This is a genomic window from Paenibacillus sp. NPDC057886 (genome assembly GCF_042796655.1).
In the GTDB taxonomy this organism is placed as follows: Bacteria; Bacillota; Bacilli; order Paenibacillales; family Paenibacillaceae; genus Paenibacillus.
Map to the genome: position 1 here is coordinate 519,045 of NZ_JBHVMZ010000002.1, position 230,686 is coordinate 749,730.

Annotated in this window: 206 protein-coding genes, 2 pseudogenes and 1 other annotated feature (1 of these 209 running past the window's edge); of the genes and pseudogenes, 70 read left to right on the forward strand and 138 right to left on the reverse strand. The window is 46.3% G+C overall.

The genetic code is table 11. The annotated features are described in order from the left end of the window. Positions 1 to 59: 59 nt before the first annotated feature. On the reverse strand, positions 60 to 5,255 hold the full coding sequence (locus tag ACFVQB_RS09390) for a rhamnogalacturonan lyase family protein (RefSeq protein WP_379437428.1): 5,196 nt from the start codon (positions 5,253 to 5,255) through the stop codon (positions 60 to 62). Positions 5,256 to 5,726: 471 nt separating this feature from the next. On the opposite strand from ACFVQB_RS09390, the gene ACFVQB_RS09395 reads away from it, so the two are divergent. Next, positions 5,727 to 6,350 (forward strand): acetate uptake transporter, encoded by a 624-nt coding sequence (locus ACFVQB_RS09395; protein ID WP_024629763.1) that lies wholly within the window; start codon positions 5,727 to 5,729, stop codon positions 6,348 to 6,350. Positions 6,351 to 6,558: 208 nt separating this feature from the next. Beyond that, positions 6,559 to 7,071 carry an acyl-CoA thioesterase gene (locus ACFVQB_RS09400; RefSeq protein WP_379438109.1) on the forward strand — a complete coding sequence of 171 codons (513 nt, stop codon included), beginning with the start codon at positions 6,559 to 6,561 and terminating at the stop codon, positions 7,069 to 7,071. 45 nt (positions 7,072 to 7,116) lie between these two features. Here the strand turns inward: ACFVQB_RS09400 and ACFVQB_RS09405 are convergent, their stop codons facing one another. Both ACFVQB_RS09405 and ACFVQB_RS09410 read right to left on the reverse strand, forming a co-directional pair. Then, positions 7,117 to 8,193 (reverse strand): anthranilate phosphoribosyltransferase, encoded by a 1,077-nt coding sequence (locus tag ACFVQB_RS09405; RefSeq protein ID WP_379437432.1) that lies wholly within the window; start codon positions 8,191 to 8,193, stop codon positions 7,117 to 7,119. An 18-nt stretch (positions 8,194 to 8,211) separates the two neighbouring features. Next, complete coding sequence (locus ACFVQB_RS09410) at positions 8,212 to 8,805, reverse strand: ANTAR domain-containing response regulator (protein WP_379437435.1); 594 nt, start codon at positions 8,803 to 8,805, stop codon at positions 8,212 to 8,214. Between the two features lie 452 nt (positions 8,806 to 9,257). On the opposite strand from ACFVQB_RS09410, the gene nirB reads away from it, so the two are divergent. The 4 genes from nirB to cobA are packed head-to-tail and all read left to right on the forward strand — an operon-like array spanning position 9,258 to position 13,722. Next, positions 9,258 to 11,702, forward strand: a complete 2,445-nt coding sequence (gene nirB, locus ACFVQB_RS09415) for a nitrite reductase large subunit NirB (protein ID WP_379437438.1) — start codon at positions 9,258 to 9,260, stop codon at positions 11,700 to 11,702. 16 nt (positions 11,703 to 11,718) lie between these two features. Beyond that, positions 11,719 to 12,036: a nitrite reductase small subunit NirD gene (gene nirD, locus ACFVQB_RS09420; protein ID WP_379437441.1), complete on the forward strand. Its 318-nt coding sequence runs from the start codon at positions 11,719 to 11,721 to the stop codon at positions 12,034 to 12,036. A 37-nt stretch (positions 12,037 to 12,073) separates the two neighbouring features. Then, positions 12,074 to 12,955, forward strand: coding sequence for a formate/nitrite transporter family protein (locus tag ACFVQB_RS09425; RefSeq protein WP_379437444.1), 882 nt, complete (start codon positions 12,074 to 12,076; stop codon positions 12,953 to 12,955). Then, positions 12,952 to 13,722: a uroporphyrinogen-III C-methyltransferase gene (gene cobA / locus ACFVQB_RS09430; RefSeq protein WP_379437447.1), complete on the forward strand. Its 771-nt coding sequence runs from the start codon at positions 12,952 to 12,954 to the stop codon at positions 13,720 to 13,722. Before ACFVQB_RS09425 ends, cobA begins: the two co-directional genes overlap by 4 nt. Positions 13,723 to 13,738: 16 nt before the next feature. Here the strand turns inward: cobA and ACFVQB_RS09435 are convergent, their stop codons facing one another. Further along, positions 13,739 to 14,377 (reverse strand): TetR/AcrR family transcriptional regulator, encoded by a 639-nt coding sequence (locus ACFVQB_RS09435; protein ID WP_379437450.1) that lies wholly within the window; start codon positions 14,375 to 14,377, stop codon positions 13,739 to 13,741. Between the two features lie 195 nt (positions 14,378 to 14,572). Between ACFVQB_RS09435 and ACFVQB_RS09440 the strand changes: the two genes are divergently transcribed. Further along, entirely contained in the window at positions 14,573 to 15,340 is a 768-nt protein-coding gene (locus ACFVQB_RS09440; protein WP_379437453.1) for an SDR family NAD(P)-dependent oxidoreductase, read from the forward strand. Positions 15,341 to 15,739: 399 nt separating this feature from the next. Here ACFVQB_RS09440 and ACFVQB_RS09445 read toward each other — a convergent pair whose 3' ends face one another. The 3 genes from ACFVQB_RS09445 to ACFVQB_RS09455 all read right to left on the reverse strand — a co-directional run bounded on the left by ACFVQB_RS09445 (position 15,740) and on the right by ACFVQB_RS09455 (position 18,087). After that, positions 15,740 to 16,006 (reverse strand): hypothetical protein, encoded by a 267-nt coding sequence (locus ACFVQB_RS09445; protein ID WP_063567781.1) that lies wholly within the window; start codon positions 16,004 to 16,006, stop codon positions 15,740 to 15,742. Between the two features lie 102 nt (positions 16,007 to 16,108). Next, on the reverse strand, positions 16,109 to 17,410 hold the full coding sequence (locus ACFVQB_RS09450; RefSeq protein ID WP_379437455.1) for a sensor histidine kinase: 1,302 nt from the start codon (positions 17,408 to 17,410) through the stop codon (positions 16,109 to 16,111). Next, positions 17,410 to 18,087 carry a response regulator transcription factor gene (locus ACFVQB_RS09455; protein ID WP_113053145.1) on the reverse strand — a complete coding sequence of 226 codons (678 nt, stop codon included), beginning with the start codon at positions 18,085 to 18,087 and terminating at the stop codon, positions 17,410 to 17,412. Before ACFVQB_RS09455 ends, ACFVQB_RS09450 begins: the two co-directional genes overlap by 1 nt. A gap of 251 nt (positions 18,088 to 18,338) precedes the next feature. On the opposite strand from ACFVQB_RS09455, the gene ACFVQB_RS09460 reads away from it, so the two are divergent. Genes ACFVQB_RS09460 through ACFVQB_RS09470 form a run of 3 tightly spaced genes read left to right on the forward strand, consistent with a single transcriptional unit; the run spans position 18,339 to position 22,069 of the window. After that, on the forward strand, positions 18,339 to 19,157 hold the full coding sequence (locus ACFVQB_RS09460; RefSeq protein WP_379437458.1) for a polyphosphate polymerase domain-containing protein: 819 nt from the start codon (positions 18,339 to 18,341) through the stop codon (positions 19,155 to 19,157). Continuing rightward, positions 19,150 to 19,833 (forward strand): DUF4956 domain-containing protein, encoded by a 684-nt coding sequence (locus ACFVQB_RS09465; protein ID WP_379437460.1) that lies wholly within the window; start codon positions 19,150 to 19,152, stop codon positions 19,831 to 19,833. The genes ACFVQB_RS09460 and ACFVQB_RS09465 overlap by 8 nt, the downstream gene beginning before the upstream one ends. Before the next feature lie 22 nt (positions 19,834 to 19,855). Continuing rightward, complete coding sequence (locus tag ACFVQB_RS09470; protein ID WP_379437462.1) at positions 19,856 to 22,069, forward strand: carbohydrate-binding domain-containing protein; 2,214 nt, start codon at positions 19,856 to 19,858, stop codon at positions 22,067 to 22,069. A 310-nt stretch (positions 22,070 to 22,379) separates the two neighbouring features. On the opposite strand, the gene ACFVQB_RS09475 is transcribed toward ACFVQB_RS09470, so the two are convergent. Both ACFVQB_RS09475 and ACFVQB_RS09480 read right to left on the reverse strand, forming a co-directional pair. Then, the gene (locus tag ACFVQB_RS09475) at positions 22,380 to 22,958 is read right to left on the reverse strand and encodes a class I SAM-dependent methyltransferase (RefSeq protein ID WP_379437464.1); all 579 of its coding nucleotides are present in this window, start codon (positions 22,956 to 22,958) and stop codon (positions 22,380 to 22,382) included. Between the two features lie 157 nt (positions 22,959 to 23,115). After that, entirely contained in the window at positions 23,116 to 23,787 is a 672-nt protein-coding gene (locus tag ACFVQB_RS09480) for an FHA domain-containing protein (protein ID WP_379437466.1), read from the reverse strand. Between the two features lie 222 nt (positions 23,788 to 24,009). Between ACFVQB_RS09480 and ACFVQB_RS09485 the strand changes: the two genes are divergently transcribed. Then, positions 24,010 to 24,165: a hypothetical protein gene (locus tag ACFVQB_RS09485; protein WP_157258566.1), complete on the forward strand. Its 156-nt coding sequence runs from the start codon at positions 24,010 to 24,012 to the stop codon at positions 24,163 to 24,165. A 409-nt stretch (positions 24,166 to 24,574) separates the two neighbouring features. Here the strand turns inward: ACFVQB_RS09485 and ACFVQB_RS09490 are convergent, their stop codons facing one another. Next, positions 24,575 to 27,148, reverse strand: coding sequence for a DUF2339 domain-containing protein (locus ACFVQB_RS09490; RefSeq protein ID WP_379437470.1), 2,574 nt, complete (start codon positions 27,146 to 27,148; stop codon positions 24,575 to 24,577). 252 nt (positions 27,149 to 27,400) lie between these two features. Beyond that, on the reverse strand, positions 27,401 to 28,435 hold the full coding sequence (locus ACFVQB_RS09495) for an LCP family protein (protein ID WP_379437472.1): 1,035 nt from the start codon (positions 28,433 to 28,435) through the stop codon (positions 27,401 to 27,403). A gap of 110 nt (positions 28,436 to 28,545) precedes the next feature. On the opposite strand from ACFVQB_RS09495, the gene ACFVQB_RS09500 reads away from it, so the two are divergent. Further along, complete coding sequence (locus ACFVQB_RS09500) at positions 28,546 to 29,520, forward strand: aldo/keto reductase (protein ID WP_379437475.1); 975 nt, start codon at positions 28,546 to 28,548, stop codon at positions 29,518 to 29,520. 94 nt (positions 29,521 to 29,614) lie between these two features. On the opposite strand, the gene ACFVQB_RS09505 is transcribed toward ACFVQB_RS09500, so the two are convergent. The 3 genes from ACFVQB_RS09505 to ACFVQB_RS09515 all read right to left on the reverse strand — a co-directional run bounded on the left by ACFVQB_RS09505 (position 29,615) and on the right by ACFVQB_RS09515 (position 31,244). Then, positions 29,615 to 30,076 (reverse strand): MarR family winged helix-turn-helix transcriptional regulator, encoded by a 462-nt coding sequence (locus tag ACFVQB_RS09505; protein WP_379437478.1) that lies wholly within the window; start codon positions 30,074 to 30,076, stop codon positions 29,615 to 29,617. A 98-nt stretch (positions 30,077 to 30,174) separates the two neighbouring features. Beyond that, entirely contained in the window at positions 30,175 to 30,852 is a 678-nt protein-coding gene (locus ACFVQB_RS09510; RefSeq protein ID WP_379437480.1) for a TIGR00266 family protein, read from the reverse strand. After that, complete coding sequence (locus tag ACFVQB_RS09515) at positions 30,849 to 31,244, reverse strand: winged helix-turn-helix transcriptional regulator (protein WP_024629739.1); 396 nt, start codon at positions 31,242 to 31,244, stop codon at positions 30,849 to 30,851. The genes ACFVQB_RS09510 and ACFVQB_RS09515 overlap by 4 nt, the downstream gene beginning before the upstream one ends. A 164-nt stretch (positions 31,245 to 31,408) precedes the next feature. Between ACFVQB_RS09515 and ACFVQB_RS09520 the strand changes: the two genes are divergently transcribed. The 3 genes from ACFVQB_RS09520 (at position 31,409) to ACFVQB_RS09530 (ending at position 34,151) form a co-directional block, all read left to right on the forward strand. After that, positions 31,409 to 32,608 (forward strand): MFS transporter, encoded by a 1,200-nt coding sequence (locus tag ACFVQB_RS09520; protein WP_379437484.1) that lies wholly within the window; start codon positions 31,409 to 31,411, stop codon positions 32,606 to 32,608. Positions 32,609 to 32,808: 200 nt separating this feature from the next. Next, positions 32,809 to 33,654 (forward strand): aldo/keto reductase, encoded by an 846-nt coding sequence (locus tag ACFVQB_RS09525; protein WP_379437487.1) that lies wholly within the window; start codon positions 32,809 to 32,811, stop codon positions 33,652 to 33,654. A gap of 170 nt (positions 33,655 to 33,824) precedes the next feature. Beyond that, the gene (locus tag ACFVQB_RS09530; RefSeq protein WP_379438113.1) at positions 33,825 to 34,151 is read left to right on the forward strand and encodes a cell wall hydrolase; all 327 of its coding nucleotides are present in this window, start codon (positions 33,825 to 33,827) and stop codon (positions 34,149 to 34,151) included. A gap of 23 nt (positions 34,152 to 34,174) precedes the next feature. Here ACFVQB_RS09530 and ACFVQB_RS09535 read toward each other — a convergent pair whose 3' ends face one another. Together ACFVQB_RS09535 and ACFVQB_RS09540 are read right to left on the reverse strand one after the other, a co-directional pair. Continuing rightward, positions 34,175 to 34,924 carry a hypothetical protein gene (locus tag ACFVQB_RS09535; RefSeq protein WP_379437489.1) on the reverse strand — a complete coding sequence of 250 codons (750 nt, stop codon included), beginning with the start codon at positions 34,922 to 34,924 and terminating at the stop codon, positions 34,175 to 34,177. Positions 34,925 to 35,564: 640 nt separating this feature from the next. Beyond that, positions 35,565 to 36,419 (reverse strand): copper amine oxidase N-terminal domain-containing protein, encoded by an 855-nt coding sequence (locus ACFVQB_RS09540; RefSeq protein WP_379437492.1) that lies wholly within the window; start codon positions 36,417 to 36,419, stop codon positions 35,565 to 35,567. 686 nt (positions 36,420 to 37,105) lie between these two features. Between ACFVQB_RS09540 and ACFVQB_RS09545 the strand changes: the two genes are divergently transcribed. Beyond that, complete coding sequence (locus ACFVQB_RS09545; protein WP_379437495.1) at positions 37,106 to 37,735, forward strand: copper amine oxidase N-terminal domain-containing protein; 630 nt, start codon at positions 37,106 to 37,108, stop codon at positions 37,733 to 37,735. 86 nt (positions 37,736 to 37,821) lie between these two features. On the opposite strand, the gene ACFVQB_RS09550 is transcribed toward ACFVQB_RS09545, so the two are convergent. Both ACFVQB_RS09550 and ACFVQB_RS09555 read right to left on the reverse strand, forming a co-directional pair. Next, positions 37,822 to 38,973, reverse strand: coding sequence for a hypothetical protein (locus ACFVQB_RS09550; RefSeq protein WP_379437498.1), 1,152 nt, complete (start codon positions 38,971 to 38,973; stop codon positions 37,822 to 37,824). A gap of 293 nt (positions 38,974 to 39,266) precedes the next feature. Then, positions 39,267 to 40,019, reverse strand: coding sequence for a hypothetical protein (locus ACFVQB_RS09555; RefSeq protein ID WP_379437501.1), 753 nt, complete (start codon positions 40,017 to 40,019; stop codon positions 39,267 to 39,269). Between the two features lie 517 nt (positions 40,020 to 40,536). On the opposite strand from ACFVQB_RS09555, the gene ACFVQB_RS09560 reads away from it, so the two are divergent. Then, a complete protein-coding gene (locus ACFVQB_RS09560) occupies positions 40,537 to 40,833 on the forward strand; it encodes a hypothetical protein (RefSeq protein WP_379437504.1) in 297 nt (98 codons plus the stop codon). Here ACFVQB_RS09560 and ACFVQB_RS09565 read toward each other — a convergent pair. From ACFVQB_RS09565 to ACFVQB_RS09585, 5 genes are all read right to left on the reverse strand, one after another. Further along, positions 40,826 to 40,990: a hypothetical protein gene (locus ACFVQB_RS09565; protein ID WP_379437507.1), complete on the reverse strand. Its 165-nt coding sequence runs from the start codon at positions 40,988 to 40,990 to the stop codon at positions 40,826 to 40,828. The two genes, ACFVQB_RS09560 and ACFVQB_RS09565, sit on opposite strands and share 8 nt — an antisense overlap. Positions 40,991 to 40,993: 3 nt before the next feature. Further along, complete coding sequence (locus ACFVQB_RS09570) at positions 40,994 to 41,362, reverse strand: hypothetical protein (protein ID WP_379437510.1); 369 nt, start codon at positions 41,360 to 41,362, stop codon at positions 40,994 to 40,996. Beyond that, positions 41,352 to 41,615, reverse strand: a complete 264-nt coding sequence (locus ACFVQB_RS09575; protein WP_379437513.1) for a hypothetical protein — start codon at positions 41,613 to 41,615, stop codon at positions 41,352 to 41,354. The genes ACFVQB_RS09570 and ACFVQB_RS09575 overlap by 11 nt, the downstream gene beginning before the upstream one ends. 353 nt (positions 41,616 to 41,968) lie before the next feature. Beyond that, on the reverse strand, positions 41,969 to 42,139 hold the full coding sequence (locus tag ACFVQB_RS09580; protein WP_379437516.1) for a hypothetical protein: 171 nt from the start codon (positions 42,137 to 42,139) through the stop codon (positions 41,969 to 41,971). Between the two features lie 11 nt (positions 42,140 to 42,150). Beyond that, entirely contained in the window at positions 42,151 to 42,516 is a 366-nt protein-coding gene (locus ACFVQB_RS09585; protein WP_379437519.1) for a hypothetical protein, read from the reverse strand. Positions 42,517 to 42,895: 379 nt separating this feature from the next. Between ACFVQB_RS09585 and ACFVQB_RS09590 the strand changes: the two genes are divergently transcribed. Then, on the forward strand, positions 42,896 to 43,117 hold the full coding sequence (locus ACFVQB_RS09590; protein WP_379383609.1) for a hypothetical protein: 222 nt from the start codon (positions 42,896 to 42,898) through the stop codon (positions 43,115 to 43,117). A gap of 191 nt (positions 43,118 to 43,308) precedes the next feature. After that, entirely contained in the window at positions 43,309 to 43,494 is a 186-nt protein-coding gene (locus ACFVQB_RS09595; protein WP_379437521.1) for a hypothetical protein, read from the forward strand. Between the two features lie 25 nt (positions 43,495 to 43,519). Here the strand turns inward: ACFVQB_RS09595 and ACFVQB_RS09600 are convergent, their stop codons facing one another. Then, entirely contained in the window at positions 43,520 to 44,095 is a 576-nt protein-coding gene (locus tag ACFVQB_RS09600; RefSeq protein ID WP_379437524.1) for a hypothetical protein, read from the reverse strand. A gap of 30 nt (positions 44,096 to 44,125) precedes the next feature. After that, positions 44,126 to 44,707 carry a hypothetical protein gene (locus ACFVQB_RS09605; RefSeq protein WP_379437527.1) on the reverse strand — a complete coding sequence of 194 codons (582 nt, stop codon included), beginning with the start codon at positions 44,705 to 44,707 and terminating at the stop codon, positions 44,126 to 44,128. Positions 44,708 to 44,917: 210 nt separating this feature from the next. Here ACFVQB_RS09605 and ACFVQB_RS09610 point away from each other — a divergent pair, with 210 nt between their 5' ends. Then, the gene (locus tag ACFVQB_RS09610) at positions 44,918 to 45,157 is read left to right on the forward strand and encodes a hypothetical protein (RefSeq protein ID WP_379383601.1); all 240 of its coding nucleotides are present in this window, start codon (positions 44,918 to 44,920) and stop codon (positions 45,155 to 45,157) included. Between the two features lie 394 nt (positions 45,158 to 45,551). Here ACFVQB_RS09610 and ACFVQB_RS09615 read toward each other — a convergent pair whose 3' ends face one another. From ACFVQB_RS09615 to ACFVQB_RS09655, 9 genes are all read right to left on the reverse strand, one after another. Beyond that, entirely contained in the window at positions 45,552 to 47,651 is a 2,100-nt protein-coding gene (locus ACFVQB_RS09615; RefSeq protein WP_379437530.1) for a glycosyl hydrolase family 18 protein, read from the reverse strand. Further along, positions 47,652 to 49,223, reverse strand: coding sequence for a chitinase (locus tag ACFVQB_RS09620; RefSeq protein ID WP_379437533.1), 1,572 nt, complete (start codon positions 49,221 to 49,223; stop codon positions 47,652 to 47,654). A gap of 374 nt (positions 49,224 to 49,597) precedes the next feature. Further along, positions 49,598 to 50,680 (reverse strand): pectinesterase family protein, encoded by a 1,083-nt coding sequence (locus ACFVQB_RS09625; RefSeq protein WP_379437535.1) that lies wholly within the window; start codon positions 50,678 to 50,680, stop codon positions 49,598 to 49,600. Further along, the gene (locus ACFVQB_RS09630) at positions 50,677 to 51,789 is read right to left on the reverse strand and encodes a glycoside hydrolase family 88/105 protein (protein WP_379437538.1); all 1,113 of its coding nucleotides are present in this window, start codon (positions 51,787 to 51,789) and stop codon (positions 50,677 to 50,679) included. The genes ACFVQB_RS09625 and ACFVQB_RS09630 overlap by 4 nt, the downstream gene beginning before the upstream one ends. 58 nt (positions 51,790 to 51,847) lie before the next feature. Continuing rightward, entirely contained in the window at positions 51,848 to 52,816 is a 969-nt protein-coding gene (locus tag ACFVQB_RS09635; protein ID WP_379437541.1) for a LacI family DNA-binding transcriptional regulator, read from the reverse strand. Between the two features lie 32 nt (positions 52,817 to 52,848). Next, entirely contained in the window at positions 52,849 to 54,444 is a 1,596-nt protein-coding gene (locus tag ACFVQB_RS09640) for an extracellular solute-binding protein (RefSeq protein ID WP_379437543.1), read from the reverse strand. Between the two features lie 55 nt (positions 54,445 to 54,499). Further along, on the reverse strand, positions 54,500 to 55,381 hold the full coding sequence (locus ACFVQB_RS09645; RefSeq protein ID WP_379437546.1) for a carbohydrate ABC transporter permease: 882 nt from the start codon (positions 55,379 to 55,381) through the stop codon (positions 54,500 to 54,502). 29 nt (positions 55,382 to 55,410) lie between these two features. Further along, a complete protein-coding gene (locus ACFVQB_RS09650; protein ID WP_379437548.1) occupies positions 55,411 to 56,328 on the reverse strand; it encodes an ABC transporter permease in 918 nt (305 codons plus the stop codon). Positions 56,329 to 56,803: 475 nt separating this feature from the next. Continuing rightward, complete coding sequence (locus ACFVQB_RS09655) at positions 56,804 to 57,700, reverse strand: helix-turn-helix domain-containing protein (protein WP_379437551.1); 897 nt, start codon at positions 57,698 to 57,700, stop codon at positions 56,804 to 56,806. Positions 57,701 to 57,818: 118 nt separating this feature from the next. On the opposite strand from ACFVQB_RS09655, the gene ACFVQB_RS09660 reads away from it, so the two are divergent. Both ACFVQB_RS09660 and ACFVQB_RS09665 read left to right on the forward strand, forming a co-directional pair. Further along, the gene (locus ACFVQB_RS09660) at positions 57,819 to 59,045 is read left to right on the forward strand and encodes an MFS transporter (protein ID WP_379437554.1); all 1,227 of its coding nucleotides are present in this window, start codon (positions 57,819 to 57,821) and stop codon (positions 59,043 to 59,045) included. A gap of 85 nt (positions 59,046 to 59,130) precedes the next feature. Beyond that, complete coding sequence (locus tag ACFVQB_RS09665) at positions 59,131 to 59,910, forward strand: ABC transporter ATP-binding protein (protein ID WP_379437557.1); 780 nt, start codon at positions 59,131 to 59,133, stop codon at positions 59,908 to 59,910. A gap of 344 nt (positions 59,911 to 60,254) precedes the next feature. Here ACFVQB_RS09665 and ACFVQB_RS09670 read toward each other — a convergent pair whose 3' ends face one another. Together ACFVQB_RS09670 and ACFVQB_RS09675 are read right to left on the reverse strand one after the other, a co-directional pair. Beyond that, positions 60,255 to 60,983, reverse strand: coding sequence for a class I SAM-dependent DNA methyltransferase (locus tag ACFVQB_RS09670; RefSeq protein WP_379437559.1), 729 nt, complete (start codon positions 60,981 to 60,983; stop codon positions 60,255 to 60,257). A 145-nt stretch (positions 60,984 to 61,128) separates the two neighbouring features. Further along, on the reverse strand, positions 61,129 to 61,569 hold the full coding sequence (locus ACFVQB_RS09675; protein ID WP_379438116.1) for a MarR family winged helix-turn-helix transcriptional regulator: 441 nt from the start codon (positions 61,567 to 61,569) through the stop codon (positions 61,129 to 61,131). Between the two features lie 207 nt (positions 61,570 to 61,776). Here ACFVQB_RS09675 and ACFVQB_RS09680 point away from each other — a divergent pair, with 207 nt between their 5' ends. Continuing rightward, positions 61,777 to 62,217, forward strand: coding sequence for a GNAT family N-acetyltransferase (locus tag ACFVQB_RS09680; protein WP_379437561.1), 441 nt, complete (start codon positions 61,777 to 61,779; stop codon positions 62,215 to 62,217). A gap of 434 nt (positions 62,218 to 62,651) precedes the next feature. On the opposite strand, the gene rlmN is transcribed toward ACFVQB_RS09680, so the two are convergent. Continuing rightward, positions 62,652 to 63,746, reverse strand: a complete 1,095-nt coding sequence (gene rlmN / locus ACFVQB_RS09685) for a dual-specificity RNA methyltransferase RlmN (protein ID WP_379437563.1) — start codon at positions 63,744 to 63,746, stop codon at positions 62,652 to 62,654. Positions 63,747 to 63,923: 177 nt separating this feature from the next. Then, the gene (locus ACFVQB_RS09690; RefSeq protein ID WP_379437565.1) at positions 63,924 to 65,288 is read right to left on the reverse strand and encodes a sodium-dependent transporter; all 1,365 of its coding nucleotides are present in this window, start codon (positions 65,286 to 65,288) and stop codon (positions 63,924 to 63,926) included. A 473-nt stretch (positions 65,289 to 65,761) separates the two neighbouring features. Here ACFVQB_RS09690 and ACFVQB_RS09695 point away from each other — a divergent pair, with 473 nt between their 5' ends. After that, the gene (locus ACFVQB_RS09695) at positions 65,762 to 67,111 is read left to right on the forward strand and encodes a hypothetical protein (RefSeq protein WP_379437567.1); all 1,350 of its coding nucleotides are present in this window, start codon (positions 65,762 to 65,764) and stop codon (positions 67,109 to 67,111) included. 75 nt (positions 67,112 to 67,186) lie between these two features. Here ACFVQB_RS09695 and greA read toward each other — a convergent pair whose 3' ends face one another. Next, the gene (gene greA / locus ACFVQB_RS09700) at positions 67,187 to 67,663 is read right to left on the reverse strand and encodes a transcription elongation factor GreA (protein ID WP_090902976.1); all 477 of its coding nucleotides are present in this window, start codon (positions 67,661 to 67,663) and stop codon (positions 67,187 to 67,189) included. 241 nt (positions 67,664 to 67,904) lie between these two features. Here greA and ACFVQB_RS09705 point away from each other — a divergent pair, with 241 nt between their 5' ends. Further along, entirely contained in the window at positions 67,905 to 68,777 is an 873-nt protein-coding gene (locus ACFVQB_RS09705) for an arylamine N-acetyltransferase family protein (RefSeq protein ID WP_379437569.1), read from the forward strand. An 80-nt stretch (positions 68,778 to 68,857) separates the two neighbouring features. Further along, the gene (locus ACFVQB_RS09710) at positions 68,858 to 69,544 is read left to right on the forward strand and encodes a 4'-phosphopantetheinyl transferase family protein (protein ID WP_379437571.1); all 687 of its coding nucleotides are present in this window, start codon (positions 68,858 to 68,860) and stop codon (positions 69,542 to 69,544) included. 89 nt (positions 69,545 to 69,633) lie between these two features. On the opposite strand, the gene ACFVQB_RS09715 is transcribed toward ACFVQB_RS09710, so the two are convergent. From ACFVQB_RS09715 to ACFVQB_RS09770, 12 genes are all read right to left on the reverse strand, one after another. Next, positions 69,634 to 71,100, reverse strand: coding sequence for an MDR family MFS transporter (locus ACFVQB_RS09715; protein WP_379437574.1), 1,467 nt, complete (start codon positions 71,098 to 71,100; stop codon positions 69,634 to 69,636). Further along, entirely contained in the window at positions 71,097 to 71,333 is a 237-nt protein-coding gene (locus tag ACFVQB_RS09720; RefSeq protein ID WP_064641631.1) for an MbtH family protein, read from the reverse strand. The genes ACFVQB_RS09715 and ACFVQB_RS09720 overlap by 4 nt, the downstream gene beginning before the upstream one ends. A gap of 12 nt (positions 71,334 to 71,345) precedes the next feature. Further along, complete coding sequence (locus ACFVQB_RS09725; protein WP_379437577.1) at positions 71,346 to 78,584, reverse strand: amino acid adenylation domain-containing protein; 7,239 nt, start codon at positions 78,582 to 78,584, stop codon at positions 71,346 to 71,348. Then, on the reverse strand, positions 78,581 to 79,630 hold the full coding sequence (locus ACFVQB_RS09730) for an isochorismatase family protein (protein ID WP_379437579.1): 1,050 nt from the start codon (positions 79,628 to 79,630) through the stop codon (positions 78,581 to 78,583). Before ACFVQB_RS09730 ends, ACFVQB_RS09725 begins: the two co-directional genes overlap by 4 nt. A gap of 78 nt (positions 79,631 to 79,708) precedes the next feature. Continuing rightward, positions 79,709 to 81,322, reverse strand: coding sequence for a (2,3-dihydroxybenzoyl)adenylate synthase (locus tag ACFVQB_RS09735; RefSeq protein WP_379438118.1), 1,614 nt, complete (start codon positions 81,320 to 81,322; stop codon positions 79,709 to 79,711). A 3-nt stretch (positions 81,323 to 81,325) separates the two neighbouring features. Then, entirely contained in the window at positions 81,326 to 82,660 is a 1,335-nt protein-coding gene (gene dhbC, locus ACFVQB_RS09740; protein WP_379437581.1) for an isochorismate synthase DhbC, read from the reverse strand. 23 nt (positions 82,661 to 82,683) lie between these two features. Further along, entirely contained in the window at positions 82,684 to 83,469 is a 786-nt protein-coding gene (locus ACFVQB_RS09745; RefSeq protein ID WP_379437584.1) for a 2,3-dihydro-2,3-dihydroxybenzoate dehydrogenase, read from the reverse strand. A gap of 167 nt (positions 83,470 to 83,636) precedes the next feature. Beyond that, positions 83,637 to 84,497, reverse strand: a complete 861-nt coding sequence (locus ACFVQB_RS09750; protein WP_379437587.1) for an alpha/beta hydrolase — start codon at positions 84,495 to 84,497, stop codon at positions 83,637 to 83,639. A 311-nt stretch (positions 84,498 to 84,808) separates the two neighbouring features. Next, positions 84,809 to 85,855, reverse strand: a complete 1,047-nt coding sequence (locus ACFVQB_RS09755; protein WP_379437590.1) for an ABC transporter substrate-binding protein — start codon at positions 85,853 to 85,855, stop codon at positions 84,809 to 84,811. A 49-nt stretch (positions 85,856 to 85,904) separates the two neighbouring features. Next, a complete protein-coding gene (locus tag ACFVQB_RS09760) occupies positions 85,905 to 87,122 on the reverse strand; it encodes an AraC family transcriptional regulator (RefSeq protein WP_379437593.1) in 1,218 nt (405 codons plus the stop codon). A gap of 274 nt (positions 87,123 to 87,396) precedes the next feature. Then, positions 87,397 to 88,146 (reverse strand): Bax inhibitor-1/YccA family protein, encoded by a 750-nt coding sequence (locus ACFVQB_RS09765; RefSeq protein WP_379437595.1) that lies wholly within the window; start codon positions 88,144 to 88,146, stop codon positions 87,397 to 87,399. 261 nt (positions 88,147 to 88,407) lie between these two features. Continuing rightward, positions 88,408 to 88,764: a nucleotide excision repair endonuclease gene (locus ACFVQB_RS09770; protein ID WP_062323036.1), complete on the reverse strand. Its 357-nt coding sequence runs from the start codon at positions 88,762 to 88,764 to the stop codon at positions 88,408 to 88,410. 670 nt (positions 88,765 to 89,434) lie between these two features. Here ACFVQB_RS09770 and pdxR point away from each other — a divergent pair. Genes pdxR through ACFVQB_RS09785 form a run of 3 tightly spaced genes read left to right on the forward strand, consistent with a single transcriptional unit; the run spans position 89,435 to position 92,274 of the window. Beyond that, positions 89,435 to 90,886: a MocR-like pyridoxine biosynthesis transcription factor PdxR gene (gene pdxR / locus ACFVQB_RS09775; protein ID WP_379437599.1), complete on the forward strand. Its 1,452-nt coding sequence runs from the start codon at positions 89,435 to 89,437 to the stop codon at positions 90,884 to 90,886. Positions 90,887 to 90,898: 12 nt separating this feature from the next. Then, positions 90,899 to 91,819: a D-alanine--D-alanine ligase gene (locus tag ACFVQB_RS09780; RefSeq protein ID WP_379437602.1), complete on the forward strand. Its 921-nt coding sequence runs from the start codon at positions 90,899 to 90,901 to the stop codon at positions 91,817 to 91,819. Then, positions 91,816 to 92,274 carry a GNAT family N-acetyltransferase gene (locus ACFVQB_RS09785; RefSeq protein WP_379437605.1) on the forward strand — a complete coding sequence of 153 codons (459 nt, stop codon included), beginning with the start codon at positions 91,816 to 91,818 and terminating at the stop codon, positions 92,272 to 92,274. Before ACFVQB_RS09780 ends, ACFVQB_RS09785 begins: the two co-directional genes overlap by 4 nt. An 81-nt stretch (positions 92,275 to 92,355) precedes the next feature. On the opposite strand, the gene ACFVQB_RS09790 is transcribed toward ACFVQB_RS09785, so the two are convergent. From ACFVQB_RS09790 to ACFVQB_RS09805, 4 genes are all read right to left on the reverse strand, one after another. Continuing rightward, positions 92,356 to 93,276, reverse strand: a complete 921-nt coding sequence (locus ACFVQB_RS09790) for a GNAT family N-acetyltransferase (RefSeq protein ID WP_379437608.1) — start codon at positions 93,274 to 93,276, stop codon at positions 92,356 to 92,358. Positions 93,277 to 93,521: 245 nt separating this feature from the next. Next, a complete protein-coding gene (locus tag ACFVQB_RS09795) occupies positions 93,522 to 95,027 on the reverse strand; it encodes a copper amine oxidase N-terminal domain-containing protein (RefSeq protein ID WP_379437611.1) in 1,506 nt (501 codons plus the stop codon). A 212-nt stretch (positions 95,028 to 95,239) separates the two neighbouring features. Further along, a complete protein-coding gene (locus ACFVQB_RS09800; protein ID WP_256336468.1) occupies positions 95,240 to 95,371 on the reverse strand; it encodes a hypothetical protein in 132 nt (43 codons plus the stop codon). Between the two features lie 114 nt (positions 95,372 to 95,485). Beyond that, positions 95,486 to 95,953, reverse strand: a complete 468-nt coding sequence (locus ACFVQB_RS09805; protein WP_379437614.1) for a YfbM family protein — start codon at positions 95,951 to 95,953, stop codon at positions 95,486 to 95,488. Between the two features lie 82 nt (positions 95,954 to 96,035). On the opposite strand from ACFVQB_RS09805, the pseudogene ACFVQB_RS09810 reads away from it, so the two are divergent. Both ACFVQB_RS09810 and ACFVQB_RS09815 read left to right on the forward strand, forming a co-directional pair. Next, positions 96,036 to 96,311, forward strand: a pseudogene (locus ACFVQB_RS09810) (DUF4385 family protein); the annotation flags it as partial. A gap of 97 nt (positions 96,312 to 96,408) precedes the next feature. After that, on the forward strand, positions 96,409 to 98,169 hold the full coding sequence (locus ACFVQB_RS09815) for a cellulase family glycosylhydrolase (protein ID WP_379437617.1): 1,761 nt from the start codon (positions 96,409 to 96,411) through the stop codon (positions 98,167 to 98,169). Between the two features lie 166 nt (positions 98,170 to 98,335). On the opposite strand, the gene ACFVQB_RS09820 is transcribed toward ACFVQB_RS09815, so the two are convergent. After that, entirely contained in the window at positions 98,336 to 99,151 is an 816-nt protein-coding gene (locus ACFVQB_RS09820) for an SDR family NAD(P)-dependent oxidoreductase (protein WP_379437619.1), read from the reverse strand. A 191-nt stretch (positions 99,152 to 99,342) separates the two neighbouring features. On the opposite strand from ACFVQB_RS09820, the gene ACFVQB_RS09825 reads away from it, so the two are divergent. Then, positions 99,343 to 99,999: a TetR/AcrR family transcriptional regulator gene (locus tag ACFVQB_RS09825; protein WP_379437622.1), complete on the forward strand. Its 657-nt coding sequence runs from the start codon at positions 99,343 to 99,345 to the stop codon at positions 99,997 to 99,999. 124 nt (positions 100,000 to 100,123) lie between these two features. Here the strand turns inward: ACFVQB_RS09825 and ACFVQB_RS09830 are convergent, their stop codons facing one another. The 7 genes from ACFVQB_RS09830 to ACFVQB_RS09860 all read right to left on the reverse strand — a co-directional run bounded on the left by ACFVQB_RS09830 (position 100,124) and on the right by ACFVQB_RS09860 (position 104,370). Next, a complete protein-coding gene (locus ACFVQB_RS09830; protein WP_379437624.1) occupies positions 100,124 to 101,176 on the reverse strand; it encodes an LLM class flavin-dependent oxidoreductase in 1,053 nt (350 codons plus the stop codon). 145 nt (positions 101,177 to 101,321) lie between these two features. Further along, entirely contained in the window at positions 101,322 to 101,639 is a 318-nt protein-coding gene (locus ACFVQB_RS09835; protein ID WP_379437627.1) for an aspartyl protease family protein, read from the reverse strand. After that, positions 101,636 to 101,893, reverse strand: coding sequence for a hypothetical protein (locus ACFVQB_RS09840; protein ID WP_379437629.1), 258 nt, complete (start codon positions 101,891 to 101,893; stop codon positions 101,636 to 101,638). The genes ACFVQB_RS09835 and ACFVQB_RS09840 overlap by 4 nt, the downstream gene beginning before the upstream one ends. Before the next feature lie 128 nt (positions 101,894 to 102,021). Next, positions 102,022 to 102,834: a class I SAM-dependent methyltransferase gene (locus ACFVQB_RS09845; RefSeq protein WP_379437632.1), complete on the reverse strand. Its 813-nt coding sequence runs from the start codon at positions 102,832 to 102,834 to the stop codon at positions 102,022 to 102,024. A 425-nt stretch (positions 102,835 to 103,259) separates the two neighbouring features. Next, positions 103,260 to 103,586 (reverse strand): type II toxin-antitoxin system RelE/ParE family toxin, encoded by a 327-nt coding sequence (locus ACFVQB_RS09850; RefSeq protein WP_379437634.1) that lies wholly within the window; start codon positions 103,584 to 103,586, stop codon positions 103,260 to 103,262. Then, positions 103,567 to 103,842, reverse strand: a complete 276-nt coding sequence (locus tag ACFVQB_RS09855) for a type II toxin-antitoxin system Phd/YefM family antitoxin (protein ID WP_379437637.1) — start codon at positions 103,840 to 103,842, stop codon at positions 103,567 to 103,569. The genes ACFVQB_RS09850 and ACFVQB_RS09855 overlap by 20 nt, the downstream gene beginning before the upstream one ends. A gap of 186 nt (positions 103,843 to 104,028) precedes the next feature. Next, positions 104,029 to 104,370, reverse strand: a complete 342-nt coding sequence (locus ACFVQB_RS09860; protein ID WP_379437640.1) for a zinc ribbon domain-containing protein YjdM — start codon at positions 104,368 to 104,370, stop codon at positions 104,029 to 104,031. A 252-nt stretch (positions 104,371 to 104,622) separates the two neighbouring features. Between ACFVQB_RS09860 and ACFVQB_RS09865 the strand changes: the two genes are divergently transcribed. Continuing rightward, a complete protein-coding gene (locus ACFVQB_RS09865; RefSeq protein ID WP_379437642.1) occupies positions 104,623 to 105,777 on the forward strand; it encodes a VanZ family protein in 1,155 nt (384 codons plus the stop codon). Positions 105,778 to 105,947: 170 nt separating this feature from the next. On the opposite strand, the gene ACFVQB_RS09870 is transcribed toward ACFVQB_RS09865, so the two are convergent. The 7 genes from ACFVQB_RS09870 to ACFVQB_RS09900 form a co-directional block, all read right to left on the reverse strand. Then, positions 105,948 to 107,408: a carboxylesterase/lipase family protein gene (locus ACFVQB_RS09870; protein WP_379437645.1), complete on the reverse strand. Its 1,461-nt coding sequence runs from the start codon at positions 107,406 to 107,408 to the stop codon at positions 105,948 to 105,950. Positions 107,409 to 107,754: 346 nt separating this feature from the next. Next, a complete protein-coding gene (locus ACFVQB_RS09875; RefSeq protein WP_379437648.1) occupies positions 107,755 to 108,765 on the reverse strand; it encodes a metallophosphoesterase family protein in 1,011 nt (336 codons plus the stop codon). Further along, on the reverse strand, positions 108,765 to 109,100 hold the full coding sequence (locus ACFVQB_RS09880) for a DMT family transporter (protein ID WP_090902938.1): 336 nt from the start codon (positions 109,098 to 109,100) through the stop codon (positions 108,765 to 108,767). The genes ACFVQB_RS09875 and ACFVQB_RS09880 overlap by 1 nt, the downstream gene beginning before the upstream one ends. Next, positions 109,097 to 109,864 carry an HAD family hydrolase gene (locus tag ACFVQB_RS09885; protein ID WP_379437653.1) on the reverse strand — a complete coding sequence of 256 codons (768 nt, stop codon included), beginning with the start codon at positions 109,862 to 109,864 and terminating at the stop codon, positions 109,097 to 109,099. Before ACFVQB_RS09885 ends, ACFVQB_RS09880 begins: the two co-directional genes overlap by 4 nt. 86 nt (positions 109,865 to 109,950) lie before the next feature. Further along, positions 109,951 to 111,330 carry an ABC transporter substrate-binding protein gene (locus ACFVQB_RS09890; RefSeq protein ID WP_379437655.1) on the reverse strand — a complete coding sequence of 460 codons (1,380 nt, stop codon included), beginning with the start codon at positions 111,328 to 111,330 and terminating at the stop codon, positions 109,951 to 109,953. Positions 111,331 to 111,364: 34 nt separating this feature from the next. Further along, a complete protein-coding gene (locus ACFVQB_RS09895) occupies positions 111,365 to 112,279 on the reverse strand; it encodes a carbohydrate ABC transporter permease (RefSeq protein ID WP_379437657.1) in 915 nt (304 codons plus the stop codon). Continuing rightward, entirely contained in the window at positions 112,279 to 113,154 is an 876-nt protein-coding gene (locus tag ACFVQB_RS09900) for a carbohydrate ABC transporter permease (RefSeq protein WP_063565861.1), read from the reverse strand. The genes ACFVQB_RS09895 and ACFVQB_RS09900 overlap by 1 nt, the downstream gene beginning before the upstream one ends. A gap of 200 nt (positions 113,155 to 113,354) precedes the next feature. On the opposite strand from ACFVQB_RS09900, the gene ACFVQB_RS09905 reads away from it, so the two are divergent. Continuing rightward, positions 113,355 to 113,921, forward strand: a complete 567-nt coding sequence (locus tag ACFVQB_RS09905; protein ID WP_379437660.1) for a GbsR/MarR family transcriptional regulator — start codon at positions 113,355 to 113,357, stop codon at positions 113,919 to 113,921. A 159-nt stretch (positions 113,922 to 114,080) separates the two neighbouring features. Here ACFVQB_RS09905 and ACFVQB_RS09910 read toward each other — a convergent pair whose 3' ends face one another. After that, positions 114,081 to 117,674, reverse strand: coding sequence for an S-layer homology domain-containing protein (locus tag ACFVQB_RS09910; RefSeq protein WP_379437662.1), 3,594 nt, complete (start codon positions 117,672 to 117,674; stop codon positions 114,081 to 114,083). Positions 117,675 to 117,941: 267 nt separating this feature from the next. Continuing rightward, positions 117,942 to 118,685, reverse strand: coding sequence for an SDR family oxidoreductase (locus tag ACFVQB_RS09915; protein ID WP_379437665.1), 744 nt, complete (start codon positions 118,683 to 118,685; stop codon positions 117,942 to 117,944). A 237-nt stretch (positions 118,686 to 118,922) separates the two neighbouring features. Here ACFVQB_RS09915 and ACFVQB_RS09920 point away from each other — a divergent pair, with 237 nt between their 5' ends. Continuing rightward, entirely contained in the window at positions 118,923 to 119,279 is a 357-nt protein-coding gene (locus ACFVQB_RS09920) for a winged helix-turn-helix transcriptional regulator (RefSeq protein WP_379437668.1), read from the forward strand. Positions 119,280 to 119,487: 208 nt separating this feature from the next. Continuing rightward, positions 119,488 to 120,534 carry a CdaR family transcriptional regulator gene (locus tag ACFVQB_RS09925; protein ID WP_379437671.1) on the forward strand — a complete coding sequence of 349 codons (1,047 nt, stop codon included), beginning with the start codon at positions 119,488 to 119,490 and terminating at the stop codon, positions 120,532 to 120,534. 102 nt (positions 120,535 to 120,636) lie between these two features. On the opposite strand, the gene ACFVQB_RS09930 is transcribed toward ACFVQB_RS09925, so the two are convergent. The 3 genes from ACFVQB_RS09930 to ACFVQB_RS09940 all read right to left on the reverse strand — a co-directional run bounded on the left by ACFVQB_RS09930 (position 120,637) and on the right by ACFVQB_RS09940 (position 124,016). Further along, the gene (locus ACFVQB_RS09930) at positions 120,637 to 121,785 is read right to left on the reverse strand and encodes a glycerate kinase (RefSeq protein WP_379437673.1); all 1,149 of its coding nucleotides are present in this window, start codon (positions 121,783 to 121,785) and stop codon (positions 120,637 to 120,639) included. Positions 121,786 to 121,808: 23 nt separating this feature from the next. Further along, complete coding sequence (locus tag ACFVQB_RS09935) at positions 121,809 to 123,104, reverse strand: GntP family permease (protein ID WP_379437676.1); 1,296 nt, start codon at positions 123,102 to 123,104, stop codon at positions 121,809 to 121,811. A 477-nt stretch (positions 123,105 to 123,581) separates the two neighbouring features. Then, on the reverse strand, positions 123,582 to 124,016 hold the full coding sequence (locus ACFVQB_RS09940) for an Lrp/AsnC family transcriptional regulator (RefSeq protein WP_379437679.1): 435 nt from the start codon (positions 124,014 to 124,016) through the stop codon (positions 123,582 to 123,584). 162 nt (positions 124,017 to 124,178) lie between these two features. Between ACFVQB_RS09940 and ACFVQB_RS09945 the strand changes: the two genes are divergently transcribed. Then, entirely contained in the window at positions 124,179 to 124,640 is a 462-nt protein-coding gene (locus ACFVQB_RS09945) for a VOC family protein (protein ID WP_379437681.1), read from the forward strand. Between the two features lie 53 nt (positions 124,641 to 124,693). On the opposite strand, the gene ACFVQB_RS09950 is transcribed toward ACFVQB_RS09945, so the two are convergent. Next, entirely contained in the window at positions 124,694 to 125,242 is a 549-nt protein-coding gene (locus tag ACFVQB_RS09950) for a hypothetical protein (RefSeq protein WP_379437684.1), read from the reverse strand. Between the two features lie 96 nt (positions 125,243 to 125,338). Between ACFVQB_RS09950 and ACFVQB_RS09955 the strand changes: the two genes are divergently transcribed. Next, positions 125,339 to 126,256 (forward strand): phosphatidate cytidylyltransferase, encoded by a 918-nt coding sequence (locus ACFVQB_RS09955; protein ID WP_090994377.1) that lies wholly within the window; start codon positions 125,339 to 125,341, stop codon positions 126,254 to 126,256. Positions 126,257 to 126,460: 204 nt separating this feature from the next. Here ACFVQB_RS09955 and ACFVQB_RS09960 read toward each other — a convergent pair whose 3' ends face one another. Next, the gene (locus ACFVQB_RS09960; protein WP_379437687.1) at positions 126,461 to 127,042 is read right to left on the reverse strand and encodes a hypothetical protein; all 582 of its coding nucleotides are present in this window, start codon (positions 127,040 to 127,042) and stop codon (positions 126,461 to 126,463) included. A gap of 232 nt (positions 127,043 to 127,274) precedes the next feature. Here ACFVQB_RS09960 and ACFVQB_RS09965 point away from each other — a divergent pair, with 232 nt between their 5' ends. The 4 genes from ACFVQB_RS09965 (at position 127,275) to ACFVQB_RS09980 (ending at position 130,782) form a co-directional block, all read left to right on the forward strand. Beyond that, entirely contained in the window at positions 127,275 to 128,150 is an 876-nt protein-coding gene (locus tag ACFVQB_RS09965) for a DMT family transporter (protein ID WP_379437690.1), read from the forward strand. Positions 128,151 to 128,244: 94 nt separating this feature from the next. Continuing rightward, positions 128,245 to 129,291 carry a bifunctional transcriptional activator/DNA repair enzyme AdaA gene (locus ACFVQB_RS09970; RefSeq protein ID WP_379437693.1) on the forward strand — a complete coding sequence of 349 codons (1,047 nt, stop codon included), beginning with the start codon at positions 128,245 to 128,247 and terminating at the stop codon, positions 129,289 to 129,291. 75 nt (positions 129,292 to 129,366) lie between these two features. Beyond that, positions 129,367 to 130,167 carry an isocitrate lyase/PEP mutase family protein gene (locus ACFVQB_RS09975; RefSeq protein ID WP_379437696.1) on the forward strand — a complete coding sequence of 267 codons (801 nt, stop codon included), beginning with the start codon at positions 129,367 to 129,369 and terminating at the stop codon, positions 130,165 to 130,167. Positions 130,168 to 130,269: 102 nt separating this feature from the next. Beyond that, entirely contained in the window at positions 130,270 to 130,782 is a 513-nt protein-coding gene (locus ACFVQB_RS09980) for a hypothetical protein (protein ID WP_379437698.1), read from the forward strand. 54 nt (positions 130,783 to 130,836) lie between these two features. Here ACFVQB_RS09980 and ACFVQB_RS09985 read toward each other — a convergent pair whose 3' ends face one another. The 7 genes from ACFVQB_RS09985 to ACFVQB_RS10015 all read right to left on the reverse strand — a co-directional run bounded on the left by ACFVQB_RS09985 (position 130,837) and on the right by ACFVQB_RS10015 (position 136,933). Next, positions 130,837 to 131,535, reverse strand: coding sequence for a hypothetical protein (locus ACFVQB_RS09985; protein ID WP_379437701.1), 699 nt, complete (start codon positions 131,533 to 131,535; stop codon positions 130,837 to 130,839). Further along, complete coding sequence (locus ACFVQB_RS09990) at positions 131,532 to 132,407, reverse strand: ATP-binding cassette domain-containing protein (protein WP_379437703.1); 876 nt, start codon at positions 132,405 to 132,407, stop codon at positions 131,532 to 131,534. Before ACFVQB_RS09990 ends, ACFVQB_RS09985 begins: the two co-directional genes overlap by 4 nt. Continuing rightward, the gene (locus ACFVQB_RS09995; RefSeq protein ID WP_064642001.1) at positions 132,404 to 132,784 is read right to left on the reverse strand and encodes a GntR family transcriptional regulator; all 381 of its coding nucleotides are present in this window, start codon (positions 132,782 to 132,784) and stop codon (positions 132,404 to 132,406) included. The genes ACFVQB_RS09990 and ACFVQB_RS09995 overlap by 4 nt, the downstream gene beginning before the upstream one ends. Positions 132,785 to 132,882: 98 nt before the next feature. Then, a complete protein-coding gene (locus ACFVQB_RS10000) occupies positions 132,883 to 133,053 on the reverse strand; it encodes an aspartyl-phosphate phosphatase Spo0E family protein (protein ID WP_076287270.1) in 171 nt (56 codons plus the stop codon). A gap of 241 nt (positions 133,054 to 133,294) precedes the next feature. Next, positions 133,295 to 134,677 (reverse strand): transcriptional regulator, encoded by a 1,383-nt coding sequence (locus ACFVQB_RS10005; RefSeq protein WP_379437708.1) that lies wholly within the window; start codon positions 134,675 to 134,677, stop codon positions 133,295 to 133,297. Between the two features lie 274 nt (positions 134,678 to 134,951). Next, a complete protein-coding gene (locus ACFVQB_RS10010; RefSeq protein ID WP_379437711.1) occupies positions 134,952 to 135,869 on the reverse strand; it encodes an aldo/keto reductase in 918 nt (305 codons plus the stop codon). 173 nt (positions 135,870 to 136,042) lie between these two features. Continuing rightward, positions 136,043 to 136,933, reverse strand: coding sequence for a diacylglycerol/lipid kinase family protein (locus tag ACFVQB_RS10015; RefSeq protein WP_379437713.1), 891 nt, complete (start codon positions 136,931 to 136,933; stop codon positions 136,043 to 136,045). 400 nt (positions 136,934 to 137,333) lie between these two features. Here ACFVQB_RS10015 and ACFVQB_RS10020 point away from each other — a divergent pair, with 400 nt between their 5' ends. Further along, positions 137,334 to 138,854: a leucine-rich repeat domain-containing protein gene (locus ACFVQB_RS10020; RefSeq protein WP_379437715.1), complete on the forward strand. Its 1,521-nt coding sequence runs from the start codon at positions 137,334 to 137,336 to the stop codon at positions 138,852 to 138,854. Between the two features lie 175 nt (positions 138,855 to 139,029). Here ACFVQB_RS10020 and ACFVQB_RS10025 read toward each other — a convergent pair whose 3' ends face one another. Next, a complete protein-coding gene (locus ACFVQB_RS10025) occupies positions 139,030 to 139,944 on the reverse strand; it encodes an AraC family transcriptional regulator (RefSeq protein ID WP_379437717.1) in 915 nt (304 codons plus the stop codon). A gap of 119 nt (positions 139,945 to 140,063) precedes the next feature. Here ACFVQB_RS10025 and ACFVQB_RS10030 point away from each other — a divergent pair, with 119 nt between their 5' ends. Beyond that, the gene (locus tag ACFVQB_RS10030; RefSeq protein WP_379437719.1) at positions 140,064 to 141,395 is read left to right on the forward strand and encodes a glycoside hydrolase family 30 protein; all 1,332 of its coding nucleotides are present in this window, start codon (positions 140,064 to 140,066) and stop codon (positions 141,393 to 141,395) included. Positions 141,396 to 141,511: 116 nt separating this feature from the next. Here the strand turns inward: ACFVQB_RS10030 and ACFVQB_RS10035 are convergent, their stop codons facing one another. Further along, positions 141,512 to 142,474 (reverse strand): endo-1,4-beta-xylanase, encoded by a 963-nt coding sequence (locus tag ACFVQB_RS10035; protein WP_379437722.1) that lies wholly within the window; start codon positions 142,472 to 142,474, stop codon positions 141,512 to 141,514. 326 nt (positions 142,475 to 142,800) lie between these two features. Between ACFVQB_RS10035 and ACFVQB_RS10040 the strand changes: the two genes are divergently transcribed. Together ACFVQB_RS10040 and ACFVQB_RS10045 are read left to right on the forward strand one after the other, a co-directional pair. Then, positions 142,801 to 143,991, forward strand: a complete 1,191-nt coding sequence (locus ACFVQB_RS10040) for an MFS transporter (RefSeq protein ID WP_379437725.1) — start codon at positions 142,801 to 142,803, stop codon at positions 143,989 to 143,991. A 328-nt stretch (positions 143,992 to 144,319) separates the two neighbouring features. Then, a complete protein-coding gene (locus ACFVQB_RS10045) occupies positions 144,320 to 146,608 on the forward strand; it encodes a 5'-nucleotidase C-terminal domain-containing protein (protein ID WP_379437728.1) in 2,289 nt (762 codons plus the stop codon). A gap of 142 nt (positions 146,609 to 146,750) precedes the next feature. Here the strand turns inward: ACFVQB_RS10045 and ACFVQB_RS10050 are convergent, their stop codons facing one another. Beyond that, positions 146,751 to 147,689 (reverse strand): macrolide 2'-phosphotransferase, encoded by a 939-nt coding sequence (locus tag ACFVQB_RS10050; protein WP_379437731.1) that lies wholly within the window; start codon positions 147,687 to 147,689, stop codon positions 146,751 to 146,753. A 593-nt stretch (positions 147,690 to 148,282) separates the two neighbouring features. On the opposite strand from ACFVQB_RS10050, the gene ACFVQB_RS10055 reads away from it, so the two are divergent. The 4 genes from ACFVQB_RS10055 to ACFVQB_RS10070 all read left to right on the forward strand — a co-directional run bounded on the left by ACFVQB_RS10055 (position 148,283) and on the right by ACFVQB_RS10070 (position 153,697). Beyond that, the gene (locus ACFVQB_RS10055; protein ID WP_379437733.1) at positions 148,283 to 148,894 is read left to right on the forward strand and encodes a TetR/AcrR family transcriptional regulator; all 612 of its coding nucleotides are present in this window, start codon (positions 148,283 to 148,285) and stop codon (positions 148,892 to 148,894) included. A gap of 100 nt (positions 148,895 to 148,994) precedes the next feature. Then, entirely contained in the window at positions 148,995 to 149,948 is a 954-nt protein-coding gene (locus ACFVQB_RS10060; protein ID WP_379437736.1) for an SDR family NAD(P)-dependent oxidoreductase, read from the forward strand. A gap of 193 nt (positions 149,949 to 150,141) precedes the next feature. Continuing rightward, positions 150,142 to 151,587: a DEAD/DEAH box helicase gene (locus ACFVQB_RS10065; protein ID WP_379437738.1), complete on the forward strand. Its 1,446-nt coding sequence runs from the start codon at positions 150,142 to 150,144 to the stop codon at positions 151,585 to 151,587. A 283-nt stretch (positions 151,588 to 151,870) separates the two neighbouring features. Next, on the forward strand, positions 151,871 to 153,697 hold the full coding sequence (locus tag ACFVQB_RS10070) for an AbfB domain-containing protein (protein WP_379438121.1): 1,827 nt from the start codon (positions 151,871 to 151,873) through the stop codon (positions 153,695 to 153,697). Between the two features lie 41 nt (positions 153,698 to 153,738). On the opposite strand, the gene ACFVQB_RS10075 is transcribed toward ACFVQB_RS10070, so the two are convergent. The 5 genes from ACFVQB_RS10075 to ACFVQB_RS10095 form a co-directional block, all read right to left on the reverse strand. Further along, positions 153,739 to 154,101, reverse strand: coding sequence for a hypothetical protein (locus ACFVQB_RS10075; protein ID WP_379437741.1), 363 nt, complete (start codon positions 154,099 to 154,101; stop codon positions 153,739 to 153,741). A 27-nt stretch (positions 154,102 to 154,128) separates the two neighbouring features. Then, positions 154,129 to 154,686: a class I SAM-dependent methyltransferase gene (locus ACFVQB_RS10080; RefSeq protein WP_379437744.1), complete on the reverse strand. Its 558-nt coding sequence runs from the start codon at positions 154,684 to 154,686 to the stop codon at positions 154,129 to 154,131. A 263-nt stretch (positions 154,687 to 154,949) separates the two neighbouring features. Further along, a complete protein-coding gene (locus ACFVQB_RS10085) occupies positions 154,950 to 155,336 on the reverse strand; it encodes a GNAT family N-acetyltransferase (RefSeq protein WP_379437746.1) in 387 nt (128 codons plus the stop codon). Positions 155,337 to 155,422: 86 nt separating this feature from the next. Then, entirely contained in the window at positions 155,423 to 155,689 is a 267-nt protein-coding gene (locus ACFVQB_RS10090; protein WP_379437749.1) for a CD3324 family protein, read from the reverse strand. Between the two features lie 272 nt (positions 155,690 to 155,961). Next, complete coding sequence (locus ACFVQB_RS10095; protein WP_379437752.1) at positions 155,962 to 156,861, reverse strand: helix-turn-helix transcriptional regulator; 900 nt, start codon at positions 156,859 to 156,861, stop codon at positions 155,962 to 155,964. 68 nt (positions 156,862 to 156,929) lie between these two features. Between ACFVQB_RS10095 and ACFVQB_RS10100 the strand changes: the two genes are divergently transcribed. Continuing rightward, the gene (locus ACFVQB_RS10100) at positions 156,930 to 157,469 is read left to right on the forward strand and encodes a dihydrofolate reductase family protein (RefSeq protein ID WP_379438123.1); all 540 of its coding nucleotides are present in this window, start codon (positions 156,930 to 156,932) and stop codon (positions 157,467 to 157,469) included. A 104-nt stretch (positions 157,470 to 157,573) separates the two neighbouring features. Here the strand turns inward: ACFVQB_RS10100 and ACFVQB_RS10105 are convergent, their stop codons facing one another. The 4 genes from ACFVQB_RS10105 to ACFVQB_RS10120 all read right to left on the reverse strand — a co-directional run bounded on the left by ACFVQB_RS10105 (position 157,574) and on the right by ACFVQB_RS10120 (position 160,695). Continuing rightward, positions 157,574 to 158,698, reverse strand: a complete 1,125-nt coding sequence (locus ACFVQB_RS10105; RefSeq protein WP_379437755.1) for an SGNH/GDSL hydrolase family protein — start codon at positions 158,696 to 158,698, stop codon at positions 157,574 to 157,576. 49 nt (positions 158,699 to 158,747) lie between these two features. After that, a complete protein-coding gene (locus tag ACFVQB_RS10110) occupies positions 158,748 to 159,230 on the reverse strand; it encodes an SRPBCC family protein (protein ID WP_379437758.1) in 483 nt (160 codons plus the stop codon). Between the two features lie 209 nt (positions 159,231 to 159,439). After that, complete coding sequence (locus tag ACFVQB_RS10115; RefSeq protein ID WP_379437761.1) at positions 159,440 to 160,009, reverse strand: GNAT family N-acetyltransferase; 570 nt, start codon at positions 160,007 to 160,009, stop codon at positions 159,440 to 159,442. 116 nt (positions 160,010 to 160,125) lie between these two features. Then, a complete protein-coding gene (locus tag ACFVQB_RS10120; protein WP_379437764.1) occupies positions 160,126 to 160,695 on the reverse strand; it encodes a hypothetical protein in 570 nt (189 codons plus the stop codon). A 186-nt stretch (positions 160,696 to 160,881) separates the two neighbouring features. Here ACFVQB_RS10120 and ACFVQB_RS10125 point away from each other — a divergent pair, with 186 nt between their 5' ends. Further along, positions 160,882 to 161,484, forward strand: coding sequence for a TetR/AcrR family transcriptional regulator (locus ACFVQB_RS10125; protein ID WP_192271983.1), 603 nt, complete (start codon positions 160,882 to 160,884; stop codon positions 161,482 to 161,484). A gap of 244 nt (positions 161,485 to 161,728) precedes the next feature. Here the strand turns inward: ACFVQB_RS10125 and ACFVQB_RS10130 are convergent, their stop codons facing one another. Further along, a complete protein-coding gene (locus ACFVQB_RS10130) occupies positions 161,729 to 162,097 on the reverse strand; it encodes a DUF4180 domain-containing protein (protein ID WP_379437769.1) in 369 nt (122 codons plus the stop codon). 25 nt (positions 162,098 to 162,122) lie between these two features. Further along, positions 162,123 to 162,722 (reverse strand): TetR/AcrR family transcriptional regulator, encoded by a 600-nt coding sequence (locus tag ACFVQB_RS10135; protein WP_379437772.1) that lies wholly within the window; start codon positions 162,720 to 162,722, stop codon positions 162,123 to 162,125. A 203-nt stretch (positions 162,723 to 162,925) separates the two neighbouring features. Between ACFVQB_RS10135 and ACFVQB_RS10140 the strand changes: the two genes are divergently transcribed. After that, a complete protein-coding gene (locus tag ACFVQB_RS10140; protein WP_379437775.1) occupies positions 162,926 to 163,684 on the forward strand; it encodes an MBL fold metallo-hydrolase in 759 nt (252 codons plus the stop codon). 37 nt (positions 163,685 to 163,721) lie between these two features. Here ACFVQB_RS10140 and ACFVQB_RS10145 read toward each other — a convergent pair whose 3' ends face one another. Continuing rightward, positions 163,722 to 165,041 (reverse strand): sensor histidine kinase, encoded by a 1,320-nt coding sequence (locus ACFVQB_RS10145; protein ID WP_379437777.1) that lies wholly within the window; start codon positions 165,039 to 165,041, stop codon positions 163,722 to 163,724. Between the two features lie 206 nt (positions 165,042 to 165,247). On the opposite strand from ACFVQB_RS10145, the gene ACFVQB_RS10150 reads away from it, so the two are divergent. Continuing rightward, on the forward strand, positions 165,248 to 165,745 hold the full coding sequence (locus ACFVQB_RS10150) for a DinB family protein (protein ID WP_379437780.1): 498 nt from the start codon (positions 165,248 to 165,250) through the stop codon (positions 165,743 to 165,745). Between the two features lie 82 nt (positions 165,746 to 165,827). Here the strand turns inward: ACFVQB_RS10150 and ACFVQB_RS10155 are convergent, their stop codons facing one another. After that, a complete protein-coding gene (locus ACFVQB_RS10155) occupies positions 165,828 to 166,247 on the reverse strand; it encodes a MarR family winged helix-turn-helix transcriptional regulator (RefSeq protein WP_379437782.1) in 420 nt (139 codons plus the stop codon). Positions 166,248 to 166,312: 65 nt separating this feature from the next. Further along, the gene (locus ACFVQB_RS10160; protein WP_076287245.1) at positions 166,313 to 167,047 is read right to left on the reverse strand and encodes an SDR family NAD(P)-dependent oxidoreductase; all 735 of its coding nucleotides are present in this window, start codon (positions 167,045 to 167,047) and stop codon (positions 166,313 to 166,315) included. A gap of 624 nt (positions 167,048 to 167,671) precedes the next feature. Here ACFVQB_RS10160 and ACFVQB_RS10165 point away from each other — a divergent pair. After that, positions 167,672 to 167,839, forward strand: coding sequence for a winged helix-turn-helix transcriptional regulator (locus ACFVQB_RS10165; protein ID WP_379437786.1), 168 nt, complete (start codon positions 167,672 to 167,674; stop codon positions 167,837 to 167,839). Positions 167,840 to 167,979: 140 nt separating this feature from the next. On the opposite strand, the gene ACFVQB_RS10170 is transcribed toward ACFVQB_RS10165, so the two are convergent. Both ACFVQB_RS10170 and ACFVQB_RS10175 read right to left on the reverse strand, forming a co-directional pair. Next, positions 167,980 to 168,945: an SMI1/KNR4 family protein gene (locus ACFVQB_RS10170; protein ID WP_379437789.1), complete on the reverse strand. Its 966-nt coding sequence runs from the start codon at positions 168,943 to 168,945 to the stop codon at positions 167,980 to 167,982. A gap of 104 nt (positions 168,946 to 169,049) precedes the next feature. Further along, positions 169,050 to 169,580 (reverse strand): GrpB family protein, encoded by a 531-nt coding sequence (locus tag ACFVQB_RS10175; protein ID WP_379437792.1) that lies wholly within the window; start codon positions 169,578 to 169,580, stop codon positions 169,050 to 169,052. A 127-nt stretch (positions 169,581 to 169,707) separates the two neighbouring features. Between ACFVQB_RS10175 and ACFVQB_RS10180 the strand changes: the two genes are divergently transcribed. After that, positions 169,708 to 170,175: an anthrone oxygenase family protein gene (locus tag ACFVQB_RS10180; protein ID WP_379437795.1), complete on the forward strand. Its 468-nt coding sequence runs from the start codon at positions 169,708 to 169,710 to the stop codon at positions 170,173 to 170,175. Between the two features lie 489 nt (positions 170,176 to 170,664). Beyond that, positions 170,665 to 171,399 carry a glycosyltransferase family 2 protein gene (locus tag ACFVQB_RS10185; RefSeq protein ID WP_379437797.1) on the forward strand — a complete coding sequence of 245 codons (735 nt, stop codon included), beginning with the start codon at positions 170,665 to 170,667 and terminating at the stop codon, positions 171,397 to 171,399. A gap of 400 nt (positions 171,400 to 171,799) precedes the next feature. Here the strand turns inward: ACFVQB_RS10185 and ACFVQB_RS10190 are convergent, their stop codons facing one another. The 5 genes from ACFVQB_RS10190 to ACFVQB_RS10210 form a co-directional block, all read right to left on the reverse strand. Next, on the reverse strand, positions 171,800 to 173,899 hold the full coding sequence (locus tag ACFVQB_RS10190) for a TerD family protein (protein ID WP_379437800.1): 2,100 nt from the start codon (positions 173,897 to 173,899) through the stop codon (positions 171,800 to 171,802). A gap of 402 nt (positions 173,900 to 174,301) precedes the next feature. Next, positions 174,302 to 175,807, reverse strand: a complete 1,506-nt coding sequence (locus ACFVQB_RS10195) for a malate:quinone oxidoreductase (RefSeq protein WP_379437802.1) — start codon at positions 175,805 to 175,807, stop codon at positions 174,302 to 174,304. A gap of 358 nt (positions 175,808 to 176,165) precedes the next feature. Then, entirely contained in the window at positions 176,166 to 176,582 is a 417-nt protein-coding gene (locus ACFVQB_RS10200; protein ID WP_379437805.1) for a contact-dependent growth inhibition system immunity protein, read from the reverse strand. Beyond that, positions 176,583 to 177,722, reverse strand: coding sequence for a WXG100 family type VII secretion target (locus ACFVQB_RS10205; protein WP_379437807.1), 1,140 nt, complete (start codon positions 177,720 to 177,722; stop codon positions 176,583 to 176,585). A 179-nt stretch (positions 177,723 to 177,901) separates the two neighbouring features. Next, positions 177,902 to 178,705 (reverse strand): DNA-binding protein, encoded by an 804-nt coding sequence (locus ACFVQB_RS10210; protein WP_379437810.1) that lies wholly within the window; start codon positions 178,703 to 178,705, stop codon positions 177,902 to 177,904. A gap of 217 nt (positions 178,706 to 178,922) precedes the next feature. Between ACFVQB_RS10210 and ACFVQB_RS10215 the strand changes: the two genes are divergently transcribed. Next, positions 178,923 to 179,258, forward strand: a complete 336-nt coding sequence (locus ACFVQB_RS10215) for a helix-turn-helix domain-containing protein (RefSeq protein ID WP_379437812.1) — start codon at positions 178,923 to 178,925, stop codon at positions 179,256 to 179,258. A gap of 214 nt (positions 179,259 to 179,472) precedes the next feature. On the opposite strand, the gene ACFVQB_RS10220 is transcribed toward ACFVQB_RS10215, so the two are convergent. The 7 genes from ACFVQB_RS10220 to ACFVQB_RS10250 all read right to left on the reverse strand — a co-directional run bounded on the left by ACFVQB_RS10220 (position 179,473) and on the right by ACFVQB_RS10250 (position 189,529). Next, positions 179,473 to 180,132, reverse strand: coding sequence for a hypothetical protein (locus ACFVQB_RS10220; RefSeq protein WP_379437815.1), 660 nt, complete (start codon positions 180,130 to 180,132; stop codon positions 179,473 to 179,475). Positions 180,133 to 180,262: 130 nt separating this feature from the next. Further along, the gene (locus ACFVQB_RS10225; RefSeq protein WP_379437818.1) at positions 180,263 to 181,960 is read right to left on the reverse strand and encodes an AAA family ATPase; all 1,698 of its coding nucleotides are present in this window, start codon (positions 181,958 to 181,960) and stop codon (positions 180,263 to 180,265) included. A gap of 570 nt (positions 181,961 to 182,530) precedes the next feature. After that, on the reverse strand, positions 182,531 to 184,225 hold the full coding sequence (locus tag ACFVQB_RS10230; protein WP_379437820.1) for a histidine kinase N-terminal 7TM domain-containing diguanylate cyclase: 1,695 nt from the start codon (positions 184,223 to 184,225) through the stop codon (positions 182,531 to 182,533). A 344-nt stretch (positions 184,226 to 184,569) separates the two neighbouring features. Beyond that, positions 184,570 to 185,340 (reverse strand): AAC(3) family N-acetyltransferase, encoded by a 771-nt coding sequence (locus tag ACFVQB_RS10235; protein ID WP_379438126.1) that lies wholly within the window; start codon positions 185,338 to 185,340, stop codon positions 184,570 to 184,572. 193 nt (positions 185,341 to 185,533) lie between these two features. Further along, complete coding sequence (gene araA / locus ACFVQB_RS10240; RefSeq protein ID WP_379437823.1) at positions 185,534 to 186,958, reverse strand: L-arabinose isomerase; 1,425 nt, start codon at positions 186,956 to 186,958, stop codon at positions 185,534 to 185,536. Between the two features lie 255 nt (positions 186,959 to 187,213). Further along, positions 187,214 to 187,909, reverse strand: coding sequence for an L-ribulose-5-phosphate 4-epimerase (locus ACFVQB_RS10245; protein ID WP_379437825.1), 696 nt, complete (start codon positions 187,907 to 187,909; stop codon positions 187,214 to 187,216). Positions 187,910 to 187,912: 3 nt separating this feature from the next. Continuing rightward, complete coding sequence (locus ACFVQB_RS10250; protein WP_379437828.1) at positions 187,913 to 189,529, reverse strand: xylulokinase; 1,617 nt, start codon at positions 189,527 to 189,529, stop codon at positions 187,913 to 187,915. Positions 189,530 to 189,925: 396 nt separating this feature from the next. Here ACFVQB_RS10250 and ACFVQB_RS10255 point away from each other — a divergent pair, with 396 nt between their 5' ends. Further along, positions 189,926 to 191,017 (forward strand): GntR family transcriptional regulator, encoded by a 1,092-nt coding sequence (locus tag ACFVQB_RS10255; RefSeq protein ID WP_379437831.1) that lies wholly within the window; start codon positions 189,926 to 189,928, stop codon positions 191,015 to 191,017. Positions 191,018 to 191,230: 213 nt separating this feature from the next. Here the strand turns inward: ACFVQB_RS10255 and ACFVQB_RS10260 are convergent, their stop codons facing one another. Together ACFVQB_RS10260 and ACFVQB_RS10265 are read right to left on the reverse strand one after the other, a co-directional pair. After that, complete coding sequence (locus tag ACFVQB_RS10260; protein WP_379437833.1) at positions 191,231 to 191,875, reverse strand: nitroreductase family protein; 645 nt, start codon at positions 191,873 to 191,875, stop codon at positions 191,231 to 191,233. Positions 191,876 to 191,987: 112 nt separating this feature from the next. Then, positions 191,988 to 192,437 (reverse strand): RrF2 family transcriptional regulator, encoded by a 450-nt coding sequence (locus ACFVQB_RS10265; RefSeq protein ID WP_379437836.1) that lies wholly within the window; start codon positions 192,435 to 192,437, stop codon positions 191,988 to 191,990. Positions 192,438 to 192,740: 303 nt separating this feature from the next. Between ACFVQB_RS10265 and ACFVQB_RS10270 the strand changes: the two genes are divergently transcribed. Further along, a complete protein-coding gene (locus ACFVQB_RS10270; protein ID WP_379438128.1) occupies positions 192,741 to 194,210 on the forward strand; it encodes a hypothetical protein in 1,470 nt (489 codons plus the stop codon). A 148-nt stretch (positions 194,211 to 194,358) separates the two neighbouring features. Further along, positions 194,359 to 195,213, forward strand: a complete 855-nt coding sequence (locus ACFVQB_RS10275; protein ID WP_379437838.1) for a hypothetical protein — start codon at positions 194,359 to 194,361, stop codon at positions 195,211 to 195,213. A gap of 115 nt (positions 195,214 to 195,328) precedes the next feature. Here ACFVQB_RS10275 and ACFVQB_RS10280 read toward each other — a convergent pair whose 3' ends face one another. Together ACFVQB_RS10280 and ACFVQB_RS10285 are read right to left on the reverse strand one after the other, a co-directional pair. Next, positions 195,329 to 196,138, reverse strand: coding sequence for a GNAT family N-acetyltransferase (locus ACFVQB_RS10280; RefSeq protein WP_379437841.1), 810 nt, complete (start codon positions 196,136 to 196,138; stop codon positions 195,329 to 195,331). Between the two features lie 45 nt (positions 196,139 to 196,183). Continuing rightward, positions 196,184 to 196,420 (reverse strand) — a binding site (T-box leader). Between the two features lie 65 nt (positions 196,421 to 196,485). Beyond that, positions 196,486 to 197,139, reverse strand: coding sequence for an ATP-binding protein (locus tag ACFVQB_RS10285; protein WP_379437844.1), 654 nt, complete (start codon positions 197,137 to 197,139; stop codon positions 196,486 to 196,488). A gap of 841 nt (positions 197,140 to 197,980) precedes the next feature. Between ACFVQB_RS10285 and ACFVQB_RS10290 the strand changes: the two genes are divergently transcribed. Beyond that, positions 197,981 to 198,364 carry a MerR family transcriptional regulator gene (locus ACFVQB_RS10290; RefSeq protein WP_379437847.1) on the forward strand — a complete coding sequence of 128 codons (384 nt, stop codon included), beginning with the start codon at positions 197,981 to 197,983 and terminating at the stop codon, positions 198,362 to 198,364. 16 nt (positions 198,365 to 198,380) lie between these two features. Further along, the gene (locus ACFVQB_RS10295; protein ID WP_379437850.1) at positions 198,381 to 199,142 is read left to right on the forward strand and encodes an SDR family oxidoreductase; all 762 of its coding nucleotides are present in this window, start codon (positions 198,381 to 198,383) and stop codon (positions 199,140 to 199,142) included. A 97-nt stretch (positions 199,143 to 199,239) separates the two neighbouring features. Here ACFVQB_RS10295 and ACFVQB_RS10300 read toward each other — a convergent pair whose 3' ends face one another. The 5 genes from ACFVQB_RS10300 to ACFVQB_RS10320 form a co-directional block, all read right to left on the reverse strand. Continuing rightward, positions 199,240 to 199,740: a GNAT family N-acetyltransferase gene (locus ACFVQB_RS10300; RefSeq protein ID WP_379437853.1), complete on the reverse strand. Its 501-nt coding sequence runs from the start codon at positions 199,738 to 199,740 to the stop codon at positions 199,240 to 199,242. Positions 199,741 to 199,873: 133 nt separating this feature from the next. Further along, positions 199,874 to 201,727 carry a hypothetical protein gene (locus tag ACFVQB_RS10305; protein WP_379437856.1) on the reverse strand — a complete coding sequence of 618 codons (1,854 nt, stop codon included), beginning with the start codon at positions 201,725 to 201,727 and terminating at the stop codon, positions 199,874 to 199,876. An 11-nt stretch (positions 201,728 to 201,738) separates the two neighbouring features. Further along, positions 201,739 to 204,030 (reverse strand): glycosyltransferase family 2 protein, encoded by a 2,292-nt coding sequence (locus ACFVQB_RS10310; protein WP_379437859.1) that lies wholly within the window; start codon positions 204,028 to 204,030, stop codon positions 201,739 to 201,741. After that, a complete protein-coding gene (locus ACFVQB_RS10315; RefSeq protein WP_379437861.1) occupies positions 204,030 to 205,121 on the reverse strand; it encodes a glycosyltransferase in 1,092 nt (363 codons plus the stop codon). Before ACFVQB_RS10315 ends, ACFVQB_RS10310 begins: the two co-directional genes overlap by 1 nt. A 237-nt stretch (positions 205,122 to 205,358) precedes the next feature. Next, on the reverse strand, positions 205,359 to 205,892 hold the full coding sequence (locus tag ACFVQB_RS10320) for a YceI family protein (protein ID WP_379437864.1): 534 nt from the start codon (positions 205,890 to 205,892) through the stop codon (positions 205,359 to 205,361). 319 nt (positions 205,893 to 206,211) lie between these two features. On the opposite strand from ACFVQB_RS10320, the gene ACFVQB_RS10325 reads away from it, so the two are divergent. Beyond that, entirely contained in the window at positions 206,212 to 206,934 is a 723-nt protein-coding gene (locus tag ACFVQB_RS10325; RefSeq protein ID WP_379437867.1) for a YheC/YheD family protein, read from the forward strand. A gap of 88 nt (positions 206,935 to 207,022) precedes the next feature. Here ACFVQB_RS10325 and ACFVQB_RS10330 read toward each other — a convergent pair whose 3' ends face one another. The 3 genes from ACFVQB_RS10330 to ACFVQB_RS10340 all read right to left on the reverse strand — a co-directional run bounded on the left by ACFVQB_RS10330 (position 207,023) and on the right by ACFVQB_RS10340 (position 213,517). Then, positions 207,023 to 207,349, reverse strand: a complete 327-nt coding sequence (locus ACFVQB_RS10330) for a hypothetical protein (protein WP_379437870.1) — start codon at positions 207,347 to 207,349, stop codon at positions 207,023 to 207,025. Positions 207,350 to 207,544: 195 nt separating this feature from the next. Further along, entirely contained in the window at positions 207,545 to 209,668 is a 2,124-nt protein-coding gene (locus tag ACFVQB_RS10335; RefSeq protein WP_379437872.1) for a 5'-nucleotidase C-terminal domain-containing protein, read from the reverse strand. Positions 209,669 to 210,040: 372 nt separating this feature from the next. Further along, complete coding sequence (locus tag ACFVQB_RS10340; RefSeq protein ID WP_379437875.1) at positions 210,041 to 213,517, reverse strand: S-layer homology domain-containing protein; 3,477 nt, start codon at positions 213,515 to 213,517, stop codon at positions 210,041 to 210,043. 235 nt (positions 213,518 to 213,752) lie between these two features. Between ACFVQB_RS10340 and ACFVQB_RS10345 the strand changes: the two genes are divergently transcribed. Continuing rightward, entirely contained in the window at positions 213,753 to 214,901 is a 1,149-nt protein-coding gene (locus tag ACFVQB_RS10345) for a response regulator (protein WP_379437877.1), read from the forward strand. A 166-nt stretch (positions 214,902 to 215,067) separates the two neighbouring features. On the opposite strand, the gene ACFVQB_RS10350 is transcribed toward ACFVQB_RS10345, so the two are convergent. Beyond that, the gene (locus ACFVQB_RS10350) at positions 215,068 to 218,124 is read right to left on the reverse strand and encodes a hybrid sensor histidine kinase/response regulator (RefSeq protein WP_379437879.1); all 3,057 of its coding nucleotides are present in this window, start codon (positions 218,122 to 218,124) and stop codon (positions 215,068 to 215,070) included. Positions 218,125 to 218,132: 8 nt separating this feature from the next. Continuing rightward, entirely contained in the window at positions 218,133 to 218,525 is a 393-nt protein-coding gene (locus ACFVQB_RS10355) for a hypothetical protein (protein ID WP_379437881.1), read from the reverse strand. 374 nt (positions 218,526 to 218,899) lie between these two features. On the opposite strand from ACFVQB_RS10355, the gene ACFVQB_RS10360 reads away from it, so the two are divergent. After that, positions 218,900 to 219,349, forward strand: coding sequence for a RidA family protein (locus tag ACFVQB_RS10360; protein ID WP_379437883.1), 450 nt, complete (start codon positions 218,900 to 218,902; stop codon positions 219,347 to 219,349). A gap of 16 nt (positions 219,350 to 219,365) precedes the next feature. On the opposite strand, the gene ACFVQB_RS10365 is transcribed toward ACFVQB_RS10360, so the two are convergent. From ACFVQB_RS10365 to ACFVQB_RS10385, 5 genes are all read right to left on the reverse strand, one after another. Continuing rightward, the gene (locus ACFVQB_RS10365) at positions 219,366 to 220,514 is read right to left on the reverse strand and encodes an ABC transporter permease (protein WP_379437886.1); all 1,149 of its coding nucleotides are present in this window, start codon (positions 220,512 to 220,514) and stop codon (positions 219,366 to 219,368) included. Then, positions 220,514 to 221,608 (reverse strand): ABC transporter permease, encoded by a 1,095-nt coding sequence (locus ACFVQB_RS10370; RefSeq protein WP_379437889.1) that lies wholly within the window; start codon positions 221,606 to 221,608, stop codon positions 220,514 to 220,516. Before ACFVQB_RS10370 ends, ACFVQB_RS10365 begins: the two co-directional genes overlap by 1 nt. 45 nt (positions 221,609 to 221,653) lie before the next feature. Continuing rightward, the gene (locus ACFVQB_RS10375; RefSeq protein WP_379437892.1) at positions 221,654 to 222,592 is read right to left on the reverse strand and encodes an ABC transporter ATP-binding protein; all 939 of its coding nucleotides are present in this window, start codon (positions 222,590 to 222,592) and stop codon (positions 221,654 to 221,656) included. 127 nt (positions 222,593 to 222,719) lie between these two features. Beyond that, positions 222,720 to 223,847 (reverse strand): sensor histidine kinase, encoded by a 1,128-nt coding sequence (locus ACFVQB_RS10380; protein ID WP_379437895.1) that lies wholly within the window; start codon positions 223,845 to 223,847, stop codon positions 222,720 to 222,722. Next, complete coding sequence (locus ACFVQB_RS10385; RefSeq protein WP_379437898.1) at positions 223,847 to 224,518, reverse strand: response regulator; 672 nt, start codon at positions 224,516 to 224,518, stop codon at positions 223,847 to 223,849. The genes ACFVQB_RS10380 and ACFVQB_RS10385 overlap by 1 nt, the downstream gene beginning before the upstream one ends. Before the next feature lie 258 nt (positions 224,519 to 224,776). Here ACFVQB_RS10385 and ACFVQB_RS10390 point away from each other — a divergent pair. The 4 genes and pseudogenes from ACFVQB_RS10390 to ACFVQB_RS10405 all read left to right on the forward strand — a co-directional run. Then, positions 224,777 to 225,265, forward strand: a pseudogene (locus tag ACFVQB_RS10390) (class I SAM-dependent methyltransferase); the annotation flags it as partial. Positions 225,266 to 225,313: 48 nt separating this feature from the next. Continuing rightward, positions 225,314 to 225,622 carry a hypothetical protein gene (locus ACFVQB_RS10395; protein WP_379438131.1) on the forward strand — a complete coding sequence of 103 codons (309 nt, stop codon included), beginning with the start codon at positions 225,314 to 225,316 and terminating at the stop codon, positions 225,620 to 225,622. A gap of 1 nt (position 225,623) precedes the next feature. Continuing rightward, positions 225,624 to 226,586 carry a GDP-mannose pyrophosphatase NudK gene (gene nudK / locus ACFVQB_RS10400; RefSeq protein WP_379437901.1) on the forward strand — a complete coding sequence of 321 codons (963 nt, stop codon included), beginning with the start codon at positions 225,624 to 225,626 and terminating at the stop codon, positions 226,584 to 226,586. A 261-nt stretch (positions 226,587 to 226,847) separates the two neighbouring features. Further along, on the forward strand, positions 226,848 to 227,552 hold the full coding sequence (locus ACFVQB_RS10405) for a DUF421 domain-containing protein (RefSeq protein ID WP_379437903.1): 705 nt from the start codon (positions 226,848 to 226,850) through the stop codon (positions 227,550 to 227,552). Between the two features lie 255 nt (positions 227,553 to 227,807). Here the strand turns inward: ACFVQB_RS10405 and ACFVQB_RS10410 are convergent, their stop codons facing one another. From ACFVQB_RS10410 to ACFVQB_RS10425, 4 genes are all read right to left on the reverse strand, one after another. After that, on the reverse strand, positions 227,808 to 228,212 hold the full coding sequence (locus ACFVQB_RS10410; protein WP_379437906.1) for a GNAT family N-acetyltransferase: 405 nt from the start codon (positions 228,210 to 228,212) through the stop codon (positions 227,808 to 227,810). 345 nt (positions 228,213 to 228,557) lie between these two features. Further along, positions 228,558 to 229,217: a tyrosine-type recombinase/integrase gene (locus ACFVQB_RS10415; protein ID WP_379437909.1), complete on the reverse strand. Its 660-nt coding sequence runs from the start codon at positions 229,215 to 229,217 to the stop codon at positions 228,558 to 228,560. 476 nt (positions 229,218 to 229,693) lie between these two features. Further along, a complete protein-coding gene (gene rlmH, locus ACFVQB_RS10420; RefSeq protein ID WP_379437912.1) occupies positions 229,694 to 230,173 on the reverse strand; it encodes a 23S rRNA (pseudouridine(1915)-N(3))-methyltransferase RlmH in 480 nt (159 codons plus the stop codon). A gap of 497 nt (positions 230,174 to 230,670) precedes the next feature. Then, positions 230,671 to 230,686: the end of a CxxH/CxxC protein gene (locus tag ACFVQB_RS10425; RefSeq protein WP_017691462.1), read on the reverse strand. It continues 152 nt past the right edge of the window; only the last 16 of its 168 coding nucleotides appear in the window; the start codon falls outside the window, past its right edge; the stop codon is at positions 230,671 to 230,673.

Consider the following 230,686-nt stretch of genomic DNA (forward strand, 5'->3'; position numbering starts at 1 on the left):
CTTACCCAAGGGGTTACCCTATATCGATAGAGAGGTGCTTCATCGTTAGATCACTTTAATTAATGTGTGACCTTCACTGTGATGACTTCACTTGAAACCGATCCACTTTCGTTGATCCATTCCACAACGTATTCATATTCGCCAGGTGCACGATCTTTGATCACTGCCGTTGCAGTCTGTGCATTCGGGGATGCTGCAGTCAACGGTTGACTGTCGATCTCTTGACCATTTTCATACAGACGATAGGAGGTGGCATTTGTGCCCCACCACATATTCATCGTAATGGTGTAGTTTCCATCCCCGTCCCAGTTGTCATGAGAGAGCACCGGCTTTGCTGGTGCTGCATCACGAACGATTACGGTATGCGGAGCGCATTCGGTTGTTCCCTTTGAATTGATCAGTTCGCAAGTATATACATACGTACCGTTTACCCGGCCCGAAATATCCGTGGATGCCTTTTGGGCAGAAGGGCTTGCGGCCGTGAGCTTCTGCGTATCGATTAGTTCACCGTTCTCATACAATTTATACTGTGTACCGTTATTCCCCCACCACATATTCATCGTGATGGTATATGTTCCATCCGCCAAACCGTCGCCATGCTGGTTATCGTCGGATAAGGAAGGTACACTCGGTGCACCTGTGGCTTGGTCTGCGGCAATGACTGTCACTTCCACGGAAAGCTCGGTGATGAGTCCCGCGCCGTTAACTGCCTTGGCTGTGAAGGTGTGTTTTCCCACCAGACCCGTCAGTGCAATCTCATCACCCTGTTCTACGGCCTCACCATCCCAAGTCAATTCCAGAAGAGTAATTCCAGACTCCGGATCTTCTGCCTTCACATCAACTTGGAGTACATCCTCTTCACTCATCTGTTCCGCAGGCATGCCGGTAATGACCGGAGGTGTCGTATCTTCTGTTTCTTGCGGAGCACCTACATAACGAATATTCGGTGCCGCTGGCTGCTCCATGCCGACTCCCAGATGGAAGCCGGTATGTGGCGGCTGGTTATAGGCTACATTTTGCCAAGCTACCCCAAGGCGGTAGACCGGATCATGCATCAACGTGCGAATACGCACATCCGTCTCATCTGTCGTCGTATAAATACGTAATTCCGAACTGTCCTGACTGCGCCACATTACTTCTTCACGCCAGTCTCCAAACAGATCTGCCTGCAAACTCGGGTTGGCTTTGGTGCCATTGTTCGAAGCCGCACCTGTTGCCGTCAGCAGATTAACTGTCGTTTGGTTCTCATAATCCCATTTGTCGATACGAATATCATCCTGAAGCTCACGCAGCAGATCACCATCCCACCAGATGCCGAAGTTAGTGGACGATGGAATCTTCGTTGTGATCAGTTCCCCCTGAGCACTGTAGAGCCCAGTAATTGGGATATGTTCAGCATTGGTAATCGTTGCGGCCCACACTTCAGACCCCGGATAATTGGGATCAATATCGGCAGCCATGCCGCGTCCGGTATCAATGCCTGTGAATACCCCCCAGAGAATTTCTCCTGTAGCCGCATCACGCATTTCCATACCGTACTTCGAGTCTTTATGTTCGTGTACGTCAAACACTTCCAGTCCTGGACGAGTCGGGTCCAGATCACTCAGATGCATAGCATCGCCATGACCGAGTTTCGTATTGTAGAGCGGTTTGCCATCATCATCAATGGCCATTGCGCCAAATGTAATCTCATCCTTGCCGTCTCCATCCACATCTGCAACCGAGAGATTGTGATTTCCTTGGCCTGCATACTCGCCGTAGCCATCATTATTGGAGTCAAAACGCCACACTTTGCTCAGCTTGCCATCACGGAAATTGTAGGACGCCAGCACGGTACGCGTATAATATCCACGGCTGAACATGGCACTTGGATGTTCACCGTCCAGATACGCCACCGCTGCCAGGAAACGGTCCACCCGGTTTCCATAGCCATCGCCCCATGAAGCTACATCTCCACGCGGCGGATCATATTCTACCGTATCTAGTGCTGCTCCAGTTTCACCATCAAACACCGTCAGAAATTCATCACCAAGCAGAACGTACCCCGCACTGTTCCGGTGGTCTGCATTGGCGTTACCAATGACTTTCCCCTGTCCATCGACGGTACCATCTGCGGTACGCATCATCAGTTCCGCTCTGCCATCGCCGTCAAAGTCATAAACCAGGAATGGAGAGTAGTGGGCACCCGCACGAATATTCGGTCCCATATTGATGCGCCAGAGTCTTGTGCCATCCAGCTTGTAGGCATCCATATAGACAATGCCGGTATATCCGGATTGGGAGTTATCCTTGCCGTTGTTAGGCGACCACATCAGAACAATTTCATATTCGCCGTCACCATCGACATCGCCCACGCTGGCATCACCCGCATAATACGAATACGGCTGTCCGTCTTTCGTATACGCATCGGCAGGCTTTTGCAGAGGTACAGACAAATACTGCTCCTGCCAAACGCCGAATTCCTTCGTCGCCGCTTTTTCAATGCCGTTTTCTACCGTCATGACCCGGTATTTGGACGCATCCGCACCTTTGGCATCCGTAAAGTTGGTGCTTCCCGTTATTGGTTCATCGTTAAGCTTCACACCATCCCGATACAGATTAAAGGCAATGGTCTCGGCATCCAGGCCCAGCATACGCCAGCCGATATAGTTTCCGTTTTCTGTTTTTACAGCAACCGGAGCACGGTCCAGATATTCCATTTCACGATTCAGCGTCGTCGCTACTGGTGTTTCGAGTGCAGCCGACAGTTCGGAGACCCCGCCCGCATTCACCGACGCCACTTTATAGAAATAAGGAATGGTGCTGAGAATGGTGGAATCTGTGTATGCCGTCTCTTTGGTGCGAGCGATGAGTTCATACGGCCCATCCTGCTTCACAGCGCGATAGATTTGATATGCACGCGCTCCTGCTGCTTCCGTCCAACCGAAGGAGACGTCATTTTTGTTGATACTTTGTAACGACAGACCTGTTGGGGCCTCTGCCTTGTCTACAGATGAATCAATCGTGGATACAGGCAATGCATTGGATGCTACCGATTCTGTTCCTGTACGATCCGCTGCCGTTACCGTATATACATAATTCATGCCCAGGTCGACCTTGTTGTCGATATAGGTTGTTGTGTCGGTGGTTGCCAGCAACTCACCCTTGGCCGCCCCAGTTGACTGACGGTATACCTTATACTGTACATCATCCGCGATTGCGTCCCATGACAATGCAGCGGTGATCGGATCACTCTCCAGATCCAGGCCATCCAGTTTCAGATGGGAAGGGGCCACCAAGACGGGTGTAATCTCAAGTCCGTTGAGATGTGCCGTTTGCCCGCTGAAGATCAGATTCATTTGTCCATCCTGGACGTTAATCTGGTTGATTACTTTTTCGGCTATATTTTGAGCACCCGAAGATACCGTTCCATAGTCCTTGCCTTCAATATTGATGTTCGTCCGCGCTGAACCAATCCAGTCCCCGGTGTACGTCTTGACCGAATAGGTACCATTCGGCAGATCCACTTTGAATTCATATGAGCCGTTAAAATAGATCACAAAGTCACGACGCAGATTATCCGTCGCACTGCCACGATCCCGATCCGCCATATTCGCGGAAGACGTTAATCCATAACCGCGTTCTGGCGTATACAGCGTATTCCGGTTGACTTCCGTATACCCTTCAGCAACGGGAGAACCTACCGGGCCAAAGTCATATCGATATGTTGCCGATTTGGTGGTGAAGCTGACTTCATCCGAAGGATCGGACTCGCCGCGGCCATTCACAGCGGTTACTCGAACCGTGTAGGACTTACCTTCGACCAAACCGCTTAGCGTTAAAGTAGGTACAGTTGCCGTTCCTGCCAGCTTGTAGGCAGTTTCCGGCTCTGTTGAAAGCTTACGGTATACTTTGTAGATGTCTGCGGTGTCATCCGCCGTCCATTTCAATACCGCTCCCGCGTTGCTGATGCTACCTGCCTTCAATCCAGCAGGTTTGGCTGGCAATTCAGCCGGAACTTCAGCATCCTGAACCGCTTCCGATAATGGCAGATCCAGTTCACGAACCGCACCCGCAACCAGACGGGCAATCTGAATCGCTCCATATTCCTGGAAGTGGGTATTATCCGTTGCCCCGTTCGGGAACGCCTGATAGATGCCTGGTGATACATGGAGGAAGACAGACAATGTCGCTTCCGGTCCAATGGAATCATAGTAGGCAATGCTGAGTGCGCTCAGATCGATCAGCTTCACATTTTTCTCCGAAGCCACCTCTTTCATCGCCTGCACATATTCAGGGAAGGACACATTGAACTTGCCTGTGTCTGCGTTAAAGTCCCTTCGACCCATTGGGGTGACCAGAATTGGGGTAGCTCCCCGCTGCTGAACGCCGTCTATGTAGGTTTTCAGATAGTTTTTGTAATCGGCGGGTGAAGCATAGCGGTCAGGAACACTGATCGTTGCATCATTGTGTCCGAACTGCACGAACAGATAATCTCCCGGACGGATGAGGCGCAGAATCTCATCCAATCGACCTTCGAAAATAAAGGATTTGGAACTGCGTCCACCAATGGAATGGTTCTTAATCTCCACGGCATCACTGAAAAAGGACGGGAACATTTGCCCCCAACCCGCTTGGGGCTCCCAGTATGAATTATAGGTCTGCATCGTCGAGTCACCCGCAAGGTACACAGCAGGTTTGCTACCTGCCTCGCGTTCCTGTTGTTTGGTAATGACTAGCGCATTGATGTTGGCGGCTGTTCCCAAGAATTCAAAGTTCATCTGCCCATCCACCAGTGCAATATCGAAGCTCATCTCCAGATAATCACCCACTGGTTTGGTGTTCTGCTGAACCTTGTTCATGCTCTCCACTTTGATCGCAATATCTGTGCCGCCTGCACTGTCGCCAGCGACAAGGGAGACGGTATAATCACCGTTCGGCAAGTCCACCTTAAATCCGCTCCCATCGGCGATTGTGGCAAAATCGGATTTGATCGGATCACTTGTACCCCGATCCTGTACCGTTACCTTGGATATATCGGTGAATCCATAGCCACGTTCCGCCGAATAAGCAGACGTTGCGTCCACACCTGTATATCCATTCGCAACAGCTCCTGAACCAAAGTCGAATTTATAAGTGCCTGCACCCGCAGCTTCATCAGTCGATACGGCTGCACTTGCTGTTGGTGTGCCAAATATGGTCCCCCATCCCAGACTGGAAATTGTAAATACCCATAGGAGCAAAACCAAGCCAACCTGCCGCGTCTTCGCGATCATGAACACCCATCCTTTCGTTTCCTCATCATTGAATGATTAAAGCCAGAACGATGGTACAACCCGTAAGTAAGCGCTTGCATTTTGTTGTTTAAAAAAAGTCCTACTTTTGAGTAATAGATCACCTCTTTAATTTTAATTTTCAAATTCTTTAATGCTTCACATCAGTAAACTTTGAGGCAAAGGTTTTCATTTCCCCTCGATACTATCCCTTCTTCCAGGGAATGAACATGTAATTTTCCGTCTTTTTCCATCAAAAAACCGATCTCTTCGTTCATGATCTCTAACACAAGCCTCACAAGCGATCGGATATTGCTCCAAAAGGTAATAAAATCCCTTTTCATACGTAATTCATTCAGGTACAATAGGGCGATGTGTGTGTCCGGACCAGGCGGATACGAATTACGAAGTATAGAGGACGGTTCAGTTCGAACGGATCATCCTGATTTGATTATTTGGAGGCTCATCAACACCATGCAAACCGATTCACAGACTAAAGTCAAAATCATAAACGCCGATCCCAGCGCGATGGGATTATTTGGGTTGGCCATCGTCACTCTGGTCGCTTCCTCCCAAAAGCTTGGCATTACAGACGGCCTTAGCTATGCCATTCCTTGGGCGATTTTCCTCGGTGCCTTTGCCCAATTGTTCGCTTGCATTCAAGATTCCAAACGCAACAATACCTTTGGTACAACTGCCTTCGGCGCATACGCATTCTTCTGGTTCGCCATGGGTGCCAACTGGTTGATCAAAATGGGTGTATTTGGTTCCACTCTTGCGGAACAGGCAGATGGCAAGCAGCTCGGATTCGCTTTTGCCGGATACCTCGTGTTCACTCTGTTCATGACGCTGGGTGCCGTGGAAGCCAACAAAGTATTGCTCATCATTTTCATTCTCATTGACTTCCTGTTCCTTGGCCTGACCTTTGACGCTTTCGGCGTAGCTCCTCATATCTTCCATACCATTGCAGCTTATGCTGAAATGGGAATCGGAATCGTGTCGTTGTACGGCACAGGTGCTTCCGTACTGAATGCTCATTTTGGCTACACGTTCCTGCCTGTTGGCGGACCGTCTGGCATTTTCAAAGCCAAGGCTTAATATACAGCATCAAACCGCCAGCGCGCCGGTCCGCGCCTGGCGGTTTTTTTGAATCATGCTTCACTTGAATAGGGATGTGACCGACACCTATACTAGAATTAACATATAGAGACGATGGACGCGGCAGGCCTTGCAGAGTACATCAGCCATACTGTCAGGAGGACTACAAAGAATGAGAGAGATACCTAAACCTACGGAATTAGATCAAGTGGAGAGAAAGTATGTGCGCGAAACACGTTGTTTCAAGACAGCGAGAGTATTCCCAACCGATGTAAATAACCATAATACATTGTTTGGCGGCAAACTCATGTCTTACATCGATGACATCGCATCGATCGCAGCATCCAAGTTGTGCCGGGTAAATACCGTCACGGCTTCCACCGATTCGGTCGATTTCTTGTATCCGATTAATCCGACGGATTCGGTAACATTGGAATCCTTCGCATCGTGGACGGGACGAAGTTCGATGGAGATTTTTGTTAAAGTGATCCGCGAGGATCTGAAGACGGGGGAGAAGAAGATTGCGGCGACCGCATTCCTTACCTTTGTCGCTTTGGACGAAAATAACCGTAAACTCATTGTCCCTCGCATCATTCCGGAGACGGAGGAAGAGAAGAAATTATACGAGACTGCTCCAGCCCGGGCGGCCATGCGGAAACAACGGCGGGAAGAAAGCAAGAAATTCGCCGACTTCCTCACCGTTAGTTATCCCTGGGAATAAGAGTACTTACCTCAAATTCACAGATTCATGGGTAATTCAACATGCTTATATGGACGATGCCGGAAACGTGGGTACTACTCTGCTATCTGGCAGTTCGCCGCCCATGTCGACACACCACTGTTGGTAGATGCGATAGGCAGCGCCCCCCTCCAGCAAACCCTGGCATGTGTAGATACCTTCTTCTATTGAGGTGACACGCCCCGTCGCATACAGACGGAACCCGCCATTCAACAGGACCTGGTTCACAAAGGCGATATGCCCATTCCCGCTCAGCACAGCTTCTCCTACTTCAAGCTGCTTCGCTTCCGTCCACACTAACTCTGGTGCAGGAATATCCAGGTCATAAGCCGCCGGGTCTACCAATTCAAGCCTCATTTCGCCGTCTTCCACCGCATAGACCCGAGTTGGCCGATCAATATACAGGTCTTCCGACCCCTCCATCCCCTGTACAACATAAGCACGACGATACTGAAAACGGGTGAGCAGTTTGGCTATCCGATCAAGAAATGTATTATGAAATACACCAAAAACCAAATATGGCGAATGGTTAAAATCAATCAATTTCTCCGCTGTGTTCAGTACCGTACGGAATCCAAGCTCTTCCCGCAAAGGACGAAGCTGCCGGAGAGGGGCGCACCAATCCTCGGATGAAACATACATCACTCCTGTACGAAGGGCAGCACTTCTGGCATCTTCACGATCCATCTCCCATGTATTGATCCCCGCTTTTCTTAACAAAACCGATAACGTAACTCCCCACTTCGGTGGCAGAGGTTCACTTCCATGCAATGTCACTGGAAGGCCAGCAGCAGCCAACACAAACGCAGTCGGAAATGTTGCCATAAAGGACTTGGTTCGACCATCATACGGACCAGCGCAATCCAGTCCGTCCTGAAATAGGGACAAACGTTCCGCATTATTCCGGCAAGAATGGACAAAGGCTGCCAGCTCCTCTACATTTTCCATCTTCATTCGCTCAGCCATAAGAAAGGCTGCCGTCTGGGCAGGCGATACCTCCTGTCTCAGAATTTTTTCCGCTACAGCCAGCGCCTCCGCATAATTCAGATCACGCGAGCCTCGTTTTCCCCGCCCGACTTCTCTGAGTATCTCGGACATATCCATGAAAAACCCTCCTTCCCATTAAGACTGTAGCAGTTGATGCGCCTTCACAATGGCCGTGGCCACATCCACCATCCGTTTACGTTCATCCATCGCTTTCTTACGCAACAGGTCATAGGCTTCTGATTCGGTAATCTGTTTCAAATCGCATAAGATCGCTTTGGCCATATCAATCCATCTCCGGTCCTCCAGCCTGGATTGCAGCTGCTTGCGCTCCTGCTCCCACTGCTTGCGTTCCACATGGCGCTTGGCTGCAAAATGAAGTGTCCAATGAATCTCCGGTCCGTTCATAGAGGGGGTGAGTATTCCGTCAAAGGATGTCTCCACCTCGCAGGATTCTGCCGAAGAAGAGGCTGTATCCGGAGCGCACCACCAGAGCAGTGGCGTGTCCGACTTCCCCTTTCCCAGGTATTTCACCCAGTATTCCATATCTGACAGAGACAGATGAAGGATGGATGCATCAGCTCCGCCAGCCAACTTTAGTGCCTCCGTCTCACTGTCTGTCACCTGCACATGATACCCATTCGCCCCCAGTAGCTTCTCCGGCGTCGGAGGGATTGCATCAACCGAGGCAGATAGTGTTGGCTGTACACGGATGACCAATAAAGATCGCATGTGGATCAATCCCTCCCTATTTACATCTGGCAGACTTAGTTAAAAAGGGAGCATGGTTGTCAACCGCCCCTCGTTTGTGTCATATTACCTAACAACTATATACAGATCTGTATTTAATGACATCCATTAATGAAGTGAACTCATGTTGTTCTATCACTTTGCCGATAAAAACATGTAAACATAATTAACTTTAAATTTCAAATACTTTTTTGTGTTAACTATATTGACATGTAGAGATGGATCTTTTATAGTTAGGCCATAACAACTCCATATTTGAATCAATCACAGTTACAACGGCGTAGCTGGTTGAAACGGCAATGAAGCCTGTTTTGCAATCTCGGAGCAAGGGATGCGCATGTATATGCGCAGTCCTCCGAGGCATAACAGGCTTTTTCTATTTTAGAGCAATGTTGTGGGCATTTCGCAAAATGGATCCAAGGGGGCTAACTACAATGAGCACAACGAGAAAATTGGTGCTGGTCGGCAATGGCATGGCAGGAATCCGAACAATTGAACATATCCTCAAGCTCGCGCCGCATGCTTATGAAATTACTGTCTTCGGCGCTGAGCCACATCCCAACTACAATCGCATCATGCTTTCCTCTGTCCTGGCAGGTGGCACAAGCATTGAAGATATTGTGATCAACGACTGGAGCTGGTACGAAGACAATGGCATTCAGGTATACCCGGGTGACCCCGTCGTCCAGATTGATGCCGAGCGCAAGGAAGTTGTATCTCAGAAGGGTGTACGCGCAACCTATGATGAGCTGATTATGGCGACAGGCTCTCAAGCCTTCATCCTTCCACTCCCGGGAGCGGAAAAAGAAGGCGTAATCGGTTTCCGTGACATCAAAGACTGCGAGACGATGATGGCTGCATCGCAAACGTATCGCAAAGCTGCCGTCATTGGAGGTGGCTTGCTTGGACTGGAAGCTGCGCGTGGTCTGCTCAATCTGGGTATGGACGTTACCGTCATTCACATTAACGGACATCTGATGGACCGGAATCTGGACTTGCCAGCAGGTCTAATGCTCCAGCGGGAGCTTGAGGAGCAGGGGATGAAGTTCCTTTTGAACAAACATACCGAAGAAATCACAGGCAAACATCGGGCCAAAGCCATTCGATTCACAGACCAAACGGTGCTTGAAGCCGATCTGGTCGTCATGGCCGTCGGAATAAGGCCCCAGGTTGAACTGGCCCGCCAGACAGGCCTGGACGTGAGCCGGGGTGTCATCGTGGATGATTATATGAATACCAGCATACCTGGCATCTCGGCTGTGGGCGAATGCGCAGAGCACCGCGGGATTGCGTATGGACTGGTGGCTCCATTATATGAACAAGGCATGGTGCTGGCTAAGCGGCTTGCGGGTGCAGCAACGGAAGGTTATGAAGGATCTGTGACTTCGACGAAACTAAAAGTATCCGGTGTAGACGTGTTCTCCGCAGGACAGTTCAAGGATTCAGCGGACACCCGCAGCATTCGGATACAGGACGACGTGGATAGAGTCTACAAAAAGATGGTCATGAAAGACGGAAAGTTGATTGGAGCTGTCCTGTTTGGCGATACAACAGATGGCGCATCCCTTTTCTCCCTCATTAAAAGTGGTGAGAACATCAGTGGACGCGAAAAGGAAATATTGCTCGGCGTACCATCTGGTTCCGGTTCAGGCTCCGGTCCATCCATTGCCGAACGCATGGCAAGCATGCCAGATGCCGAGATCGTCTGCGGTTGTAACGGTGTTACCAAAGCTGCCATTGGAGATGCTGTACTCAATAAAGGATGCAACACACTGGGTGCCATAAAGTCCTGTACCAAAGCTTCAGCTTCCTGCGGTGGATGCAAACCAATTGTAGAATCGCTGCTTGTCCATTATGCAGGAGATGCTGTGGGTGAACAGGTGAAGGAAGGTATCTGTGGCTGCACCTCCTATGACCGTGATGAGATTGTTACCCAGATCAAGGAGATGGGACTGAAAACGGTGAAGGAAGTCATGAACGTACTCGGTTGGAATGAGCCAGAAGGCTGCTCCAAATGCCGTCCGTCCCTCAACTATTACCTAGGCATGATCTGGCCGACCGAATACGAGGATGAGCGGGTATCCAAGTTCACGAATGAGAGGTATCACGCCAACATCCAGAAAGACGGAACCTATTCCGTTATTCCACGGATCTATGGCGGTGTCACTTCCCCGGCAGAGTTGATGAAGATTGCAGCAGTTGCGGAGAAATACGATGTACCCATGGTGAAATTTACGGGTGGGCAACGACTCGATCTGCTCGGTGTACAGAAGGAAAATCTGCCGAAGATTTGGGAAGAGCTTGATATGCCTTCCGGCTTCGGTTATGGCAAGGCACTGCGTACCGTCAAGACATGTGTAGGCAACACCTTCTGCCGATTCGGAACACAGGATTCTATTGAGATGGGCATTCGTCTGGAGAAAAAACTCGACAAGATGGTCGCTCCCGCCAAAGTAAAACTAGCTGTCTCAGGTTGTCCGCGGAACTGCGCGGAGGCAACGATCAAGGACCTTGGTGTTGTTGCGATTGACGGTGCATGGGAATTGCATGTCGGTGGTAACGGTGGAGTTAAGGTTCGCGCTGCCGAGCTATTGTGTACGGTTAAGACCGACACTGAAGTGGAAGAGTGGACGTACGCCTATCTCCAATACTATAGAGAGAACGCACGATGGAATGAGAGAACAGCGGCTTGGATTGAACGGGTTGGTCTGGATCATGTGAAAAAGGCACTGGAAGACCGCGACGTACGCCTCGCACTGGTAGAAAGACTTGAACTGACCCTGGGTCGTACCGTCGATCCGTGGAAAGAAATCATCGAAAACGAGAAATTGCGTAAAAACTTCACCCCTTTGGCCGACGCTCAGCCGACAACCCACTAGAAGAGGAGGATCAGCGATGAATAAATTGCGCATTGGACACCTTGCGGATATTGATGAAAAGGGATCACGAACGTTCAAGGTACAGGATACGGAAATTGCCGTCTTCAAATTGAGTGACGGAAGTCTGCACGCTGTAGAGAATCGCTGCCCTCACAAGGGCGGCAGACTCTCAGAAGGCATGGTATGTGGGACGGCAGTCCATTGCCCCCTACATGACTGGAAGATTGATCTTCGCAGCGGCAAAGTACACAAACCGGATGATGGTTGTCTGAACACATACCCCACAGAAGTGGATGGAAACAGCGGAGAAATCTACATTACCATTGCAGGTTAAAGGATAAAGTTACCCTGACATCAAGGAGGAATACGCTATGGATTTTGTTAAACCGGCAGAAGTATTGCAATCAATGGTCGAGGCAGGAGAAAGCAAAGCCAGAATGAACAGGGTACAAATGCTGATCCGAGGTTTTCTGGCGGGAGCTATCCTTGCCTTTGCAACGACCCTGGCGTATACCGCTGTATCTCAAACTTCCGTTGGTTTGGCAGGTGCATTGATTTTTCCGGCGGGGTTCGTCATTATCATTCTGCTTGGACTTGAACTGGTAACCGGGAGCTTTGCCCTGATTCCGCTCGCGGTGCTAAAACGCAAGGTCCGTGTGATACATATGCTGAACAATTATTTCTGGGTCATTGCGGGTCATGTGCTCGGATGTTTATTCTATGCTCTATTATATGGACTGACTCTCACCAAAATGGGGACCGATATGAGCAGTCCGCTCATCCAAACTCTGATTCAAACCAGTGAAGCCAAAACACTGGGGTATCAACACTTGGGCGGAGCAGGTATTGTTCTTGTGGTCATCAAGGCGATTCTATGTAACTGGATGGTCACTCTCGGTGCGGTCATGGCGATGACTTCCACTTCCACGCTCGGTAAAATTGTGGCCATGTGGTTGCCAATTACCATCTTTTTTGCACAAGGGTTCGAACACGCTGTAGTGAATATGTTTGTGATTCCAGCAGGCATGATGCTGGGCGCTGATGTTAGTATCGCAGACTGGTGGCTGTGGAATCAGATTCCCGTGCTGGTTGGCAACTTCATTGGTGGAGCTGCCTTTACAGGATTTGGGCTGTATGCCGCTCACAAATGGGGAAGCCCCGTCAATCTTTCATCCACGCTGGCAACCATTTCTGGTGGCCGCTCAGGACTCGCCAGTCCTGATACTACATCCAAGTTGGGGACACGATCATGAGCCGGGGCATGGTTAGTATCGTAGGTGCAGGTCCTGGAGACCCCGAGTTGATTACGGTAAAAGCCCTGAAACGTATCCAGTCCGCAGATGTCATCCTGTATGATCGACTTGTTAATGATCAGTTGCTTGGCGAGGCCCGTGAAGACGCACTCCGGATTTACTGCGGCAAAGCTCCGGGTCTGCATTCAATGACTCAGGAAATGATAGGACGTATGCTGGCCGCGCATGCGGCTGAAGGTAAACAGGTGGTTCGACTCAAGGGCGGCGATCCATTCATCTTTGGGCGCGGAGGAGAGGAAGCAATTGTACTTGCACAAGCCGGAATTCAATTCGAAGTCATTCCAGGCATCACTTCAGCTGTGGGTACATCCGCTTCATCCCTTATTCCGTTAACACATCGCGGAGTGTCTTCATCCTTCGCATGTGTCACCGGAACTGGCAGCGACGGCAACGTATCCTCAGTCCGCTGGGACCTGCTCGCCCATAGTGTAGACACCCTGGTCATCTACATGGGCATCAGTCAATTGCCCCAGATTCAGCACGAATTGCTTCACCATGGCAAAAGCTGCTGCACACCAGCAGCGCTGATTGAACGAGGTACCACCTCGCAGGAGCGAATTATTACAGGTACCCTTGCCGAACTTCATTCCCTCGCCCTGTCGCAAAAGGTGAGTAATCCGGCGTTAATTATAATCGGAGAGGCCGTCCATGTACGTGAACTGGTACTTCAACTGCAACAGGCGGCTAACACCTCTATGACAGGGTAACCTAACCCTTCCTTATCTAATCCAACATCATACGTTCATGGATCGTCCGACCCTTCTGCCCTGGTTCAATCAGCAGACGGGTCGGTTTGATGTTAATCAGTGCCGTGAGCTGCTCTCCCATGTAATGCGCCGAATATTTGAATCCGATCTCGGCCCAGTGCATAATGACGCCAACCGTTGCGGAAACAAGATAACTCAGCATGATGTCATAATTAATGGTGTACTCGCTGTCTTCAGTCACTAATACAAAATCTTCGGTTAAGTATGTTCTGAACATATTACAAAGTCTAAGGCCCATATCACCATGCATCGTCATCAAGGCTCGAAAGATATCCTGATGCGCCTCGATATATTCAAATACTGGCATCGTTGATGGCAGCAATGCCGTCATATCCACTTCTTTCAACTTCGCGTAAGGCTCTGCATAAGCTTGTCCCACGCCCTGCATGAAATCATCCAGAATAAATTGCAATAGCTCGGGTTTGCCGGGAAAATGTAAATAGAACGTTCCCCGATTATAGTCCGCCCGCTCCGTAATATCACGGATTGTGACGGCGTCAGCTCCCTTCTCCAATATTAAAGAAACCGCCGCCGCAATGATGGCATCCTGCGTTCTTCGTGCTCTCCGATCCTGAGGGTGTTCGATAATCAACATTTCCACCTCCTCTGTCCATTATTGTAACCTAAATGAACACCGCTTACATCTCTGTCCGATAGCTGACATATGCGCTGTCAATGATGATTGTCACATTTCTATGTATATCTTAACATTAAGACAGGAACGATAGACCACAGGTTGAATGTTCAATCACAGTTCACCTGACTTCATTATATAAGGAGCGAATAAATTATGAGTACATCATATACCCAAACAGCCGTTATTACAGGAGCAGCCGGAGGCATTGGTAAAGAATTGGCACGTCGCCTTGCCGAACGCAAAATTAATCTGGTGCTCGTCGACCTGAACGAAGAAGCGGTCCAGCAAACCATCACGGATCTGAAACTCGACAAGGAGCATGTCATTGCGGTGAAAGCAAACGTATCTCAGGAAGCCGACGTGAAAAACTATGTGCAGCAAGCACTTGATACATTTGGCCGAATCGATTATTTTGCCAACAATGCTGGGATTGAAGGTCCAACCGGACTGATCGAAGATCTGAGCGTTGAAGCCCTCGACCTCGTATATAACGTCAATGTGCGCGGCGTATTTCTTGGTTTGCAGAACGTCATCCCTGTCATGAAAAAACAAAAATCAGGCGCGATTCTGAATACCTCTTCCCTTGCAGGTCTGATGGGTGCTCCAGCTGTATCTCCATATATTATGTCCAAGCATGCTGTTATTGGCCTCACCCGCACAGCAGCGAATGAACTTGCGCCTCATGGTATTCGCGTTAACGCGGTATTGCCAGGCACCATTAATACCCGCATGATGCGCCAAATCGAGGCAAACTCCGGTAACGTGGAAAATTATCAATCCGCTACCGTAGCCAGCATTCCGATGGGCCGCTATGGTGAACCGGAAGAAGTCGCAGCCATCATGAACTTCCTGCTGTCCGAAGAAGCTTCGTATGTCACCGCTTCGCTCTATACTGTCGATGGCGGTATGATGGGTCAATAAGCAGTTAGTGGGAAAAAAGTGCTTTATAACGGGGCTTACCTATAGGTCTGCCCTGATCAATGTCAAAAATGACCTCAACATCCACCGTAACGTGGAAGCTGGGGTCATTTCTTTAAAATCAAACATCTACACTTACATCGCTAACGAATTCAGGGAACCTTATATCAGCTATTCGCGCAGCATTTCAGAGCTAACGAACTCCAGACACGCTTTTTCACTGGCAGCCCTGCAAATGGACAGGTCAACCGAGGAAAGAGAGGCAATAACGTGTCTGAGATTCGTTACATCGCCTAACGTGTGGAAATGGCCCGAATAGCGCATTCTAGGTTCGTTAGATGTCTGCCAACACTGGCAGAAGCCAGCCAGACATCGGGTGCACAACCGCAACACCAATACGTTTTAATCCACGTAGCCTGCGAGACCTTTTTCCATCAAATAGTCCATTTCAGCATCCAGAATGCCTTCAACGGTTAGCTCATCGAGCTTTACATCTTTACGGCTCAGGATGTAGTCGGCCAGATCATCACCGTCGATATCCACGTCGCCTTTGGCATTTTCATGCGCTTTGTTAATGTACGCCTGCTCATGCTTCAGGACAAGAGCGATATTCGCTTCGCTTGCCTTCGTCTTCTCTGCAATATATGCCTTCATTTCCTGTTCATTCATTGAATTTGCTTCAGTCACGTTAAAGTCAGCTCCTTGATTCATACATACTGTTGCCATTGTAGCATAGGTTTACCCACAACAGTCATGCCTTATTCCTTATCCCTAAGATAAACGAACGTAAAATGTTGCACCGTCCCCTACCACACTGCGGGCGTAAATCTCACCTTTATGCTGCTCCACAATCGATCTTGCAATCGCAAGACCCAGTCCATGCCCGCCATGTTTCCGTGCTCTGGAGGCATCCGTGCGATAGAAGCGATCGAAGATCCGGTCCAAATGTTCAGGCGCAATGCCTTCTCCCGTGTTGGAAACGGCCAGCACAACGTCATTGTTTTGTTTCTTCAATGATACGTTGACCGAGCCTTTGGCTCTGGAGTATTTCACGGCATTATCGAGTAAGATCAGAATGACCTGCTTGATCTGTTCACTGTTGCCATGGACCATTAGCTGCGGCTCAATGCTGTAGTCCAAGGATATATTTTTCTCGAAAATCACCGCTTCCATCGTCAAAATGATCGTCTCCACCGCATCGCTCATATTGAATTTGGCATGAATCATCGTGGATCGCGCATCGTCAATTTGAGTCAAATATAACAGATCATTCGTTAGCCCCGACATGCGCTCCGTTTCCGACTTGATGTAATGCAGCCATTTGGCCTGATTCTCAATCGTATCCTCCCGGTTAGCGAGAAGCACATCCGTGTTGGTATTAATAATCGCCAGCGGCGTTTTCAACTCATGCGAAGCATCTGCTATGAACTGTTTTTGCTTCTCAAAGGCTTCCTTAACCGGGGTAATTGAACGATTAGCGAAATAACGGCTCAGGAAGTAGATGACGATCAGCATAATCAAACCTACGATGGCAAAAGTATAAATCAGATTTGTAAGGATGCCCTGTTGGGCCGTCACATCCATAAACACAATCATGTGCCCTGTGCTGCTCGGGTCGATCACATAAGCCCAATCGGTTCCATTCAGCGTGAATTGTCCGGTTTTCCGATCCAGATCGTTGACCTTGTTCACCTTTCGCAATGCTTCAGTATAGAACGTGTCCTCCATATCAAACCGGGAGTGCGTATCCGTGATTTTCCATTCACTATCCGTCTTGATCATGAACGATACCGAGCGTCCCGGCGGTGAGTTCGGATCACTTCCCGGAGCTCCATTTGCAATGGAATCCGATGGTTGTGATCCTGTCACTGAATTCCTGTCATCACCGCGCGGCATTTTGCTGGAGTTGTACGGGCCATGATAGAAATCCGATACTTTGAACAGCTCCATGTTGGTTTCCCGCTGCACATTCTGATACGTAATGATGTAGATGGTGGCAAAGGCAACCAGCATCATAATCGAGATGGATACCAGGTTCACGATCAGAAATCGGTTTCTGAGTTTCTTGAACATCAGGCCGTCACCTCAAGTACGTACCCCACACCCCGAATCGTATTGATGCGGACCGCGGAGTTCAGGAAGGTTAGTTTTTTGCGTAAAAACGAGATGTATACCTCCACATTGTTATACTCCACTTCCGAATCGAAACCCCATAACTTCTCAATAATCTGCTCTTTGGAAGTAATGGCCTGTTTGCGCGTGATTAACAGTTCCAGCAGTTCATTTTCCTTCAGATTCAGCTTGATTTCCTTACCTTGAACACTCAGTTTCAGCTGCGTGGTGTTCAATTCGATGTCACCGAATTTCAGTCCATCCTCCGGAACGACTTCTCCCTTCCTTCTCAGGGCTGCCCGAATCCGTGCAAGCAATTCCTCCGTGGCAAAGGGCTTTGCGATATAATCATCGGCTCCATAATCCAGCCCGGTCACTTTGTCTGAAATTTCTCCTTTGGCTGTGAGCAGAATGACAGGCGTATGATTGCCTTCGCTGCGCAGTTTCTTCAGCACGGTAATCCCGTCCATTTCCGGCATCATGATGTCCAGCAGCAACAGATCATAGATGCCGCTCAGCGCATAATCCAGACCCGATCTCCCGTCATGCACCATGTCTACAGAGTAATTGTGTTTCTTCAATATTTGCGATACGGCTTCCGCCAAATGAACCTCATCTTCCGCAATAAGTATTCTCATCGGTTCTTCATTCCTCTGCATGAATTGATTTCAATATATGTCAATCTATTATACCAACGATTGTAGCAACCGAACCTTGAATCAATCTTAATTTCACTTTTTTCGCGAACTATTAAAGGAAGGTAAAAAAAGATCAACGGAATGTAAAATCATTTAAGATTCATTCAAGGTTGGGGCTCTAAGATACAGACATGGAAGCAATACACGATGAAACAAAACATACAAAACATGGATGAAAGGACTGAACCCCAATGGCAATTGAAGTATTCAACCGATATGAGAGCAAATATCTCCTGACAGATGAGCAATACGAGAACTTCTACACCGATCTGCTGAAGTATATGGAGCTGGATGCCTATAACAAGAAACACGAGTTTTACTCCATCAGCAACCTGTACTTCGATACTCCGCAGGATTCCCTGATCCGCGCCAGTCTCTCCAAACCCAAATACAAGGAGAAGCTTAGACTGCGGGCATACGGAGTTCCTGAAGAGAATGCCAAGGTATATCTGGAGATCAAAAAGAAAGTATTTGGCCTGGTGAACAAACGCCGAACTGCCCTGAAGCTGGATGAAGCCTACGAATTCGTTCGGACAGGCAAAGCGCCTGATCTCGCCGATTACATGAACAAACAGGTTGTCGAAGAGATCAAGTATTTCCTCCGGCTGTACGATCTGGAACCAAAAGTGTACCTCGCGTATGAACGCAAGGCGCTGTTTGACAAAAACAGCCGCGATCTCCGGATTACCTTTGACACCAACATCCGCAGTCGCAGATACGATCTGAAGCTGGAGCAGGGAGATTACGGTGAACCGCTGGTGAAAGACGGTCGCTGGCTGATGGAAGTCAAAGCCGAGAAAACCGTTCCGATGTGGCTCTCCCAACTGTTATCCGAACATGGCCTATATCGCACCGGATTCTCGAAATACGGCAATGAGTACAGACATCTGGCCAGAACAACCAACCTGAACTACCAGACGGAACGTATACTCGTGCCGGGTACAGACTTCAACCCATCCATAGAACAAGAAAAAACAATCACAGAAAGAGAGCGTGTCCTGTATGCTTGATTCCATCTTTAGTTCCGCACTAACCGATACAACTCTGACCTTCAGCAATGCCATTGTTACCATCGGCCTTGCCATCATTATGGGGGCCATTATCAGCCTGACATACATGAAGACGAATCAGAGCACTTACTCCCAGAGCTTTACGCTAACCATGGTTGTCCTGCCAGTCATCGTAGCCATCATCATTCTTCTGATCGGCAGCAACATTGCCCGTGCATTCAGCCTCGCCGGTGCCTTCTCCATCATCAGATTCAGAAGTGCGCCTGGTGACCCGAAAGATATTGCTTATGTTCTGTTCACCATGGCTTCCGGTCTTGCCTGCGGTGTAGGCGCATTCGGTTATGCTGTATTGTTTACCATTATCCTGTGTGTACTGATGTTTGTCCTGAGCCGCTTCAACTTCGGAGCGAAGAAAAGCCAGCAAAAAACATTGAAAGTGACCATTCCCGAGAATCTGAGTTACGAAGAAGCACTGGACGAGGTATTCCACAAATTCAATGTCGTTCATGAACTTAAAAAAATCAGAACAACCGAGCTTGGAAGTTTGTACGAGCTGGTCTACAACGTAACCATTCATGAAAGTGTCAATCAAAAAGAATTTCTCGATATGATCCGTACCCGAAACGGTAATCTGGATATTTCATTAACCATGAGTCCAACAACCACTGAATATTAAAATTTGAAGGGAACGATATAATATGAAAAAGAAAATCATAACTGGCAGCAAACTGTGGTCCATCGCGATGATTACTGCAATGGTTACAGCTTGCAGCGCTCCGGCAGCAACCAGCAGCACTGCAAACGCCGCAGTGTCAACGACAGGGACAACCAAAACCGTATCCGTCAATGAACAAACCTCGGTGAAGTATGCCGATCTGGTCACTCTGGATGCAGACGATACGAATGTGAGCTGGAGTGCAACAGACTCCACAACAATTAAACTGAACGGGACGACCGCTTCCATCACAGGATCGGGTGCAAAAGCAGCAAATGGATCAGTGACCATCTCCGCAGCGGGTACCTATGTACTTAGCGGCAAGCTTACCGATGGACAGATAGTAGTCAATGTTGCAGATAAGGGCACCGTACATCTCGTATTAAACGGGGCGACAATCAATGACAACGATAGTGCAGCCATCTATATCCAGAAAGCGGGCAAAGCCATCATTACGCTGGAGGAAGGAACCGAGAATGCTGTCTCGGATGGCAAGACATACGTATACGCCGATGCGACAACGGATGAGCCGGATGCAGCCATCTTCAGCAAGGCAGATCTGACGTTCAATGGTACAGGCAAGCTGACGGTTACAGGTAACTACAATGAAGGTATAACGAGCAAGGATGATCTGAAAATCATCAGTGGCAAAATTAACGTCAAATCCGCCGATGACGGCATCAAAGGTAAAGATATGGTGGCGATTCAAGCCGGTACCATTACCATTGAATCAGAAGGCGACGGCATCAAATCCACAAACGATACGGATACGTCCAAGGGCTTCGTTGCCATTGCTGGAGGTACATTTAACATCCAGAGCGGCAGCGACGGTATTCAAGCGGAAACCGCATTGGTTACGGATGGCGGCACATTTAACATCGTAACCGGAGGCGGCAGTGCCAATGCACCAGCCAAAGTAGAAGAAGGACCATTTGGCGGCGGCGGTGGCGGCGGATGGGGTGGCGGTACACCTCCAACCGATATGGGCACACCACCGGATGGAGAACCACCTGCTGATTCCAATGCAGATGTAGACACAAGCACAACAACAACAGAAGAAGAAACGACGAGTGCCAAAGCACTTAAAGCCGGAGTTGACCTCACCGTCAATGGTGGTACGTACACGATCGACTCCATGGATGATTCCCTGCACAGCAACAACAATGTAATCGTCAATGAAGGCAAGTTCAGCATTGAATCCGGCGATGACGGCATTCATGCAGATCAGGCGCTTACCATTAACGGCGGAACGATCACCATTGCCAAGAGCTATGAAGGTCTTGAAGGTGCAATCATCACACTGAACGGTGGGGATATAGATGTGACTGCATCGGATGATGGCGTGAACGCAGCAGGCGGAGAAGAAGAAACTGCAACAGCGGCCGCAGATTCCACTACGCAAACCAAAGATACAACGGCTACATCCAACATATCGGTAACCGAAACGACAGGAACAACGTCGACTCCGGATCAGACAACTCAGGATTCCGGCAGAGGAGGCGCACCAGGCGGTATGCCGGGCGGAGAAGCAGCGACCAACAACGAGCTTCATATCAACGGCGGTTCCCTCACCGTAAATGCAGGCGGCGATGGACTGGATTCGAATGGCTCCATTTATATGACAGACGGAACCGTCATTGTGAACGGTCCAACAGACAATGGCAACGGAGCACTGGATTATGACGGTAACTTCGAGATGAGCGGCGGATATCTGGTCGCAGCGGGAAGCTCAGGCATGGCACAGGCAACATCCGAAGCATCGACTCAAAATACCATTGCCATGACGTTCCCTGAAACGCAAAAAGCAGGAACATTGGTGCATGTGGAAGACAGCGAAGGAAACAATATCCTGACCTTTGCTCCAGCGAAAGATTATCAATCTGTAGTTGTCAGCTCCCCGGATCTGAAAAAAGACGGTTCTTATGTAATCTACTCCGGCGGAACATCGACTGGTAAAGCAGTGGACGGACTCTATACAGACGGAACGTATAGTGGAGGAACCAAAGTGGTTGCCTTCCAATCCACAAGCAATGTAACCTGGGTGAATGAATCTGGTGTAACGACTGCGAATTCAGGTATGGGTGGTCCAGGCGGAGGCCGTGGCCAAGGCGGATTCGGAGGCGGTAGAAACAGAACAGAGTCCGGTACAACAACCGACACCACAGGTACAACGGGCACTACAGATACCGCAAAGTAAGTTAAGATTCAGGCCATAAAAGCCAAACTAAATAGGCGATTATAAAAAACAAAGGGATGTCCCATACGTCATGAATATGACGGAGGACATCCCTTGTTTTTGTTATTTTGTTCTTAAGAACCTGGTACACGCTATCCGCTCCCATTTGCCCAGGTCTGAGATCTAACGAATCACAGAGACGTTATTTCGTCGATTGGACCGATTTTCTGGGTTCTGACCCCATATGATGACGGAATAACGTTACTGAAGTTCGTTAAACGTTGCAATCCTTGATTATCCGCCTTTTAAGATGCTATAGGTTCGTTAGCGCTCAAAACGTATATACATACACCTTGGTACGCAACGTATCCCGGCACGTGATTGTCCGTAGCGGCATCTTGCCTGGCAATGCAAAACAGACGCTAATCACCTTTGCTCCCGGCGGCAGCTCCCGGCTAAGTTTGTCGACGAGCCGATTCATCGCTCCAGGGAACAAGTAACAGATGACGCAATCTGCGTGTTCATATGAACTGGTATAGATGTTGCCACGGATGAATCGCAGCCGTCCCTCCAGAGAATGGCGCTTTCCCTTCGCTCTCCGTAAGCGGACACTTAGAAAAGCAATCAGTTGGGAAGCCCACAAGGGAACAATTGAATTTTCAATACCCGTTAGCCGTTTGCCTGGGCAATGCCTGACCACGTCCAGGGCCAGCGTTCCCCACCCGGAGCCTGCTTCAATAACGTCGCCGTAACCGGGAATGCGGTTGACCTCCTGAATGACCGTCTGCCTGACGATGCTGGATGTGGGCATCGGTGAAATTCCATTTTTCCAACTGACCAGCACGATGGATACCACAGATATAAGTGTCACCACGACAATCAGCCATGGTATAAATTGAACTATGAACATAACCTCAACCCTTTGGATTTTTAATTAAGAGGCGGCATTTGCATCTTCATCATAACAAAAGAAGCTTCCTCAGGTCCAAAAAAACCTGGCAGAAGCTTCCTTCTTCTTATTCTATTTTGGCTTAATCTCATTCCATCTCTCTGCTCATTCCACTCATTCAGTCCGGCACATGTGACTTCATATATACACCCTTTTTGTACACCGACTTGATTGTAAAATGTACTCCCAGCTTACGATTCGTCCGGTAGATCAGCGAGTTAATCTCGTCAATGCCTACCGACTCACTCTCCAGCATGCTTCGCTCCGGCCATACCTGGCCAACAATCTGCTCCCGTGTCACGAAGTGGTCCAACTGGCTGTACAGCAGCTTGAACAACTGGTACTCCTTCTTGGACAGCGGAATCTCCACTTCGCCGATCTGTACAGTTTGCAGATGATCCTGTAAACGTACGCCCTCGCCCAGCAGGTCGGATATCCGATATTCTCTCGTTTCTTCGAGATCCCCTTCTACGCGAAGCTGAATCAAGCCGTTGACCAGCGTCAGGCTGTCTCCTTCGGCAAACGGGTATTTCTCAAAGGGAACGAGGCGCTGCCCGTTCAATTCTGTTCCGTTTTTGCTATCCAGATCCTCAATCCACAGCTGATGCTGCGCATCATAATGAATGCGGCAATGCCGCTTCGATATCAACTGATTGTAGACAGACAATTCCAGTTCATCTCCACCCGTATACCGCCCCACTGTAATGGAACGTCCCTGGCTGACATAAGCGAACAAACCGTCACTTTCCTGCCCTGGCGTACGAATGACGATTTTTGCCGTCTCCCGCATGTTATTCTCCCACCTTCAAATATCACTCTATCTCTATGAGCGTTCCGTTCATAAATAATGATAAATTCATCAGATTTGTTCCATTGTTTGCATCCATAATAATTTATATAGTGTATACAGGCATCGTTATATGCTTTTCTCTACTATACCAGACGTTGTGCCTTTTTTCTCATAACGGCCGTATGCATGCCTTAGCCCAATCAACAAGAGAGGTCACTCATCATGAACAAAAAAAACATTTTCATATATGTGCTGCTCGCCTTCACCCTGTCCATTACATTAACCGTGCTCTCCCGCATCAACGATGATCGCGGAGAATCCCTAAAAGGCACAACCACAACCGAAACTTCATGGTTGCAACTGAATACCCAGCCGTAAGTATACTCTATTATAACGTGATCAACAGAAAAAACGTTTCACGAATGTCATCTTATGCTGGGTCATGCCATCCTGAATGAAGAAGAGATCATAATCCGTTCATCAGAATAAGGCCCCTGGACGCTAACAACTAGCGCTCAAGAGCCTCATTTTAATTCATATTCATGATATAGATACCGATAAGTTCATCCGATAATGATTTTTGTCAAAATCGATGTTGCAACGGCACTCCTTGCCCTCAGCGCCGCTTTTTCCTGAAACCAAGTTTCCTCCACCCATACACAATGAGCACTACAGGGCCAGCAATCCATAACAGTTGCCATAACATGATACTCAGATCAAATCCCGTGTTGTATCCCTCCCGCAAAGATTGTGAATGTTGCGTCCGATTTCCTAAAATTGTTTATTTTTATCGTCTTGTAGATCGGATTTCATTAGACTCTTCGGTCTCTCTAGCCTGTATTTCCTCCATCCGGCTCGACACCTTCTGATACAGATAAGAAATTCCAAGCAGCAGTACGCCAAAGCTGAAATAGGCAATGATCTTGCTGCCAGATGTAAGCAATCCCACATCATAGAACACCATTTTCCCCGTGGAAAACAACGTCAGGCCCAGACCGAGGCGCCGAATCATCACATATTTTCTTCGGAACCCATAGGCAATGTACAGGATCGCAAGCAGAAGATAGATCAGGCTGAACATTAGCCCGACATCACCCCACTGGAATTGGATCGTCAGGAACACGGTGATGACACCCAGCAGATAGACCCCTGCGATAACCGGATACCATTCAATGCTCTTGAACTGCCCACGGATTGCCGTGATCAGCAAATCCCTTCCTGCAAAGAACACACCCACATTAAAGATGATTAAAACGAGTAAACCTACGACTTCAGCCGCTGTGTGCTGCTGAACATCCGGCTGAAGTGCCGGCATGGATAACGTTACTGCCAGTGCAATACAACAGCCCACCGCATGCAGGAAGACGATATAACCCTGCACGATCCGATCACGCAAAAGCCGCACTTTACCCAATCCATAGGCTATGGCAATGGTCAGCGCAGCGAACATCAGCCATTTGTAGAACAGGTATAACAGGAATGAGTCATCGACTGCTTTCATATACAATTCATTTGATTCATACAACACATATAACCACAGATTGGCGAGTGCGATGTACTTGAATGTATTCAAAAAGCCAAGCTCTGTCTGGCTATAATGATACTTCTCCCCGGATAGGGAGCCGTTGCGATCCAAGGCGTAATAGAGCGTAATAAGCAGCGCACCCAGCGTGATGCAGGAGTATTTTAGCATGAAATAGGATTGCTCCCCCATGATGAACAGCACCAGCACGTCATAATACACAAAGGTGAACATGCACAGAAGCACGATTCCCCATCCGGCACGCTCCACCAACTTAAACCGCTTCAGATGCCCTAGCGTTACCATCAGAACCCCTTCAATCAACCAGCCCATAGACAGCCACTTTGCACCAAATTGGAACGGTATAATCAGAATGGCAAAGGTCAGGGAAGTCACGTAGAACAATAGAAGGGTCTGCTTTTCCTGAGGCATCCTCTGCTGGACAAACCGGGCGAGCCCGAAATAGACCAGAGCGAAAATCAGAGCAAGCAAGCCCTGTGCGTCATTCCAGCCCGCTGCATCGAACAATACATACAACATCAGGCAGCTGATGCTCGTATTCATGGCCAACAATGCGAAGTCCCACCACGTTAACTTCACCCGATGTTTGAAGGGATACGCCAGTGTAATGCCGAGATATAATGCAAATGTCACGATGGAATACACCATGCCGATCTTCTCACTTGGCGAGAGCCATAACAGGATGAGCATGGACGGTGTGTTGAACAGAAAACTGATATAATGCACAATTGGCCACCGTTTGCCAAATGAAATTAATACAATAATTCCGTTTAAGAGCAACAGATAGATCATGGCAACATACACAGCCGAACCTTGAAGGCCGAAATAGGCCATGTAGGAAATTAACGGTAAATACCCTCCAACCAAACCAAGTGAGCAGATTGTCCTGGACTGATACCTCAACGATAACAGCACAGATATGGCCGAAACCAACACCGACAAGGCAAGTCCCGTATATAACCCGATAATATGCAGTAAAAAGTAACTGTAGAAGATTGAGCCAAACAAAACGGAAATCCCGCCTCCCAGCAGCCCCATCGCGAACGTCTGACGCTTGCGCTGGAACAGCCATTCACCCCCGGCAAGCATGAGCACGCCAAGCAGAAAAAAAGCGCCGCCTTTCATCTCATCGTTGAACCAAGTCGCGTATGAGTAGCGAAACGCCGCTCCAACGCCAAGAATAATGAGCAGGATGGCGACCTTGTTGATCCAGCTTAGGCCAATCTTCATCTCCATCCGGTTCTGGCGAATGCGCCGCTGAATGGTCTCCTCGCTTAAGCCTTCCTCCGCCATGTGCTCGTATCCTTGTTGCATCTGCCCACGCAGCGCCTCTTCTCTCTCCCACAGGGCCTGTCTGTGCAGCTCAATTCGTTCCTGCAATTCAGCAGCCAGATGAGCAATTCTCTCCTTAATCTCATTGGCGTCGCCCTGAAGTTCCTCTGAAGCCCTGTTGAATATGGCATTCAAATTCACTTTGGCACGATGTTCATGCGCCGCGAGCCGATCATTATGTACACTCGTCTTTCCCCGAAAATAGGTCTCCATCTTCTCCTGGGATATACGAATGAGATTCAATTTCTCATCCAGCATCTGTTCGGATAGAGCCATCCGAAGACGGGCATTCTCTTCTTCCATTTTCCGTGTGCGTACTTCAAGCTGTTGCAGCTTGAGTTGATGCGCTTCATATTGCGCTCGCAGCTGTTCATTTTGCACGATTAGATCATCGGATTGATACTCCTGGAGCAGCGCATTATATTCCTTTACCAGCTGCTTCTGCTGCTCCTGAACCTGGTGAAGCCGATCCTTGAACTCTTTCATGAGCTTCCTCCGTTGGTTGATGTTGAATTCATTCCCTATATTTTACTATATGTATGCCATAAAATGGGGTTTAAGGAATAGAATCATTCAACCGATCTCTGCGGATTGGAAGTCGTTATGGAATTTATACCAAATGCTTATATAACAAAAAGCCCGGGAAGCATCAGCTCCCAGGACTCTCTCATTCATTGATATAGTCATTCTACACACGTATACAACTTCCGGTCATCTTACTGAGCCTCGGATACTTGCTTACGCCGGATCTTTCGTATCCGCCGTCTCCGGCTCCATAATTTCGGTGGTATCCGGGTCTAGCCAGTTCGCGAGCAGAGTTCGCACATATTGCAGATCACTCTCTGACAAATCATAGTACCATGTGCCACTGCGCGTTGCGCCTTCACCCTTCAGCATGTAATTGCTGATTGTTGGCGTGCTGTCTTTCATATATAGAGACTCGGCAAATTTCACGATGAAATCCGAGTTCATGTTCGTTGTAAAATTCGATCCAGCGATTTGGATAACGTCCGGGATTTTGGTCAGGTTTTTGACCTCAAGCGCACGATTCATGAAGGCACTTAGAAAAAGACGGTGCCGCATCGTCCGATTGAAATCGGAATCTTCCCGGTACCGCACATAACCCAGCGCTTCTTCGCCGCTGTAGATCGGTTTGTTCGCTTCCACAAACAGCTTCTCATGTGCTTTCGATTTGTTCTCAATATTTTTCTTAATCGGCAATTCAACACCGCCAACCGCATCAACAATATCCTTGAGTCCGTTAAAATTAATCGCGGCATAGAAATCGACTTTGTTTTCCAATAGATGCTCCACGGTATCCATCGCCATCTTGGCTTCACCATGGGCATAGGCTGAGTTAATCTTCGACTTCACATCCCGGCCGACAATATCGGTATAGGAGTCACGTGGAATTGACAGCAGCAACACTTTATTTTCTTCCGGACGCACAACAGAATAGATCATGGTATCCGAACGGCTTGGTTCGTTATCCCGTTGGTCAATTCCTAGCAACAACAGCGAGAATGGATCGGTATGTTCTACAACGGGTGCATCCTTATCGCCAACAGGTTTGAAGGATTCATCGAGCGTTTCCTTTACGGTATCCGAAGCAAACAGGTTAAATGCAAACACAACGAGTTGCTTTTGATAGATAAATCCGAGTCCCCCCAGCACAATCAAAGTACTCAGGATGATAATTAAAGGTTTCTTCCATCTCTTCTTCGGTTTCTTCGGCTTCCGTCTGGTTAAATGTGCGGCACTGTTCTCCATCATATCTCCTTTAATAACGGTCTTAGAATCATTTAACTATATTAATAACACGTTTTCAATAGATTAGGTTATAATCTGCAATACAAGAAATGACACAGAAGGAGCGATGAACGATGGAATATCGACGTTTGGGGAATAGCGGTCTGCGCGTTTCCGCACTTGGACTCGGCACTAATGCCTTTGGTAAACGGGCGGACGACCCGACTTCAATCCGCATTATTCATACGGCACTGGATCAGGGAATCAATTTTATTGATACCGCCAACATTTACGCCGGAACGGAATCGGAGCGAATTATCGGACAGGCCCTTACAGGCAAACGGGAAAACGCTGTGCTTGCTACCAAAGCCGGACTTCCCCGGCACGAGGGTCCCCATGGGCGCGGCTCATCCCGCTATCATTTGCAACAAGAGCTTGAACATAGCCTGCGGCGTCTGCAAACGGACTATGTGGATCTTTATCAGATCCACACCTTTGATCCGCATACCCCGCTGGATGAGACGCTGCGCACCTTGGACGATATGGTCACTTCCGGCAAAGTCCGCTATATCGGAGCTTCCAACTATGCAGCCTGGGAGCTGATGAAAGCTCTGGGTACCAGCGAGTTGAAAGGATATGTACGATATATCTCGACCCAAACCAGCTACTCTCTGGCTGATCGCACACCTGAGCTTGAACTCGTACCGATGTGCCTTGATCAGGGCGTCGGGATCATCCCGTATTTCCCGCTGGCTGGCGGCATCCTGACAGGCAAATACCATGGCAAAGCTGTTGTTCCTTCCGGTTCCAGAGCGGATACCGATCCGGCCTTCAATCGTTTCCTGTTGGAACACAATATTAAACTAGGTGAGCAGGTCACCGAAAAAGCATCGGATTATGGATGCTCACCAAGTGTCCTGTCGCTTGCCTGGCTGCTGGCACGTCCTGCTGTTTCAACGGTTATCGTTGGTGCAACGAGTACGGAACAGCTGGAACATAATCTGGCTAGCCTGGACATGAAACTAACCGATGACATGACCACCGAGCTCGACCAACTCAGCGATCCTTTCCGCTATGGTAAGCCATTCGCCACATATCGGATTGATTGAACCAACAGAAATAACCTCCCGGCTAAAAAGTCAGGGAGGTACAACTTCACTACACGCTGTAGTCTAATAAAGCACTGAAAAATCTCTCTATGAATTAAACATCTGTTTTATGTCGAATAAATTCCTGCATGATTTCCATGTATTCGTCCTTACGATCACTTAACACATCAAAGAACACCTTGTCCGCGGCTTCAACTAGATGAATACCTTCAAGCGCCAAGCGAGTTCCTTCCGGCGTTGTTGTAATAATATTCGCACGGGTATCGGTAAGATGACGCTTGCGAGTTATTAACTCTCTCTTTTCAAGAGCACGGAGAACTTGAGAAGTAACGTTAACATCCACATTCGCAAATTGCGCAAGCTGAACCTGGGTTACTCCCTTGCCCTCTGTATCGCGTTCATTGAGCCACACACAGGCATGCAATAATACAAATTGGGGTTGTGTTAATTCCAGAGGCTCGAGCACCCTGCGTATTTCCTTTTGCCACATCGTTGTAACCTGCCATAGCAGATACCCCGGACTTTCCTGAGCATTTTTATACCGTGAGCTTTCCATCTCATATACCTCCATCATTACACCTTGAGCTTCATCCTATCTTATAACGCTTGTCGGAACGCATGCGTTTCAACGTTGTACATTTTCAGCGAAAAACATTAGCGTGAAGGAATAAATTGCTTGACCCGTTGACCAAATCCATGCGGATTACGGCTCTGAATCAGGACTGTCCCTTCACCCCGGAATCGGCATACCAATCCTTCTCCACTGGTCACGCTGGATAACCAGCCTTGTGAAGCTTTCTCAATGCGATAATCCATATAATTGGGCCATGCAACCAAGTGGGCATTGTCCACAATCACTTCTTCACCCGCAGCCAGATTGATCGCATGGATTGCACCGTAGGAGGATAGAAACACTGTTCCCCGCCCACTAATCTCTATAATAAAGAAACCCTCTCCCGAGAAGAGACCTTTCTTCAGGTTTTGCATTTTGGTATTCACCTGGATGCCTTCCGTTCCGGCCAGAAATCCATCTTTCTGTACGTAGAGAGAATAGGAACCATCCAGTTCAATTGCCTCCACATCCCCCATGCTGGATGGTGACAGCAGAATTTCAGCAGATCCTCCTGCAGCCGTCAATTCCTGAAAAAAGAATTTCTCGCCGCTGAGCATTCGTCCGAATCCGCCAAACATGCCGCCTTCAGCCGATCCCTTCAAATCAACGGTTGGCGTCATGGATACCATGGCCCCGCTTTCTGCCTTGAACCGTTCTCCCTGTTGCAATTGCACCTTAAGCATCGCAAAGGCACCATCATATAGAATTTCATAGTTCATGGCTTCATCAGCTCCTTGTTGTCCGTGTTAAAATCATTTAACCCATTATCCTCCAACACGGAAGATTTATCTCCGTATTCCTTAATAATATGCTGATCTCCCCAGTTACATAGGGCATTCAGAATCGGTTCCAAACTTCGGCCATATTCACTCAATTCATACTCCACCTTGGGAGGTACCTGATTGTATACAATGCGGTTCACAATCCCGTCATCTTCAAGCTCCCTTAGCTGCTGCGTTAACATTTTCTGCGTAATTGCGGGCATAATACGCTTGAGATCACTGGTCCGTTTCTTCCCATGTGTCAGATGGCAGAGAATGACGCATTTCCATTTGCCACCGATGACTTCAAGTGTCGCTTCAACTGAAATATTATATTTCTTTCTAATCATGCTGAATGTCCTCCCCGGAATTCTTTTTTCATAAAAGCAATTGCTATATAGGCACTAAAAAGTACGTAGGGTACTAAAAAGTACGTACTATTCATTTTATGTCGAATAACTCATAATAGCATTTGCCGGTACGTAAATCTACATTCTGGGGAGTTGAACAAGACATGTTACATGATTCAAAACGCAGTACCTGGGCACTGCTGGCGCTGGCAATCAGTGCGTTTGCCATCGGCACTACTGAATTTATCAGCGTTGGTCTGCTGCCCCTTATTGCAGATGACCTGGGCATTTCCGTAACGACAGCGGGACTGACTGTTACTTTATATGCATTAGGCGTAACCTTCGGGGCACCGATTCTGACCTCACTGACATCAACGGTGTCACGCAAGACGTTGCTGCTTGCCATTATGGTTGTTTTTATTGCTGGTAACACCATGGCGGCGCTCTCGAGCGGAATTACAATGCTGCTCATTGCGCGAATCGTCTCCGCTCTGGCACACGGGGTATTCATGTCCATTGGTTCCACCATTGCAGCAGACCTGGTACCTGCAAACCGCCGGGCAAGCGCGATTGCCATCATGTTCTCTGGCTTGACCATTGCAACGGTAACTGGTGTGCCTCTGGGTACACTCATCGGTCAAAACTGGGGCTGGCGCGCAGCTTTCATTCTTATCGTTGTCGTAGGTGTAGTTGCCTTCATTGGCAACATGCTACTGGTTCCATCCACCTTGCAACGCGGAACGCGGACTGCTTTCCGCGAACAGCTGAAGCTGGTGACAGGCGGGCGGCTGCTGTTGGCCTTTGCCATTACCGCTGTAGGATATGGTGGTACGTTCGTAGTGTTCACTTACCTGTCTCCACTATTGCATGATATCAGCGGATATTCCGAGAAAACGGTCGCAGGAATTCTGCTGCTATACGGGATCGCCATTGCTATCGGCAATATTATCGGAGGGAAAGCCGCTAACCGCAATCCGCTCCGAGCACTCTTCTATATGTTTATCATTCAGACCGTCATTCTGGGCATACTGTATTTCACCGTTCCATTTAAGCTGGCAGCGTTACTCACAATACTCGGCATGGGCCTGCTTGCCTTCATGAATGTGCCAGGGCTTCAGATGTACGTCGTGACGCTCGCAGAACGTTATGCTCCACAAGCCAAAGACGTCGCCTCCGCCTTTAACATCGCAGCCTTTAACGCAGGGATCGCAATTGGTGCATATTTGGGCGGTGTAATTACGGACTCCATCGGTCTGATTCATACCACATGGGTTGGTGCAATTATGGTTCTGGCTGCTGTTCTTCTGACTGGCTGGGCAAGAGCGCTTGATCGTAAAGATCCCTATTCCCCATCAGAGACCTAAGACAGGTTCAGTCAGAGATCAGCCTAAACACGCGTCTTTCCAGCGTTGAAGCTACAACTCGGAACCGGTTTCGCCCTTTATTTTAATCTAGTATAATACGTTAATTCGAATTTAATCTACTATGATTTAATGAAGGATACTAGGATTCATCGTTTTACAACTTACTATCATTTTGATTCATAATATGAGGAGGACTTCACATGACAGCACAACATTTACAATCCACAGTAGCTTTGAATAATGGCGTTCATATGCCTTGGTTCGGACTTGGCGTATTTAAGGTAGAAGAAGGCGCTGAACTCATCGAGGCCGTTAAACAAGCGATTGCCCACGGTTACCGCAGTATTGATACAGCCGCTATATACGGCAACGAATCCGGTGTAGGGCAAGCGATTGCCGAGGCATTGAAGGAGAATAATCTGAAGCGTGAAGATTTGTTCATTACATCCAAAGTGTGGAACGCAGATCTCGGATATGAAGAGACGCTTGCGGCATATGAGACAACGCTGAACAAACTCGGACTGGAATACCTGGACCTGTATCTAATTCACTGGCCAAAAGCAGGCAAATACAAAGACGCATGGAAAGCGATGGAGGAGCTGTACAAAGCAGGCCGCATTAAAGCTATTGGCGTCAGCAACTTCCAGATTCATCACCTTGAAGATCTGTTGCAGGATGCTGAAGTGAAGCCAGCAATTAATCAGGTAGAGTACCACCCTCGTCTGACTCAAGCTCCACTTAAAGCATTCTGTGAGAAAAACGGAATTCAATTGGAAGCTTGGTCCCCGCTGATGCAGGGCCAACTTCTGGACAATCCGGTTCTGACCGAGATTGCCACTGCGAAAGGTAAATCGGTAGCACAAGTCATCCTGCGTTGGGACTTGCAGAACGGTGTCATCACCATTCCGAAGTCCACCAAAGAAAAACGTATCGTCGAGAACTCTTCCATCTTCGACTTTGAACTGTCCAATGATGAGATGGAGCGCATTAGCGCCCTGAACGAAGATGTTCGCGTTGGACCTGACCCGGACAACTTTGATTTCTAATTTAATAAATATGTATAGGATTTCATCTCGTTCTTCCTCATGATTGTTAAAATTAAAGGGCGAGTTAACTCGTAAAAGTTCCTCGCCCATAGCCGATTGTTTATTCAATCGGCTTTTTTATTTGTGCTTCTTCTCTATTAAACGGATTAAGAAAAAGACGTTCCAGGATAATACAAAAACATGCTGGTGTAGCATGGGTAATGAGTAACCGTGTTGACAAAAACTTGAGCGAATTTGGTGGAAATACGTACAAGGGTGTCATCCTTAAAACAAATGCTTTTGAAGGAATGACGAGTAGTAATGCACGCCAACCTAATACATCGAGTACAGCTTGGAGTGATTCGATTGAACAAGCACTTGCCTCTTCACGTCTTTCTAACCCTATTGGAACGTGCTTATGGTTTGTGACCAACACCTACTTTGGTGCAGGCAACAAAAAAATTGTAGAGAAGAAAGTACTTGGAGACCACACGTTTTACAGAGTTGAAGGCTACTAATACTCAGAATAAAAGAAGGAAGCTCATAATGAGCTTCCTTCTTTTATAATCTCTATTTTAGACGGTTCTAATTTCCCATTAACAAATGAAAATCTAACTATCGCATCTCCTAAATAATTACCTGTTGAAATCTGAATTGGTAACTCCGCAATAAGCTGATTATCCTTTAATCCAAATCTCAATATATTCTGAACCGTCGGTTGTTCAAACCAATCGTTTGAATCGCTCTCACTGAATTCAAATAAGTGCTCCTGACCATCGACTGAAAGTGTATACTTCCGAATGTCCTTATCTGTTTTTAGATCAACTTTAATATTACTTAGAACGAATTTCCTCGGATCCGAAACTGATATTTCTGTAAAATCGGATTTAAGCACATGCACTTCTGAATCATGTACTCCAGTCCCTGTGCCTTTGGTCAAAACAATGACAATTTCATCTTTCCCATCTGCATTTAAATCAACGACCGATATTTGAGGATAAAAGGAGGGATTGGTTACATTAATCCAATTGAATGTTTTCGCTTCTCCATTTATTACTACATTTAGAGACGAAAACATATCTTTTTGTTCTGTTTCTTGAACACCATAAATAGCAACTCTCTTATCTGAAGTCTCAGATAATAGTGTATTAGGAGTCGATGTAGCTGGTGTTGTAGCATTTTCTTTGGACGCGTTTTTATCTATCTTTGCTGGACTTGATGACTGATTATTTGCCCCACATCCAGATAACAAAATAGCTCCTACCAATGTGAAAATATTGATTTTTTTCAAATATATATCCTCCATTTCAAGTTTTTTTTAGTATACACATTCTTCAAATCCAATAAGTTTAAAAAATGTATTTTATTTTAAAAAAAACGTAACATTTCAACTCCAAAATATTACTATAGTCCCCTTTCGATCTAGAAGACTAAGCTGAAGAAACTAAATATATTCCCTCAACGACTCCTGTATATGGGATTGCTTATTTTGAGCAAAAGGTTAGAATATAGGCTTAGTTTAAACCAAGCCCAGGTTACAACTTGGTAAACGAAAAAGGGTACTCCCAATAATCAGGAACACCCAATGTACTTATGCTTATGATTAAATCCCCTAGCCATGCCCATTATAGCCAATGTTATTGACATAGATACGACAATCGCAACACAACTTTTCCAATCCCTGCTGGAAACCTGAAACCATATGATATTGTAAAAATGGTGCATGGTGTTCACGATAATGGAAATAACAGCTATAGCCAAGCAAGATTCTCGAATGTTCAATTGCGTGCCAATACGAGTGGTTCTGTGTATGTTCCTTGGGATGCATCAGTAGGACATACGTATTCCCGCGTAAATCTTACTCCAAATGGGGGCGCTAATTTTACGGGACAATCTGCTCTCCCACTTTCTACAACCCTTAGTCAATCTATTTATTTCTCATCCTCAATTGGATATAGATCATTCAAGCTTTCCATATCTTTGCTTCCAAGTATTGTCTCTTTTCCGTCAGTGGAGATGTACCCATACTGAGATTGCCCTGAATGTGCTGAGATGTTATAAAAAAATAACCGGCCATTGATTTGAGGACGTTTTCCTACTTCACTTGATACGGTGGTGTTTTTTAGAAAGCTAACTTTATTTTGATTCCCACCAATTTTCCCACTCCATGTGAGCCAAGCTGCATTTGATTTAACCTCATAGTAATTGATAATACTGTTTTCTATCGTAAAAAATGAATTTGATTGCCCTTCAGGAAAAAACAATCCAAAGGAGCCCCCGCTGCTCTCCACTGAAGTTAATTCTTTTAAAGTAGAAATTTTCGGAATATTAATCGCAGCAATACGTGCCTTAGTTAAGTCCGCCGAATCCAAATTTGCTTTTGTTTGGTCATTTATCTTTGCTACATGGACAGTTTTTGTATCAGGATTCCAAGCAACATCACTATTGAAATTCTGAGCTATAAAGCGGATAGGAACCATTACGCGATTATTTCTAATTTGCGGTGACTCAGATTGATTTTGATTATTGACACGAAAAGTTATTTGCTGGCTAGGATCTGCAATTACAAGTGTTTTAGTTTTGTTGTTCCAGCTTTTTATAGAAAGCCCTTCAATCTGTTCAATACTTCTCAACGGAACATAAGTGGTACCATTTTGAACAAAAGGAGCAACGTCTGTCTTAACCTTATTACCATTAACAACTATTGATATAGGTGTGGCTGCTTGTGCAGTTGACACGACAAAAAATAAGGCCAAGCAAGTGAGAAAAAATGATTTCCATTTCAAATGGATAACCCCCTTAGGTAATTGTGGTTTTTTAGTACATTAAATATAGACCCAAGATAAATGTAAAATGTTTCTTTTTTTTGGACGATTTATAATGAAATATGTATTAAATTACTGCATTGGGTTTGATTTAAACCACTTAGCAAACTCATGTTGTTGCCTTTGTGCATAGTTTTTAATGGAAGCGAAGCAATTCGGAACGAATACGTTGTCGTCATGTTCCATGATCCATTGCCAGTATGACCGTGAGCTTGGAGTGAAGCTCTAACCCGAGTAATTCCCAGAGGTGGTTATAGGGTCTTAGGTGGCCGTTCTTTTACTTCCTTAGAGCCAGTAGCATCAGTCCTAACGTTCTTTAGATCTTCAGCTCCTTTTCTAAGCTGCACTTCGGCTAAACGAACAAAATAGCTCAAGTAGAGATAGCTCCATCTGAACGCTTTTGTTGAATATAAGTACTTTCCATCGACAAACTATTTCGCACCTTACAATTATCAACAATCACTGGATTTCCCTACTTCTCCACCGTTTTAATGATACTCGTTGATTGAGATAGTGCCAGTACCTTCTGCTTTGATAACTGGAATTTTGTGTTATTCATCTTTTTGTTATATCTTCTATATGCATGCAACTAAATCCATTTATTTACGTTATTTGGTATATATTAAATTTTGAGGAGGATGTTTTATATGAAGAAGAAAATTCTGATTTCCTTTTTTGCATTCGTTATCTCGCTTAGTGCAGTAGTAGGACTAGCTTTGGCAAAAGGGACTATTAAAATTGTAGTAAACAATCAGACTGTTGCTCCTGATGTAGCACCACGGATGATTGATAACCGAGTGATGGTACCTATCAGTTTTGTTTCAAAAGCATTAGGTGCTAATGTAAATTGGGATCAAAAAAATCAGACAGTTACCATTAGAGATAACAATCAGCCTCAGCAGGAAGATATATGGAAAGAAGAACTTGATCTGAGTGGAAGTAGTTGGTCTGGCGTTAAAAATCTTATTGCGGTCTATATCGCTGGTTATGATAGTCGTGATGATGAGTTAATCAAATCAGTTACAGTTGATGGATTTGATATGATACCGATCGGTGGGATTTATCCGGCAATTATAGATTATAATATTATAGATGCCCAAAGCACTAAAAATGGTATCAAGGTACGTGTTAAGGTCATATCTAATGAAGAGAAGCTAAGAGAAGAGATTTGGGATTTTGATATTGCTAAAGGAAAAATACAAAAATGGAAAATGGTAAACAGTGCAGATATCAATTCCTATGCTGTATTTCCAGGGCTTTCATTCAAAAATAATTAAATTGTACTCATAATACAGTCCAAGTAAAAACAGCCTTCGTCAATGGACGAAGGCTGTTTTTGTTGCGGAGTAAGCTTGGTATTTATTTAAGGAGCCAAGGTTTGTATAGCAACTACACCGGGACCTGAGAGAGATCCTGCGGTCGAGGTGGTGAGCGGATATGTTGCTGTTGCTCCCGCTGCCAAAGTGAATGAAACCACTTGGACTGCATCCTGAGTAGACGATGTCATCTCCAGTTTTGGAACACCAACCGTTGGATTATTGTTCCACTGACATGCTCCACCAAAGGGTTTAACCCTAGATGTTAGAAAAACTTTAATTATGCGACTTGCAGTTGAAGTATTCTTAAATGTGATATTGATTTTATTTTTCACACCGTAAAGACCTTTGTTGTCACCATAGGAATTTTCTGAATCGTAACTACCAGATTGCTTCATCAGATTGTCATTCGTACCGTTAGCAAAACTGTAGAATTTGTACGAATTCAATGCACCTGTTTCAAAATTAATGGTACTTTGAATATCTGCAAAATTCCAAGATCCACGTGGGTGAGTTTCTCTCACCGCAATAACAGGCGTTTGATTTAGACGAAGGTCCGCTGTGGCCGTGTCCGAAACGCATGAACGTAATCTAAATGTCATCGGAGCCGTAGGAGACGTTACATTTTTGAGTGTAAATTCAACCACGCCACCAATTAATTGACCATTCGGTACCGTCCACTCCTTAACCAATCCTACATTTCCTGCAGTAATTGAAGGATTGGCAGGCGTGGCATCATCTAGCGTGTTACCAAGTAGAGATTTCGCTGTACAAATACCATGAGGTATAAAATACCCCGTTGTCACAATAGAATGTTTCAAGTTGGAGACTTGGATAGTCCCCGGAGTAGACGTGGAGTTGGAACCATTACCAATGGTAATCCCGTATTTTAATGTCTTTCCAGTTGTATTCAAATGCCAGACAAATACACGATAATTTACGCTGTTTCGATCATTCAGATAATCATGCCAGAGTGTGGCGAATCCTCCTGAAAACTGGACAGACCATTTAGGATCTGTAGGTGTACCGATGGTTTCAGGATTATCTGAAATAACAAAGCGAGTTGTCCCCGTCTTGGTTAAAGTGTTCTTCTTCAGCTCGAGCTTCTTCATAAATTCTACAGCCGACAGCTCACTATTCTTCCAGTTGGGATATTCAGCATCTAGGATGCCCCTCTGACCTGGTGTAATTGTATTCAAGACCCCTGCAAAAGTGCTTTTAGGTGCAAATGCTTTAAGTGTAGGCTATTAGGCAGACTATGAGTGTCCTGCTACCTCTTATTGTTCCAGTACCTCGTATGCCGGTAAGAGCGTAAGTACAAAACGCCTTTGGGCTACAGCAGGATACAATGGAATGGATACAACCATTACAAGCTCCAATAACACTTGTTTGAACACTTTGCACTATATTCAGAAAACGGATCCGAATGTATATGGGTTGTCGGACATTTACTGAGCCTTGAATAACTGGAATAGAAAAAAAGAAATCCTTTTTATTCAGAAATTAACTGCTTTTTGCTCAAATCTAATTTGTAAGTTACGTCTTTCATGTCTTCCTCGGGCGTGCCAGCACCAACAGGTGGATGAACAACTAGACCATCATTTGCAACACTTAATGATGGTTCAGATTCAGAATAGGGAAGTGTCTTAGAAACTTGCTCCTTTTGAACAATCTCCAATGGGAATGCCTCACCACTTTGTTTATCGATCGCGAATACATACCCTTCCAAACCATGTCCCGTTTGATATTGTGGAGTAAGGACATAGACATCAGCATCTTTAAAACTCATCTTTTCAAAGGTTATTTTTTTGTCAGATGGTTGGATAAATAAATAAGCTGGTAGTTCCAATAAAACTTTATCTTGGCCATCGTATCTGTAGACGATAGAATAATTGCTCTGGAAGGTCTGATCTCCCTCTTGCCCCTGAGTACTCGATACGTTCAAGTGTCCTCGTTCTTCTTTACCATTAGAAATCATAAGCAGTGTTCCCTTATCCGTTTGTTGTTCTGCGCGAATCGATTGGTCTTCATTAACTGAATCAATGGTAATTGAATTCGTGAGATCAGACTTAGGGAATACACTAGCTATATCACCTGAAGGGTTTTGTTTTTGAGTAGATGAATTGTTAGAATTTTGGTCGGCTTCTTGATTTTCGGTATTACTAGGAGTGGCCGTTCCAGCGTCTTGTTGATTATTACAGGCAACAAGCAAACTAAATAATAAAACCGACGACGCTAAAAGCAAAGCATGTTTCTTAATTGTACTCTCCCGCTTTCATATATAGATTTCACCTTAAATTACACAGATACATTTATCTAATACGTTTAAAAAATGTATTTATTTGTTGAAAATTACGTAACATTTTATTCTGCTTCCCCTTTTCCTTTTCACGCCGCTTCATTTCCACATAATAATCAATTCTTATATATAAACGGGAATAAATGAAAAAAGTTACTATTTCACAAATTATAACGTAGCGTATCACTACGCATTATGATATGATATAAAAAAAATCCCTTTTTCAAAAAAAAGGAATCTATAGTAAATGAAGTTACCACACTTTCCTCAAAATACATTATTTATAAAAATAACAACAAAGAGTCAATATTGTAACCTGAAAAATCGAAACATACGGCTCCATTCAGACGTAAAAAATATACTTCTGTGGAAATTACACCCTTAACACACGAACGTACGTTTGGTATAATAGACAGACCAAGTACAGAAACGGTTATTCAATTAAAAGGGGGGCTCTTGTCTTATGTTAGTATATGAAAATCAATTTCCTGTGAACTGCTTCACTTTGTTGCCAGTAGATGTAAAGCAACATATTATGGGGATCGTGGATGCTAGCCCGACATCTCAATTCTATTGTCATGTAACAACAGAAATACCTAATGTTAATGTTTATCTGATTGAACACAACCCATCGGAAATATATACCATTTGTCATTTTTTTTCATATGATCAAATTGGAGAAGACTATTCCTATCAAAGTCTTTCCTCAAATCAAATCAATATGATGAATCAATTTGTCCTACAGGCTAATATTACTTAGCCCTTTTTTCCCTTGTCACACGTTCATACTCTTCTTCAATTGTTTTAGATAACAGCTCAGTTGCTGTCATATTCAGCTTTTTTGCAGCAGTGGCTAACTGTTTTTTAATGTACACAGGTACGTCATAATGGAATTTAACTTTATTTCCGTATGCCATTATTTATTCCCCCATAATTTCTTGGTATTTGTTTTCAATAATACGGATTAATAATTGAGTAGCTGATATTTCTTGTAATGCAGCTGCTTCAATTAGCTTCTCCTTAATTTCGGGCTGGAACTCATATGGTAATTTTAACTTTGGTTCTACCATACGACCATCTAATGACTTTTCAGCATCTAAGGCCAGTTTCACTAAAGTATCTAAGGACGAATCATTAGATGCTTCTCTTCCGTACTTGGGCAATACGCGTATTAAATACTGCTTTAAGGCCTTCTGATTTTCCTCCGGTATTTCTATACCTAAATTCTCACCATCTATCTTAAAGTCACAGTCCACCATAAACCCAAATAAATTGATACTATACTTCATATTTACCCTCCTTCTCAGCTACGGCTATTGTATAGCGATTTGAATCAATTCCATTTAGATTTGAACCAATACCTAATAAATCTGAAAAAATTGTATTGCCTTTAGTCTTATAATTCGCTATTAAACTATGTGTAGCAAGGACTACCAGATGAGATTGAGACAAGCCGGTATTATTAGCAATATTCAGTAGCTCTTCTCTAGCTTTTTCCGGAAGATAAACTGTGAGCCTAGAAGGCTTTTCTTTTGAATTCATTAATATCCCCCTATCTTTATCCATTTTATTATAGCATATAATATATGTCATTGTAACATACATCTTAAAAACCATAAAAAATATTGTACTGCAAAAACTTTACTATAATAAGAACTAAAGAAGGTAGATATAAAGAAACATATAATGGGGATCATGGATTTCAAGTCCAACAACTCAATTTCATTATCAACAACAAAAATTCCTTTATGTCTATGTTTATCTAATCGAAGGCAACCGATCAGACAACTATTTTGTTTTTCACGTATTTTCGTATGACCACATTGGTCAAGATTATTCCTATCAATGTTTTCCTACCAACCAAATTCATAGGATGCACGACTTCATTTTAAAGGCTAATCTAAATTAGCCTTTTTTTCTTTTATTACGCGTTCATATTCTTCTTCAATGGTTTTAGATAACAGTTCAGTTGCTGTCATATTCAGCTTTTTTGCGGCCGTAGCAAGTTGCTTTTTTATATACACAGGTACGTCATAATGGAATTTAACCTTATTTCCATATGCCATTGTCTATTCCCCTATCCCATAATTTCTTGGTATTTATTTTCAATAATACGAATCAATAATTGAGTCGCTGATATTTCTTGTAATGCGGCTGCCTCAATTAGTTTTTCCTTAATTTCTGGTTGAAACTCATAGGGTAATTTTAGCTTAGGTTCTACCATACGCCCATCTAATGTCTTTTCAGCATCCAGGGCAAGTTTTACTAAAGAATCTAAGGACGAATCATTAGAAGCTTCTCTTCCATACTTGGGCAATACGCGTATTAAGTAATTTTTCAATGCCTTTTGATTTTCCTCCGGTATTTCTATACCAAAATGCTCACCAGTGATTTTAATATCACAGTCAACCATAAATCCAAATAAGTTGATACTGTACTTCATATTCACCCTCCTTTTCAGCTATGGATATTATATAGCGATTCGTAACGCCTCACAATATGTTTATCCCTGAAAAAAATTGTATTGCCTTTAGTCTTATAATTCGCTATTAAACTATGTGTAGCAAGAACTACCAGATGTAATTGAAACAAGCCGGTATTATTATCGATGTTCAGCAAACTCCGTTCTAGCTTTTTTCGAAAAAATACACAGTGAGCCTAGAAGGCTTTTCTATCGATTCCATCAACATCATCCTATCATTATTCACCCCTGTTATAACACGTAATATATGCTATTCTGACATTTATTATAACTCGTTTTATTATATAGCGATACGTTACGTAATATAGTATAATGAAGCTAAAGAAGGGAGGTCTTTCTTATGGATCTACAGGCTGTTATTCAGCTAATCGGTAACGTTGGATTCCCCATTGCCCTTTGTCTCATTCTCCTTCAAACCATTCTTGTAAAATTTAACAAGCAAATGGACGGATTAGAGAAGCGGTTGGCTCAGCTTGATAAGACAATGAATCTTTTAGTTAGGACATTTCATCAGAGTTCTTCACAACCAGCTATTCGCCAGGACAAAAAGAAAGATGGCTAATATTGAAATTTTTATCTCGTATACACATACAAACCCCGTAAAAATCTAACGGGGTTTGTATGTGTTTTTTCCTTCCTAACCTTAGACAGCCCATTTAGCTTTTTTGTGTACCGTTTGTAGGTTATAATGTAAATAAATTCAATATGCTGCTTTTGAAAGCAGTATACATAATAAAGGAGGGGATGAAGATTATGAGCAAATCATTGATAAGAAAATTGCTAACGCTTCTTGGGACTTTAATATTTGCTGTAGGTCTAGCCTTCATGATCATTGAAGAATTTACTCTATATAAAACAATGAGTATCATTTTAATGGTTGTTGGGATCGCTATCATTCTTATCTCTAACTTTTACAGAGAAAAAAAAAGCCGGGACTAAGCCGGCTTTCTTTTTTTCATACTTTTTAGCAGTCGATTCCTAAACCTACCAAACATCCTGCACAAGCTGCAAGGCCAGCTCCTGTCCATACAGCTCCACAAGCTACTACACAAAACGATTTAAGCCATAACGGAAGGCCCTCAAATCCAGCCTGTAGGCAATCCTGAAGTCCCATAGTTGTAACTTCTCCTTGGACAACCACCGCTTGGCCGTTCACTTGTGTTTCAATGTACTTATTGTGCTTGTATATCCCTTTGACCTCACGTTTTTCCTCTGCATCAGAGAAGGCCAATGAGAAACCATTTTGAATTTTTTCAATAGACATAATTTTGACTTTCTTAATGAACTGTTGCTCATCATAGTATACGGCAATAAATTTATTGACGTTTTCCGTTTCCTGTTGAATAGGAATAAGCAAGTTTTTTGTTGGAATCCCTTTAAAATAGTGCCATTCTGCTTCACCCATAACAAGCGTATACTTAGCTGCCAACGCTACATAGTCAGCATTGCTGCTTAGGTTCTGGATAAGGGAATCACTAATATCTACCTTTGCAGCAATGTGGAACTCTTCTTTCGGATACAAGTTTAAATTTTCAATCATAGAAATACCTCCATTATAATTAATATCTATTTAACAATTAATACCAAAACCAACCAAACAACCAGCACATACTACACATGCAGGAACAATTAAACCGAAACAGGACGCACAAGATCCCCCACACGCAGCTTGAATATACCAAGGCAAATTTGCCCATTCTTTCTGTAAACAATCCGCCAAATCTAAAGTAGTCACATCCCCACTCGTCTCCCGCTTATATTGAACAAGTTCATAATCACCGTTAAATGTTCCAGTCACTTCAAGGTTACCGTTCAGATCTTCATATCTCAGTTCCAAATTTGAACTATAATCCATAGTGAAAATTTTCGTCTTCATATCATCTTCATCGCTGTTCTGCACAAGCACAGTTACATAAGTTTCAATATTACGCTTTAAGACTGGAATCAATACAGCATAGTATCTCGCACCGCGGTATACATGCTTCTGAATGTTATTAAGATCAAGTTGATTAAACTTCACGAATTTCTTTACATCCAATCGATTAAGGATTTTCCCAACAATAGAATCACTTCGAGATAATGGAGTTGCTGTGTGAAAGCCTTCATCATAGGCAACGTTGTCTTGAATAGCTTTTACGAATCTGTTTTGCATCTTCGATCACCCTTTTCTCCCGTTCTGGGATATTTTTGTTTTAACACCTGAACTGTAGAGATTTAATGGGGTTGTAACAATACATGTGAACCCCTCACCTGTATTGTTCACTTCAAAGCTCTAACCACAGAATATCATATTGCGTAGCGTTACGCAATATGATATTCTGTGGTTAGATTAAAAAACTTTTCATTCTAAGGAGGTCTAGACATGATTTGTCGCGATCAATTACTTAAAAGTATTCGATCTGTCCATTTAGCTGTTCTTTCCTACGCTAACTGCGTCTGTGAGGAAATTGATGAACAGGAGAGAGAATTGCTGTTTGCATCTGGGCTTGAGTTGTCCAACCAGCTTGCCGAACTTAGAAAGATGTACATCAAGCAATACAAGGTTGATCCAATTACAGGGCTTCGACCAATTACGCTTTCTTGCACTTGCCAAAAAAGATAAAGAACTCAGCCAATCAGCCTCCCTCTTTATCTTGGCTCCTTAGGGTTTACAGTGAGGTACAGGAACGCAGAGTGCCTTAAACGGGGCGCTCTTTTTATCGGCACGAGAGTCTTTTTTTCGCATTGAGGGATGCATTTCACCCGAAAATCAACGAATTTATGAAATGTACCCTACGACATTATCAGAATATCGTCAGGAATAAAGTAATTCAATAATTTGAAAAGCTCTGTATTCCTAGTGCTGATGACCGCATCAGGACAATCAAGACAAACTGCCGGATGCTATCTACGGCGAGAGTTTCATTCATATGAGCGAAAAACCACCGGATCAAGGACCGGTGGTTTTTCTTGTCTACTGCGCGTTTCACTTAAAAATGTTGTAATTAAATTTTTAACTATTGAAGCTGCCACAATGCTGGTACATTGGATGGTTCCCACCCCGTCAAGGACGTGTGGGGCTGCAAACATTTATACGTCTTGCCGTTATATGTGACCAGTTGTCCCGCAGTATAAGCTGTGTTGGCCTGCCAAGCGGATACGCCAGGATTCGTCGTTCCTGTCGAAGTTTTCACGTTCACAGCGTTGCTCGCTGCAGACACATTGCCTGCTGCATCCTTTGCTTTTACCGTAAAAGTATATGAGGTATCGGCCGCAAGCCCACTGATCGTTGCTGTCGTTCCAGTGACCGATGTCGCCAGTACTGTTCCGTTGTACACGTCATAACCCGTTACACCCACATTGTCAGTGGATGCCGTCCAGCTCAGCGTTATGCTGGAGGAAGTTTGCCCTGTCGAGACAAGATTCGTTGGCGCAGTTGGTGCTTGCGTATCGCCTCCCGGCTGAGCCGTTGTGCTTACAGTTACAGCATTACTGGCTGCAGACAGATTACCTGCCGCATCTTTTGCTTTTACCGTGAAGGTATATGAAGTACCCGCTGTAAGTCCGCTGATCATTGCTGTCGTTCCAGTGACGGATGTCGCAAGATTAGCGCCATTATAGACGTTATAACCGGTAACACCTACATTATCCGTTGAAGCATTCCAGGCCAGCGTCACCGAGTTTGCCGTCACGCCTGTCGAACGGGCATTCCCTGGTACGCTTGGAGCCGTCGTATCTGCTGGAGGCACTGTACCTCCGGTAGGCAGATCGGCTTTCAGTTTGTTTTGGAGTGTTTTGTTACGGTCACCGCTGAGCTCCCAGAACATCGCTCCGCCGAGTCCTTTGCTCTTGATATAAGCCGTTTTATATCCAACGGACTCCGCATCGTCATAACTGATAAAGCGCTTGTTGGACGCATTATAGAGATATGGCACTTTGGCCGTGTCATTCCAGTAACGTGTGTATCCGTTTTTGTTGATGTAATTGGCTTCCAAATCATAGAAGTCAAAGGAGCCTGCTTCCCATGTTCCAACGGAAGAACCACCCGTGCACGTCTGATACTGGCCGTTGCCTGCTTGTGCGCATCCATCCCAGCCACGACCGTAGAATGGAACACCAAGCACGAGTTTAGCGGCCGGTACGCCTGCATCCAGGTGCCCTTGTGCTCCGGCTGCCACATTAAATGTATTGGCATCTGGCACGCCAGCAGTTGAAGCTGCAGGATCATAATTCAATGGCGCATTATGTGCGCTGATTTTTTGCCAAGCCCCGTTAAAATCGTATGTCATAATGTTAATCCAGTCGACGATGGCAGCAATTTTTGCAAGCTCCGTATTGGCAGCATAGGTTGCAGACGCACCGCTTGCAATCGTAAGCAGATACTTCTTGCCGTCCACAGCTCCCGCTGCATCCAGCTTTTCACGGATTTTGCTCAAGAGCAATGTGTAGTTTTGCTTATCTTCAGGACGTTTGCTGTTACCATCGAGTCCGCCTGATACTGGGTACTCCCAGTCCAGATCTACCCCATCAAAATTGTACTTCCGCAGGAAGTCTACGGCAGAGTTAGCAAAGACCTCTCGGGTTGCAGCAGTCGCGGCTACATCAGAGAAACGGTTGGACCACGTCCATCCTCCAACGGAGATAATAGTCTTCAGGTTAGGATTAGTTTGTTTCAACTTGTTAAGCTGATTGATATTACCCGCAATAGGCTGATCCCACGTATCCCCTGCAAATGTCTTGCCCGTATCGATCCATGGATCGCCGAGCACGATTGTTCCGTTCGGTACATTGATCGTCTGGCTTTTTTCATTCTGACAGGTCCAGGTTACAGGATTGGGTCCCGAAGGGTCCGGATTTCCATGAATGCCGTTCCAGCAAATATCAGCAAACGCATAGTTGATATGCGTCACTTTGGTCGGGTCGATGTCAGCTACATTATAGTTTCTCCCGTACGCAGCCCAGGACGGATAGTAACCAACAATTTTATAAGAATCTGCTGCTTCGGCCGTAGCAGGTTGGAGCGCAAAGGAAGGAACGATGACGGATAAGAGCAGGGACAGACCAAGGAAAAACTTTGCAGTCTTCTTAAAAGCAGTGTGTTTATTTAAATTTATCATTTAATACACAACCTCCTCTGTCTTTTGCGTGCTAAATCCATTCAGGAATGGACGATGTGCGTTCGAGAACTGGTTATTCGTATACGCGTCCCAGTTGATTGACCAGGTCATAATGCCTTTGAGACCGGCATAGCCCGCAGGCTGGCGCAAGGTATAGGAACCGCCGTATGATACTCCTTTGATCAGATAGTTCAATGCCTTTTGCAGCTCAGCTGGCGCCGTATAGCCGCCTCCAGCCGCCTGCTGGGAAGCTGGTACGCCAATCGCAACTTGGTCCGGACGCAGAGGGCTAAAGAATGGACCTGAGCTTCCGCCTACGTTAAAACCTTGAAGCAGCATTTCGGCCATGGCGACATGGAAATCGGCTGTCCCTTGAGCGTAAGAACGTCCATCCAGCCCCACCATCGAACCGGTGTTATAGTGCTGCACATGAAGCAGGGTCAGGTCATTGCGCAAGGCATGAATCACTGGAAGATACGCCCCCCAAGGACCACCATAGTTCAGATATCCGCCCTGTACGTAGGCCGTTTCCGGTGCAGCGGTCAGGACGAAATTGGCACCAAAGTGTGATTTAAGCGCTTTCACGCCGTTAATCAGGTTAACGATCTTCGGAGTCGTTGGACTGCGAAAGTCGGTATCGCCCGCATTTAAAGACAGGGAGCTTCCTTCAAGATCGATGTCGAGGCCATTGAATCCGTAAGTCGAAATAATGGATTTTAGGGAATCCTCGAACTGTTGTCTCTTGGTTGCATCCGTGAGCTCAATCGTGCCATTGGCTCCTCCCATGGAAATCAGTACCTTTTTCCCTTGGCTTTGAAGGTATGCAATGTCCGACTTGAACTCTTCTACCGTAGCGTTATACGGAGTAAAAGCGAGCGTTCCACTGCCGGGTGAAATCGGCTCGGCAAAGGAGACATTAATAACGTCATAGGCTGTTGACACGTTGCGAAGTTTAATATTGGTAGAGCCATTGTCGAAATTGTGCCAGTATCCGATCAGCCATTTGCTGCCGCTTGGCCCAGGATTCGAAGATCCGGTGGAAGTTGTAACGCTGAGAGAGGTACTTGCAGCGGACAGATTGCCTGCCGCATCTTTTGCTTTGACTGTAAAAACATATGTGGTGCCGGCTGTCAGTCCTGTTACTACAGCCGTAGTTGTTGAAGTGTTCGCCGCGAGAGTACCGTTCCGGTACACTTCATATCCGGTTACACCCACATTGTCCGTGGATGCGTTCCAGGTAAGATTGACCGATGTCTCCGTGACGAAGGATGAGGTTAAACCTGCAGGAACGGAAGGTGGTGTCGTATCCGGAGTTGGAGTCCCCCCTCCAGTACCTTCCCCGACGTATTTCCACAACGCGGGCACATTTGAGGGCTCCCATCCGGTCAAAGCCGTATGGGGCTGAATACATTCATAATCTTTATTTAAATAGGTTACTAGATCTCCTTTTTTGTATGCGGTGCCTGCCTGCCACTGGGCAGCGGCGTCTGCTCTTGGTGCAAACCACGTAATAATCAGAAGAAATGCCAAAGCGAATGTAATGACTGGGCGGAATCGAACAGCTTGATTCAAGCAAAATCCCTCCTGTATTCAGGTTATTTTCACCTTGCAAACAAAGCTTCACTGGTGCACTTACTTGTGATCCGCGATCTATAGGGCTTATAAAACCGTCTGACGATGAGCGTCGCTTCACTCCCTTCCCTTATCAAAATGGACCTTCCCTCTCGCTTTCTCTTTTTGCAGACATCATCCAAATTTTACAGGGAATTTACAGATCCTCACCCTGTATTTAATCAGTAAAATGCAATGGAGATAAGGGATAAATTATTTCTATGGGGGGCGAAAAATGTAATATACCGCACAAAAAAGGCCATCTACCAAGCCATTAAGAGACTTGATAGACAGCCAATTTTTTTTATAAAGTAACGGATGTAATACCACGCTAATTATTTTAACTTCGGGGAGACTAGTTCAAATGACAACATACCTTCGAAAGGCTGCCACCCATCCTCACCGGATAAAATAATAGGCACAGCGTATTCGGCCGCTTCCTGCTCACTGAGTATTTTGGCCCATGGAACTCTCCCCATCACACTTCCGGCCCCAGGTCCGGCACTATTATATTCGAAGTACGCAACCGTCGCTTCTGCATCGGTCTTGTTCCAGTTATGCCAGCCCTCCTGCTTCACATGCGCCCCCATCCAGCAGTTCAGGAAGCAGACTTTGGCATGATTACGCCACGGTCTGCCCAGATATACGGACTGAGCGGGGGCGTTGCTGGTCAGGTCACAATCAATGAATACATAGCCATACCGTACATCCTCTGGTGTGGAAGCCGCGGTAATCCAGCCGTTCACTTCTCCCTCTGCAGCAGCAACATCGCTCAAGCGATTCTTCGCAAAGATCTCACAGCCCTGGAACACCGCCGTAGCCGAGCCAAAAATAAAGTCGACATCGCCCTCAATGTAACAGTCCTCATAATATTGGCGCAGCTTCCGCCGCTCCGCCCCGTCACGCGGCCCCCCGAAGAAACTCCGGTCAATCGGCTGCTCGGGCAGCGGTCCGGTAAAGATCGTGTCCTGGTGGCCTATAAATCGGCAATGCCGGAAGGCTGCCCGATCCCCATCCACGTATACAGCCAACGCCTGACCCACCTCACGACCAGGCCCAGCCGAGTTTACGAAGGAAAGCCCTTCAGCAGTAAAGTCATCTGCACCAATAAAGGCCGTGTAAGAATGAAAGGTATGATACAACTCCCCGTTCGGGAACTTCTTGAGCGCATAATCATCATACGTGATGATGGTCTGATCGGCTCCCGCACCGACGAGGTGAACCATCGGTTTCTCGATGTACAGTTTTTCAATATAGGTGCCTGGCTTTATACAAATCGTATACTTTTCAGTGCAGTCGGCCGGAATCGCATCAATGGCAGCCTGAATAGTGGGAAAATCGCCGCTTCCGTCCGCAGCAACCAGGTAACCATTCCTGTATAGATCCAGATCCGATCCAAGTGACAGAGGTTTGTTCATGGCAATCGCTCCATTTCCAGAGCAGCCAGCAAGAGCGGTGCCACACCCATGAACGAGTCACTCACAATCTGCTCGCCGACATAATAACTGTACGAACCATCCCGATCCAGACTGAGCCCTGCCCCGTGACAGATCGCGTTCAGCTTCACACCTTCCTCCGTTTCTTCCACCAATCGGGACATCAATCCCTGCCATCCCTTCTCTGCCGCCTGCCTGAAATGCGGCTCAAGGTAACGCAAGCGAACGCCCTTCGCCATGGCGTACACAAACATGCTTGAACCGGAAGCTTCCAGATAATTGCCCTTGCGGAATCCCTGATCCAGCACCTGGAACCAGAGTCCGCTCTCCTGCTCCTGTACACGTACCAAGGCATTACACATGCGCTCGAAGATGCCAATGATTGTGCCCCGTTTCGGATGATGAATCGGGAAGTGCTCCAGACTATCCACGATCGCCATCGCATACCAGCCCATCGCCCGGCTCCAGAAATGCGCGGAGCATCCGGTTACGGGGTCGGCCCAGACCTGCTCCTTCGATTCATCCCAGCCATGATAGAGCAGACCTGTGCGCGGATCACGAGTCTTGCGTTCGATTAGCAAAATCTGATGAGCCACTTCATCCCACAGATCAGGCCGGTCAAACGTCTTGGCATATTGCGCCAGGAATGGAGATGACATATACAATCCATCCAGCCACATCTGGAACGGATAGATTTTTTTGTGCCAAAATCCCCCCTCCGACGTTCGAGGCTGTCCTGCGAGCTGGGCTGCGAGCAGATGCGCAGCTTCAGCGTATCGCTGATCCCCTGTGGTATCCAGCAGCTCGAACAGGTTCTTGCCCTGATTGATCTGATCCAGGTTGTACTCTTCCAGGGAATACGTTCCGATGGAACCGTCCTCCTGAATATACAGATCCATATGTCTTTTCATAAAAGAAACATACTCGTCCTTGCCATATTGCTTGCCGGTGCGAGCCATTGCCATTAGCGTCATCCCCTGAACATATGCCCACCGTTCCGAAGGAAATACATGATAGCCCTCTCCATCACATTGCTGGCAAATCATCTCCGCTATTCGCTCCGACCAAGATAACTGCATCTGTACCTGCATAAAAGAACCCTCCCTGGACCTTGAATGTTGTACTCAGCTTATCATTAATGCTTAACACCTACTGCCGACAAACTGCCGTCGAATGGCGATGATTCAGCTTCGGCTGAATGATGACCGGATAATCCACCTGTTCATCACGGATCAACGATACGATCAACTCTGCCGCCTGTGCGGCCAGTTCATCCAGCGGCGGGCCGATGGTTGTCAATGCCACCTCGGCATACTGCATATCCGGCAGATCATCATAACCGATTAACGAAATATCATTCGGCACATTGTAGCCAGCTTCCAGCAAAGCCCGCAATGCACCTCGAGTTACCAGGTTGTTCAAGCCAATAAACGCCGTTGGCGAATCGGGTTCAAACGTATAATTCCGAATAGCAAAATATCCGTCCTCCCAGGAGGAATGTGCAGGTAGCACATGGCGTTGATCAAAATCAAGGCCTGTGCGCTGCAACGCTTCCCGATATCCTTCAAGCTTGATATTTTGGGAGTTTCCAATGAAACCAATTCGGCTATGTCCCAGTGACTTCAGATGCTCAACCGCTTTGTATATGCCCTCTTTCCGGTCTATCTTGATGTAAGGGGAGTTCGGGGCCTCATCTGTACCAAGCACGAAACATGGCATGTTCAGTGTCGCGAACTTTTTCCAGAAGGCATCCCGATTGTCCAACGCATAATCCCACAGAATGCATCCGTCTACGCGAAGCTGGCTAAAAACATCCAGCCCATCATCCGCGACGACCAAAATCATCTGATATCCCCGCTTCTTCAGCTCCGCGTGCAGATTGCCCGATATATTCGAGAACAACGGATTGCTCAGTTCATCAAGAACAAAGCCAATAATGTTGCTTCTGCCGGTGGAAAGCTGCTGAGCCATAATGTTTTTTCGATATTGATGCTTCTCCGCAACCGCGAGCACCTTCTGCCGCGTCGCCGGTTTGATGCGGGGATCACCGTTGAGCGCCTTGGATACCGTGCTGTAGCTTACTCCCGCCAGTTTGGCAATGTCCTTAATGGTTATCAAAATCAATCAACACCTCTCAACCCTTGGGAAGCTTATTGCTGTGCAGCCTTATACCGGTCATATTGCGCCTGTCTGCCGGCAATAACCTGCTCAATGTTCATTTTTTTCAAAGTCTCAATATAGCTTTCAAACTGGTCCAGACTGGCATCTCCACTTATAAATTTGAAGTTCATCTCTTCCACATACGTCGTAATATCCGGCATGGACATGCTCTCTACATTCGCTTCATCCGGCAGAGCATATACAAATGGGAACGGTTCGTGGATGTAAGGCTCCAATTCCTTGTCGAGCTTGGCATGCCATTCGGCCACAACGGAATCCGCCGAATCTGTAGACTGAATGTTCGGCAGATTCACGGGACCAATGCCGAGTTTCTGGATATAGTCATTATCTTTGCCTTTGTCCGTGAATGTCTTCACGCCATTCTCTTCGGTGTACGTATCATCCTTGATTCCCCAAGTATAATACGTCTGCGCTTCTTCACTCACCGCATAATCCAGGAAACGGAAGGCGAGCTCCGGATTTTGACTGTCCTTGGAGATTCCAAAGATGCCGCTCACGGGTGTACGTCCAATATAAAACTGGTCTCCATGCGGTCCTTTCAGTGGCAGAATGCCTTTGAAGATCGGCTCCGCCGGATCATAATCCTTGAACAGCGGGCTGTAGACCATCGACATGTACCAGCTAAAATTAAACGTGGCTCCGGTTACATCCTGCGAGATGCGGGAGGTCACCTGATCACTCGTGGTACTGGCATAGTCCACCCCGAGCAGGCCTTCTTTGTACAGCCCATTCAGGTATGTCAGATATTCCTTGTAGGCAGGCTCATAATAGCTGAAATGTACCTTACCCTGGTCATCGGCATAGAACTGATTGGACAGATCAAGACCAAAAGCAGGACCAAATGCCATCGGCACAAACTTGGATTCCATGGACAACGGTATTTCATCCGCCTCACCGTTACCGTTCGGGTCGTCTGTCTTGAATTTGCGCAGCATCGCTGTGAACTCATCCAGTGTCGTGGGTTCGTTCAGTCCCAGCTTCTTCAACCAGCGTTCATTCACCATAAACAAGGGCATGTAGTTTTTCGTAAGCGTTTGCTGCGGAACATAATACATTTTACCATCTGGCGTCGTTAAACTGGCTTTGACGGATGGGGATTTGTCGTATATTTTTTTGAGATTTACACCATACTTCTCCACCAGGTCATTCAGCGGAATAAACAGACCACTGTTAATGTATTTCATGAGCTGATCCTGATCCGGCAGATAGACGATATCCGGCAATCCCGTTCCAGCCGCAAGCCTTGGATTCACCGCATCTGCATAATTCTGCGGCGGAATGAGATCCCAATCGACTGTCACCCCGGCATTACTCTCAATTTTCTTCACAATCTCGGCAGTAGAAAGATCCACATTGGTCGTCCATGCGTTGGTCCCGAGAATTGACAGCTTGGCATCTTTCTGGTCGGTTACCGGACCTGCCCCTGTGTAGTTGAACGTCGGCTCCGAACTTGGTGAAGCACTGCCCTTATCTCCCCCTGCTCCTGTACTGCTGCTGCATCCGGCGAGACTGATAGCAAGTATCACCGCGAGAACACTTTTTCTTCCGGCCCCTCTGATTATCATCCGTTATTCCTCCTTGTTATGAACAACCTTGGGTGATGCATGGTGATCAATAAGGCTATCCTTTCACGGCTCCGAGGGTAATCCCCTTGACGAAGTACCGCTGGATAAAAGGGTAGATCGTAACGATTGGCAGAATGCTGACCACAATCGACACATACCGAACCTGAAGTGTGGACACCGCCAGCGCACCCGTGGTCATCGTGCCGCCCATTTTTTGCATGACCTCCGGTGATGCCATAATCAGCACCCTGCGCAGGAACATTTGCAAGGGCTGCATATCCTGTTTGCCCAGATATAGCAGGGCTGAGAAGAAGTTGTTCCAGTGGAATACGGCGTAATATAACGTCAGCACGGCAAGCGTTGGCTTGATGATGGGTATCGCCAGGCGATAAAGCATCGTCAGTTCATTGGCCCCGTCTATACTTGCACTTTCGAAGATTTCATTCGGAATGCCCTCGAAGGCTGAGCGGCAGATCATGACGTTAAACGTAATGACCAACACAGGAAGCACCATCACCCAGCGGGTGTTATATAGACCCAGTGACGTAATCAGCATGTAGACCGGGATGAGTCCGCCCGAGAAATACATGGTGAAGGCGATGAAGAAGTTCAACTTTCTGCGCAGGAAAAATTGTTGTCTGGATAACGGAAATGCAGCGAGGCACGTAGCTACAATATTCAGCAGTGTACCTATAACGGTGTACCACAGGGTGTTGTAGAAGGACACCCACAACTCCCGGTACTGGAGCACCATTTTGTACCCGGACAAGGTGAATCCTACCGGCCACAACGTAACTTTTTGTTTGTCGATCGCATCAACCGAGCTGAATGAAATGCTGATCACATACAGGAAAGGATACAACGTGACGATGACTGCCAATAGGGTCAGCAGGTAGACAAATCCGTAGAATAACCGGTCACTTCTTGATTTTTGCATACAGGTCTCCTTTGGGTCGGGATATGGTCTTACCAGAGTGACATCTTGGTCAGGCGCCGGGTCATCGTATTGGCCGCGAACACAAGCACAAAGGTGATAATGGAGTTGAACAGGCCAACGGCTGTCGCAAATCCGTAGTTCTGTCCTTCAATCCCCATCCGGTACACGTAGGTGGATAACACGTCTGCGGTCTCATAGGTAGCTCCGTTATAGAGCAGATATACTTTCTCGAAGCCTACGCTCATAATGCCGCCAAGCGACAAGAGCAGCAGGATGACAATCGTTGGTTTGATACTGGGAAGTGTCAGGTGCCATAGCTCCTGGAATTTGTTGACGCCGTCAATTTTGCCGGAATCGTACATTTCGGGGTCAATGCCCATAATGGCTGCAATGTAGATGATGGAGCTGAAGCCAAAGCTCTGCCAGATATCGGAGCTGGTGAATATCGTTCGAAACCATCCGGCGTCCATCATGAAGTTCACTTTCTCCATACCGAGCTTGGCAATCAGGGTGTTCACGATCCCGTCCGTGGGTGACAGGAAGTTAATAATCATGCCCGCGACAACGACGGTAGAGATGAAATGCGGAAGGTAGGTGACGGTCTGGGCGAACCGCTTGAACGTCTGATTCTTGATCTCTACAATACAGACGGCGAACAGAATGGGAATGGAGAAGCCGAACAAGAGTGGCAGAAAGGCGAGCAAAAACGTGTTGCGCAGCAGCCTCCAGAAGTAGATCGAATTCACGAACTGATCAAACCACCTTAGGCCCACCCATTCCCCGCTGAACATTCCCTGCCCAGGCATGAAATTACGGAAAGCCAGCAGCATACCCGGCATGGGAACATACATGAAGATGACGTAATACAGAAAAATGGGTGAGAACATCAGCAGCAAATACTTATCCCGTTTGATCAGGCTGAACAGCGTGGACATGCGACTTTTCACTTCATAGCACTCCCCTTCGAATCGAAATTACAACGTTTGAATTTCTGAACATAAACATGCCACACCATTCTTAATGGAAGTCATCCCCTTAAACACAAAATCCATTTAATTCCTTTTAAAATCGGACATTACGACAAGTAAGAAACGAATGAAGAAGAAAATCAAAACATAAAACCATAATTACAACGTTGTAATTTTACCCTGAATGTATACGCTTACACAAACTATTTTTCCCATCTTAGCAAAGTCCATCTGGTTTGGCAACAACAAAAATCAGTGTTTGCCTGCGAAGATATCTGCATACTTTTGCCGGTCAGGAAGACCTGTTAGTGGGCAAAAAAGGCGAGAAAAAAGGGCAATGAACGTATTTCTCCCGTTCTGCCCGGCTTTTGTCCTGTCTCCACCAGCGTTCTGGCGCAGCGCAGGATTGTTCTATTTTTGAAATGTATACCTGTGGCTTCAGCCTCTTCGGATTCTACATCTGGTTCCGATACTCCATCGGTGTTACACCCGTCACGCGCTGAAACGCTCTGTAGAACTGACTGACATTGGAGAATCCCAGCCTATAGCTGATGGTGGTCACCGAATCTGTCGTAAGACGCAGTCGTCGGGTCGCTTCCTCCACACGCAAATTCAGCACGTACTGATACGGCGTTGAACCTGTCAGTGCCTTAAAGGAACGCATAAAATGATATCTGCTCTGGTGCGCAACCGCCGCCATGGATTCAATGTCCATTGGACTTGTATAGTCACTGTGTATATACTCCAGCACGCGCCGCAGATGGGGGTCTATGAACGCGCCGCCGCTGCTGCTTGTTCGCTGGAGCAAATTCTGAAGCTGCCCGCATACCTGGTCAGCAGATCCCACGCTCTCCGACACACCTAATCCTGCGGTTGCCATCGTAAGGTTACTCCCATTGTGTTGACCAGTCAGCATCCGTCCAAGATATGTCTCTACCGCAAGCTCCGTTTCCTGTATCTGCAATGGTTCCGGCGCATCGTCCAGCAAAATGGCGTTCCAGCCTCGAAACAGTCTGCTAATTTCAGCAGGATCGAAGGTTTGTGTGGTCCGAAATTCGGTCTGCGCCCCTTGCCTCCCTGGATCCTCCAAGCCGCCAACTGGCGGATTACGAAACTTGATAACGATAACCGCGGAATCCGAACCAATCTCGAAAAAGTGCTCCATCCGGGGATGCGCAATAATTCCCAGTCCTGCTTGCAGTGGATAAGCCTGCTGTTCCTGCACCAGATGGCATTGTCCTCTTACAGGCAACGTAACCTGATACCAGTCATCATGCACATGGGGTTCATTGGCGAATCCGCCAGAAGCCTTCCACAATTCCAATCCATTCAGCATCATGTTTAATTCCATCGTTTCCTCACCTGCTGACATTATAGCAAATCGTGCTCACTTTCCAAGCACTTTTCACAAAGACAATATCTGTCTGTATCTTTTATCATGGTAAAAAAATAATTCGAGGTGATCTCCCGTGGCACAAGCCGCTGTAAGCAAAATGCAAATCAATCACTCCGCCAATTGGGCGCTTGCCGGAGTCAGCTTCGCCCATCTGCTGAATGATGCGATGCAGACTGTTGTTCCGTCTGCTTTTCCGCTGTTCCAGCAAACCATGCAGCTCAGTTTCGCCCAGATGGGCTGGATTGCCTTCACATTAAATATTACCGCATCGGTCCTACAGCCGCTGGTCGGTTATATGTCTGATCGCAAGCCGATGCCGATCCTGCTGCCCGGCGGCATGTTATTCTCCTTGATCGGTGTTCTCGGCTTTGCCTTGTCTTCCGAGTTATGGATGCTGCTTGTCTCCGCAGCATTGATTGGCATAGGCTCATCCATCCTGCATCCCGAATCATCACGCGTCGCCCATCTGGCGGCTGGTCGTGGACGCGGAATGGCACAGTCCATCTTCCAGGTCGGTGGCAACACAGGTCAGGCTCTCGCCCCGTTGCTGGTTGCCTTTATCCTGCTCCCGCATGGACAGCTTAGTTTTCTGTGGCTCATGGCTTTTGCCCTGATCGGGATCGTTATCCAATCTTCCGTTAGCCGTTGGTACAGAGACAAATTGGCAGATAATCGCAGCCATCAGCAACGGCCCGTACAAGCAAACGGCATTGTGCAGCCTGCGGTCCAGCCTGTAAGTCGGGGATTTATCGCTTTTACAATGGGGATCCTCATCCTGCTGCTGTTTTCCAAATTCGTATATATTGCCGGTATGACCGGATACTATGCATTCTACTATGCCGATGCGTATAACCTGCCTCTTTCGCAGGCACAGATCTGCCTGTTCGTTCTGCAATTTGCGGGTATGGTTGGAACCTTGCTCGGCGGCCCACTGGCTGACCGTTATGGACAGAAACCGATGATCTGGTTCTCGATCGCGGGTACTGCACCATTTTCACTGTTGCTGCCTTATGCGGGACCTGCTCTATCCATGGTATTATGCGGCATGATCGGTTTGATTCTGATGTCCGGCTTCAGTGTCATCATTGTGTACGCACAGGAATTGCTGCCGCGTCATATCGGGACGGTATCGGGATTATTCTTCGGCCTGTCGTTCGGCATGGCGGGACTCGGATCGGTTGTGCTCGGCTCCCTGATTGATGTGACCAGCATTTCATTCGTCATCAAGCTATGTTCTTTTTTGCCGCTGCTCGGGGTGTGTGCTGTATTCCTGCGCCGAGATCGGCCAAGAAACGCCTAATATACATTGAAACGTCAATCGTTTTGTGACTACAATAAGGTCAGGATAATGGAGACAGAGGCTAAACAGAAGGAAGGAATAATCCATGATCATTGATGTACAGCATGTTACCTGGAAAAGGGGACCGATCACCCTGCTGAACGATGTCAGCTGGCGTGTAAACGAAGGCGAACATTGGGCATTGCTTGGCCTGAATGGTTCCGGTAAAACCACACTCCTGAACATGATCACCGGATATCTCTGGCCGACAGAAGGTACGATATCTGTGCTCGGACACCGTTACGGGGATGTAGATTTGCGTGAGCTGCGGAAGTCGATTGGCTGGGTCAGCTCCTCCCTTCAGGAGAAATTGTATGGCACCGACCGCACCCAGTATGTCGTGATCAGCGGCAAACACGCCACAATCGGACTTTACGATAAACTGTCAGACGAGGATCTGGATCAGGCACGAGAATTGATGCATACACTCGGCTGTCAGCATCTGTGGGATCGCGAATACCGTACCTGCTCTCAGGGGGAGAAGCAGAAGCTGCTCATTGCCCGAGCCCTGATGGCTAACCCGCGTGTACTCATTCTGGACGAACCCTGCAATGGGCTCGATCTGTTCTCCAGAGAACGGCTGCTTGAAAGTATCAGTGAGCTGACGCAGAAGCCAGATACCCCTTCGCTCATCTACGTGACTCATCATACGGAGGAAATATTGCCTGTGTTCAGTCACAGCCTGTTGCTCCGGCGGGGCGAGATCGTAAATAGCGGATTAACCAGTGAGTTGATGAATAGAGACGTACTGAGTAACTTTTTTGAATCCCCTGTGGATGTGGATCGGCATGGAGAACGTGTCTATGTAAGAGCATCGGAAACATAATTTTTGATATCTATATAAATTGAACTAAACATTTACACGATAACGGAGAGGACAGAAATAACCTGAAGAAGCGGAGCTAAAAGCTTTCTGTAAGAAAGCTGCATCGGAAGCATACACCTCGCCTTTATCCCCGGATTTTCCCTATGAAAAGGGAATCAAAAAAATCTGGGGATAACAGCGATCGGAAGGTTGTTCTGTCATCGGAGTGGCAAGTGTAAATATTCTTTAGTTCAATTTATCTATTCACAGTCAGAACAGTCGAAACAGCCCAAAATCTTATCCACATGTGGACAGGTTATTGGGCCGTTTGGCTATATTTTGAATTATCCACAGTTTTCTGTGTACTATTTCCGGGCAGACAGGAATAAAAACAACGGAATCCGCTGTCTGCGCAGGTACGTCTCCTCGTTCACAAAATATTGACGCTGAGGCGCCGATTCCCGCAGATGCTGTACTTGAAATCCTGCCTGCTGTAATGCCATATAGTAGGATTCGATAGAGCGATGCATTTTTTTCACCGTACCTCCAAGCCATTGCTGCTCCCGAAATCCCTCAACAAAATACTGATCGACAACCCAGTTGGTTCGGACCCCCGAAGGCTGCAACGTCGACGTGATCACAGGATGTTCTACCGAAAATACGAATGTGCCATTCTCTTTTAACGTGTGATATACCTTGCGAAATAGGCTGTCCACATCCTCAATATAATGAATCGCCAGTCTGGATATGACCAGATCATATGTATCCGCAGGATAGCTCCAATCTTCCATATACGCTTGCTCAATCTGGGCGTTCTGACCCTTTATCGATTCATGGGCAGCCTGAATCATATTCACTGAGCCTTCAATTCCTGTATAACTACCACCACGGTGGTCGGGACCCAACAGTTCTGCTCCGAACCTCGCATCCCCACAGCCGAGATCCAATATGTTTTTATCCTCAACGTCTCCGATTAACTCCAGCATTACAGGCTTCTCCAACGTATCATTGGCATTCTCCTGCCACTGGCGGCGTTCCATATACTTCTCAAAATTGGCCCCATCTTCGTAAAAATCCGATCCCCGTTCGCTCATTGCGCAACCCTCCATTACTGTGATGAAGTTCAGCTCTCCTATTCAGCCTGGAAGATTATACAGAATATCAGCATATGTTTCTACAGCAAAAAGGCTGTCGCCCGAATTAATTCAGCAAACAGCTCTTACACATTAGAAACATGATTCATTCTGATTGATCCATATAAGGCCGGCGGCCGCCCTTTTTGACGAATTTCCAATCCACTTCAATATTGTGGCGCATCCGGCGCAGCAGATTAACGGCTGTCTCGATCTCTTCCTCCGTTAAGCCCTCCAGCGTTACCTGATCGGAATGCACACCCTCCCTGCGAATAAAATCCCAGGCTTCAAGACCAGCATCAGTCGGAAATAACAACTTATTCTTTTTATTACCCATTGCCGACTGTTTGATGACAAACCCGTCCGCTTCCAGTTTGCTAATGGCTCTAGCCGCAGTGGTGCGATCCACTTTGATTAATTCAGCCAGTTGGTTGGGAATAATGCCGGGATTCTCGCAAATGCGATAAAGGTACAAATACTGTCCACGAGACAAATTTAAATGTTGGAATTCAACGTTGCTGATCGAATCCAAACAGCGGGCAATCATACCGATTTCACGCAATACTTCTTTTTTTTCAGTCAATGTATTCACTCCCCTATATAATTGTTGCATTCGCAACATAATTGATGATATAACTAAATTGCATCCATTTAAATTTTAAACATGATAACACGTGGAACAGGTATACGTTCATGCTATCTACCAGTTTACCATGTCAGGATAGAATTACTATTGACCAAAGGAGAAACATTCATGAATACAACTGTTGTTGAAGCTAATAACCAAGATTTGCTCGACGCCTGCTTCGCCATTCGTACCTCCATCTTTGTTGAAGAACAGGGTGTACCAGCCGAGGATGAATTCGATGCCTATGATGCACTGAATACGGAAGCAAAACATATTCTGCTCTACGTAGACGGCGTTCCTGCTGCTTCATCAAGACTACGTGTGGTCGAAAATGTTGCCAAATTGGAACGGATCTGTGTCATGATCGATTATCGGAAACATGGACTTGGTCGTGTGCTGATCGATAAGCTGGAGCAGATGGCTCTCGCTCAAGGATTCGAGAAAGCCAAGCTGCACGCACAGGTACAAGCCTCCGGGTTCTACGAACGACTCGGATATACGGCTGCCTCGGACGTATTCATGGAAGATGGCATTCCTCATCTGCTGATGACCAAGAACTTAAAATAAATACAAAAAGAGCATCCTCTAAGGTCAAGAAAAAGACTTTCGGATGCTCTTTTTGTATTCTAATGAACCCAGCAAGCGCTATTAATGGAGATTCAACTATTTTGGGAATGTAACGAATCGTACACACCTTATTTTCTGTTTAGCCACCTAACTTGCACCTTCTTATATGGATTTGACTGGAATAACGCGACTGGAGTTCGTTAGCATTTCTAATTCACGTATTTTGCCACATTAAGGTGCGATGAGTTCGTTAGATGTAGCGCCACATTGGGAGGATGTCTAGTAAACGTGTACTGCTGACGGGCTGGTACCTCGGTTCTTCGACCTGTGCGAAACCAAAAAAACTCGCGCCAACCCATACGCGGATGGGCGGCGCGAGTTGCCACGAGGTTCCACCAGAAGCCAGGCGTTAACCTGATTTCTTGGCTTGCATCTTATCCCAAAGCAAGACGACCTGGCTGAGATTCGGCGGCGTTATTTTTCATCTGTTTACTGCGCAATTGTCCGCAGGCCGCATCAATATCGGTGCCATGTTCCATACGTACTGTTGCATTAATGTTATTCTTTTTCAATGTATCATAGAAGCCCAGAATGGACTCTTCCGTACTCCGCTGATACTGACTGTGCTCATCCACCGGATTGTAAGGAATCAGATTGATACTGACCATACTCTTGCGGCTGGACAACAGTTCAGCCAGTTCTGCCGCATGTTCCCGCTGATCGTTGACGTCCCGAAGCAAAATATATTCAAACATAATACGCTTGTTCGTCGTAGCCAGGTAATAATCCACCGCGTCCATCAATTGTTCAATCGGGAAGGCCCGGTTGATCTTCATGATCTGTGTCCGCAGCTCGTTATTTGGTGCGTGCAACGATATCGCCAGGTTCACCTGCAAACTGCTATCTGCAAATTCCTTGATCTTGTCAGGCAGTCCGCTCGTGGATACGGTGATCCGTTTGGCCGCAAGCGCCAGCCCTTTACGATGCTTGATCACTTCAATAAAGTCAGTCATGTTCTGGAAATTGTCAAACGGCTCGCCAATTCCCATCACGACCACGTTAGTTACCCGCTCGCCTTGGCCAGCTGCATCAAGATACTGTTGTACGTGCATAATCTGTTCCACAATCTCACCACCGGACAGATCGCGGCTCTTCTTGATCAGCCCGCTCGCGCAGAAGCTGCAACCAATGTTACACCCCACTTGAGTGGTTACACATACAGTGAGACCATATTTTTGGCGCATTAAAACTGTTTCAATCAGATTGCCGTCCTGCATACGCAGCAGAAATTTTACCGTGCCGTCAGCGGATTCCTGCTTCACATGTTCACTCAGCGAGTTCATCGTGAAATGCTCGGAAATGACATCCAGACATTCCTGACGCACGTCCGTCATCTCTGTAAAATCGTGCACACGCTCCTGATATAACCATTCCCAGATGCGGGAAGCACGGGATTTCTTCTGTCCGTGCTCCGGCAGCCAGTCACGTAGTTGCTCTAATGTTAATCCATATATGGATGATTTAATCATGTTATTGTCCTCTTTTCGCAAAAAGCATATGGCTCATCGGTTCTGTCGAAAAAACCTCTACTCTGTATTGTCCCAAAATTGACGAGGGAACACAAGGGCTTTTGCATTTCTTCCAAGAGGTTTTATTCATGGCAAATCTACACAGTAACTTACTCCTCCACTTCAATTCCCAACCGTTTAGAAGTGAATAATACCGGAGGTGTGCAGCAGAACCAGAAGCACCAGGATTGGCGCTACATAGCGCAGCATGAACAACCATACCCGGAACCAACCTGCACGCAGGCCGGATGCTTCGGCAGCCTTTTTCCAGAAGTAACCTGCAAAAATGGTAACCAGCAATCCACCAATCGGAAGTAAGATGTTGGACGCTACAAAGTCCATCCAGTCGAACACACTCTTCGAGCCGATTGTCCATTCAGGGAATAATCCGAGCGACAATACCGAAGGAAGCCCAACGATAAAAACAGCAAGTGAGATGGTCCATACCGCGCGGCTTCGGCTCCAGGACAATCTCTCCATGAAATATTTCACCGGAACTTCCAGCAAGGATACCGCCGATGTTAACGCCGCAATCGCCAGAAGCACGAAGAACAACCCACCGAACACGAAGCCCAGCGGCATGGCTGAGAAGGCTGCCGGTAGAGCCACAAAGATCAGCGATGGACCCTGATCCGGTGCAATCCCGAAGGAGAATGTCGTTGGGAATATGATCAGACCCGCAATGAACGCATAGATCAGGTCACCCGCACCAACAGCAACGGTTGCTGCACCGAGTGATTGATTTTTATCAACATACGAACCGTATGTCACGAGAATACCCATACCCAGCGATAGGGAGAAGAAGGCATGTCCAAGCGCAACCAGCGCAGATTCGGTCGTAAGCTGCGAGAAGTCCGGATTCAGGAAGAAGGAGACTCCCGCACCAGCTCCTGGCAAAGTCACTGCACGAACCATCAGGATAATGAGCAGAACCAGCATCGCCGGAATCAGCACTTTGTTAAACTTCTCGATTCCGTTCGATACCCCTTTGGCTACGATCCAGCCTGTAATCAGAACTGAAATCAGCTGCCATACAATTGGCATATAACCGCCTACAAAGTCACCAAATTGCCCAGCATAGTCAGGATTGTTATACAGCGTGCCGCTGAATGACGTCACAGCATATTGCAGCGTCCAGCCTGCAATGATGACATAAAAGGAAAGGATGATAAACGGTGTTAATACTTGCAGCAAACCAGCCGCTAGCCACCCTTTTTGCCCACCTGCCTTGATAAAGGCTGTTGCTGCGCTCCCTCTGCCGCTGCGACCAATCGCAAGCTCAGCCAGCAATACGGGTAGACCGATCAACAGGAGACAAACGATAAAGAGCAGGAAAAACGCAGCGCCCCCGTTCTCCCCCGTAATATAAGGAAACTTCCACATGTTGCCGAGACCCACTGAACTACCAATGGCAGCCAGGATAAATCCGGCTCTTGAGAAGCGTTCACCTTTGCCCGGTTCGTCTTGATTCAAATTGGAATTACTGGACTTACTGAAATTCATTATATCTACTCCATCTGTTCTAAGATTTTCCGTTATTATATAACAGTCATCCCCTCAGGTCATTCGAAAATCGAAATTAATCGAAATGTTATTTATTTACAGGAATGTCTACATTAAATATGCTGCCCTTGCCTTCTTCGCTTAACAAAGCAATCAGCATGCGACATGTAGTCCACTGAACCCCCTAATATGCAGTATATGATAAAAAGGAGTACGCCAACCCTGCCCTGTAGTTCGGTAATTCCTCAGAAGGCTGCAAACTCAACTTTCCAGGCGACCACCAAACCGTTAAGAAGGAGGAACCTCCTCAAAGGCTCCTGCTTCTCTGCTTTTAAATCCGCCGTGCTATTCACTGGCTTTCAGTAAACTTTAAGCTTCTGGCGGGGCGACGTATGCCCTAAAATTCATCCCTTTTTCAGCTTGGTCAACTATACTTGCACCAATCTCAATCGCCCATGCTGAGGAGGAGAAGGATGAACACACTGAGCTACAGAGATTCAAATACCCAATGGAACAGGCATTTCTGGCTGTATGCCGCTCTAATTTTCACAGGAGGTCTATTGCTGCGGTTGTACCTTGGAACACAATTCAGGGGTTATATCGGAGATCAGTCTCTGTTCGTCTATTGGATGAATGCCGTCCACCAATACGGGGTTCGCGAATCATACCTGTATGGAAAAGATCAGAACTATCCCCCCTTGTTTATCTTCATTCTGGGGTTGTACCGCTGGATACTGGATGGACTCGGCATAACCGCCTCAGCTGGCCATCTGTCCATGAAAATACTGCCTATCGCCTTCGATATGCTGTCCATGACGGTCTTGACCCTCACATTCAAAAAGCTAAGCTCTGGCGCACGTTTGGTGCTGCTTGCAGTTCTTTCCTTCAACCCCGGTCTGCTGGTCGACAGCGCCATGTGGGGACAGATCGACATCCTGCACAGTACATTAATGGTGCTGTCTACCGTTCTGTTACTAAGTAATCCTCTCTTGGCGGGTGTATTGTTCTCCGTAGCCCTGTTGGCGAAGTTTCAGGCGATCGTCATTGCTCCGGTCATCGGTATTGTACTGCTACGCCAGCTTTATCACAGGCAATTTCGCGGCATACTTCTATTTGTAGCGGGATTAATGATTGCTATCCTGCCTGTTCTTCTCTATTTTGCTGCAAACGGAACCCTCGGCACCATGCTGACCAACGCATACGGAAGCGCAGTTAATATGTACCCGCAGCTTTCCCTGAACGCCATGAATATCTGGTATCACCTGCTTGGTGATCCGGGAGCAAGCGATGCAACGGTGTTATTTGGCATAGTGACGTACAAAATGTTCGGTTTGCTGCTGCTTGCCATTGCCGTGATTGGAGTAGCGGCCTATCTGCTGCTGATTAAGGAAATTCGTATTACATCTCTGCTCATTGCAGGTGCGGCTGTGAATCTCGCCTTCTTTATGTTGCCTACGGAAATTCATGAGCGCTACAGCATCCCTGCTTTGTTATTCTTTGTTCTGGTTCCGTTCTTTGAACGTAAATGGATGTACGCTGCAATCGCCTTCTCCCTGACTACCTACGTAAATATTGCCATGATCATGAGCACGGGTTCTGGTGGCGACTTTGGAGCTGAGGAAGGGCAACCACGCATCGGTGGTGGGCATGGTAACTTTGGCGGAGGACATGGAGCGAGCTTCAGCATGCACGGTTCAGGACTGACCAATGATTTGATGTATGGCATAGGCATTTCCATTGCGATGATCCATATCGTGATCCTGCTCTGGGTTGTATATGCCATGACCCGTGAAGTTCTGGATGGACGGAAGAAACGTAGCTGAATATTATCCTGCAAGAACAAAAAAAGAGGTGTTCCAGCAGCCATTTCCATGGTTGCCGAAACACCTCTATTCCGATTATATTTTAATTTCAAGCAACTCATATTTGATAATGCCCATCGGCGCATTGACATGAATGACACTGCCTACTTCTTTGCCCATCAGTTCTTTGCCAAGCGGGCTTTCGTACGATATTTTGTTATCGGCAACATCCGCCTCGGCCGGACCAACCAGCATGTATTCAATCTTCTCGGCAAATTCAATATCATTAAGCAGAATGGTTGAGCCAATGCTTACTTTGTTCGAGTCGATATTGTCCGAAGTGATGACTCTTGCTTTGGTCAGCATTTTCTCCAGAATCAAAATGCGGGTTTCCATAAAAGCCTGATCATCTTTGGCTGAATGATACTCACTATTTTCCTTCAGGTCACCGTAACTGATCGCGAGTTTCAGACGCGCCGCCAGTTCCTTACGCTTCACCGTCTTTAAATCCCTCAGTTCGTCCTCCAGCTTTTCCAAGCCTTCCTGTGTCAAAATCACTTCATCATTAGCCATTTTTTCCATCTCCTAATCCTGCTTTCTATCTATATTCTAACCTATATCCACTCCAAACGGTTAACATACCAAGAAAAAGAAATAACGCTCCCATTCATGGAAAGATGTGTATGCGTCTCTCTTAACTGTACCGGTACAATTGAGTTAAACCTGTGTATTCATTTTAGCCGTTCACTTTTACAATGAATTCAGGGCAGCAGCAGTTTATAACACGCCCACTACATGACTCGAGGTGATCTGGATGAATGTTACATTGACTCCATCTGAAATACAGGCCTACCTGAAACGGATAGGCATTAATGATATCAAGGAACCCACACTGGGATTCCTATCCGAAATCCAGCAGGCACATGTGCAGCATCTATCCTGGCAAACAGTCGATATTTTTGCAGGTCGGCCTGCGGGCATTGATCTTCAAGAATCTATTCAGCTTATATTGCAAGGCCGCAGTGGTTACTGTTTCCATCTGAATGGCGCGTTCAGCGTTCTGCTTCGCTCTTTGGGATATACGGTGCATTGGCATCGGGCCGGAGTTCAGCCATATGGAGAGCAGCCACGTGTGAACTCGTTCCATCTCGGGCTGTCGGTCTCTTTGCCAGATGCAGACCCGAATGTGGAACGTTGGATTGTGGATGTTGGTCTGGGCGGCATGCCCTTCGAACCACTTCCTCTTCGTTATGGAACCTATGGATCGGCACCGTTTACTTATACATTAATGCCTTCATCTGTAGCTTCTGGCGGATGGAGACTTGAATATGAACCCAACGGGCCAAGTGAGGGTGTCGACTTCGATCCCGAAGAACTTACCAGTCTGGAAGAGTTCATTCCCAAGCATGAATTCTACAGCCAGTCAGCCGATTCGCCTTGGCATAACGCATTTTTGCTCCGGCAAAGGGATGAGAGCGGTAGCAACGAGCTACGTGGATGTATGCTCCGGACGCATGACCGCGATGGTATCCACAAAATGGAGATTCAAACCTACACTGAGTGGAAAGACGTATTGGCTGAGAAGTTCCACGAACCGCTGGTGAATTACACGGAACTGGAACGTGAAGAAATGTGGGGTCGGGTACAGGCTGCACATGAAGAATGGAAGAGTACACAGCGGGCATGAAGCGACACGGGCAGACCCCATAAACCGATGAATATAAAGGAAAGTCTGCAATTGATGCCGAATACATCGTCAGGTGATAAATGATGATAACGATTCAAGTTCTTCAAGTTCCGGCAGAATTGCCGGAATCATACTGGAACCTTTTTCTGTCGCAGGTATCTGAGGAAAGAAGAGGACAAGCTTCACGTTTTGTACATCAGGCGGATGCTTATCGCTCTGTTCTGGGTGAAGTGTTGACCCGTGTGACGCTGAGCAAGTTGACTGGCCTAAAGCCGGGAGAGCTCTCCTTTACCCGTAACAAATACGGCAAACCTGCACTCAGTAACTATGCTGATGTTCAATTTAATGTCTCGCACTCTGGTGATTGGATTGCTTTAATCTCTGGCGGTGACGCTGATCTGGGTGTGGATGTGGAAAAAATAGCGCCAATCGACATGAAGATTGCGGAGCGCTTCTTCTCTCTCACGGAGAGCAAATTTCTGGCTGCGGAGCCCGCTAAGATGCAGCTGGAGACCTTTTACCATCTATGGACGCTGAAGGAGAGCTACATCAAGGCCGTCGGCATGGGCCTATCCATGCCACTTGATTCATTTTCCATGATCCGCAATGCTGACGGGAACTGGCACTCGCCAGAAGCGACCTCTTATCCATTCCTCAGCCTGCGACTGGATCACGGGCATATGTTAGCAGCTTGTTCCGCAGGAGAAGATTTGCCTGCCCATCCGGATGTCATCACAATTGAAGAGTTGTATCAGGCATTACTATGAAGGAGGGGCCACAGATCCCTCTCCTCCAATAACAATCATGCTTAAAAATCCCTGGCGAGCCCGCCAGGGATTTTTTTTGAAGCTTGGGATTATTGTGATTCCTGCGTCAATGATGGAGTTTTCTTTTGCCTCCGAAAAAGACCCTGACCCCTGTTTTTCCGTATCGTTGCAGCTGCGTCAGCATCGCTGATTTTCAGGGCAAAACATAGACCAATCAACAGAAACGCAGCAGCTCCCAGCAAAGCCAAACGGTAAGCCAGCATATTCGGCTCCATCGCTCCAGCAGCAGTCACCGTCGTTGTACCCACGCCAGCCAGAACAGCAGACAATAAGGCCATTCCAATCGCGGAACCCAGCCGATTTTGCACCGTGAACCAGGTGGAGGCTCGTCCCATGGAAGGAGGAGGGATTTGGGCAAACGAGGCAATCTGCACTGCGCCTACCGTCTGTCCCAGGAAAATCCCTACGCCAAACAATAACGCACGAATGAACCATGGATTCGTATCCACAGTGATCTGACTAAGCGTAATGAAAATTATAGCCGTGCAGATCAGACCCATGGATATCAGCTTACGCGGACCCAGCCGCGGATACGTCCAGGGCACAAGCTGCGAAGCAATCATAAGTCCCAAGGCTTCCGGGAATGTGGTTAGCCCTGTCTCCAGCGCAGAAGCGTTTAACACATTTTGATACATTAACGGAAACACATACAACATGCCCAGCAGACCCGCTGCCCCGCATACAGATACCAGACCCGAATAGCGGAATAAACGGTCTTTCAGCAAACGTAGGTCAAGCAAAGGCTGCTTCGCGCGCAATTCAGCTACCACGAGCAACGCGAGCAGGATGATCCCTGTAAGGCCGGCTCCAATAATAAGAGGGGAAGTCCACCCTCGCAGCGGCCCCTGACTAAGAGCGTACATCGTCAGGGCGAGTCCTGGGGCAGATAATAACCACCCCGGTACATCCAGTCGACCGGCTCCCTGTTCTCTGTGCTCCTTCAGATACAGCATTCCGAAGATCACCGCTGGAATGCCGACGGGCAGATTCACATAGAAGATCCATCGCCAAGAGAGCTGGTCCACAATCAATCCGCTCACAATCGGCCCCAGGGCCGGGGCCAGCGCGATGGGCAGTACAAGCATTCGGGATACCTTGGCCCGTTCCTGAGGGGGAAAGGTTCGAAACAGCATCGCCATCCCTACAGGAGTAAGCAGACCACCCCCTGCACCCTGCAAAATGCGGAAGAATGTCAGCGTACTTAATTGATCGGCCGTTGCACAAAGTGCAGAGGATACCGTAAACAGTGCCAGTGCCGATAAGAAAACTCGTTTCGTTCCCCAGCGATCACCAAGCCATCCTGCAACAGGCAGGAATACAGCCAAACTCACCAGATAACCCACATTCAAGGTACCCGAAGCAGCCGGGTGAATCCCCAGCTCCTCACTGATGGTTCGTAACGCTACGTTCAAGACCGTTCCATCCATGGCTACCATAAACATCGCCAGTACGTAAACAATGCTCACGATGACCTTGGGATTCAGACTGAATTTCATCTGCTAGCCTCATGAACGGCTCCAGGCATACCGATTTCATCACAAAGACTTAACGGTTTCAGGTCTGTCCATTGCTCGGCGATGTAATCGAGGCATACCCGGCGCTTGGCTTTGCTTAGCATTACAGTCCAACCCGCGGGTACTGCAAGAGATGCAGGCCAGAGGGAGTATTGCCCCTCCTCATTGATTAACACCAGATAATTGCTGTCTTCATATTCAAATGGGTTGCTCATCGCCTTATCCTCCTATTTATGTTGAATTTCGCGCTTGTTCAGCTCCTCCAGCTTGGCGGCCAGTGTTCGGCAGATTTCCTCCAGCGGTCCAGGCTGACAGAGGTCTTTGTGACGGCAAGCGATATCATGCCGTTCCAATTGGCCTCCGATATACGCATTCCACATTTCCGGTTCAATCGGGTCAAACCAGTCCGGAATAATGGTGGAACGGAAGAAGATCAGATCCCCCTCGAATCGGGATGGCGTATAGGCCCCCAAGATCCGTACGGAATTTTCATAGGTTTTCCGCAGCTTCATGATTGTCTCTTCATCCAAACTTGCCAGCGCACTGCCCTCACTGCGCAATATACGCATAGCTGTTGCCATATCCAGCGGCCCATCCCCAATGCTGTCCGGATCATAACCACCCAGTGCAAGCAATGCCGTTAAGGCTTCTTCCTCATCCGGTTCTCCGCGAATCGGCAGATAGTGGCTCGGATACGCATCCAGCATGGCGAGAAACTCCACTTCTTCCCCTTCCGATTGCAGCTGCACCGCCATGGCCTGTGCAACATTGCCTCCGAGGGACCAGCCCAGCAGGCGGTAAGGCCCCTCAGGCTGTACCGTGCGGATATGACGGATGTAGTCTGCCGTCATATCTTCCAGTGTAAACGGAAGTTCCTCAACCTCAGCAATTCCTCTGGCCTGTAACCCGTAGAGCGGATACTCCATGCCCAGATGTTTCATCAGCCCGGCGTAACACCAGCTAAGTCCTCCTGCGGGATGGACACAGAATACAGGCAGATGCTCTCCATGCGTTCTGAGCGGCAACAGCACCTGAAGCGAGCTTTTTCCGGAATCCGAATCCATCTCCAATCGCTCCGCCAGTCCCGCTACCGTAGCTGTTTCGAACAAAATGCCGATGCCTGGCTCCCGTCCCATCGCTTCACGAATGCGGCTCATTAAGCGAACAGCCAGCAGCGAATGGCCACCCAGCTCGAAGAAACTGTCGTCAATGCTCACACTCCGCATCCCCAATACTTCGGCAAACAAATCACAGAGGATCTGCTCCTGCGGGTTGCGAGGCGCTCTGCCACCTGTCGTTAATTGCATCTCCGGTGCAGGCAGTACCTTGCGATCCAGCTTGCCATTCGGTGTAAGCGGCAGGCTCTCCATCGCTACAACCGCAGATGGAACCATATAATCCGGAAGACTGGCAGACGCATGACGACGCAAGGCAGTCGATTCCGGTATCGTCCCTGTGTCCGAAGCCGGAACGATATAAGCTACAAGACGTTTATCCCCCGGCTGGTCCTCATGGACGATTACAGCAGCCTGAGCCACGCTTGGATGCCTTGCCAGCACTGCTTCAATCTCGCCAAGCTCAATGCGGAATCCACGAATTTTCACCTGCTGATCCGCCCGGCCCAAATAATCGAGCGAGCCATCATGCAGACGCTTCGCCAAATCTCCTGTCCGGTACATACGAGTACCTGGCGGACCATATGGATCAGCAACGAATCGCTCAGCTGTAAGATCAGGTCGATTCCAATAACCACGAGCCAGACCTGCTCCGGCTACATACATTTCTCCGGTTACTCCTGTCGGTACAGGCTCCAGTTGATCATCCAGCACGTATACCCGAAGATCCGGTATGGCGCATCCAATCCAGCTGCTTGCACCTTCGGTAGAACTACCTGCATGCAGTTCCTTGTAGCTGACGTGAACCGTTGTCTCGGTGATGCCATACATATTGATGAGTTTTGGCGCATCATCAGCATGGCGCTCGTACCAATCATCCAAGCGGCCCAGCTCCAGTGCTTCGCCTCCAAAAATGACATAACGAAGTGCGAGCTGCTGTCCCCAGGCCGGATTTTCCCGGTCAGCCTGCATAAGTTGGTAGAACGCAGATGGCGTCTGGTTCAATACGGTCACCTTTTGCTCAGCGAGCAATTCCAGGAACGCTCCAGGTGAACGGCTGATCTCATGAGGAACAACAACTAATCGTCCTCCATGAAGCAGCGGTCCCCAGATCTCCCATACGGAGAAGTCGAATGCATAGGAATGGAACAAGGTCCACACATCACTCGCGTCAAAATGGAACCAATGCTGAGTAGCATCCAATAAACGGATGACATTGGCATGCGGAATAACGACCCCCTTCGGCTTGCCTGTCGAACCCGAGGTATAGATCATGTAAGCCGGGCTCAGGGGGGTTACACGCCCATTGCGTTCGCTATCCGCTGGATTTCGATCATCCAGTATCCCCAATTGCTGCAGGATATGCGGATCGTCCATATTAATACACTGGATTCCCGCTATCTGCGGAAGCAAGGTGTACACTTCTGTACTCGTTACCATGACTTTCGGTGCTGCGTCTGTCAGCATATGTGTCAAGCGGTCTGCCGGATAATTGGGGTCAAGCGGCAGATATGCGGCCCCTGCTTTTAACACAGCGAGAATACCCACAACCATTTCAACGGAGCGAGGCAAGGCCAGTGCTACCATTTGCTCCGGTGTCACGCCTTGAGCGATCAGTAATCTGGCAAGCTGATTGGCTCTTGCATTCAGTTCCCTGTAATTCAACGTAATATCCTCACAGGTCATGGCAGTCGCTTCCGGATGAGCTGCTGCTTGTATCTCAAAGCGCTCAGCTATGGTCAGTTGAGCATCTTCACTCAGCGTAAAGGACCATTCTTTTTCAAGCTGCGCCTGCTCTGTCGGAGTCACGACATGAAATCTGCTGATCCGTTCATCCGTCTGCTGCACGGCATCCTCAAGTACCTGCATCAATCGGACCACAAGTTCCCCTGCAGTAGATTTCCGGAAGAGATCCGTACTATATTCCAGTACACCTTCAATTCCGGCTGGAGACCCGTTATGCTCACGCCGCTCTGTCAGCTCAAGGGTTAGATCAAATTTGGATGAACCCACACCATGCATCCGGGTCTCTGCTGTAACACCCGGCAGATCAAGACGAATGTCAGGTGTGTTTTGCAGCACAAGCATGACTTGGAAGAGCGGATGTTTGGAACGGGATCGAGGCGGATTCAGCACTTCAACCAACCGTTCAAACGGCAGATCCTGATGTTCATATGCAGCCAGGTCGACTTCCCGCACATGGGCCAGCAGCTCACGGAATGTTGGATCACCTGAAGTGTCGGTGCGCAGCACAAGGGTGTTAATAAACATTCCCACAACTTCATCCAGCGCATCATCGCTCCGTCCGGCAATCGGTGTTCCTATCACGATATCCGTTCCTGCCCCCATTCGGGTAAGCAGCAAGGAGAGTGCCGAGTGCAGCACCATGAATAGGCTGACTTTATTCTCACGTGCAATGACCATCAGTTGCTCATGCAAACGTTGACTGATCGCAAAAGGTACCGATCCACCGCGATAACTGGACACGACTGGACGGGTGTAGTCGGCAGGGAACGTAACCTGCTCCGGTACATTGGCCAGCTGGTTGGTCCAGAATTCCATCTGTCTTGCAATCAGACTGTCCTGCTGTTTCTCATCCCCTAGCAATTTCTCCTGCCACACCGCATAGTCGGCATATTGAATGCGCAGCGGCTCCCAGGTAGGTGAAAAACCCCGCAAGCGTGACGCATAAGCCTCCGACAGATCGCGGATGAGCGGTGACAATGACCATCCATCCCCGGCAATATGATGCAGCAGCAACAGCAGCACATGCTCATCCGCGCCGATTCTGAACAACTCGGCACGGATACCTGGTTCAGTGGATAGCTGGAAGCTGTAGCGTGACGCTTCTGTCAGAAGCTCGGGAAGCTCCTGCTCCGCAGCAGCGGTTATATTCAATTTCACTTTGACGTCAGCAGCATTCAGAATATGCTGGCTCGCAGAACCCATTTCAGGCGGATACAACGTTCGTAATGTTTCATGACGGTCTACAATATCCTGCAGCGCGTTCTCCAGAGCATCCGTATCCAGCTTCCCGGCCAACCGGGCAACCAGCGGAATATTATACGTCGGATTGGCGCCTTCCAGACAATACATGAACCACAATCTCCGCTGGGCAAAGGAGAGCGGAAGCTCCCCCTGACGTGGAACAGGCTGAATAACAGGTCTCACCGATTTTGCCTGATCCAATCGTTTGGCCAGTCCTGCTGCGGTTGGAGCTTCAAATACACTTCCAATGGTCAGATCTGCACCGAATACATCACGGATACGTGCTGTAATTCGTCCGGCAAGCAGGGAGTGTCCACCCAGTTCAAAGAAATCATCGTCAATGCCCACACGACCAACACCCAGAATCTCAGCGAACAGACTGCACAGAATTTCCTCTTGTGGTGTGCGCGCCTCCCGTCCATTGGCATTTGACAGCAAAGTAGGCACAGGAAGCCGTTTGCGATCAATCTTTTTATTCGGTGTCAGCGGCATCTCGGGCAGTAGCGTGAATGCAGAAGGCACCATGTAATCCGGTAGCGCATCAGCCACATAAGCTCTTAGTTCTGCCAGATCCATACGATTCTCCAGTTCAGACTCAGCCACTACATATGCTGCCAACCGCTGGTTTCCCGGCTGGTCTTCACGGGCCATAACCGTGACCTGAGCTATACCTGGATATCTGTAGATTACCGATTCAATCTCGCCCAGTTCTATCCGGAAACCTCTAATTTTGATCTGGTGATCAGCACGACCCAAATAATCGATGGAACCATCCGGCAACCATTTCGCCAAATCTCCTGTACGGTACATCCGACTGCCTGGTTGACCAAAGGGATTGGCTACAAAGCGTTCTGCGGTCAGATCAGGCCTGCCCAAATACCCGCGCGCAAGCCCTTCGCCTGCGATATACAGCTCCCCTGCTACACCCGGAGGCACTGGCTTCAAACCTTGATCCAGCACATATAACTGCGTGTTGCGAACCGGACCACCAATCGACGGTTTCCCCATCGCCCCTGTCTCCAACGATGCAGCCGTGGAATAAATGGTCGTCTCGGTCGGGCCGTACTGGTTATTGACGTGACACCCCAGCTCCTGCAAAGAAAGCTTCAATTCCTCCGTCAGCGCCTCTCCTCCGGTAATCACGGTTAGCCCCTCGAATCGCCCTGGCCGGCTCGTCACCAAGGACTGCCATAACGTAGGCGTAGCCTGCATGATGGTGGTTCCCAGCTCTCTCATCTTCCCAGCCAGAGCTACCGGATCAAGAATCGTCTCTTTGTGCGCAATATCCAGCCGGGCACCTGTCGTAAGCGGCAGAAATACTTCCAGTACGGATATGTCAAAAGCAATTGTGGTCACCGACAGCCAGTGGTCCTGTGGACCCACTTGTAGTCTCGTCTTCATATCCTCAAGCAGATTCGCCAGCCCCAGATGGGTTACGGCTACGCCCTTGGGCTTACCGGTGGAACCTGAAGTGTAGATAATATACGAAGGATTGAGCAGAGAAGCTGTATTTGTCAGATCATCACCTTCGGGATTACTTCCAGGCTGGCGACTCACTGCCGTAGCAGTATTCGGTTCATCCATGACCATCCTCGGTACACTGGATGTTGTCGGCAGACTGGAAACATGATTCATTACCGTCACCACACAAGCAGGATTGGCATCCTCCAACATGTAGATTAGACGCTCTTCGGGATAGTCAGGGTCAAGCGGCAGATAAGCGGCCCCCGTTTTGTGAACAGCCACAATTGCAATGACCACTTCCAACGAACGGGGAAGAGCAATGGCCACCCGCTTTTCCGGTCCTGCCTGATATCGTTGTATCAATTCATGAGCCAACTGATTCGCTCGTTCATTCAGCTCCGCATACGTCAGGGACTCCCCTTCGAATGTCAGCGCCGTTGCAGAAGGTGTGCGGCGGACCTGCTGTTCAAACCGTGCTGCCGAATTGCTTTCGGCTGTCACCTGTCCCGTTCCATTCCATGTCACCAATACTTGCTCACGTTCGGCAGGGAGCAGCAATTCCATTCGTCCAACCGTTTCCGTCTCCATCCCTTCCTGCATCACCAGGTTCAGGAGCTGCATATAACGAAGCTGATGGTTCAGCAGTTCGGAATCATTGTAGATGGACGGATTGGCATCAAAATCAATACTCAGTCCATGACCATGCCCGTGGTCCACTACATGAATGGACAGATCATCCACCGGGCCAGTGGACAGGTTGTGAATCATGCCGCGCTGCCCCGCAAAGTTTAATTCATGGTGGAATGGCATGACATTAATCATGGGTCCGAACAAACGCCGATTCTCTCCAAGCAGCTTCAGATCACGCCGCAGATCCTGATGCCGATAGCGTTGATGCTTGCGTACCGCCCGAATCTCCTGCACAACCTGTTTCAGCAACTCTGATACGGTCAGAGCCGACTCCACGTTGAGACGCAGCGGAAGCACATTCATGACCATACCCGGAACCCGCAGGGATGTTGATCCCAATCGGCACATCACAGGCAGGGCCAGCACAACATCGGTCGCCCCTGTCATTCGGTGTACGTAGATGGCCGTTGCCGCTACAAACAAGTCCGGCCAAGTCACACCGAACCTTGCCGCTGCCGACTGCATTTGCTCGCGCTGCGGCTGAGTAAGCAGGCCGCTCTGTCTCAGGAAGTAGGTAGATGTTCGCGGAGCCCGTTCCCCCAGACTGACAACATCCGGTTCATCGGCATATCGATCCATCCAGAACTGACGATCCTGCTCTTTGTCCACTGAGCCAAGATAAGCCTCGTCTTCCTGAAGAACGGCCGTCAACGAGCCAAACGACGCCCCCTGCTGCACTTGATCTGTACCTTCTCCTCTTACACTTGCAGAGTATAAGCAAGCTAACCTGCGGGTAATCAGCGAAACGCCGTATCCATCAATCGCGATATGATGGATGCGCTGATACCAGTAATAACAATCATGGCTTACCTGGAACAAGGCCTCCGTGAAGAGTGGACCTGTCGCCAGATTGACGGGATTGGCCAGATCCTTTTTCATCCAGGCCAGTGCTGCTGTGTGGGGTTCCGGCTCCTCCCTCACGTCGATGACATGAAATGTCCAATGATCCGGATTGCTGTTCAAAGACTGCCATGGACCTTGTTCATTTTCGCCATAAACCATATTCAGCGACTCTGCTTCCGAGACGGTCTGTCGCACACTTTCTTCGAATCGTCTGGCGTCTACGCTACCCTCGATGACCACATACTCGGCGGTATTGTACATCGGATTGTCCGGATTCAACTGCTGAGCGAACCAGATGCCGGACTGTGCAGAGGACAGAGGCCAAGCTGTGTCCCGACTGTGCGACGTATGCACGGCCCCGCTCAAAAGTAGTCCCCGTTCGGAAGCACCTTATTTTTGGCCTTATCCAGCAATGCTGCCCATGCCGCCAATGTAGGCAGCTCCGCCAGATCCACGAACGTTACCCCCGCTCCTTCCACTCGAAAGCGCTCAGCCAGACTCATAATACGAATGGAATCCAGTCCCCACATCTGAATCAGATCATCGTGCTCTCCAATGTCGGCAGGCTGCTCCTGGAGCATCTCTCCGACCTGATTCCTTAATTCTTCCAACGTGACTTGTTCAACGCCATGACTTCCGTCATGAATTCGCTCTGCTGCGGATGCCGTTTGCTGCTCAGCCAGTAATACATTCACTTGAGCGGGTGTAGCAGAGGCTTGTTCACCTTGTTTACCTGCATCCGACTTTACTGTTCCTTTAATTACGCCTTCGGCCGTGACATTTAGCGACTCAAGCAAACGCCCGGTTGTCAGTGTTACTGCGCACCGTTCTGCTGCATACGTCAAGGCCATGCGATGTTTTTCCGCCGAAAAATCAGCTACTGCATCCGCAACCAGGAACGCCTGAATGTCTCTCATAAAGGCTTCGCAGGAGGTCATCAGACATCCGATATGAGCATAAATGCCGCAGACGACCAGTTGATCGCGACCATCCCGCTGCATTAGTTCAAACAGTTCTGTTTTCTGGAAGGCGCTATATCGCCATTTGGTCATGAACGTATCTTGCGGAGCAGGTGCGAGTGCATCAATAATTTCTTTTTGTACAGGTCCTCCATCAATCCCCGCACCCCAAAAGTCCAGCTGTAACCCGCGCTGCTCCGGCGTCTGTCCGCCCGGTTGTGCGGAGTAAACCACCGGAATGCCAAGCTCGTGACACTTCGAACGAAGTTGTGAAATATGATCGATCAGCTCCACAACAGGGGACTGCCCTGCCGTAAAGGCGTTCATAAAATATTGCTGCATATCATGAATCAGGAGTACCGAGCGCTTCGCATCCGGTGTCCACGTTACCTTGTTGACGGGAAGCTCCGATTCTACAGGCATTGCATAGGGTTGAATCTTTGGAAGTGCCATGAATATCCCTCTTTTCAGCTTTATTTATCACAAGCATGTTTATCACTGCGCTGTAATGCTATCTATTCGAATTTACAATCAGGATATGGGCTGTTTAGTAGTAATCATCTCGCGCAACGCTTTTTTGCTTACTTTGCCAACTTGAGTTTTGGGAAACGACTGCACAAACTCAATCCGATCCGGTATTTTATAGCTCGCCAGACCCCGATTACGCAGAAAAGATTTCACTTCGGCAGCTGACGGAGCTTCACCGCTCGGCACGATAAACGCACAGGAACGCTCGCCAAGATATTCATCCGGCATGGATACCAAAGCCGCATCATGTACGGCAGGATGGGCAAGCAGATGATTTTCCACTTCCTCGGCTGCCACTTTATCGCCGCCACGGTTAATCTGATCCTTCGCCCGTCCTTCCACAACGAGATATCCATCGGCCGTAAGACTCGCAATATCTCCGGTACGATAGAAACCGTCCGTGGTAAACGATCTGGCGTTATGGTCTTCAGCCTTGTAATAACCACGAATTGTATAAGGACCCCTCGTCAGTAAATGTCCCGATTGTCCCTGTTCCACATCCATGTCCTCATCATCCACAATTCGTACTTCGTCATACGGAGACATCGGCTTGCCCTGAGTGTTAACAATGACATGCAACGGATCATCCAGACGGGTGTAGTTCACCAGCCCCTCCGCCATGCCGAACACTTGCTGCAAGGTACAGCCTAGGACGGGTTGGACACGTGCAGCCACCTCCGCGCTGAATTTGGCTCCGCCAACCTGAAGCACCTCAAGTGAGGGAAGTTTAATCCCCCGGGTAGCCGCCGCATTCAACCATATGAGCGCAAGGGGTGGTACAAGAGCCGTTATGGTCACCTTATGGCGCATAATGAGTGGAAAAGCTTCATCCGGGCTGGACCCGCGTGACAGCACAATGGTTCCACCCGCGTACAGCGTACCCAGGAAGCCGGGTGAGCTCATGGGATAGTTATGTGCTATAGGCAGAACTGCCAGGTAGACACTCTCTGGGGTAAGCCCGCAAACCTCCACACTTCTCCGCAAACTGTAGATATAGTCATCATGGGTGCGGGGAATCATTTTGGACAGCCCGGTACTTCCACCAGACAACTGTAAAAAAGCAACGTCCGAAGAAACCGGCTCATCCGGCAGTGTGACTGATGGTGTATAAACATCCTCCAAGGCCGTAAACCGACCCGCTTCTCCCGCCACGAATACATGCCGAAGTCCCGCAACCTCTGCCTGAACCTCTTCTGCCAGCATGCGGTAATCAAACCCTCCATCCTGATCAGGTATCACATATGCCACGGCCTCAGAGAAACGGGCAAAATACGTAATCTCACTCTTCCGGTGCAAGGGAAGTGCATATACAGGCAGTGCTCCGATGCGGAATAAGGCAAAACACACCTCTATAAACGCCGTAATATTAGGCAGCTGGATAATCACTCGATCATGCTTTCGTATCCCTTTGGCATATAAGCCAGCGGCCAGACGATCCACCCGGTCGTTCAGCTCCGCATAGGTTAATTGTTGTTCACCACTGACAACGGCTACCCGATTGCCATATAGTTCTGCGCGCTGGCGGAGCATTTCTCCAAACGTAATTCCTTCCCAGCAGCCTTCCTGACGATAACGTTCGGCAACTTCCTCAGGCCAGGCCTGAAATCCTGACAGCATCATTCATTCCTCCTTCATACTGGACACAGATGAATCCAAACCCATGGCAAGCAGCATTGTTCCGAATTTCGCTGAGGTCTCTGCCAGCTCCGCTTCTGCTGTAGAACCTGCAACAATACCCGCTCCAGCGAACAGTTTAAGCGTTCTTCCTTCCACTTCCGCACATCGGATCGTTACAGCCCACTCGCCGTCACCGTCACTGTCACACCAGCCCACCATGCCAGTGAATAATCCCCGTTCAAACGGCTCCTGTTCTCGGATGGCTTCCCGAGCGGCCTGTACAGGCGTTCCACAGATTGCTGGTGTCGGATGAAGGGCAAACGCAAGTTCCACTGATGATGTGTTAACATCAGCAAGCTCTCCGTGAATTTCCGTGGATAAGTGCCACATGGTCCGTGTCTGAATCAGGGAAGGCTCTGCCGGGACGGATAGTTGCTTGCACAGCGGACGCAGTGCTTCCGCCACAGCCTCAATGACTACTGCATGTTCATGGCGATCTTTGGCAGAAGCCAGCAGTGCTTCTGCACGGCGGCGGTCCTCAGCAGGGTCTTCACTCCGGGCAGCAGACCCGGCGAGTGGATTGGCTCTTACTTTGGACCCTTTCCGGGTAACCAGCAATTCGGGACTCGCTCCGATATACGTCCGATGGGTTTCATTTCCCAACTCAACAATAGTTCGTTTATCCGTTGTTATATTACCTTTTGATTGAGAGAGCTTCGTCATTGGAACTGCAAATGTATATCCGTGTGTGTTATCCCTGAACAAATTACGGAGTAACTGATGTGTGTCCACAAACGTCTGTGAAGTCACATGCAGTGTACGGGATAACACAACTTTGTGGAGTTCGCCTTGATTCAGATCCATCAAAACGTTGTTTACGCTTTGCTGGAAAACTGCTCCGGCAGGTTCTTCACGTACCGCACAACCCACTGCGGCTGGACGTTTTTCCACCAATGCTCTGGAGTCCGGGGATAAGGGTTCAGCCCATTGGATCTTTTCTGGCACGAATAGCTCCGCAGAAGAATGTATCGGATCGAACGGAATGGCGCCGACCACAATCGGTTTCGTTTGGCCCGAGCGTCTCGCTTTTTCCATCAGCTGTTCCATCCGGTTCATAAAAAGCTGCGTTGCTTCATTCCGCTTTTGTTCAGTAACACTAACCGCGTCCATGGAATCGGGTGTATTCTCTTCCGATATCTCCATGGCAGACCATCGCATCTGTTCCCCTTGAGCTAACAGGGTATGTTGCGGTGAAGACCAGAAAAAGGACGTCCCCTCCCGATATTGTTCCAGAAGGTGTAAGGCGGAAGTTGCAGCAACCGTACCCGCTTTTGACATGATTATCATCTCCTTATCTTGATTCAGGCACCTAGCGTGGCGCCTCCGTCCACACACAAGTTATGCATCGTAATATGTCTAGCCTGATCCGATACCAAAAAAAGCACACTATCCGCTATATCCGATGGCAACGCCAACCTGTTCAGCGGTATGCCCAGTCGGTATGCTTGCGGGGAACCCGCGATAACGGCCTGTGCTCCCTGCTCATCTGCCCACAATGCACGCTGCATATCGGTATCCGTCGATCCTGGAGATACAATATTACAGCGGATATGGTCTGAGGCGTATTCAAGTGCCAAACATTTGGTGAACATGGTTGAAGCCGCCTTAGAGGCTACGTAGGCGGACATGTGCATCCGGGGCACACCTGAAGCGTTAGAACCTACAGTAACAATCGCTCCCGATTGACGTTCGGCCATGTATCGCACCACAGCACGTGACATGTAAAATACACCATGTGTATTCACGTCGAAAGTTCTTGTCCATTCTTCATCTCGGAGCTCACTCACAGCCCCTGTGTATAGTACACCTGCTGCATTCACCAGAATGCCAATCGGGCCTAATGTCTCCTCAATATGCTGGATTGCATCTTCCACGGATTGACGATTAGATATATCCACAGGATAGGCTGTTGCCTGATGACCCTGACTATGCAGATCTGTGACCAGTTGATTCAACTGATCCTCTCGTATGTCGACAGCGGCAACAATAGCGCCCTGCTCGGCAAGCAATCTCGCCACAGCGTCACCAATGCCTTGCGCAGCACCGGTGACTACGGCTACTTTTCCATCAATCCCTGTGTAACTCACTCCTGTTCCTCCCTTGCACTACTGCTCCCTCTCCTGTTGGAGAGATATGTTAGCCTGCCGAACCCGATTGGATCATCCGTAAATCCGTAACATTTCTGTGCACTTGTCTTTTGTCCAATCTCCCATACCCGTATCTCTGATTGAAAAATGCTGCCAACTCTTTACTCCTACGACTCCGGGCTGCAGGCAAAACGCATCGTACGACTGATCAGAAACGGCAATACGGATACATGATTTTCTTCTTCGAACTCGGTATATTTAATGTCCAGACCCGGCTGCTTCAGCGCGGATAACCGTTCTGTAAGACTCGAAGCCTTATCATTGTTGCGCGCAGGATGCGTCTTCTCCTGTTCACCCATGCCGATCCACACCTTGACGTTCACAGGATGTTGCTCCAGACGTGCGACAAATTCCTGTTCCTCCGCCTGCATAACGTTTTGATTCCAGTGAAGCGAAGGACTGCCCGCAATGTAATAGCGAAAAGCCTCCGGTTTCTTAAAAAGCGTATGCAGCACGAACAATCCACCAAGGGAATGTCCAAATATGGCCTGTCTGCTCCGGTCAATCCGGAATTGCTGTTCCATATCCGGCTTCAGCTCTTCTTCAATAAACTGCAAGAATTCATCGGCTCCACCCTGTTTCGGTAAAGGTGTTCCGTCCGAATTCTGTGTATATTCCGTTGTGGCCTGCGGGGTAAAGTCATAGTAACGGTGCGGCGAAAAAGGGCCCGCCGTTGGATAACCGATGCCTACAACAATGGCCGGAAGTGCTCCGGTCTTCTCCGGTCTGCGGCCCTGTACACGAACGGCTTCCACCATCGTGCCAAACACCGAGTTGGCATCCAGCAGATAGATCACCGGATATCCTGAAGGCGGTGGCGCTTCTGCCGGTTGAAATACCATGATCTGATAGGCATGATTGCCGTTGCGTGATTTCATGGTCCATTGTTCGGCACGTGGAATCTGTACGGTGCTGCGTGCGATATGTTCAAGGGTGCCAGATGCGGGTTGATTGGGCTGAAACGTCATTACGGATGGTTCCTCCTCGTTGTTCTGCGTATATAAGTTGAATACTGAACTACACATGCTTATATGATATTGATTCTCATTACCAATTATAAGAGAGTCCATCCTGCTGTCCCATGGACGATATCCAGAAATGATTTTGATTATCTCCATATTCCCACATTTCTGTAACTGACTTGGTTACCCCTGAAAATAAAAAAACTCCCTCACGGGTATACCTGAAACGCTGGAATTTGTCCGGTTTCTGGCACTCCGCGGGGAGCTACAGTTCTCATATTGCGATCAATACATTAATGAATTAAATCTAGGCTCTATTATTGCGTTAACGCCTTCAGCGTATCGTCAATGACATGACCGTAAGCAATCAATCCACCGCCCAGCCACGGAGCGGGCTCCACTGCGTACACATGTCCAGCTTTAACGGCTGGCATGCTATTCCATACTTTCGTATCCGTCATTTCCTTCATGCTCCCCGGACCCTGTTCCACCGTGAAAATAAAGTCGGCATCAATCTCAGGCAACACCTCGGTCGATACCGTTGCGCTGTTCTCCGTTTGCACCAGTGCAGGCTTGCCAAGCCCCAATTGCTGATAAACCACATAACCACTAAAGTAGTTACCACCCATCATGCTGATCCCGCGAGGTGCAAAACGAATGATCGCTGCTTTCTTGCCCTCGGTCACTTTGGCGAGCTTGGCCTTAGCATCATCTACCTTCGCATGGTACGTTTCAATGGCTTTTTCGGCCTCAGCCGTTTTGCCCAGCAGATCACCGATCACCTGCAAAGATTTCTCGACATCACCCGAAGCATTCGTAAATACGTAGGTTGGTGCAATTTTGGAGTAACTTTCATATACTCCGTTCTCGGCATATTGGGCTGTGTGTAGAATAATAAAATCCGGATTGTACGCCATCAGTGCTTCAGGAGAAGGCAATCCACTGGAGAAATCCAGTGTTGGCACTCCGCTCAACTGATCCTGAAGGTAACCATGTCCTTGCGTACCACTCGCCCATTGGGCAACCGGTTTGACACCCAGTGTAAGCAGAGAGTCTTCCAGATAAGGTGCAAAAACACGCTCTGTATGCTCAGGAACGATAACATCATGTCCCAGATCGTCTTTAACAGTTCGTTCTCCTTTGGTGTCTTCCGTGTTCCCTTCGGTTACAGCAGTCCCTGATGAGGCCGTGGTCGAAGCCTCCGTTGTTGGCTGCTCTTTCTGTGCTTCTCCCTCATTTTCTGATTTTGAGCCACAGGCAGACAGCAGACCCGTAATCAATACCAGTACGAGCAAAGCCGAGAAACCGGTACTACGAAATGGACGAACGGAACGGTGTCCGTTACCTTTTTTCTGTTGAAACATGACATATCCCCCTTGATAAACATTCTCATTTAGATAGATGGATTATATGTCATGTAGCCTGGGAATCACCATGGACGTTATCCAGATATACATTTGGACAATATCCCGTAAAAATCAGCAGCGCTTCATCCAGCATGCGCATCACGCCTACGGCGGAGTAGTCAAACCAAGGATCACCTGTAATCAAATGAATCTGGTATTGCCTTACTGCCTTAAGCTGACGCCATACCGGCGAGTGCTGCAGACTGAGCCAGTACGCCCGCGATGCGGCCTCAGGGCAGACCATAACAAGAATCCGATCTGGATTTAGTGCAGCCAGCTGTTCCAATGTTAACCGTGTGTTGGCCTGAACATCGGGGAACGTCTCCAGTTGTAAGCCATTATTGTACAAGACCTCTTCAATGCCCGGATTTCGATATAGATACAGGTGCTGACCATACACTCGGACAACGATGACCTTCTCTCGGCCCACTTTCTGCTTTACAGAATCCCGTGCCTTCTCGACTCGCTGATTGTATACGCTAATCCACTGCTCTGCCTGTTCTTCCCGTTCCAGAAAAGCAGCAATCATGCGTAACTGCGCACGCCAATCCAAGTGATACTTCGGTACAAAACAACATGGTGCAATCTCAGCCAGCTTGGCCTGATCCTGTTCACCGATCTGGTCGGTACCCACAATGGCGTCCGGCCGGATATGAACCAACCGCTCCACGTTGGCCTCAAATCTCAAGCTGGTATACGGGTCGGTCAGTCTCAGATGAGACTGAATCTCTGTCCGGTGCGCGTTATAATAATAAGCGGTCCATTTGGGATCAATCGGCGCAGCGACAGGCATGACATTAAGCGCCAATAGCTGTCCAATGATGCTGGAGGAGCAGGTGGCAATGCGTTTTCTCGCATTTTTGGCATAATCCGAAGGAGATACGCCCACTTCCTTTTTAAATTTGCGGCTAAAATAATACTCATCGCTATAGCCTACTCTCAGCGCGATTTCACGAAGTTTATACCCTGTTTCTTTCAGATATCGTTTTGCACGATTGATGCGAAGATCGGTCAGATATTCCATTGCACTCTGTCCGTAGGTCTTCTTGAACAAATCCACGAAATATTTCGCACTAATATTGGCTTTGTGGGCGAGATCCGCAATAGACAATGGTTCGTCATAGTGCTCGTCCATATATACTTTTACCTTGGCAAGATCCGTCTTGGGACTGCGGCCGGTAACGGGCAACTGCGCAGGGGTCTGCGAATCATTTTCCAGTAACATAAGGCCACTCCTTTCGATCTGCTTGATCGGTTTGATATGAAATGTACAGGGCAATACTGCCGATACTATACTAGCTTAACGAAAATGATAATCATTATCAATTAAAATATCACATTCTTTTCCACCCAGTCAATCCATATATGGAAAAATGTACACAGTGCGATGTTAGGACTATCCAGTAAACGGCAAAAAAGCTAACTGCGTGTTTTGGGCACGAATTAGCTTTTGATGAGGAATTGCATGATTAGTTTTGACAAGAGTTGAATTGATTGAATTAATCACGGCTCCGCAGCTTGCCGAGCAGACGAATAATTTCAATATACAGCCATACCAGCGTAACCATTAATCCAAATGCACCGTACCACTCCATATACTTCGGAGCACCGTTGTCGGCACCACTTTCAATAAAGTCGAAATCAAGTACCAGATTCAGTGCGGCCACAATAACGATGACGACAGAAATCCCGATTCCGATCAGACTGTTGTCATGCAGATAGGGAACGGTAACCCCGAACAAACCAAGAACGAAACTGAGGAGATACATGATCATAATACCTCCGGTTGCTGCTACAACCCCCAGCTTGAAATTCTCCGTAGCTTTAATCAATCTTGTCTTGTATGCCATCAGCAGCGCAATAAAGACGGCCATGGTCAGCAAAGCAGCTTGCAGCGTAATGCCGTTATACAAGTATTCATACGTAGCCGAGAGTGCACCAAGGAACATCCCTTCTGCCACGGCATAGATCGGCACAAGGTAAGGCGCTGCAACAGGTTTGAATGAAATAATCAATGCGAGGATAAATCCGACGATTGCCCCTCCATATGCAAGGGGAAGCACTTCCTGCCCATTAAAAAACATCATCCAGGATGCAAATGCACTGCCCAGCAGGATTACCAGCGTAATAAACGCCTTGTTTACCGTACCGTTGATCGTCATACTAGTTTGATACCGATCATCTCCATATCCTCTGGAGTCTTCAAACGTACTATCTTTGAGTGTGGGGTTACCGCTACGTCCGATCAAAATAATCACCTCTTCTATGTATTTGGTTAATTCAGTAATGCCATCTCTACGTTCTACATTGCCAAATCTACGAATTGCATATTGAAAAATCTAATGCTTCTAAGCAGACGTGGGATGCAATCCACAGATCACATCCTTGTCTGTTGACGCAAGGTATAGGCTATATGTCCCAAAACTTTGCGAAGAATGCTTTTACACGTTATTCAGCATTTTCATCATTTGCTTCCAATTCTTAACGCTCTTGGGGCATATTCGAAATACTTATTTGTACAACACTTTATCTACATTGTATTTCGCACGCATCGTGTTGATGATATAGGTCTCGTAAATTTCGCGATCCACCGGATCTTCAATAACGCATACTTCAATGGTGGTTACTTCCTCGCGGTGTGACTTCATTGGTGATACCGTATCTTCAAAATGTTTCTTGATGCGCGGTCTTAATTTCCGTGCTTTCCCGACAAATAACAACTCACCAGCGGCATTGTAAAACATAAAGATACCGCCTTTTTCCCGTGTAATCAGGTGGAAATCGGTGAATCCATAAATGTGGCTAAGCTGTGGATCAGCCTGCTTCGTGATGGTGACATCTGGTGTTGGCACAGTAATATTAATCAATAGGCTCACTTCCTCATTATCTATAGGTTTACATCCTATCATATATTATAAAGGGAAACCATTTCATTAATAAGAAGCAAGATTCAAGCTTTTTTCAACTATTACGACAAATATTTCAAAAAAAAGGTTAACTTCCCTGATTCAAAGTGGTACTATAGGGGTATGAGGAAGAATTTGGGCACTAAGACATATGTCTTTATATCTACTTCCGTCTATTGTACCCTATGATTGATCATCTTTTTCATACTGAATTCTGTTACGCGCGCACGACAAGAGTACAGTTAGCAAGACCTAGCCTTATAGCTTTCCGATTCATCATCTACTCGACCCTTGCAGCAAGCAAACGTAGAAAGATCCTAGATTTACGAAGGTAGTATAGAATTGGATTCACCTAGAAAGCCTGCAATTATAGCCGTACGAGAGTAAATAGACACACGTAGAAGGACAGATAGCTATCGATCCTAGAGAGACTAGTCATGCAACGCCAACCTAGAAAGTTATAGCAGCAGCACTATAAAAGATGGATCACGTTTCACCCCAGCCCGGCATGATGCTAGGGCTTTTTTACGTTTGCGCAAACAACCAACCACTCCCGCAGGGAAACAGAGGTATCGTGGTTCTTTCTGCGGGGGTTATAATATGGCAAGATAGCAAATAAGGGAGTGATGGGATGTATTCCGATCTGCAATTGACGGAGGACCGCCCTGTATATATACAAGTCAAAGATTATATGAAGCGATTGATGCTCAAAGGCGGCCTGCAAGCCAAACAAAAGCTTCCTTCCACACGCGAACTCAGTACACTCATGAAAGTAAGCCGCAGCACGATTCTGCTGGCCTATGCTGAACTGGAGGAAGAAGGCCTGATCTACGCGGTCAAAGGCAAAGGCAATTACGTTAGTTCCACCATTGATGCACCTGAGGCAACATCCGGGTGGCAGCTGGACTGGAACGAACGTGTCAGCGACTACGCAATCCAGGCGGAGCAGTATGATCTGATGAAGCATGGCTCTGGCTCGGAGCGCGGTGAGATTTCATTTACCAGCATTGCGCCAGATGAGAAGCTGTTCGACATGCACAATGTAAAAAGAGCCTTCCTCGACCGAATGTCGCTTGAAGGTGAAGTGCTGCTGAATTACGGATATGCGCAAGGCTACAGGCCTCTTATGAAGTATCTGCTGCGCTATATGGAAAATAAGGGTGTCGACCTGACCGGCAAAGATATTCTGATTACCAACGGATTTACGGAAGGTTTTGATCTGGTACTGGGTGCACTTCGCAAAAAAAGCGGCAGGGCCCTGTGTGAAAACCCGACACATCATACCGCTGTTAAAAATCTGAGGCTTCATCAATTCCATCTTACCGGTGTCGATATGGAATCAGATGGTCTGAATCTGCGACAGCTGGAACGGGAACTTGCAGCAAACCCGTATGATCTGGCCTATCTCGTGCCCTCCTATCACAATCCAACCGGGATCGTCACATCACCTGCCAAACGGACAGAGATCATTCGGTTGATGAACCAGTACCATGTGCCGATTATTGAAGACGGCTTTAACGAGGAATTGCGTTATTCCGGTTCCCACGTCTCTCCTCTGATTGCCAGTGTGGGCAAAGGTAACGGACTCGTGTATCTGGGCAGCTTCTCCAAGGTATTGTTTCCGGGACTGCGCGTAGGCTGGGTCATTGCGGATGCGGCGCTGATTGATTATCTGGAAAGCATGAAACGGGCGCGCAGCATTCATACCTCGACGCTGGATCAGTCGCTGCTCTATCAGTATCTGAGCAACGGCAATTTCGAGAAATATTTGAAGCGGGCCCGTACGGAATATAAGCGTAAATATGAGCTGGTCGTTCGCTGCTTGCGGCAGTATCTGCCGATGTGCCGGGTTTCTGGTGAAGGTGGACTTCACCTGTTCGCACAATTCCCACCGGAATACCACACGAGGGAGCTGCTGGCGGCTTGCAAGGCAAAAGGCGTTACCTTCATGCCCGGGGATACCTTTTATCTTGAACCGGGCCAGGGACAAAACACGATGCGTTTGGGCTTCTCCCGGGTTAGCGATGAGAACATTCGCAAAGGCATTCGCATCATTGGCGAGACTGTTGCTCAAATGAGATGAGGAGGATTACACATGAAAGTTGGCGTGATAATGGGTGGCACATCTTCGGAGCGGGATGTTTCCCTGCTCACCGGACAGGAGATGATCAACCATCTGGATGGACAGAAGTATGAGGTTATTTCGGTAGAGATCAACAGCAAACGGGATCTCATCGACAAAGCCGCAGGGTTGGATGTGGCACTGCTCGCTCTGCACGGAAAATACGGCGAGGATGGTACAATCCAGGGCACGTTGGAGTCACTTGGCGTTCCTTATACAGGCTGTGGTGTCCTCGCGAGCAGCGTATGCATGGACAAAGATATGTCCAAACGGCTCATCCAGCATGCCGGTGTACCTACTGGCGAGTGGCTTCAGGTAAGCAGTCTGGATGAATTGTCATCAGCCACTGTGCAGCAATTAACGTATCCCGTTGTGGTGAAGCCCAATTCAGGCGGTTCCAGCATCGGTACACAAGTGGTGCAGGAACCCTCGGCTCTTCACACCGCTGTAGAAGCGGCACTTGTCTGGGACGAAGTCGTCATGATCGAGCAATATATTGAGGGCGAGGAGATTACCTGCGCCGTTCTGGATGGTCAGATGCTTCCTGTTATCTCGATTCGTTCAAATGCCGATTTTTTCGATTACACCTCCAAATATAATGACGGCGGCGCTGAGGAGCAGGTCGTGCATTTGCCTGCGGATTTGCACAAACGTGTAGAAGCGGCGGCATTAACCTGTTACCGGGTGTTAAAATGCAGTGTCTATGCCCGTGTAGATATGATGATTCGGGATGGCATGCCATATGTGCTTGAGGTGAACACGCTGCCGGGTCTTACACGAAATAGCCTGCTGCCAAAAAGTGCTGCCGCAGCAGGCATTTCCTTTGCCAGTTTGCTGGATTCCATCATTGATCTCTCGTTAAAAGAACGTCATAAGGAGGCAACGCGATCATGAGTCTGAATGTAACGATTCGTAACAGTTCCCCTGAAGATCTGCAGGATATGGTCATTCTTATGGATCAACTCGGTTACCCAACCACGTATGCCGAGATGAAGGAGCGTTATTCACACATCGCTGCGGATTCAAACTTTGCAACGTTAGTTGCCGAAGTCCGTGGCCGTGTCGTTGGACTGATTGGACTACAAACTTCTTACCTATATGAAAAAAACGGAAGACACTGCCGCATCATGGCTCTTATCGTGCATGATCAGTTCAGAAGCTCCGGCATCGGTCGTCGGCTTATTCTGGAAGCAGAGCAATGGGCAGCCACTCATGGCGTAGATTCCTTATCCCTGAACAGCGGCAATCGCCCGGATCGTGAAGTTGCGCATGAATTCTACCAACAGATGGGCTTTACCGCGGGAAGCACCGGATTTAGCAAAAAGCCGCAGGCTTTGCAGCATAGTTGACTGTTTACCAAGTAACAACGAAAACGCCCATTTCCAACACAAAGGTCGGAAACGGGCGTTCTCTATTTCGCTATAAGTAATTTATCTTTTAACCTTCATGGATTCATACGCAGCAAGTAACTCCTCTATAGCCACTCCATTGATCTTCATTCCTGCCACCTGACACTGTTCCAACTGTACGTCGGATAGATCACAGTCATTGAAATGACTGCCCTTGAGGTCACAATGTTCCCAACGCATGGGTACACTGTCTTTGCCGAGATGTGTATCCTGAAAATGAACACCATCCAAAGCACAGAATTCAACCTTGCTATCTGTTAAACGCAAATCGGCCAATAATATTCCGGTCATATTCAGATTAGTGAATTTGCCCCCACTCAGGTTGCAATCGGTCATCCGGGTATTCCGAAGATTGCTGGTGCTGAAGCGTACTGAATCCAGATCAGCCTGGTAAAATTCATTAACCGACTCCCCCTTAACATTGGATAATTCCTCGGATGGGAGCTGGATTACAGATGCTGTTGTTATGATTTTCTCATATCCATATTCATCTTCAGACGCATAGAGACAGACATAACCCATTTTTTCATAAAAATGATGATTATCGCGCTGTCTTCCCGAGGTCTCCAGCTTCCATATCTCAATCTCCGGGAATTCGGCCTCAACAAGTCCGATAACCTGAGATCCTATACCCCGACCATGACAGACGGGATCAATAAAGATTTTATCCAGCCTCGCTTGCCTGCTTCCCAATACATTCACACTGACTCCACCAATGGCGCTACCATCCCATTCTATAACGTAATAGTCCCATTCGCGGATCACGTAACTGTGCATACGAACAGATGAATAGCCTGGTGGACAGATGTTGCTGTCCGGAACTGTGTCTCCTTTAACCCAGACCCGGATCGCATGATCAAAGGCTCTGGTGCATATCTCTGTGAGCTTAAGCACGTCTTTTGGCTGAGCACGCCGTAATTGGATGGTCAAATGATTTTTCATATATAACACCTCTGGGGATTTATTTGGGATGACACGACAAAGAAGAGCACCTCCAATAGAGGCACTCCCCGATTCGTTTCATCATTTCAGAAACGCCGAAGCTCCTCGTAATGGGTCAAAAAGGACACACGTATCCCGTTAATGCTCTAACGGAATTTTTTCGATGTGTTCTTTCATGATCATTACGAGAAATCTGGCATACTCTGAAATCCCCTCTCAACCTAAGGCTTACATACAAATCTTACTTATGGCCGGTCGATGAAAATCCAGCCTGTTTCTTTTTCCTTATCTACAGATGCCCCAAGAGATTCTGCCATAAAGCGCAGCGGGACGTAGGTTTTTCCGTTTTTGCCTACATAGGCGGGTTCAACTATCGTTACTTCCTTGCCTGCAACAGTTGCCTTCTTGGAACCTACAGTCAAGACAATCTCTTCGCCGGTGATATCGTCAATAACGACGATTTTATCCGACCCTTTGGTCCATTTCACTTCAGCATCCAATTCCTCGGACAGATAGCGAAGAGGAACAAAAGTTGTATTTTTAACAGTGATTGCGCCAAAGGATTCGTCGTCCGGATACAGCATGACATTTTTGCGGGTGATTCCCGCTTCATCTTTCAACAGCTGATACACAAGTGAATTGGAATCAAAATTGCGCAACATCTGACCTGGCGTGATATCTCCCTGCATCAGATCAATTGCACCACCCGTTTTGTCCACGGCATCCACAGTCACTGGTCCACCAATATTCCACAGTTCGCTGTCACCGTATACGGATACCGATTTGATCGGCAGATCTTCAGAAGCAGGCAACGCTACTTTGAAATCATAATTCTGTTTACGGATATTCAGTGCGCTGTCCAGATAAAAGTCCAATTTGAGATTGGTCTCTGTTCCGAACACCGTCTTCAATTCAGGCGTTTCGGTCAACAAGCTGGCTAGTTCCTTGTCGTAATTGGCAAGGATCTCGTCAAGCCCCCCCTTAATCATTTCGTACAATGAAGCAACCTCAGCATCCCGCGATTCGCTAATAGTAGAAGGCAGGGCACTGCCGTCGCCATTATCAACCGTGTTGATCGTAACGAGGATAGGGTAGAACACATCATACAGATCTCCAATCAGATCCTTGAGTCCTTGCTCATCCTGAGCAACACTTGTCAGAAACGGTTTAACCATGGCAAGAAGCTCTTCTCCACTGATCTCCACATGCAGCTTGGAGAGACTCAGCGATTCACCGTTAACCGATTCCTGTACCGGAGTTACGGATATATTTTTCGGGTTGGACAAATGCTTCAGCGCAAAGGTCAGCAATTTCGGGGAAAGCTCCTCGATCTGCTTCTCCAATGCCTTCGTATCTAGCATAGGAAGCGTGTCATCCTCCAAAGATATGTATAGAGGCTTTTGCGCTCCGTCTACATCAATGACCATTTCCGATTTATCCATCGACAGATGGAAAGGTAATTTCTTTCCTTGCATACTTAGTGTACCTTTGACAGACGCCGTGCTGGAGTCCTTCACTTTGGCATCTTCAATATCCAATGAAACGGAATTAATGAGTTCAATCGTTTGAAGCGCATCCTCATCGACGAGGTTTGCTGTAGGTTCAATTTTTATATGCATGGACTGTTTGGATTCACCGGACTTGACGGTTGTACTGTTGACAACAGCTTTGCCAATATCTACGCCACCTACGGCCTGACATCCCGTAAGCGCAACCATCATCAAAACGAGTGGTACGGCAATCCACTTCACTAGCTTGTGATTTTTGATACGATCTCCTCCTTAGGAAAAATGTGGTTCACTCCTATTATGAGGGTTATAGGTAATTGTTGTAAACCAGGTAGATAAATAAATACCAAAAAAAGGCCGAACAATTGTCCGACCTCGGGTATGACGTATATTTAAACATTTGGTGTAATTGGCTTCTATAACAAAATGCCTAGTCGAATCATAAAAAGTTGAGTTTATTCTTTTTCTGTATCCTCTGCTTCAGTATCCTCATCGGATTCTTTACCATCGGTACGTGCAGGGGTTTCAAATTGATCCGGCTCGTCGTCTTGAATGGCTTTGTTCTCTTCATTCTGGTCCTGTGTCATATCATATTCCCTCTCTTCTACCGGATTCTCAGGCACAAGCTGTACCTTGTTTCTATCAATAACCGGAATAATGAAGAACTAAACAGACAGAGGTGCGAAATTTTAATTTAGAATTTAGAAAATATAAAAGACAATCCCCTTCCCGCTGGCAGCAGTTACCTGATATAAAGCCTGAACATCGTTCAGTGTCTGAACGATTTCCTGGAATGTCTCATCTGCGTCCCAATCATCCATGACAGGATATACGCCCTCAGCCACCATTTGCTCCAGGCTAAACCGTTCCTTCAATTCTTCAGGCGTCATCTGCTCTAACGCCATGTACGCTTCAAGTACCTGTTCGTTGTTCAGGAGGAACAGATCCATGTCTGAATAGTTCCCCAGATATTGTTCGCCTGCCAAAGGGACCACATATCCCAGAGGAGGCTGCCCCTCTACCACTTCACCAGTCAACGTAAATTGAAGCATCTGCCACATTTTATCGATATCCAGCTCGACCGAACAATCATGCACACTGACTTCACCTGACTTAATGGATTCAATCAATTCATTGGTAACAACAAGATATCTGCCGGACATGCCCATACCCTTATCCCTCCTAATGTATGTACTTCTCTTCTTTCCCATTAACCGTGCATGTTGTACAAGAATCGGGGAAAGAGGTGGAAAGGAACAAAACTTTCAAGGAGGAATGGATATGGCGCGCAAGTTTCTGCAAATGGGCTATACGCGGGCCAGACGTTATACGAATCATAAAGGCGGACGCAAATATTCGAAGGAGGACGGCTCTATCCTGCCTTATCAGAATGATAAGGTGAAGGCTGAATCAGCAGCCATTTTCAAAGCCCAATGAGAGATCGCCAAAACGGACCCCGATTATGTGAAAATGAAGCAGGAGCATCGGGAGAAGTATGAGTCGGAGAACACGCAGGAACATGGGTGAAAATACTTGATTCATGCGGATGTTCATTTTGATATAATGCAATACATCAAGCTGCACACACGAGATTAACGATGTACACCCATCCAAAGGAGCCCTCATGAACCCACCTAGCCACCATTTCGTTCTGACGCTTGTTTGCATCACCCTGTGTCTGTTTATTCTGCTTCCTTTGCCTGCATCTGCAGCCGAGTCTGAACTTGCCAGACAACATGACATGACGGCTTTTGGTCCCCTTCAAACCTATGTCGATGGGATGCAGCCGGGATGGAATCTGGGAAATTCCCTGGATACGGTTGGACCCGACGAAACGTATTGGGGAAACCCGCGGGTTACCCGCGAACTGATACAGCAGATCGCTGCCCAAGGATATCGGAGTATTCGCATTCCCGTTACCTGGGATGGGCATATTGGGGACGCACCAGACTACACTGTTGATCCGGCCTACATGGCGCGTGTTCAGGAGGTTGTCCGATGGGCGCTGGACGCCAATCTCTATGTCGTCCTGAACGTTCACCATGATTCCTATCTGTGGATCAGCCAACTGGACAATGATCACGATCAGGTGCTTTCCCGTTATAAAGGAGTATGGACTCAGATTGCTGATCAGTTCAAAGACGAGCCGCATAAGCTGATGTTTGAAAGTGTTAACGAACCGCGCTTTAATCGAGGAGCAACAAATGCAGGCGACATGGGCTTAGGCAGCAATATTGATGAGGCGCGACAGCTGGAGCTTTTGTATGAATTGAACACCGCATTTGTTGAACTGGTACGGCAAACAGGTGGAAATAACAGCGAGCGCCCGTTAGTCCTGCCTACGCTGGAAGGTTCACCAACACAAGTGAGACTCGACAGTTTGCATCAGACGATTGCTGGGCTGAAGGACCACAATCTGATTGCTACAGTACATTATTACGGATACTGGCCGTTCAGCATCAACATTGCGGGGCATACCACCTTCGATACGAATACGAAAAATGATGCGGCCAGCACGTTCAATAATGTGTACAATACGCTGGTTGTTCAAGGTATTCCGGTTATTCTGGGCGAATACGGCCTGCTCGGTTTTGACAAGCATACCGATGTCATCGAACAGGGAGAGAAGCTGAAATATTTTGAATTCATCGGCCATCAGTTAAAAGAAAAAAAGATCACGTCCATGCTATGGGACAATGGTCAGCATCTGAATCGGCAAACATTTCAGTGGGCTGACCCGGATTTATTTCAGATGATCCAAGCTTCCTGGACAGGACGTTCTGCCGTAGGAGACAGTGATCTGCTCTATTTCAGAAAAGGTACGCCTATGGAAGACAAGCAATTGACGATCAAGTTAAACGGAAACAAGTTAGTTGCCCTGTATGCAGGTGAACAGATGCTGCATGATGGCACGGATTATTCGTTCAGTGGCACCACGTTAACTGTCAGAGCGGCTGCGTTAACCCGGCTAATTAGCTCAAGTGAGAAGCTTGGGAACAACGGAACACTCATTTCGAAGTTCAATCAGGGTGCAGAATGGAAATGGAATATGATTGTGTCCACGGAGCCCGAGTTGGGCGGCGCAACAGGTACGGTAGACACCTTCTCCATTCCTACCCAATTTCAAGGTGATCAGCTTGCCACGATGGAGGCTGTATATACTTCCGGTGATAACACAGCGCCACAAGACTGGACACCGTATAAGGAATTCTTGACCACATTTGCACCTTCTTATGAGACCAATGAAATTAAGCTCCAGCCCGATTGGCTCAAAGAACTGCACGGCGGACAGATCGAGCTGACATTTCACTTCTGGAGTGGTCAGGTTATTCGCTACACTCTGATTAAGAACGGCAGCCAGGTGATTGGTGAGGTACAAAATTGAGCCTGTTCGAGCGTTGGGACTCAAAGTGCATTTGATTGCAATAGGCGCTGCTGGATGCAGCATGACCTATGCAGTACTGAAGATTGTTCAAATATAGACGCTGCCAGTTGGTATTCCCGCTGGCAGCGTCTTTGGGTTTGGTACGGTTTGGTACGGTTTGGTACGGTTAAGCCTGTGCCTTTTGCGGTTTACCACTCTTCGAACGGGGACGAAGCATGCCCCCTACGATGCGCAGCATTTGTCTGCGCGGCATAAAGCGGGCGAGCTGGGCCGTCCAGTAATTGGAAGCGCCTGGTACAGCATACGGCTTGCCTGACTCCAACGCCTTCATCGCTACTTCCACAACATGCTCGGGCGTATCCCGTTTGCCTACCGAGGCCTCTTCGGCTCCTACTACGTCAAAGAATGAGGTATCGGTTGAGCCAGGGCATAGAGCCAAAAACTTAACGCCTCGCTTCCGGTTCTCTTCATACAACGCCTCTGTAAAAGAAAGAACGAAAGATTTTGTAGCTCCATATACAGCCATGTATGGATCAGGTTGAAAAGCAGCCGTTGAAGAAACGTTGATGACGGTACCGTTCCGTTTTTGCAGCATGCTTGGCAGGAAAAGATGGGTCATGTTCATGACTGCGAGTACATTCAGCATAATCTCTTCCTGCTGCCGTGCACCATCCACCTGCTCAAACATTCCATGCGTAGCAAATCCCGCATTGTTGATTAATACATTGACCTGTATGCCCCGATTCATACATTCCTCATAAACGTATTGTGGTGCATCCGCTTGGGATAGATCCGCTACAATCACTTCCGTCTTCACTTGATAGGTTCGCTCAATCCGTTCTGCCAGTTGACGCAATTTGGACTCCGATCGGGCCACCAAAACCACATGTTTTCCTTTTGACGCCATATCCAATGCAAAAGTCTGCCCAATTCCTGAAGAAGCCCCCGTAATGAGTACCCATTGATTCTGAACCTGCTTCATATTCATCCACCCTTTTCGAACAATCGTTTTTTATCGGAAACACTGTTTCCTAATGAAATCATCGTATCCTCTTATCTTCTTCCTGTCAACTTCTTTTGATCATTTGACGATTTCCAGCGTAAAACAGTAGAATGACGATAAGAAACACGGTTTCCGTTAAACAACAATATGGATGTATGAGGATGAGATAGATGAAAGATCACAATTCGGGTTCCAAAGAATCCGCTCACACGGTCACTACCTTTCAGGAAGCCAGGCTCCAGCACTCCGAAAACCTGCGCCAAAATATTGTGCATGCCGCTGCATCCTTGCTGCAAGAGCACGGTCCCGAAGCCGTCACGGTTCGGCGCGTGGCAGAACGAATGGAGTGCTCCACCAAAATCATATATAACCTCTTCGGCAAGAAAGAAGGGTTAGCCAAATATCTATACATGGAGGGGTGCGCCCTTCTGTCCCAATCGTTTGAATCCGTGCCTCAGCAAGCATCATTCGAGAATTATTTTCGCGATCTCGCTTATGCCTACTGGGATTTCGGAATTACACAATCCAGCTTCTATCAGCTGATGTTTGGCGGTTCATTTGCAGAATTCAAACCAGATGCAGAGAGTCTGCAAGGAACAGCAACTGCTCTTAAACAAATCACGTCCCTGGTTGCGGCCGCAATTGAGCAGGGAATGCTTAAGGAGAATGATCTCCTGCTTGCAGTCCGTATGATCTGGGCCCCTCTGCATGGTGTCATCCATCTGTATCTGGGAGGCCATATTGAGAGTGAAGAAGCCGCCAAAAGGCTATATGATCATACGTTGTCCATGGTCATTCTCTCCCTTGTTGGGGTATCTGCGAATTGATAAGCATTGAACCTAGTCTTATAAAACAAATGAAAAAGGAGCATGCCTAGGCGTAATACACCTGGCATGCTCCTTTTCTTGGTTTAATCTATCTTCTGTATCGGATTCAGCCGATTTAACATGTTTACTGATTCTCGGCTTCCCAACGTGCAATTTCCTTGCGCACGATTGGAGCGACTTCTTTACCGAGTAGCTCGATCGCTCTCATCACTTCTTCATGAGGCATCGTGCCGAGGGGAGTGTGTAACATGAAGCGTGTGATACCGACTTCTTTGCGCAGATAGATAATCTTTTGAGCCACGGTATCCACATCACCCACATACAATGCGCCTTCCAGACTGCGTGCCGCGTCAAAGGTTGCACGGCTATAGTGTCCCCAGCCGCGTTCACGACCCAACATATTCATTACAGCCTGAGCTGGAGGGAAGAATTTCTCTACCGCTTCATCTGTTGTATCCGCAATGAACCCATGAGAGTGGGAAGCCACAGTCAGTTTGGAAGCGTCATGACCTGCATGTGCAGCTGCTTTTTTGTACAACTCCACCAGTGGTGCGAATTGAACGGGGCGACCACCAATAATGGCGAGTACAAGCGGTAATCCAAGCAGACCTGCGCGGACAACCGATTCCTGGTTACCGCCGCTGCCGATCCATACCGGAAGTTTTTCCTGTACCGGACGCGGGTAAATGCCCAGATTGTTAAAGGAAGGGCGGTGTTTGCCTTCCCAAGTTACCTTTTCAGAATCGCGTAGTTTGAGTAGCAAATCCAATTTCTCGTCGAATAGTTCATCGTAGTCGTTCAGATCATAGCCGAACAATGGGAACGATTCGATGAATGATCCCCGCCCTGCCATAATCTCTGCACGTCCATTCGAAATGCCGTCGAGTGTGGCAAAATCCTGGAAAACCCGTACCGGATCGTCCGATGACAGCACCGTTACTGCACTGGTCAGGCGGATATTTTTGGTTTGCGAAGCTGCTGCGGCCAGGATGACTGCTGGTGATGAAGCGGCATAGTCAGCACGATGATGTTCTCCCACGCCATATACATCCAACCCCACCTGATCTGCCAAAACAATCTCTTCAACAACGTCGCGAATACGCTGAGCATGACTTATAAGTTCTCCTGTTTTTACATCTGGGTTCGTCTCCACAAATGTGCTGATTCCAATTTCCATTGTCTATTCCTCCCTGTTATGAAGCGATCCGTCGTTCATCTAACCAATTGTAAGTAGATCACCTTTTGTTATTTACCTTAATATTGAACTATTTTGATGAAAAATACAAGTGCCCCCTGTTTTCCAGAGGGCACTTTTTATTTTTCTAAATAAATTCTTTATCTATACTTAGTTCCATTACATTCACATTAATTACAATGCCAGCCTCCCTAAGCGTTGTTCCATCCACAGTTATAGAGTCCAGTAACTTGGTGTAAACATACTCTATACCACCTACGCCTCTAATAATATCAACCTCATCATTCTCTTCAGGAACCATACCTATTTCCTGGACAATGTCTGCATTTAGCAACGTACTGGCTGATCCTGTGTCGAGCAGGATTTTCTCTAAATAGAGTACTTCTCCTCTATACGTAAGCTGTAAGCTTATAAAAGGCAGACCATATATCTCCGAGATTTTCATCGGGACCTCTTATCCCAATGTACCGCTCTCTCGCCACAACTTTCTGGACGAGAAGTATGAAAAAAACAATATTCCCGTCTTGGATCTTCCTGATGCAATTGACTGTATCGTTTTAATGCTTGTGTGGAATCATCAAATGAATCAATAACCGCCATCTCTTCAATATAACGCTGGCCTTCCCTAGAATGTGCCTTGGTTGCCTCAAAAACGACCCATTCGTTAGGGAATCGATTCTGAACTTCCTTCCATTGCATAGTGACACCTCCAGCCCGCTATTTGATCCCTATTATACCATGTTCCATGATCGATCCAATTGAAATGGTAAGCTACTTTTTCATTTACAAAGAGTATCCATTCTTCTCAAAATCCATTGATTTCATGATTATTTCCTTTTCCCAATGTACAGCAGATGAGACGAGACTCCCAATATCGACGGGTCTTTGGCCGCCTCAATCATGTACTGGATCAACTCATCGTTTTCCCCGCGTTCTTTCCAATATTGCTGCTGCTCTTCTGTGAGCATAGCTCTCAGACTGGACGATCCAATCAGGTCTACCGTTTCGAATCCGTGCTGCTCCATAAATGGGTTGATATCCTGAATGTTGAAATAGTACGCTCCTGTAAACCGTCCTTGATCCGAATGATCGAATGTGCCCTTTTCCACAAAAGACCGGATAGCTTCCATGTGGTCATGCGGTTTCCATTGCTGAGGGAATTGCAAAGAGGTAATGCCCATTCGCATCCGGCTCTGCATCGCTACAAAAACCGTTCCCCCACGCTTGGTGACCCGATGCAGCTCCCGTACCGCAGTCACTCGCTCTTCTTCCGTCTGCAAATGATATAACGGCCCCAGCATCAGAGAGGCATCATACATCTCATCTGCAATACCGCTCAGATGGGTCGCATTCAATACATGAAATCCGTCAAACTGCTGAGTCAAATTCAATTCCTTTGCCTTCTGCTGAGCCATATCCACAGATGCAGGGGTCAGGTCGGACAGCGTGACACGGTATCCGAGTTTGGCAAGCTCCATCGCATATTTCCCTGGTCCTGCGCCATTGTCCAGCACAAGTCCGGTTGCCGGGAGTGACTCTCGGATATAATGCATGTTAATGATGAACTCCAGCGGTTCCCGGTCCAGCCTTCCCCACTCGTCAAATCTGGAATAATACTCAATCACACGTGATCTTTCCATGATTCTGCACCTGCCTTTTCTCAACATTAAGGCCATAAAAAATAAAAACCTGCCACCTCAACTAAGAGGCGACAGGTCTGACCTTCGCGGTACCACTCTTCTTGACCCATGAACAGGATTGGAAAACATGCTCCAACCTATCCTGCCATAGCATCTCAGGACCTGATGACGGAGGTTAACCGTCAGGATCTACATGAAGTCAGTATATAGCATCATTTTCAACATCCAGCCCTTTCGTGTGCTGAACAATGACGATACTCACGTAACTACGGTTCGATTCTGCTGCTCACAGGTGAGTTGGGGAAGGTTGGACTGCCTTGCACCAAATCGACAGTTCTCTGGACCAAACCTTGTACCTTAATACTCCTGATCATTGCGTTTGACTGTTAAATTTTAACCAGTATAATACTTCTAAATATTTCCTGTCAATTCATTTCAAATAACTCCCGGAGGTAATCTCTTCGCCCATGCAAGATGCGATAAATGGTAATATCCTCTCCAATAATGCGGTAGAAAACCAGATAGGGAGAAACAACGATAAAACGGTATCCTCGCTGGATCAGGTTATAATCGTCCTCTGACAAAACAGAACCTATATTGGGAAAATCGGCAATGTTTCTTATTTTCCCATCCAGTTTATTAAGCATTTTCTCTGCCTGTTCCACGTTATCCATGGATATATAAGAGAAAATTTCGTCCAGATCATCAACAGCAGCAGGAGCATATCGAATGCTACTCTGTTTTGGAAGCATCCAATTTTCTCCGTAATCGTGTCATCACTTGCTCGTGACTGAGCAACTCTTCCCCTTCAGCCACCTGTTTCTCTGCGATGAGTAGTTTGGATTGTAACGCGGTTCTGGCTTCCATTCTACGGTACGCTTCATGGCTCATCACGACTAAATCAGCTTCTCCATTGCGGGTAAGTATCACGGGTTCATCCAGCTCATGACAATATTTAGAGAACCCGTTATAGTCCTTGCGTATTGTAGTTGATGGTTTGATCTGCATAACTTCCCTCCGATATCATTATAATCACTTAATTATAACATTATAATACTACTTTAATCATCTTGGTTCCTTTCTCCACATAACAAAAAAGAACCTTCACTTCCACAGCATTGCAGAAATGAACGTTCTTTACGGCTTAAGACAAGGTCAATAACATGGCAATCCAGTGCTGCCTAAGGAAATGGGCTAGATTTTTTTCACAAACTCGGACTTGAGCTTCATTGCGCCCAGGCTATCGATTTTGCAGTCGATGTCATGGTCACCGTCAATCAGACGGATGTTTTTGACTTTGGTACCCTGCTTAACTACCAGTGAACTGCCCTTCACCTTCAAATCCTTAATGACCGTAACGGTATCGCCATCATTCAGGACATTACCGTTCGAATCGCGTACTACTTTAGTTTCTTCCTCACTTTCTTGTTCAGACGCAAGCGCCCACTCGTGCGCACACTCTGGACATACCAGCAAATTACCGTCCTCGTAAGTGTATTCGGAATTACATTTGGGGCAATTAGGCAAATTAGACATATGTATTAAACTCTCCATTCATTTTGTGGCTTCCTCGCAAGTATACGGGAATGCAGTCCATTGTTCCACATAGGCACGACGTTAATCGATTTTAAACTAAATTTAAGATTACCCTGCCCCCTGATTTAAGGAAGGCTCTTTATACTGAAGTTCCAGAAGAAAAATGGTGGAGCATCACAACGAAATACTATTCTTGAAATTCTTATCTCACACGAAATGCTGATATATATTCTATAAAAGGAGTTTCTGCTCATGTCACCCTATGTTTTTCCTGTCCAAACGGCTTTCTTTATTTTTGTCCTTATCGCCATGTTTCTGCTGGTGCCTTGGTTGATCTACGGATATCGGAAAGATGGATTTTTTAGCTGGTCACGATTTGGCGTCAGCTTTTCATTTATTTTCTACCTACTGGCTGCATATTGTCTGGTAATTCTTCCTTTCCCGACCACTCGTAATACATGTGCGCAGCAAGCAGCGGATACCGTATATTACAACCTTGTTCCGTTCACCTTTGTAAAAGATATTATGAAAGAAACACCAATCATCTGGTCTCAACCCGCCAGCTATATTGGAATGATTCAAGGCAGAGCTTTTCTGCAGGTACTGTTCAACGTAATGCTTCTTATGCCACTTGGCGTGTATATCCGGTATTTTTGGCAAAAGAGAACGTACTGGAAACAGGCTTTATTAAGCGGATTCGGCTTATCCCTGTTCTTTGAGATTACCCAGATCACTGGCTTCTACGGCTATTATGATTGCCCGTATCGGCTGTTTGATGTGGATGACCTGCTGCTTAATACTTCAGGAACGGTACTTGGATTTTTCGCAGCTCCCATCCTGCTTGCCTTATTCCCGTCTCGTGCAAGCATACAGGCAAAAAGCGAGCAGATTCTGGAACAAAACAAGGTTTATCCAGTGCCTCAATTACTGGCGCTTATCATTGACGGTGTCGTTGTTGTATTCCTGTCCAATCTGATGTCCATTTTCAATTGGAGTAATACAAATGTGATCGTCGTTACGCTAAATACGTTGATCGCTATGTTGTTTGTATTTTTCTTTATTCCATCATTGCGAGATGGCAAGACTCCAGGGTCGGCCCTAATGCGGTTCAGATATGTTAACCGGGAAACTGGCGAGCCTTCCAGCACATCCCTGTTCAAAAGGCTGCTGGCACTTTACGCCCCTTGGATCTTGGTCACCGTAGCTCAATTCATAACCGACTATGCCTTTCTGAATGAAAATGCAATGCTCGAACCTTATAAGGTGTGGATCTCTGTCGGAATTTTTGGTCTGCATATGCTTATTCTCTTGGTATTGTTCGTTCATGTTATGCTGGTGCTGTTCTCCCGAGGCAAGCGAGCGTTTTACTGTGATGATGTATCCAAGACAAGAGCATCCCGAAAGTAAATGCTGCACTCACACCACTCACAGCACATAGATACAGGCGAAAAATAGTACCGTAGCGGTTCGCCATTAAAGTCGGCAAGTTCGATCCATCATAACAAAAGGTGTGCCTCGTCAACCAATGACAAGGCACACCTTTTGACTATGTGAGATAAAGTCCAGATGGGATCGAACTATAGCCCCAGCAGCTCACGTTTGGAAGCTTCCGGGTCATGAACCAACTCCACTTCATGATTGAAAATCAGCGTAGCGCGATCATCTTCGTAGGCAGGCCAGTTCACACCCGCCGTTTCAGGCTTGCCACTCTTGGCAAACGAAGTCCATGCATCCTGCACCTTACCCGCCAGTTCTGCTGCTGCGGCATCCGGTTCGGCATTCATAAACTTCAATACAGGCAACGTATTAAAAGCGAAGAAAATATCAATACTATGGATTGATTTATGCAGCAGTGGATGCTCCGGCATTACCCAATCAAACCGATACATCCATACAGGTGCATGCTTCTGCTGAGCAGCCGCATATTGTACAGCCGAGCGCCAGAAGAACAGATCCGTCATCACTTGGGCTTGACCATCTGCAGTTTTGGGATAACTGTCCGCAATTGCAGCCCGATTCTCCAGATCAGGTGTCATGAAATCAACAGCCTTCACCATGTTGATCTCTTCGGAGTAAGGCACCTGAGGCTGAATGAACAACGATCCTTCATGCAAAGTGGTTCCGATCAGTACAGGGATATCCTGTGCCGCTCCCTCTTCAACCGCCTGGAGAGGCGATTTCGGAAGTGTATCTCCATCCAGTACGGGCTGGAACAACAGGGCCATGCCTGCACCGCTTTGTTGTTTGACCGTCTCGCCAGCAGCGATGATTTGCTCCACTGGAATGGTTTTGAGTTTATGCAGGTCATCTGGTGTTACACCCAGAACCTTCAACATGCCATCACGGATGGCTGAAGCCTGCTCTGCTGGCACGACTTGTGAGGCTCCACTTTGCATGATGGCACGGTGGAACAATCCTTTGGCTGCTGGCATCGCCATCAAAGCCGCAATACTCATGCTGCCCGCAGATTCTCCGAATACAGTAACGTTATGCGAATCACCGCCAAAAGCCTTGATGTTGTCCTGCACCCATTGCAATGCAGCAATCTGATCCAGTAAACCCACATTGGATGCAAAATCTTCTCCAAGCGGAGCCAGATGCAGGAACCCTAGCGGCCCCAGGCGGTAGTTAATTGTCACGACGATAACGTCTCCCCGGAGGACAAGTTGTGTTCCATCGTACATGGGCTGGCTGCCAGCGCCTGAAACGAATGATCCACCATGAATCCATACCATCACGGGACGTGCATCATGGCTTTCTTTTTCAGGTGCCCAGATATTCAGGTAAAGACTATCTTCCGATTCCACCGGAGGCTGTCCGGATATGCCCTCGGCTTGAGGATTTCTTGGCTGTATATTTTCAGGGCCGAATTGCTTTGCCTCTCTGACTCCATCCCACGACTCAGGTGGAGCCGGAGTCTGAAAGCGTAATTCACCCACGGGTGGTTTTGCATAGGGAATGCCTTTCCATACACTCGCTCCATGCAGAAGCTCTCCTTGAACCGTGCCATATCTTGTGTTCACTTGAAGTTCCCTCATGCACATATACATCCTCTCTACTGATCGATAGTTCCAGCTTACGACTGGTGTTGCTCAGATCCGGGTGTAACTTTGGGCTGACGAAATTCTGTCTAAAAATTTATTAAATAACGTACACAAGGTACCTTGCACTGCTTCAACGCAATTTTGTACGTACTGACAGGCGCGTTTCCACTTATTTGAGTATAAATCCCAGTTGGTCCCATTTACAAGTTTGCTCAAAATCAACCGCCATCGCTACGTTTCACGTGGAACTTTTACAGTAATAATAAAGACTCCGCTGCAACTAACGAGCGAAGTCTTCTATTCCTGCCCTGCATATTTCATCAATTTCCCCGATGTATGATTAATTACCGCCGTTTACTTTTACCGGATAATGAACCGTATATTCCGCGCCTTCAATCCAGCTACCCTTCACATGATCACGCCCCTTAACGACAACGCGGTCACGGTATACATCCACATGTAAACTCTCACTTCCCTCCAGATGCTCATCCTCATCCGTCCAGAGATAAGCTACAGAGGAAGCATTAAACATCGTTGGCATCTGTCCGCTACCTTCGTACATGGTGCGCTGAGCCTGCAATTGCCAATGGGTATGCCCAGAGAAGAGGATGACCTGCGGATAACGACTTAGAACAGCCTTTAATGCTGCGTCCTGATTCACGCCATACCAACCCTGTTCCTTCATGGAACCCGCGACTGTATCCATCAGTGGTTGATGTAGAAAGACGAAAGTCGGCTGCTCAGGCAAAGCTTGCTCAGACAGTTTCGTTTCCAGCCATTGCAGTTGTTCAGTAGACATATGACAATCTTTCGGATGAGGCTGCTCCGTACCCAGGAAGATATAATGATAACCGTTGATCCAGTAGTCGTGGTACGATCCGTTCATACCTGTGATTGCTGTAAAATCGTTCAACCGCTTCTGCCATAACTCTTCAATTGAGATAGATTCCTGCGATTTTTCAATATCATGAGCCTCGATTTGGCCCATATCCCCTGAATGCCCGAGCACCTCACCCACCTCTTGCTGGGTCATTGTAGTCAAGTCCAGCGGCGGATCTCCCCATAAAATGGCTCCGATATCATGATTACCTACGGTGTAACGCAGTTGAGGCAGTGAATCGCCTTGAGCCTCCAATATACGTTGCAACTCTTGGTATTCCTGCGGCAGTCCACGATCGGTCACATCGCCCACATGCATAATTCCGCTGCTGCCATGGCTATACGTTGCGATGTCTTCCAGCGCTTTCTCCAGATGACGGTTATGGATATGATCAGCCTGCTCTCTGACATGAGTGTCAGTGATGACCTGGAAGCTGATTATCGGTTCTTCGTATTTATTTTCATTTCCCATCAGGAATCACTCCATTTCAGTCCAATAATGCCAATCAGAATAAAACCCATCCAGACGATCGACATCGCCTTCAGACGTTCTCCCAGAAAGTAATGTCCCACGATCCCAATCAATGTAATACCTACGCCCGACCAGATGGCATAAGCAACCCCCAGCGGCATATACTTCACAGCAAAATTCAACAGGGTAAAGCTTGCTCCATAACAGGCAAACATAAGAATGGAAGGCCATAAGCGGGTAAAACCATCCGATACCCTCATTAGAATGGTACCGCTCAGCTCCAATCCAATCGCCAGGGCAAGCAGTATCCATCCGGTATATGAATGACTCGTCATCGGTTTACCTCAACTTCCAGCAATTCATCAAACGAACGAACCGTAAGATCGGCAAGCTTGATATGAGCAGGTTCACCCACAGCAATCTTCCAGGCAGCTCCCGCAGCACGAGCCATCTCCATATCACCATCCGTATCGCCAATCACGACAACTCTTGCAGTAGGTACACCCAGACGCTCACACGCCAGCAACAACATGTCAGGAAACGGTTTTCCCCGTCCAACCTGATCTGTTCCTACAACTACGGAGAAAAAGGATTCAATACCCATCCACTTCAAATGACTTAGGGCATTTTCTGTCTCATCCGCTGTGACGACGCCCATTTTCAGTCCCTTGCTACGACACTGCTCAAGAAAGGCAAGGGCGCCTGGGAGGGGCTGAGCAGGGCGTTCCCTATTCATCGCGTATTCTGCCTGTAGCAAACATTCCCTCACGATAATTTTCGCTTCCGCCCAGCTCAATCCTGCACGATAGCCATGCCAAGTTAATACGGCGTAGACTTCCTCCATCGTTCCCATGGCAAGGGGTCCTCGCACATCATAGCCGTTCATGCGTCCCTGCTCATCATGGAATGTTCCCCATATATGAGGAATCTCTGCTGCATTGAACTGAAGGCCACGGGCAGCAAGCTCTTCCCGGAAGTTCTCCATCATACGATCGGTCCAGAAGCCCCACATGGCTGTAAAATCAAGCAATGTCCCATCCTTGTCAAATAAAATAGCCTCAATTGGGGTCGAAAGGCTCCCCAGCGTTAATTCGGGCATCGGTTACGCTCCTTGTCTGCTGAATTACTAAGTCAGAAAAGCGGTACATGACTGCACCGCTCCTCCAAGTTAAGCTTGTTTCCTTGTTATTTCACGCGATCCAATTCTTTTTGAGCCTTTTCTTTGGCTTCTTTCAACGCTTGTGCCGCTGGAATGTTATTAATCTGTACCTGATCCGCTGCATCCTTCAGCGCATCATTGATTTTGCCTCCGGTCGGGTCCTGGAACGGAGCCGAAGCATGGGAAGCCTGCAGCAGTGGAACCTTGATTTGCGGGTTCTCTTCACTGAACGTTTTGAAAGCAGGATCTTCTTGAGCAGATTGACGAACTGCAATGTAACCTGTGTTCATGGACCAAGCTGCTGTATTCGCTGTTTCCGAGAAATACGTCAGCCATTTATAGGCTGCTTGCTGCTGTTCCGGACTTGCTTCAGCCGGGATGCCTGCCATGATTGCACTCGCTACAGGTTTGCCTTGGCCTACACCTTCCCAGCCTGGTTGTTCCATGGCTGCAACGATGCTGAAATCGAGATCTCCCTGGTCACCGCTGGAACCGGTGTATCCGGCTGCTTTATTTTTCATGACATCATCAATGGTTTTATACCAGTACTCCCAGCCTTGGCCGCCAAAATGAATACCCATGGTCTTGTCCTCATTAATCCATTTGCGGAACAGTTCCCACGTCTCTACCCATTCCGGTGAATCAATCGTTACGGTCTTGCCGTCATCACTCAGAATCTTCCCGCCTTTACCAAGCACGGCGTCGATCATGTTATCGCTACCCCACATCGGCTCCCAGCCATAGAAGGTTGTCTTGCCATTCTCCTGTTTGCTCATCTTCGCTGCCGCTTTAGCAAGTGCCTCCCACGTGGTCAACGTGGCAGGATCGATATTATTCTCTTTCAGCGCATCCATACGGTAATACATGATCTGAGTTGTTCCGTACATTGGTAAGAAATACTGCTTGCCGTCTACTTTTCCCTGCTCCAGGAAGGTCTGCACGTAATCTTCCTTGTTAAAGCTCTGATCGGCAGCGATCAGCTCATCGAGAGGTGCATAGTACCCTTTGCGCGCCCAATCGATATTGGAGCTTAGTACAGCGGCGGGTACTTTTTTTGAAGCAATGGCTGCCTGCAGCTTCTGTTCGGTCTCCGTGTAATCGGCTTGTACAATACCTTTCACAACAACTTCACTCTGGGATGCATTGAAGGCATCAATCGTCTTCTTCATGTTATCTCCCAGGTTACCACCCAGACCATACCAGAACTCAATCTCTACCGGACTACTAGATACAGAATCAGTTCCATTCGCAGTAGCTGCATCTGAACCCGTGCCTGTGCCGCTATCGGCTGAGGAACCACACGCGGTGATCAGGGCAAAACTCGCAGCCAGTACCAGCGACATGCCCCCTCTCCACCTGAGCTTTAATTTGTTCCGCCATTTCATACTCGTTTGACCCAATTTCATTTTGATTCCTCCTATATAAAGTATGTTGTGAAAATCAGTTCTTGTTCACGCCGGCAGTAATATTCACACTCTGCATGATAGTTTTCTGGGTAAACAGGAAAAGGATCAGCAGCGGTGCGATGGTAAAGGCACTGGCCGCCATGATCTGTGGCCATGCCAGACCGTAGGCTCCACCTTCCACGAAAAAGCTGCGCAGACCTGCGGATACCAATTGCAAATTTGGGTCTTTGGTGATAAGCATCGGCCAGAAATAGTTGTTGTACTGGTCAATAAATGTAATCAACACCATTACGGCAAACGATGAACGAACCAGCGGCGTCATAATGGTCCACAGAATGCGGAAGTGTGACGCTCCATCCAACTGCCCGGCTTCCACCAATTCGTGAGACACCTGCATGAACGCCTGACGGATCAGGAAGATGGAGAACACACTGACACAGTTGGACACAATCAGTCCGGTATAAGAATCCAGTAATTTAAGTTCACTGAGCACCAAATAACTGGGCAGATAAACGGCGGTACTCGGAATCATGTAACCCACCAGAATGAGTCCGGTGAGCACCCCTTTCATACGAAAACGCATATGGGTGAGTGCATAGGCCATCATGCTGGAGTTGACGACCTGGATCAGACAGATCGCTGCCGCTACCCCTGTACTGTTCAGAATGTAACGGGCAAATGGAGCAGACTGCCACGCATCCACATAATTGTTCCAACGGAACGTTTCGGGCCAGAAGGTTGGCGGGAACTGCCAAATCTCATCATTCGTCTTGAAACCGCTAATGACCATCCAGTAGAACGGAAATGCCATCGTCAGACTCACCAGAGCAAGCAGCAGATAACGAAGTGCGGTAGCAAATCCTTTTCCTGCACGAGGAACCTTCCGTTTCTGCACTTCCTCACGACTATTATCTTTTCTTGTTTGTTTGCTTATAGTGGTCATATTCATCAGTAGTGCACCAGGCGTCGGCCGAGCAGGAAGGATACTCCTGACAGCAGAACGCAGATCAGAATAATAACGACGGCGATGGAAGAAGCCTCTCCCACATTGAAGGACTCAAATGCAGATTGATAATACATATAAAGCAAGGTCCTTGTTGATCCCGCCGGTCCCCCTTGCGTCATCACGTTGATCTGGTCATAAGCCTGAAGCGATTGGATCGTCAGGATGATGGACAGGAAGAACGTGGTGGGTGAGATCAACGGCAATGTAATGCTTCGGAACTTGTCCCAGCTGCCTGCTCCATCAATCGATGCCGCTTCTAACAAATCGGATGGCAGGTTACGTAATGCAACAAGGTAGAACACCATGGACCAGCCAATCGATTTCCACAACGTAACGATGAGAACAGCTACCAGTGCCCAGTTCTGATCTTTCAGCCAGCCGATCGGGGATATACCAACCCAGCCAAGCAACAGGTTGGCCAGTCCCACTTCAGGTTCGAAAATCCATGACCACGCAATAGAGACTGCGACAGTCGGGGTCACCCAGGGGGAGAACAGCAGTGTTCGGAACAGGCCGGAGGATTTAATCTTGCTGTTCATGAGCATGGCCAGCGCCAATCCACCCACAATCGTAGGTACTACACTTCCAAGACCGAACAACAGCGTAACTTTTAATGAACGGTAGAATTCAGAATTGGTTAGCAGATAACTGTAGTTATCCAAACCGACGAATAATTTGTCAGGACTCATGAAGTCCCAATCCGTAAAACTCAGATATACAATGTATCCCAAGGGCCCCAGCCAGAAAATGAGTAATGGGATAAGGGCAGGAAGGGTGAAGAGAACCGCCTCTGTCTCCCTCCATAATTTCACACGCAATTCGCACACTCCTAATCGTCCAAATTTTATTTTATTCCTTTAAAAATCAATCCTTCAAACACCCTTTATTCTCTTCTGTACAAAAATGATTGTATAATACATTTGAAAAAACTAATTCCGGGTTATGTTAAAATAACGCGAGGTCATGTAAAATATGAAAAGGAAACAGGGAGTCCCATCCATATACTAGAGGTGAGATTGTGGGAAAAGAAGCTGCCGAGGACCAGAACCATTCGTCATTGTCCTATCGGCCCGAGCTGAGGGAGAAAGTCATTGGCGCAATTGCCAATACCATGGATCTATACGGAGTCAATCATTCATTTGGTCAACTGTATGGCATTATGTATTTCGAAGATCGCCCGATGACACTGGAAGAGATGAAAACGTCCATGAACATGAGCAAAAGTAATATGAGTTATGCTGTACGTTCTCTTACCGAATCTCAGATGATCTATAAATTGGAGGAAAAGCGGGAACGTCAGGATCAGTATGTGGCGGAAACCAACTTTTTCCGCACGTTTCAGAACTTCTTCGGGGCCAAGCTTCAACGGGAAATCGACGTGATGCAGGAAAGCCTCCGGGAGGTCATTCCGCAGTTATCGGAGATTATTCTCGCAAGAACAACTCCGCCGGAGGAACGAGAAGATGCTTTGCGGGATTTGCATAAACTTCAGCATGCCGAGCAGTATTATGAGTGGTTGCAGGGATTTGTAGACCAACTGCGGGATGGTGTTTTTTACAAAGACGCTCCACATGAAAGTGATTAATATACGCCTTATTATGAATATTCGTTAAACTAAAAAAATGCCAGTTCAGCGAGCGTCGATGTGTCGCAAGACTTGTTCTGGCTTTAGATGATCAAAAGGGGAGCCCCGCCATGTTTTCATGGTTGGGGCTCCCCTTTTATTGTTAGAGATAATGTTATCTTATTTCTGTGCCGCAGCCTCAATGTCTGCATAAGCCCAATGTGTTGCAGGTACGTCTGTAAAAGATGGCGTAGTTACGATTGTTGCCGGAGTCCGTTTGAACAGTACATTTAATACTTTCACGGCTTCAGCACGAGTCAGTTTGCTGTCCGGTTTAAACGTACCATCGTTATAGCCGGTCATCAGGCCAGCCGATTGTACATAGGTAATCGCATCGGAAGCCCAAAGGTCAGCGGACACATCTGTGAATCCAGCACCATCCGTTGCTTGTGATGTGCTGCTTGTCGCGTCTGTGCTTTGTTGCTGCATCCAGCGATACGCAATGGTTGCCATTTGTGCACGGGTGATCGAACCCTCTGGTGCAAATTGAGCGGCGTTCATACCATTCATGATGCCTGCGGATTGCGCTTTTTGAATATCGCTTGCTGCCCAATGGGTAGCAGATACATCGCTGTAGTTTACAGAATTCGCAGATGCGGATCCCGCTTCATCAGACAGATTACGAACCAGCATTGCTGCCATTTGCGCACGGGTTACGAATGCATCCGGGTGGAAATCAGCACCGAAGCCGTTGATATACGGATTGTGAGAGCTTTGAGAAGCTTTCAGTCCATCCACCACAACGAGCGTGAACGTGCTGAATTTGTTAACTGTAAATTCAATGCCTTCACTGGAGTCGCTAAGCTTCACGAGCTTACCTTGAACCAGCTCTTTCGTGCCGTCACTATGTTCAATGTACACAGCCAGGTTATCCAAAGCTTGCTGGCGGGCAGCAGGATCAGTTGGCAGACTGTCACGCAGCGGCAACGTCAGTGTTACTTCATGGCTTTGCATATTCGTTTCAATCTCAACCGGACGAGCCAGCACTTTCACGTTTGAATTTGGAGTAATCTGTTGGATCAACTGCTCTTTCTTCGCACGTTCTTCCACTTCTTTACGCTCGGATTCCTTTTTCAACGGAACGACGCGGAAGTACAGATCCTGGTCAAATCCGGCAATCGACTTCGTTGGAACTGAGATAATGGCGTTCTCTGTGGAAATCTCAAGGTTAAGCCCACCATCATTCAGCTGTTTCACCGCTGCTTTTGGCAGTTCAATGCGTGTCTCAGACACAGCATCTTTGGCGTCAGGGATGACAATGCGTGCAGTGTTCATATTTAATTGCTTCGCTTTTTCCACCGATTCCTTGGCAATCGCCTCTGACATTTTCACGAGATCCTTGATCGTACCGTCGGCCTCGGTTGTACGTGTAATTGGCGTTTTGGTCAGGTTGGTGCCATTAGCTCCATTCACGTCCACAACGATTTGTTCCTGCTTGGTTGCTGGCGCAGGCGTTGAGGTTACCGGTGCAGTTGTGGACGATCCACCACCTGTGCTTCCACCCGGGTTTGGTGTTGAACCATTTCCATTATTGCTATCGCCATTTGCCGTGAAGACAATCTTCACCGCGCGTCCTGGCAATAAGTCACTGATCGCTTTATAACGAACCCATACCGTTTTGTCGCCACTAAAATCAAATTTCTGAATAGAGGCAACATCAATCCAGTTCAGTTTGCCATCAAAAGAGATCTCCATCGTGTCATCCAAGCCAGTTATGGTGTTGGTTATATCATTGCCCGTCACATTAGGAGCCGTGAAGAATTGGTTGATTACATATTGTAAATTTCCAACATCCTCGTAGCTTTCTTGTTCATTAAGTACCCATTCGGCCAGTTCTTTTCGGCCTTCTGGGCTGAGTTCAGCTCTTTTGGATAAATCAAGTGCACCTGTACGTCTAAATTTATAGTTATTGAAGAATGCTTCACCTGCAATCCATTCGTTCATAGCATTATCCAGCCATTGATCCATAAGTGGAATAGAAGTAGCATTCTCAAAGGAATCCAAAGGCATAGAGAAGAGATTCAGCACAATGTCTGGATTAACAATATCCCCTTTAAATGCTCCTTCCAATCTTTCAAAAGCCACTAAATGCAAGAATTTATAAGCCAAAACACCTTTATCTACTTGGCTACGGTCCAAATGTTGTTGCCCAATGCTGCGCAGCACATATGTCTGTTGGTCATTAAAATAATCTGGTCCATCCACCAACTGCTGTGCAAATAAATCTAGTTTGTTTTTAAGAACATCGAGTTCCTTCTGCCCCCAAATGGATTGCGCCAAAACTGCGAGTTCAATCATATATTGAACCTGATCTTTATTTTTATAATCATTCTTCACATAATCGATCAGGAATCCAGCAATGAATGTTCTCTCCTGCAATGATAAAGCACCGTACCCATTAGGTAGAGTAATACCCAGATCAGGATCTTCCATGGCCAGAATCATACTATTAATATCGCTGTTGCTCTTTGCAGCATTTACGGCAGCCAACGCATCAGTTTCATTACCAGGAAAAAATTTGTTAAATGCAGTCTGGATCGCTCCAAAACTTGCATATCCACCAATCGGTCTTTCAGTAAGCATATGATCAGCCAATTGCTCCTGCTGTTCTGGCGTCAGGTTATCCATTTTGCTTGTGTCCAAAGCGAAGCTCGTTATCGGGCTTTCTAGATACTCGCTATTGTAAGCCTGAGTATCCTCATAAATTTTATGGAATTTATCCAGTGACGTTAACATTTCCTCAGTCGTGTTTGCACGATTAATGAAAGGTGTTTTTTCCACAGCTGTGTCTATATATTTCAAAACACGTGAAATGGATGATTTTCTTTTCAGTCTCACTTCATATACATAAGCCGTTGTGCGTTTATCTACCTCGGAGGCAGTGCGATATGCAGCAATGAGTGGATAGAAATTATCTTCGGCACTTGGATAATTAAAATGATCTATTCTTTCTGCTTGCTTTGTATATAGGTCATCAAGTGCAGATACTGCATTTGGTCCCCTGATTTGCCGAGTCACTTCAAGGGCTTTCAGAGTTAATTGCACCAAAAACTCAACTTGCCCCTTGTTCTCGTATCCATCACTGGTTGGTGCCTCGATATCTAATAAGTATTGTGCAATAGCCTCCTGATCTCCTAGAGGCAAAGATTTAAAATCAGGCTCGGCTATGAGTTGCTTATTACCTAGCAACAAGATGGCTTCTTGGATAAAGTCATCGCTATTACCCCGGTCTGCATTCTTTTTGAGTTCGTTGAACTGATCCAGCTCACTCAGCTGCACTGTAAATTCAATAGATCGCATTTGATACGCAGCTTCCAAATATTTATCTTTAACTACTACATTGAAATAGTACGTATCGCCTTCGATTAGATCTGTAATTATTTTTGAATATGTACCATCTGTAGATTCTGAACCATTAATAGGATCACCGTAGGAATGTCCTGATGTTCCGCTGATTTGTTGCATATCTGCAAGATCAGGAGCATTGGATATGTAAACCTGGTAGTTTACATCAGGTGGTGTAGAAGATTCGGATCGTGCATACTCCCACTCTATTTCTATTGAGTTCTCGTCCACATACTTTATTGTTAATAGACCATTATTCCCTGGTACCGGATACGATGCTCCTGCACTTACCTTTCCTGCTGGTGCTGCCAACCAAGGAGCTACCAACACCAAAATGAGCAACACGCTAATTATTTTCCTGTATTGCATATATTCTTTCCTCCCTCATCTCGCTTCTCGAAATATAGGCCTATTGTATTACGCAACTCTGAACGGATTCTGAACATTCATCCCAATAAACGGAAAAAGACCCGGCCTGTATGTGAAAAACAGGCCGGATCTCAAATATTTTTCGTCATTATTCATCATTTTAACTTCTGCGAGTAATTATAGAGTCCTACATTTCATAAATTTTAAGATACCTGTCATGTCCCTGTACTCATCCACCGCTCCTTGTACAACAAACAGGTAGACGCATCAAATCATCGTGTATCCGCCATCCACAAACAATGTACTCCCAGTCGTGAATGTATTCGTCATCAGATACGTAACCGTATGTGCAATTTCCTCATTGTAGCCCACACGTTTGAGCAAGGACAGTTTCTCATAGTCTTTGAAATGTTCGCCACGCGGTGTGCCCTCCTGTCCCTCACGCCAGATGGTTCCGGGGGATACGACATTCACACGAACAGGAGCCAGCTCCACTGCAAGTGCTTTACCCAGACTTTCAATTGCCCCGTTACACGCAGCGTAAGAGGCACCGCCATCCAGCGGGCGCTGGCTGAAGCCGCCCGACATTAACGTGATTGAACCCGTTGCCGATAGATATGGAGCTGCGTATTTGGCAGCAAAATATTGAGGCCAGAACTTGCCCTTGAAGCAGCTTTCGGCCGTCTTTCGATCTGAGGTTAACGGACCACGGGTGTATGCAGCTCCAGGAGTGAACAGGTGATCGAATTCGCCAACCTGATTAAAAAATGATTCGATTTGCTGTTCATCCTGATTGTCCAACACATAAACTTCGATGGACACCGCTTCAGTCCTGCCTTTGCCTGCGACATAAGCAATCTGTTCCCTTGCTTCCTCCAGTCTGGTCTCCGATCGACCTGCAATAACTACATGTGCACCAGCCTCAGCAGCCTGAATTGCCGTTGCCAACCCAATCCCAGAGCTTCCTCCTATGATCACGACACGTTTATTCTCCAATGTAAATGGACTCATTCTGCATCTTCCCCTCGTATAGCTGGCACTTTCGTTGTACCAGCTTTTTGTTCATTATTATTGAAAAGATTAGCGCTGAACAGTACGCAATTGGATCGTACCAGGTACGAAGATTCGTACTATTGGAGCCAGATGACACAGTTATTCCTGCCCAATTCACACAGACGAAACAAGCGAAAAGCGAAAAAATCAGGTATGATGGAGTTACATATAGTTGTTTAAATCGAGGTGAATACTTTGGATTTACAGGAACCACGTTTACAAGGGGTGCTGGTTACGTTGGAAGCCATTAATGGAAAATGGAAACCGCTCATCTTGTTTATTTTACTGAAGGAAGGCACGAAACGATTTGGTGAATTAAGACGCATGATTCCCGATGTAGCGCAGGGCACGTTAACGAAACAGCTGCGCGAGCTGGAACAGGATCAGATTATTGTGCGCACCCTCTATGGCGATGTTCCACCGAAGGTGGAGTACAGCCTGTCCGCACACGGGCAGACGATTGGTACGCTGTTGGATGGCATGTGTGGCTGGGGCAAGGCGCATCTGGAATACTTGAACGGAACCAAGCAAATAAACACTACGGGAAATTAGCCGGCGAACCCCATAACGAAGCAAAAGCTGAATAAAAATAACACGGTATTCCTTGTAACCATTTACCCTTTAGGAAACAAACTTGTTTAAGAAAGGCACGTCAGCTATACTTTCGTTCAGATGCACAATGGATAAATAAGACTGAACAGGCATATTAGAGACAAAAACACATCACCTTGTTGGCACAACGGGAGAGAGAGGACATGTAATGTTGCAGCTTTCGGAAAAACAGGCTCAGGATATTGTCGATAAAATGATGCAGGACATCCCCTACAACATCAACATCATGAATGAGCAGGGCATTATCATTGGAAGCGGACAGAAGGAACGCGCAGGCACGATTCACCAGGGAGCGGTCCGTGCCCTGACCACCGGAGAACGCGTCGAAGTCTGGCAAGATGGCAGACTGGAGAAGATGGGCACCAACGAACCGATCCGGATCAATCATCAGCATGTCGGTGTCATCGGCATATCCGGGCATCCGGATGAAGTTCGGCCGTTCTGCAACATTGTGCGTACAACCGTATCTCTCCTGATCGAACAGCGCAATCAATTGGAAAGTCTGGCCCATGAAGCTTCTCGGAAAAAAGCCTTTCTGGAACGGCTGCTTGCCCACTTCGGTTCCTATTCGCAGAAGATCAGAAGGGAAGCAGCGCAATACCATATCGATCTGCAGCTGCCGACGGTTCTTCTATACATTCGCTTTCCCCATGAAGCCCCTGAGTTTAGTGCGGACACAAGCCGAGTGTTACTACAGCTTCCTTCTTTCTTCATCGAGGAGGATGGTCTTACGCAGATCATCATGATCCAGAGCGAATCAGACGTTGATTCGATCGTCCAGCTTGTACATCAGGAACAGCCCCAAGCTTTTATTTCTGTTAGCAGACGGGACGCCAGTATTGCCGTCTGTTATGAACAGGCAAGATCTGCGATGAATATCTTGCTCGCGCTTCGACCTGCGGCACCATTGATCCGTTATGATGATGTGCAGTTTCTGGTTCGCTTCAGCACGGCCAACCTGGCCCGCCATAACAACGTCGTCAGTAAGCTGGAGGACACAGCCGACTTGCTGGACACGCTTCGCAGTTTCATTCATCACAATGGCAGCATGTCAACGACTGCAGAGGATCTCAACATCCATCGCAATACTCTGCAATATCGGCTCAAACGGATCCAGACCCTTACAGGCAAGGACCCGCGCAATTGGCTGGAGCTCATTGAACTTACGCACGGACTACTCGCGTCTTATCAGTAGGTCCCAAAATACAAAGAGACTGCACCGCAATGCCCCTTCATGCGGACATGCACCGTACAGTCTCCCTATGCTCCAATACTCACATAACCGAATCATAGAATGTTAAGAAATCAGTCCCAATTTCAGCACTCTCGCAATATTCTCGGTTGTACGCTCCACATTCTCCGGGCCTTCGCGCAGAAGTCGTTCCAGATCGGCTGCACCCGGTACAATACCAAACACCGCATCAATACCTTCCGTGTACAACGTATCTATCCCTTCACCCACGTAACCCGCAATTGCGATAACCGGCTTGCCTGCTTCCTTAGCAGCACGCGCCACACCGTAAGGCGTCTTGCCAAATTTCGTTTGAGAGTCGATGCCACCTTCGCCCGTAAACACCACATCCGCATGTAACAACTTGTCACGCAATCCTGTATATTCAATGACAATTTCAATGCCTTTGCGCAACACAGCCTGTGTAAAAATCAATAGCCCTGCGCCCAAACCACCCGCGGCACCTGCACCCGGCACATCACGTATATCCTTGTGCAGCTGCTGCTTCACCACGTCCGCATAATGGGAAAGATTCGCATCCAGCGTCTGCACCATCTCCGGGTTAGCTCCTTTCTGCGGCCCGAACACTCGTGAAGCACCGTGCTCCCCGCATAACGGATTGGTTACATCACAGGCGACAATGAATTCCACATCCTGCAATCTCTCATCCAGCCCGGAAACATCGATATGCGCCAACTGATCAAGCCCCCCTCCTCCACGCGCAAGCGGCTGGCCGTCTACATCCAGGAATCTTGCGCCAAGCGCTTCGGCCATACCTGTACCGCCATCGTTGGTCGCACTGCCGCCGATTCCAATAATGATTTTGCGAATACCCTGATCCAGACACGCCCGAATCAGCTCTCCAGTACCGTAGGTTGTCGTGCGAAGCGGGTCCCGGGTTTCCTTGGTCACCAGATGAATGCCGCTCGCCGATGCCATCTCAATCGCTGCCGTTAACCCATCGCCCAGCATGCCATACTGCGCCAGTACAGGCTGTCCCAGTGGCCCTCTCACCTCTCTCTGGTGAATTACACCGCCGGAAGCATCGACCAGCGACTGCACGGTGCCTTCGCCTCCGTCAGCCATCGGTACATGAATATAGTTCGCGGCTGGGTAGATTTTACGCAATCCTTTTTCCATCGCCACACATACTTCTTTCGCTGTCATGCTCTCTTTAAATGAATCCGGTGCCAGTACAAATGTCGTCTCTCTCATTTTCTCCCACCCCATCCGTGTTATTAAAGGATAAATCCGTAGATTAACGTCGCTACAATCGCCATCGTTCCACCCACGATCGCTTCATATGGTATAACGCCCATTCGCTGCTTGATTGTCATCTTCATGCTGTCTGCCGAGACGTGAAAGTAATTGCCCTGCGGCAGGGAATCGATAACTGTCGCACCCGTGTGCACCATAACCGCCGCTGCGAGCGGAGCAGTTCCCATGTTCAGAATTGCATCGCCGAATGAACCCGTGGCAAGGATAACCCCTGTCGAGGTGGAAGCCGTTGCTGCCGCCATCAGAATCCCGGCAATCGGTGCCAGGAAGGTACAGGATATCCCGGATGCCTCAATAAGACTAACCACCTGACCTGACAGGTCGGATGCAGAGATCAGTCCCGCAATGCCTCCGGCTCCGACCAGAATTAGCACGGTGGCAGTCATTTTATTTAATCCGGAAGTCGTGTATTTCACAATGTTTTTGCTCTGACCCATCGCCAGCATGCCGATAATACCCGCAATCGGGAGAATGTACATCGCATCCACTTTGAATGTAGATAGTGCTGTAATACCTGTAATGGAGCCGATCGGATTAATCATCAGCAGGATGATGGCAACCAACGGTGCCACAATCGCTTTTTTCAATGGTGGGTACTGTGACGTATCCACTTCACCCTGCGCTGCTTCCTGATCGGACACCATTACACCTTTGTTTTTGAGCATTGAAGCTACGATAACCGTTACAATTAATCCGCAGATAGCCGGAATCACGCCTGCCAGCATGACATTGCTGAGATCCAGATTGAACCCCCGCGCCGCAGCGATCGTATTGGGATTCGGGGAGATAATATTCCCCGCTTTGCCTCCACCTGATAAAGCCAGCAAAAGCGCAAGCTTGGATATGCCCATTTTGTTGCCGACAGACAGCGCAATTGGCGCTACGATCAGGACGGCCACGGGAATAAATACCCCAACAGCTGTAATAATCATCGTTGCCAGCGCCAAAGCCAGAATGGCCTTACTGCCGCCAAATTTTCGTACGATGGCCTGGGCAATCGTCTCTGCTGCCCCCGACTCCATCATGACACCAGCCAGCACCCCGGCAGCCAGAACGCGGAGCACGGTACCCATGACACTCTGCGTGCCGTTCACCAGTATATTTACGGTCTCTTCCAGATTGGCCCCGCCAATTAAAGCGCCTACAATTGCGCCTAGAAATAAAGAGTAGACCGGATTCAGCTTCTTCAGAATCAGTATAATCGCAATCGCAAGTCCTGCCAGTGCGCCGATCCAGCTAATTGTTAAAGGTTCCATTGTTCATTGCCCCCCCATGCACTTGTTGAACACGCTTTCATTATAGTTGCTGGCGAGCCAAATAAATATTGATGAACAGACGAAATTCATTGTGCATATGCACAATCAGAAATAGGGCTGTATCGAAAGGACTTACCCTTTAGTAGGCTAGGCCGCACGGCCGGTCAGCGTGATGCGCAAAATTTGCAAGGTGCTAACGAACCTAGCGCACCTTAAACGGCGGAGTTTCAAGGATTGCAAACTCTAACGAACTTCAGTGACGTTATTTCGATGTAGAGACCGCGTTGGAGCCTAAAAATCGATCCCATCGATGAAATAACGTCTCTGGGATTCGTTACATCTCAGAACGGTGCAAATGGTGGCGAATAACGTGTGTCAGGTTCGTTAGACCAAATTAACCTGAAATAACGGCTTCCACCGTCAGGCTCATGACTTACAGTACAGTCCCCCCCATTCACTAATGTGCTTCGCTGCTTCCTAGAGCAGCACACGGTGTTCCAATATATTTTTCATACTGATATGGGATTTCGATGGTCCAAGCTTCACAAGAGAGTCCTGGAACTCAGCAAGCTCTTCAATGGTTGCCGTCTGTACCTTGATCAGATAGTTGTACTCACCGCTAATCCGATATAAATCCGTGACCTCAACAGCCTGTTCGCAGAAGCGGACGAATTCCTCACAATGCTCTGTTTTGAGCAAAATAAAAGTTGTTGTCCCACGGTTGAGTTTGGCCAGATCATAGATGGTTGAATATCCCGATATGACCCCATTCTCCTCCAGTTTGAGGATTCTCTCCTTAACGGAAGGCTGGGACATGCTCACCTCTTTGCTAATCTGTACAATTGGCATGCGTGCATGGTGCTGCAGCAGGCGCATGATCTGCTGGTCGATCTCATCTATAACATAACCCATTTGTAGACCCTCCCTAGAATCAGGCTAATTTAATAAGCTTTTTAGGATAAAAGAGCTCATTAATTGTAACTCACACTCCATTATATCCTTTGGTATCGCATGGTTCCAATGCGCCGTTCCCTTTATACTTTAGAATACAATCTGAAGAAGGAGTGATGGAGCATGAGTGTAAATGGACTTGCTCACGTAGCCATTCAAGCACGTAATTATGAGGATACCCTCTCGTTCTATACAGATGTATTAGGATTTAAAGTTGGTCACTCCTGGAGTCTGCCCGCCTTCCAAATTACCGAGGCATGCATGCTGATCTCACCGGATCAACGGACCTGCATTGAACTGTTTGACCCCGGAGCCGTAATCGCGGCCGAAGGCGAACCAGCAGACTCTCCGGAAGAAGTGAAGCATGGGGCAATGTTGCATTTCGCCTTTTACGTAGACAATGTGGAAGAGATATACGAGCGAGCACTTGCTCATGGTGCTAAACCTTATATTCAACCCGATTGGATCTCACTTGGTGAGCCCCCGCTTCAAGTTCGAAATGCGGTTGTGCATAGTCCAAATGGTGAAGTGATCGAATTCCTCGAAGAGGTTGATTTTGACCATTCATCCACACCATCGATCTAACGGTACACAAACAGAACAGCCTGTTGCCCGGAAATCCGTGGCGGCAGGCTGTTTCATGGTTTTATACCCGGCTTATACTCCTTTAACTTCCCTTCATACACCAGCTGCAGCTGTTCACTTTGGCGAAAATCATCCGGGGTCACCAGCGCAGGCAACTTGTTCCACAGCTTGATGCCTGAACGCTGCAGAATCTCGGCAACAAATTGCGAGCAAAAGTAGGAGTTGCTGAACTCCACAGGCTCCTTCAACGTAATGCCAATCACACCAAGCAGATTGTACATATATTTCTGGCGGCTGCGGATGAAGATATGCAGCACCCGCTTCATTTTTTCCACCTCACGCTCCGTCACCTGAAGCTCATAAATCACACATGTGGTATTTGGATACTTACTGTATGTACCTGTCATAATGTCTTCCTTCACAAACCCTCCATTCAGCGGATTGCTGGGATGCTTGCGACCGAAGCTGTACAGCTCGGATAATTCCCGGTCAAATGAGATAGAGGCATGATTATATGGCGCTCTGGTATAACTCTGAATAACTTTGGTAAATAACGTTCCCGTATTCGTAAGCAGGATATAGATGGAGCGTGTATCTGTCATAACGAAATTTCCCCTTATCAAGTTGGCACTATTCCTTCATAATAACATAGGTACCCTATATTGGAATCTTACTTCTGGATAAGCAGGTGATTGTACTTGAGCAGTTCACTCTTTACCTTAACACTGATTTTTATTGCTTTACTGGTCATACATATCGTGTACAAAATCATTACGAAGCTTCAGCCGGACAAGGATTATTCGGGCATTGGCAACAAAATCAAAACCTGGTGGGGTATGTTTGTCATCTTCTGCCTTGCCACCCTCTTCAATCCGATTGTCTCCCTGATCTCCCTCATGGTACTCACATTTTTCGCGCTAAAAGAGTACTTCTCCATGATCCGCAGCACCCGCAAAGCGGATCGCAGGTTGTTTCTATGGGCGTATCTGGCGATTCCAGTGCAGTTCTACTGGATCTATATTGGATGGTATGGGATGTTTATCGTGTTTATTCCGCTGTACGTCTTCCTGGTGCTGCCCCTGCCACGTCTGATTAATAAGGGCACGGTTGGTTTCTTACGCAGCGTCAGCTCGACGCAATGGGGATTGATGCTGATGGTATTTGGACTTAGTCATCTGGCCTACTTCCCGTTCGCAACACCAGAATATGGCTCAAAGCTGGTCCTGTTCCTGGTCGTGTTAACCCAGCTGAATGATGTGGTGCATTATCTGGCCTCGCTCTATCTGGGCAAACGCAAAGTGGTGCCCACCGCCAATCCTTTTCTGACATGGGAAGGGTTCGCCTGTGCATTCGTTGTAACCACCGCTGCCTCTTATTTCATTCATCCTTACCTGACTCCGTTTGATGCACGTTTCGCGCTTTTCATCGGTGTGTTAATCGCTCTGGCTGGGTTCTTCGGAAGTCTGACGGTTTCTGTTCTGAAGCGGGATTTGTTAATCGGGGATGACAATAAGTTCGATGCGCTGAAAAAAAGCTACCTAAGCCGGGTCGACAGCCTGACGTACACCTCTCCGGTCATGTTCCACGTGGTGCGTTATTTCTTCGACTTCATGTAGGAGCAGCAGGATACGTTACAGACACCAGAGCCGGACAAACTCAGTCGACTAGAATAAAGTGTGAGCCTTGCGCCATCAATAAAAAGCAGCCTTTACGGCTGCTTTTTCTCATTTATGAAAGAAATGAAGACGCACGCACAGTGCGCCGGTTTCATTCTCCATTCGAATCAACAGATAATCAGTACATGGCAATAATCTGCCTGATTATTTTAATTTAATTTCCTTCTCCGAGGTGACTTCATTCCCCTCTTCATTGGTAAACACAAACGTCGCTTTGCCCCGTTCACCCTTCATATCATCCGAATAGATAAATCCGGAGAATTGCCCGTCACCACTGATATAAAATCCTTCTTTTCCATTCGCGCCATGTTCGATCGCTTTTTTGTAGGAGTTTATAATCGTTACCATATTGGATGTCCAGCGCATTTCGGACAAAGCGTAACCCTCAGGAATCTGTTTTATCGCAAAATCAAAGCTGTTGCCTTTGGATGGCTTATTCGTCTGGTCAATCACGATCATGACCTGTCCTTCTGCATCAGCTGAGGATTCCGATTGTGCTGTAGGCTTGCCTTCATTTCCACTTTCATTCGCTTGATTATTGTTATTCTTCGCCTCAATATTGGGAACGGAACTATTTCCCGCCTCCTCTATGGGCTGCTTTGATTGTGGATAGGCGTGTTCCTGTACGGATTCATTGTTGTTTTTCGCCCCACATGCGCTGGTCAGCAGCAGGATACATAGAGCAGACAACCAGAGTATAGATTTATTTGTATTGATATTCATCATTGGAACTCCCTTCATGTTTATCTAAAGTAACAAGCCTTATGCATTCATCCAAAGAGAACTTTCCAATCAGCACCTTCTATAGTAATTACTACACCATATCGTCTCACATTAAGCTCCATATTATGTAAATGAATTATAAATTCAATTCGTTTTTACACTTCGATGAACCCTGAAATGTTGGCGTGGTACCCTGAAAGGGTCAAAAAATACGCTATATGAGGGAGGAAAAAGGTTGAATCGCTTTGCTTTTATGATGCTCGTTATACTCGCCACTTCGCTTATGGGTTCATCCTTTGCTGTGGGCAAAATCGGACTGGCTTATGTCTCACCCATTCTGCTGGTCGGCATTCGATTTACGCTGGCTGGAGGAGTAATGGCACTGTGGGTACGAAATAAAAACCTTCCCGTGACCGTGCCTGACTGGCTCCGCTTATTCGTCATCGGTCTGTTCCAGACGACGGGCGTGATGGCCTGCATTTTCCTGAGCATGCGTACCATTCCTTCCGGGCAGACGTCCATTCTCACATTTACAAATCCGCTATTGGTAGTTCTTCTCGGGAGTGTATTTCTTGGTCTGAGATATAAGGTATACCAGTGGTTTGGGGTGCTCATCGGTATAACAGGGGTGTTCATCACGCTTGGTTTCCATCTTCAATTCTCTGGAGGAACGTTACTGGGGATGGGTTCTGCCTTGTCCTGGGCAATCGCTACCCTCTTGGTCAAACAATGGGGTTCACGCTTCAGCACATGGGTGTTAACGGCATATCAGATGTTATTCGGCGGATTAACGATGTTATTGCTCGGTTTTACCATGGAATCAACAAAACTCATCCTGAACGCCACGTCCATAGGGGTGATTCTGTATCTGGCGATCCTCGGTTCCATTGTGCAGTTCGCTACGTGGTATTACCTGTTAAGCAAGGGTGATCCGGGCAAGACAAGTGCGTTTCTGTTTCTTGCTCCATTCTTCGGGGTCTTATCCGGCTGGCTGCTTCTGGGCGAAGTCATTCGGTATTACGTCTATATGGGCGGGCTATGCATATTCCTGGGGATCTTTCTGGTAAACTGGACTGGACGAGCGAATAATAAGGAAGTATTGATGAAATAAAAATATTCATGCCTGATTTTCGGCGATGCCCTGTGCATCGTTTTTTTATAATATCAACAAGGATAAACTCTACTGATATAAGGACGTGCGCCCAATGATCTCTGCTGAACTGAAAGAACAATACTATCAGGCTCTGGTTGCCAAGGATTCGGAATATGAAGGTCTATTCTATGTCGGGGTCAAGACCACAGGTGTATTCTGCCGGCCTACCTGCCCCGCCCGAAAGCCAAAATTCGAAAACTGTGAATTCTATGCGACGGCGCAGCAGGCATTGCTTGCTTCGTATCGTCCTTGCCAGCGCTGCCGTCCGTTATCTCATCCTAATCAGGTATCTGATGTGGTACGCATATTGGTGGAAGCGGTGGAGAATAATCCGGAGAAACGCTGGAAAGGCCAGGATTTCAAGGCATTATCCATCGATGAATCCACCGCCAGACGTCAGTTCAAGAAGCGATTTGGCATGACCTTTGTCGAGTATGCCCGCGCCCGTCGCATGGGGCTGGCCCTGAAAAATATTCGCTCCGGTCGTACGGTTATTGATGCCCAGCTGTCCACCGGTTACGAGTCCGGCAGCGGGTTCCGGGATGCCTTCTCGCGAATCATGGGCGCAGCGCCTACACAAGTGGATGAAGAGCATGTCTTGAAGGCTTCCTGGATCGATACACGTCTTGGACCCATGATGGCTGTAGCCGATGAGAAAGCATTATATCTGCTCGAATTCGTGGATCGTAGAGGTCTGGAACGTGAGGTGGAACGATTGCGCAAACGGACGAAGTCAGCCATTGTACCTGGAGTAACAGAACCGATTCGTTCAATTGATCGGGAACTTGCCCAGTATTTTGAAGGCACGTTAACTGTATTCCATACCCCGTTGTTCTGGTTAGGAACACCATTCCAGAAGAGTGTATGGGAGCAATTGATTGCGATTCCGCCGGGGGATACAAGATCATATCAGGATATTGCGAATGCACTGGGTAAACCCACAGCATGTCGAGCGGTAGCACAGGCCAACGGAGCCAATCAGCTGGCCATTGTTATTCCATGTCATCGTGTGATCAATGCCAGTGGTGAACTGGGCGGATACGGAGGAGGCCTAACACGCAAAAACTGGCTTTTAACTCACGAGAAGCAGGATACCTGAGTAACTCAAGAGATAAGAAAAGAACGGCAAGTGGTGTGAAGAAGATTACAGCTATGTAACGGAGGAGATAAGTCTATGAGTACCCTACAAGAAAAGGCGGCGTTGTTCCACCAATCCCATGTGAAAGGCAACCCATTGGTTCTGGTCAATGTATGGGATGCCGGGAGTGCACTCGCCATCCAATCTGCTGGAGCAACAGCAATCGCTACTGGAAGCTGGTCTGTAGCTGCTGCCCACGGCGAACAAGATGGCGAAACGATGCCATTCCAGCTGGTACTGGACAATCTGGCCCGGGTTACAGCAAACGTGAATTTGCCTGTAACGATCGATATTGAGGGAGGGTATGGCAGGTTTGCGTCAGAAGTGAAGGAAAATGTGAGCCAAGTGATCCATCACGGTGCGGTAGGAATCAATATTGAGGATCAGCTTCCCGCTGGCGTGGGACTGTACGCTGTGGAGGAACAATGTATGAGACTGTCGGCTGCCCGGGAAGCTGCGGAGCAGGCAGGCATTCCGCTGTTCATTAACGCCCGCACCGATATCTTTTTGCAAAATGCACCTGAACGACACAATCACACTCTCCTGGAAGAAGCGCTGATTCGTTCCAAGGCTTATGCAGAAGCAGGGGCCAGCGGGCTGTTCGTTCCGGGCTTACAGAATCAACAACTGATTCAGGAATTGTGTGAACGTTCGTCGCTTCCGGTCAACGTGATGGTCACATCCCGTGAGCCTTCACCGAAACAACTTGCCTTACTGGGTGTGGCGCGCGTAAGCTATGGGCCTTATCCTTATCTGCAAGCGATGGAACATTTGAAAGAACTGGGGCAAAGTATTCTGAAGGGTGGTCCCCGAACCAACATAAGCGATCATCTATGATGTAAATCCTCAAACAGGTGCTAGACTGCGCCTGTTTTTTGATGCTTATTCCTTTTCACCTATGTTATAATCACCACTACCCAACACTAACAGGAGGAAAATATGCTTAACGTTGAACAAAAGCTTGCAGTGCTACAATCGTATCCCCAACTGCAACGCAAAGATGTTTCTCTCGGTCGTGTTAATTTCCATTACGAAGAAAGTGCGTATGACAAAAAAATTGTTGCTTTCCATATTCATCCTAACGGTAACGGTTATATCTATGCAGGGCTACTTCCCAACTATGAGACCGATGATAAAGGATTCGTCAATATTCGTGATTACTCCGAAGCAGATCTACGCACATTGTTAGATGAAACGATCAAAGCGATGTCTTACAATCCCAACGCAGTAGAATCAAAAGAGCCAGAACAAGCAAAAGCTGCTCCTACATTGGCTACAACCTCTGCTGGCGGAACATGGATCGATGAAGATGGACATACACTTACTTTAAAATATGAAGATGACATGTGGTATGTGTATTCCGGTATTAATCTGGATATGGCTTTTGAATCTCGTAGCGAAGCTGGCGAGTATCTCAAAGACGAAGGATTCAAACCACAAGCCCAAGCTTAACTCATACAAAAAACACGAGGCGTGTATGTACGCACTCGTGTTTTTCTGATCTGATCAGTCTTTTCTGCCTTTCATTGTAAGCGGCGTATTCTTCATCATGGGGTATGTGCTCAGAAGCAGAGCACCTCCAATGGCCCCCAGTGCGGTGACCAATGCAATGAGATTGACATTCGTAAACCACTGGACCCACATGCTCAGATCTGATAGAGCAATTACCAGCGTGACGATTAAGCTAAATCCAAAGAACAGACTGAAAAAATTGCGCATCCCCAATCTGATCCAACAGACGGTTGAAAAAATGGACAGTCCCAGCACGAGAAAACCAATCATCAGGTCGATCCACAAATAGGAGAAAAAATGATATTCGCTTGAGTACAGCATGCCTGGTTGATAAAAGGTTACGCGAAGTGTTCCATATTCAAGGAGGAGATGCGTAATAAAATAGATGACATTCAGTATAGTAATCGTTCCTACGACCATCCATACCGAAATGATATAAAAGGATTTCATAAACTGTATTCGTGTACTGCCCATACCTATCGCGACCGGAAACAATGTGATGATGCCCGCGATCGCAAAAGCACAGATTCCTCCGTACATTGGACCAAATAGTTGAGTAGTATACGTCACATCAAAAATGAATCCAATGGCCAAATAGACGACTGTAAGCATGAGTGTAATCGACGAGAAAATCATTAAATACCAGCGCATATCATCCAGAATCAGCCGGTTCGTACCTTTCGTTGCGTTCATCGCTTAACCCCCTCTTGATTACGGGTCCTGTTAATCAAATAATCTTGTAATGTCGCCTTCTCAATGGAAAGCCCCTGTGCGTGAGCAATGTCCTTCCACAATTTGGAGTACGGCTCATCAATCATTACTCTCACGGTCGATCCCATCTGGGAAGATTCTATAACTTCCACGTCAGCTGTGACACGGTTGATATCATCTATCCCCCCTGTTAGAAGAACTCCTTTTTCACGCATCTCTTCCATGGGCTGATTAAGTAACACTTTTCCTGCTTGCAGAACGATGAGGGACTCACATAAAGGCTGAATCTCCTCAATATGATGGCTTGATATTAGAATGAGACGCGGGTTATCTTCATAAGTCTCCAGTAAAGCATTGTAGAAGTATTTACGTTTCTCAGCATCAAGTCCATTGGTAGGCTCATCAAGAATCGTTACCCTTGCATTACTGGCAAGACCCAATATCATCTGGGCGGCGGTCTTCATGCCTTTTGAGAATTTGACGATCTTCTTCTTCACTGGTAATTCGAACATATCAATTAATTGCTCCGCAAAGGTCTGATCCCACTGAGGATGGAAGTATTGACCGAATCGAACCATGTCGTTGATCGTCCAATTTCTACCCAGGGGATGATTCTCCTGGATATAGCACAGGTTCTCCTGCGCAGCCAAATTGTTATATGGGTCCTGGCCCATCACTTGGATGGTTCCAGCGTCAGGTCGGTTATGGCCTGCGAGCAGACTCATAAGGGTTGTTTTACCGGCACCGTTTCTTCCCCACATTGCACTAATGGTCGGCTCACTCTCATGTAAAGTCACATTTTTTAGCACCGGCGTCTCTTGATAGCTGTAGGTCACCTGCTCGATCTGAATCATAATTCACTCTCCTTATCCTTCTTACCTCGGATCAAATCAATAATCATGTCCTCGTTCATGTGAATCCGTCTAGCTTCTTCAAGTAAAGGCTTAATATATTCCTCGTAGAAATGCTGTTTTCGCTCAACAAGCAACGCTTCCCTGGCTCCCTTCGCAACAAACATGCCAACACCCCGCTGTTTGTAAATGATACCTTTGTCCACGAGCGTTTGAAGCCCTTTGCGTGCCGTGGCTGGATTAATATTGTAAAAGCGAGAGAGTTCATTGGTTGAAGGGACCTGTTCCTCCACCTTCAATCTGCCGTCTACAATGTCATCCATAATCATCATAGATATCTGATGAAAAATGGGCTGAGATTCATCCAAATTCGATTTCATGCGATTCCAACTTTCATCCATCGTTAATTAGTTAGTCGGTTAGTTACTCATGTGACTAACTATAGTACACTGAAACCAAGATGTAAATAGGTGAACCACTAATTAATCAACTTTTTCATTTTGGCTCGATTGTATTGATTAATCAGACCGTCCAGAACTACAGATTGCTGGATGACTTCAGGATGAAGCAGACTGCCGTATTCCGACTGTAAGCGGTGAAGCTGTTGTCTGGCTTCTTCGATCTGTGACATTAACTCCAGGCAATCCATAGTATCCCTCCTTTTTGTCATATTTTAGTTTATTATGCCAATCGATAGGCCGCAAGGGGTACGACATACTTATTTTTCCACCAGACGCAAAAAAAGACGCCTCTGAATGAATATTCAGAAGCGTCCATTACCAATTTTTTAAGTTCCGAATCCGTGGTCAGCAGTTCTCATAATTCCGGGATCTGGAACTTCCTTGCCTGAGACAGGTTCCGTAGCAGGAGCTACAATGTAAATAATAATACTACATGTAGCTATCAGCAAAGCCAACTTTCTCTTCATTGAGTTTCTGCACCTCACTAATGATCAATTTGTATTGCTGTTTCGCCGTCTCAGTTGCAAACTCCCTATATTGCTCAAACAGTCCGACACCTCTAAGCATACCTCGTCCACTGCTAATTTCAATAGAGAATCGCAAACTATCCAGAACAAATTGTATTCCTGTGAAATACTCGTCCTTCTTTAGATAATACGCAGCGAGATCTGCTAAAAGACGTAGATATCGATCATCTGTAACCTGTCTGCTGACCTTTCCAATTCGGTTGCTCTGTTCCTGGTACGTAAAGTAAGATTCATACTGTTCAAGCACATCATCAATATTTTTATCATAGCGATTCGCAGCAGTCACAATATCACAAAGCGCAGGGAAAATCTCATTTTCTTTTGTTGAGATGTAATTCAAATATTCAGGTAACACATCAAACTGTCCGCTCATTAATTGATATATATAACGGTTTCCCTCAGCCCATTCCTGAAACTGATTCATAACTACCATTTCGTCTTGATCAGGGTTCTTCACCCAACTGTTATCCGTATATAAAGAAACATATTTAAGCGCGCCTTGATAGTCTTTAAGTTGATAGCACGCACTCCCTGAAGCCAAATAGGAATACAGAATGTAAAATACAATCGGTCTTTTGGTTTCTTCCTGTTTCCTTCTCCCATTCAGCTCATAATGGATGGTTGCTTTCACCCTTAGCTTCTCGGACAGCTCCTGAACTTTATTCCATCTGTGCAAGGCACCAAAAGCATTAATCAGTTCGTTAAGTGCATCCAGCTGATAACGTTCATCCAGCCGATCAACATAGTATTCGAATTGAGCCGCGATGATCAGATTTCGTTGCTGATCATTGGTCAGCCCCAATCTGAATAGTCGATACTGACATAGTGCAAGCCGTTCGGAGTGTTGCATTTTCTCACTTTCGGCTATCGTTTCATATAGTAGAACGGCCGGTTTGAATTTACCCGCATGGTAGAATTCTTCAGCCAGATCAAACAACAAAGGAATATAAGATAGATTATCCATCATCAACCGGATAACATCTTCAATACAATTCAATTTATTCAATTCTGCACATCGATGAAGGAAGGGTCCCAGTCTACGCCAGTCAGGGGCAGCATGGACAAAACACTCATCTATATACAATTCATAGAAGTAACCTTCTTCAAGTCTCATAGCTGAAGTGATTCGATCCAGCTGCTGCATCGCAATCGGACGATTCTTGTTCAAAATATTGCTCAGCGTACCCGAGTTAATTCCTGACGTTTCCGAAAAAAGACTAATGGACATCTGCTCACGCTTCAGATAACTCTCTAAATGATCGCGTATCGTGGTTGTCGGCTCCAAACTAACACCACCCTCCAAAATAAAAAACCATAAACAGGATTAACGGTATGCAAAAGTAATTATATGTAATAATTAAGCAAGGGTCAATAAGATAAATTCAACTAATTTGTATTAATTACAAAATAACCCTTTTGTTGAAATAGAGGCCCTACCCTTATTTTATACCGGGAACGAATAAGCATCAAATAAAGGATAAAATAAAAACACGAGCGGTATATACGCTCGTGTTTTACATGCAATACAGCAGATCATTCTGCTATGTATTGATTTTGGTTTAAGGCAGCACATTGCCAGCTGCACGATAAATTTCGTACCACTCTTGGCGTGTAAGGTGAACATCGCCAGCTTTGATGCAATCCTGCAGACGCTGGATGTTCGTTGTGCCTGTCACTGGCTGCATACGAGCAGGGTGGCGCAACAACCAGGCAATTGCGATAGTCGTGTTGCTCACTTCATATTTTGCAGCAACCTCGTCGATCTTCGCATTCAGTTCCGGGAACTTATCGCTGCCCAGGAACACGCCTTCGAAGAATCCGTATTGGAACGGGGACCATGGTTGAATCGTGATATCATGCAAACGACAATAATCAAGAATACTGCCATCACGGTTCACAGCGGCATCATTCTCCATATTTACGTTGATTCCACTGTCAATCATCGTGGTATTGGTAATACTCAACTGCAACTGGTTGGCTACCAGTGGCTGTTTCACGTATTTTTTCAACAGTTCGATCTGGTTCGGATTCTGGTTGGATACCCCGAAGTGACGCACTTTACCTTCGCGTTCCAGCTGGTCAAAGGCTTCAGCCACTTCTTCCGGTTCAACCAAGGTATCCGGGCGATGCAGCAACAGAACATCCAGGTAATCGGTTTTCAAGCGTTGCAGAATGCCATCCACCGAATTCAAGATGTGCTCTTTCGAGAAATCAAACATACCTTTGCGGATACCGCATTTGGATTGAAGAATCATATTTTCACGAACCTGGGGATTCATCTGCACAGCCTCTGCAAAGATCTCCTCACACGCTCCGTTTCCATAAATATCAGCATGATCGAAGAAGTTCGCGCCTGCTTCCATGGCGGAATGAACAAAATGTTCAGCTTCTTTGCTGCTTAATGAATTAATTCGCATGCAGCCAACGGCTACAACCGGTACTTCGAGTGCGCTGCTGCCAAGTTTAATTGTTCTCAAGATGATTTCCCTCCATATTCGAATAGTATCGTACATTCATGCCATAATCATTGCCAACTAGTATATACTTATCTTCCGTCTATGATTGTGACACAGAACTGCAATCGGTTTCAATGGAATTTTAGAATTCTTATATGGAATAATGGAGGTTTTTTTCTGCATCGTTCATCCACTTATACTTCTTCCGGGACGATCACTTCAATATGTTGAGGCAATACATTGATTCGAATCGGCAGAGAAGGCCCTTCCTCCCCATCCACATTTGTGCGAATGGCTTCCGTGGAACGGACGTGAACTTCTTTTGCCGTAAAATATTCAACATCCTTATGGTTCTTCAGATTGCCAAACAGCAGGGACGTTCCGAGTGTAACCGTATTGAAGACGTTCATGCTACGAATCACAAAACAATGAATTAAACCATCATCTACCGCTGCTTCCGGGGACAATTTCTCAAAACCTCCAACCGAATTGGTCAGTGCCGCGAGAAAAAGTGGAGACTCCCCTTCCCAGAACTGCCCGTCATACTCAATAGTTAGTGGCTTGGCGGGTGTATTCATCAGGTCTTTCAATCCTTCTTTTAAATATGCGAATGAACCCAGCTTCGACTTCTCTTCCGATGATACCGAGAACAACGCCTCTGCCAATGAACCAGCTGCCACCACGTTGGCAAACAGACGATCATTGATTTTACCGAGATCCACCCTGTGGATCTGCTCCGAACGCAACTGCCGAATGGCTTCCTCCGGATCAAGGGAGATATTCAGCGCACGCGCAAAATCATTCACCGTACCCAACGGCACCACACCCAGTCTGGGACGATGTTCCTGATCCATCATGCCGTTAATCGTCTCATGTAACGTACCGTCTCCTCCGATGGAAATGACGAGATCACAGCCATCTTTGCAGGCACTCAGACAGTAGTTGGTCGCATCGCCCTCCCCAGCCGTCTCATTAACCACTACTTCATACTGCTGTGATTCAAGAATTTCTTGTACCTGAGACACATATTGCTGAGCTTCTTCTTTACCCGACGATGGATTGCTAATGATCATGGCTTGTCGCATACTCTCATCTTCTCCTCCAAATGGCATCTTTACTTCATCTATACCCTTTCTGCTATAGAATTGAATAGGATCTGGGGGAGTTGTACAATTTTTTTTGAAAAAGATGGCTGGAAGAGTGCAGTGTTAGGTTTGTATCATATAGAATAGAAGTAGATGTTCTGCCTGCCATGAATTTCTTGTTCCTTTTGCCCTATGATGGGTTAATAACTATAGATGTGTTTTTATTTGTGCCTGCATAAGTTAAACTGATCCATTTACACTTACCACTCCGATGGCAGAACAACCTTCCGAATCACTGTTACCGTGTAAATCTTGTACTTACCTTATATATCATCGAAAGAAATCAATCTGTTCGGAGTATTTTATAATCTCAAAATCGGAATCGGAGGGAATTCATGCAATGAGAAGAATGACTCTACTATTTCTAGTCTTCATCCTGAGTCTCGGGGCGGCTGGGCAAGCGACGGCCTATACCACGGCAGACTTGGGCGAAGGAATCATCGAAGATCCTGCACTGGAGAACGGACTGAAGCTGATCCTGAACAAACCGGTAGATTCCCCTCTAACCTCCTCCGATCTGGAGCAGTTGCACGTTGTGGATCTGAGCAATGCAGGCATTCAAAGCCTGTCCGGTCTGGAATACGCCACGAATCTGACTCACCTCCGGTTATATGGCAATGAGATTGATGACCTAACACCGCTGGCGCATCTGACTCAGCTTCGCGAGGTTGACGTTCGTAATAATTACATTACATCGATTGATGCACTAGCTGATTTGAAAGACCTGGGACGGCTGTATATCAGCAACAATTCCATTACTTCCATAGAGGTTGTACGTGAATTCACCCGACTACATACGTTTCACGCGAGTGGTAACCAGATTACGAGTCTCTCCGCACTGGATGATGCAGATGATCTTCAGTGGCTCGAAATCTCCAACAATGCGATAACGGACCTCACACCGCTGGCGGATAAAAGAAAACTGAAACAGCTCAATGTGGCCAACAACCACATTCACACACTGGATGTACTAGCGGATCTGCCGAATACCCTGCAAAAGCTGAATGTAGCAGGCAACGAAATTTCCGATCTGTTGCCCCTGGAGCATATGACCCGTCTGCAGGTGCTAGACTTCTCCGGGAATCAGGTTCAGCATCTGGCACCCTTGGAAGACCTGACAGGGTTGAAAGAACTGAATACGGAGTCCAATCAGATCTATGATCTGGAGCCATTACGACAGCTCTCCAAGCTGGAAGTGTTGAAATTGTCCAACAACCGGGTGTGGGACCTGACACCGATTGCCGGGTTTACTTTTACAAGAAGCAGCTCTGCCAATACAAATACCATAACGGATATTTCGGCCTCAACTTCCATATCCTCTGGTACTCAGACTTCAGTCTTCGAGCCGGAACCTGCCGGACTCACGGTGCAAAATAATTATCTGGATGTCGCAAGCGGTAGTGACACGATGCGCCTGCTAAACCAGATGAATGTACGGGAGCAGAAACGTACTCCACAGGGCAATTTCCAGCGGCTTATTGAAGGCTCTACCACGGCCTATGTCGGGGATCGTGCTTACGCACTGGAGGCTGCACCTTTTATCGATGAGGGACGGACCTATGTACCGCTTCGTTTTGTCTCCGAGCAATTGAATGCCAGCGTGAACTGGAATCCGGATACACAGGAGGTTCAAATTGCGCAGAATGGTACAGTGATTCGGTGGACTGTGGGCAACAAACAGGTGATTGTAGACGATGCCCTTGCGACGAACGACGCTCCCCTGTTGATGAAGGATGGAAAGGCGTTTGTCCCGGTACGTTTTATTTCGGAGCAATTCAATACGACGGTTGCCTATATCGGAAGCAGCAAAACGACTCTGATCTTCGAAAACAAAGTGCAGGACGAGAATGTACAACCTTAATTAAGCAAAGCATAATCAAGCACCAGGCACTTATCTCAACTTATCTCAATGCACAATTTTGAATTCATATGCCCTCCATGTAGATTATTACATGCACAGCGAAGTCCCCGTCTGAACATCAGCGGGGATTTTTGATGAGCATTAAACTCGATACGAGTACGCGGAATGCGATTGTTTAATCGAAAAAACGGATGCTGCCCATGGTCTGTCTGTATTCACTGGGACTCATGCCAGTCCATCTTCTGAACTGACGACTGAAGTGCGCAAGACTGGAATATCCAAGCATGGTGGCAACCCGAGTGAGGTTAAGATCAGGCTGGTGTATTAGCTGCTTGGCCTCGTGGAGCTTCAGTTCGGACAAATATCTGCGCGGGGAGATGCCGTATACTTTCTGAAACGTCTCCAGTGCATACCCAGGGCTGATTTGAAGCGAGGCCGCAATCTCTTCAATCCGAATCTCCTTATCCCCCAGCCCTTCCCGCTGGATATTCCCGGCATTGAAGCGGCTTTTGATTGCCTCGGCAATCAGTGTTGCATAGTGCGCCACAGTAGGCGAGACGGCTTCTTGGGAACGGGAGGAGCTTTGCTCTGCCAATATCGCCAAAATCTCCAGCAAACCAGCCTGCATACGGAACAGATCTGATGTTGTATATTCTTCTTTGTGCTGAAGCAGATCCACCCATTTCATCATGACTTCCGTTAATCGCTGATTATCCTCGCCGCCACATGGGAACAACAGCTCCACATGTCGACTCATCTCTTGGCGAAACAGAACCTCATCTACATTGAAATGGGCAATAAAGTAGGTCAGCCCCTGCTCCTGATTACATTCATTGGTATGTTTGCATCCAGGCGGGATAAGCAATATATCTCCTGCTTGGAGATCATAACGGATATTCTCCAGTATCGTCGTCTGCGATCCTTCCAGAATCAATATCAATTCAAAGGCCAAATGCGATTCCAGCGGCACTTGCCAGCCCTGCTTCACCTTCTGCATGTGAGCACCAAACAGCTTGACGTTCCAGTCCGTCGCAGGTAGCCATCGGCTCTCCGGAGATAGATATGAACGGTATGGTTCAGGAATGATCATGAATTTCACCACCTTGGATTAGGGCAAATTTTACGCGGTTCAGCGTATCTTCTTTTGCAATGGGACTTGATATACTGACTGTACATCATACCTGAGATTCAAGCGAGGAGGAAATTCCAATGTCCTTGACATTACATGGTTATTCCACTACACCAGATCATGCGTGGAAAGAGATCTCTTATACATCTACAAATGAAAGCGCTAACTTAAAGCTCACAGGTGAACAGCATCAGCTTGTAGAAGGATTTGGCGGTTGCTTTAACGAGCTTGGTTATATTGCCCTGTCCCACTTGAATGAGGAGCAGCGTCATGACGTATTTCATTCCCTCTTCCACCCGGAAGGTGAACATAAATTCAACATCTGTCGCCTGCCCATTGGTGCGAGTGATTATGCAGAGCAATGGTATAGTCACAATGAGGTGGATGGCGATGTGGCCATGGAACATTTTTCGATCGAACGTGATTTCAAATATCTGATTCCATACATCAAAGAGGCCCTGACCTATAATCCGAATCTGCAATTCTTCGCCTCGCCGTGGAGCCCGCCTACTTGGATGAAGTCACCGAAAGCCTATAACTACGGAACGCTGCGCTGGGAGAAGGATATCCTGGAAGCTTATGCGCTGTATTTCGTCAAATTCGTACAGGCGTACCAGGACGCTGGCATTACCATCCATCAGGTCCATGTACAAAACGAAGTCATCGCGGATCAGAAATTCCCTTCCTGCATGTGGACAGGCGAGCAGCTGCGTGAGTTTATCGCCGATTACCTAGGTCCTGCTTTTGACCAACACGGTCTGGATACGGAAATCTGGCTGGGAACAATCAATGCACCGGACCCATGGGAAGAATTGATCAAGAAGAAAACGAATGATTTTGACGAATATGCCGGACTGGTACTTAGTGATCCCAAAGCGTACGCCTATATCAAGGGAGTAGGTTATCAGTGGGCAGGCAAAAACGCCATTCAACGTACAGCCGCAAGCTACCCGGAGCTTCGTTACATGCAGACCGAGAATGAGTGCGGGGATGGCAACAACTCGTGGAACTATGCCAAGTATGTATTTAACCTGTACCAGCACTATTTCAGCAATGGAGTGAATGCGTATATATACTGGAACATGGTTCTGGAGCCGAAAGGCCGCAGCACATGGGGGTGGGAGCAAAACTCCATGATAACGGTAGACCCGGATGCCAAGGGAATCATTCGTAATCCCGAGTATTATGTGATGAAGCATTTTGCTCATGATGTCGTGCCTGGTGCACGAAGAGTAGGACTGTCTGGAGCCTGGAGTGGCAAAGCCGTGGCTTTCCGCAACCCGGACAACAGTCTCGTCATTGTCATCAACAATCCGTTCAAGGACAACCGTGATCTGCATCTGGCGTATGAAGGGCAGACACTCCGGTTCGAGCTGGAGGCTGATTCCTTCAACAGTATCGTTATTTCCTAATCTTAGACAGTACATTATGAGAAAGAAATAGCGCTCTGCTCCGCTACCTAATCTGCGGAACAGGCGCTATTTTTTGGGGGATACAAGTGATGGCTAAAAAAAATGACTATTCCAGCTTAAGGATTATTGGCGAGATAATTCCTCAACCATTGGAGCGCTGGACGCTCTGTACCGTTGCTGTTCACCAAATGAGAACCAGATACCCAGGTTTGATTCTGATTGTAGCCCCACAATGTTACACCTTTAACGGCGGAGTGCTGCCAGAGTACAGGGAATTTCTGCTGATAGCGCTGCAATTGGGTATTGTCGTCGCCCGTCATGTCCAGTTCTGACACATAGATGGGCAGTCCCGTTGCTGCCAGCTTGTTCAGGACGGTGTTCATGGTGCTCACCGAAACCGTATCCATATTAAAGTAATGGGCCTGAATACCAATACCGTCGACCAGGCCTCTGCTCTTCAAGATATTGATGATCTGAACGTATTGATCAGCTGCGTTGGGGTCACCGATAATGCCATATTCATTGATTAACAATTTAGAATTTGGAAAGGCTTGTCTTGCTTGTTGGAAAGACCAGATTACCCAATCCCATCCTGTCGCTCCATCCCCACCAATGGCGTTGCGATAGGAAGGCTTGGCATGCAGCGGCTCATTGACCACATCGACAAAAGCCGCTTTGGGATAACGCTGGCCTGCCGCCTGAATCCATTGTGTCACTTCAGCTTTCTGATCTGCAGCGGATAGACTGTTAATCCATCCAGGCTGCTGACTTCCCCATACAAGCGTATGAAATTTAAATGGAAAACCATTGTTAACTGCATAGTTGTACGCCATGTCTGCCTGAGACCAGTTCATCACGTTACGTGTGCCTTCAACGGCATCCCATTTGGTTGAGTTCTCCGGGGTCACCTGATTCCAATATGGACTAAAATTCGAGGGAACACTGCTGGCTATAATATTGCCCAGAAACTTGCTACCTTTCGCCAAACCTGCACTCACACTGCCTACGGCTACCGATGTGGCAAGCACACCCACTAACGCCAACGCACCTACATTCTTAAACCATTTGGACTTGAACAATGTATTTCCTCCTTTGAATTTTAGTATTCGATTTATTGGTAAGCGCTTACAATTTTCATTTTAATGGATAAATTTGTAATTATCCATGCAGAAAGTATAGCTTGTCCCTCAGAAAGTATAGATGTTGGGCACTAAAATGATGACTTAACCAAATGAGTCACACTTTATTATATTTACAAATCTATAAATATAGATATAATGTAATTCTGAGAACTTATTATATCGGTCATAATTTTATACAAAGCCAAGGAGGTTTTTTTTTAGTTCAACATATCTGCTTTTCTATATATATAAATATAAATTAACTTGGAGGTCTACATTTTAACATGAAATCGAAATCACAACAGGTTAATCCGCTGCCCATCATCATTCTAGCACTAGGTGTATTTTCCATCATCACTACAGAAATAGGCATTATAGGAGTGCTGCCCCTGATCACGCAGAAATTCAACATCACCGCTGCACAGGCTGGATGGCTGGTAAGTATTTTCGCTCTCGTCGTTGCCGTGTCCGGCCCTTTCCTGACTTTACTCGTATCTGGTATCAATCGTAAAACCATTTTGTTAACTGCTGTGCTGTTGTTTGCCATTTCCAACGTAGTATATGCCTACACAACCCAGTTCGACATGATGTTAATTTTCCGGATTATCCCGGCCATCTTTCATCCGGTCTTCTTCTCTGTTGCTCTCGTCACAGGTGCCAAGCTGGTCCCACCGGAGAAAAGCAGTCAGGCGGTTGCCAAAGTGTTTACCGGGATCACTGCCGGCTTTGCATTTGGCGTGCCCTTAACTTCCTATCTTGCGGAACGATTCTCGCTGGAGGCTGCGTTTTGGTTCGGAGCGGTTGTCAGTATCATCGCTTTCATCGGTATATGGATTTGGCTGCCATCAATGCCTGTGCAGGAGAAGATGTCTTATGGCAAACAGATCGGCATTTTGCGTAAACCTGCGCTGTGGCTAAATATTGCCGCTGTCATTTTTATTTTTGCAGCGATGTTCTCCGTATACAGTTATTTCGCCGAATACCTTGGGCAAGTTACCCGTATGGGCGGTTCATGGATTAGTGTGATGCTCTTGGCCTTTGGTGTTATTATGATCGCCGGCAATTTGGTATTCGGACAGCTTCTGCATCGGAATATTCCGAGAACCGTTCTCCTCTTCCCGGTGCTATACATGGCGGCTTATTTACTCGTTTTCTATGCAGGCTCCTATTTCATTCCGATGATTATCATGGTGTTCGTCTGGGGTGCGATTCACTCTGGCGGTCTGATTGTCAGCCAAACTTGGCTTACGACGGAATCCCAGGAAGCACCGGAATTCGGAAATAGCCTCTTTGTCTCTTTCTCTAATCTGGGGATTACCCTCGGTACATCCATTGGTGGCTGGTTCATTGCCCAACTTGGAATTCATCAGGTCATCTGGAGTGGAATAATCTTTGGTTTGCTTGCTCTGGTATCTATCGTTGTCAAAATAAAACTTTTCAACTCTCGTAGTCGCAGTTCAATTGAGACGTTATAAGAGTTAAGGGCCCAATTGGTCTGGAGCAAAGTGCTATCTCTTCCTCCATAACGAGAAAATTCCTTCTTCATCAGTAACATCCTCATACTGAAGTGCCAAGCGTCATATACAATCAAATATGATTTGGGTGTTGTTGAGGAAGAAGTTTAAACATATAGAGAGACGTGTAGAGACTACTCTGATCACTTCCTATGGAATTCCCATGGGAAGATTCCGGTGGTCTCTTTTATTTGTCATTTTGTGGTTTACATTTACCAAATGTTTATCTAGTATTAACTCCAATGACACATATCTTTACATAACACTAGATAACAAGGGAGATTACAACATGCGCAAATTTTCGCCGAAACGTTACGCCGGATGGCCCTTATCATTCCTCTTATGTGCCTCCATCCTCTTCGCACCTTTTGCCTCCACTCCGGCTCAGGCTGCTGAAGCAGACAAGGAAACCAAGATTACGTTGCTGGGAACATCGGACATTCATGGCCGATTTATGCCGTGGGACTATGCCCTGGACGGTCCGAATCCGACAGGTAGTATGACGCAGTTGTACACGATCGTGAAAAAAGTACGTGCAGAGAATCCGAATACAATCCTGCTGGATGCAGGCGACATGATTCAGGACAACTCGGCTGAACTGTTCAACGATCAACCTCAATCTCCCATGATGGTCGCAATGAACGAAATGAAATATGACGCATGGGTCATGGGAAACCATGAATTCAACTTTGGATTGGACGTATTGGAGAAGATTTCCTCACAGTTCAAGGGACAACCCTTGGTAGGTAACATTTTCAAAGAAAACGGCGATCGCTACATGCCTGCCTATACGATTATCGAGAAAGACGGCATCAAGGTTGGCGTCATCGGAATGAACACACCTATGATCACCGAGTTCGAGAAAGGCACGGATCACCTGGATGGCATCATTGTCAAAGACCCTGTGGAAGAGACCAAGAAAGCCATCGCCGAGCTGAAAGGCAAAGTGGACGCCATGGTTGGACTCATGCATATGGGACTGGACAACGAGAACGGGAACCCGGGCACCGGGGTCACGGATATCGCCAATGCCAACCCGGAGCTGGCTGCTATTTTTGCCGGACACATGCATACGCTGATTGAATCCCAAACGGTTAATGGCGTATTGATCTCCGAACCGAACAAATATGGTTCACACATTTCACGGATTGACCTCACGTTTGCCAAAGAAGGCGACAAGGTTGTACTGAAAAGTAAGGAAGCTCAAGCACTCGCTGTAAAAGCAGCTGATGGCTCTTATGAAGTGTCCGATCCCGGACTGGAAGATACACTGCATCCGTTTCACGAGTTCGCTCGTGCCGATGCCAATATTGAAGTGGCCGAACTAAAAGGAACCAACATGGTACCAGCAGATGAGATCAAAGGTATTCCTGCCGTGCAGATTCAGGAGACACCACTCTCTGACTTCTTTACTGAAGTCATGCTGCATTATAGCGATGCCGACGTAGTCGCGCACCAGATCGATAACGATAAGGCCAAGCTGGATATTGGACCGATCAAGAAAAAGGATATTGCATTCAACTACCAATATACCTTTGGTGAAGTAACCGTATATGAAGTGACCGGACGTGATCTGAAGGATTACATGGAATGGTCTGCGGGTTATTTTAACTCCACACGCCCTGGTGATGTGACGATCAGTTTTGATCCGAAACGACGTGCTTCCAAATACAGCACCGACGATTTCTTCGGTGGGGTGACGTATGAGATTGACCTGACCAAGCCTTACGGCAGTCGAATTACGAACCTCAAATACAGCAATGGCACATTGGTCAAAGAAGACGATACGCTCAAGCTCGGCATGAATGCCTACCGGATGGAAGCCCTGATTGCCAAAGGCAGTGCGTTGGAAGGACGTAAGTTCAAGCAATTGTGGTCCTCCAAGGATGCTTCGGCATTTGGCGAGATTCAGGGTACGATCCGTAATCTGTCCATTGCTTATCTCAAAGACGTGATGAAAGGCGTCTACGAACCGAAAATCCAGCACAACTGGAAAATCACCGGAGTCGATCTGACAGCACCTGCACGTGCAGATATCGTAGAGCTGATTAATGATGGTATCCTGTCTGTTCCGACAACGGAAGATGGCAAGTATACCAATATTGCGTCCATTAATATTTTGGATAAGGTGACTGAAGAAGAAATGACTGCACTTGCCGCCAAAGCGAACGTAAGTATCGCGAAATTCTCTGGTGTGAAAACCAAAGGTGAGTTCTATCAGGAGCTGAATAAAGCTCGCAAGGCGTCCACTGGCAGTGGTGAGGAAGAGACTTCACCTGAGAAGCCTACAACACCAACGGTACCTAAACCGACACCAGACACATCGAAACCCGGCAAACCATCGACATCACCAAGCACAGGTAAACCGGGTATAGTCGTTAAAGGTAAACAAGCCAAGGTTACTGCGGCCTACCTGAACATGCGCGCCAGCGCTTCATCCAAAGCCAAAGTGGTTACTGCCGTACCGAAAGGCACCATCCTTGAGGTAATCAGTACAGATAAGTATGGCTGGGTCAAAGTGAAACTGGATGGACGCGTTGCTTATGTTTACGGAAAATATGTAAGTATGCTGAAATAAATACGGAAAAGGCATAGTTTCACGTTAACAAAAAAGGGCGGTTCTCTCCATGAATATCATGGTAGAGATCGCCCTTTCATATGTTAATGTCCCATTCCCTCTTCACCCGATGTAGTTCGATTCATTCATACCTGTTATGCACTCAATCCCGCTTGACATCCCAGCTCGCAAGCATGCCTCTTGCCATTTCCATATTGGACTCTTCCCCAGTTATTAATGCAAACTGTGCAACAATTGCCGGGTATGCCGCCCACTGCTCCCGAATATGCTCCAGCATCCGAGGCCATGTCCTTCCCCCTGCCTTCTCATAGCGATTGAGCAAATCTCGCAATCCTTCCTCTTTGAAGAGCGCATAATAGATAACAAAATCCTTACCCGCGTCGGCAATCTCCGCCTCAGTCCAATCAATAAGTCCGGTAACTCGCTGGGCATCGTCGACGATAATATGCGGTGGATGCAGATCACCGTGATTGAACGTTGAATGTTCAGGCCAATAGCTGTCCGTTGTCAGCCACGCCTCCCACCGACTGGCCAGTTGATCAGGCACCTCAAAGCTTCGTTTAATCTCCTCCATATTGGCTGCAAAAGCTTCACGGGCTTCTGTAGGCGTCTTGCTGCGCACTCCGCCCTTTACCGCCTCATCAGGATCAATATTATGCAATGCCGCGAGTGTAGCCGCGAGCGAATCGAAGAAATTAACGGATAAGCTTTCCTGCGGAAATCGCCATTCATATCCTCCCCCTGCCGGATCGACAACCGCAATCGGTTCTCCATCAAGTAAAGGATAAGCGATCAGTTCCGGCGTACAAATCCGCCATTCCGGTACCTCTACCGACAGATGGCTTTTTACAACCTCCAGCACCTTGCGCTCATTTTCGGCCCTTCCCCATACACCCCCGCGCCGTGGCTGGCGCAGTATCCACTGTTGTCCCTGTTCATCGGTGGCAAACGCTACACGAAAGTCCATACCGGACTCATTGATTTTCATGGATTGCTCAGCAATATGAAGCCCGTTCTGTTCAGCTAGAGATGTTAATTCCTTTTGAAATTCCAAATGCTCATTCACGTTCGATTTTGTCATATCGGGTAATCCCCTTTTCCTCAATAAAATAAAAAAACACAGACATTCATGCCTGTGCAGTCCATTTCGGATATTGGGTATACCTGAATGCTCGCAAAAAAATAGTAGTACACTAAAGAACCACTCTAAATGAGCGTTTCTTTAATGACTAGCGGCATACGTGTAAATAGGCAAACCGATCCCGATGAGCTGCACACAGGCAGAAACACAGCAAGCGCAAACAAACGTTTCGCCATACTATCTCAACCGGATAAAATTTGCCACACGTATCCCTCCGTTCCGTAAGTTACCCATATGTTAACATATTCCATTTTCTAGTTCCAGCTTAAATGGCGGTTTTTCTGTTATTTTTTCACCCATCTTAATTTCACTTCATACGAATGCCGAACTCATCATTGAAGGAGAGATCGTCGCAGCACCTTTGGATGAAACACTGGTTGGTCGAATTGCAGATGTATGGATAGGTGAGTTTATCGCCAAATCTTATCCTCCTCAGACTAAGGCTCTGAAGATGGTCATCCATTAACACAAGATTAAACAGATGATATGTTATAATAACGAAATAATCTTATAAGGAACGGGGAAGGATTCGCATGGACGCTAAACAACCCCCAGATCAGGACAATCCCATTTCTCGAGGTCGACCAAGGAGCACAGAAGTTCACAAACGTATACTGGATGCCACGTTAACTTTACTTGGCGAAGTAGGTGTGGAGAAACTGAGTATGGAGTCTGTCGCACAGCTCGCAGGCGTAGGTAAAACCTCAATCTATCGTCGTTGGAGCAGCAAGGAAGCGCTGGTCGTGGATGCACTGGAACGTGTCAAGCCGGAGTTCAGTACAGCTGTACAAGGCGAACTACATGAAGTGTTGTACGAAATGGCCCAAAGTTTTGCCCATCAGATGAACAATCCGCTTGGGAAGCAGATGCTCTCATTGCTGATTTCAACCCTATCTGGCAGTTCACAGATTTCAGAGTCGTATTGGGAAAACCATTCACTACCGAAGACCAAGGAAATCTCCAGTCTGCTTGAACGTTATATCCCGAAAGAAAAACTACGTCATGATACAGATCTGGATCTGGTGTCTGATTTTATAATCGGCTTTATTATGTATCAACTCTTGCTCAAACCGACTTCATCCGATCTGGATAACGAACTGAAACGCGGTATTGATATGATTTTAAACGGAATACAACCCAAATGATTTAGGTCCCGCTATGATTAGCAGGACCTTTTTTATTGACAATTAACGATACGATACAGTATCGTATCTAAATATAAAATCATTCAAGGGAGTGTAATCCATGAGTAAACCCAATAAAACAGTGATTATTACAGGCGGTAATACCGGTCTTGGATACGAATGTGCCAAAGTGATCGCTTCATCTCAGAAGTGGCATGTCGTTATTGCTTCTCGCAGCCTAAGTAGAGGAAACGCTGCGGTGCAGACTTTGATCCAATCTACCGGTAACCCCAATATCTCGGCGATGGAGCTAGATTTGGCTTCAACGACATCCATAAGGAAACTTGCAGCGCTATATATACAAACCGATCTTCCACCTCTCTATGCCATCGTTTGCAATGCCGGGTCTCAATTTGTGCAAAATACACAATCCACTGCGGATGGTGTCGAGGCAACCTTTGGTGTGAACCATCTGGGGCATTTTCTCCTTGTCCGCTTGCTGCTTGAGTCGCTTCAGGAACAGGGGCGAATCATCGTTGTATCCAGTGACACGCACGATCCCGGAGCCAAAACCGGTATGCCCGCTCCTCGCTATGCTCATCCCAATATCATGTCTGACCCTGCCCAGTCCGATCAATTACTCGCCGCCCTCTCTCCTTCTGCCCGGGGACAACTACGTTATACAACATCGAAGTTATGCAATTTGTATTTCACCTATGAACTCGCCCGCCAAGTCCAACAATCTGGAAGAACTGTTGCAGTCGCTGCATTTAATCCTGGGATGATGCCTGGCAAAGGTTCCGCTCTCGCCAGAGAGTATCGCCCGCTCCTTCGTTTCATGTGGAATTATGTAATGCCTCTGATGCGTTTCTTTAATGCTGGCATACGCACCACAAGGCAATCAGGAACTGACCTTGCAAGTCTCGTATTACATCAACCAATAAGCGAATTGAAGGGAACGTACTGGGATGGACCGAAGAAAACTCCTTCTTCCGAGGAATCCTACAGCCCCGAACGTGCCGTAGAATTATGGGACTGGAGTTCAGAAAGAGTTGGTTTGCATCATACGATTTAAACATCATTGTGAATTACTCCGTTAACCCACCTGCATATAGAGTATAATGAAGAGGTATACGATAAATGTACGGTGCAATGCTTGTATATAAGCATATTGCATAATTCGATTCCAAACGCTCCCGTGTACAAGTCGCTTTAAGGAATTATGCAATATGCTCTTGTATTCAAAACTAACGTAAAAGAGGTTAACGATGAGTAAGCAACAATTTAAAGATTATGGACTTGGCGAAGAAATCGTAAAAGCGCTGGATAGCTTGGGCTATGAAACCCCAACGGAGGTTCAAACCAAAGTTATTCCAGTAGCCCTTGAAAATAAAGATCTTGTGGTCAAATCCCAAACAGGCAGCGGGAAAACAGCCGCCTACGGCATTCCAGTCTGTGAGCTGGTAGATTGGAACGAAAATAAGCCGCAGGCTTTGATTCTCACACCAACCCGCGAGCTGGCTTTGCAAGTCAACGAAGATATTACCAACATCGGTCGCTTTAAGCGTATTAAAGCAACCGCACTATACGGTCAGTCCCCTTTTCATGTTCAAAAAGCCGAGTTGAAACAAAGAACGCATGTCGCTGTAGGCACACCTGGACGGGTACTGGACCACATCGAACGCGGCACCCTACCGCTTGATCGGATATCATACCTTGTCATTGACGAGGCCGATGAGATGCTGAATATGGGCTTCATCGAGACAGTTCAATCCATTATTCAAGCACTGCCTAGCGAGCGAGTGACGATGTTATTTTCCGCAACGTTTCCTGAAGATGTAGCCAAGCTGTCACGCAAATACATGAACAATCCGGTGGAGATTGAGATCAAGGCAAGTGGTCTTACCACAGCCACGATTGAACATGCCGTGATTCACGTGCCAGAGGTGAACAAAACGGCGCTGCTTCAGGACCTGTTTATTGTTGAAAATCCAGATAGCTGTATCGTGTTCTGTCGTACGCAGGAGAACGTGGATAAACTGTTCCGGGTTATGGCTGACCTCGATTATCCAGCGGATCGCATCCACGGAGGCATGGAACAAGATGAGCGCATCGAGGTGATGAATGCATTCAGAAGAGGACAATTCCGTTATCTGATTGCAACGGATGTAGCCGCGCGCGGGATTGATATCACGAACATCACCCATGTTATCAACTACGATATTCCTTTGGAAAAAGAAGGATACGTACACCGTACAGGCCGTACGGGTCGCGCTGGTAAAACAGGTAAAGCCTTTACTTTGGTTACCCCGAAGGATGGCAGACGTCTGGCCGAGATCGAATCGTATATCGGATTTGCAATTCCTGTTGTTAAAGCTCCTTCCGAGGAAGCTGTTGACCGTCGTCGAGAAGCGTTCGAGAAGCGTTTGAAGATCGTGCCTGAACGCAAAAAGGACAAGCGTGAACAGTTGAATCAACAGATCATGAAGCTGAATTTCAACGGAGGTAAGAAAAAGAAACTCCGTGCGGTAGACTTCGTGGGCACCATCGCCAAAATTGAAGGCGTCACTGCAGACGACATCGGGATTATTACCATTCTGGATAATGTAACCGATGTGGAAATCCTGAACGGCAAAGGCCCACTCGTGCTTGAGGTTATGCAAACTACAACGATAAAACGCATGCAGCTCAAGGTTCGCAAAGGTCATAAATAGATTTTAAACCTGTTTAAATAGAGTGTTATCCAACAGGGGATAGTGGCTTATTTTATAAGTCTACTATCCCCTTTTTTTATATATTGAAATGAGGTAAATTACTCGCTATTGCCGCTATATTCCGGATAAAGTTCCATTTGTTCATTAGGGTACACATTGTTCACTTGTACAAGATTCCATTTTTATTACACTAAATATATGTAAACGCTTCATAAAGTACCGATATTAGGAGGTGTGTGTAATGAGCAACAGGAAAGCAGTCTGGTTTCTGGTCTTCGCGCTCATGCTAACCATGTTTGGCCTTCATCCCGAACGGACTAACGCGGCAAGCGTGACTATCACCAACGGTTCCGATTGGCTGGATACCGCAGGCAACCCCATTCAGGCCAATAGCGGAAACATTCTGAAAGTCGGTAGCACGTATTATTGGTACGGTGAGCATGCGGTCAGCGGCAAGTTTGACAGCGTAAACGTCTATACCTCAACCGATCTGAAGAACTGGACGTTCAGCAATGCTATTCTGACCAAGGATTCAGCCACCGAGCTGGCCTCCAGCAAAATCGAACGTCCCAAAGTCATCTACAACGCCTTCACGAATCAGTACGTATTATGGGCACATTACGAGAACGGCACAGATTACAATCTAGGGCGGGTCGCGGTAGCGACGAGCAGTACCCCAAACGGCAAATTCACGTATGAGGGAAGTTTTCGGCCTTTGGATTACGAGTCACGCGACATGACTGTTTTTGTAGATACAGACGGTACTGGCTATCTGGTCACAGCATCCCGCAAGAATGGCGGTGCCAATGATACCATGGCTATTTTCAAAATGAACGCCAGCTATACCGGTGTGGAATCCTTTGTGGGTTGGCAATTCGAGAATGCCTACCGTGAAGCTCCTGCCGTTGTGAAAAAAGGAAATCGCTACTACCTCTTCACATCCCAAGCTGCTGGCTGGTATCCGAATCAGGGCGCGTATGCAACCGCATCGTCCATGACAGGCACGTGGTCCACTCTTACACCTTATGGCAATCCATCGGCCTTCGGCTCCCAGATCCATGATATTGCCACGATTACAGGCAGCAGCACCACATCCTATATTTATATGGGCGACCGCTGGAATCCACTCAATCTTGGTGAACATAAACATATCTGGCTTCCTTTAACCTTGAATGATTCAAACGGAACCGCCTCACTGGAATGGTACAAAGAGTGGAATATCGATGCTATAACAGGCACGGTAACGCCACCTTCTCTTGTTAATCACGCCCAAGGCAAAACAGCTACCGCCATCTCCACAGCCTCCGGATCATCTGCATCCAATGTCAATGACGGCAACTATCAGACTTCTTGGGCAGCATCGTCCAATACTTGGCCAGCCTGGTGGCAGGTCGATTTCGGTGCACCGAAGACCATCACGGAGATCGATATCTCCTGGTTTATGTATAAAGGCTCGGAAGGCTATTATCAGTACAAAATTGAGATCAGCAACGATGGCGTCAACTACTCCACGCTGGATCGAACCAGCAATACCACCTATGGGTTTACGACTGACACTGTTCATTTTACCGCCCGGTATGTACGGATCAATATGGTCAACGCTGTCCTGTGGAACAACCCGGGTAACTGGTACACGCCAACCCTGCATGAGGTCAAAATGTTAGGCCCAGCAACACCTGATGCGACGAATTACAGCCGATTCAGTTCCTTCAATTATCCAGATCGGTACATCCGTCATTCCAACTTCACTGCACGGATCGACACCAACGTCTCACCTGCACTGGATTCCCAGTTCCGCGTTGTACCAGGCCTGGCTAGCTCTACAGGCATCTCACTGGAGTCCATCAACTTTCCGGGTTACTTCCTGAAACGCAACGCCAGCAACAAAATTGTACTTGAGGCGTACACGGATACTTCCGCTTATAAAGGAGATGCCACTTTCCTGAGCAGCCCCGGCTGGGCAGACAGCTCCAAAGTATCGCTCCAGTCGTATAGCCAGCCCGGATATTACATCCGGCATTACGACTATGTATTGCAGCTGGATGCCATCAATGCCTCCAGCAGTGTAACGGTGAAGAGCGATGCCACATTTGGGCGAACCGATTTTTAATTGGGGAATTTGGAAGTGAGGATTGAGCACAGAATTCACATTTACACGTTTGCACCGATTAGGTGTAACACCTGAAATGGCAACCCTATACTACTTCTTTCAAGATTCCGTTCAGTCAGGAAAGGCTTCAATATCTCTTTTTTGGCTAGCACCTTTTCTACGGTTAGTAATTCTTCATCCTCCGTGTTATCGACTGCGAACTCCGCCTTTTTATATTCCAAGGTCATTTCAAGAGCTTGCTGTTCTTCCTGGGCCGATGCCTTTTGATTCGTCAATATACTCAACTGACTCGTTGAAGATGGAGCTGGCTCTTGAATACTTTCGGTTTTTTTGGACTCGTTACACCCCATCATTATGACAGACGTCAGAGTAACTGTTCCGATGATATAAAATAATTTACGCAAAATCATCCTCCATCCTGTGCCTTCTTGTTACCGACTACAACTGAATACATAAGCGGGCGGCAGGTTACGGTACACTCTTGTCATGCTTACGTTTTCGAAAAACTGCTTGAGCAGACCCCGTTTGAGCAATGTATACTGAAAAGTAATGAATTTTCCATCTTGTTTCAAATATTGCCTTGATTTAGCTAAAATGTCCAGTGATCTCTCCGCAGGCAGACTCGCAAAAGGCAGTCCGGATACAATATAATCAACCTTGTCCAGTCCATTTTGTCGTATGTGCTGATCCACATGCACGGCAGAATCATGAATGATGTGTACATTCGGAAGATGACCGTACTTTTTGCGCAGCAAATGGCAGAAACGGGCGTTGTTTTCAATCAGGATCAGGATGGTCCCTGGCTGTATGTTTGCAAGCAGCATTTTCGTAAACACCCCCGTGCCCGGCCCATACTCCACAATGCATGATGCACGGTCAAATACGATGTCTTTCACCATTTTCGCTGCTAGATATTTTGAGCTGGGGGCAATCGCCCCAATCCATCTGGGACCCTTGATGTATTGCTTCAAAAAGGATAACCACTCCATCTCGTCGCCCCCTACGTTCAATTTCCTAAGATCAGTGTAGAATCCAAATCCGAAGAAGCCATCAAATCGAGGAGAATAGGAGGAGAATAGGAGAAGAATGATGAGAATTTGAGAGCATGCTACATCATATTCCGAGTGGATAAAGCTTGCGAATGATACGGGGTAAACGCATAGAACATAGAACTGTGGAGCACAAAAAAGAAGCCTGTCGGATTACTCCTCAAGCCCTTGAATATAATCAAACTATAATATGGGAACAACGATTAACGATTTGAAAATCTGAAGATCAGCTTTTCGCCATCATGGGTATGATCCTGCAGCTCGATATAGTTTCCCTGGGTATAGTTCGATACGGTCTTTCGCCAAAAGTGTTGACCTACTTTATTTTTCTCCGAAGGATTCGTGAACAACTCCCATCGGCCCCGATATCTCCGGAATACCTCTTTTGCAGCATACTCTGCAATCCCCACACCTCTGAATGGCTGCATCAGAAAGAATTCATGTATAAAGAAATCCGTGTCTTCCGAACAATGAGGCGCAGTAGCCACAAATACAAAACCTGCTGGCACGTCATCTACTTTAATCAAAAATGCATAGAGAACATTTGGTTTTTCCCACCATATGTTCTGGACATCATATTGATCTTGCAACGTTTTGTAATCATCACCGATTTCGAAAATCCCATGTTGATTCGGAGTGTGTTCTCGATTTCTCGAATGCAGCTCTAGCCATTTAATCACTTTTTGGAATATACAATTTTCTTGATACTGTCGATGGACAAACAAAATTGCTCTATGAGTTGGTCAATGGACATGCCCGCAGCGAATAGCTGTCGGATCTCATCGTTCCTTTGCTTCAAAATCATCCGGCTGCCTGAACCCTCGCCCCATTTCTTATGGGTTTCCTTGGGTTTGGGGATATACACCAATCCACCAGGGATATGACGCTGGATCTCCTTTAGCAATGATTCCGGAAAGATGGTGTCTGCGTTAATATATTTCATATTTGCCCCGCTCCTTAAAAGTTAAGATCTTTAAGGTAGCAGAGTCAACCGATGAACAGTCCTTGTATGCACTATATTGGTGTGGCGGAAATGGAATTCAAGCTCTATACAAACAACCGCCGTTGTTCATCGCATGGACTCTGCATAGAGCGGATCGTGAAACTTCTTATGAATTGAATCATGGTAGCCCCCCATTCGGTGAATCCTATATAAGTTACTTTCATGGTACTCTTATATGTTCCATATGAGAACACAATATCCTTTTACAACATTCAGTACTGGTTCAAACTCCGTTCCAACATCTCTTTCACTTGTTGTTGCAGCTCCAGCGGCTTAATCACCTTCACTTCAGGCCCATAGGACAACATCTTCCGCGCTGTAAAAGGAAACTCCTCAGGCGGAACCAGTCCTCGCCATTCATTACCTTCAACCGACTTGAACAGTACATCTGATCCTGCCAGTCTCGCCCCAAAATCCGTGAATTGCAGTACGACTTCTACGCTTTCTCTGTTTTCCTTAAAATTCAGCCACTCTTGCAAACTAGGAACCGACTCGTCGATGGAATCCAGCATAACCAGCTCCTGCATGCGATCCACCCGATACAACAGCACCCGATCCTTCCTCCGGGCCGGCATATACCAATACCCGTGATCATAATAGATGCCGATAGGAACGACCTGTACTTTTTTATGTCCCTGTCGGGAATGATATATAAATTCAATCTCTCTTTTATCCACTGCTGCACCTAATATCTCGGTTGTTAATGCCTCGGCCTGCACAGCATGGTGTTGAAGGAACGTAATGTGCTGCCTCATACGTGTAATAAGATCCTGTACATCCTGAGGTAAAGTTGAATAATATTCCTCTGCCAAGTGATTACGAATCGATCCATACGGAAAATCAGGCACGTTCTCCAAATATTCAATCATCATAAACAGACCCAACGCCTCATGCTGTGTAAGTTGAAGAGGCGGCAGAATGCGATTAGGAAGCACTCGATAACCCCCGTTCACTCCAACCTCCGTATACAAAGGAAAGCCCAACTCCTGCAGATCATTCAGATCTCGCTGGATCGTACGAATCGACACCTGAAAACGCTCCGCCAATTCACGAGCCGTAAACTTCTTTCTCGAATCCATGAGTCGCATCAATGCGAGTTTTCGATTATTCATGTTCACCCCACCTAACTACGTCAACATTTGTCATAGATGGAGTGTATCATACATTTCAGAAGGGAGCGATTGATATGTCTAAAAATAAAGTCGTGCTATACATTGCGATGAGTCTGGATGGGTACATTGCAAGACCGGATGGTTCGGTGGATTGGCTGTTTGATGTGGAAGGCGATGGTGGCGATAATGGGTATGGCGAGTTTTATTCAACGATTGGATCGGTGGTTACGGGACGTCTTACGTATGAAGAGGTGCTCAAGCTGTCAGAAGATTTCCCCTATGCGGACCGCCCGACATATGTACTTTCCCGTTCCAAACAAGCCCCTGCACCACATGTACAATTTACGGACGAGGCTGTGGAGAACCTGATTCTTCGATTAAAGCAAGACTCCAGCGGTGACATTTGGATTGTTGGCGGAGGCCAGCTGGTGCAAGCCGTTCTGGAACAACAACTGCTCGATGAGGTTGAGATTGCCATTATTCCGAAAATTCTTGGTGACGGAATCCCTCTCTTTCCAACAGGGACGATGCCAACTCATTTCAAAATGATTCATACGCAGACGCTGGGACAGATCATTTCGATCCGCTATCAGGTACAAGGGAAGTAACGTAGTTAATACATCGCCTTTCGGGTGTCGAAGGCCTACAAGTCTAAAGCCAGACCTTTCTTGTTCAAGAGAGGGCTGGCTTTGCTCATTTTTAACATAACTTATTATTTTAAAATTCCCTTTAGATATTCCGCTAACGTATCAGCAGTCCTTCTATGAGATAACTCACCCGGATGACTTCTGGCGCCCACCGTCTCCTCGGTCGTATTGGGAAGCTGTATAACCGAGACTTTCGTATCCCCAGCCTGTTTCGTATAGGCGTCAACAGCACGATAGATCGCTGGCATCATCGGGAATCCAAGCATGCCGTATGCCCATACGAGATGTGCCTCTGGATTTTTTTTTCGAAGTTGGATTAGGAATCGGGTCACGGCATTTTCAAAAGCAGCTAGATCCTCTTCATGATAAGTTCCGTCTTCATTCAGGCGTTGCTTGTACACCTTTCCCGTGACGGGGTCCTTCCAAGCCGGGGTTTGAAAGGCTCCTCCATCATTGCTTCCCAGATTAACCACCACTACATCCGGCTGCCAGGAGTTAAAATCATGCTTGTCCCCTGCTCCAAGTGCTGCGTTCTTATCTCCGGTCACCAATCCACAGACTTGCTCGTAATAATCAGGGATATTGGCATTCGGATTGTTATCCCAACTCGTCAGCACACCCCAGCCGCTCTGCGAGATGACCCGGTATTCTGCATTCAGCGCTTCTGCTGTCATGAACGTATAATTATGTATGGCGCTGAACCACATTGGAATCCAATCCTCTTCCGCTTTGGCTCCAATCGCACCTTCTCCAGATGTAATACTGTCACCGATAAATTCAATCTTGTACGTTTTTTCCTCTACAGGCACGAAGGCACCGTCCGATTTCAACGCATGAATCTGCAAGGAACATCCCGGATCTCCATTCATGGCCTGTACATCTTTTACGATACGTACATTTTTCACGACATTCTCGTTCATGCCTCGGAATACGCAGATCCAATACCTTCCCGCTATTAACATCTGTCTGCTCACCGGGACACCGTTAATCAGAATACTAATCCAGGGCTCATACAGATCATAATCAGACTCGATCTCCACCCACAACTCAGAGCCTTTTACATTAAGTTCAATTACGCTTCCAGTCCAAAACAAGGTTAAGGGCGACCGTTGTCCTGTCGTTCTGCCATGTACCTTGAGATTGCTGACATCAGTCAACGCGTACGTCTGTAATTTCTCATTAGCCTTCACGATGTATTCCTCCCGCATGATTATTGCCCCAACAGGGCAGTTCATCTGACTAGCTTTTGAGAAAATGGTCCACATGCTTCTGGTATTCCTCATACCAGATTTTCCATTCTGCTTCACGAGATTCCAATGTACGGCCATCCAGTAATGCCTCAATGACGTTCAGGCAGACATGCCACCCCGCTAGATCTTTAGGTGTATGGCTTGTGATGTGATGGATGGTTTCGAGCAACAGTAGACGGCACCCATTCGGCTCTGGATATAGCTCAAACCGAACCCGGTCTTCTGCCCAGGTATATTCGAGAACAGAGCCAGGGATAAGCTCGATAATGTTGAGTTCCTTAAAGGTACCATCCGGCATATTAAACTTGATGCTTCCTCCCTCCCGAAGATCCGTTACTTCAAGTTCGGAGAACCATTTTGCAAGCTTTTCGTTTACCGTCAAAAAAGACCATACATCTTCCGCAGCGTGCTTCCAATGACGTTCGAAACAGGCCACTGTGCCAATCGGTACTAGCTTCAAATCTGCAATCATAAAGGTACCTCCTCCATAAGGATAGATCATGGCTTACCACTCTGAATGTGGAATTAATCCGGGAATGAACAGGATGATGTGGAGCAACTCGTTTCCACATGTTCTCCCAATATCGGCACTCCAGCTGACTATTGTTATTGGACAGGTGGGGCGCTCGCTCTCACATCATCCTGATTATTTGTTCAATATGCCTTATTTCATCCCGTTATTCACAAATGTTGATTCCCTAATCCATCGAGAACATTCGGAATTTTAACGATATGTGATTGTTTATGATAAAACATACAATACACCCGTAAATTATCGATGTGTGTTTCTTTGTTTAAGGTAAATCCCCATTTGCAATACATATTAACATTTTCTTGGTTTTCCGTGTCCAGTGCAATTCCCTGTGAATGTGTGTCCCCATTAATTGTTTTCATGAGGTGCATCAGCAACGATTTACCAATTCCCTTTCCCTGAGACTTAGGTATTACGCCAATCATAATGAGGTAATGATGCGATAGCCGGGGAGCGGCGGATCTGGTGACTCGCATATAGGAATTAAGGAGCCATAAGGATTTTACGGACATTTGAAAAAACAACGGAATGAACCGCCCCATGAGCAGAAATCCTTCTTTCATATTTTGAAGCTTGTTCTTTTCTGGTTTTTCTACGATGTACGCACCGAGCAGGCACTCATTTTCAAATAACCCCCAGACCTCCTCACTGACCAAAAAAGCTTTATCAAACATAAAGGAAACAAAAGCTATCATACGGCTCCTTGCCTTCTCATCCATCTCCGAATCACCAAATAAGTACAGGAATAATGGATCTCGGGCAAAGGCTTTGCTCAAAACGAATACAAATGAAGGTTTGTCTGATTTCGTTAGCCTGGCGATTGTATACGGAGTGCTCATGTTTCTTCACCGAGGCTGTTTGTTGTTCTGCCATAATGATCGACGGCGAAGCTGAATAACACCTTAAGCATAAATAATGAACAGGTAATCAGCATATACGGCTTCATATCTGGCAGCATGGGCATACAACCCAGGCCGATCGATAGGAGCAAACCTGCAACAAATCGTTGTGATTGCTTACCCATAAGGGAATTTACGATAAATGCTCCCAGAATGGTATAAGCCCAGATTCCTATTACATACCCAATATCCGTATTCAATAGAAACGCAACAATCACGATATGAAAATGTATTGCAATGAATACGATGCGATTGGTTTTGCGTGCAGCGTAAAAATTGCTGGTTGAAGGTGAGAAGTTGGCTATACAACCGGAGAATATATCAAAAATGAGCAATAACGCCAGAACGATGCGCCAAACTGGCAAATTTCCTGTAAGTTCCGGGAAAATCAGGCCCATCGTTGTGGTCAGGAGACCACCAAAGAGCAGTACGGCTAATAGGGATGCAATGCTCTGTTTCTCACCAAAAACATCATGCAGAAATGTGGGAATCCGTATTTGTTTCATGTAAATACACTCCTATCCTAATTGAATGTTTTAAAATGCATTTCTAAGCAAATGAAGTTATGTACTATATATAGTAAATGACTACAAAAACATTATAACTACATCACATCAGGATTTCAACAGATTTATACTTATTATATTGAATTACTCTAAAACTTGAGCTACACTACATTTGAGGTGGAGAAGATGAACGGCTATGAACGACGGAAACAGAAAAAGATCGAGCAAATATACAGTGTGTCCTTTCAATTATTTTCAAAATTCGGCTTTCAGAAGGTTAGTGTCAATGAAATCGCTCAACATGCAAAGGTTTCCCCTGCGACCATTTATAACTACTTCAGAACCAAAGAGCAGCTCTATTCCGATATGCTTATGAACTGGATGGACAAGCAGTTGGAGCAATACGAAAACATTCTTGATTCAGAGCTCTCTTTCCCCGAGAAAACCAAGGAAATCATGATGATGGAGGCCAAAAATCTAAAAATGATATCGGATGAGTTTCAGAAAACGCCATCCCCTGAGATGAGTGGCTTGGTAGAGTTAATGGAAAGTTACACCGAGCAGAAAATCATGCAATTTTATATGAGGTTTGTGGCAATGGGAAAGCAAGAGGGGTATATTCAAAGAGATCAAACGGTTGAGATGATAACGATGTACTTCACAATGTATAAAAATGAGCTGGGTCGTTATTGGAAAGCGTCGAATCAAGAGGCCGTGACTCAAAATATGGATCAACTAATGGATTTGTTCTTTTATGGTCTGGTTGGGCAGAGGAACAAGCAGGAGTAGCAGATCGGATGATGAAAAAAATGTTTTACCGAAGAGTTCTTCGAACTGAAAACCAAGCTTGCGGGAGGAATGTATCGTGAAGGCGAATTCCACATCAGATGTATGCGTTATCTGATGTGGAAAATCTCAAGATACACAGCAGAACAACAGGACATCTGGCCCCCTTAACGTTGTTTTGGACGGGGAGTGCGGTCCGCAGCGTGCTTCCAATGACGTTCGAAGGCTTACCACTCTGAATGTGGAATTACTCGATGTTATGTAAGGCCTGAAGCGCTTCCTCTTTGTTTTTCAAAAAGAAAACATGATTGCCATGGTTGCACTCATAGATGAAGTCTCTGAGACTTTTGCTGTTGTATCCGTCAAAATCACCGACTATAGCCAGTTTCACCTGGTAATTCACGTATTTCTGCAGAATGTCACCTGCAAGTTTGGTCTTCAACTCGAAGAACTCTTCGGTGAGGTTCGATTTATCAATCAGGATTTTATGAGCATCATCCGTGTAATTCACAGTGGCCATCAAATCCAATGCATCTTGAGTATTGTTAATAACAATGTCATTGCTTTCGATGATAGCAACCTTGGAGCTGCCCTGTTGATCAATAGTTATATTCATTTTATTTCACCTTTCCCTTATTAAATTATTGGATTAATATCCGGTCATCCATAAATTGAGTGATATGATGTACGGCATGCCGGATATACTTGCTATCTTCATACAGCTTGCTTAGCATAACGCCCCCTTCGATAATGGCGATGATGTTGCTGCTCAATTCCTCCAGTGCAATATCTGCTCTGAATTCCTTCTGCTCCATACCCTGAATAAGGACCTGTGTCAGCTCATTCAACAGATTTTTCATGGCATGCTGAGCCCTTTCTTTCAGCAAAGGGTGTGCATCATCACTTTCAACCGCTGTATTTAATAGGGGGCATCCCCCTTCCAGCGTATTGTTTTCCATCATATCAATATAAACACCGCATATGGCGAGTAGTTTGTCTTTGGAACTTGTGACGCCTTCAAGAGCCTGTGAGTGAAATTGCTGCATCTGTGATACCGAGTAATCAAAAGCAGCCAGTGCTATCTCATCTTTACTTTCAAAATGATTATAAATTCCGCCCTTGCGAATACCGCAACGTTCTATAATTTCAGATAGGGAGGCACCGGTATATCCCTTGGTGTTAAAAAGTGCTGCCGACTCACGAATAATATGCTCTTTGGTGATTTGGCCTTTGCGCAACATGCTCCCTCCTTTTCCATTCATACCGATTGGTCTTAAAATATCATACGCCTATGGCTTAATACAAGCACGTATTCATACGTATGGTGTACATGAAAACGGAAATTCAAGGATATTGCATGAGGAGTATGATTTATGTTATTTTAAAACAGACCGGTCGGTATTATTTTAACAAATACACGTTCCATCTAAGGAGAATTTTCGCCATGACGCTAACCATTCAACATATCCGCCATGCTACCTCCCTGATCACCATACAAGGGAAAACGATTCTGCTCGATCCAATGTTAAGTGATGCGGGAGAACTTCCGCCTATCCCCTTCACAAGCCATATTCGTAGAAACCCTACGGTCCCACTACCTGTGCGACTGGAAACTTTCGAACACATTGATGCAGTACTGGTTACACATTTGCATGTTGACCACTTTGACAAAACGGCAAAGAAGATACTCAATAAAAAGATACCTGTACTGTGCCAGCCGGAGGATCAACAACGCATTATATCGTGGGGGTTTGAGAATGTAATTCCTATTGAGCAGTTCAGACACTGGCAGGGTATAGATTTTACAAGAATTCCTGGTCAGCATGCGAGAGGAAACATATCCAAGCTGCTTGGCCCCGTATCCGGGTTCATCCTGAACACACCTGACGACGGATCGTTGTATATTGTGGGTGATTGTGTCCTTACTGATCAGATTAAGCAAGTGTTCGAGCAGCACAAACCTCAGTTATGCATCGTCAATGCACCAAATGCTCAACTGTTATTTCGTTCTGTCATTACAATGATACCCGAGGATATCGCTACAATCCTGAAGATTTCACCTTCCACAAAAGTTGCCGCCGTACATATGGATGCCATCCGACATTGTACTTCATCAAGAAAGGATCTATTACAGTACATAGAACAGCAGCAGTTATTAGATTCAGTCGTGATTCCCGAGGATGGGGAGTACATCTACTTTTGAAATATAAAAAAAGGTACAAAATAAAGCCCTATCTCCATCATCCACGATCTTGATAGAAGGTGTCATCGCCCCCTACCTCTTTGATTAGATTAGCTTTTGGAATCGATACAACAAATGCCGAACCCTTCCCACCTTGGGTAGCAGATTCCACCGCAATACGGCCTTCCAGGGACTGAACGATATCACGTACATGGGACAGGCCAATTCCAGTTGCTGCAATGCCCACTTCATTGAATTTGGTCGTATAGCCGGGTTCGAAGATCACATCCCGCTTGGCCTCAGGTACACCTTTTCCAGAATCGATGACCACAAATTGCACATTCACTCCCTCTTCCAATACTCGAATCTGAATTGTTCCGTCTTTTTCAATGGCTTCCACAGCATTGGCGATCAGATTGTTCATCACAGTTAAGAGAGGAATGTAGTAAGGGGAGTCGCAATCATATTGTTGCTCGATGTGGATCTCAATCTTCTTATTCAGCATTTCACTATATTTTCGATTTCCTTTGGTCGCAAAGTTCAGTACCTCGGAAAGGCTCATATTGACTGATTTTTCGCTATCGTATAATTTCAACAAACCTGCAAGGATACGTTGAGAGTCCTTCTTGACCTCATGAATCTGTTGGGCGATGCCGAGCGTCCGCTGGCTATATTGGTTCAAGTCCTGCTCTCTGAGATCCCGATAAAGGTCGTAGCTGTCTACGGTAATACCTTCAATCGTATTCATGGCTTTTTTCAGATAAAAGACTTCACCGTACAGACCTGAGTTAACGCTCAGCATCTGCTCCATCCGCTTCTCCTGCTCAGCATGCAGCAATCGCATCTGCCTCACCGCAAAGCTGTTATACAGCCCGATGATAAAGTAACTTCGCAGACCACCGAGTACCAGCAGATAAAGCCATTCTTTCATATAAAAGATATTTGTTCCACTCAACACACCGCGAATGAATAGCTCCACGAGATTAGATGAAAAATCAATGCACGTAATTAATCCACCTAGCAGAAGAGGCGGTATCTCATGGAATTTGTTCTTGAACTGGCTGAGGCCATAGGTGAACACGACATAATACATTCCCGCGCCCAGATTATCCTGCATACTTTCGATAATCGAGATCGAATTCACATGATTCAGTAGATCAGCCGACTGAAAAATGAAGTTCGCAATCCCCGCCAAAATCCCCGTCTTCACATAGGATAGATGCGGCATAATCATCAGCAAAAATAAAAGTATACTTACCCCTAGACCGATCCGGAAGTAATCTTCTTGAAAAGGATTTATTTTAAAAAGCGCTCCCACAGCTGTAGCAAGAGCAACAGCAAACATTTGTACATTTTCGTTTCGAACCCAACTGCGCATGATCATATTCCACCCACCATAACCCCGATTAAGCGCCACCGGTTCATTCGCGCTTCTGATTTTAAACATACTAACATATGAAGAATCCATTAGAAATCCTGCGTCTGAAAATAGTGATGCTATTTTAATTTTATCAAATTTAATTGTATACTATTAATTACATATCCATTAGCTCAATCAGATGAACAAAGAGAGGATGATTTCGCATGTCGGATGCCAATCAACTATTCGGACAAGCTCTGGTCAAATCACTAGTCGGAGAACGCGGACATATTCGTATCGCACGCGCTCTACCGGACATTAGCGTAGAACTAGCTAGTCGCAAACATGAACATATGCCATACAGTATCTATCAATTGGTGAAACATATGCATTACTGGCAACAATTCATGTTGGAGCATTTGGAAGGAAGAAAGCCGCAGCTTCCAGCGAATGTGATGGAGAGCTGGCCAGAAGAGACGGGCCCTCAGGATGAAGCTGCGTGGGAGGCGGATGTTCAGGCATTCCTGAATGGGGTGGATCGAGCGGTAATGATTGCCGAAACGGTTCAGTTGGATGACCCACTGCCGTATTTCCCAGGCGAAACCAAAGCCGGACTTCTGCGCAACATCGCATCTCATAACTCGTACCATCTGGGTGAGATTGTGCTGCTGCGCCGTTTCTACGGTGCATGGCCGCCACCAGGAGGCGGATTCCCTGCCTAATGAACGGAAGTTTTCCTGAATAGTTTGTACCATCACACAAAAAATAGCCTGCTTCCTTTAAGTTAAAGGTTCAGGCTATTTTTCAATCTTCCCGATTCATCTTCTCAAAAATATTTACTAATTGAGCCCGTTCCTCTTGCGTTAATTTCTGGAATAATTTCTTGCGTAACTTCTGCCCCTCCAAAATTGCTCTTTCAAGGACTTCGGTTCCTTTGCCGGTAATGTTCAGGTAAATAATGCGACGGTCAGCTTCATCTACCATTCTGACCGCTAATTCCTTGGCTACCAGCTTGTCCGATAAATAACTGAGCGTAGGCGGGGTTAAACCCAGAATTTTCGCAATATCCGAAGGTCGGCTTTTTCCATGCTGGTTCAGGTGACTGAGTACAAGCACATGAGAGACGCCGAGGTCCTCATTGAAAGATTTGTTCCATTGTATAATTAATTTATTGGTGAAATTATCCATGTTGTGTATGAGCTCAAAAATATTCTGTTCTTCCATGTGATCCTCCTCGTAAAAATAAACAACAGCCCTAATTAACTTAAGGGCTGTCATCATTTTACACGCTATTGGGCTGAGTATCCACCATCGATAACCAGCTCAGATCCTGTAATGTACGAAGAATCATCCGATGCCAGGAACAATGCAGCGTTGGCAATATCGATAGCCTGCCCCAGACGTTGCAAAGGCGTTGCCTGAACGAGTCGGTCAAGCAGTTCCTTCGATGTGTTCAAGGCTTGAGTCATTGGTGTTTCGATGATCCCAGGGAAGAGAGCATTTACCCGAACACCCTGACGACCAAAAGTTGTTGCCGCCGCTTTGGATAATGCGCGTACCGCGCCTTTGGATGCTGAATAGTGGTTAAAGCCTTGTCCAATCAATGCGGTGTATGAAGAGATATTGACGATGGAGCCCTTCTTTTGTGCTGCCATATACGGAGCTACATGTTTCATACCAGCAAATGGGCCAAAACCATTAATGGAGAGCATCTTCTGCCAATCCTGTGCATTGATTTCCTCAAATGGCTTCTCTGAAGAAATGCCTGCATTGTTGACCAGAATATCAATTTTGCCAAAACGTTCGTTCACTACTTTCGCTAATATCTCCCAATCTTCATCCGAGGAAACATTCAACTTCATTCCGTACACATTCTCTTTTTGGCTTGCTTTCTCCAGTGCTTCTTCATTAATGTCTGCGGCAATAACGATAGCGCCTTCCTTTGCAAAGAGATCCACCATACCTTCCCCAATTCCTGAGGCCCCTCCAGTAATGATGGCTACTTTATTATCTAATCTTCCCATATAAAACGCTCCTAACGTATTTTATTTATACGACGCTGCTTTTGAGGCACCGTAGGCAACCCGAACCGAATCTCCCATGTTCTCAAGCTCCTTTCATAAAGAAACCGAAAATAAATAAATAACCAATCTAATATTTAGATAACTAAATATTAGATATCTAAATAATAGCAGAGGAATTGTCTTTCTGCAATGTATACGGCCCTGTATCCTTATTTTGGATATCTTTAGCGAAGCAAGCGCAGTGTTTGACAAAAAATTCAGCCCTCATGGATTTGAGGGCTGTATAGCATCAAGTCCCTTAATCAATTTATTGATTCATGTTTTCTGAAAATTTTGATAATGTCACCTTTCATTCTCCATCCCAGAGTCAGGATAAGGCTCGCCCACAGTATCATCCGGTGTCTGAACGTACCACTGAGCATATGTCGCGTCACCAGAATCGGATTCGGATTTGTCTGGCTTACAAGTAAACTGGTAAGCAGATATATCCTTTCCGCGCAAGGTTATAGTCATGGCAAGCTCTGGGTCGCCCCAGCTTGGATATTTCCTACGGTACTGTGCATCAATAATTTCACTTTGAAAAGAAGGGCTGGTCATAAATACTGTGGTTTGAGTGAAAAGTCGATGATCTATCAGCAGATTCCTCCCAAAGTCGAGTACTCCATCACGGAGTACGGTCAACGAATGACCCCTTTATTACAGGCCATGAATGACTGGGGCGAGGGCCACATCGCTCATCTGAACGAGCTTTATGGGGAAAATTCGACGACAGAGCTGCCTGAACACAGCTAAACAAAACTGTGATCCCAACATCAACATTACGCGCTTCTTCTACCACATGAAATGGGAAGTTTTCAACTAAAAAAGCTGCACCCCTTTGTGACGGATACAGCTTCTTCAATATTTTATATAACAGGAAGCTTTAACCTTCTTTACAGTGAACCTTCAAGGTTTGCAGGTTGATTTTCCTCATTCACCAGACCTTGAATAAAGGTCTCAACATTGGGCGCGAGCCAAGTGATCTTGTAGCCTTCTGCTTTATTCACATGAACAACCTCGGGTTCACCGGCATTGCCGGATTCACGATAATCCAGCATCACGACCTCCGAATCAGACGGACACTCACACAGAACGACACCAATCTCGGGGTAACCCCCCTGCTCGATAATCACCCGGCTTCCCGCTTCTCCACACAATGAATGTGCCTTCTCCCGTCCAACACCCAAGATATTCAGAATTTCAATATGAATCTTCTCATCACTCTCCGCCTGGCTAACCGGAAAATAACGATAGTGGGGGACACCACCATTATGTAGTTTCATCATGTTCACATAGAATGTCGGCAGCTTGAACACCAGCTGCTCCTCCACTGCTTCAATTTGCTCATCGGTAGGGGGGGACAATACATATTGATCGACGTTTGCTGGACTGTCATTCCAAAAGCTCGTCGATTCCGGATGTATACCAGGTGCCGCTTCGATGGTGATTCCAGTAACAGAGTGGACCGTATCCACCGGCTCCTCTACCGCTTCCTCTGTGAGCTCGTCTGCTGTTTTATTCCGAATCCATTCCAGGAACTCCTGTGTATCCTCATCTCCCGGCTCTAATCGGTCCGCTGCTTCGAAAGCTTCGCGCGCGTTCTCATATTGCTCCAAATAATAATACGCCAGACCAATGCGGTAATGCCAAAGCGGGTCATTTTGTCCCTCTGCTTCAACCGACAGGAATTGCTCCACAGCCTCCTGGTAACGCTCCATATTATTCAGCGCTCTACCCAGATGGTTGACCAGAATATAATCCCGCTCCTCCTCCGGAACCTGTGTAATCGCATCCACAATCTCTTCATATTCATCCTGTTCATGCCAAGTCTCTAGCCGCTCCAAGAGTTCATCATTCATTGATCTTGCCTCCCTCTCTTATTCGTTGTAGAAATTATATCATTTAGGTGCTGCCCACTCCAAAAAAGGCGATTGTCACCAACTTAGCCCCGCAGATGAGATGTTCAACTTTCGGGACGATAGAGTGTCTCTTTTAATATCCTTGTGACGAACGCGGTTTTATTGTCACAATAACGATCGATATCGGATCGATACTGCTCCGCTAGCCTGATTTTTAATTGTTGGTATTCATTGCGTGCCGTCTCATTATCTCTTAAATAGTCTCTTAACGCGATATGTTCCAGATATCCTTTTCCATCCTTAGGACAAACATATAAATGATACTTCATATGTTCATCTTGAAACGTCCTTTGAAAGGCTTCTCTTCCTTCAATGCCAATATTCCCTTGGTATTCGTATCCGTGTTTTGCCAACCGCTTAATAATCTCTGGGAGTACATCATAGCTATCAATGACAACATCCAGGTCAATAACGGGTTTAGCTGATAAACCCTCAACCGATGTACTGCCCACATGCTCTACTCTTAGAATCAAGTCACCAATGTATCTGATTATCATCTCTTTTATCTGTTCAAAAGCGAATTTCCATTGCGGGTCGTATGGAACGACCTCAATAGTAGTTGTTTTTTCGGCCATGATGATACCCTCCCTAAATCCATGGTATTCACTATCGCCCCTCGTTCATGTTGAATTCACAATTGTGTATTACCGTTAAACAGTACTTCAACTACAGTCGTCAACATTCACGAGGAGGATATTCCTTATGTATCAGATTATTATTGAGTTTGTAAGTGTCTTTCTAGCCGGCATCCTGGCTGGTGAAGAGTTTGTGGTACGGTATGGAGTGCATGTATCCCTGGCTAAGCTGGATGAACCTTCGCAGATTCGGGTTCGACAAGCACTAATACTGAAATTGCGTTTACTGGTACCTGTCATCTTTCTACCCACAGCCATTACAGGGGTCGCAGTACTCATTATGAACGATTCTGAACCCGGATTTGGCTTCCACTGGGCAGGCGTTCTTGCTTTACTCATCTTTATTTTGACTACGCTTATCGGTACTGTGCCTATTAACAAAGGCGCGCTCGCCTGGAATCCCGATGCACCACCAAGCAATTGGAAGCAGTTAGTGAGACGATGGGAGCAATTAGATGTGGTTCGTTCTTCGGCGGCAATTCTGGCTTTTGTGTTCTTCCTGACGGCAGTGGCACTGCAGTTAGTTGGGAATTAAAGCGGCCCTTGTCGCCTGTTCTTATTTGGTATGGTATTCATAACAAGTGAATACTTATTGAAAATCCAGGACTCCCTCATATCATTCATAGCTTCTTTGCTAACCCGGACAGAGGGTTTTTGCTTCATCTTTGGCCCATTGCCCAAGATACGGGAAGCTGATACCCTCGTTTTTCATGAAAAAGCCGGACTTCCCCTGGTCCAGCATAATATTGATAAAATCGGCTATACGCTTTAAATACCTGATCATAATCATACTTGGTCTGCGCATGGTTAGGTCTGATAAATTGCGCCTGTTTCTGCTCGAAAAGGGCTAGTAGACTTTTGAGCTCTTCAGGCGTAATGAAAAATTTCAGTTTATAAAATCCGCTGTTCTTTAATCGTTCTGTGCGAATTCTCCATTTTATAGATATGCCGTTCCTCTTATTTGCCGTTCACATATTTTGAAGAGAGATAGTTTTGATCATAACGGATAAGGGGAGCGGTCAACATGGGAGTCATGCCAAAAAGCTCTATCAAAAAGCAGGGAGTTTCTATTATTGCCTGCACGAAACGCCAAAGCTATATAAGAAACCTGTTTAAGAACTACAGCCGACAGATCCACGCCAAGAAAGAACTTATCATTATTGTCAACAACAATAACATCCCCCTTACGCCTTATCTAAGTTTAGCGAAAAAATTTCCAAACGTACACGTTTATCGTCTTCCGGAACGTACCTCCCTAGGTGCCTGTCTAAATTACGCGATCAAGAAAACGAAATACAACTATATTGCCAAGTTTGATGATGATGATTACTACGCTCCCTACTATTTGGCGGAAAGCTTGCGGACCTTCCAAAGAACCAAAGCCGATGTCATTGGCAAGCGGGCTCATTACATGTATTTACGTGGATCAAGGACGTTTATCCTTCGTTTTCCACATGATGAACATCGACATGTGACTCTAATCCCTGGCGCAACGCTTGTTTTTAAACGCAAGGTAGTAAACAAAGTGCCTTTCCCAAATCAAAGCGTCGGCGAGGATGATCTTTTTTGCATTAGAAGCAAACGAAAAGGGTACCGCGTTTATTCTGCTGGAAAAAGTAATTTTGTCGCGATACGCAGGAAAAACTCATCCAACCATACATGGATCATTAGCGACAAAGAACTCATCTCTCAAAGCCGAAAAATACCTTCTGTTACGAATTACAAGAGATATGTGCAGAAAAAGCCAATGGGCGTATGAATGAACCGGAACAAGTATCGCTTGGCCATTGCCTGAATTAGGGAGCTTCATTATCTAATTACAATCTCATTGCTAAATTTGATGACGATGATTATTATGCTCCTCTCTATTTAACGAATAGCGTGCATACCCTGTTAAAGACCAACGCAGATATTGTAGGGAACGAGCCCATCGGAGAGAATGCGTGACGTTTTGTTCGGACAGCCTGGCAAAGGGCTATACGATATATTCAGGAGGTACAGCCAACTTCCTTGCGATTCGTAGAAGGGACTCCAAAGATCATACGTGGATCGTAAGCGATAAAGGTCGATGATTCTGTTAACGGCAGATTGAATCTCAAAAAAGAGCAGCATTCCGCTGCTCTTCTCTGTGCTCGACCCGGTATTCACATGTGATGGACTTAAGCCAAATACTCCGCCATTATCTGCTCGATATCAAACGGGGTAATTCCTTGCTCCACCGAATAGATCGTATCGGCCTGATCCAACGTATCCACCAGTTCACCTCGGGCCTTGGCATGGAGTGTGAACAAGTCGTAGAGATTCGGCTTACGCAATGCGGTCAGGGCTTTGCCCATCAGGACCATCCCTTTTTGATTGCCCTCGACATTATTGTAATAATCCGGGTGTCTGGTTAGCGCCAGATCCGTCCAGATGACCGTACGCTCCACCAGATCCATAATGACGGGAATCGCGATCTGCGTATCTGCCGTGATATCGATCTTGTTAGCGACCGTGGACGGCTCGAAGATCTCGCCAGAACCCGGCTTCTTCCGCATCATCCAGCCCACAAAGCATTCCGGCAAATCGCAATACGGATGACTCGTAAAGGAAAGCAGACTCGCCACCACATAACGTCCGCCATAATCAACAATCGACGGAATATGCAGGTCAATGAACTCGCTCGCACCATAAGGCGCTGTTACGATATCCCCGCTGTGAACGGCCTTGTACTTGGATGAGCGCAGATTCGTATAGGAGATATGCTCCACATAGTTCCAGTTCTCGTCGTACATCACCGCAGACAGATCGATGTCCACGCGCCCCGTTGCTTGACCATTCACAGTCCCTTCCTTCCACCAGTTGAAGAAACGAATCGTGTCTCCCTCCGCCATCGGCACCCGGCTTCCCCGAACAATCGTATGAAGAGCCTTGCTCGCCGATCTTTGAGAAAAGGGTACCAGATAATCATGGAGTTGCGGATCGACATACGTCTTCCCTAGTGAAGGAAGAGCAGCGAAACGCTGCACCAGCGCCTGTTCACACATCTGCACGACGTCACGACAAGTGTCATCGTCCATCTCTGGAAGCTGATTCGGAATAGCGAAAGCCTTCGCTACATTACCTTTCGGGAAAAATACTCGCAGATCCTGCGGCTCATTACGCTGGGCAAAATGCTGCTTCACCTGCAACAATACCGGGGTCGATACTTGCTCCAGAATTTCTCCGAACGCCTGTAATACATATTCCTTATCCGCGGTAGAGCGCAACAGGTGATCCAATCTTCTCGCAAATTCACCAGGGCGCTGCTTCAACAGCTCCACTAGACTCCACACATTCTGGTATTGGAAAGCAAGCTCCACACTCCCGTTAAAGGTCGTAAACGGCTTGTTATTACGCAAAATATCAAAAGCTTCCTCGCATCGCGGGTACCGCAGCTTATACTCCGAGGGATGCAAAATTTCGCCCAGACGAATCCAGCGATCCTTGTATCGGAGCATATCTTCCGCAATCGAACCGCATTGCTCCAGGAGACCGAGCAGCAGGCGTCTCTCACGCCGCTTGAATTTACGGAAAGGCGAAGCTACAGCCAGGCTGACATCGCCATCCGACCAGGCCACAGCAAGACGAAGGACATCCGTTGCCGTTCTGAAATACGGGCCGATTCGGTCCATATTGGCCTTTTCATACTTTAATAACGAAGCTACCACGAACCCCACATTTTCCTTAAAAGGAATCTCGGCTGGCAACAGCGCATCTACTTCATCCGGTTCCGCATGCTCCAGCACCGTATCGATATCTGCTTTGTCTGTCTCCGAGATGGAGCCCTTCGCTTCAATTAGTTGGCGGATGAGCGTCTGAAAGCCTGCCTTGTTGCCGAGGCCAATGACTTTCAGGTTTACTTTATCCAGCAAAGGTACTCTTTCCACGGGTTCACGATTTGGATATACCAAGGTTAGATAATGAAGGATGGCATTCAGGTAAAGCTCCACCTCATCTTCCTCCATCACCTGCGCCGGAAAGCCAGGGTACATCGGTTTGTAGTCCACATGTGCGCCGACCATGGTTCTCAGATCAGCCACAAGCTGCACAACCAATGCTTCAAACTGTTCCTTGGATAACGTTCGTACAGCTTGCATCAACTCATCCGAGAATGTGTATCCAAGCGCTTCTATATTTTTAAGGGCAGTCGCCAGATAAACCTTCGGCAGCTGTTTCTCCCCTTGTTGTTGCTCAATAATGAGTTTGTTCGCTCTGCGCAAATAGATCGTATTGTTCATGATAAAAGTGTCCAGGAAAGCCATATCCCTACAATGGTTTGGTCTGATGTAGAAGGAAGGAATATGATAGCCTGGACGCCTCCTCTCTGAAATGAGATCTTCAGGAAAGCGGCAACCCTAAGTTCGCCAATGAAGTTAGAAGGAAGGATCGCCATAGCCTGAAGGCCAAAGGTCCGAAGTTCGTGACCCGAACCTTTGATGAACCCATCATCTCAGATTCCACGATCTCCCAACAGGGCGAAAGTATTACGACTGGTTAAATTAAGGGAAATTCTCTGACTTGTGTCGAGTAGTACTGAAGAACGGCATACAACTGATGGTACATAAAAAAAGAGCTAAGCACGGTTTTTAGCCGGCTTAGCTCTTTATCACACGCATGGTAAACAGGTTACATACAGCTCGTTACATCCGAACAGCTGATTTCTCAGAAGTCAGCCCAAGCACCCGAGCGGTTGAAGCGTGTACCTGGTTCAGTAGACTAAGATTGTCAACCAGCGATTCGCCATAGGAAGGAACCATTTCCTTGATCTTTGGTTCCCACGCATCCATATGCTGCGGGAAGCACTTCTGGAGGATCTCCAGCATCACGTGGACCGCGGTTGAAGCGCCCGGTGAAGCACCCAGCAGTGCCGCAATCGAGCCATCCGCTGCAGTGACTACCTCCGTACCGAATTGAAGCGTTCCTTTGCCGCCTTGAGCCGTGTCTTTAATCACTTGCACGCGCTGGCCCGCCAGAACCATATCCCAATCCTCGCTCTTGGCATCCGGAACAAAGTCACGCAATTCGGCCATGCGTTGTTCCTTGGATAACATGAGCTGTTGGATCAGATATTTGGTTAGTGAAATTTCTTTGACGCCTGCCGCGAGCATCGTGAGCAAGTTGTGTAACTTCACGGACGTAATCAGATCGGCATTGGAGCCCGTCTTTAAGAACTTTGGCGAGAACCCGGCAAACGGTCCGAATAGCAACGACTTCTGATTCTCAATAAATCGGGTATCCAAATGCGGAACAGACATTGGCGGAGCACCCACCGAAGCCTTTCCATATACTTTGGCATGATGCTGTTCCACGACTTTCGGATTTTTGCACACCATAAAGATGCCGCTAACCGGGAAGCCGCCAATATGTTTACCTTCGGGAATGCCGGATTTTTGCAACAAATGCAAGCTCCCGCCTCCTGCCCCGATAAACACAAATTTCGCAGTATGGCGCTTAACAGCACCACTGCCCAGATCTTTCACTGTTAATTCCCAAGATCCATTGCTTGTGCGTTTCATATTTTTCACGCTATGTTGGTAGTGGATATCCACGTTTTGTTTCTTTAAGTGTTCCATTAGCATACGCGTTAAAGCACCAAAGTTAACGTCCGTACCGGAGTCAATTTTGGTGGCTGCAATCGGTTCATTGCCCGTGCGGTTTTTCATCATCAGCGGAATCCATTCCGCCAGTTTTTTCTTATTATCCGAGAATTCCATGCCAACGAATAACGGATGTTTCGCTAACGCTTCAAAGCGTCTTTTTAGAAACAGGACATTCTGCTCTCCATGTACATAACTCAAATGAGGAAGCGGCATAATGAAGTCCCGCGGATTACGAATCAGATTGCTTTTGACGAGATAGGACCAAAATTGCCTTGAGATTTGAAAATGCTCATTCACCTTAATGGCTTTGCTAATATCTACGGATCCGTCTGGTCGTTCAACGGTATAGTTAAGTTCGCACAATGCAGAATGCCCGGTTCCGGCATTATTCCATTCGTTGGAGCTTTCCTCCCCCGCACTGGCGAGCTTCTCAAAAACCTTAATATTCCAGTCTGGTGCCAATTGTTTAAGCAAAGTTCCCAAAGTTGCACTCATAATTCCGGCACCAATCAAGATAACATCTGTACTCGTTTGTCCCTGGCTCATGTCTACCGTCCTTATATCCTATATTTGCCAAAAGGATGTAAGCGTTATCGATTTGGCATTGCAGCAAGCCCCATTCTTGAACAGGCCCGCCCCTTCTCTGAATGATATAACCTTGATCTAGTGTATCAATAATATGGGTCAATTTAAATATGCAATTTGAAGATATTTGCTATTCCATCAGTATACGCTAGTTTATGTCAGATAGATAACCCGGTTATAGGGCTGAAAGATTAATTTGTTCAATAAAAAGAGACAATTCTGGTTGCTTTGCCTGAATCGTCTCTGAAAGGTGAGTATGCTGGTACCTTTGCCTTTAATAATTCGTCCTAAAAAAAGATCAAGATGCTACTCTCCAATGTTATCCCTGATAAAGTTCTAATTTTTTCATGAAATTAGTCAATAATTCAGTATACTCTTCCTGATCCTCTTCATCAGCCCAATCAATATTAGACAGGTTTCTGTTAATATCCTGGAGCAAAGATGCAAGCTGCGATAAATCTTCAAATTGATTTAATTCAATCGAGTAGAGTATTTTTAATAAATGACCATCATACATTTCCCCAGCAAGTGGATCATCTTTTAGAATTTCCAAAGCTTTTTTTATACCAAGATCCATAAAAACATTTTGAGCTAGCATTCTACTAACATCTTCTAATTCTATCTCATCTATTGTTTTATCGATAAGTCTGTTGTACCACTGATCCAAAGGATACTCAGATTCTTCGGTCTGAATATTTTGTTGTAGTGAGTATATCTCTTTAATTGGTTTGTTCATTTACTTTATTCCTCCAAATGGTTCAAATAAATCCTCAATCTTCTTTAAATTTGTGTTGGCCTTGTCCAAAGCATTTTGCAATGTACTTTTCAGAGAAGTCGACAGATTAGGGTTTTGTAAAGAACCTTCTAATCCTCGTTTTATTTTACTTAATCCCTTATACGAATCCTGCATCTCTTGTAGATGGTTCCAGTATCCTCCTGTTTTTTTATTTGGTACTGGATTCCCTTGTAAATCTCTTAACGTTCCCGAAAAATCCATATCAGTTAGATGCTTATCAATTATATTATCTAATGTTGTAAGGTTTCTTTGTTGTGCTCTAGAAAGGTCTTCGACAATAGGAACATTCGGCGTTCCCTCAGTTGCCTTTCCCTCTGACTTCTCAATTTTCTTCGCACTCGGTTCAGCCTTCTTTATATTATTCTTAATTTTTGCTGCCAAACCGGATGATGATGTTCGAAACGGTCCTGAACGTCCTGGAAAGCTTCCACGAACCATCTGAATCGCCATAAACACTTGGGCAAATTTTAGAGAGGTAACCATGGTTTGAGCATAAGAATGAGAGACAGATTCTCCTGTATAGGGATGTATTCCATTCTGAAATGCCTTGATCTGTAGTGTGAATATATCCTCCCCAGGCGGTTCAACCTTCACAGCTTGCATGCGATTAACATCCAGATGTCCGTGATCCTTCTCATACGCCTGAAGAGCAGCCTGATCCGCAACACCATCCTCGTTAACAGGGAGCCACGCTCGCAGTGCGGAGTTATAAGCCATACGATAACCCTTATCATCTGACTCAGCATCGCCCGCTAATCTTTTTGTCATAGCCATGACCCCAACAGCTTCAGTTGCACCACCTAGACTTACCAGCTGAGCATCTGCATCCTGGAAGCGCGTAGCGATATCCTTCAGATCTTTGGATGTGTTCACCATACTCTCCAGCGCTTTATCCAGTATAGGGCGCGATTGCTCAAACTCATAGAAAAACCGCTCCTGCGTCGCACCCATCCACATCATCTGAATGAACATGATCTGTCTAGTCAGATCACCCCGTATATGCTCCAACTGTTGTCTGGCCTGATCCACTTGATTCGATACGTGATGTAGCTGCTCAGGGGTAACTTTGATTGTACTCATACGTTTCTCCGCTCATTTAAAATGGGATTATCCTATGTTAGCAGAAGTATGGAATACAAACCATCCGGCTAACATCCTGATTTGAATTTTTTTAAAACATAAGCTGTACTCATCATCGGTGCTATGGTCCTATATGCATCTACCCATCTCAGAGAACTTATCACCAGCAAATAACCCACTTACCCTATCTCCTGCAAAAAAGCCCGATAACGCCCAATTTGCCCTGCCGTCGCGTCTTCCCGCAACGATTCCAAAAGCGCAATGCACCTTTTGAAATACCGATTCATCTCAAGCTCATCCGCTAACCTGAGTGCCTGCAAAATGAACTCCACCGCTTTCTTTTGCCTTCCCATGCATTGTTCGTATAAAGCCCGGTGATAACAGTAATGGTACATATCGCCGTTGTTTGAAGAATCTATTTCTCTCCCGACATCCTGAACCTGACTCGCAAACATATGTAAAACTCGATCAATCTGCCAACGATACCGGACCGCCGCCTCCAAAATCGTTCTCAGACCGTCTATACATTCCTCTGGATGCTCTAGCAGAAAATTCACATACTCCTCCAGCAGCTCTGCATGCCCCGCTTCAATCTCCAGCGCATACCGATTCACCTGTGCTCGATGCCTAAACTCCTGCACTACCTGCATTCCCTCCTCATCCAGCTCTTCCATCCATGCTAGTTCTGCATAACGGTTGATACACGCCCGCGCTTGATCCACCTGCCCCATCTTCTGGTGAGCCATGCAACGCATTTGGAGACTGAATCCGTGATAATAGATCAACGGACGCTCGGTATGAATATAGGGTAAAGGTAATCCCTTGGTACGGTGCTCCTGTCGCTCTTCATGAATGCACTGCACACATTGATACAACATGTCCGCCCTCTCCATCACTTTGCTCCAATTTTCAAAAGCAACAGCCATGTCCAACATTTCCACAATGATGTCCGGTTTGAGTGATTTTAGGATAGAAGTTCGCAAAGGAATTCCTCCTTCTATGTAAGTTTAGGGATATTAAAACAACCCAATTTTACGGTAACAGAAAACATTTTGTTCGATTTCCTTTTATAAACTCCAAAGAAGTAGTACAATAAAATAAATATAGTACTTAATCGCAGTTTTTTCAATATTTTTTACCGCCTTTATGTCTCTGCTAATTAATTCAATACTCTCCTAACCTTTAGGAGAGGTGGATAATATGACAACATTAAGGAATTCGGTTGGAGAACGGATCAGAGCGATTCGGAAAGCAAAGAGCTTGACACAACAGCAGCTTGCAGAACTCTCAGGATTAGATGATGCATATATAGGATCATTAGAGCGAGGGGAAAGGAATTTTTCAATTGATACTTTAGAGAAAATAGTAGAAGCACTTAAAATTGAGCCACAAAACCTGTTTTTCATTGAGGATCATGATGAGCAACAAAAAGCAGTCCATGAATATATTGCTATAATATCTGACCTGAAAAATGGAGAACTAACCATATTAAAAAATGTAATACGAGAAGTCTCTAAAGCTTTTCACTCATCATAGTTTCCTTTCCACAGATTTAATTTAAATGTCTGCTGGAAAGGGTACCATTTTAAACTCTCTTATCATTTTTTATATTGTTATGCTATAGATTATTTTAAGATACTATTAAAACCAATAAAACAAAAAAATCTCTGACTCTACAGAGATCTTTTTCCAAGTATTTTCTTCATAACAAAAGAAAGAGAAATATTTGAGTGTACCGTTAATATGCAGGTTATTTCGAATGAATTAAATCCACATATACGTACGGTACACCGAGGTCGTTAGTATGATCATAAGTATATAAATGATCATTATTATTTACGCATTTGCCTAGCTTTCTTTTAAATCTATCATCATTATAAATATATACTCTACCCTGGCAAACAGGGCAAATCCCATACGTTTTCACTTTATAAACTTCTCCATCTTTTTCAAAAAGAATAACGTGATTTTCTCTATATACAACAGAGTTTTTCTGCAGTTCCTTGTGCTTAGATAAAGAATTGAGTGCATAGAGACTTGTACAACAAGTAATAACTAATAGAACTGAATAAAGGTCTGACTTCATAAAAAGAAAGTCTGCTATTGTTATAACCGCTGAGATTATAGATATAACACCTGCAATATCAAACTTTCTCTTGAAGCTATTTACTCCTCCCGGAACTCTCTTATCTATCCTATCACTATATTCCACTATTAACTTATCTTCTTTAGGGTAATTATGATTTTCTATGTGGATCTCTTGTCTACTATTAATACCAAAACCTATATTAATATTGTCCTTGCCTCCATCAATAGAACTGCCAAGATTCATTTGTCTAATAGGTTGTGTACAGTATGGGCAAACCGTAAAATCCTTCCGAATTTCCCTAAAACAATGAGAACATTCCATAGACACCCCGCCTACATATAAATTTTCGTATTCTGTATAGCAAGTTCAAACATAATACTCAGGGATGAAATAAAAAAACTTACTTAAAACTTCATTATCAACAAATATTCTACAACTAAAAGGTAACGATTTAATTTATACTACCAGAGTATCCAGCAAACTGCTTAAGCGTTTCAATCATTAAATATGGTGATGGGACAAATAAATCGACTTTCTGACCAATAATAGGTGCCAATTTAGATTTAACACACCCTAAAACCTTTTTACCATGTCTATATCTACACATATCATTTGTGTACAATAGGTTTACATCAGCAGAAATTCTACCAGGATTTATATTACTTGGACCGACTTTAGCTATCTCTAATTTGGTTCTCGAATTTATAAACTTTTCTAGGGTTTTACTTTCAACCTCTTTAGTAGCATCATCTAAAATAGCATTTGCCTGCTCTTTAGTAATTACTGGATATACACAGTTAATATGGTCGGAATTTAAGAAATGTGACTCCACATCTGTTCCATCAGTAATAAAACAATCCATCCCGACATTTTCTATTTTCTCCTTATATGAACTAATTTCATCTTCATTGAGGTAATCCCTATCCCGATGCAGTATAACTTTTGTACTTGGAGCATGTTTTCTTATAAATGCATTTAATACATGAGCGGTATCAACTTTAGCACAGCCTTCATATGACCAGATATCTACTTCATCAAGATTATATCCTGAAGCAACTAGCAATGCTCTAACACCATCTAATTCAGAATCTTCTGTAAGAAAAACATACTTTATACTACTTCGAAGCAACCTTTCTCCCTTATCAAGAGCTCCGATATCAGTAAGTACTCGTACAATATCATAATCATTCTCAATAATAACTTTCCCATTTTGAATCCAATGCATTTTACTACTTTCCATTAGCTCGTCAATTAAATGACGAGAATGAGTGGACAAGAGAATTTGCAGCTCACGTTCTTCAGTTAGTTGTCTTAGGACTGTTGCTAGTTTTCTTTGATTATTCGGATGTAAATGCGAGTCTGGCTCGTCTAATATAAGCATTTTAGGCTTATAAAGATTAACATAACTCAAAATTTGGATTGCTTGTAAAACTCCCGTGCCAGCAGAATCAATTGGCAGTTCATAATAGTTAAACTTGGCAGTTGCATTAATATGCTCATCTCTATCAGGAACAAAAGTTACATTCAACTCTAGATTCGGGAAAACGCTTTTTAAATCAGCGGTGAATTTCTCCCAACTTTCATCGTTTTGCTTCAAGAGCCATAATATATTCCTAAATACAATATTCGCATCACCTCTTGCAGCTGCTTTTCTAACAATTCCAGGAGTCTTATACTCTTCAACTGCAGGTATACCTGCTAAACCAGGGACAAACATGCTATATGGCTCGTTAATGTTCTGAAGTCTTTCTCCTAGGCTTTGACCAGAAATTCTTACAGTTAAGTTTTTATTTCTCCCCTTTCCAACAAGAATTCTAGTCTCGGCTTCGCTAACGTTTTCAACAAAAGTCACACTAATACCTTCACCTCGGGGTTCTCTGAGAATCCCTCCTGGGGCAAGTGCATGAACATCTCGAAGTGGTGTGTAAACTAATTGATTTGGTGCAACTGAGGTGTTTAATGATTCTCCAATCCATCTAGTATTGGGTTCTAACGTGGTCGTTTGCGCTGCGGATATTGCAAATTGTACTGCTTGAAGTATGCTGCTTTTCCCCGCATTATTTGAGCCCACAAATACATTCATTCTACCTAACTCAATATTGATGCTATCCAAATGCTTAAATCGTTCTACTGCAATGTTTTTAATCATGTCTCTCTACCTTCACAAAAAATTGTATTAACTATCATCGCGTTCAGCCCTTCTCAAGCAAAAAAATTCTCGCTTTTCAGTATTATTTTTTTCTAATATTTTCCACTTATACCTGGAAAAATTACCTATTTGTAGTCTATCATCTTCATTTGCTGTCAGGAAGATTTTTGTTTAAAAAAGAAATCTTTTAATATACATAAATCGATCCTCTTTAACTATCAAGATATTAAATTTCCAATATATTTTTTTCACCAAATCATTCAAGTCTATACCTTATATCATAATTCGGTCTTGAAAAGAGTACAGTTTTATGTTTAAAATCCCCCTAATTTGGAGTTCTATTCTAGAATCCTATAGCCTATCCTGAAACAACATACCGAAACAGACAGTTTCTTCTCCTTGGTATACATGAATCGCATCATAAATAGCGAGACGTAGCAGTTCTCATTCAAAAGCAATTCAACTCATTTATCTAAATAATGTCGAATTCCCCAATTTAGGTTATACCTTAAACAATAACCACTTTCATTCAAATGAATATACGAACCGTATCATTTCACTTCTTACCTCTTATAAAACAACCCGCTCAAACTCCGCAAACTCAATCCGATTTCGCCCATTCTGCTTCGCTTGATACAACGCTTTGTCTACCGCAGCGAACAGCTGAATCAGATACCCCTCCGGATTGTCCGGTACATGCTCACATTCAAAATCCTCAATAGACAGAATCCCAATGCTGATCGTAATGGACACCTGTTCGATCTCGTGATCCACCACAATGAGGTTCGACTCCACCGATAATCTCACGCTTTCCGCTATTTGTTGGGCTAACTGGCGTTCGGTATGCGGAAGGTAGATCATGAATTCCTCCCCGCCATATCGCGTTAGAATATCGGTACTCCGAATGGATTCTTTGACAGCCTGAGCCGTGCGATGCAGCACTTCATCCCCGATGACATGCCCGTAGCGATCATTGATCGCTTTGAAGTAATCAATATCCAGAAGGATGAGTGAAAACGGCGTTTTATATTGAATGTTGGTGATGACCTCGTGATTCAGGTGTTCGGTCAGATAACGGCGGTTATAGCAGTTGGTTAGACTGTCCGTCAGGGCGAGTTCTTCCAGCTTGCGATTGGCCTCGGACAACTCCAGACGAATGCGATCCAAGGCATGATTACGCTCCTGAAGCGTTTCATTCTGCCGGTTCATTTCTTTTACATAGAAGCGTTCTTGAGAAACATCCTGGAATGTAAGGATATGACCAATGGGCGCACGAGCAGCATCAACAATGGGAGACGCTTGAAGGATATAATGACGAATGTCATCCTGCCCTACGATCACTTCAATTTGAGACAAGGTATTGTCTTTTTGCTTATACGCCTCCAGAAACTTCTGGCGGCTGCCCTCTACACGAACAGAGCGCAGAAATGCCTCCATATCAAAAGAGTCCCCCACATGCAGATCCATGAAGGATCGGGAAGCTTTGTTCAATTCAATAATCATCTCATTCTCATCCAGTACAAGGATGCCGTAAGGAATGGTATTAATCACATCCTCATGGGCGATGGAAACCAGATCGAACACATTGTACCTTTTAATGACATAGACGAAGAAAAGGTCGGACACGAAAATCCCCAGCGAAGTCAGTCCGGGAATGATGAACGGTAAATATGCTCTTAGAACCACATTAAGCAGAGCATCAATTGTTGCAAAAGCAGCCAGCACGAATATGCCCCATAGCGTAACTTTCACCTGGTTTTTAATCATGGAGGACGTTCGAGAAGAATACAGTGCCCGGAATAAAATAAAGAGGGACGTTACAAAGTAACTCACTAGTATAGCCATGACAACCCAGAACCAGGGTCCATATGCCCGCTCGACATAACCGCCTTCCAGCGGAGTTACAAACCAGCTCCACGGGTTCAGGATCACGCCAACGGCTCCAATAACCGCAGGGATGAACAATAGGAAGGATCTTTTTTGGCCTAATCGCTCCGCCTCACCCGTAATGAAGATCGTAAGCAGCAGCCAACCGCTCCCGAGCAAAGAAACCGCGACAAAAGATAACGTAACATAGAACAGCTGCAAGCCGGGATCATCCGTCAACGTACTCGCAAATTGACAGAATGGCCAGAGCATCATCAACCCATGAAACAAAAAGTAAACCTTATGTAAGTTCGTAATTCTAACCGTAGCAAAAACATATACGTATACACCAAACAATAGGACGAATAGAAAGAGATCATACCATACTAATGGGCTCACGAATCTTCTCCTTTTTGCATGCGACAACGAAGATAGTATTGAACTGGGTCAATCTTTAGCGCTATAATTTGAACCTTTGATAAATCTATTAAAGATATTAAAGACATTTCTACACTACTGCTGTTGGTTAAATTAACCATATCTTATCACACCGCTAATGGAGAGAGTAGCCCATACAATGGAAGTCCAACCAACCTCTGATTGAATTTTGCGCTATTTTTGCGTTTTTGTGAATGAATTTGAACGTTTGGATGCAAACCAGGAGGGAAGAAGTCCTTGTTAGCTGTCGTAAGAAGGCAAGGAGGTACGTATGTAGAGCCCTCCGTCACCGGACGGCCCTCTCCTCATTCGTGTACAGTAGCCAAAGGCAAATTGTCTGAGAACAAATCTGGATTATCTTGGAGCATGTCCGTAATGACTTCCGTCAACAAGGCCGCATCACACACTCTGACGACTGCATCGCCAAATTCCCCCTTACACATCGCACCTTTACGTTCAAGAACTTCATCCACTTTCCAATAATGCTCCGACCACGATAATCCGCAATGTCTCCGGGAAGGCACCGAGATTTCGGTTCCATCGGGTAAAACCGTGCGTAACATCTCATGCCCGTCCGTTAACCTGCCTGGAATGTCCACCCATTCTTCGATACCATGGATAAACGTATTCCGTTTCAGATCAACGCCGACCAAAAGGATGGTTGCCTTCCGATCAAGCAGCTTCCCCCAGGCTGAGCCTCTCGCACATGGTGTATCAAAAAGATGATCGTCCTTCGTAAATGCTTCGGCATCCTGTCCCAGGGCAGCTACTGAATGCGTAGGGTGCCAAGAACGTACTACTTCAGGTCGTTTGCGAAATAGCTCAGGCAGAATACCGACGCAGCATGGTGAGGATTCCACGTGGAACATCGGATTGTCCGCATTGATTGTGGACCATGTATGCGTTGGCAACACCAGCAGCCCGTCCTTCATATACTCGGTCAACGCATCCAACACCGTATCCGCGCCGCCTTCGACTTCGCCCATGCTTTTCATGGAAGAGTGAACGAGCAGCGTTCCTTGGTCGTCAATGCCTAGCTGGCGCAGTTGGTGGAGCAAACTTTCTTGGGTATGCATCATTAATAGATAACCTCCTTTGGGCTATTATAGCAAAATAGAACGTAGACGACGGTACTAACGTTATCCTTTGTATTGGAGAGAGTACAAGACCCGTTTCAGGCCACACACCCTGCGCCTCACGGCAAGACAAAGGGCCGGGGAACCCCCCGGCCATAAGGAAAGAATTTGTATAAGTTCATGAATAACAAAACTATTTAATCACAACGTACTCCAGGTTCACCAATTTCGCATAGGTCACGATCTGATCAGTAGTCAGGTTCAAGGAAACTACGGTATGGTGACCGCCGCCATTCTCGATCCAGGCTCTAACCCCATCCTGGAAGTTAGGCTTCACATTCCATAATACACGGGCTACCGGCAGATTAGGCGCTGGAACCGTCGGCTCGAATGCGGATACTTCGTTGATCAACAATTTGTAATGCGTACCGAAGTCTGCCATGGAAACCACGACGCCTTCTCCTGCTTTGCCATCGAATACGAGACGTGCAGGATCTTCACGATCGCCAATACCCAATGGGGACACGATGATTTTGGGTTTGTTGCTGGCGAGTGTAGGGTCAACTTCAAGCATGTGGGATTGAAGGATAGCCTCTTGACCAGCTGCCATCTCGTACGTGTAATCCTCCATGAAGCCTGTGTTTTCGTTATGGGCCATAACTTTCAGCAGGCGGTCGAGTGCAGCCGTTTTCCAATCGCCCTCCCCAGCAAAGCCGTACCCTTGGGCCATCAGGCGTTGAACAGCCAGACCCGGAAGCTGCTTCATGCCATGCAGATCTTCGAAGTTAGTAGTGAAGGCACTGTATCCACCCTCGTCCAAGAAACGTTTGATCGCAATTTCATAACTTGCTTGTACACGTACGCTAGCTTCCCAAGCTTCTTTGCTGTTCGTGCCATAATCGAATTCATACAGCTCTGCATACTGAGCGATCAGATCATCGATTTCTTGCTCTGTCACGGCATTCACGTATTGCACGAGATCGCCGATACCGAAATAATCGACTGTCCATCCGAATTGGATCTGTGCTTCCACTTTATCCCCTTCGGTCACGCCCACGTTGCGCATGTTGTCGCCAAAACGAGCAACCTTGATGTTGAAGCTTTCGTTGTAGGCTACAGCTACGTCCATCCAATCCGCAACCTGCTGCTGCACTTCTGGACGCTCCCAGTAGCCAACAACGATTTTGTTTTGTTTTCTCAGGCGTGCATTGATGAAACCATATTCGCGGTCACCGTGAGCCGCTTGGTTCAGGTTCATGAAGTCCATGTCGATCGTCGCCCAAGGAATGCTTTCATTGAATTGTGTCGCGAGATGGAGCAACGGTTTTTGCAGCAATTTCGTACCCCGAATCCACATTTTCGCAGGTGAGAACGTATGCATCCAAGTGATCACACCCGCCACTTCGTCACGATAGTTAACCTCTTTCATGATGCTCGTGATTTTATCTGCGCTTACCGCCAAATCCTGCAATACGAGCGGGTATGGCAGAACGCCGCTTGCATTGAGAGCATCCGTGATTTTCTGTGCGTTGGCTTTAACCTCGCCCAGTGCTTCTTCCCCGTACAGATGCTGCGAACCTACGACGAACCAAAACTGTTTAGTTGCTGTTGCTGACATGTAATCATCCTCTTTCCTATATAGTGTGTTTAACTCCATTTACACTTGATCACTCCAACTGCAGTACCATCTTACGATCGCTGTTATCCCCGGATTTCTTTTATCTCTTTACAAAGGTAGAAATCCGGGGATAAAGGCGAACGCTTCGCTTCTACAGATTGGTTCTGCACTCTCCGTTATCGTGTAAATCTTAAATCCTAATATAGATCACTCAGTAACCAGAACAATCTTCAATTCGCTGTTTTCCTGCTCATATCATTTCTGTCCATAGTAGGCGTCTTTTCCGTGTTTCCGCAAATAGTGTTTATCCAAAATGCCTTGCGGCAGTTCTTTTGCAAAGTTATTCAATTGCCGCGCATACAGGTTCATTTTGCACACTTCCTCCAGCACGACGCTGTTCACAACCGCTGACTTTGCGTCTTTACCCCACGTGAACGGTGCATGACCATGAAGTAGAACTGCCGGGATCGCCATCACATCCAGTCCGCGCTGCTTGAACGTTTCGATGATGACATGGCCTGTCTCCGCTTCGTAGCCCCGATCGATCTCATCCTGGTTCAAGAAACGGGCACAAGGTACGGCACCATAGAAGGTGTCAGCATGCGTCGTTCCCATCACAGGTACGTCCAATCCGGCTTGCGCCCATATGGTCGCCCAAGTGGAATGAGTATGCACAATACCACCGATTTCCGGATAATGTTTGTACAGTACCGCGTGAGTCGCAGTATCAGAAGAAGGTCTCATTTCGCCCTCCACCACATTGCCGTCCAGATCAACCACAACCATGTCGCTTGGCTTCATCTTGTCATAGCTGACACCGCTCGGTTTGATGACAAACAGACCACTGTCCCGATCCATTGCGCTGACATTACCCCATGTGAACTTCACGAGTCCGTGCTCCGGTAGCTCCAGATTCGCCTCATAAACCTCTTCTTTCAGTTGTTCTAACATGTGTTAGTCCCTCCCGTTCTCTACCAGATGATCTACCGCCGCCTGCTCAATCGCGAGGCCCTTCCGATAACGTTCGATAAATACTTCAAACCCTTTAACATCCGATGCATCCGGTGCAACTTCCTCACCCTCGACATCATTGAAGACCTTCTGCTCAAGGAACACATCCAGGCTCTCCTGCTGATCCTTGTTGATCATGTACGAGGCCAGAAGCGCCATGCCCCATGCGCCGCCTTCACCCGCTGTAGACATGACTGACACCGGCACGTTCATCGCTGCGGCTACAATCCGTTGTCCGACAACGGGAGTCTTAAACAGACCACCATGCGCCAAAATACTGTCAATCGCCACATGCTCGTTCTTCGTCAAAATGTCCATGCCAAGCTTGAGGGCACCAAAAGCGGTGAACAGATGCGTGCGCATGAAATTCGCCAGATTGAAGTTGCTTTCCGGTGAGCGGACGAACAATGGACGGCCTTTGTCGATGCCCGTAATGTTTTCACCCGAGTAATAACCGTAGCTCAGCAAACCGCCACCATCCGGATCTGCTTCCAAAGCCTTATTGAACATCACGCTGAACAATTTGCCGGTATCCACTTCGTATCCCATCGCCTCGGAAAATTCACGGAACAATCCAAGCCAGGCATTGATGTCGCTGGAGCAATTGTTGGCATGCACCATGCCTACCGGACTACCGTCCGGCGTTGTAACCATATCGATCTCGGGATAAACTTTGGATAATTCCTTTTCCAAGACGATCATCGCGAACACGGACGTGCCCACAGAGATGTTGCCCGTACGCTTTCTCACGCTATTCGTTGCTACCATGCCTGTTCCGGCATCACCTTCCGGCGGACAGAGCGGAATGCCTGACTGCAAATCATTCGAAGGGTCGAGTAGCTTAGCTCCCGCTTCGGTCAACTCACCAGCGTTCTCACCAGCGAGATACACCTTGGGAAGAAGGTGCTCAACCTTCCACGGATAACCTTTGCCTGCGATCAGTTCATCGAACTGCTTGATCATGGACGGGTGATAATTATGCGTAGACTCGTCGATTGGGAAAATGCCCGAAGCGTCGCCGATACCGATGGCTTTATTACCCGTCAGCAGCAAGTGTATGTAACCAGCCAAGGTTGTCAGGTGATCGATGCGAGGCACATGGGCCTCTTCGTTCAAGATCGCTTGGTACAAGTGAGCGATACTCCAACGTTCCGGGATATTGAACTGCAGAAGATCCGTCAGTTCTCTCGCTGCCTTCCCAGTGGTCGCGTTACGCCACGTCCGGAACGGTACCAGCAGTTCGCCCGCGTTATCCAATGCGATATATCCATGCATCATGGCGGAGAATCCAATTGAACCTACCGTTTGCAGCGTAATTCCGTATTTCCGCTCTACGTCTTGCTTCATTTCACGATACGCAGTCTGAAGACCTGTGATGATATCCTCCTGGTTGTACGTCCAATATCCGTCTTTCAGGAGGTTCTCCCATTCATAACTGCCAGACGCAATGGTCTCAAAACGTTCATCGATCAGCACCGCCTTGATCCGCGTCGATCCAAATTCGATGCCTAGTGAAGTGGCTCCCTTGGTAATCGCTTCTTTCATATCCACATGACTCATGATCACGTAGTCCCCTCTCTGATCACAGTAGGTAAAAGTAAAAATATAATTGGCTTAAAGATGATTGAAATAGATTCATATTTCGGTTCATTGAAAAGAATGCGCTTTCCTTTTCTGACAGCCTTAGTATATTTTTTGTACGTACATTTGTCAATAATATATAATAGTTATACTTACATTAGTTGAGATATAACGTCTAAATGATCTAATTTCTGTGCTCAAGAGGCTATGTTGTAAGGTACACATCTCTATTTTATGACGGGAATTGTACGGTTTATTTTGTAAAACTGGCTGTTTTATTTCCATTCGATTCGAATCATGATAAAATATGTACGTACAACTATGGATATGACGAATTTTTTTTATAGATAAGTAACGATGAAAGAAGTGGACTGCGTGAAGCCAAAGTATCAGGTTATCATTGACGATATCAAAAGCAATATCCTATCCGGAACCTATAGCGTAGGCGAACAAATCCCTACCGAATCCGCACTGCAGGACAGCTACAACGTGAGCCGCCAGACGGTACGGAAGGCCATTTTGGAGCTATCGAACGAGGGCTTTTTGAGAAGTGAAAAGGGTTCCGGCACCTATGTAAGCAATCTGTATCGATCCAGAACCGGCGGGAACACGATGAAAAAAACAATCGGCGTCATCACGACGTACATCTCCGATTACATCTTCCCCTCCATCATCCGCGGCATTGAAGGCCGGTTGAATGAGGACAATTATTCATTGCTGTTAGCCAGCACCAATAACGACGTTGCGCAAGAGAAAAAGGCACTCGAGATGATGCTGTCCTACGGTGTGGATGGCCTAATCGTCGAACCGACCAAGAGTAATTTGTACAACCCCAACATAGCGTACTACCTTTCATTTAAGGAGCAGGATGTACCGTTTACGATGATCAATGCCTTTTATGAAGAGCTGGAGGTGCCTTTCTTCTGTCTGGATGATGTTCAGTCCAGCTATCTCGCTACCCGGGAACTGATCGCCAAAGGACATAGCCAGATCGGCATTATCGCAAAAATGGATGATTTACAAGGGAAGTACCGGATGAAGGGATATATCAAAGCGCTGGGCGAAGCCAAGTTGCGGTTTCATCCCGAGCAAGTGCTTTCGTTCGATACGGCATCGAAGCCGGACCTCTCCACCAATCTGGAGGTGTTCCTGGAGGAAAACAGAGGTGCGCTGACATCCCTTGTCTGCTACAACGACGAGGTAGGGCTGGAGGTCGTACATGCATGTAGAAAGCTGGGGATTTCCATTCCAGACGAGTTATCCATTATTGGTCAGGACAATTCTTACATCGCCAAGAACGCCAACATTAGACTCACGACGTTAACTCATCCCCAAGAACAAATGGGCCGTGACGCAGCAGATTGGGTCATCAAGAAACTACAGGGCAAAAAGGATCTGCCCACTAACACCTATTACCAGCCCGTGCTGGTTGAGGGAGAGACGGTAAAAGAAATCGTGCTGGAATAGCATGTGGACCGAGGTGTGGGTTGATGGAAATTACGGTATAAAAGGGGAAAGCGCAGCCTCAACCACCCGCCCTTTGTCCGTGGTCTCCATGTTCTTACTGAAATACGAAAAGGCTGCCGTAATGGCAGCCTAAGATGTTTTGCTTTATCAATCTTTTTAGCTACAACGGGAACTAACTCATAAGGAGTATCTCTCCCAATAAAGAGGCCTACATTATTTTGTGATACCATTCCAGAACGTCAGCTCGTCAATGGGCAGTCGAGTCGTCGGATGTCCTGGTTGCGAGGCTTTGCCGATGGAAATGAGAATGGTTGGAACATAGCGATCGGGAATATCGAATGCTTCTATAAATTTATTTTTATCGTACCCAGCCATTGGAACGGTATCATAACCACGCGCTTTGGCGGCGAGCATGAACTGCATCGATAATAGACCGCAGTCAAATATTACGCCGTCTTTGATATATTGAGAATCCATGCTTCCCAGCATTCCCTTCATGTTGGTAACCAACGAATCCTTAACTTCCTTAGTCATATAACCAGCTTCTACAGAAGCGTCGTAAACGGAATCCACCTGTTTGATATACTCCAAATCACCCAGCACCGCAATAACGGCCGAGGCATCTACCACCTGCTGCTGGTTGTTCGCGATGGGAAGCAATTGTTCTTTCAGAGCCTGATCATTAAAGACAATGAATTTCCAGGGCTGCATATTCGCGCCAGATGGAGCAAGGGCTGCTTCAGTCAGAATATCTTTCAATTCCTCCTCTGAAATGTTGAACGCAGGATCGTAATGCCGCACAGAACGTCTTTCCTTTACCACTTCCATAAAGCTTTGTTCTTGTTTTACGCTCTCCATCCCATTTTGCCTCCCATATATACTGTGTAATATTTAACACAGTTAAAGATAAAAAAATACACCACTTAACTGTGCTAATATAAGCACAGTATATATGTGGATGGATATGTTGTCAATTCTCCATTATCGGACTCATCCTGTTGGCCATGTCGGCAATGGTGTATTTTCGCAGGATTTCCAACACGCTATGATTAATTTCCTCCGTAATATCGTTGAACATATCATGCATCTGCATACCAAAGGAGTGATCGCCTGTGGAATCCAGCATTCCTTCACACAGCGATGCCTCAGTCTGAAGCGATATATATATATCAGCCAGTGTCACCGATTCCGGCGGCTGCTTCATGCGATAACCTCCATCGCGTCCTTCACGAACCTCCAGAATGTTCTCCTGAGCCAGTTTCGCCAATATTCGGCGAATCAATGTTGCTTCTGAGCATAAATGATCGGCGATATTGTTACTTGGATAGCGGTTAGGACTATCCGACATGAACACAAGGGCCTGCAATGCCAAGCCGAATGCCTTGCTATTGGAGGGACAGGTATGTTTGGCCTTTTTCATCGTACAGGGCTCCCTTCTTCGTTGCATCCTGTGTGAATTATAGCAAACCCCCAACTACCATTCAACACGCCATCGAGGTTTGCAGACAGTAGCTTGCTACTGTAAACCAGAAGGTACACGCCGAAGAAATATAAGAAGAGAAACTTCCAGAACAATCATATCCTCTAATCCTGGCATAGTAGGCAAGTCATATAGCTATTTTGTTCAAAGAAACTTCTAAACATCATATAATAACCACTTAACAAACCATCAAAAATGGTATATTATACAATTGTAGCAAAATTTTATTATATTCGAGAGGAGATTTTGAACTTGAAAAAGACGCTTTCTATGGTTGTCGTCGTGAATCTATTTCTCAGTTTTGCCTTCGGCTTTCAAGCGTTTGCAGACGATGACATGGCCGAATCGGGAGTTCACCCTGATGCCCATGTCGCAGAACAGGTACTGCAGCCAACTGGGGAAATGATATCCGAACTTACCAAGGATGCTTCTGAGTTGGATTCGTCCAAACTGAAGAAACACCGGGTAAAGGCATCTGTAAATTTGAAATCGGCTACCGCGTCTTCAGAATTACAAAAGGGACTCATTTCGGCTCCACAATCGCTTAGCTCTACAGCCACAGCGGAGACTAATACATACACGGGCTACATTCAACAAGAAGGTACGTCCAGCTTTTTATACCCTATTTATGTACAACCGGGCAGCATACTGCAAGTACAGATGGATAATCCTCCTTCGGCGCAGCTAGATTACGATCTTTATCTCTACGAATTTGACATGTCCACTGGTGATTTGAACCCAACTCCAATTGATTATTCAATTTATGGAACGTATCTGAATAACTACGGAAATGGATCAAGAACCTTGTCTGAACATGTCGGCACGAAAAACAGCACGGCCAGTTCCAAAGCCTACTTAATTGAAGCCTACGGTGCAGTTGGAGGCAGCATCAATGAACCATTCACTCTAACCGTCTCAACTAGCTCAACCTATGATGCGTACGAGACGGATGAGAATGCGCTTCATGCTTATCCTTTCACGGTAGCAACAGGTGGCTCTACTCTTTCAAGCCGTACCATTAATTCGGAGGTGGATCAGGATTGGTATAAGATCACGGTTCCCGAAAGCAGAAATTACGACGCCATGCATATCGATCTGGATCAAGCCTCTGTAGGCAATGGCTATAAGGCGGAATTGTATAGTGCATTAAGCAACAATCGGATGGCGTTAGTGCCCTCCACCAACGGCAATGTGTCTCTAGGCACGGGCACATATTATTTGCGGGTGTATACAACAAGTAATTATTCAGATAACAACTACTCATTACACCTCCAACCAGTATTAAGAGCCGATAAAGTCGTGATCACAGGTTATAATTCCAATGGCGGTCCGAATGACTACCCTACCTATGCCTATGGACGCTACTACCGGATAACGGGAACCAGTTTTACGGTGACTGGCGTTGCCGCGACTTCAGATAACTATGCGGTAGCCAATGCGGAAGTAGAAGTCATTTGGGAGAATGATTATTGGACCGAAGGCAGCAACAACAGATATCGGAGTGCAAAGGTTATGACCAACAGCAGCGGCCAATTCACTGCTACATTATCCCTGCCTCCTTCAACCGGGAGCATAAGTCAATACTTGCCGGGAGCCATAAGCTTCACGCATTATTATGATATTTGTGGTGTGCTGGCGAGGGTAACGAGTCGTCCGAGTGCAAATGATACGGATATCGTGTATCATTTTGCGTACAGTATTTACGGTGGCTAATTGAATCCAAACAGGGCAATGGGCGTTTATGAATAAACGACCCGTTGCTTTTTTTTGTCCAATCATATTAAAAATATGGAATAATATTCCGATAGTATGAAGAGAAGTGAATTATTGGAATACATCAAACGAATAGGGGTGTTTAATTATGAAAGTTCAAAGTACGACTCAGTTTGACCTCAATGCCTACATTCAATCGAAACAACGCGCGGATAAGCCATCTTTGGTCACAGGCACGATACCCGAACTGTCACATAACAACGACACAGTGGAGATCAGTCCGGCTTCCAGACAGTTGGCAGCATCCGATATTGTAAATCATTCCGCTACATATTTTGGAACCGTTCAAATCAATGATTCCTTGAATCGCCTACTCACAGATCAACCCTCGGAGGTGAAGGAAGCTGTCTATGGCATCATTCAATCCAATCTCATTACCAACGTAACCGGGGAAGAGGAGAGATCAGCATTGCTGGAATTGGGTCTCACTCAAGCAAAGTATATCGCGGACAACTATATGAAAGGGGATAAAGCGACGGAATTCATGAATACGTTTCGTCAAATCGCGGCCATCTCTACAACCAGAACAGAAGACCCTGTGACGAAAGAAATCCATTACGAGACACCTCCTCAGAGACCTGTTGGGGCTCCAGATGATTATATCGATCTATCCTATATGATGAAGAAATTTGAACCGAAAACGCTGGACAAGCTCCAGGATGCGATTGTGAACGGAAAAGACTGGAACAGCATCCTGCAAAGCTTCGCCAAAAATGTATCGACTAATCAGGACTGGTTGAAGGAATACAAAGAGGACATAGCCAAATCGACCGGGAATATCGCTGGGGAAAACAAATTTGAAAAAGCCTCTACTACCAGCTTGTCTGAGTTTGTCCAAGATATCAAGAACATGATCGCCCATGCTGGGTTAGAAAATAGTGATTTTCTGACAGACAATATAGAAGCATTTATGCGAACTTTGGCAATCCCAAAATCTAATTAATAATATACAATATTTACCGAAATGAGTGATTAGCATGCCACTGAGAATCAAAACAAAGATGCTATATATGCCTAAATTGATTCTCAGTGAAGTCATGCTCTAAACCACTTTTCTCCTATTTAAATCTAATGTCAGCCACTTGACCACTTTCAACAAAACCTATATTTTGATAAACCTTATTCGCATCAGGGTTCTTCAAATCAGCATATAACATCGGATCTAAACCCTCTGATTTGAGGATAGAACATAATTCTGCCACACCTGCACTTGCATATCCTTTCTTACGAAAGGCAGACGGTGTATATACTGCATTAATTCTCGCATGTCTTGGAGAGCGATGTGCAATATTAGCCATGGATACAGGGTGACCATCTACTAGCCAGAGATACAGATTACCTGTCTCAATGACCAACTCTGCTGCTGAAATTTGACTAGACGGTTCAACCTTGACTCCATAAGCTCCTTCTGAGAAACCAGCTAAAAATTCCGCCACCGTCTCCAAATTATCCCTCGTAGCTAGGTGTAGTGTCCCTTCTACATGAACTGGCTTCCTTACCTCTGAACAAACGTAGGATTCCATAATCATATAAGGAACGTATTGAAGCCCATTAGACTCTGAATATACGTCAGCAAAGTGTGCAACAGTCGTCCGATCTCCTGATATACCCGGAAGCTCAGTTCCCTTGAGAAATTCTAAAAGTTCTTGCAGGAGCTTGTTCTTTGTATGAGCTGCAAGTTCTTTGGAAATCCATAACCAAGCGTTGTGCCCTTCTGATTGGGCATAGATCATTGTTTCATTAGATGCTTTTAGGCAGGTTGAACGCTCTGACTCGCAAATACGATGAATAAGATTGTACTGGACTTCATCAGCCATAAACATATTCTGACATAGCACTTGATCTTTTACACCAAACTTTTGCCACATACCCATTCCTCCTCGATTCATAAAAAACACAAAAAACCCCATCCCATTAGGGACGGAGTCTATTCCGCGTTACCACCCTGATTGGTGTATGAATGAATACACCCTCTCTGCCATCGTCCAACAACGATGTTTCTATATAACGGTAGAATACCGGGCCCGACTACTATTATTTCGGAGGCCTGCTCTGAGGTGATTTTTGATTCGGATACCCACTGTCTCGCACCAACCGACAGTTCTCTGAATGGCATTTCCGCATCTACTTGTCCTCTTCGTTGCATTTAATTACAAAGTAATTAGATACACTATATTGATTAAGGGATATTATGTCAATTATTTTATCGCGTACATTACTCCCCATCGGTAGCCAAGAAGCGAATCGTAACGGTTGTTCCAATACCTTTCACACTCTCATAATTAATTTCCCCGTCGTATTTTTCTACAATATTAAAACAGATCATTAATCCTAGTCCGGTCCCATTACTTTTTAATGAATAAAACGGTGTCCCGAGCGACCTTATCTCATCCTCCGACATTCCGGTCCCTTCATCCATGATTTTGATCTCGATATAATGATGATTTCTTTTGGCAATCACCTTGATGGGTTTGCCCATATTTGAAGCTTCCACAGCGTTTTTAATTAAATTCATCAGCAACTGCTTAAACTCAATAGGATTAATAAAAATGAAGCAATCCTCCTCTGCCTCGATATCCATCTGATTATCAGATAACATCGCATAGGAACAAACCAGACCTGTTACACTCTGAAGAACATCTTTCACATCCACTTTTTCCGGCTTCTGATCCTGATTAGGCTTGGAAAGGGTTAGAAACTGTGAGGTAATCTGTTCAACGGTATTTAACTCATCAATCATTAATTGAAACTTGTTTTTGATTGGATCATCAAATGCAGGATCTTCTCTGTATAATTGCAAAAAACCTCGAACAACGGTTACTGGATTTCTAATCTCATGCGCTACAGCTGCCGTCAAATGGGCTATCATCTTTAAACGCTCTGATTGTTGTAATTGCTCATGATAGAGTTGCTGCTTTTTCATGCGACTAAAGGACAAATGGAAGATCAGAAATAATAGGATCTGGCTCCCTATAATATTAATGAGGTTCCCTATGAAGTCATGATGCAAATACGAATATATATTACCTTGATCAATCAGGATGATATAGCTAAACGTAATCAATATTAAAATTCCATTTAGAATGATAGAGAAATAAAACAATTTTAAATCAAAGAACAGAATGGCAAGTGAGGGAATCAGACAAATGAGAATGTACGTAGTCCAGGTCTCTGGATATAAGAAAAATAGGGTATAGAAATAAGCGAAGCCAAATAAAATGATGATCTTTCTGAAAACATAGGTTTCATGCTTTGGGTAGATCAACAAACAAACCGATAGAAAGATCACACACAAAAAATGGATAACATACCCCAATGTAATCCCGCTTAATTCTGTCGTCGATAGTATTAATCCAGATAGCATAAGAGCAATGATCGTTAACATGGAAATATAATATGTTTTTCGGTTTACCTGACTGCACAATTCTTTCATCCACTCACCACTTTAAATTAATGTCAACATCTTCGGCATGTATGTAGCCCTCTTCACTGCTATATTTAAAGGCACCCACGTGGATGCCCTTACTATAATAGCATTGTATCTCATTTAACTAGCTATACAATATGAAAATCTAAAATAAAGAATTCCTTTACCCTCGAGACTTATTACATCCAAAAGATAAATTTATTTACCTTATTGACTTAAACCATGGTTTAAGTCGTATGCTATTCCTGTCGACAGAGTTAGCACCCATTTGGAGGTCTCCAACATGAAGTATTTTTCTATTAGCGAAGCTTCAGCCCAATTGAATATTCCAGACTCAACATTACGTTATTATGAAAAAAAAGGGCTTCTGCCTTTAATCGAACGGGATGATGCTGGCAGGCGGTTATTTTCAGAAAACCAGATGGCACTATTGGAAACCCTTGTTTGTTTAAAAAACACGCATATGCCCATTAGTCAAATTAAGCAATATATAGATTGGATCGTAGAAGGCAATCGTACGCTCGAGGCCAGGCTTGAAATGATGCAAAAACACAAGCAGGCTGTACTGGATGAGATTTTGATCATGCAGGAATCCCTAAAGGGAATAGATTATAAAATCACACGTTACACCCATCAGATACAGGAAAGAAACCAAGACGAGGACTAGAAGGAGAGATCATATAATGAAACTTTCAGGGAATACAGTACTCATTACCGGCGGAAGCTCTGGGATTGGATTGGCATTTGCAGAACGCTTCTTAAGAGCCGGAAATACAGTCATTGTTACGGGTCGACGTGCAGATGTGCTTGAGCAGGCAAAAGAAACACACCCGGGCCTTATTACGTATGTGAATGATCTGAATATGGAGTCCGAGCGTGTAGCATTGTTTGATTGGGTAACCGCCAACTATCCGAAAGTAAATGTATTGGTCAATAATGCCGGCATTCAACAACGCTTTAATATACTCAAGTCAGACGGGAAGAACGATTGGAGTTACTTCAACAAAGAAATTACAACGAATATTGAAGCTCCATTTCATCTATCCATGCTGTTCGCTCCATATTTGGCAACCCAAGAAGAGGCAGCGATTATAAACGTCACTTCCGGGTTGGCCTTCACGCCGTTTGCCATTGCTCCCATCTATTCAGCAACCAAAGCAGCCCTTCACTCCTTTACCATCAGTCTGAGACACCAGCTTTCGGATACATCTGTAGAGGTCATTGAAGTCGCTCCTCCGGCAGTAAGTACAGATCTGGGTGGAGCCGGCTTGCATACGCAAGGAGAACCGTTGGATGACTTCGCAGATGGAATCTTCAAAGGTCTGGAAGAAGGCCACGAGGAAATTGGTTATGGCACTTCTGTCGCTCGCTTACGCATGTCCCGAGATGAAGTCGACGAGTACGCCACACAGATGTATAACGCAACGAAAAGTTTAATTGAATAACTCGCCTACGAGACACGTATGACTCATCCATATCGCTGTACATTAACAAAGAGGCCACTCCAGCTACGGAACGGCCTCTTTAAATTCTATATAAAACTCATGTATCTACTAACCTTGAATACATATGGAGATCGTTAAATGTTCCTTCTAATGTGAAACGGAGCTTTTGTAAGAGCTTTATCGAATTCACATTTTCGGGATCAACCATTGCTTCGACTCGGTTCAGTTTTAAAGATGAGAATGCATGATCTACCAAAGTAGAGACCGCCTCTGAAGCATATCCTCTTCCCCACGATGATTTAGCAATATCATATCCAATTTCTGCTTTTAAGTTGTCAAAATCCAAAGAATTATAACCGCATGAACCAATAATTTCGTTGGACTCTTTTTTAATTATGGAGAAACGAATCGCCTTACGGTCTTGAGAGAGATCATCCAGAAGTTTGATCATTTCTTTCGCCTGCTCTACGTCAGTAAAACAACTAACATTCATAAATGTAGTAACCTCGGGATCAGACCAAATGGTGAACAAGCTCGAAGAATCCGACATCTTCATTTTTCTCAATTGTAAACGTTCTGTGTGTAACTCTGTAATCAACACTTTTACCTCCATTAGGATTTAATAGTTAGGTTTAAGATATTGATATCTGCGCATAGTTCAGTCCCTTCATTTCCAGGCTAGCTACATTATACAAAAACCCATGACCGGATCAAACCCCACTGTAATGATCTCAAGTCAGCGTAAGAATGATCCGTTCCCCGGAACGAGTAATTTTGTAGATTCCCTCCTGCATGTCAATGCCATAGTGCTTTTTCAGCAACCACTTTGCGTTACGATCCGTCTCCACGACGACCAGATAATCGTAGCCACTCAGAAGGTTGTCCATATTATCCTCATAGAACAAAACGATCCCGTCCACATGCGGGGCATACAAGAAATACTTGCCGACATATTGCATGTAATAATTCGTGACCTGCTGGTCCCTATCCGAGGCGTAGAACAGATATCTGTTGTTATCCTCTTGACCATCTTTATACCAGCGATCACCGGTAACCGCATGGATTTTGTAAGGGAGCGTCGTATCGTAGGTTCTGGCAATCGAGACGATCCCGTTGTATTCCGATAAAAGAATGGTCGCCGCAATCGCCATACAGCCAATAATTCCTTTTTGATAATGACCCTTCGTCTCGACCGTCTTGAAGGCTTGATAATCAGGCACTTCACCAATCCGATAGTGGAATGAACGCTCCAGGTCGATCGCAGCACACAGCACCAGCCCACCTGCGAACAGCACCACGATACTCGATGCATAACGCTCAAAGCCTGCCAGTCTGATGGCCTCATCCAGCGGCATCGAGAAGAGATACAACGCCAGAATTCCTGCATAATACAGCAACAATACAACATCCAGCGCAATCAGTGCTTTCCACAAATTCCACTTCTTCTTGAGCACCACATAAGCAAATATCGACGCCGCAATCGCTACAAGCTGGAAAATGACAATACCGATGACCGGCCGTGTCGTAATATCTGTACTCGATTTTAAGAACAGCCACAGAATCTCATGCATCTGCTCCGCCGTTTTGCCGGATTGAATCCCGGAAGTGGCCACATCGAATTTGTTATCGACGCCCTGAAACACCGTTGCCATCCGCCAGCTCCAGCCGAAGTATGGAATCAGTGAACCGCAGATGGTGCCAATAACAGCCAGCGCAGTCTTCCAACTGAACTTTTGTCTGTGTGTCAGCCATGTATACACCAGGAAGAGCAGACCGATGGCTGCGAAAATAATGCCTGTGCTTTTAATGACGGTCAGCACACCTGCAAGCGGGAGCATGATTATACATGCTCGCTTGATATCATGACGATATTGGTATACTACCGCCAGAATGGCCAGCGCATAGATGGGCAGCAAGAAATCTACGAGCAGGTTGGTAATCCGAATCGTAAGGTTAAAGAAAGACAGCGTAGATAACCCGAGTCCGAGAAACGCGTACAGCAGAAAACGTTTCTTCTCGGAAACGATGCCAAACATGGCGTAAAAACAGGAAAAGATCAGCAGACCTTGTGCCAGGAGCATCACGGACTGGGAATGTCCCATGAAGCGACAGACATAATAAATAAACGACGAGGTCCCTAGCGGATAATTTTTAAAATCAATTAGGTTCGAATCCGGTGTCGGAAAAGCATCTGTGCTGAGCATCTGCTTCAAGACAATCGCCCAATGGGAAAAATTATCGTAGTGCGTCAATTGGTTTTGGAAAAGTACCAGCAAGAAAATGAACGTCCCTGCCAGAAATGAAAATTGGAATAAGGAAAAAGAAATGCGAAAGGATGCTCCCCGGCGTAATCCGAGAAACACCATTCCTCCATACAATAATAATCCGACGATAAGAAGGACAAGGCTGCCAATGTAGAGCTGCCCTGCCAAACCGCTAAGAAAGACAATGCATGCTATTGAGGAAAACACAAATACAGGGATGAACTCCCAACGTATGGATAGTGCTTTTCGAACAAACTGCATGTAACCAATAAAGGAGAATATCAATAAAACTCCCATCACAAGTTGAAGCATAAACAGCATCTCTATCTCTCCTAACCCTCTCTGGTGAAAATCTCGGCATGTGGATGGGTCAAATCACTCAGCAATTGATCAATCAAACCACGCTCCACGATATCATCAATATTCTCCACCGAGAGAAGCACTTCACGGCGATTAGCTGTTGTTTTCCCTGTATGCTGCAAAATGACTTCAATGTTACTCTTCGTATAAAAAGTAACGACCGCTCCTGCCGCAATGTCACCATGGAGACCCGTGGCGGAAAAGAAACGATAATTGAAGCTGCGCAGCGTACAGCCAGCATTATTGGTGAAACGGACTGGAATCTGAAGGGAAAGCCTCGGCATTTTTCGCTGATCCGATCTAGGTTGAATAATACGTTTTTTCACATTGCGAAGCATATCGTCGTAAGCGGTATCCCATAGATTCATCTGCTCTGGCAGCGAGTGTTTACGGTCATAGATGATTTGCATGTATTGACGGTTATCCGTCTCATCAATCGGTTCAACCGTCGCGGAATAACGCCAACCTTCCCCATCCTGTTTCACATAAACGATGACCGCATTGAGATTGGCCTCATATCGCTCGGATTTTACGACCAGAGAGATCGTCTTCTGTTCAGCTAGATAAATGGGATACGGGACATAAAAGGCAATACCTTGTTCGGATACATCTACTGTCTTGGCCTGATAATGCAGATTTGTGTCCTGGTCGTGAATCGTGACATCCTCCTGCGCCCGAATCCGCTCTGTCTCCCGATACGCACGACGGCCGATCATGAAGAACAGGGCATAACACAGCGCAATCATATTATGAATGAGCCAGAAAATAATGATACTGCTGAAGAACAGCGCGATGCCATACTTACCATTAACATACCGAATCACAGCCGCAATCGAAAGCAAGAGCAGGAAGATATGCGGAAGTGCAAATAACAGAGCAGACATCCATTTTCGACCGCTCGCTCTGCTTTTGTTTGTAACCTTGAATTTTTTTTCGCGGATGCCCAGCGTTTCAAGGAGAACCGGCCATATCAGATAAGGCATAAATATGGTATCAATAACCTGACTCCAGCGCTGATTCCGAATATTGCTGGACAGATAACGCATCGATACGCTGTAGAAGAAATAGGACGGAAGCCAAAATACTAGGATTTGCCAAAAGCTAGTGTTTACAATCTGGAAATCAAATAATGCAAACAAAATTGGCGCCAAAATGAAAATCAATCGGTTGAAGAAGGACCACCAGTATAAGAAACTGCTTAAATAGGTTACCCTTGTCCAGAAAGGAAGCTTCTCGGATAAAGGAGCACGCGTATTTTGCAGGCTCTGAATAATACCCCTCGCCCATCGAATTCGCTGCTTAATCATGCTCGGGACTGTTGTTGTCGTCTGCCCGGCAGCTTGAACCTCTTGAGTCGCATAGGTAACATAGCCTTCCTGCTGTAAGCGGATGCTTGTCTCAAAGTCTTCGGTGATCGTATTCAGCGGGAAACCGCCGATCTCTTGCATGCCTTGCCGGGATATGATCGTATTGCTTCCTGTATATGCTACCGCATTGGAGGCATTACGCAGGATGTTAACTTCTCTGGAGAAGAAATCCTGTTCATTCGGAATTCCTTGCTCTGCATACAAGTTAAACTGGAATAGATCCGGATTGTAGAAGCTCTGAGGGGTCTGTACCAGCCCCAGCTTGAACTTCTTATCCATTTCATCCTCACGGCGAAGCCGCCATTGCCCGTTCTCTTCTATAAATGTGGAGAGCAGGAAATACGGGACGGTTTTCATCAAAAAGGTGTGTTGCGGAATCATATCTGCATCAAAGGTTGCAATGAGTGGGGAAGAGGTTTTACTCAGGGCATTATTCAGGTTACCTGATTTGGCATGCTTGTTGCCAGGGAACCCCAGATATCCAACACCAAACTGCTTCGCAAGCTCCTCTACTTCAGGTCTTCCGCCATCGTCACATATATAGATATGGACCTTTTGCTTGTCCGGATAATCCATGAACGTACAGGCATTGACGGTTTTATACAACAGATCGACCGGCTCGTTATGGGTGGCAATGAAAACATCCACATCCGGATAATATTCGGGAGGAACGATGGGAAAGTCGAGTTGCGTACGTTGCTTTTGCATCTTTTGAAAGAACAATTCAAAGGTGGTCAGTACGGTTACTGTCTCAGCCACAATGAGCAGAATGCCGAAGATGACGTTCAGAACGCCTTCTCCCCATGGCAGTGTAAAGAACATCCGCCATATCAAATAAATGGACATCAGGATCATGGTGATGACAAAGAAAATATTTTGCCTCTTTTCGTTTTGCACTACAGCTGCTTCCTCCTTGCTGCAAATACCCATCTTCGCTGCAATTGAAAACTGAGCAGGAACAGTAAGGCATCACAGACAAATTTCGCGATTTTCTCATCCACGAAGAAAATCGTATGGAACAAATACACCCCCGTACTGGAAAGCACAATCACGAATCCGCACAACGTCAAATAACGCCATAGACTGCCCTGGCTATCTTCCTTGCGGAATACAAAGTGCCTATTCAGTACATAGTTGACAACAATAGAAATAATTCTCGCAATCACGGTTGCGAGCAGAATTCTTAGATAATCCTGCTGACCCAAAATGGGCCGCAAAAAGTCGATCAAAAACCATGCAATTCCCAAATCAACGACAGAACTCGCAACCGAAGAGGAAATAAATCGCAGGAAGTTGGAGAACAGCACACCCATCACCCGAGCACTGTCCTGAATCGCTTTAAAGTGTGTCCCTGCATTTCCATTCTCATAGATGACTTGAATCGGCATGGTATGAATCGGTATACCGGACTGAATGCACGATATGAGCATCTGCAGCTCGTATTCAAACCGGGTGCCGCGAACATCTTGCATGAACGCTAGCAGCTCTGGGCCAATGGCTCGAAGTCCGGTTTGGGTATCCGACAGCTTTTTGCCGTAAAGCATAGCAAAAATAAAGGACGTCATCCGATTGCCCAGCAAAGATTTCGGTGGTATGCCTCCCTCGCTGAAGTCCCTTACCCCTAGAACCAATGCATCAGGATAGCGTCTCGCTTCTTTGGCAAGTCTGTATACATCCTCTGCTGCGTGCTGCCCGTCTGAATCCGCAGTGACGACGAAGGAGGACGCATCGAACTGCTGTCCGATATACTGAAATCCGGTCTTAAGTGCAGCACCCTTACCCAGGTTTTCTGAATGCCGCAGCAAGACACACCCGTTCTCACTCAGCTCATCGAAAATCGTCTGATATGCCTCACCAGACCCGTCGTCCACAATAACAATATGGGTCAAACCATATTTTCGCAATTGCCGTACATAGGAAAGAAGTCTCTCATCTGGCTCAAGCGATGGAATGAGGATAATTGTTTCGCCGTCCTTATGTTTATCCATAATCATCCTATTATTCCTCAATTCGACATATTTTCACAAATTCTTTTTGAATATTGTGAGTATAACACCGAAATGGTAGACAGTAAACGAGCATCTTGTATATATTTTGGTAAAAAAGTTGTATTCGCATTTGTGCTAGAGTATAGGTGAAAAATACTAGGAATAGGACTGTGGTATACACAACGAAAAACTCGCCACGATTATGGCGAGTGAATGTTCAAGTAGCAATTATGGATACTAATCTAGTTTAATCGCCTCAATATAAAGCTCGATGCTTACTTCATTTCCGACGACAATTCCGCCCGTTTCCAGAGGCGAGTTAAAGCTCAAACCAAATTCATTACGATCGATACTGGCAGTCGAATGAAATCCCACACGTTCCCGGCCACGAGGGTCTTTATTAAACCCTTCAAACACGGTATGAAAAGTGATAGGTTTTGTTACTCCATGCAGCGTTAGATTGCCAGCAAGTTCATATTGCCGTTCGCCAGTAAGAACGCAGTTGGTGCTTTGAAATGTAATCGCTGGATACTTGGCAGCATGAAAGAATTCCTCGCTCCTCAGGTGTTCATCGCGTTGCCGCTGGCGAGTCGTGATACTATTTGCGTCGATGGAAGCCTGAATACCCAGGGTTGTTACATCGTTGGGGTCAAAACTTAAGATCGCTTCGAAATGCTCGAATACTCCTTTGATTTTATTAATCATTAAATGCGTCACCGAAAACTCGACGGAGCTGTGGTCCGGATCAACTTCCCATTGAATACTGCTCATAAATAATTCCACCTCTATACTCATATTATGAGAAAGGTCACCCTATCCCCAAAACACTGCGCTATTCGCATACACCTAATATACAAAAAAGCTACTGACAACGAATGTCAGTAGCCTTTTAGCGTTCTAGCATTTTTTTAGATTCCTCGTAAATCCGATTTCGGAATAAATTCGATTTCTTCACTTTATCTGCCACATGTTGATTGAACCGAAGATGAACTACTTGGTTATGCCCATAAATATAGACGAATGGTGACTTATTCTCATCACTAATTTGAATTAGAATTACCGTAGAAGATTGAAAAAGGCTGTGATTCCAATGTTAATCAAAAGAGACAAATGGTTGCAGTATCGCATCCTCCGCAAGGGCTCCTCTCTCGTTGGACGGTTACCAGAAACACAGTTGCTTAAAAAGGACACTTTAACGAAGATGCTGCTTCAATATCAAAGCGTCGTACTGAAACCTCGTAACGGAAGTTATGGAAGGAATATTATCTTCATCAAACGGAACGGTGTGAAAGCCTATCGTATTCATAATGAAAATAATGTGGTCACCATGACAGACACCGACAAGGTACTCCAATGGCTCCATAAAACAAACAAAGGTCGTGGATATATTGTCCAAAAGCGTCTGCATCTTGCCCAAATTGGGCACAAGCCGTTCGACATTCGGATCATCGTTCAGCGCAAAAAAGGCTCTTCTGCCACCTGGAACGTTACCGGTTCCTACGCGAAAGTTGCGGCGCAAGGATATCTAGTCACAAATGTGACCAGCCGCACCATTCCAGTGCTGGAGGCATTCAAATTAGCTCGAATTGGAGATCGGAGTTTGCTTGTCAAAGCGGAACGGATCGCGCTACAGGCTGCCAAACGACTGGGAGAGTGTTACCCCAAGCTTAGACAAGTCGGGTTCGATATAGGCATCGACAGGAAACATCGGCTTTGGATCATCGAGGGCAATTATAAACCGGACCTACGCCCTTTCCGGCTTTTGAAAGATTCCTCGATGCACCGCAAAATATTATGGTACAAGGAACATTAAAGCGAAAAGAAAGGCGACCAGCCTTCTATCTTTGGCTGGTCGCCTGTTCCTATTTGGTTCCTAATCTTGATCATGACCGCTTCCGTTATTACTTGCGGCGTCTAGTCGCACTTGTAACACGTGTCACTTGGAACTTATTTACCCCTACCTGTATAATGGCAAACTGGCTGTAAGAAGTACCGGAAGAAGTATACGGTTCTGCTTCAATATTTCCACTTGGCGTTCTAACCGTTGCGGTGATTCTAGTCACCAAGCAGACTCCACGGCTGGAAGCTCTCCAAGTCTCGTCACGCTGAACACTATAATTGTCGTCACTACAAAAGATGGATGCATATTCAACTTTTCCAAACGCATTAAACGAAGTAGAGTTAAAGATCTGAACGGGGTCATACCCTCTAAGTCTTCTATTTCCCATTATCAAAACCTCCTTGTTATTGATAGTTTTATTAAATGCAATTCAATCGTTTTGGTAAGGTATAAATGTGGACAAGGAACAAAAAGTGCGTTTGTCCGGTGGTCCGAGGGGTGGCCTTATAATGCTGTCCTCAAAACAAAAAGAACCACCCGCGTTGTTACACAGGTGGTTCGAGAATGATAGAACCTTTTTACATTATGAAGCTTTTGCTGCAACAGCTTTTTGAATTAAAGCTTTTGCATCGTTAGTAGAAAGACCTTGTTTAGGTTGAAGCAGGTTTTTCTCTGCTGCACTAAGAATTCCTTTGTCAATCAGTTTTGCCATGGATTTCACCGCATAGGTAGAAACGGTTTTGCCATCTTCAAAACCTGCAATGATCGTAGCCGCATTTTTATCAGAAGCTTGATCTTTCAACAATTTAGCAAGAATGGTAGCCGCCTCTTCACGAGTGATATCACGATCAGGATTGAAGTTACCACCGTAGCCTTGGATAAATCCAGCATGAGTCGCTTCAGCGATTGCATCTGCATATGCAGCGTTAGCAGCAACATCCTTGAATGCAGGTGCTGCAGCTACTTCATTAAGTTTCAACAGGTCTACTAGAGCACTAACAAATTCAGCACGGGAAATAAATTCTGTTGTTGCAGGTGTTTCTGTTTCCTCTGTAGATGCAGCTAGGTTCGTGATACGTCCTTCCGTTTTAGCCACAATGTTAGCGCCTTTATACGTATCTACAATGTACTGGTAGAATACATCCAGATCGATAGGACCAGCCAAGGATGATTTAGCATCTACTAGCACTTTATAGTTATCTCCACCTGCAGCCATAAAGTTGTTAACTACAGCCGTATATGTTTTTGCAGGATCAATAGGTGTGCCATCTTCAAGACTAAGGCTAGTAACACGTTCCGCCACTGGTTTATTGAAGTCTGCAGTATATTTCAAGCCAGAGATCTGTAGAGTTTTTGTGTTTGGTGTACCGTCAGCGTTGGTACCCCATTGTTGCTGCAACAAAGTTTTAATTTGTTCACCAGTCAACTCCAATTTCACTAGAGTATTGCCAAACGGTTGGATTTTAGCAAGATCAGCAAAGGTCACATCGCCTTTTGGCAGATCCGCACGAATACCACCTGGATTCATAAATGCAAAGTCCGCAGCACTTGCCTTATCCCCAAAGTCTGCTTCACGCATTGCATCTGCAATGAGGTTGCCCAGAGCGGCTTCGTTATTATAAGCATCTGTACGGGTAACAGAACCATCCGTTGTACCTACTGGCTTAGTCAGCTCAGGATGCTTGTCTAATGATTTTTTAATAATAGCTAAAGATTCAGGGTCTTCTTTTACACCCTCTTGGAAAGTCGTTGTAACGGTAGCTGATTTCTCGGTTACATCTCCGGTAGCAGGGTCAATCATCAGCTTGATATCTTCAAATGCTGTACCATAAGAGAACGCTTGAACGATCAATTTCCCATTCACTTCACCGTTAGCCAAGGCATGATTGTCACCTGCGACGATAACATCAACAGGCGAATCTGCTGGCAAAGCTTTTGCTAAATCAGCCGCTTCTCCAGTGGTTACGCCTTCTTTGGTTGTTGCTGGATCATGCGCCAAGACGATGATCGTTTCTACACCCTTATCTTGCAATTCTTTTGCATATTTATTAACGGCTTCAACTTCTTCTTCTACGCTTAAGAAACGCACGCCAGCTGTCCCAGATGGGGATACTTTGGCAGGTGTGGATTTAGTCACTAATCCGATGAATCCGATTTTGACTCCGCCCACTTCTTTAATAACATACGGTTGAAGCAATGTTTTGCCAGTGGCAGTTTCAATGACGTTTGCATTGACGTAATCAAATTTTGCACCTGCATGAGTCACTTTGCCTTCTTTTGGATCAAGGCCTCCAAAGATTTGTGCCTTCAAAGCAGCGATACCTTGGTCGAATTCATGATTGCCTAGAGAAGCTACATCAAAGCCCATCATATTCATCCATTCCATGGTAGGCTCGTCACGATCGAGAGATGAGACTGGAGCAGATGCACCCACAGAGTCTCCATTATGGAAGAGTAGGGAATGTTCATATTTTGCTTGAGCTTCTTTTAAGTAGGTTGCTAGAATTGGAGCCGTTCCTGCCTTTTTATCACTAACGATCGATGTGGTATCTAACTGCCCGTGGAAGTCGTTAATGCCAATCAAGTGTACTTCTACATCTTTGCCTGCGGCAGAGACAGAACCTGCTGCGCCCAATAGTTGGGTGAGTAATAGTGCAGCAGTTGCCACACGAATTGTGCTTTGACCCAGAACTTTTTTCCAAGACATGAATTAAAAAACCCCTCTCCAATTTTAGATCCTGAAATATTTTACCATAGTTCAATTCATAAAAATCGTAAAATATATAAAATGGATGTAAAAATTGAAAGATTGATAGAGAAGGAACGTAATTTCTTAACCTTAAGGTTCAATTTACAAGAGACATGGATACCGGAGCACTTCTTAAAAAATAAACTATTAATGATATTTCTATTAATCAAAGGCCTTAATCTTCACCACTCAAACGCCTAGACCCGTTTTTTCGCCCTACTTGTGATAGGGTTCAGCTTAACGGATCTATCGGCGAAAAATCGATGACTTTAGCATAAAAACAACCTTTGCTGACTTTCAATGTCAGCAAAGGTTGTTTGATTTACAATATTACTTATCAATAACGTCCGTTATTTTCAACATTCTTGCAATTAATGCCGTGACCTCCGCACGTGTCATTGGTTCTTTCGGACTGAGCATCTCTGGTCCGTTACCTTGGATAATTTCCGCTGCGATCAGTTGAGCAACGTCTGCTTTTGCCCAAGCAGATACGTCAGGCGCATCCTTGTACCCGGCCAGTGCTGAAGTTGCTTGTTCTTCGCTCAACGCGGCTCCCGAGTCTATCAAACGGTATGCGCGGGCAATCATCGAAAATCCCTGTTCTCTAGTAATTTCCTGATTGCCGTAGAAGCTTCCATCGTTGTAGCCGCGAACGATACCGAACTCATTCGCAATCGCTACGGAAGCGCGGTACCATGCTGAATCCGTGACATCCGGGAAAATATTTTGCGGTACATCCTGACGCATTAAGCCCAGACCCAATACAACAATGTCAGCAAATTCAGAGCGCGTCACATTGCGGTTCGGCAAGAATGCATTGTTGCCCGTTCCTTCAAGATCAAGTCTTGCTGCAACATTGTTCACGTCCACTTTGCCCCAATGGTTCTTCACATCGTCGAAATCTCGCGGATTCCAGATGACCGAATAAGAACCATGGCTGCGCAAGTCGTTAATTTGTGCGTAATAACGGCCATTGATTTTCACCACAACCGTCGGCACATGGAATACACTTCCGTCCGGATTAACGATGACGCCTGTCGTGATACGATTCGGATCGATACCTTCCGGAAGAGCGATGTACTTAGGCGCATATCCATTCAGCTGCCCAGATCTTGCCGTCTTGCCGCTATTCGTGAAGGTCAAGTCGAGATCAACCGGGTTAACCAGCAGTTCGTAACCTTGCGATGTTGCTTTATTCTTAGCGCTCTGAATCAATGTATCCGCAGAACGGGAGACGTTGATTTGAACGGCAATATCGTTTAATGCGGAGTTCCCCAATTGCTTGGACACCGAATCAAGGTCCATCTTTCCGCCAGGAACAGGATAGATTGCCAGCGGATTGCTGATTTCGAGGTTTGCGTTTTTATCAGCCAATTGTTTAACCGTTCCTGCCGTTAATCCGTCTACTTTCAGATCGCCATTTTCAGGCGAGTGGATCATAAGTTTCTGCCCGTTGCCTGGTGCCAGGGCCTCGTTCAGCTTGTTCAGATCAACTTGAACCGACGTTGTTGTACGGCCTTCTGAAGTGGACGTTTTGCCGGTTGCAAACGTGCCGTCCTTGTCGTTCACCGAGGTTTCGATTCCCGATTCAACCGGTTTTGTTGGCGTTGTAGGCGTCGTAGGTGGTGTTGGCGTCGGCGTGCTTCCGCTGTTATTGCCACCCGTATTACCACCGGTATTACCGCCGTTGTTTCCGTTAGATGTCGAAGCCACCGTGCGAATCTTGACTGCCTCACTGATGGCAGACGCATTTTGCGTTTCCGTCGCCTTCACCCGTGTTACAAACGCATACTCTGTATCCGGCGTCAGTCCGCTGAACGTCGGGCTAACTTGCCACGTCAAACCGCCGTCCATGCTGTACTCCTGACCGGCTACGCCCGTCAATGTAATGCTCGTAGCAGTTTTGCCAGCCTCTACCGGCGCACTTGGTGATGCCGGGCCGTCCGCTTTCTCGACCTTTGCCGTCGCCGCGCTCGTCACGCTGCCTGTCGCATGAATACCATCTGCCGTTACCTGCACGGTGATGTTCGCGCCGAGATCATCTTCGGTTAACGTATAGCTTGAACCCGTCGCATCCGTGATGGCAACTCCGTCACGGTACCACTGGTAAGTCGGCACATTGCCCGATGTGTCGGGCGTGTACGTAATCTCCGATAAGTCCGCCGTCAACGGATGACCAGCCTTGGCCGTACCGCTGATCGACACGATGCCTGCCATCACCGGATATTCAGGCGTTGTCACGCTGGTGCCGCTTAACTCTGTTGTAGGAGGCTCGCCGGTCATATCGGCTGGAACCGTCACAATTTGATAGGTAGTCCCTGGGTCAAGGTTATCAAAGGTTAAATCTGAACCCGTACCTGTTACCCAATCACTTACTACGTTGCCGTCTGCATCGGCTATAGCATATCTAGCCAGAGTTGACGATGGATTTACAGTAATGGTTGTTTTACCGGGATGGCCCGTATCTTTCCCTGCTGCAACGTTATTGCCTACTGTTGGCAATGCCACGCTTTCTGTCTCAGTAGCCTCGCTTGGAATTGTCGTACCTGCCTCAAATGTCGTTGAAGCAGCTACTTTGTAATTTCCGCCCGGCATTAACGGTTTAAAGATAATTGGACTTCCGTTGCTTGGATACCAACCATTCACGTCGGGAACAAGCTCATTGCCATCTTGGTCAAATGCTTGAAGTCCTGTTACTGCGCTCCCATCTGGATTGGTGACAGTCATCACCGTACTTACATCATTCGGGGTTGCAGTTATCGTACCAGAACCGTTATTTGCGGCCGTTACTTCTCCTGATGCACTCTCAATACCGCCCGAAAAGCTGGCAACCACTTTGGTGGCGATGAAGATGTTGGTGATTTCACCGGAATTATACTCAACAATAACGCCAGGATCTTTATAGACGCTAGTATCACCGTGTGTATTATTTACGGGTAAGTAACCTATTTTAGTAACATCATTGTCTATCATAAGTGTAACATGGGTTGGGTCTCCATTTGGGAGAAGAGTTGCCTCGAGATTTGTTTGCTGATCCGGATGTGTTACATACCTTGTTTCGGTATAATAAGGACTGGCCCAATCAGGTGCTTGAGTTTTAGTAACGCCTATAAAGCTCAAAAAGTGCCAGATTCCCCCATCCCCACTCCAGGGACTTGGGCTCCTAAATTCTTTAAACATACTGGCAATCGCAAACATTTCGCCAGGATTGCCTGCTGTTGGCTCTACAAGATGTCCGCCATGGTCCGCTGCAATAGTCACAGCTTCTTTAAAACTCAAGGTGGCAGTCTGTCTTGCCACATATACAAAATAACGTCCATCGTAGGTACGTACAGATGTTTTGCCATCGGCCAATTGTGCCCCTGGCGTTACATTTACTGTAACACTTTGGGATTGCCCAGCATCCTGTGTGAATGTCAGATTTTGAATGAAATCTTGAATGTCTTCATAAGTAGTGCCACCTGAAAAGTTGAACACTCTATTCGTAATTGTAGATCGGTCAGTAGTAATCCCACTAATGATTATGCCATTAGTCAACTCGGTAATACCGCTTGGAAGAATTCCAGGATCAATTCTGCCATTATTTACAACGACAGTAAAGTATCCGCCCGCCGCATTAACGACACCTGTTGTGCCAAATGTTGCATTTGACAGCTGATAGGTTGTTTCGGATAATCTGACAGGAATGCCAGGATCAAATGTTGGTGTATCCGCTGCTCTTGCTTCTAGTGGATAAAAAGGCATTATCGTCAACACCATAACGATTGCCATTAGAAAAGATAACATGCTTCGATTCTTTAATATCATCTTTTGTTCATTCCTCCTAAAGAAAGCATATAGAAATCCATAGACAAGCTTATTATAGACAACTCTTCTAACCAAACTCTAACCACGAAAAGTAGGACTCTATGCAAGCACATCCGCTCTGGATGAATTTGGCATCGGCAACCCAACAATTCCTATACAATAGGAAACCTTTCTTGCCGATATAAATATAAGAAATATCGACACAATGCTCCCGACGGATGGAGGTTCGCACCGGATGAAAGTCACGCTGGTAGACGACGAACGGCTGGCATTAGTCAGGTTAGAAAAAATGCTGGGCGAGTTTCACGATTGCAATGTAATCGGCTCATTCTCTAAGGCAGAGTTAGCGATCCATCATATTGGCGAATCCCACCCCGACGCCGTCTTTCTGGATATTCATATGCCGGGATTGAATGGTTTAATGGCAACAGAGAGAATACGCTCTGTCTCGCCAGACACAAAAATCATCTATGTGACAGCCTATGACAAATATGCGATTGAGGCATTCGAACTGGATGCCACCGATTACTTAATGAAGCCGTTAAGGCGCGAACGGTTGAGCCGAACCATACAGCGTCTGCGGGAGCGCGTTGTTGAGCATAAATTGGAGTCTCCGAAGGAAGAGGGATTGTTGTACCATTGCTTGGGTGCCATGCAAATCCGGAAGCCAAACGGGGAATTGGAGTTCCTGAAGTGGAGAACGACGAAAGCGAAAGAGTTGTTTGCCTACTTGCTGTATCATCGCGGGAAAGTCATTAGCAAGAATGCCTTGCTGGAGTTACTTTGGCCGGAATTGGACGAACGCAAAGGGCTCGCCAACCTGCAGACGAGTGTTAATCGGATTCGTAGCATATGGAAAAGCACAGTCGGAGAAGGCTATGTCTCGATCCGATTCTCTCAGTACGGATACGTCCTTGAGTCGAAACAGCTGCGAATCGATGCGGAAGAATGGGAGCAAGAACTTCGCCGATTAAACCCTGTTTCAATTGAACTTGCCCCTGAACATCAGCGATTGTTCGATATGTACCGCGCTAATTTTTACGAAGAGGATAACTATGTGTGGGCGGAGAGTGAACGCCAAAGGCTCAAGGCACTATGGTTGCAGCATGCCCAGCAGTTGGGGCAATTCTATTGTTCTCACGACATGCATAGTGAAGCGCTTGGCGTTTATCATCAAATACAAAAGCAGGATCCCTTGCATGAAGATAGTTACCTGTTGCTTATGAATATATATGCTCGGCTGAATGACGAGGATTCTGTTCATAAACAGTATGAATTTATGGTTCGAATATTGAAACAAGAAGCAGAGGCCGATCCCAGTCCAGGCATATTGGAATGGTATACACGATGGAAGGGATCAAATAAAAGAGTAGTGCACCATTAGACGGTTGAACGCAATTACTGCCGGGAATCACAAGAAGAGTGGCTCTCTACCGGGAAATCAAGACGGCATGTGCCGTGAGGAAAGGAAGGCAAGCCGATCTACCTGGGTTCCATGGAATTGGTGGACAAAAAAATCGTTCGTCCAATCGTGCTAGCCTTTCTTCCCCCTAATTTTTTGGCACAACAAAACTAATAATCGTGCCTTGATCCGGAATACTCCGGATTTGCAGTCCTTTGCCGTATATTTGTTTCAAGCGCCGATCCGTATTGAACAAGCCGATTCCCGTCCTTCCTTCCAGCCGACTGTCCAGGACGCGCCTCACCGTTTCCTCATCCATACCTATACCGTTATCTGCAACCGAAATTTCCATATCATGTTCTTTTTCGGCAATTCGGATATGAATCTCTCCACCTTCAACACGACTTAGCAGGCCGTGTCGTATTGCGTTTTCGACAAGAGGCTGGATGCTGAGCGGGGGGACTTGTAAATGAAGCCTTGAGTCGACCTCCCAGCGAATGTTTAATCTTTCCTCAAAACGTTCCTTTTCGATATACAGATATGAGCGGACAAGACCAAGCTCATGGTCAAGCGAAACGAGCCGTTCCGAATTCCGAAAATCGAAGCTTGCCCGCAAGTAGTGGCCAAATGCTTCAAGCAAAGCGCTCATTTTATCATTATCGATTTCGCTGAGAGCGGCTATCGAATTGAGCGTGTTGTACAGAAAATGCGGTTGAATTTGCGCCTGAAGCCATGCCGCTTCCATGCGCAGCCTTTCACGCACCGATTGCTTCAATTCAGTCAATGCCCGTACCCTGGACTTCAATTCCATCGCATCAACGGGCTTCGTCACGTAATCGTTGACGCCCGACAGGAATCCAATATCTATATCTTCCGGTCTGCTGCGAGCTGTCAGGAGCAAGATGGGTAGCTCCGAGACGGAAAATCGCTCACGAATAAAGCGGGACAATTCATACCCGGACATATGCGGCATCATAATGTCGGTAATGATCAAGTCCCATTCTCTGGTATCCAGAATGGCAAGTGCTTCAGGTCCACTTACAGCTGTGACGACGTTATACTTTTCCGAAGCAAGGAGATTGCTCAATATATTTAAATTGACGGCATCATCGTCTATGACCAGAATGTTTGGCCGATCCGAATCGGTCGCCGATTCCGGTTTGGAAATATCAACGAGAGGTCCAGAGGAAGCGGTAACGGCCGTTACCGGTGCAATCATTGCAGTCTCGTATTGCCTGCTGGATGCATCGGAGAATGGCAAGGAGAAGCTGAATACTGAACCTTGGCCCGTAATGGAGTGAACCTCCAACGTGCTTCCATGCAGCTCCACAAGCTGCTTGCATATACTTAACCCGAGCCCGAGCCCATTTCCAATCGCCGTTATGCCAGAGTCCCCCTGTTCGTAGGGCCCAAACATCCTTTGCTGTGTCTCTAGATCTATCCCAATACCGGTGTCGGCAATGACAATATTCGCCTTACCCTCCTTCACCTCAGCCTTTATTGTGATTTGTCCTTGGTCTGTATATTTCACCGCATTGTGAATCAGGTTGAACAAAATTTGCGTAAGCCGGTTTTCATCGGCCATGACACTAGGGAAGTTGACCGGGATGTTGTTGACGATACGAACCGACTTGCCTTCCGTCATGAAACGAAGCATATCGGTTACACCGGGTGCGACTCCCTGAATACGAACACTCCCTATGTGCAGACGGATGCCATTCTCCTGAAGCCGTGTCATGTCCAGCAGATCGTTAAGCATGTATGACATTCGTTTGCCTACGGAAATAAGCAGCTTCATGTTCTCTCTGTTTTTGTCGTCTTTATCGTTAATTCCGGTATCCAGAACGGTCTGGGCGATATTAAGTATGCCATGCAGCGGATTTCGCAATTCATGGGATGTGTTGGCCAGGAAATCGTCTTTCAGCTTGTCCGCCTTCTGCAGCTTCTCGGCGAGATTCGCCGTTTGGGCGGAAACGTGGAAATAGCGTTTGAACCAGAAAGACGCAAAAGCGAGGAACGCAACGATCAGATCGATCGGGTAATAGCCCATAGCGAGCAGACCCTTGAGATATCCTCCAATGATATTAGTTAAAACGCAGGTTAGACCAAAGACCAAATAAATGGCATTTTTATCGCTTTTCAGGGCTGTACGCAGCGAGAACATCAGAAAGTACAAACAAGCGATCAAATCTATGGTGTAGTATACAGCCAATGCGCTCAGCGCGTATCCGGCTGGCAATAGCACAATCGCCAGTGTAGCAGTCACACAGAGCAAGGGGAACCATCGAAACACCATGTTCTCCTCATGCTCCGGCAAGAGACTTTTGGCAAACTGCAGCAGGAAGGCGCCTACTCCAATAAAGGACAGAAGGATGAGTTTAATGGACCACTCATAGTTGAGGGCCGGCAGCCAAACCAGCAAAAGTTTATCGTCGTCGAGCAGTGTCATGACAATGGTACTAACAACGAGCATAAAGAAGTAGATCAAAGATTTATTCCGTGTTCCGATCACGTACAGAATCAGGGCATACAAGGCATGAATCATCAGAACGACAAATACGACTATCTGCATATTAAAGGAAAAACCAAATTCTTTTTCCACCGCTCGTTCACTGCCAAACTTGATCGATTCAGTCAAACCGCCTCTTATACTGTTGTCATAATTCGCGGCATGTACGACAATATCAATTTCGCCAGTATCGGCCTTGAAAATAGCGGTATAGGGCGTGCCTCGGGCTGTATACTGCTGTTTGATCTTTGCCGGTTGCCCATCTTTCGCCAATAAACGACCGTTTACATATAGCTCGGACGATGTAGCCACATTCGGAACGCGGATGCCATAAGTTAGTCCGTTATCCGGGTCCACCTTGATCCGCAGACGATATGAACCATAGCCATATGGCGAGTTGTTCGCGGATAATAACGAGTCCCACTTTCCGGGAACCGGGATGAACATCCTCCCTTCTCGGGATGAGATTGTGTTCGACTCGCTTTGTTTCACAAACTTGTCGGGATAAAACTCCCACTCTCCGTCCAGTGTAACCGTGCGATCATTGGTGAAGTCGAAACCGCGTAAATCCAACTCCCCTTGAACCGCACGTGAGTAATCAGGCGACGCCTGAAAGAAAGCCCAGATAATTCGAATCAGCAATAAGGTGATAAAGAATGACCCTATAATCAGGACCGCTTTTCGTTTTGTCATCATAATCCAACCTATTTCGACAAAACCAAAGAAATTCCTTTGTTTATAAATATTAAATTGTGAAAAATGGAACATATAATCAGTCGGGACCCCTGTATACCCCTTGCTGCCTTAGCATCGCGGGTCACATTGACCCGGTGATACGTCCCGTGGTTGACCACATGCCGCCGAATGTCGGAAAAATGCGTACCGAGATGACCGTACTTCGGATGCTCGATCGTCATCGCCTTGTCCGGATCAGGCGTATGCAGCAGCAAATCGCGGAACTGCTCGGCGAACAGCCGCCGCATCTCGTCAACGGTTTTGCCCTGCGCTTCCTCTGTCCAGCCCGGGATCCTCGAAAAAATGTCCTCGTTCAGAACTTCCGCGAGCACGGACATAAAGAGCCGTTCGAACAAGTACATTGGCTGCCCCCTTGAAACTTAATGCCTGTTCACTAAAAACTTGCCACTATTTGTGATACGGTTCTCCGTATCACTCTAAGAGCGAAACACATAATGCTTTAAATATCAGTTGGGTTCTACTATTATTTTCCTTGAGTTAATGTTATTATTCTGCTGTAAGTTATTTTAATTATAAATATTAAGGAGGAATACCTGATGAAAAAGAGATCGATTAAATATTTATCTTTTGGTATTGGGTATTCTACTGCTGTTTTTTTCTAGAATTAGTATCGACGGGATAGGTCTGTCATATATTAAGGAAATTAAAAAACAGTGAACATATATAGCCTATCAATAGTTATGTATTTTCTATTTATAAGGAGAACTTACCAACGATGAACTTAAATAATAATGTAATTCATAGATATAATCCGGAAAATATAGCGAAACCTGTAGGAAGCTATAGCCATGTGACAAAAGTAAGCAGAAATGCTGAAATGTATGTTTTTTCTGGTCAAATTGGTATCGATCCAAACAATAATATCCCCACAGATTTTAATCAACAAGTAACAAATACAATGAGTAATATTGTTGAAATCCTTTCTTCTCAAAAGTTGACTCCTGATCATGTCATTAAAATCAACATTTGGGCCACAGAAGAAATTGATTGGGATCATTTCTATGCCATTTGGAATAAAGTATTCGGTCCCACTCCACCTTCAATGACGGTTGCTTATGTTAAAGGATTAGGTTTACCTGAATTAAAACTCAAATATGATTTCCTTTACGCAAAACGTGCCTCAGAAGCAATTCTAGAGGCACGTTTTTTATTATTATTTTCTTAAATAGTAGGCAATTATATCAAATAAACGAGTGCATCTCTCTGTTTCTTCCGAATTTATAAGCGGCTGTCAATGCTAGGACGAGCGCAAAGGCGAGTAGAATTGCCAGATTCAACAGCACGCCGGCTGGCGGCTCTCCCTGCTGCAGCCGACTGACCGTATCCAATAGCCAGTATTGCGGGAGAAAATGGGCGGCTTGCTGCATTAACGCTGGCATCGTTGTGATCGGAAATAAACATCCAGCCACCAGGCAGGTCGGAATAATGACCATAGTCTGTATCCCGCCCGCCACCATTGAGCTTGACGAGAACGCTATGATGGCCAAAGCCAGACTGACCGCCACCAGGGCAAACAGACCAAGCAGCAAGAACATTTGAAGAACCGGTATTCCTGAATCAATATGAAAGAACCGGGTCATAACCACTAAAGTCACAGCAATCTGGATCATCATGACGACAACGTTCACAATGATGTTGGCTGCCACGTATGCGCGACCCGTCACCGGTGCGGCAAACACTCGGAAATAGGTCCGGTTTTCTTTTTCCTTCAGAATCATCCCGGACAAATTGACGGCTGAAAACAGCATGAGCACGACCAGGTAGCCAACCGTTTGAGCCGACTTTTGGTGCTGAACGGAGCGATCCTCCACCGTTTCGACCGAGAGTCCGGATTCTGCTTGAAGATAGCTTTTGTACATCTGGTCGAACTTTGCTTGCTCCCCTCTGGACGATCGGCCGATGGACAAGAGATTCCCGATATATGCATTCAAATACGACTTGATATAAGCTGTGACTTGCGAGCCTTGAACGGATGTCAGGCCGACATTTGCCGGTTGGCCGGACAACATACTACCTGCAAACCCTTTAGGGAATGTTAACACCGCATCTATATTCCCACTCGCCAGGAGCCCCTCCGCCTTCTCCGTCCGCACTTCCCGGACTTCCACCTGATCAAGCTTGCGGATATACTCCACCATATCCACAGTTACCGCCTGACCGTCGTCGTGATTGACCACGCCGACTCTCAAAGGGCTCTCTTCGGAGCCGCTGTAGATTGACGAAGCCAACGCTATGCCAAGAACCGGTAAGCATAAATATAACAGCATTATTTTATAGTTTTTGACCGTGCTTAACGCCATCCTGCGGACTACCCAGATCATCTCTCTCATTACAACCCCTCCCTTCTTCTCATTAGGACAATTGCCAGGGCAAGCAGCAGTATCGAACATCCCAGGTTAAGCATCATGGCCGGAGGCGCCGCCATAAGGTTCCCCGCATAAATAATTTGCAAAATAGCATCATTAGACCAATGCAACGGGGAATATCGGGAAAGGAAATTCATCATTCCCGTCGTTTGATCGACCGGCGTATAAGCCCCTCCCACAAACGCCGCCGCTTGGATAACGATCATAAGTACACTTCCAGCTGCGTTGCCCTTCAGGCAATAGCCTACGCCGAGTCCAAGACTGAGCGCCAATACAATTTCAGTTAATAAGACAAGGAAAACAAGCCACAGATGTTCTCCCCAATTCGCGCCGAACATATATTTGCTGAGCAGCACGATAATCGCGACAAATATGGCATTAAGCACGAGTGTCCCGACGATTTTCCCTGCAAAAATTTCTCCTTTCGTGACCGGTGATACCAACAGACGGAGATCGGTATGCCTGCTTCTTTCCGTTTCGATTAATTGCCCGGCCGTTAAGGCGCTGTACAGGATGATCATGGTTGTCACCGAAACGGCAAAATAGTCCAAGCCCCCGGGCTGTCTAACCGCATCGACCGAGGCTTCGGTCACATAATTTCCATTTGATGCGGAAAGGCCGGTCTCTGTTATCGTCAATCTATAGCGATCCGCCAACGCCGCCAATAGGCCCTGAACGATACCATTTTCCTTCCCGCTTCCGCTGGTGCCGTAATAGCTGATTCCCTTATCAGCGATCCGCGCATAACCCGTATAAAGACCATTTTGCACATGCTTGACGACGTCCGTTTCCGTTCTGCTTGTGACCTCCTCGAAGCGAATGCCGGAGGCCTTCGCTTCCAGCAGAAAAGCCTCCCATTGCTTCCCTACCGCACTGCTAGTGCTGTCATAGCTATATAACACGCGTATCGGATCGACCTTCACGGTTCCGTGGAAATTACCGGAGAGCGCCGTTCCCAAAATGAGCATCAGCAGGACAGGTGTCGCCAACATAAACAGCAGCATTTTGATATCCCTAAATACCTTCAATTCTTTCCCGGCGATCCGCAGAATGTTCATTCGTCCCGCCCCCTTCCTCTTTCGTATTCGTAATATGACCCTTGATTACTCGTCTCGCAGCGTTCGGCCGGTTAAAGTCAGGAACACGGTCTCCAGACTGGGCTCCTGTGCTTCCACGCCGCGAATTTCCACGCCGCTTGCCACAAGCAGCTGAATGATTGGATTTAAGTTGTTGATTTCTAAAGCGGAGCTGATGTTAATCGTCTGTTCCGCCGCTTCGACCGTGTTCACACCGACAATGCTTTTCAACTGTTCCATCGGAAGACTTTCGGTCGATCGAACTGTAATGCTAATATTTTTCTGATTCGTAATAATCGCCTTAAGCTCTGCCTTCGTCCCTTCCGCAATGATCTTCCCATGGTCGATAATCGCGATCTGCGAGCAGATTTCTTCAACTTCCTCCATATAATGACTCGTATAAATGATTGTACTGCCCATTCGATTCAGCTTCCGAACCGAGTTCAAGATATAATTGCGGGATTGCGGATCGATACCCACCGTCGGCTCATCCATTATGATCAGCTTAGGTCTGTGAGCAATCGCGCAGGCGATATTCAGCCTTCTCTTCATTCCACCTGAGAAGCTCTTCGGATAGCTCCCCTGCCGATCAGCAAGGCCTACGAATTCCAAGGCTTCGATTGCGCTGCGTTTCAGTTCTGCTCCTCTTAATCCATATAGCCCGGCAAAAAAGTGTACATTCTCATAAGCAGTCATATCTTCATAGATCGCTAAATCCTGTGGCACGAAGCCGATCGCCTGCTTCGCAAACCTACTATGCTTGGTGATATTCCGGCCCATGATCTCGATTTCACCTTTCGTCGCGGAGAGCAAGGAAGTAGCCATATGAATCGTCGTGCTCTTGCCTGCGCCATTAGGCCCCAAAAATCCGAAAATTTCTCCCTCTTGCACCGATAGCGATAAATTGTCCACGGCGGTATATTCTCCGAATTTTTTCGTTAACTGTTTGATTTCCAGCATGTTCACCGTTGTTTCACCCTCCCGATAAGTCCGTTACTGATGTTCTTATCGTACAAAAAAAGGACGTCCTTGCAGAAGTGCACAAGTTCATCCTCTTCCCATGAATTTATTCATGTTATCAATCTTCAAACATTCATGGGGTATATGGTATTAACGTTGTGACCGAAAACCCCCGCGAACCGTCGACAATGACCTTTCCTCCTACTGTCGCCACCCTTTCCTCCATTCCAATAATACCGAGTCCCTTCACGATCTTTCCTTTCCCTTGGCCATTGTCAGTAACTGTAGCCTTAATTAGTAGAGGTAGCACCTGAACATGGATTGAAACCGCGGTAGCTCCGGCGTACTTCATCATATTAGTGAATGCCTCTTTCATATTATCTTGGATGATCTTCCAATGGATCGGCGAGATGAAATCCATATTTCCTTCATAGGTAAATGCCGTACGGATCGGGTATTTGTCCGAAAATTCATCAATGAACAATTTCATCCGGTTGACGCCCATCTGTTCCGTAGGCGGCTTCATCTTCTTCAGATCGAAACGAATGCTTTCGATGCCCTCTTTCGATATATGGATAGCATTGTCCAGCAGCAACGACGCTTGGTCTGAATTGATCTTGATTAAGCGCTTTGCCGCCTCCATCTGGATCAGTGCACTGGTCATCGCGTGTCCGATGTTATCGTGGATGTCCTGGGACAATCGGTTGCGCTCCTCCAGCTTAAGCGTATATTCCGCTTGCCGCAGAAACTCCTTATTTTCCTGCAGCCGGGTGTGCACCCGTTCAAGTTCGCCGCGCATTCGCTCCAGTTCGGAGTGCTGTCCGCGCAGCTTGTTATCGTATAACTTTAGTGTGGAAAAATAGATCAGAGTCACTGCCGTAATGAGTATGTAGAGAAGCATTAGTTGCCGTGGCACGAGTAATAAGGGGATCATCATGAGGAGGGACGACGCAATTCCTTGTTTACCGACAAAGATTGACGCCAACTCATAAAGATGAGCCGGAAGCAGCAAAATTACCAGCGGATGATCCTGGAACATGGCGATAGCTATTCCGATGGATAGAACAGCGACGAGGGGGCGAAAGCTCTCTTTTTTCAACATATAAAACAACAGGTTCGTACTTAGATATAATAATACGGATAAAATATACCAGGGCATTATGCTCGTTTCAGATGATAGGGATTGGCCGACTGTAAAGACAAGTAGGGCCACTTTATAGCCGATCTTCAACAGTTCCGATGCATCTCTTGGTTCGCTCATCAGGTCAATTCACCTGTCAAATAGTAAATGGCGATTTGGGTGCGGTGCGTGAGGCCCGTCTTGCCTAATATAGAAGTAACGTGATTGGCAATGGTGCCCTCAGAGATATAGATCTGTTTGGAAATTTCCTTGTTTGTCCGTCCCTTGGCGATCAGCGCCATGATATCCAGTTCTCTTTCCGTAAAGAGGCTCTTGTCGATCCCGGGCCCTTGGTTAAGTGCGGGCGGCTCTGTGTCCTTCCCCGTCTTTCCCCCAGAAACATCCGATTTCAACTTGTCTAATACCGTATCCTGCAGCACATTATGACCGTAATACACGGTTTTAATTGCATCGCTGATCCGCTCGGGGTTGTTATTTTTCAGCAAATAGCCCTTGGCCCCGTATGTAATTGCATCCCTTATATATTCGTCATCATCAAACGTCGTCAAAATCAGCGGCCTTGTTGCTGTACGCTCGACGATCAGCTTGGTCGCTTCCACTCCGTTCATTTCCGGCATTCGCACGTCAAGCAGCGCTACATCGACCTCATGCCGCTCGCAATAGGCAACAGCCTCCTGTCCATTCTGAACCGTGGCCACAACCTCAAATCCTTCAAACGTGGTTAGAATAATTCTCAGCCCTTCGCGAATGAATGAATTGTCGTCGGCAATAAGCACCTTAATGTTCGGCACAAATCACTCCCCCTTCCCTTCCACTTATTATGCATTATGAAAGGCGTCAGTACCATACTGAGTATTCGGCAGCGTGGTTCAGTATGCACTGTTGGACAACGATTAGAAGGCGGTCAATGTAAAAATTAGGACATTTTAGATGCAGAATCGCTATCCAACGAGGACATCAGACACTCGTTGCAAGCACAACTCGATGTTCTACAGAGGAAAATCGCTCATACGGAGCACGTAGTGCATGCAATACGAGATGCTATGGAAATGTCGGCCTATGGGTCCGATTGGAACCGTTTGGTGGATGTTATTCAAACCGTGCAGAGTGAGAAAAATTGGGGGGAGCAGTATCGGACGGCGAACCGCCTGCAAACGCGGATACATCTTTACGACAAGTACAGTACGAATCCTCAAGGCTGGCATCGTTGGATCTTTGAACAACTGGAGGTGCAACCGGGATCCCACATTCTCGAGTTGGGCTGCGGTGACGGGACCTTTTGGTTAAGAAACGCCGAACGAATTCCAAGCAACTGGCGCATCACGCTTACCGATATGTCAAGCGGGATGGTGAAAGAAGCGCGTTGCCGCTTGGGAAGCAACAATTCGCAGTTTAAGTTTTTGTCTGTTGACGCGCAGCAGATCCCATTCCATGATGAGCAATTCGATATGGTTATCGCTAACAACATGCTGTATCACGTGCCAGACATCCCTAGAGCAATCCTCGAGATGCACCGTGTCCTAAAGCGAGGAGGTATAGTGTGCACCTCTACGATGAGCACTCAACACCTACAAGAGGTTGAACACTTGGCAGCTTCGTTCGACCCCGACCTGCATGTGTTGGATCATGCTATTAAACGGTTCCACCTGGGTAACGGAGGGGACTTACTGTCTTCTTGCTTCTCCGATCTTCGGTTGCTTCGATACGACGACCGTCTGTTGGTCGACGAAGCGGAACCCCTGATCGAATATATGATTTCTACTCCAATGAACGCAAGACAGCGACTTGTCGGAGCGGCTAATGACAAGTTTCGAGACCACATCAATGGACTTCTGCAGCAGAACGGGGCCCTCGAAATGACTAAAGAGAACGGAATCTTTCTAGGGAGGAAATGAGATGAATGCACAGCAGTACCACCCAAGAGTAAGGATTGTAAAAGAGGAGCTTTTATCGGATAACTGGTACATCTTAAAGAAGGTTACATTCGAGTTTGAAAAAGACAATGGACAATGGGAGACACAATCTCGTGAAGTGTACGATCGCGGCAACGGCGCGACGATCCTGCTCTATAATCGGAACAAACAAACTGTTGTACTGACCAGACAATTCCGAATGCCTACTTATCGGAACGGCAATGAGACTGGGATGCTTATCGAAACCTGTGCGGGTCTACTCGATAAAGAAACACCGGAAGAAGGTATTCTGCGAGAGACGGAGGAGGAGACGGGGTACCGTATCGTCCATGTGCAGAAAGTTGGCGAGGCCTATATGTCACCAGGCTCCGTTACCGAAATCCTGCACTTCTATGTAGCCGAATATAGTGAAGATATGACAACGGGTCGCGGTGGGGGCCTTGAGGAGGAGCAGGAAAACATTGAAGTGGTGGAACTCCCGTTTGCTCAAGCGCTAGACATGGTCGAAAGCGGCGAGATTCGTGACGCCAAAACGATAATGTTGCTCCAATATGCTCAGATCCAAGATCTCTTGAAAGTGAAATCGAAACCGTTGCACATCCTCATCGCCGGCCCGTATCGTTCTGGAACGAATGATGATCATGTATTAATCGAGAAAAACGTCAACTACATGAATGAAATCGCTCTTCAAGTTTATGAGGCTGGGCACATGCCGGTGCTGGGGGAGTGGTATGCTTTGCCCCTTATCGCGACAGCCGGTTCCACTGCTCTGGGGGATGAGACTTTCAACAGAATTTTTCATCCGTCTTCCATTCGCCTGCTTGATTACTGTGACGCGGTACTACGAGTCGAAGGAGAATCTCAGGGTGCCGATGAAATGGTAAGGGTGGGGAGAGAGAAAGGATTGTTGATTTACGAACGGCTCGACGAACTTCCTTTGGTGTGATATATCCTCTTGAGCAGACCAAAGACAGCTTGCGCCTGGCATCCTCCACGAAAAAACTTGCCGTCACTTATGATACGGTTCCCCGCACTGGCAGAAGAGGCAAGTTTTAAAGCAATCCTTTGGTGAGTGCCCCTTAATTAAATCTACAAAAGTATTATTCATAAGGTTCCTCATGCCGTCTATAAAGGCAAGTTTAAGGCCATTCTTATAGTGTAATCTTTTCTTTGCAGCCCCCAGAAATTAGAACAAGGAGTCCGCCCATTGCAAACATATGTAGAAATTATCTTACGAACGATCTCCGCTTTTGCCCTTCTCATGATTACGTCGAGAATTCTCGGCAAGCAGACAATATCCAATATGACTTTCCATGACTTCGTGAGCGGCATCACGCTGGGCTCTATTGCAGCAAATTTGGCGTTTAACGATAAGCTGGGCTATTGGCTCATAGCCTTATCACTGCTGATCTTCTTCGGCATCTCTTTCCTTGTCTCCAAGACCGCACTCAAAAATCGGACATGGAACAGGCTGGTATCTGGCACTCCGACCGTCGTCATTGAGAACGGCAAAATTCTCGATGACAACATGCGAAAAATCCGCTACACGTTGGACTCCCTTGCTCAATCTTTGCGCGAAAAAGATATTTTCAATATGGAGGAAGTTGAATACGCTTGTTTGGAAGACCACGGCAAGCTGTCCGTCAAGAAGAAAAGCGAGTATGAGTGGGTGAAGCGCAAAGATCTGAAGCTATACGCCGCAGCCGTCCAGTCGTTCCCTGTCGAGTTGATTATGGACGGCACAATTATGGAAGACAATCTCGCCCACAACGGGCTGACCATCCAATGGCTGGAGCAGGTGCTACGAGAGCGGAGCAAATCCGTATCCGATGTGTTCTATGCTGTGAGAGGCACGCATAATCAGTTGTATTTCGACTATTATCAGGACCACATTGACAATCCTATTGAATAGCGTCAATTCAGCCGTTTTAACAATGCAGCTGATTCCTCACGATGAAATTCACCCGCCATTTCAATATGAATGCAAGAAACATTCTTCTCTCCGCGTTCAATCTGCCCAATTCGTAGACAATTTTCTTGTCTACGTGTAATCAAGTTGTAGACTGAAATCATCAAGACCTAAGCCTATGAAAATCAAATAAAGGGTTCCAGTCATGCATAATATGTGGAACCCTTTGTGTTTAACTATCGTGTCCCGTTAGTTCAATCATATCAACTCTGAGATAAACATTGGTGTAGCTCCATCCTCTGTATTAAAGCCAAATTTATTATAGAAATCCACTGCATGAGGATAAGAAATTAATACTTTTGTTTTACACCCTTTATATCTATCAAGCATTATATTCATCATTTCCTTACCTATACCTATACTCTGATAACTCGGATTAATAAGCATATAATGAAAATATACCGTTAAAACACCATCTGACAAAGCATTTATTAAACCGACAAGCTTTCCTCCTTCCCAAGCGGTAACAATTGAATGTGACCCTCCGATTGCTTGTAAAAGCTCGTTTGGATACTTGCCAGACTCCCATTCTACCGAAAGAAATAACTCTTGGAGTCCATCCTTAGTGATATCCTCTTTGCTTGAAGCGTAATAAATACTCACCCCTATACCTTCCTTTCATAAAACTAACTACGGCACAACATCTGTTTTAAACTCCCATATTTCGATGGTTTTGCAATCCTTACGAAGCCATAAAATAATACCGACAAAGCAATTTCGGATTTCTCAAAGTGAATAATCACTTTATTTACCTCAATATAATATTAAAAATATGTATAGAAAATGGATTAACTGAAGTGGAATTTGTATTTATTTACATTAGAGAATTCATGAGGATACTTCTTTTACTTAAGCATACTAATCCTAAGAGGCTTATAGCGTTAATCTGCCCTTTAGTTGAGTAACATTTTACTTAGGAGCATTTTATCTCGTAATATTACAGAAAAGCTAAAAAAACCGACGGTAGAGTTCTCGTCGGCGTTCCCCACGCAGCTGGGCATAAATTTGAGTGGTTGATGCTTTTTCATGCCCCAACATACCTTGAATGAAATCTAATGGCGCCCCGTTATCAAGGAGCTGACACGCATAGGTATGACGAAAGCGATGCGGATATACATTTGCTTCTACCTCTCCCCGACCTGCAAGCCGTTTTAATGCCCACCTGATCGTCGGGATAGACATTCGCCTTATTGGATGTGTATCGGTTACAAATAAGGCCCTACAGGTATCTTCACGGCTCTCGAGATACTTCTTCAACCACACTTTACACTCGGTTGTAAAGTAAACTTCTCTCTGTTTTGAACCTTTACCATTTACAATAGCGGAGCTGTTCTCCCAGTTCAGGTCATCAATGTTTAACTTCTCCACCTCTCCAACCCGGCAGCCGGTACTGTAGAGAAACTCGAGGAGCGACCTTTCCCTCAGGGACTGGTAAGAGATTTTCAAGTGAATGACATCTTCCTCGATCAAAAACTTAGGAATACACTTGTCCATTTTAGGCTCGCGTAACTTCAAAGCAGGATTTGAGATTAAGTATGTTTCTTCATAGGCAAAACGGAACAGGGAACGAACAAAACGTATGCGATGTCCCAAACTGCTAGGTTTCAACCGATCAGACTGCCGGTCTCCCCGTGAGCAACATAAAATGTTGGATTTCGTTCAGGGAGGGACGATCTTATTCCGGAGGAAAGTTCTGAAAAATGTTCGTTTTCCCGATATTTCCCTTGGGGAAGATGTGAGGTTTTTGAAGAATTGCGGCGAGAAAAGGTACACGGTATATGCCACCTCCCCTTTCAACTACGTCTATATCCGTAGAAAGAATAAAAGCACCCATACTTGGAGGGTAAACGACCGTTATTACTTATTGGGAAGTCAGCCCGTCGCGGTGACGAAGGATTACCGTACCTTCGCTATTCGGAAATTATAACTTTTATTTCCAATATCAAACGAACTTGTCCCGTCAAAAATAAAGGATGCCATCAAGTTGCCCGGCATCCTCTTTTTTCCATTCCCTTTCCCTTTATCGACTTTATATCGTTAGAGCGTTCAACTCCGTATTCAGTTTTCACCTAACAAACTTGCCGTTACTTGTGGTACGGTTCACCGCGATTAATCTTCACCGCACGGTACACCTGCTCCACTAGCACCAGCCGCATAAGCTGATGCGGCAGGGTCATGCGCCCAAAGCTCAAGCGCTGCTTCGCGCGGCGCAACACCTCATCGGAGAGTCCGTGGCTTCCTCCGATGACAAATACGACATGGCTCGTCCCATACGTGCCGAGCTTGTCGATCTCTGTTGCCAGCTCCTCGGAACTCCAGAGCTGGCCATCCAACGCGAGCGCGACGACATGCGCCTCGCTCTTCACATGCGCGAGGATGCGTTCACCCTCGCGCTCCTTTACCGCCCGCACCTCGGCTTCGCTCAGGGTGTCGGGCGCCTTTTCGTCTGCGACCTCGATCATCTGAAACTTGATGTACGGGGCGAGTCGCTTGGCATATTCCTGAATGCCCAGCGTCAAATATTTTTCCTTCAGTTTGCCTACGCCAATAATCTGAATCAACATGAAGATTCATTCCTCCTAATCGTCCTGCGAAATAATCTATAAGTAAGATGCTTCAACGCATCGTTTGTTCCAAAATTAAAGCTAACGAACTCCACACACCTTATCCAGCCACATTACGGCTCCTTTAAAATCTAAAGAACCTGAGACACCTTATTACAGGCAAATTGGAGTTTCCCCACCTCGTTCGAGGCCTATAAGTAAAATAGCATGCCTATGATTCGTTAGATCTCAACTTGGTAGAATTCTCTCCGAATAAGAAGTCTCAGGTTCGTTAGAGCTACTTCTCCCCTCCAACGCCTATCCACGTCAGCCCCGACGCCAACGCCTACGCCCACACCCGGGTCCATGTTCACTAACTACATCAATCCCCAACAAACGCAAAGGAGAGCGCTCATCACGCTCTCCTTTGCTTGTTGCTGTGATGTTCATACCGGATGGAAAGCCTGCCAGAAGTACCGATCCAATCGCGCCTCCGGCCGTCCATTTCCTACAGTACGCTAAACGACGAGAAAT

What these genes read in the sequence shown, in the direction of transcription:
- ACFVQB_RS09390 (WP_379437428.1), bottom strand. Translation starts at nt 5,255, where the DNA reads ATGATCGCGAAGACGCGGCAGGTTGGCTTGGTTTTGCTCCTATGGGTA.
- ACFVQB_RS09395 (WP_024629763.1), top strand. Translation starts at nt 5,727, where the DNA reads ATGCAAACCGATTCACAGACTAAAGTCAAAATCATAAACGCCGATCCC.
- ACFVQB_RS09405 (WP_379437432.1), bottom strand. Translation starts at nt 8,193, where the DNA reads ATGGATATGTCCGAGATACTCAGAGAAGTCGGGCGGGGAAAACGAGGC.
- ACFVQB_RS09410 (WP_379437435.1), bottom strand. Translation starts at nt 8,805, where the DNA reads ATGCGATCTTTATTGGTCATCCGTGTACAGCCAACACTATCTGCCTCG.
- nirB (WP_379437438.1), top strand. Translation starts at nt 9,258, where the DNA reads ATGAGCACAACGAGAAAATTGGTGCTGGTCGGCAATGGCATGGCAGGA.
- nirD (WP_379437441.1), top strand. Translation starts at nt 11,719, where the DNA reads ATGAATAAATTGCGCATTGGACACCTTGCGGATATTGATGAAAAGGGA.
- ACFVQB_RS09425 (WP_379437444.1), top strand. Translation starts at nt 12,074, where the DNA reads ATGGATTTTGTTAAACCGGCAGAAGTATTGCAATCAATGGTCGAGGCA.
- cobA (WP_379437447.1), top strand. Translation starts at nt 12,952, where the DNA reads ATGAGCCGGGGCATGGTTAGTATCGTAGGTGCAGGTCCTGGAGACCCC.
- ACFVQB_RS09435 (WP_379437450.1), bottom strand. Translation starts at nt 14,377, where the DNA reads ATGTTGATTATCGAACACCCTCAGGATCGGAGAGCACGAAGAACGCAG.
- ACFVQB_RS09440 (WP_379437453.1), top strand. Translation starts at nt 14,573, where the DNA reads ATGAGTACATCATATACCCAAACAGCCGTTATTACAGGAGCAGCCGGA.
- ACFVQB_RS09445 (WP_063567781.1), bottom strand. Translation starts at nt 16,006, where the DNA reads ATGAATGAACAGGAAATGAAGGCATATATTGCAGAGAAGACGAAGGCA.
- ACFVQB_RS09450 (WP_379437455.1), bottom strand. Translation starts at nt 17,410, where the DNA reads ATGTTCAAGAAACTCAGAAACCGATTTCTGATCGTGAACCTGGTATCC.
- ACFVQB_RS09455 (WP_113053145.1), bottom strand. Translation starts at nt 18,087, where the DNA reads ATGAGAATACTTATTGCGGAAGATGAGGTTCATTTGGCGGAAGCCGTA.
- ACFVQB_RS09460 (WP_379437458.1), top strand. Translation starts at nt 18,339, where the DNA reads ATGGCAATTGAAGTATTCAACCGATATGAGAGCAAATATCTCCTGACA.
- ACFVQB_RS09465 (WP_379437460.1), top strand. Translation starts at nt 19,150, where the DNA reads ATGCTTGATTCCATCTTTAGTTCCGCACTAACCGATACAACTCTGACC.
- ACFVQB_RS09470 (WP_379437462.1), top strand. Translation starts at nt 19,856, where the DNA reads ATGAAAAAGAAAATCATAACTGGCAGCAAACTGTGGTCCATCGCGATG.
- ACFVQB_RS09475 (WP_379437464.1), bottom strand. Translation starts at nt 22,958, where the DNA reads ATGTTCATAGTTCAATTTATACCATGGCTGATTGTCGTGGTGACACTT.
- ACFVQB_RS09480 (WP_379437466.1), bottom strand. Translation starts at nt 23,787, where the DNA reads ATGCGGGAGACGGCAAAAATCGTCATTCGTACGCCAGGGCAGGAAAGT.
- ACFVQB_RS09485 (WP_157258566.1), top strand. Translation starts at nt 24,010, where the DNA reads ATGAACAAAAAAAACATTTTCATATATGTGCTGCTCGCCTTCACCCTG.
- ACFVQB_RS09490 (WP_379437470.1), bottom strand. Translation starts at nt 27,148, where the DNA reads ATGAAAGAGTTCAAGGATCGGCTTCACCAGGTTCAGGAGCAGCAGAAG.
- ACFVQB_RS09495 (WP_379437472.1), bottom strand. Translation starts at nt 28,435, where the DNA reads ATGATGGAGAACAGTGCCGCACATTTAACCAGACGGAAGCCGAAGAAA.
- ACFVQB_RS09500 (WP_379437475.1), top strand. Translation starts at nt 28,546, where the DNA reads ATGGAATATCGACGTTTGGGGAATAGCGGTCTGCGCGTTTCCGCACTT.
- ACFVQB_RS09505 (WP_379437478.1), bottom strand. Translation starts at nt 30,076, where the DNA reads ATGGAAAGCTCACGGTATAAAAATGCTCAGGAAAGTCCGGGGTATCTG.
- ACFVQB_RS09510 (WP_379437480.1), bottom strand. Translation starts at nt 30,852, where the DNA reads ATGAACTATGAAATTCTATATGATGGTGCCTTTGCGATGCTTAAGGTG.
- ACFVQB_RS09515 (WP_024629739.1), bottom strand. Translation starts at nt 31,244, where the DNA reads ATGATTAGAAAGAAATATAATATTTCAGTTGAAGCGACACTTGAAGTC.
- ACFVQB_RS09520 (WP_379437484.1), top strand. Translation starts at nt 31,409, where the DNA reads ATGTTACATGATTCAAAACGCAGTACCTGGGCACTGCTGGCGCTGGCA.
- ACFVQB_RS09525 (WP_379437487.1), top strand. Translation starts at nt 32,809, where the DNA reads ATGACAGCACAACATTTACAATCCACAGTAGCTTTGAATAATGGCGTT.
- ACFVQB_RS09545 (WP_379437495.1), top strand. Translation starts at nt 37,106, where the DNA reads ATGAAGAAGAAAATTCTGATTTCCTTTTTTGCATTCGTTATCTCGCTT.
- ACFVQB_RS09560 (WP_379437504.1), top strand. Translation starts at nt 40,537, where the DNA reads ATGTTAGTATATGAAAATCAATTTCCTGTGAACTGCTTCACTTTGTTG.
- ACFVQB_RS09565 (WP_379437507.1), bottom strand. Translation starts at nt 40,990, where the DNA reads ATGGCATACGGAAATAAAGTTAAATTCCATTATGACGTACCTGTGTAC.
- ACFVQB_RS09570 (WP_379437510.1), bottom strand. Translation starts at nt 41,362, where the DNA reads ATGAAGTATAGTATCAATTTATTTGGGTTTATGGTGGACTGTGACTTT.
- ACFVQB_RS09575 (WP_379437513.1), bottom strand. Translation starts at nt 41,615, where the DNA reads ATGAATTCAAAAGAAAAGCCTTCTAGGCTCACAGTTTATCTTCCGGAA.
- ACFVQB_RS09580 (WP_379437516.1), bottom strand. Translation starts at nt 42,139, where the DNA reads ATGGCATATGGAAATAAGGTTAAATTCCATTATGACGTACCTGTGTAT.
- ACFVQB_RS09585 (WP_379437519.1), bottom strand. Translation starts at nt 42,516, where the DNA reads ATGAAGTACAGTATCAACTTATTTGGATTTATGGTTGACTGTGATATT.
- ACFVQB_RS09590 (WP_379383609.1), top strand. Translation starts at nt 42,896, where the DNA reads ATGGATCTACAGGCTGTTATTCAGCTAATCGGTAACGTTGGATTCCCC.
- ACFVQB_RS09595 (WP_379437521.1), top strand. Translation starts at nt 43,309, where the DNA reads ATGAGCAAATCATTGATAAGAAAATTGCTAACGCTTCTTGGGACTTTA.
- ACFVQB_RS09600 (WP_379437524.1), bottom strand. Translation starts at nt 44,095, where the DNA reads ATGATTGAAAATTTAAACTTGTATCCGAAAGAAGAGTTCCACATTGCT.
- ACFVQB_RS09605 (WP_379437527.1), bottom strand. Translation starts at nt 44,707, where the DNA reads ATGCAAAACAGATTCGTAAAAGCTATTCAAGACAACGTTGCCTATGAT.
- ACFVQB_RS09610 (WP_379383601.1), top strand. Translation starts at nt 44,918, where the DNA reads ATGATTTGTCGCGATCAATTACTTAAAAGTATTCGATCTGTCCATTTA.
- ACFVQB_RS09615 (WP_379437530.1), bottom strand. Translation starts at nt 47,651, where the DNA reads ATGATAAATTTAAATAAACACACTGCTTTTAAGAAGACTGCAAAGTTT.
- ACFVQB_RS09625 (WP_379437535.1), bottom strand. Translation starts at nt 50,680, where the DNA reads ATGAACAAACCTCTGTCACTTGGATCGGATCTGGATCTATACAGGAAT.
- ACFVQB_RS09630 (WP_379437538.1), bottom strand. Translation starts at nt 51,789, where the DNA reads ATGCAGGTACAGATGCAGTTATCTTGGTCGGAGCGAATAGCGGAGATG.
- ACFVQB_RS09640 (WP_379437543.1), bottom strand. Translation starts at nt 54,444, where the DNA reads ATGATAATCAGAGGGGCCGGAAGAAAAAGTGTTCTCGCGGTGATACTT.
- ACFVQB_RS09645 (WP_379437546.1), bottom strand. Translation starts at nt 55,381, where the DNA reads ATGCAAAAATCAAGAAGTGACCGGTTATTCTACGGATTTGTCTACCTG.
- ACFVQB_RS09655 (WP_379437551.1), bottom strand. Translation starts at nt 57,700, where the DNA reads ATGGAATTAAACATGATGCTGAATGGATTGGAATTGTGGAAGGCTTCT.
- ACFVQB_RS09665 (WP_379437557.1), top strand. Translation starts at nt 59,131, where the DNA reads ATGATCATTGATGTACAGCATGTTACCTGGAAAAGGGGACCGATCACC.
- ACFVQB_RS09670 (WP_379437559.1), bottom strand. Translation starts at nt 60,983, where the DNA reads ATGAGCGAACGGGGATCGGATTTTTACGAAGATGGGGCCAATTTTGAG.
- ACFVQB_RS09675 (WP_379438116.1), bottom strand. Translation starts at nt 61,569, where the DNA reads ATGATTGCCCGCTGTTTGGATTCGATCAGCAACGTTGAATTCCAACAT.
- ACFVQB_RS09680 (WP_379437561.1), top strand. Translation starts at nt 61,777, where the DNA reads ATGAATACAACTGTTGTTGAAGCTAATAACCAAGATTTGCTCGACGCC.
- rlmN (WP_379437563.1), bottom strand. Translation starts at nt 63,746, where the DNA reads ATGATTAAATCATCCATATATGGATTAACATTAGAGCAACTACGTGAC.
- ACFVQB_RS09690 (WP_379437565.1), bottom strand. Translation starts at nt 65,288, where the DNA reads ATGAATTTCAGTAAGTCCAGTAATTCCAATTTGAATCAAGACGAACCG.
- ACFVQB_RS09695 (WP_379437567.1), top strand. Translation starts at nt 65,762, where the DNA reads ATGAACACACTGAGCTACAGAGATTCAAATACCCAATGGAACAGGCAT.
- greA (WP_090902976.1), bottom strand. Translation starts at nt 67,663, where the DNA reads ATGGCTAATGATGAAGTGATTTTGACACAGGAAGGCTTGGAAAAGCTG.
- ACFVQB_RS09705 (WP_379437569.1), top strand. Translation starts at nt 67,905, where the DNA reads ATGAATGTTACATTGACTCCATCTGAAATACAGGCCTACCTGAAACGG.
- ACFVQB_RS09710 (WP_379437571.1), top strand. Translation starts at nt 68,858, where the DNA reads ATGATGATAACGATTCAAGTTCTTCAAGTTCCGGCAGAATTGCCGGAA.
- ACFVQB_RS09715 (WP_379437574.1), bottom strand. Translation starts at nt 71,100, where the DNA reads ATGAAATTCAGTCTGAATCCCAAGGTCATCGTGAGCATTGTTTACGTA.
- ACFVQB_RS09720 (WP_064641631.1), bottom strand. Translation starts at nt 71,333, where the DNA reads ATGAGCAACCCATTTGAATATGAAGACAGCAATTATCTGGTGTTAATC.
- ACFVQB_RS09730 (WP_379437579.1), bottom strand. Translation starts at nt 79,630, where the DNA reads ATGGCACTTCCAAAGATTCAACCCTATGCAATGCCTGTAGAATCGGAG.
- ACFVQB_RS09735 (WP_379438118.1), bottom strand. Translation starts at nt 81,322, where the DNA reads ATGCTGTCAGGATTTCAGGCCTGGCCTGAGGAAGTTGCCGAACGTTAT.
- dhbC (WP_379437581.1), bottom strand. Translation starts at nt 82,660, where the DNA reads ATGTCAAAAGCGGGTACGGTTGCTGCAACTTCCGCCTTACACCTTCTG.
- ACFVQB_RS09750 (WP_379437587.1), bottom strand. Translation starts at nt 84,497, where the DNA reads ATGACGTTTCAGCCCAATCAACCCGCATCTGGCACCCTTGAACATATC.
- ACFVQB_RS09755 (WP_379437590.1), bottom strand. Translation starts at nt 85,855, where the DNA reads ATGTTTCAACAGAAAAAAGGTAACGGACACCGTTCCGTTCGTCCATTT.
- ACFVQB_RS09760 (WP_379437593.1), bottom strand. Translation starts at nt 87,122, where the DNA reads ATGTTACTGGAAAATGATTCGCAGACCCCTGCGCAGTTGCCCGTTACC.
- pdxR (WP_379437599.1), top strand. Translation starts at nt 89,435, where the DNA reads ATGTATTCCGATCTGCAATTGACGGAGGACCGCCCTGTATATATACAA.
- ACFVQB_RS09780 (WP_379437602.1), top strand. Translation starts at nt 90,899, where the DNA reads ATGAAAGTTGGCGTGATAATGGGTGGCACATCTTCGGAGCGGGATGTT.
- ACFVQB_RS09785 (WP_379437605.1), top strand. Translation starts at nt 91,816, where the DNA reads ATGAGTCTGAATGTAACGATTCGTAACAGTTCCCCTGAAGATCTGCAG.
- ACFVQB_RS09790 (WP_379437608.1), bottom strand. Translation starts at nt 93,276, where the DNA reads ATGAAAAATCATTTGACCATCCAATTACGGCGTGCTCAGCCAAAAGAC.
- ACFVQB_RS09800 (WP_256336468.1), bottom strand. Translation starts at nt 95,371, where the DNA reads ATGACACAGGACCAGAATGAAGAGAACAAAGCCATTCAAGACGACGAG.
- ACFVQB_RS09805 (WP_379437614.1), bottom strand. Translation starts at nt 95,953, where the DNA reads ATGGGCATGTCCGGCAGATATCTTGTTGTTACCAATGAATTGATTGAA.
- ACFVQB_RS09815 (WP_379437617.1), top strand. Translation starts at nt 96,409, where the DNA reads ATGAACCCACCTAGCCACCATTTCGTTCTGACGCTTGTTTGCATCACC.
- ACFVQB_RS09820 (WP_379437619.1), bottom strand. Translation starts at nt 99,151, where the DNA reads ATGAAGCAGGTTCAGAATCAATGGGTACTCATTACGGGGGCTTCTTCA.
- ACFVQB_RS09825 (WP_379437622.1), top strand. Translation starts at nt 99,343, where the DNA reads ATGAAAGATCACAATTCGGGTTCCAAAGAATCCGCTCACACGGTCACT.
- ACFVQB_RS09830 (WP_379437624.1), bottom strand. Translation starts at nt 101,176, where the DNA reads ATGGAAATTGGAATCAGCACATTTGTGGAGACGAACCCAGATGTAAAA.
- ACFVQB_RS09835 (WP_379437627.1), bottom strand. Translation starts at nt 101,639, where the DNA reads ATGAAAATCTCGGAGATATATGGTCTGCCTTTTATAAGCTTACAGCTT.
- ACFVQB_RS09840 (WP_379437629.1), bottom strand. Translation starts at nt 101,893, where the DNA reads ATGCAATGGAAGGAAGTTCAGAATCGATTCCCTAACGAATGGGTCGTT.
- ACFVQB_RS09845 (WP_379437632.1), bottom strand. Translation starts at nt 102,834, where the DNA reads ATGGAAAGATCACGTGTGATTGAGTATTATTCCAGATTTGACGAGTGG.
- ACFVQB_RS09850 (WP_379437634.1), bottom strand. Translation starts at nt 103,586, where the DNA reads ATGCTTCCAAAACAGAGTAGCATTCGATATGCTCCTGCTGCTGTTGAT.
- ACFVQB_RS09855 (WP_379437637.1), bottom strand. Translation starts at nt 103,842, where the DNA reads ATGCAGATCAAACCATCAACTACAATACGCAAGGACTATAACGGGTTC.
- ACFVQB_RS09860 (WP_379437640.1), bottom strand. Translation starts at nt 104,370, where the DNA reads ATGTCTAATTTGCCTAATTGCCCCAAATGTAATTCCGAATACACTTAC.
- ACFVQB_RS09865 (WP_379437642.1), top strand. Translation starts at nt 104,623, where the DNA reads ATGTCACCCTATGTTTTTCCTGTCCAAACGGCTTTCTTTATTTTTGTC.
- ACFVQB_RS09870 (WP_379437645.1), bottom strand. Translation starts at nt 107,408, where the DNA reads ATGAGGGAACTTCAAGTGAACACAAGATATGGCACGGTTCAAGGAGAG.
- ACFVQB_RS09875 (WP_379437648.1), bottom strand. Translation starts at nt 108,765, where the DNA reads ATGGGAAATGAAAATAAATACGAAGAACCGATAATCAGCTTCCAGGTC.
- ACFVQB_RS09880 (WP_090902938.1), bottom strand. Translation starts at nt 109,100, where the DNA reads ATGACGAGTCATTCATATACCGGATGGATACTGCTTGCCCTGGCGATT.
- ACFVQB_RS09885 (WP_379437653.1), bottom strand. Translation starts at nt 109,864, where the DNA reads ATGCCCGAATTAACGCTGGGGAGCCTTTCGACCCCAATTGAGGCTATT.
- ACFVQB_RS09890 (WP_379437655.1), bottom strand. Translation starts at nt 111,330, where the DNA reads ATGAAATTGGGTCAAACGAGTATGAAATGGCGGAACAAATTAAAGCTC.
- ACFVQB_RS09895 (WP_379437657.1), bottom strand. Translation starts at nt 112,279, where the DNA reads ATGAATATGACCACTATAAGCAAACAAACAAGAAAAGATAATAGTCGT.
- ACFVQB_RS09910 (WP_379437662.1), bottom strand. Translation starts at nt 117,674, where the DNA reads ATGCAATACAGGAAAATAATTAGCGTGTTGCTCATTTTGGTGTTGGTA.
- ACFVQB_RS09915 (WP_379437665.1), bottom strand. Translation starts at nt 118,685, where the DNA reads ATGAGTCCATTTACATTGGAGAATAAACGTGTCGTGATCATAGGAGGA.
- ACFVQB_RS09925 (WP_379437671.1), top strand. Translation starts at nt 119,488, where the DNA reads ATGTTGCAGCTTTCGGAAAAACAGGCTCAGGATATTGTCGATAAAATG.
- ACFVQB_RS09930 (WP_379437673.1), bottom strand. Translation starts at nt 121,785, where the DNA reads ATGAGAGAGACGACATTTGTACTGGCACCGGATTCATTTAAAGAGAGC.
- ACFVQB_RS09935 (WP_379437676.1), bottom strand. Translation starts at nt 123,104, where the DNA reads ATGGAACCTTTAACAATTAGCTGGATCGGCGCACTGGCAGGACTTGCG.
- ACFVQB_RS09940 (WP_379437679.1), bottom strand. Translation starts at nt 124,016, where the DNA reads ATGGGTTATGTTATAGATGAGATCGACCAGCAGATCATGCGCCTGCTG.
- ACFVQB_RS09945 (WP_379437681.1), top strand. Translation starts at nt 124,179, where the DNA reads ATGAGTGTAAATGGACTTGCTCACGTAGCCATTCAAGCACGTAATTAT.
- ACFVQB_RS09950 (WP_379437684.1), bottom strand. Translation starts at nt 125,242, where the DNA reads ATGACAGATACACGCTCCATCTATATCCTGCTTACGAATACGGGAACG.
- ACFVQB_RS09960 (WP_379437687.1), bottom strand. Translation starts at nt 127,042, where the DNA reads ATGATGAATATCAATACAAATAAATCTATACTCTGGTTGTCTGCTCTA.
- ACFVQB_RS09970 (WP_379437693.1), top strand. Translation starts at nt 128,245, where the DNA reads ATGATCTCTGCTGAACTGAAAGAACAATACTATCAGGCTCTGGTTGCC.
- ACFVQB_RS09975 (WP_379437696.1), top strand. Translation starts at nt 129,367, where the DNA reads ATGAGTACCCTACAAGAAAAGGCGGCGTTGTTCCACCAATCCCATGTG.
- ACFVQB_RS09980 (WP_379437698.1), top strand. Translation starts at nt 130,270, where the DNA reads ATGCTTAACGTTGAACAAAAGCTTGCAGTGCTACAATCGTATCCCCAA.
- ACFVQB_RS09985 (WP_379437701.1), bottom strand. Translation starts at nt 131,535, where the DNA reads ATGAACGCAACGAAAGGTACGAACCGGCTGATTCTGGATGATATGCGC.
- ACFVQB_RS09990 (WP_379437703.1), bottom strand. Translation starts at nt 132,407, where the DNA reads ATGATTCAGATCGAGCAGGTGACCTACAGCTATCAAGAGACGCCGGTG.
- ACFVQB_RS09995 (WP_064642001.1), bottom strand. Translation starts at nt 132,784, where the DNA reads ATGAAATCGAATTTGGATGAATCTCAGCCCATTTTTCATCAGATATCT.
- ACFVQB_RS10000 (WP_076287270.1), bottom strand. Translation starts at nt 133,053, where the DNA reads ATGGATTGCCTGGAGTTAATGTCACAGATCGAAGAAGCCAGACAACAG.
- ACFVQB_RS10015 (WP_379437713.1), bottom strand. Translation starts at nt 136,933, where the DNA reads ATGCGACAAGCCATGATCATTAGCAATCCATCGTCGGGTAAAGAAGAA.
- ACFVQB_RS10020 (WP_379437715.1), top strand. Translation starts at nt 137,334, where the DNA reads ATGAGAAGAATGACTCTACTATTTCTAGTCTTCATCCTGAGTCTCGGG.
- ACFVQB_RS10025 (WP_379437717.1), bottom strand. Translation starts at nt 139,944, where the DNA reads ATGATCATTCCTGAACCATACCGTTCATATCTATCTCCGGAGAGCCGA.
- ACFVQB_RS10030 (WP_379437719.1), top strand. Translation starts at nt 140,064, where the DNA reads ATGTCCTTGACATTACATGGTTATTCCACTACACCAGATCATGCGTGG.
- ACFVQB_RS10040 (WP_379437725.1), top strand. Translation starts at nt 142,801, where the DNA reads ATGAAATCGAAATCACAACAGGTTAATCCGCTGCCCATCATCATTCTA.
- ACFVQB_RS10045 (WP_379437728.1), top strand. Translation starts at nt 144,320, where the DNA reads ATGCGCAAATTTTCGCCGAAACGTTACGCCGGATGGCCCTTATCATTC.
- ACFVQB_RS10050 (WP_379437731.1), bottom strand. Translation starts at nt 147,689, where the DNA reads ATGACAAAATCGAACGTGAATGAGCATTTGGAATTTCAAAAGGAATTA.
- ACFVQB_RS10055 (WP_379437733.1), top strand. Translation starts at nt 148,283, where the DNA reads ATGGACGCTAAACAACCCCCAGATCAGGACAATCCCATTTCTCGAGGT.
- ACFVQB_RS10060 (WP_379437736.1), top strand. Translation starts at nt 148,995, where the DNA reads ATGAGTAAACCCAATAAAACAGTGATTATTACAGGCGGTAATACCGGT.
- ACFVQB_RS10065 (WP_379437738.1), top strand. Translation starts at nt 150,142, where the DNA reads ATGAGTAAGCAACAATTTAAAGATTATGGACTTGGCGAAGAAATCGTA.
- ACFVQB_RS10070 (WP_379438121.1), top strand. Translation starts at nt 151,871, where the DNA reads ATGCTAACCATGTTTGGCCTTCATCCCGAACGGACTAACGCGGCAAGC.
- ACFVQB_RS10080 (WP_379437744.1), bottom strand. Translation starts at nt 154,686, where the DNA reads ATGGAGTGGTTATCCTTTTTGAAGCAATACATCAAGGGTCCCAGATGG.
- ACFVQB_RS10090 (WP_379437749.1), bottom strand. Translation starts at nt 155,689, where the DNA reads ATGAAATATATTAACGCAGACACCATCTTTCCGGAATCATTGCTAAAG.
- ACFVQB_RS10095 (WP_379437752.1), bottom strand. Translation starts at nt 156,861, where the DNA reads ATGAATAATCGAAAACTCGCATTGATGCGACTCATGGATTCGAGAAAG.
- ACFVQB_RS10110 (WP_379437758.1), bottom strand. Translation starts at nt 159,230, where the DNA reads ATGATTGCAGATTTGAAGCTAGTACCGATTGGCACAGTGGCCTGTTTC.
- ACFVQB_RS10115 (WP_379437761.1), bottom strand. Translation starts at nt 160,009, where the DNA reads ATGGATGAGAAGGCAAGGAGCCGTATGATAGCTTTTGTTTCCTTTATG.
- ACFVQB_RS10120 (WP_379437764.1), bottom strand. Translation starts at nt 160,695, where the DNA reads ATGAAACAAATACGGATTCCCACATTTCTGCATGATGTTTTTGGTGAG.
- ACFVQB_RS10125 (WP_192271983.1), top strand. Translation starts at nt 160,882, where the DNA reads ATGAACGGCTATGAACGACGGAAACAGAAAAAGATCGAGCAAATATAC.
- ACFVQB_RS10130 (WP_379437769.1), bottom strand. Translation starts at nt 162,097, where the DNA reads ATGAATATAACTATTGATCAACAGGGCAGCTCCAAGGTTGCTATCATC.
- ACFVQB_RS10135 (WP_379437772.1), bottom strand. Translation starts at nt 162,722, where the DNA reads ATGTTGCGCAAAGGCCAAATCACCAAAGAGCATATTATTCGTGAGTCG.
- ACFVQB_RS10140 (WP_379437775.1), top strand. Translation starts at nt 162,926, where the DNA reads ATGACGCTAACCATTCAACATATCCGCCATGCTACCTCCCTGATCACC.
- ACFVQB_RS10145 (WP_379437777.1), bottom strand. Translation starts at nt 165,041, where the DNA reads ATGCGCAGTTGGGTTCGAAACGAAAATGTACAAATGTTTGCTGTTGCT.
- ACFVQB_RS10150 (WP_379437780.1), top strand. Translation starts at nt 165,248, where the DNA reads ATGTCGGATGCCAATCAACTATTCGGACAAGCTCTGGTCAAATCACTA.
- ACFVQB_RS10155 (WP_379437782.1), bottom strand. Translation starts at nt 166,247, where the DNA reads ATGGAAGAACAGAATATTTTTGAGCTCATACACAACATGGATAATTTC.
- ACFVQB_RS10160 (WP_076287245.1), bottom strand. Translation starts at nt 167,047, where the DNA reads ATGGGAAGATTAGATAATAAAGTAGCCATCATTACTGGAGGGGCCTCA.
- ACFVQB_RS10165 (WP_379437786.1), top strand. Translation starts at nt 167,672, where the DNA reads ATGATCTATCAGCAGATTCCTCCCAAAGTCGAGTACTCCATCACGGAG.
- ACFVQB_RS10170 (WP_379437789.1), bottom strand. Translation starts at nt 168,945, where the DNA reads ATGAATGATGAACTCTTGGAGCGGCTAGAGACTTGGCATGAACAGGAT.
- ACFVQB_RS10175 (WP_379437792.1), bottom strand. Translation starts at nt 169,580, where the DNA reads ATGGCCGAAAAAACAACTACTATTGAGGTCGTTCCATACGACCCGCAA.
- ACFVQB_RS10180 (WP_379437795.1), top strand. Translation starts at nt 169,708, where the DNA reads ATGTATCAGATTATTATTGAGTTTGTAAGTGTCTTTCTAGCCGGCATC.
- ACFVQB_RS10185 (WP_379437797.1), top strand. Translation starts at nt 170,665, where the DNA reads ATGGGAGTCATGCCAAAAAGCTCTATCAAAAAGCAGGGAGTTTCTATT.
- ACFVQB_RS10190 (WP_379437800.1), bottom strand. Translation starts at nt 173,899, where the DNA reads ATGAACAATACGATCTATTTGCGCAGAGCGAACAAACTCATTATTGAG.
- ACFVQB_RS10195 (WP_379437802.1), bottom strand. Translation starts at nt 175,807, where the DNA reads ATGAGCCAGGGACAAACGAGTACAGATGTTATCTTGATTGGTGCCGGA.
- ACFVQB_RS10200 (WP_379437805.1), bottom strand. Translation starts at nt 176,582, where the DNA reads ATGAACAAACCAATTAAAGAGATATACTCACTACAACAAAATATTCAG.
- ACFVQB_RS10205 (WP_379437807.1), bottom strand. Translation starts at nt 177,722, where the DNA reads ATGAGTACAATCAAAGTTACCCCTGAGCAGCTACATCACGTATCGAAT.
- ACFVQB_RS10215 (WP_379437812.1), top strand. Translation starts at nt 178,923, where the DNA reads ATGACAACATTAAGGAATTCGGTTGGAGAACGGATCAGAGCGATTCGG.
- ACFVQB_RS10220 (WP_379437815.1), bottom strand. Translation starts at nt 180,132, where the DNA reads ATGGAATGTTCTCATTGTTTTAGGGAAATTCGGAAGGATTTTACGGTT.
- ACFVQB_RS10225 (WP_379437818.1), bottom strand. Translation starts at nt 181,960, where the DNA reads ATGATTAAAAACATTGCAGTAGAACGATTTAAGCATTTGGATAGCATC.
- ACFVQB_RS10235 (WP_379438126.1), bottom strand. Translation starts at nt 185,340, where the DNA reads ATGCATACCCAAGAAAGTTTGCTCCACCAACTGCGCCAGCTAGGCATT.
- araA (WP_379437823.1), bottom strand. Translation starts at nt 186,958, where the DNA reads ATGTCAGCAACAGCAACTAAACAGTTTTGGTTCGTCGTAGGTTCGCAG.
- ACFVQB_RS10245 (WP_379437825.1), bottom strand. Translation starts at nt 187,909, where the DNA reads ATGTTAGAACAACTGAAAGAAGAGGTTTATGAGGCGAATCTGGAGCTA.
- ACFVQB_RS10250 (WP_379437828.1), bottom strand. Translation starts at nt 189,529, where the DNA reads ATGAGTCATGTGGATATGAAAGAAGCGATTACCAAGGGAGCCACTTCA.
- ACFVQB_RS10260 (WP_379437833.1), bottom strand. Translation starts at nt 191,875, where the DNA reads ATGGAGAGCGTAAAACAAGAACAAAGCTTTATGGAAGTGGTAAAGGAA.
- ACFVQB_RS10265 (WP_379437836.1), bottom strand. Translation starts at nt 192,437, where the DNA reads ATGAAAAAGGCCAAACATACCTGTCCCTCCAATAGCAAGGCATTCGGC.
- ACFVQB_RS10275 (WP_379437838.1), top strand. Translation starts at nt 194,359, where the DNA reads ATGAAAGTTCAAAGTACGACTCAGTTTGACCTCAATGCCTACATTCAA.
- ACFVQB_RS10280 (WP_379437841.1), bottom strand. Translation starts at nt 196,138, where the DNA reads ATGTGGCAAAAGTTTGGTGTAAAAGATCAAGTGCTATGTCAGAATATG.
- ACFVQB_RS10285 (WP_379437844.1), bottom strand. Translation starts at nt 197,139, where the DNA reads ATGATAGCCCATTTGACGGCAGCTGTAGCGCATGAGATTAGAAATCCA.
- ACFVQB_RS10290 (WP_379437847.1), top strand. Translation starts at nt 197,981, where the DNA reads ATGAAGTATTTTTCTATTAGCGAAGCTTCAGCCCAATTGAATATTCCA.
- ACFVQB_RS10295 (WP_379437850.1), top strand. Translation starts at nt 198,381, where the DNA reads ATGAAACTTTCAGGGAATACAGTACTCATTACCGGCGGAAGCTCTGGG.
- ACFVQB_RS10305 (WP_379437856.1), bottom strand. Translation starts at nt 201,727, where the DNA reads ATGCTGTTTATGCTTCAACTTGTGATGGGAGTTTTATTGATATTCTCC.
- ACFVQB_RS10315 (WP_379437861.1), bottom strand. Translation starts at nt 205,121, where the DNA reads ATGGATAAACATAAGGACGGCGAAACAATTATCCTCATTCCATCGCTT.
- ACFVQB_RS10320 (WP_379437864.1), bottom strand. Translation starts at nt 205,892, where the DNA reads ATGAGCAGTATTCAATGGGAAGTTGATCCGGACCACAGCTCCGTCGAG.
- ACFVQB_RS10325 (WP_379437867.1), top strand. Translation starts at nt 206,212, where the DNA reads ATGTTAATCAAAAGAGACAAATGGTTGCAGTATCGCATCCTCCGCAAG.
- ACFVQB_RS10330 (WP_379437870.1), bottom strand. Translation starts at nt 207,349, where the DNA reads ATGGGAAATAGAAGACTTAGAGGGTATGACCCCGTTCAGATCTTTAAC.
- ACFVQB_RS10335 (WP_379437872.1), bottom strand. Translation starts at nt 209,668, where the DNA reads ATGTCTTGGAAAAAAGTTCTGGGTCAAAGCACAATTCGTGTGGCAACT.
- ACFVQB_RS10340 (WP_379437875.1), bottom strand. Translation starts at nt 213,517, where the DNA reads ATGATATTAAAGAATCGAAGCATGTTATCTTTTCTAATGGCAATCGTT.
- ACFVQB_RS10345 (WP_379437877.1), top strand. Translation starts at nt 213,753, where the DNA reads ATGAAAGTCACGCTGGTAGACGACGAACGGCTGGCATTAGTCAGGTTA.
- ACFVQB_RS10350 (WP_379437879.1), bottom strand. Translation starts at nt 218,124, where the DNA reads ATGATGACAAAACGAAAAGCGGTCCTGATTATAGGGTCATTCTTTATC.
- ACFVQB_RS10355 (WP_379437881.1), bottom strand. Translation starts at nt 218,525, where the DNA reads ATGTACTTGTTCGAACGGCTCTTTATGTCCGTGCTCGCGGAAGTTCTG.
- ACFVQB_RS10360 (WP_379437883.1), top strand. Translation starts at nt 218,900, where the DNA reads ATGAACTTAAATAATAATGTAATTCATAGATATAATCCGGAAAATATA.
- ACFVQB_RS10365 (WP_379437886.1), bottom strand. Translation starts at nt 220,514, where the DNA reads ATGAGAGAGATGATCTGGGTAGTCCGCAGGATGGCGTTAAGCACGGTC.
- ACFVQB_RS10370 (WP_379437889.1), bottom strand. Translation starts at nt 221,608, where the DNA reads ATGAACATTCTGCGGATCGCCGGGAAAGAATTGAAGGTATTTAGGGAT.
- ACFVQB_RS10380 (WP_379437895.1), bottom strand. Translation starts at nt 223,847, where the DNA reads ATGAGCGAACCAAGAGATGCATCGGAACTGTTGAAGATCGGCTATAAA.
- nudK (WP_379437901.1), top strand. Translation starts at nt 225,624, where the DNA reads ATGAATGCACAGCAGTACCACCCAAGAGTAAGGATTGTAAAAGAGGAG.
- rlmH (WP_379437912.1), bottom strand. Translation starts at nt 230,173, where the DNA reads ATGTTGATTCAGATTATTGGCGTAGGCAAACTGAAGGAAAAATATTTG.